Source organism: Nocardioides sp. NPDC000445 (assembly GCF_040300245.1).
Classification (GTDB): Bacteria; Actinomycetota; Actinomycetes; order Propionibacteriales; family Nocardioidaceae; genus Nocardioides.
Window position 1 is genome coordinate 1 of record NZ_JBEPDH010000001.1, and the last position, 225,372, is coordinate 225,372.

The following is a 225,372-nucleotide window of genomic DNA, read 5'->3' on the forward strand; positions in this document are numbered from 1 at the left end:
GCACTCTTTCGCTTTCGCAATTCGCCGCTCTCGCGTTTCCTTGCCAGCTCCAGAAGCCTTTCTTCCGGTCCTGCCCCGCAGACTTTATCAGAGCCACTCTCGCTTTACCAACTCGGCGCTTTCGCGCTTTCCGCTGGATTAGCAGTTGTGTTTCTGCTTTGTCCTGGAGGACTTTATCGGATCTCGCTTTGTTGTCCAATTCGGCGAATTCTCGCTCTTATCGGATAAAGACGATATCCACGCCGACACAGCACAAGACAATCAAACTGCGGTTCGTCACGGCCTTGATGCCTGATCCGAAGACCTGACTGAGACTCTGAACCGAGCTGAAGCTCGAGAATGTTGGCGGCCGACTCAGGGGCCGGAAACCCGCTCGAAGACTCGAACTTGCTTCCCGCCGCACCCCGGCGACCAGATGAACATTACGCCTCAGTGACGCGCTTGCCAAATCGAGGAACGCCCCCGGGAAGGCGGTCACCTTCCCAGGGGCGTTCTCGCAGGTCAGAGGCTACTTGAAGCGCACACCGGCGAACTTCTTCTTGCCCCTGCGCAGGACGACCCAGCCGTCACCGAGCAACTCTTTTTCGTCGAGCGCGCCCTCGGCGTCCTCGACGCGGACGTTGTTGACGTACGCCCCACCCTCGGAGATCGTCCGGCGGGCCTCCCCCTTGGAGGAGACGAGGCCGGCAGCGACGAAGAGGTCGACGTACGTCGGCAGCTCCTCACCCCGCTCCAGCTCGACCGCACCGGCCTCGGTGATCGCGGCGGCCAGCGTCGTACTGCTCAAGGTGGCCAGGTCGCCGCCGCCGAAGAGCGCGGCTGCGGCCTGCTTGGCCTGCTCGGTCTCCCCCGCCCCGTGGACCAGAGTCGTCATGTGATCGGCGAGTGCCTTCTGGGCCACCCGCAGGAACGGCTTCTCCGCGTGCTGCGCCTCCAGGGTCTCGATCTCCTCGTGGGACAGGAAGGTGAAGACACGGAGCATCTCCCCCACCTTGGCGTCCTCGACGTTGAGCCAGAACTGGTGGAAGGCGTAGGGCGACATCATCGTCGGGTCGAGCCAGAGGGCGCCGCCCTCGGTCTTGCCGTACTTGGTGCCGTCGGCCTTGGTGATCAGCGGAGTGGTGAAGGCGTGGACGGTCTCGCCGGTGACCCGGCGGACCAGCTCGACACCGCCGGTGATGTTGCCCCACTGGTCCGATCCGCCGAACTGAAGACTCACCCCGTGCGTACGGAAGAGGTTCAGGTAGTCCATCGACTGCAGGAGGATGTAGGAGAACTCGGTGTAGGAGATGCCGTCCTCGAGACGCTTCTTCACCGTGTCACGCGCAAGCATCCGGTTGACCGGGAAGTGCTTGCCGATGTCACGGAGGAAGTCGATCACCGACAACGACGCCGTCCAGTCGGCGTTGTTGACCATCGTCGCGGCGGTCTCGCCCTCGAAGGAGACGAACCGCTCGATCTGGCTGCGTACCTTCCCGACCCATTCCTTGACGGTCTCGGGTGAGTTGAGGGTGCGCTCCCCCGAGTCGCGCGGGTCGCCGATCATGCCGGTGGCGCCGCCGACCAGGACGTAGGGCGTGTGGCCGGCCTGCTGGAGGCGCATCGCCATGGTGATCTGGAGAAGGTTGCCCATGTGCAGGCTCGGCGCGGTGGGGTCGAACCCGATATAGAACTTCACACTCCCGCCGGCGAGCGCTTCTCGGAGCGCGTCGCGGTCCGTCGAGTCGGCGATGAGGCCTCGCCACTCGAGGTCGTCGAGGAGTGTGGGATCGATGGACACGTGGTGCCTTTCTCAGATCGTTCTCAGATGGTGTTTCCGGGGCCCGGAACGGGCTGTCCCGGAAGCAAGGGTAGTAGGCGATACCCCCTAGAGTTGACCACTGGCGTTCGCGACGAGATTTTGAGGGGACCTGGGTGATCGCAGGGAGGTACCGGCTCGAGAGGGAGCTCGGCCGGGGAGCGATGGGAGCCGTCTGGCTGGCCACCGACGAAGTTCTGGGGCGTTCGGTCGCACTCAAACAGCTGATCGCCCTCGACGGCGTATCGGATGCCGCCGTCGAACGCGAGGCACAGCTCGCCGCACGACTGGTCCACCCGAACGTCGTCGCCGTCTTCGACCTGGTGCGCGACGACGACAAGCCCTGGCTGGTGATGGAGTACGTCGAGGGCAAGACCCTCGCCCACATGGTGCGCGACGACGGACCCCTGCCCATCGAGGACGCCGCGAGGCTGATCGGTCAGATCGCCTCGGCCCTGCGCTCGGCCCATGCCGCCGGCATCGTCCACCGGGACGTGAAGCCCGCCAACATCGTGGTCGGCCGTGCCGAGCGCGCCAAGCTGACTGACTTCGGGATCGCGCGCGGCGTCGACTCCCAGACCACCCAGACCGGACAGGTCACCGGCTCGCCGGCGTACCTGGCTCCGGAGATCGCGACAGGTGGGCGGGCCACCCCGGCCAGCGACATGTGGTCGCTGGGGGCCACGCTCTTCCAGGCGCTCACCGGCGAGCCTCCCTACGGGATCGGCGACAACGCGCTGGCGACGCTGTATCGGGTCGTGCACGAGGACCCGCCGCGTACGCCGCTGGCCGGCCGGCTCGCGCCGCTGCTCGAGCACACGATGGCCTACGACCCCGCCGAGCGGTGGTCGGCCGAGGACGTCGTCGACTTCCTGGCCGGGCGGTTGGCGGCCGAGAAGCTGGAGCCGGTGGCGCTGCGTACGCAGACACTCGCCGCGGTCGCGGCACCCGCGCCTGCGCCTGCCGCACCGTCGGGGCTCGCACAGTCGACGAGCACCCCGACGCGGCGGCGCTGGTGGCCGATCGCGCTCGTCGCCGCTACGGCATTGGTGCTGGTGGTCGGCGGAGCCCTGTGGGCCAACCGCGGCGACGAGCCGAGCGCGAAGCCGAAGCCGGTCGCGTCCGGATCGCCGCTGTCGGAGACGACCGACAAGGCCACCGAGGACGCGGACGACCAGGAGTCGGAGGAGGCCTCCGAGGAGTCGTCGCCCAGCGAGACGGCCAGCGAGTCTCCGAGCGAGAGCCCCTCGACCAGCGAGACCGCCGGCCCGACCGCCGAGGGGATCGACGCCTTCATCCGCAGCTATCTCACCACCGCGCCCGCGAACCCCGACAGCGCCTTCGGCTCGATGCTGACCCCGAAGTTCCAGGCGAGCAGCGGAGGGATCGAGGGCTACCGCGCCTGGTGGACCACCGTCGCGAGCACCAGCGTCGTCTCGGTCTCCCCCAGCGTCGACCCGCTCAAGGTGACCTACACCTACAAGTACACGATGAAGGACGGCCGCCAAGAGGGCAGCACGGTGACCCTGGGGCTCGTCTACGCCGACGGGAAGTACCTCATCGACAGCGAGGGCTGAGCACGCCGGCGACCGGGAGAAGCCTCAGGCGCTGCCGGTGGCCAGCAGGTGCGCGCTGGCCGGGAGCATCGCGGCGTCGCCTTCGAGGGCGCGGGCACAGACCACGGCGCTTTCGGTCAGGCGATCCAGGGCGAGTGGGTCGGTGCAGGTCTTGACGCTGGTCCACAGGGGCCCTTCGATCGGCAGGACCCGGACGTCGCGGAAGCCGGCCAACCGTAGCTCGGTCGCGATCTCGTCCGGTGTGTGGAAGTACGCGGTGGTGAAACCGAGCTTCGGGTCGTACCCTCCGTGGGCCAAGGTGTTGATGGCGAGATCGAGCCGTTCGGCGTCCTGCTCGGCACGTGTGGCGTAGGCGAGCAAGGCCGCGTGCCGGCTGACGACGGAGGCGGCGAGCGTGCCGCCCGGCCGCAGCACCCGCCGAGCTTCGCGCAGAGCCTGGACCCGCTCTGTCCGGGTGAGCAGGTGGTAGAGCGGGCCGAGCAGGAGCACCGCGTCCGCGGAGTCGTCGGGCTCGTCGAGGTGACGTGCGTCGCCCAGCGCCGCTGTGAAGGCCGATCCGTCGCTGAGTGCCTCCACGACATGCTCGGGGACGACGTCGATGAGATGCACCTCGTTCCCGGCCTCTGCCAGCCATCGCGCGTGGACGCCCGTGCCCCCGCCGACGTCGAGGATCCGCGCCGGTGCCGGCGGCAGCACCCAGCTGAGGAGCTCTTGGGTTCGGAGACGTTCCAGCCGACCATGGCCGGTGATCTCGAGCCTCTCGCGTTCGACCATCGTGGCGTAGTAGTCCCGGACTGCCGGGTCGACGGGCAGCGGCGCCTCGACATCCGCCTCGGGCGCAGGCGCCTGCGGATGGCCTTCTCGGTCTGCGATGCTCACCCGCCCGCGACCGGAGCGCTTGGCTTCGTACAGTGCGGCGTCTGCGGCCCTGAGCAAGGTGTCGAGCGTGTCGCCGTGACCACCGAGCTCCGCAACGCCGGCGCTGACTTCGATGGTCAGCGGACGCTGCGGTGCCTCCGGCGGGCTGATGACAAGGGCTGATGAGCCGAGGACGCTTCTCAGCCGCAGCCCTGCGTCAGCGGCCGACATCCCGAACGCCAGCAGCGCGACCTCGTCGCCACCGAGCCGGGCCACCACGTCCTCGCCACGGAACTCCTTGGTCAGGTGGTCGGTCAGACGGACCAGCGCCTGGTCTCCCACAGCGTGACCATGGGTGTCGTTGATGCGCTTGAAGTGGTCGATGTCGAGCATGGCGAGCGACAACCGCTGATCGTGTCGGCGCGCCAGAGCGCACAGCCGATGGAAGTCGCTCTCAAAGCGGCGCCGGTTGGCTACGCCGGTGAGTGGGTCGGTGTCGGTGAGGCGCCGGTACATCTCGGCGCGCTCGAGCCGGTTGCGGATCCTGGCCCGTAGCTCGTTGGGGTTGAACGGCTTGGGCACATAGTCGTCGGCCCCGGCAGCGAAGACGGCGTCGACTGCCGCGGGGCCGGTGCGCGCGGTCAGGAACAGGACGGGCAGGGCGGACCAGTGCGGGTCGGTGCGGATGGTGCGACACAGCTCCATGCCGTCCAGGTGCGGCATGTCGACGTCGAGCACGACGAGGTCGGGTCGTTCACGATCGAGGGTCCCCCAGAAGGTGCGCGGGTCTTCGAGGGTGCTCACCTCGACCGGTTCGGTGGCCAGGGTCTCGCGCAGCAGGGCCAGGTTGAGGGGGTCGTCATCGACCGCGAGTACGTGGAGGCGGTCCTCACGCCGCTGGCCGAGCAGCGAGGTGACGGCGTCGATCGGTGCGGCGGCGGGACCGTTCCGAGGCAGTACCAGGTGGGCACCGGCGGTCGCGGCGCGGAGCCGGTCCTCCACGGATGCAGTCTCCGCGAGGGCGACGACGGGGACGGCAGGGCGCGCCGTGCCGCAGCGCTGGATGAGCGCCTCGGCGTCGGGTACGTCCAGGTCGACGATCGCCGCCTCGATGTTCTCCTCGGCCCCGTCATCGGTCACGGCCAGGCCGCGCGAGGTCGCGACCGAACCCATCCTGGCTGCCACCGATGGAGCGGCATGGATCGCCAGGAGCCGACCGGTCGGGTGTGGCTCGGTCGCGGAGGACGATCCCGTTTCGGCGGCGGCCAGCCCGCTGCGCAGCTCGGCGACGTGGCGGGACACCCGGCGGGGGTCGACTCGTGCACGGCCGGCGAATGCGTCCTCGAGCGCTCTGGCCGGATCGGTGGCATCCGGCAGCCCGACCGTTCCGGCCGTTCCTGCGATCCGATGGGCGGCGCGCTCGGCCTGCCGCCTGGTCTCCTCATCGAGGGCTCCCTCCTCGAGGCCGCGGACGGCGGCCTCGATCGTCGCGAGGTTCTCCGCGAGGGTCACCCGAGCTCGTACGGCGATCTCACCCAGTCGAGCGCGCGCCTGGCTGAAGGCTGACGGGGACGGATCCGACTGAGGGGTCACTGGTCCCACCCCAGAAGCTCTGCCACCTGGTCGGACAGGGTGAGTGGGTCGAAGGGCTTGCTCAGTACGCCTGCGACTCCGAGGGCCTCCCAGCGTCGTCGCTCGCTGGGCTGCACCTTGGCGGTCAGCAGCACGACCGGGACGTGGCACGTGCGGCTGTCAGCTTGAAGCCGCGCGAACGTGGTGGGGCCGTCCATCCTGGGCATCATGACGTCGAGCAGGACGGCATCGGGCGGATCGGACGCGCATCGGTCGAGCGCCTGCAGCCCCGTCGAGGCGACCTCCACCTCCCAGCCGCCGACCAGTTCGAGGCTTGCCTGGGCCACCTCGCGGATTGCGTCGTCGTCGTCGACGACCAGCACACGGCGACTCATGAGGCCGCTCCTGCCACCACCGTTGCGAGCAACTTCATCACCTGCTGCTCAACCTCCTCCGGGTTGCTCTTCGCCTTGGTGAGGAACTCAGTCGGCCCCAGCCGCAGGCGCTCCTTGTCGTGCTCATCGACGTCCAGCGCCGTGTAGACCACCACCGGCACCTGACACAGGCGAGGGTCTTGGCGGAGCCAACCCACGAGCGAGAAGCCGTCGCTGTCGGGCAGCAGCAGATCGAGAAGCAGCAGGTCGGGTACGAGGTCGCGTCCGAGCCGCAACGCATCGCGGGCAGTGTGCGCCGGCACAGCCAGCACGCCGTGCTCGGCAAACAGGGTGGTGAGCACATGGGCGAGCGACTGGTCGTCCTCGACCACGAGCACGCGGGGCTGGGATCTGTCGCCTGAGATGGCCTCTCTCAAGGCGGTCAGCAATGTCGTGAGGTCGAGCGGCTTGCTCAGCCAGGCGGCCACGTCCAGCGGGGAGGTGCTGGGTGGGGTGCTCGGCGGGGACCCGCTGACGATGAGGACCGGGACGTGACCGGTCCGGGAGTCCGCTCGCAGCTGGGCGATGGCGGTCCAGCCGTCGATGCCGGGGAGGGCAAGGTCCATGAGCACGGCGGCCGGGGCCACTTCGGCTGCCCGCTCAACCGCCTCCTCGCCCGACGCGACTCCGACCACGGCGTACCCGTGAGAACGAAGCATCTCACCGATCACGGCGCGAGCCTGCGGATCGTCCTCGCACACGAGCACGGTGGGCATCGCCGACCGCTCCTCGAGGGACGCTTCCATGGCCACGGCGGGATCCGCAGCCGGCAGAGTGAAGTAGAAGGTGGCGCCCTGGCCCGGCTCGCTGTGCGCCCAGATGCGCCCACCGTGCTGTTCGACCAGTCCGCGGCAGATGGCCAGTCCCAGACCTGAGCCCTCCTTCTCGCGGGTGTCGGAGGCGTCGACCTGCGCGAACCGACCGAAGATCGCCTCGAGCTGGTCAGGTGGGATGCCAGGGCCCTCATCACTGACGCTGAACAGCAGCTCTTGGTCCTGCTCCGCGACTCCCACCCGGACCGCGCCCCCGGGAGGGGAGAACCTGATCGCGTTGCTCAGCAGGTTGGTGAGGGTCTGCACGATCCGGTCGGGATCGGCGTCGGCGCTTCCGGTGATGTCGTCGGCCTGCACCTGAATCCGTGCTTGCTGTGCGAGGCCACGCATCTCTGCCACCGCCCGGTCGACCACGTCCGCCGCGGCAACGGTCCGCCGCTCGAGCGTCACCTTGCCGGCCGCGATGCGCTCGACGTCCAGGATGTCGTTGATCAGCCTGATCAGCCGGTCTGTGGACTCCACCGCGATCTGCACCATGCGCTGCACCTTGGGTGGCGTCCCCTCCAGCAGCCCGCCCTGAAGCAGTCCGAGCGCGCCGCGCAGCGACGTCAGGGGGGTGCGCAACTCATGGCTCACCACCGAGACGAACTCATCCTTCATCCGCTCGATCGTCCGGCGTTCGGTGACGTCGCGGAAGATGAGTACGCCACCGGCGACACCACTCTCGCCACGGGCCGGCGCGACGGTGAGCTCCACGTCGAAGCCGGTGCCGTCCGCCCGTTGGTAGGTCGCATTCGTCACGGTGCGGACCCCCTCGTCCTGCAACGCAGCCGTGACCGGGTCACCGGCGGTGGCGATCGGCTCGCCGGCCTCGTCGGTCGCCCCGGTCACCTCGTTGAACCGGGCGCCTGCCAGCTCGGTGGGAGAACGACCGAGCAGCGCGCCTGCCGCTGGGTTCGCGAACGTCACCCGGCCCGACCTGTCGAGCCCGACGATGCCTTCGCCCGCACTGTCGAGGATCGACTGGTGGCGCATGGTGAGCTGCTCCAGGTCATGGGTCCGCTGCGCGACCAGCCGCTCCAGGCCGCGGGTCAGCCGGACGTTCTCGGCCAGCGTCAGCAGCTGCCGCAGGACCAGAAGCGCCGCGACCGTGACCAGGAGCAGAGCCAGTACCCAGTCACCGAAGCGGTCCGGGTTGCTGGCCCTCACGACCAGCACGACAACCACCGGCACGTACGGCAGCAGCTCGGGAAGCAGGGTCCGCCGGGACGGTTCACCGGCAGCGTCCTCACTGGGCGGGACCAGTGCCGCCAGGGCCAGCAGCATGTACCCGATCGTCCAGCCCAGGTCCAGGCCGCTTCCGGCCGCCTCCCGGCCGTGCAGCGCCAGATAGCCGATACCCGTGTCGGCGCACGCGATCGACACGAACGCGGCGCCGACCAGCAGCATCGGGAGGCGTTGTGCCCCAGTGGCCCGGGTGGCCAAGGTGACGGCGATCGTGATGATCAGGATGTCGGTCAACGGGTAGTACAGATACACGAACAGATAGATCCAGCTGACCTCGCCGAGCTGTGCGACGAGCGGCCCGACGAGCAGGATCCAACTGATGAACAGCAGCGCCGCACCCATGATCAGTCCGTCTACGATCGCGCGCACCCGCGCCGCGGCGGAGAGTGGGCGGACCGGAAGGGAGAGCATCGCGGCAAGGGCGAACGGCACCACCGCCACGTAGAAGACGTCGGCGGGGCCCGGGAAGGTCTGGGCCTCAGGTGCCAGGACCTGGTAGTAGAACCAGATGGCGTTGCCGGCCGCGTAGCACGTCGCTGCGACACCCAGCAGCCACCACGGCAGCCGCCTCCCGGTCGTTGCCTCCCTCGCGGCGCCGAAACAGGCGACGGCCGCGACCGCTGAGAAGACCACGAAACTGCCGTCGGACGCCGCTCGGATCGTGATCCGACTGCCGAGACCCACTGCCCCGAACACGGCCAGCGCCGCCGCCGCAACCGCGAAGACGATGCACGCGTTCCGGAACCGCGACCACGACCCAGCCCGAGACATCATGGACCCCCACTCACGTCCAGTTCGACAAAGGGCAAAACATTCGTCTCCCGGATGCCATCTTGGCACGATCTCCATCAATATGCCTCTGGGCTGGGAAATCGGCCGCAGACAACGGCAAGTGACGCTATTCGGAAGCGAAGCGCTGCATGTCGGCGATTTCGCACCTAGCATGGTGTGTTCAAGCCGACAACGAGGGAGTCTCGGGATGAGTGGATCGACGTCGCCCGGTGGCAGCCGGCCGAGGCGCGCCTCCCACGCCGGGCGTCCGCAGATCGCACGAGTCGGGGCGTCGGCCGCCACCGTAGAGCCCGGCGGCAGCCTCGCTGGATGGGCGTTCCTGCTCGGGGCACCCCGACCCGAGCGACGCCGGTCTCAGCTGCTGGCGCACGTGGGCGGCCTGACCGCGATCGGCGCGCTGTTGGTCTACCTCACGTGGCGAGCGGCGTTCACCATCCCCGCAAGCGGATGGGACAGGACGGCCGCGTGGCTGCTCGTGGTCTTCGAGGGGCTTCCCCTCCTGGGGCTGCTCGTCCGCCTGGTGACGCTGTGGAACGTGGACAGTCGCGCCCCGCGCCCGGTGACCGACCTCCCCGAGGGCATGCGCGTCGCGGTGCTCATCCCGACGTACAACGAGCCGGTGGAGGTGATCGCGCCGACGATCGCGGCCGCATGCGCTCTCGAGCCTGCCCATGAGACCTGGGTGCTGGACGACGGCGAGCGCGACTGGGTCCGACTGTTGTGTGAGGAGTACGGCGCCCGCTACGTACGTCGCCAGGTGCACGACCATGCCAAGGCGGGCAACCTCAACCATGCCCTCGACCTCATGGCGAGGGAGGCCGAAGACGGGCGGGAGATCGACGTCATCGCGGTCCTGGACTGCGATCACGTGCCGCTTCCGACCTTCCTCACCGCGACGCTGGGATGGTTCGACGACCCGGACATCGCGCTGGTGCAGGGGCCGCAGACGTTCTACAACTCCGGCGCGTTCGACGACGACGGGGTCACCGGCGAGCAGGGCATCTTCTTCCACGTGCTGATGGCGTCCCGCAACCAGGACGGCGCGGGGCCGTTCTGGTGCGGGTCCACATCGCTGCTGCGCACCCGTGCGCTGCGCGAGGTCGGCGGCATCGCCACCGACACCATCGTGGAGGACATGCACACGACGCTCGGCCTCATCCGGGTCGGATGGAAGACCGTCTACCATCACCAGACGCTTGCCGTGGGGCTGGCACCGCAGACCCCCGAGCAGTACCTGCTGCAGCGGCGTCGCTGGGGGCTCGGCGCGATGCAGGTCCTCGCCAAGGAGCGACTCTGGGCGGCCAAACGGTGGATGTCGTGGCGCAACTACTACGAGTACCTCAGCGGCACCCTGTGGTGGCTCGAGGGCGTCGCCACCGTCGTCATCTTCGTCATCCCGGCTGCCATCCTGCTCAGCGGTGCCCAGACGTCCACCGCCGGGCCGGGCACCTTCGCCGCGGTCTTCCTCACCATGCTCGTGCTCCGGTTGTGGGGCGTCCGCCAGCTGTTCCGGCACCACCTGCACCTGCCGAGCGCCTTCGCGCTGCGGATCTTCCGGATACCCGTCGGCATCTCCTGCCTGTGGTGGCTGCTCACCCGCCGTACCCTCGAGTTCGCTGTCACTCCCAAGGCCGGTGCCGAGCAGCGGGCCCGCGGACGTGTCCCGAGAGTGGTCATCGTGCTGATCGTCGCGGTCTTCGCAGTCCTGGGCTACTCACTGGCCGGTGCCCTCGGGCTCGTCCCGTGGCGCGCGACGGATGGTGCGACCGTGGCCTCCGCAGCCTGGCTCCTGCTCGCGGGGATCGGGCTGGTGCTCGGCGCGATACGAGTCCTCTCACCCGCGTACGCGACCACCCGCCGCGACGCACACCGCATCGCGCTCCGCGCACCGGTCTCCATCGACGGCACCGACGGCGAGCTGATCGACATCTCGGTCGGCGGCGCCGCCGTACGCCTGCCCTCCCGCACCATGCCGATCTCCGACGGCGCCGAGCTCGTGCTGCCCCGGGCCGCTCCGGTGCGCATGCGCATGGTCCGACGCAGCGACCTCCCGGGCGACGCCGGGTCGGTCGTGGCTCTTCGGGTGGCAGACGACGACTGGGGGGCCCTCCGCACCATGTCGCTGTGGCTGTTCCACACCCCGACCGGCGGCATCAACGGCATCCCACCAGGCGTCCCTGCCGTGGCCGCCATGAGACGAAGCCACCGGTCGCGAGCCCTCGGCCACCTGATCGCAGAACGCGAGGATGCCCATGTCCGTTCATGACACCAGCGGGACACCGGACCGCGACCCCGGCGAGACCGACCTCCAGGCATCCATCACCCATGCCATCGCCCATGCCATCGAGCACGATCAGCTCGTGCTGCACTACCAGCCGATCCTGGACCTGCGAACCGACTCCGTCCACGCCTACGAGGCGCTGGTGCGGTGGAACCGCCCCGACGTCGCACTCGTCCCACCCGCCGAATTCATCCCCGTCGCGGAGACATCTGATCTGATCTGTCGGGTCGGCGCCTGGGTGATCGACCGCGCCGCCCGCCAGCTCGCGGACTGGAACAACGACACCGGAAACCGGCGGCTGATCGTCGCGGTCAACATCTCGGGGCGCCACATCAACACCCCACGGATCCGAGACGACGTGGCGGCGGCCCTCCAGGCACACGACATCGACCCCGGCCAGCTCGTACTCGAGATCACCGAGACCGTCCACATCGACGAACACGCCATGGACCACCTGAACGAGCTGCGAGGACTCGGCGTCGGGCTCAGCCTGGATGACGTCGGCACCGGCCACAACACCATCGACCAGGTCTCCCGGCTCCCGCTGGACAGCATCAAGATCGACCTGACCTACATCGACCCGACCACACCCGCACTCCGCGAGACGCTGCAACAGCTGGTCGATGTCGCGCACTCGCTGGGCCTCGCAGTCTGCGGCGAGTGCGTCGAACGCGATGATCAGCTGGCCCTGCTCCGATCGTTGGGGGTGGAGGCCGCCCAGGGCTACCTCCTCGGTCGCCCCACCACCGCGCAGGAACTGGACGGTCGACTCTCGCGACAGGAACCACCGGCGGGCGAGCCACCGAGCGGCGAGAGTTGATCCTCAGAGGAGCTTGCCCAACGGGCCCAGGTCGATGTTGAGATCCTCCACCGTGAGCCCGAAGTGGTCACGCAGCTCCGTCATCTTCTCGTCCAGCAGCATCAGGGTCTGCCCCAGCCGCTCGATGTCCTCCTCGCTCAGGCCTCCCGCATCCATCCGTCGGATCGCCTGACGCTCCATCAGCTGGCGGAGAAGCTCCACCAGGGTGAGCACGAGCTGTACGAGCCCCTTCTCGACGGACTCGGGGTCGGCGTCGATCCGCCGGCTCAGCGCCGACGGCAGGTCCCGCTCGTCATCGAGGTCCAGTGGCCAGGGAGCTCGGTCTGCCGGATCCGTCACGCGCCGACCTCCTGACAGAAGCTGAAGGGTGGCCAGGGGCCGGTGACGGTCGCACCAGCCCGGCTCGTGGCCCACCGCTCGACAGCCGCCAGGACCTCCTCCACGACGTCGTCGGCCATCAGGACGGACAGCCGCGCCTCACCCGGGCGGAGCTGTGGCAGGTCGGTGAGCTCCGAGGCGTACGGAGCGAGCAACGCCTTCAGCTCGGCGGTCTCGCGCTCGTGCGATCTCACCTCGGCGGCGCGTCGGCGAAGATAGCCCGTGCCCCTCTGCTCCGCCTTGTCGGTGCCGTCGACGGCACCGCGCGGTAGCGGCAGGTGCACGATGCACTCGCTGCGTCCCGCGACCGCGGTGAGCCGCTCGGTCCACGCGCTCCCGTGTTCCGCGACGAGCTGCTCGAGCTCCGCCTCGTCGCTCACGACCGTCCCGAAACGGACCGGAAGAACGGGAAACCGCGACCACAGCTGGTGGAGTGCGCGCCCGTACGCGAAGACCTCGCGGGTCGATCGCTCGGGTGCTTCGGTGATCGGTTCGACGAAGAGCGTCACCTCGTCGTATCGGTGCGCCCGCAGCGGCGTACCCTCCGTCGCGGCTGTGCTGTCGGCGTCACCGGCGGCAACGGCGTAGAGCAGCATCATGACTGCCTCCCGGCTCCGGGCAGCTGGACCCTGTGCGCGGGGGCGATGACCAGGCGCAGGCCGACGTAGACGAGGTCGACGCCGGCCAGCGACAGCACCAGGTCACCGCCCACCACGACGCCGCCGTCGATCAGCCGGTCGACGAGGTCGACGAGCGAGGTCTCGTCGAGTGCGGGGGAACGCTCGAGCGTCATGACACCAGTCCGGTCAGGTCGTCGTCGTGCGGCTCTTCCGCACCCACGAAGCTGTAGGGCGGCCAGGGCCCGGTCACCTCGATACGCATGCCGGCTGTGGCGACCAGCTGGTTGTGGAGCTCTTCGGCAAGGCCGAGGAACCGGTGCTCCTCGTTCCGCGCCACGAGGTAGGCACTGTTGAGCAGCATCGGCTCGTCGCGGCCGGTGACGGCAGCGTCGAGCGGAGCGCGTACGACGCTCGCGGCCGCCCCGCGAGCCAGCGTCTCGTGCGTCTGCGTCACTGCGGCCTCGCGCCGTCCGCGTTCGGTGTTGCGGGCATCCTGTTGCGACCGGCGCCGTTCGAGGTACTCACGGCCGCTCCGGGGCGTCGGCTCCTCCGGCGCGGCAGGAGCCGACGTAGGAAAGATCTGGAGCGACCACTCGACGCGACCGGCCACGAGCTCCCAGACGTGTTCGAGGCGGGCGCGACTCGACTCCAGCGCGTCGATCAGCGCCTCGTCGCTCGGGTAGATCCCGGGTAGCTGCAGCGGCAGCACGTCCGCGTGCTCGACGAGGTGCTGGAGCACCTCGTGGTGGGCTGCGGCGACGGGCGTGACCCAACGCGTGTCCTCCCCGTGCTCTGCCCAGGCGCGCTCACCGAAGGACGCCTCGGGCAGATCGCTGACCACGATCTCGAGGTCGTGGAACGCGCAGGTCCGTACCTTCGCGTCCGCGATGCCGCGGTCGGGAAGGAAAGGCGTCCCGTCGGCCCGAACCAGTCCGTACGCATGGACCACTGTGGTCGGCTCAGCGGCGCTCACGGCTCGTCTCACCTTCCACGATCTCGGTCTCACCGCCGACGCTGCGCTCGAGCGCCTCGAGGCGCCGGCGGAGGTCGAGCTCTTCGTTCTTCTTCTCCTCGTCCTCGAGGTTGCTGACGAACGGGTCGCCCTCCCACCAGTTGATGCCCATCTCCCGCGCGCGGTCGACGGAGGCGACCATGAGCCGCACCTTGATGGTCAGCAGCTCGATGTCGAGCAGCCGGACCTGGATGTCGCCGACGATGACGATGCCCTTGTCGAGGACGCGCTCGAGCACGTCGGCGAGGCTCTGCGACGACGCTTGGGGGCGGTTGTTCACGAAGACGGGCGTGCGCTGTGTCTCGGTCATCGATCCTCCACCTGGGCTCGGGTGTAGCGGTGGGTACGGCGATAGCCCGTGAGCTCACCGTCCTCGCCGACCGTCACCTCGTACGACGCCAGGACATCGGTGGTCTCCGGCACACGCTCGAGCTCGAGGATCTCCGCGGTGACGACCCAGCCGTCGTCGTCGCGGCGGATCGCCGTGACGCCCTCGGCGGGACATCCCACGAGCGCCTCGAGCTCTTCGAGCACCTGCTCGGCGATCGAGGACAGGGTGGGTTTGCTGGGTTCACTCATGCCAGCCTCCGGCGATCAGGCGCTGCACCAGATCCTCCTCGAGATCGGCAGCCTCATCCTCGGTCAACAGGCCCGCCTCCCGGCGGGCGTCGACGTCCTCGAGAGCGGCTTGGATCGTGGCCGGGTCGAAGTACTGGCTCTCGGCCTCGTCGCGGATCTGTTCCGCCACCCAGACCACACCGCGCACGGGCGCGATGGGCAGGGTCAGCAGCTGCGTGATCAGGCCCATGCGAGCTCCTCCGCCGAGGCGGCTTCGAGAAATGCGTACGGCGGCTGCGGACCGACGTACCGAAGCGACGCCAGCGGTGCCAGGTCCTCGCGCAGCGTGGTCACGGTCGCGTCGACCTCGCTCTGTCGGTCACGCTCGACCAGCAGGAAGACCTCCGCCGCCTGCAGCGCACCGCGGACCTCGCCGAGGGAGACCGCGCGGGCGGTCGGGGCCAGCCGATCGACGACGCCGTCACCGACGCCGGCCCGAAGCGCGTCGAGCGCGGCCGCGATGGCCTCGCCCAGGCGTACCTCCGCCGAGTGCCGCTCCTGCGGGCTCGCTCGCTGTACGTGGTCGCGCAGCTCGACGAGGTCCTGGTCCCGGCGCAGCACCTCCCTGAGCGCTTCGGGCTCGATCAGGTCGACCGAGACGGTGAGCTGCAGCAGACCGTCGAACCGTTCCAGCAACGGGCGGATCTCGTCGGCGCGGCTCTCGATCAGCTCGTGGCGCACGGTGTCGTCGTCCGGCATCTCCACACCGAACTGCATGGGCAGCACCGTCCCGAGCGCGGCCACCGCCTCGAGCGTGTGCGCATGTGCCAACAGGTCCTCGCGCAGCACGCGCGAGTCGGCGTCCATGTCGCTGACGAGCACCCGAAGGCCGTCGCCGTCGATCTGGCGCAGTGGACGTCTCGACCGTCCCGTCCGGTCCGCGGGGATCGTGACCGATGTGTCCGTGACTCCGTAGATGTGGACAGGCACGGTCAGGCCTCCTTCTCCTTGGTCTGTCTGGACGTGCTCTTACGGGTGCGACGAGCGGGCTGCTTGCGACCCTCGTCCTTCTCTTCGTCAGCGTTCTCGTCGGAGTCCTCGTCGTCGCTCGAGAGGATGCTCCCGAGCTTCTCCTTGGCTCCCTCGATGGCACCGGCCGTCTTGCCCTTGGCCCCGGACTCCGTCACGCCTTGGACGAGCTCCGGGATGCCATGGGTCTGGGTCTCTGTGAGATCCAGACGATTGACCGCCTCGGCGAAGCGGAGGTACGTGTCCACGCTGGCGATGACGATGCGCGCGTCGATCGTCAGCAGCTCGATGCCGACGAGGGAGACGCGTACGTAGATGTCGATCACCAGACCCTTGTCGAGGATCGTGTCGATGACGTCGGCCAGGCTGCTCGGAGCCGGACGGTCGAGGTACCGGTTCTGCTGGGTGATGGTCATGACTCAGTCGCTTTCTTTCGGTGTCCCCGCGGGCACGGGCTGCTCGGCACGCTCGAGGAGGTGCCTGCGGATGTAGCTCCGGTTGGCGCCGAGCGACGCCGCCAGGCGTGACTTCCCGCTGCCCACGAAGTAGCCGATGCACCAGTCGAGCTGCTGCAAGGCGTCCTCCGCGGCGGTTCGGTATCGGTCGACCTCCTCCATGAGGTGCTCGACCTCACGCTCGAGCTCCTGGACCTGGCTGTCGTCAGCGGCCATGCTCACGCCCCCTTGGCGGAGGAGCGGGAAGACGTACGCTTGCTCGCGCTCTGCTTGCTGGCGCTCTGCTTCCTCGGGCTCCGCTTGGTCGCGCTCTGCTTCGTCGGGCGCTGCGCGCTCGTGGTCTTCTTGGCGGCCGTCTTCTTGGCCGTGGTCTTCCTGGCCGTCGTCGTCTTCTTCGCTGCAGTCTTCTTGGCCGCCGGTCTCTTGGCCGGGGGCTTGTCACCGGACTGCCCGTTCCCGGAAGAGCTGTTTCCAGAACTCTTGCCGGACGACCCGCTGCCGGACGACGACTTGTCGGAACCGCGTGAGCTGCTCGACGTACGGCTGTTCGCCTTGCTGCTCTTCTCCTGGCTCTTCTCCTCGCTCTTCTTCGAGCCCTCGTCGGCGCCGTCATCCACGACCTGCTTGTCGTGGATCTCGCCGGTCCAACCCTCGATCTCGTCGCGATGGAGAAGGGTGTGGTTGGCGACGTGACGCCGGAAGTGCTTCATCTCCAGACGCACCCGGCGACCCTGAGCACGCCAGAGGTTTCCGGTGTGCTCGAAGAGGCCCTTCGGGTGGTACTCGAGCGAGACCAGGATCCGGGTCAGGTTCGGCGCGAGCTCGTGGAAGGTGACGGCGCCGTCGACGCGCCCCTTCTCACTCTGGCTGGTCCACACGATGTGCTCATTCGGGACCTGGTCGAGGATGGTGGCCTTCCAGGTGCGGTGGGACCAGAACACCTGGGCCTGCCAGGTGATGACCTCGTCCTCCTCCTGCGTGACGTTCTCGACCTTCTTCATGAAGGTCGGGAACTCCTCGAACTGAGTCCACTGCTCGTAGGCGACGTCCCGGCTCACGGGTACGTCGATCGACTCGACGATGTTCGTCACCTTGAGCTTCTTGCCGGTGGGCTGCTCGCTCTTGCTGAGATTCCCGGCGACCTGCCCGACGGTGTCCTTGACCTGGGTGGCCGTCTCCTTGACCTGGGCGGCAGTGTCCTTCACCTTGCCGACGGGAGCCGTGACCTTGTCAGCGGCCGCCTTCGCGCCCGCCTTCACGGTCGAACCGGCCTTGGACGGCTTCACATCGCCCTTCGTGGGAAAGCTGTCGGCGAAGCCGGTCAGCCGATCGGTGATCCCTTCGACACCGTTGCCGATCCTGTCCAGGCTCCGCTTGCCGAAGGCTCGACCGAGGCCCACGGCCTCGTGTCTCAGCCGGTCGATCGGCAGCTGCGACAGGAGGCCCGAGTCCACCTTGTCCGTAGCTGCGTTCTTGCGAATCTGATCCGTCATGACTCAGGCACCTCCGGTCGGCGCACCTGCGCGACGACGACGGGAGCTCCGCGCGCCTCGGCGCGGCTTCTCCTCTTCGTCCTCGTCCTGCTGGTCCGTCTCGTCGTACTCGTCTTCGGGCTCTTCCTCCGGTTCTTCTGCTTCTTCGTCGTACTCGTCTTCGGGCTCTTGCTCCGGTTCTTCCGCTTCCTCGTCGTACTCGTCCTCGGGCTCTTCCTCGGCGTCCTCGGCTTCCTCGTCGTACTCGTCCTCGGGCTCTTCGTCCGGTTCGTCCTGAGCCTCGTCTACGGGCTCTTCGTCTTCCGGAACCTCATCGGTGTCCTCGTCGGATGACGACGCGCCCCAGAGCGTGCTCTGCTCACGCAACCGATCGCTGAGCTTGTCGATCTGGCCCGCGGCCGCGGCGACCGCGGCTGCCTTGCCGGCCTGAACGAGCTTTCCGCTGACCTGCTGCCCGAGCTTCTGAACGTCGGACGAGCCGCCGAGGCTCTGCGTACCGATCTTCAGCATCTCGAGGCTGCGTTCGCGAACGGCGCTGTTGCTGAGCGCCGACGCAACGACCACAGCGAGTCGCAGTTTCTTGAATCTCCCGAGCACATAGCCAGCCGCTACAGCGGCTCCTACGCGCGTGGTGACAGACATGTTCGTGCTCCCTCCTCGGGTGGCCCTCCAACCACCCACGTACCCCCGGCGGTACCCGATGTGACGAGTGCCATACGTTGGCCTCGTGAAGTGGGCGCGCAGCGTCCCTCAACCGCGAGGGCTGTGCACCGGGGCGCGGAGGATCCAGATAGGCTCCGTGCGGGCCGTTAGCTCAGTCGGTTAGAGCAGAGGACTCATAATCCTTGGGTCGCGGGTTCGAGCCCCGCACGGCCTACCAACGATCGGTGCGCTGGACCTCGTGCATGAGCTCGATCTTGCGGAAGCCGAACTGCCTGTTGATGCGCTGCATCACGTCGTTGGACGGGTCGGTCCAGGTGTGGATGCTGGTGCGTTCGGGGTGGTCGCGCTGGACGGCGGCGAGGGTGGCGACCTTGAGGGCGAGGCCGAGCTTGTGGCCGCGGTGGGCGGACTTGACGAAGGTGTCGTCCTGGATGGCCTCGTCGCTGCCGTGGGCGAGGAAGATGACGGAGTAGCCGACGAGCTCGCCGGTGAGGATCTCGCGGGCGGCGGCGGTGATGCGGTCGTAGGAGCGGGCGGTGCTCTTCTCGGCCGAGCGGATGCGGTCGGCGGTGTGGGCGACGAGGTCCTCGTGGGACTTGCCCGGCATCTCCTTGCCCATCTGGTTGCGCAGGCCGACGAACTGGGCGAGCAGGTCCTCGGGGGTCCGGTCCTCCCACATCAGGATCTCGTAGCCGAGAACGTTGAAGGGCTTGTGCGGCAGCGGGAGGTCGGCGGCGAGGTGGTCCTCGCGGCGTACGGACTTGAAGCCGAGCGCTCGCGCGAAGGCCAGGGACGACTTCGGGGGGATGGTCACCTCGGCGGTCGTCAGGGTGCGGCCGCTGGTGCGGCGTACGTCATCGGCGGCTCGCCACAGCTCGGTGCCGACCCCGCGCCAGCGGTGCACGGGGAGGACGTGGATCCCGAGCTCGACGACGTGGCTCCGCTCCTCCTCCGGGAGGTCGAGCTCGGCGATGCCGATCGTCTCGCCCTGCTCCTTCGCGGCGAGGAGTACGCGGCGGCCGTGATCGTGCGGCATCCGCACGGAATTGGCCAGCGCCTCGAAGGTGCGATGTGACGCGTAGGGTCGATCGAAGGCCATCGATGCCGCCTCCACGGCGTACCAAGCCTTCAGAGCGGTGTCATCGTGGACGTCGACGGGGGCGATCACAGACACGGGCACTATCTAACCGTGTCGGGCAAGGTCGTGGGAACTGAGGTCCCCCAGCAAGCGTTGACACGTCATCTGTCCGGGCCCGAGCCGCCTCAGAGCGGCCCGGGTTCGGTCGAGGGATCGTCGGGGTCGGGGTCCGGAGGACCAGGCGTCTTGGTCGGCGTCGGGGTCGGCGTCGGAGTGGGGGTGGGCGTCGGCGTAGGAGTCGGCGTCGGCGTCTGGGTCGGCGAAGGCGTGTTCGACGGCTCCGGCTCCTCGGTCGGTTCGGGATCCGGGCTCGGCGGGACGTACGGCGCGTGGCCGGACTCCGGAGCGTCGCCGTCGAGCCACGCAGGCGGCGGGAACTCCTCGTAGTCGAGCTCGTCGGTCAGCGTGCCCATGATCTCGACCCAGGTGTCGGCCGGGTAGTCGGCACCGAAGAAGGTGTCGAGCCAGCCGTCGAGGGCGCCGCTGCCCTTGCCGCGGCTGTAGGCGACGGCGGTCGAGAGCTGCGGGGTGTAGCCGACGAACCAGGCAGAGGAGACCTCGTCCTTGTCGTTGGTCGCGGTGCCGGTCTTGCCCGCCGCGGGCTGGACCACGGCACTGGCGGCCTGGCCGGTGCCGCTGGAGACGACCTGCTGCAGGGCATAGGACGTGTCGGCCGCGACGTCCTCGTCCATCGCCCGCTTGCTGTCCGCGGTGTCGTCGTGCTCGTAGATGACGGTGCCGTCGGCGTCGACCACCTTGGAGACGACGTAGACGTCGTTGTGCACTCCGCCGTTGGCGATCGTCGCGTAGGAGTTGGCCATGTTGATCGGGCTGACGGTCGAGTTGCCCAGCGTGAGCAGGAAGTTCTCGGGCTGCATGTCGGCGCCCGACTTCATCGGGATCCCCGGGTAGGCGGGGTCGAGACGGTCGCCGCGCGGGATGCCGGAGCGTACGGCCATGTCGTAGACGTCCTTGCTGCCGTTGGGCAGCGAGTCGGACATCTCCACGAAGGCGGTGTTGATCGAGTCCTCCATCGCCTGGAGGCTGCTGACGTTGGAGCCGTAGCTGTGGCCGTACGGGTCGGCGGCGCTCTGGCCGGAGTTGCGTACAGGCAGGCCGTTGAAGTCCTTGGGAGAGTTGCCGTCCCAGGTGTCCTTGAGCGAGTAGCCGGCCTTCAGAGCCGCCGCCATCGTGAACGCCTTCATCGTCGAGCCGGCCATGGTGGAGCTGCTCGAGGCCCAGTTGATCTGCGACTCGAGGTAGTCCTGACCGCCATAGAAACCACGCAGCGCGCCGGTCTTCACGTCGACCGTGGCCGCGCCGACGTGGAGCTCGTCGGAGACGTCGCCCTCGACGTACGCCTTCTTGTCCTCAGGACGTACGTCGTTGACCGCCTCCTCGACGGTCCTCATCGTTTTTTTGGTCAGCGTGGTGGTGATCCGAAGCCCGCCGCCGTTGATCTCGTCCTCGGTGACCAGCGGGTTGCCCTGCTCGTCCTTGAGCTTGAGGAGCTCGTCGCGGACCAGCTTGAGCGCGTGACCCTTCTGTCCGCCGTAGCGGCTGTCGGAGCGCGGCTTCTTGAACTTCGGCAGCGACTCCTTGGCCTTCTCGCCCTCGGCGGCGTCGACCATCTCCATCTTGACCATCGAGTTGATGACGTAGCGGTAGCGGCCCTCCAGCTCGGCGACCGACTCCTCGCCGTTGCTCGGGTCGAGGTCGTTGGGGTCGTTGAGGATCGCGGCGAGTGCGGCAGCCTCCTGGAGGGTGAGCTTCGCGGCCGGCTTGTCGAAGTAGGCGTTCGACGCCGCCTCGACGCCGTAGGCGCCACGACCGAAGTAGATGGTGTTGAGGTAGCCGGCGAGGATGTCCTCCTTGGACTTCTGCCGGCTGATCTTCAGCGAGATGACCGCTTCCTTCACCTTGCGGGAGTAGGTGCGCTCCTGGGTGAGGTAGAGGTTCTTGACGTACTGCTGGGTGATCGTCGAGGCGCCGGACTGCGTGCCGCCGGTGTTGTTGTTGACCACGGCGCGCAGGATGCCCTTGATGTCGATGCCGCTGTTGGTCCAGAAGGTGCGGTCCTCCGCGGCGACCGCGGCGTCCTTCATCAGCTGCGGGATCTCGTCGTACGGCAGCGAGTCGCGGTCCTGGGAGTCGGCGATGTAGCGCCCGAGCTCGTCCTTGCCGCCGCGGTAGTAGACGAAGGAGGTCTCCTTCTCGTAGGCGGCGTTGGCGTTGGGGATCGGGATGGCGTTGTAGGCCACGATCACACCCAGAGTGCCGATCAGCGCGCCCACCAGAATCACGACGAAGAAGGCCTTCAGGACCTTCTTTCCCCACTTCTTCTTCGGCGTCGGCGTGGGTGTATAAGGCGGATTGCCCTGCCAGCTCAAGTTGTCCCCTCCCGCGGTCACAAACGTTCCTAGAGTACGGCGGGCTCCCAGGCCCGACGCGATCGTCGGCTCCGTGTCCAGGACGTTCCAGCGGGGTCTCAGGTTGCCCCTGAGAGGGCGACGGGCCTCTGTCCTGGGCCGGCGATGCCGTGTCTGCCCAGGTCAGAGGCCCGTTGCGGGAACACTCAGACCAGGAAGTAGAAGGTGCTGTAGTGGTCGGGTGTGAAGTACACATCACCCGTTGTGGTGTCGACCACGAGCCGGTAGGACTGACGCTGCGCACCGCATTCACGCGGGGTCACGTCGAACTCGAGGTAGGAGTGGCCCGAGGGCAGCTCGCCCTCGTAGTTGTTGTAGGTGCCACCGGAGAAGTTGCAGGTGCCGGTCGGCGGCCAGTCGTGCCAGCCACGGTTGGACGGGTAGCCCAGCGAGGCCCAGACCTCGTTGGAGTCGAGGGCCTCGGCACAGCCCTTGTGGGTGCAGCTCTCGATCCAGTCGGCCTGGGCGGCAGGGGCCAGCGCGACGCTCCCACCGAGCAGGCTGGTGGTGGCGACGAGACCTGCGAGGAGCAGCTTGATCATCGTGAGCACGGAGCGGTTCTTCCCGGACATGAATCCTCCAGTGTGTGCGTTACGGACGGTTGGTAATTCTGCTACCTGACACGTCCGGATGGGGGCTCCGAAGGTCACGAACCGGTGAACTCTGGGGTGTAAGTGCGTCCTCAGACGATGCCCGCCTCGCGGGCCACGATCGCCGCCTGGACCCGGGATGCGACCCCGAGCTTCGCCAGGACGCGAGAGACGTGGGTCTTCGTGGTCGCCTCGGAGATCACCAGCCGCTGGGCGATCTCGGCGTTGGACAGGCCCTGCCCCAGGGCGGTGAGCACGTCCCTCTCCCGGGGTGTGAGATCTGTGGGAAGGGACGTGTCGGACGGCCCCGCCGAGGCCGATCGGTCCGGCGCGCCGGCGAGCTCGGCGAGGACCCGGCGGGTCACCTCCGGGGCGACCACGCCGTCTCCGGCGGCGACGTGCCGGACCGCGTCGACCAGGTCGGACGCCTCCGCCGACTTGAGCAGGAACCCGGCCGCGCCGGCGCGGAGGGCACCGAAGACGTACTCGTCCAGGTCGAAGGTGGTGAGCACGAGTACGTCGGCGAGCCCCTCCTCCACGACCTGGCGGGTCGCGGTCACGCCGTCGGTGCCGGGCATGCGTACGTCCATCAGCACGACGTCGGGGCGCAGAGCCCGTGCGTTGGCGACCGCGGTCGCACCGTCGGCGGCCTCCCCCACCACCTCGATGTCGCCGGCAGTGGCCAGCAGCATGCGCAGGCCGGCACGGATGGCGGCGTGGTCGTCGGCGAGCAGGACCCGGATCATGCGCTCGCTCCCGGCAGCGGCAGGATCGCTCGGACCCGCCAGCCGGTGCCGTCGGGGCCGGCCTCGAAGGTTCCACCGAGGGCTTCGGCTCGTTCGCGCATCGACACCAGTCCGGTGCCGGTGCCGGCCTCGGCCGCAGGCTCCTTCGCGGCGCCGGCATCGGTCACCTCGATCGCGAGGGCGTCGCCGGGGATCAGGCGAAGACGAGTGGTGCCGCCGCCGTGCTTGAGCACGTTGGTCAGGGACTCGCGCACGATCCGGTAGACGGCGTGGTCGACCGCGACCGGCAGCGCGAGGTCGGCGCCGTCGAGAAGCCCGCCGGGGTCGTCGACCCGCAGCGGCAGACCGGCCAGTCGCGCCTGCTCCAGGACGGGGCCGAGGTTGGCGGCGCGGGAGGCGGCGGTGAGGTCCTCGGCGTCGCCGGAGTCGCCGTCGGAGCGCAGGACGCGGATCATCGCGCGCATGTCATCGAGCGAGGCCAGGCTCTCGGCGCGCACCGACCGCAGCGCCGCGCGGTCCCGTTCCGGGTCGTGCTCACCGGCCAGCGCCGCACCCGAGGTCAGCGCGATGGCGGACAGGTGGGACGCGACGACGTCGTGCAGGTCCCGGGCCACCGCGGAGCGCTCGGCCCGGACCGCGTCGTGCCGCTCGGCGTCGGCCAGGCGCAGCAGCGCGGCGCTGCGTTCCCGCTCGAGCCGGGCCCGGTCATCGGCGGCATCGGCGAGCTCGCTGCCCTGACGTATGTTGCTGCCCCACCACATCGGGGTGACGACGATCGCGAAGAGGGTGAGCGCGAGCACGACGGGGGTGCGTGGGTCGGAGGTGGCCGCGGCGGAGGCGACGACCGATGCTGCGATGGCCGCCGCGACGGCGACGGCGGCGATGCGTCGCGCCAGCGGCGACCCGTGCAGCTGGCCGGCGAAGAGCGCGTCCCAGAGCACCACCACCATCGCGATGCTGCCCCCGAGCAGCAGGTCTGCCCCGAAGCAGAGGGCGACCACGGTCTGCACCGCGAGCGGACGGCGCCGCTTGAGCACGAGCGCCCCGGCCGCGAGGACGAGCGGGACGAGATGCCACCACGTCGGCACGCTGTCCAGGTCGATGCCGAACGGGTGCACGCCGCGTACGCCTCCGACCTGGCCGAGGGCGTGCAGCGCGAGACCGGCAACGAGGACGACCACGGCGTCGAGCCAGGCCAGCCGGCGGTCCGCGGCGCGCAGGCTCGTGCCACCGCCGAGAAGCGCCGCGGGCAGCTGCTGCAGCAGGGTCTGGCGGTCCACGACACCATCTCAGCACGTACGCCGCCTCCTCGGGGTCATCCGAAGGATGTATCCCTGGGCGGAAGAATCAGCGGTTCGGCCGACGCGCGCGAGGCCGGGCACACGCCAGCCTCGGGGCATGGACATCGACCTCGGCCCACTCACCGGCGATCTGGGCGGCACCGCGACGTACGTCGCGCTGGCGGTGCTGGCGCTGATCGACTCGACCAGCTTCGGCACCCTGCTGATCCCGGTGTGGCTGCTGATGGCGCCCGGTCCGGTGCGGCCCGGGAGGATCCTGGTCTACCTGGGCGCGATCGCCGGGTTCTACGCGCTGCTCGGCATCGCGATCCTGCTGGGTGGCACGGCCGTGGCCGACGCGCTCACCGGGCTGAGCGGCTCGCGCCCGTTCCTGTGGGGGCAGCTGCTCGTGGGCGTCGGCCTGTTCGCTTGGAGCTTCAAGCTGGACCCGCCCGGTTCGGCGAAGGAACGGACCGAGGCGCCGGAGCCGCCGCGCCGCCTGCTCCGCTGGCGCGAGCGGGCGGTCGCCTCGGAGTCGGGCTCGGCCTCGGCGCTCGCCGCGCTGGCGGTGCTCGCCGGGCTGGTCGAGGCCGCCTCGATGCTCCCTTACCTCGCCGCGATCGGAGTGATCGGGACCCAGGGGCCGGACTGGCCGGTGTCGGGGCTGTGGGTGCTCGGCTACTGCGCCGTGATGATCGCTCCGGCGCTCCTGCTCACCGCCGCGCGCGTCTTCGCCGCTCCCCTGGTGGCCAGACCGCTGGCCGTCCTCGACGGCTGGCTGGCCAAGCATGCCGCCAGCGCGACGGCATGGGCAGTGGGCATCGTCGGGTTCCTGCTCGCCCGGGCCACGCTCGGACCGCTCTTCGGCTGAGCCTCACTCCCAGCCGCAGTAGCCGGGCAGGAAGTCGTAGAGGGCGGTCTTCTGGGCCTTGCTGAGCGGGAGGAAGTAGCTCGCGCCGTCCGGGACGTCGGGGCCGCCGACGTGGACCCGGAAGAGGCTGCCGACCTTGTCGTCGGCCAGGGCGTGCGGGTCGCACCGGGCGGGGAGGACCCGCAGCTCCAGCGTGGTCGGGTCGCCCGTCATCGGAAGCGGGGTCGCTCGCGGCCAGGTCGGCGTCTCGGCCGCGAGCTGGAAGAGCACCGTGCCCTCCCAGCCGTCGAAGGTTACGTCCGGGCGAGCCTCGGTCGGGGCGAACGTGACCGGGAGGATGAAGACGCTCTGCTTGCCCTCACCCTCGACCCGGGGCTCGCCGACGGTGATGTCGGCAGCCTCGGTCAGGCTGCCCTCGGCGCAGTCGCGATCGAGGAGACGGTCGACGTTGGCGTACCTGTCCTCGGCCGTGCCGGTGCTGGTGCGCCACTCCTCCTCGTCGCCGGTCCGACGCCAGGTGATGGTCACGTCGGCGTCGCCGCCCTCGCCGCACTTCCCGCGGGGCATGTTGAAGTCGAAGTCCATCTCGGGGTCGACCGGTTCCGAGCCCGTCCATCGGGCCCGGAACCGGTCGCTGCTCACCTCGACGCGTGAGACCTCGATCGAGGTGCCGGTGTCGTTGACGAGGCGTACGAACGCCTCACCGGTGTTGCGCTGGAGCCGGGTCTGGTCGAGGTAGGCCGTGAGCCCGTCGGGCCAGGCCGTCTCGCTCGGCTCGGTCGTGCCGCAGGCGACCAGGGTCGACCCGACCAGGAGACCCGCGGCGAGCACGGCGATTCGGCGCACTGCCGCAGGTTAGCGGAGCCATGGACCCTGGTCACGCTCCTTTCGTGAAGGTCCACGCGCCGGAACCGATCCGGTAGGAGGTGATGCCGTTCTCGGTACCCAGGCGCTCCGGGGCGGACCTGCCGGGGCCGGTGGCCAGGTAGGAGCCTTCGGGGAGGCGTACGACCGCGGTGACGTTGACCGGGACCGTGGCGCGGAGGGTGAGGCCGTCGGCGGTGCGGGTCCAGGCGGAGGCGACGCGACCACGCTGGGTGGCCACCGAGCCCTTGGCGTGGGTCAGGCCGGTGGCCGGCACGGTGAGCTCGACCTCGGCGGCACCCGGGGCGGTGGTGCGGATGCCGAGCACCGACTCGGTGACGTCGACGATGCCGCGCGAGCCCCAGCCGTGGGAGGCGCTGTTGGCCGAGCCGCTCAGCTCCCAGGCCTCGGGAGTGAAGGTGCCTCCGTCGGCGAGCCAGCCTGCCCAGCCGTAGTCGTCCTCGTTGGTCAGCAGGTTCAGGACGCTCTCGCCGGCACCGGCCTCGGCGAGGGCCTCGAGCAGCACATGAGCGGTCATCGGGCCCTGCTTCATCCCCTGGGAAGCGATCTGCTCACCGAGTGCGGGGACGTCCTGCTGCGATGCGACGCCGAAGGCGATGGCGTACGAGGTCGCGTGCTGGCCGGCGTGGGCGGACTGGGTGCCGTCGGCGAGCAGGCCGTCGACGTAGGTCCCATCGGCCTTGCGCAGCGTCTGGTTCATCCGCGTCGCGAGGGCGTCGGCGTCCGAGCGGAGCGCGGCGAGCTCGGCGTCGGGGCGGTCCAGCTCCTCGCCGATCAACGCGACCTTGCGGAGCACGTCTACACCGAGCGCGTTGACCGTGGTCCTGGCGGCGGTGGTCATGTCGTAGCCGAAGCGACCGTGGGCGGGCCAGTCGACGATGCCGTACAGGTACTGGCCGGAGCCGCCGGAGAGGTTGGTGACCAGACCCTGGGTCGGGCCGCTGGTGGCGATGTGTCGGCGGATGTAGCCGGCGGTGGCGGTGAGGTTGTCGTACGCGTCCTCGAGGACGGCCTTGTCGCCGGTCTCGAGGTAGTAGCGCCAGATCCAGTCGGGGACGACCTCGGTGAAGTCGGGGATGTCGCGCTTGCCGTCGCCGTTGGGGTAGACCGCGTTGTAGCGGCCGGCGTCGTTGCCGGTCCTCCAGTAGCGCTCCTGGCTGAGCAGGAACTCCCGGATCGCCTGGCGGGAGGCGACGCGCTCGCGCTGGGCGGACATCAGGCCGATCGAGATGTTGGCGGTGTCGTGCAGGAACTGGCCCTGCTCACGCGTCGGGGTGTCGACGAAGGTCTCCTGGACCGAGTAGCGCAGCGAGCGGTCCATCAGGTCCCACACGTCATCGAGGGTCGCGTCGGAGCTCTCGAACGTGGCGGCGCCGTCCTCGTCGTACGCGGTGTGCACGACGGTCGCGGTCACGTCCTCGGCGGTGATCTCCTCCCCCGCGCCCGGGATCTCGAGGTAGCGGAAGCCCAGATGGCCGACCGCCAGGTAGTCCTGCGCGCCCGCGGCCTGGGTGTAGGGGAAGGACATGTTGGTGCTCTGCGTCGAGAGACCGGTGGTCGAGACCCGGCCGGTGTCGGCGAGCTCGTAGCCGGCCCGGATCGGGACCTGTCGCCCGGCCACTCCGTCCTCGAAGTGCACGCCGGGTCGGGCCGGGATGATCGTGCCGAAGTCGGCGACCGGGGTGCCGTCGGCGGCTTCGAGGATGCGCTCGGGGTGGACGACGGTCTCCTCGAGCCGGGTCTGCTGGCCCTCCAGGTGGGTGAACGGCGCCACCGGGTGCGCGCCGACGACCACGGCACCGGACCACTGGGAGTCGTCGTAGCCCGGCGCTGTCCAGTCGCCGATCTGCTGGGCGGCCTGGCCGTCGAGATGCTCGATCCACAGGCCCTCACCGTTGCGGGTGCCGACGGTGACGTACGGGCCGCGGCGGACCTTCCAGGAGCCGTCGGTGACGATCGTGGTCGTCTCGCCGTCCGCGTAGGTCAGCTCGAGCTTCAGGAGCACGCCGGGGATGCCCGCGGCGCGGCCCTGGCCACCGCTGAACCAGTGCAGCTTGACGCCGAGGGCGAGGGTCTCGCCGGGCGTGACCAGGTCGGTGACGTCCGCGGCCTGGTAGTAGCCCTCGCTCGGGTAGCCGAAGTTGCTCATCCGGTCGGCCTGCTCGCCGCCGAGATAGAACTCGGCGGTGTGGCTGGCGGCCAGGTAGCTACGGGCGCGGACGATCTTGCCGTCCGGGACCTCGACCTCGGTGCGGGCCAGGGTCCACTCGTCGCGCTCCTGGGCGGGGTTGTCCGCAGTGCCCGGTGGTCTCCTGATCCAGCTCGCGCCGGCCCAGTCGCCGTCGCCGATCCCGGTCTCGAAGGCGGCCCTCGCCGACCACCGCGACGGGAGCTTGCCGCGGTCCCAGGTCATGACCCGCCAGGTGTAGCGGCTGCCGGGCTCGAGGGTCTCGCCGGCGTAGTCCACGTAGGACTGCTGCGCGGAGGTGACCTTGCGGGAGTCCCAGACGATCTCGCCGGCGGCGTCGCGTACCTCGATCTTGTAGGCGCTCTGCACCTCGTTTGCGTCGCCGTCGTGGGGCAGCCAGCCGAACCGTGGGGTCAGGTCGGTGTTGAGCGGACGGGCGACGTCGTCGACGGTCAGGCCGACGGGTGCGTCGGGCGCGGTGTTGGCGGACGCGGCACCGGTCGGTGTCACGGCCGCCGCGAGGCTGGTGACGACCAGGGCGCTGGTGACGATCGCGGCCAGGCGGAGCTTCATGGGGTCCTCCGAGCGAGTTGGTACGTTGCTGTGCCCGGTTCCGGGCACAGCCTTCAGGTTCAGCAGACGGCGCGAAGCCGCTCGACCTCCGGGCTCTCACCCGAGCTCGTGCTGATGACATGGCATCCGGAGGGCACGTCCTGGATCGCCAGGTAGGAGCCCTCACGCGTCGCGGGGACCGGCTGCCCGTCGAGGAAGACCTGCTCCCCGGACGGCGCCGGCACGAGAACCTCGGCCCGGGAGTTGCCCGGAACGCTCACGCCGACGTCGATGCCGCGGTCGGTCGTGGCGTACGCCGCGCCGATGCGTCCGCGGAGGGTGGGCAGGGTGACGTGTGCCCACGGGACCCCGGCGGGCTGGGGCCGGACGCGGAACTCCTCGTAGCCGGGCACCAGGGGCTCGATGCCGAACATGCCTTGGGGCACGTTGTAGGCCGGCGATGCCGCCCAGGGGTGCGACCAGGTCATGTTGGGCTTCAGCGAGGTGTCCCAGGCCTCGGCGGTGGCACCGGCGCCCTTCGCGATCATGTTGAGCCAGCTGCGGAGCCCCGTGCTCGTCAGCAGCTGGTGCGCGACGTCTCCGCGGTCACCGTCGTAGAGGGCTTCGAGGACGAAGGCGGCGCAGTAGACGCTGCAGGCCATGCCGCGGGTGCCGATGTAGTCCGCGGCGCGTTGCGCGACCTCGCCCTGGGCGAGTCCGAACGCCGTGGCGAAGACGCTGGCCTGGATCGCCCAGTGCTGGATCGGGGTGCCGTCGGCGTCGAGGCCGTCTCGGTAGGCACCCTTGGCCGGGTCCCACAACCGGTCGTTGGCCGCGTTCCGGAGGCGGTCGGCGATGGCGGTGTAGGTGGCCGCGTCGTCGTCATGCCCCAGCGCCGTCGCGATGTCCGCCATGTCGCGGAACGACCGGTGGCCGATCGCGTTGATGACAGTGTTGTAGGGGCGGAAGACGTAGCCGTCGCGCTCGGATGCCGGCCAGTCGACGATGTCGCAGTCGGTGCACGAGTTGGAGCCGTTGGATCCGGTGTTCTTGCGGATGAGTCCCGTGGACGGCTCCACCCACTTGAGCGGGAGCTTCTCCTGCAAGGCGGTGTAGTTGCGGGCCAGGGCCGCGGTGTCACCGGTCTGCTGCCACGAGTCGTGGAAGGCCAAGATCGTGTACATCGGCCACTCCGTCGGCCAGGTCCTGCGGGTGAGCAGGTACTCCAGGGAGTAGTTGCCCAGGGTCGGGTCGCTGGAGACGAAGAAGTTGGCCATCATCTGCAGGTAGCTGTCGGCCTCGTAGGCTCCGCGCTCGCGGCTCCAGGAGTCGACGTAGAGGTCGTGGTTGGTGGCCTCGATCGTGTTGCGCGACAGCGCCCACACGCGGTCGAGGTCGTCATCGGCGGAGTCGAAGATCGCCTCGTCGGTGTCGAAGGGATAGATCTGCGCCAGGGCCGGGAAGTCGGCGGCGCCCAGGCCGGAGGGAGCCCCGATGACCTCGGCGTAGCGGAAGACCCGCATCCCCCAGGTCTCCAGGTGCTGCTCACCGGCACGCAGCGTCCATCTGTCCTGGTAGGTGTTGCCGGTCCGCATGGCGTATCGCACGGTCTGGGGCGCGGACAGCTCTTCGCCGAACCGGAGGTCGAGCACCTGTCCCGCGGTGCCGTCGATGTCCAGGGAGAGGCCGCCGATCCATGTCCGGCCGTAGTCGATGAAGTAGTGGCCGGGCGCCTTCTCCACCACGCTGACCGGACCCCTCAGCTGCTGCTCCACCTTCGCCGTGGGGGCCGCCCGAAGGTCGCCGAAGGCCGGACGTACCGCGGCGTCGTTCCAGCCGGAGTCGTCGAAGCCCGGCTCGGCGAAGCCGTCGGGCCAGTGGGCCGACTGCAGGTTCTCCTTCGGTGCCGAGAAGAACGAGGTCCCGATGCTGCCGGCGGAGGGGAAGACGAGGCCACCGGAGCGACTCCGCCACTGCGGACCGCTCACGATCGCGTCACGGGTGCCGTCGGTGTACTCCACGACGAGCCGCCCGAGGAAGCGTCGGTCGCTGCTGGTCCAACCGAGCACCCCGATCGCGTTCTCGGCTCCCGGCCGCAGTGCGGCGGTCACGTCGAAGCCGTCGTATCGAGCCTCGCCGCGGATCGGCTGCGTCGGTCCGAGACCGACGAACTCGCCGTTGAGCCACGCCTTGTAGACGTACTGCCGGCCCGGCGCGGTCGAGGATGCGGTCGCATAGAACGTGGCGGCCGCGATCGGCTTGTCGGGCAGCGTGAACTCGTGCCGGAGGAATGCCCAGTCCTGCGACTCGACTCCGTAGACGCAGTTGGCGTTCGTGCCGACCTCGAGCCAGCCGCCCACCGCGGCGCCGCAGGCGAAGTCACTGCCAGCAGAGAAGTCGTTGGCGTAGAGGACCTCGCCCGAGGCGGAGGTGACGCTCAGGTCGTCCCATCTGTTGCGCTCGGAACCGCCGGTGCGGAAGCCGACCGAGCCGGCGGCGAAGTCGGTGAGGGTGCGGGTGTCGACGAGGGTGTCGTCGAGCCACGTGCGGATGGTGGTTCCCTCTGCCTGGATGCGCAGCCGGTAGGAGGTGTCGCGGACGAGGGGCTCGGGCAGCGGCACCGAGTCGAGCTGGGTGAAGGTCCCGCCCACGCGCTTGTGCGGAGCGAAGGTGTTCACCCCGTCGCCGCGGAACTGCCACATGTAGTAGTTGCTGGCGTCCGCGGCCCGGAAGGCGATGGTGGCGTTCTGGGACGTGATCCGGAAGGTGGTGTCGATCGTGACGTCGCCCCAGGCGATCGTGCGGGCCGGGGCGAGCCAGATCGGCTGAACCTGACCCCACTCCTGACCGGGACCGGTGGTGAAGGTGGCGACGCTCGACCAGTCCGAGCTCTTTCCGCGCCCGTCCCACGTGCGGACCCGCCACTGGTAGGTCTGCTCGGGATCGAGCGCCGGACCGTCGTAGGGCACGTTGGTGCTCGCTGAGGACCTGACGCGACCGGAGTCCCAGACGCCGGCGGCTCCGATGCCCTCGGTGATCCGGGCCACCTGTACGCGGTAGGCGCTCTGCTCGGCGAAGGGAACGTGCCAGGCCAGCAGCGGCGAGCTGAGGTTCTCCACGTCACGCGGCGAGGGCAGCTGCGAGACGGTCAGATGGGTGGCCGCCGCGCCTTCGACGGCGACGGCCGGGACTGGTGCCGCGACGACGAGGACACTGATCACGATCGCGGCCAGGCGGAGCTTCATGGGGGTCCTCCGGATCGGGATTGATACGTTTCAGAGCACTCCGAAGACTATGACCACGGTCACACGATCGGGAAGGGTGTGGCCGGATCCGGTCACCGTCTGCCGGCGACCACCAGGACGTGGAGGGTGCGGGGTCCGTGGACGCCTTCGACGCGGTCGAGCTCGATGTCGCTGGTGGCCGACGGGCCGCTGATCCACGTCTGCGGCCGGGCGGGATCCAGAACACCGATGGCATCGGGTACGTCGGGGACCACCTGGTCCTCGCGGACGACGCAGATGTGGGTGTCGGGGACCAGCGAGATGGCTCGGCGGCCCTGGTCGGGGGCGTGGTCGAGGACGATCGTGCCGGTCTCGGCGATGCCGACCCGGGCCTCGGTGACGACCGCTGCGATCCGGTCCAGCTCCGCGGCGGTGAGGGTGCCGTCGTCGACGATCGCGCCGGGGACCTGGACCGACAGCCCGGGCGGGACGACCACGCGGCCGGCTGGGAGCGCGGCGGCGATGCGGTCCTCGAGCTCCTCGGCTCCGCAGCGCTCGACCACGGCGCGGTAGTCGGCCACGCGCTCGGCGAAGAGGTCGACGACCGCCGGGGTCGCGACCGGCGCGAGGTCCCGAGGGGCGCCGGCCTCGGCGAGGTCGATCGTCGAGCCGGCCAGCGCCTCGCGAACTCTGGCGAGGATCTCGGTGCGTGCGTCAGTCATCGCTGCCATCTCCCATGCGGCCGTTGTCGGTGCGGCCGCCATCCGTGCGCAGCCACCAGGCCCGGAAGCTCTCCCCCGGCGCTTCCGGCAGATCTCGTGCGCCGATCCAGGCGGCGGGTCCGAAGCGGCGCGCGAAGCGCATGCCGAGACCGGTGAGGCGCTCGACGGCGGCGAGGCGGCGCGAGCGCCCCAGGACGTACGCCGCCCCCTTCATCGCCACGGCCTCGGGCTTGGGTATGCCACCTCGGTGGGCGTCGACCACCTGGGCGCGCTGGTCGACCAGGACGGAGGGGATGTCGATGCGTACCGGACAGACCTCGAAGCAGGCGCCGCACAGCGATGAGGCGTACGGCAGGGAGTCGGTCTGGTCGTCGTGCCCGACTCCCTTCAGCAAGGGGTTGAGGATGGCGCCGATCGGGCCCGGGTAGACCGAGCCGTACGCATGGCCGCCGGTGCGCTCGTAGACCGGGCACACGTTGAGGCAGGCCGAGCAGCGGATGCAGCGCAGCGCCTGACGACCGACCTCGTCTGCCAGGGCGCGGGTGCGGCCGTTGTCGAGCAGCACCACGTGCACCTCCTGCGGGCCGTCGCCGGGGGTGATCCCGCTCCACGTCGAGGTGTAGGGGTTCATCCGCTCGCCGGTCGAGGATCGCGGCAGGAGCCTGAGCATCGGGTCGAGGTCCTCCCAGCGGGAGACGACCTTCTCGATGCCGACGACGGAGACCAGTACGTCGGGCAGGGTCAGGCACATCCGGCCGTTGCCCTCCGACTCCACCACGACGAGGGTGCCGGTCTCGGCGACCGCGAAGTTGGCGCCGGAGATCCCGACCTTCGCGCGCAGGAACTTCTCGCGCAGGTGCTCCCGCGCTGCGGCGGCGAGAACGGCCGGCTCGTCGGTGAGGTTCGTCGGCGCCGGACGGCCGGCAGCGCCCATCTTCGACCGGAAGATCTCGCGGATCTCGGCGCGGTTGCGGTGGATCGCCGGCACCAGGATGTGGCTCGGCAGGTCCTCGCCGAGCTGCACGATCAGCTCGGCCAGGTCGGTCTCCCAGGCCGCAATGCCCTCCTCGGCGAGCGCCTCGTTGAGCCCGATCTCCTGGGTCACCATCGACTTGACCTTCACGACCTCCTCGGCATGGTGCGCCTTGGCGATCGCAGCGACGATCGCGTTGGCCTCGGCGGCGTCGCGGGCCCAGTGGACGGTGGCGCCGTTGGCGGTGAGGGTCTCCTCGAGGCGTACGAGCTGGGTGTCGAGGTCGAGCAGCGCGCGCTCCTTGACCGCGGCACCGGCCAGGCGCAGCTCCTCCCAGTCCTCGACCTCGGCGACGACCTTCGCCCGCTTGGCGCGGATCGTGCCGGTCGCGTGGGCGAGGTTGTGGCGCAGCTGGGAGTCGGCGAGGGCCTCGCGCGCGGCCTCCGGGAAGGCCGGCATGCCGACGAACGTGCCGCTCATCGGGCCACTCCATCTGCGTGGCTCGACTCGGTCGAGGCGAGGATCTCGGCGAGATGGACGGTGCGTACGCCCGAACGCTGCCGGGAGAGCACGCCACCGATGTGGGTAAGGCAGGAGTTGTCGCCGGCGACCACGATCTCGGCGCCGGTCTCGCGGATGTGGCGGGCCTTGTCGGCGCCCATCGCGATCGAGGTGTCGGCGTTCTTGACCGCGAAGGTGCCGCCGAAGCCGCAGCACTGGTCGGCGCCGGGCAGGTCGACCAGCCTGATCCCCCGCACCGACTCCAGCAGCCGTCGCGGCCGGTCCCCCACGCCCAGCATCCGCAGCGAGTGGCAGGTCGGGTGGTAGGTCACCCGGTGCGGGTAGTAGGCACCCACGTCGGTCACCCCGAGCACGTCGACGAGGAACTCGGAGAGCTCGTAGACCTTCGGGGCGACCTCCGCGACGGCTCGCTCGAGGCCGGGGTCGCCGGAGCGGCGGGCCACGATCGAGTGCTGGTGCCGGGCCGAGCCCGCGCACGACCCGGACGGCGTCACGACGGCGTCGTAACCGGCGAAGGCGTCCACGAACGTACGCACCACCGGGACCGCCTCGTCCAGGTAGCCGGTGTTGACCATCGGCTGCCCGCAGCAGGTCTGCGCCTGCGGGAAGTCGACCTCGACGCCGAGCCGGCGCAGGAGGCGTACGACGGCCTGACCTGTGCTCGGGTAGAGCGCGTCGTTGATGCACGTGACCATCAGCGCGACTCGCATCCGGCGGCCTCCTTCGTCTCTTGTGTCCATCACATCAGTTCAGATGAGTCCGGTGCGTACGGCCCTCACGACCGCCTCCACACTCGTCCCCGCTCCCAGCGCATCCGCGGCCGCCCGGAGACGGCGCCGCACCGTGCGCTCGGAGATGCCCAGCGCCCGCGCGATCCGCTCGATCGTGTAGCCCCGAGCGAACAACGCCAGCACCTCCACCTCGTCCGATGGAAGGTCGGTCGTAGTGGAAGGTCGTACGCCGCCCGAGGCCGCCACGGTTCACTCCTGTCTCAGCATGACGCTGATCGTTGGATGGGCCGATGAGTGGGCTCGCGACCGGACACCGCGCTCATCCGGCCACCACCTTCTCGACGTAGGGCACCAGTCGCACCGGCCCGGCGAGCCCGTAGCTCTGCCTGGTCGCCACGCCGTAGACCGACGGGGTGACGGTGCGCAGCCGGTTGAGCAGCGTCGAGGCCACCTCGATCTCGATCGTGTTGGAGCCGGGGACCAGGGCATGGCCCAGGTCGACCACCGGGTCCATCGGGTCGCACGGCGCCAGCAGCTCACCGTTGACGCGCACCCGGAAGGTGTCGTTGACCTCGCCGAGCTCGAGGTAGGCGCCGTCCTCCGCGGTCCAGTCGGTGCCGAGGTCGATGCTCGTGCGGTAGCGGCCGATGCCGGAGGCGTCCTCGAGGCCGGCGACCTTCGACCAGGACTGCGGCGCCGCGAGGTCGCTGGTCACGACCTCCTTCGTCGTCGCGAGGTCCTGGGGGTCGGCCGGGTTGGCCGGCTTCCAGTCCTCGAGCGCGAGGGCCCAGGACTGTGGCGCCACCGGCTCGCGGACCCGGTCGACGGCGACCTTCACCCTCCGGCCGTCGGCCTTGGTGAGCTCGAAGGTGCCGGACGTCGTCGTGCGCAGCGCGACGTTGGCGCCCCGCGCCACCACGGCCTGGCCAGCGGTGGCGACGGGGAGAACAGAGCGGGCGACGCCCGCGCCCGGAGCCGCGAGAGCGACCACGGTGGACTGGCCGGGAACGAGGTCGACCCGCACCCGGACCCGGTCGCCGGCACGCTCGTAGGCGGCGATCCGGGTGACCTCACCGGTCCACGCGTCCAGCAGCCACGGCACGGCGGCGCGGTCGGTGGCGGTCAGCCAGACGTCCTGCTGCACCGGGTTGAGGCGCCGGTTCTCGGCGTGCCGGGCGTTGGCGAGGTAGTAGAGGTCGACCTTGCCGGTGACGCGCCGGACGTGCATCACCGTCGAGTCGGCGTGCTCGACGTCGCGTACGACACCGAGCGCGGCCAGCTCGTTGCCGACCTCGGCCTCGGGGACGGTGCGGGTGGTCGGCAGGGCTCCGACCTGGGCCATCAGCGAGCGCACCTCGGCGGTGGCCGCCTCGCTGTCGCGCCCGGCGACGGTGACCTGCGACCAGTCGCCGATGAGCACGATCGGCAGGCCCTTGCGGCCGAGTGCGAGCAGCCGCTTCGCGCCGTCGATCTCCATCGTGAACGCGTTGCTGCGCAGGTTGTCGGGGCCGACGACGACGGCCTTGTAGGCGGGGCCGTCCGGCGCCAGGCGGCCGTTCGCGACGTCGACGCCGTCGAGCGCGAGCAGCGAGGCACTGACGAAGGAGTGCGACCAGCCGAGCTTGGTGCCGTTGTTGGTGATCCACTGCGGGCCGATGCCGGTCGAGGCCCAGCCCTTGTGGCGCCAGAACGCGACGTCGTACTTCGGGGTGCCGGTCTGCAACACCAGCTGGGTGCGGGCGAGGTAGGCGGCGATGCCGGGGATGTGCTGCCACTGCGGAGTGCGTGGCCCCCAGGCCTCGCCGAAGCCGATCGCGCCGTTGTAGTAGGGCGAGAAGGCCGCGAAGCCCGGCCAGGTGACGTCGGGCGCCTTCGCGTAGGGGAAGCCGTGGATCATCAGCTGGTTCACGCCGGCGACGAAGATGCTGTTGATCGTGAACAGCGCCTGGTTCTGGGCGGTCGGGCTGGTGCTGTTGGCGCCCCAGGTCGTGTTGTACGCCGCGCCGTTGTAGCAGATCGCCTCGCAGGAGAGGACCGTGTGGCCGGCGAGGTCGCGGCCGGCGGCCATCACCCGGTAGTCGTCCAGGTTCTTGAAGCCCAGGGACTCCGTCTCCGGTACGTCGACCACGGCCGCGTGCTGCATGGTGTCGGTCTCCAGGCCGTAGGGCTGGATCCGGATGCCCATGCCGAGCGTCTTCGCGAACTCCTGCATCGGGCGCAGGTGGTGGTCGCGGTAGAGGTCGGAGAGCACGATGTTGTAGTCGTCGCGGATCTCGTTGGTGCGGAGGTTGTCGGCGGTCGCGGGGTCGGCGGCCGCGATCGAGAACTGGTACTTCTCGTCCTTCTCCAGCACGAACGGCAGCCATGGCCGCAGGTCGTAGCCGTGCTTGGCCTCGAACTCGTCGAGGAGGTCGCGCGTCCAGATCGTCGCCTCGGTCTCGATCTCGAGGGAGTCCTCGAAGAGGTAGCCGCCCGCGGCCCGCAGCAGCGTACGCAGCTCGCCGTCGAGCACCCGGTCCTGCCACAGGTCGATGACCTTCTGGGCGCCGCGGCGGTTGAAATGGTCGACCACGTAGGCACGCGGGGAGGTGTGCGGGCCGGCCTCGGGCTCCTGGCCCGAGCCCCGCTGCCAGGTCGCGAGCACGACCCAGGTGGCGCCGGCCGGGTCGGCCGGCGCGGTCCAGGTGAGGTGCTCGCCCTCGACGCTCCCGCTGAGGTCGAGGTAGGAGGCGGGGTCGAGGATCGTGCTGGTGATGTTGTTGTTGCGGTCGCGTACGTAGCCGGTGACGCGGTGCGCCTGCACGGTCACCAGCTCCGCGCGGGTCACCGACGACGCCGGCTCCACGACGGGCTCGGGAAGCGCAGCGTCGTAGGACGACCCGGCAATGACGACCGCCTGACCGTGCACGAGCTCGGTGCAGGCGGCGTCGTCGTCGGGGGTGATCGTCGGGACCGCGGCCGGCCAGGAGGGGCCGACCGTCAGGTCCACGCGTACGTCACGCTTCGCCGCCTGCGCGAGCGCGGCCTTGACGCCGGCCACCCACGGTGCGGTCCCCCACCCGTGTGTCGCGACGTCGATGTCGATGTTGCGGGCACGCAGGCTGTGGGTGACGTCGGCGACCTCGAGCACGCCGAAGCCGGCGTCGGCGACCTGGTCGACCTCTCGCGCGATCTCGACCGGGTCGACGAGGCCGTGCGGCCACCACCAGCGGAAGCCCGCGGCGGTGGCGGTCCCCGGCTTGCGGAACGCCTTGACGAAGGCGTCCGGGAGCCCGGAGGTGGCGGTCGCGGTCGTGGCCCCGGCGGGGGTCGCGGCTGCGGTCGCTGTGACGCCGGCGGCAGCGGTGCCGAGGGTGGCGGCCGCGGTGCCGAAGAGCGCGCGGCGGCTCAGCCGGGCGTTGGAGAGGAAGTCGGTCATGGGGGGGGTGCCTTCGGGGAGCAGGGTCAGGAGATGCGGGCCTCTGCGGCGGCCCAGTCGAGGCCGGCGCGCGGCTCGAAGCGGCGTACGTCGTAGGAGCGGCGGACCAGGTCCCGCATCGCGGGGAGGTCAGGCAGGTCGGCCCCGAGAGCCCTGCCCTGGACCAGGACGTTTCCGAGTGCGGCCGCCTCGACCGGGCCGGCGAGAACCGGCAGGCCGCAGGCGTCCGCGGTGAGCTGGCAGAGCAGCTCGTTCTGAGAGCCGCCGCCGACGACGTGGACGACCTCGGGCGAGGTACCCGCGAGGGCGGCCGCGGTGCGGACGTGACGTCGGTAGGCGACGGCGAGGCTGTCGAGGATGCAGCGGGTGATGGCGGCCGGCGAGTGTGGGATCGCCTCGTCGGACTCGGCGGCCAGCGCGGCGATCCGCTCCGGCATCGGGTCGGCCGACGTGCTCGGGAAGAGCAGTCGCGGGTCGTTGATGTCGACGACCGTACGCAGCGGCTCGAGCTCCGCCGCGGCAGCGAGCAGCGAGCCCAGCTCCGCGCCCTGGTAGCGCCGCTCGCTCCACGAGCGCAGCGACTCCGACAGGACCCACAGACCCATCACGTTCTTGAGGAACCGGATGGTCCCGTCGACGCCGACCTCGTTGGTGAAGTCGGCGAGCCGGGCCTCCTCGGTCAGCACCGGCTGGTCGAGCTCGAGGCCGACCAGCGACCAGGTGCCCGAGGAGATGTAGGCGAACTCCCCGTTGCTGCCGGTGTCAGCGGGGACGCCGACGACCGCCGAGGCGGTGTCATGGGAGCCCACCGCGACCACGGGTACGTCGGTGGTGACACCCAGCTCGTCAGCGACCTCGGCCAGCAGCGTGCCGAGGAGAGAGCCCGGGTCCCGAAGGGGCGGGAGGACCCCCTCGGGAATCCCGAGCTCTCGGCACAGGTCGACCGCCCAGGCGCCCTGACGGACGTCGTAGAGCTGGGTGGTCGAGGCGTTGGTGCGCTCGGCGCCGATCGCACCGGTGAGCCAGTAGCCGAGCAGGTCCGGCACCAGCAGCATCGTCTCGGCGTTGTCGAGCGCGGTGGTGCCGCGCGCCGCGACGAGCTGGTAGATCGTGTTGAACGGGAGCTGCTGGATGCCGGTGGTGCCGTAGAGGGTCGCCGCGCCGATCTGGGCGACGACCTTCTCGGCGATCCCCTCGACTCGGGCGTCGCGGTGGCTGAAGACCTGGCCGAGGAGCTGGCCGTCGTGGTCCAGCAGCCCGTGGTCGATGGCCCAGGAGTCGATGCCGATGCCGTGCAGCGGCCCGGTCCGGGCCACCTCGCGGATGCCGGTGAGCACCTCGCGATGGATGCCGAGCACGTCCCAGAAGAGCGATCCGCGGACACGTACCGCGCCGTTGGGGAAGCGGTGCAGCTCGTCGAGCTCGACCCGGTCGCCACCGATCCGGCCGGACATGACCCGGCCGGAGGTGGCGCCCAGGTCGACCGCCGCGACCCTGATGTGTGGACTCATCGCAAGAAGGCCGCCGCGACGCCGGCGTCGACCGGCACGTGCAGACCGGTGGTGTGGGTCAGGTCGGGACCGCAGAGCACGAAGACGGCGTTGGCGATGTTCTCGGGGAGCACCTCACGCTTGAGCAGGGTGCGCTGGGCGTAGAACTTGCCGAGCTCCTCCTCCTTGACCCCGTAGACCTCGGCGCGCTTGGCACCCCAGCCGCCGGCGAAGATGCCGGAGCCCTGGACCACGCCGTCGGGGTTGATGCCGTTGACCTTGATGCCGTGCTCACCGAGCTCGGCGGCCAGGAGGCGTACCTGGTGGGCCTGGTCGGCCTTCGCGGCACCGTAGGCGACGTTGTTCGGTCCGGCGAAGAGCGAGTTCTTCGAGGAGATGTAGACGATGTCGCCGCCCATCTCCTGCTCGATCAGCACCTTCGCGGCAGCCTTGGAGACCAGGAAGGAGCCCTTGGCCATCACGTCGTGCTGGAGGTCCCAGTCGCGCTCAGTGGTCTCCAGCAGCGACTTCGACAGCGACAGGCCGGCGTTGTTGACGACCAGGTCGACACCGCCGAAGGCGAGCACCGCGGCGTCGAACATCGCCTGCACGGCGGCCTCGTCGGAGACGTCGGCGGCGAGCCCTACAGCCACGTCGCTGTTGCCGATCTCTTCCGCCGCAGCCTGGGCCTTGGCGAGATCGAGGTCGGCGATCACGACGCAGGCGCCCTCGGCGGCGAGCCGCTTCGCGGTGGCCTTGCCGATACCGGAGGCGGCGCCGGTGACCAGCGCGACCCGGGTCGCCAGGGGCTTGGGGGCGGGCATCCGCTGGAGCTTGGCCTCCTCGAGCGCCCAGTACTCGATCCGGAACTTCTCCGACTCGTCGATCGGGGCGTACGTCGATAGCCCCTCGGCACCGCGCATCACGTTGATCGCGTTGACGTAGAACTCCCCCGCGACCCGTGCCGTCTGCTTGTTCTTCCCGAAGGAGAACATCCCGACGCCGGGGACCAGGACGATGAGCGGGTCCTTGCCGCGGATGGCGGGGCTGTCGGCGTCGGCGTGGCGGTCGTAGTAGCCCTGGTAGTCCTCGCGGTAGCTGACCGCGAGCTCCTTGAGCCGGGCGATGCTGTCCTCGACGGAGGCCGTGGCCGGGAGGTCGAGGACCAGCGGCTTGACCTTCGTACGCAGGAAGTGGTCGGGGCACGAGGTGCCGAGCTCGGTCAGGCGCGGGTGAGCCTCGCGAGCCAGGAAGTCGAGGACCACCTCGGAGTCGTTGAAGTGGCCGACCATCGGCTGGTCCGCCGAGGCGATGCCGCGGATCGTGGGGGCGAGCGCAGCCGCCTTCGTACGCCGCTCGGCCTCGTCCAGCGGTCCGTAGCCCTCGAGCGCGGGACCGAACGGCTCGGCCTTGCTGTGCTCGTCGATGTAGGCGGCGGCCGTGTCGATGATCCACAGCGAGTTCTTCTCGGCCTCCTCGCTGGTGTCGCCCCAGGCGGTGATGCCGTGGCCACCGAGGATGCAGCCGACCGCCTGCGGGTTCTTCGCCTTGATCTCGGCGATGTCGAGGCCGAGCTGGAAGCCGGGGCGGCGCCAAGGCACCCAGACGACCTGGTCGCCGAAGATCGTGGTGGTCAGCGCCTCGCCGTCGGCGGCCGTCGCGATCGCGATGCCGGAGTCGGGGTGGAGGTGATCGACGTGGGCGGCATCGACGAGGCCGTGCATCGCCGTGTCGATCGAGGGAGCCGCGCCGCCCTTGCCGTGCAGGCAGTAGTCGAACGCGGCGACCATCTCGTCCTCGCGCTCGACGCCCGGGTAGACGTCGACGAGCGCTCGCATCCGATCGAGCCGGAGCACGGCGAGGCCGCTCTCCTTCAGGGTGCCCAGGTCACCGCCGGAACCCTTCACCCAGAGCAGCTCGACGTCCTGGCCGGTGACCGGGTCGGTCGCGGTGCCCTTGGCGGAGGTGTTGCCGCCGGCGTAGTTGGTGTTCTTCGGGTCGGCGCCGAGGCGGTTCGAGCGCGCGATCAGGTCTTCTGCAGTGGTCATGAGTCTTTCAGTTCCATCCAGCCTGGGTGCCGCCGATTCGGGCGGCTTCGATCTGTTCCTGGTAGCCGCTGGCCAGGTAGGCGCGCATCGGGTTCGCGGGCAGGCCGCGGTCCTCACGCCACCCGCCGAGGTCGGCGCGTACGTCGGTGTAGAAGGCGTCCATGAAGATCTCGTTGGCCAGGAGTACGTCGCCGTCCTCCTGCGCCGCGGCGAGAGCGTCGGTGTCGAGGAGGAGCGCCCGTGCGGACATCTCCTGGACGTTGAGCACGGACCGGATCTGCCCCGGGATCTTCTTCTCGATGTTGTGGCACTGGTCGAGCATGAAGGCGACCCCGCCCTCGGCCACGGGCTTGAACCCACCGCCACGGACCACCTCGACGAGGATCCGGAAGAGCTGGAACGGGTCGGCCGCACCGACGATCAGGTCGTCGTCGGCGTAGAAGCGGCTGTTGAAGTCGAAGGAGCCGAGCTTCCCCAGCCGCAGCAGCTGCATCACGATGAACTCGATGTTGGTGCCGGGCGCGTGATGGCCGGTGTCGAGGCACACGACGGCCCGGTCACCGAGGGCGCTGACCTGGGCGAAGGACGTGCCCCAGTCGGGGACGTCGGTGTGGTAGAACGCCGGCTCGAAGAACTTGTACTCGAGCACCAGGCGCTGCTCCTCACCGAGGCGCTCGTAGATGGTCGCGAGCGACTCGGCGAGCCGGTCCTGGCGGCCGCGCATATCGGCCTGGCCCGGATAGTTGGACCCCTCGGCGAGCCAGATCTTCAGGTCGCGCGAGCCGGTCGCGTGCATCACCTCGATGCACTCGAAGTGGTGGTCGATCGCCTTCTGCCGGATCTTCGTGTCGGTGTGGGTGAGCGCACCGAGCTTGTAGTCGTCGTCCTGGAAGGTGTTGGAGTTGATCGTGCCGAGCGCGATCCCTTGGTCCTCGGCGTAGGAGCGCAGGGCCGCGTAGTCATCGACCTTGTCCCACGGGATGTGCAGCGCGACGCTCGGCGCCAGGCCGGTGAAGCGGTGAACGGTGGCCGCGTCGGCGACCTTCTCCTCGGGGGTGCGCGGTGTGCCCGGGGTGCCGAAGACCTTGAACCGGGTCCCCGAGTTTCCGTAGGCCCACGAGGGGACCTCGATCTCAAGGGCGGCCAGGTCGCCCGAGATCTGGTCGAACGTCGTCATCGGAGAGCCTCTCTATGTGCGGTTGAAAGGTTTCAAAGCGCGCATCCGACGTTAGTGGCGCACGTCACTTGCGTCAAGAGGAGGACGGCTTTCGTTGCGTTTCAGTTCGCCCCGACCCTCGCCGAGTCGGCGCGTCCTGACCGCAACCGTCACCGAGTCGGCGCGTTAGAACGCGCCGACTCTCGGCGAGGGATTCAGGCGCGACCGAGCTGGTCCTCGAGATGGAAGACCTCTTCGAGGCGGAGGAAGCCCTCGTCGGGCGCGACACCGTCGAGATCCTCGAAGAACTCCGCCATCTCCGCCTGCCAGCGGGCGTTGACCTCGGTGGCCGCCATGCCCGCCCGTGCAGCCTCGATGGAGGGGGTCTCGACGTAGCCGATGAGCAGACCGTCGGGGCGCAGGAACAGCGAGTAGTTGTGCCAGCCGGTCTCCGCGAGCGCCTGGAGCATGTCTGGCCAGACGGCGGCATGGCGCCGCTTGTACTCCTCGATGCGCTCGGGCTTGACCTGCAGCTGGAAGCAGACGCGCTCCATGACGACCTCCGATGAAACGATTTACGCACGGACGCTAATGAGCATGTCCGACATCGGTCAATCCCGGTAGCGTCCTTCCTCGTCACCAGCGCCGCCCACGGCCTATGCTGCGATTGAACGTTTCAGGAAGGAGACCAGGTGGCGATCACACCAGGTGCGGGTACACCGCGCAGCGCCTCGGTCAAGGATGTCGCGGCCACCGCAGGCGTCTCCCTCGGCACGGTGTCCAACGTGCTCAACCGCCCCGACCGGGTCAGCCGGACGACACGCGAGCGGGTCGAGCGCGCGATGGCCGACCTCGGCTTCGTACGCAACGAGTCGGCGCGCTCGCTGCGCACCGGCAGCACCCAGTCGCTGGCCTACGTCATGCTCGACGCCGGCAACCCGTTCTTCACCGACGTCGCCCGTGGCATCGAGCTGGCCGCCGAGGCGGCCGGGCTCTCGCTCTTCCTGTGCAACAGCGACGGCCGCTCGGCCCGCGAGGGCGCCCATCTGGCCCACCTGCAGCAGCAGCGGGTCCAGGGCATCCTGATCACCCCGGTCGACCCCGACGACCCGCAGCTCGACCAGCTGATCGAGCGGGGCACCCCGGTCGTCATCGTCGACCGCACCCGGGCCGGGTCGTCGTTCTGCTCCGTCGCCGTCGACGACGTCCTGGGCGGCCGGCTGGCCGTCGAGCACCTCATCGACGCCGGCCACAAGCGGGTGGCGTACGTCGGCGGCCCCGAGTCGATCGGACAGGTCCGCGACCGCGGCGAGGGCGCACGGCAGGCCTGGGCCGAGGCCGGGCTGCCGCCGGAGGACCTGGTCGTACTCACGTGCGACGCTCCCACCGTCGCCTCCGGCCGTGCCGCCGGCGAGCGGCTCGTCGGGCTGCCCGCCCGGCGCCGCCCCACCGCCGCGTTCTGCGCCAACGACCTGCTCGCGCTCGGGCTCCTCCAGCAGACGATCTCCAGCGGCCGGACCGTGCCCGGCGACCTCGCGATCGTCGGCTACGACGACATCGAGTTCGCCGCCGCAGCTGCCGTACCGCTCTCCTCCGTGCGCCAGCCCCGCCAGGACCTCGGCCGCCGCGCCGCCGAGCTCCTCCTCGACGAGGTCGGCAACCCCGACCACCAGCACGAGCAGGTCGTCTTCACGCCGGAGCTCGTCGCCCGCGCCTCCACCCTCGGACGCCCCTGACCGCCGAGCCGGCCGGAGCACGAGCGGGCGTACGTCTTCGTCGGATGCCTTAGGCTCCAGGATCGGAAGCCGAAGGAGAGTCAGTTGGCCGGAGAACGCGCAGCGACGCTGAGCGATGTCGCCCGCGAGGCAGGGGTCTCGCTGGCCACCGCGTCGCGCGCGTTGAACGGGAGCGACCGGGTCGTGCGCCCCGAGCTGCAGGAGCGGGTCCTGGCCGCGGCGAGCAAGCTCGGCTACACGCCCAACGCCAACGCCCAGGCCATGGCGCGCGGCTCGACCGAGACGGTCGGGCTCCTGGTCAAGGACATCTCCGACCCCTACTTCTCCACCATCGCCGGCGGCCTGGCCGACGAGGCCGAGAAGCACGGCCTGCTGGTGATGCTGTGCAACACCGGCGGCCAGCCCGAGCGCGAGCAGAAGTTCCTGGCCGCGCTGCGGCGCCAGCGCAGCCGGGCGATCGTGCTGGCGGGAAGCGACACGGCCGACGTACGCCACACCAGCGAGGTCGCCGACCTGCTGACCTCCTACCTGGACGGCGGCGGCCGGGCGGCCGCGATCAGCCAGCCGCGCCTGCCTGTCGACACCGTCGTGATCGACAACCACGGCGGCGCCAAGGCGCTGGCCGAGCGGCTGGTCGGCCTCGGCTACCGCCGCGCCGCGGTGCTCACCGGTCCCGAGGACCTGCTGGTCTCGGCCGAGCGTCACGCCGGCTTCGCGGAAGGGTGGCTGGAGGCGACCGGCTCGGAGCCGGCCTGCGTCTCCGACGAGTTCAGCCGCGACGGCGGACGCCGGGCGATGACGCGGCTGCTCGAGGACGGCCCGAAGGTGGACTGCGTCTTCGCGGTCAACGACCTGATGGCGGTCGGCGCCCTCGCCGCCTGCCGGCAGGCCGGCGTCGAGGTCGGCCCCGATCTGGCCGTCGCCGGCTTCGACGACATCGCCACGCTGCGCGACGTGACACCCGGGCTGACCACCGTACGTCTCCCGCTGGCCGACATCGGCAGGCTGGCGCTCGAGCTCGTCCTCGGCAAGCCGTCGGCGGAGCTTCGCAAGCGGTCCGTCCACGGCGAGGTCGTGCTGCGGGAGAGCACTCCCCCGCGTACCTGACAAACCCCGACTCGGCGCAACTGTCCCAAGAGCCGGCGCCGAGTCGGCACTACGACATGGAACAGACGCGCCGACTCGGCGTTCCTGGCTGAGACAGACGCGCCGACTCGGCGGGGTTGAACGCCGGCTCGGTGGAACACCCTCTTGCGACGGCCATCACATTTGCCATACCGTACTGGAAAGCGCTTTCCCCCATCGCTTTCCCGCGATTCCAGCAGACGAGGAACCCTCACATGGCCACACGACGGCTCGGCATCATCATGAACGGCGTCACCGGACGCATGGGCTACCGCCAGCACCTGGTGCGCAGCATCCTGGCGATCCAGGAGCAGGGTGGTGTCGAGCTCTCCGACGGCACCCGGATCCTGCCCGACCCGATCCTGGTAGGACGCAATGCCGAGAAGCTCCAGGACATCGCCAAGGAGCATGGCCTGGACCGTTGGACCACCGACCTCGACGAGGCCCTCGCCAATGCCGAGGACACGGTCTACTTCGACGCCCAGCTGACCAACGTCCGCGAGGTCGCCATCACCAAGGCGGTCGCGGCCGGCAAGCACGTCTACACCGAGAAGCCGATCGCCGACGACGTCGAGGGCTCGCTGCGCCTGGCGCGCCTGGCCGCCGACGCTGGTGTGAAGAGCGGCGTCGTCCACGACAAGCTCTACCTCCCCGGCCTCCTCAAGCTGAAGCGGCTCGTCGACTCCGGCTTCTTCGGTCGCATCCTCAGCGTCCGCGGCGAGTTCGGCTACTGGGTCTTCGAGGGCGACCTGCAGCCAGCCCAGCGGCCGAGCTGGAACTACCGCAAGGAGGACGGCGGCGGCATCACCACCGACATGTTCCCCCACTGGAACTACGTCCTGGAGAACCTCTTCGGCAAGGTCGAGGCCGTCACCGCCAGGGTCGTCACCCACATCCCCGAGCGCTGGGACGAGAAGGGCGCGCGCTACGAAGCCACCGCCGACGACTCCGCCTACGGCATCTTCGAGCTCGAGGGTGGGATCGTCGCGCAGATCAACTCCTCGTGGGCGACCCGAGTCAACCGCGGCGAGCTGGTCGAGTTCCACGTCGACGGCACCCACGGCTCCGCCGTCGCCGGCCTGCACCACTGCGTCGCCCAGGACCGCAACCTGACCCCGAAGCCGGTCTGGAACCCCGACCTCGTCGAGAGCATCCGGTTCCGCGAGCAGTGGTCCGAGGTGCCCGACAACCAGCCCTTCGACAACGGCTTCAAGGCTCAGTGGGAGCAGTTCATCCGCTACGTCGAGGGCGACGGCGAGCACCCGTACGACTTCATGGCGGGGGTCCGCGGCGTCCGGCTCGCCGAGGCCGGGCTCACCTCGTCCGCCGAGGGCCGCCGGATCGAGCTCGGAGAGATCCAGCTGTGACCTCCGTACGCCTCCCGCTGCCCGATGGCAGCACCGAGCTCTACACGCTCGCGGCCCCCACGGAGTGGACGAAGCCGAGTGCGCCGTTCACCTCCCGCACCGCGTACGCCGCCGCCCACGTCGTCCCCCGCACGCTGGCCGAGAACGTGCCCGGCGCCCCCGCGGACATCGACTGGGACCGCACCCTGGCCTACCGGCACGAGCTGTGGTCCTACGGTCTCGGCGTCGCCGAGGCGATGGACACCGCCCAGCGCGGCATGGGCGTCGACTGGACCGCCGCGGCCGAGCTGATCCGCCGCTCCGCCGCCGAGGCGGCCACTGTCGGTGGGGCGATCGCCTGCGGCGCCGGCACCGACCAGCTCTCCCTGTCCGCTGTCCCCGAAGGCAGACAAGGCCTGGCCACCGTCATCGACGCCTACCGCGAGCAGATGAAGGTCGTCGCAGACACCGGCGCGACCACGATCGTGATGGCCTCGCGCGCGCTCGCCCGGGTCGCTCGCAGCGCCGAGGACTATGCCGAGGTCTACGCGACCCTCCTCGACGAGGCCGAGAGCCCGGTGATCCTGCACTGGCTGGGCGACATGTTCGACCCGGCGCTGGCAGGCTACTGGGGCTCGTCCTCGGTCGAGGAGGCGACCGAGACCTTCCTCGACGTGATCCGGGCCCGGCCCGGCAAAGTCGACGGGGTCAAGGTCTCGCTCCTCGACGCCGAGCACGAGGTCGGGCTGCGCCGGGCGCTGCCCGGCGGCGTACGGCTCTACACGGGGGACGACTTCAACTACCCCGAGCTGATCGTCGGCGACGGGACCGAGGAGGGCGAGTTCTCGCACGCGCTGCTCGGCATCTTCGCCGCGATCTACCCGGCCGCCTCGGCCGCGCTGCAGGCGCTCGACGAGGGTGATCCCGAGACGGCCAGGCAGCTGCTGGAGAGCACCCAGGCGCTCGGCCGCAAGATCTTCGAGGCGCCGACCTACTACTACAAGACCGGGATCGCGTTCCTCTCCTGGCTCAACGGCCACCAGCCCGGCTTCTCGATGGCCGGCGGCCTGCACACCGGTCGCTCGGTGCCCCATCTCGCCGAGGTGTTCCGGCTGGCCGACGCGGCCGGCCTGCTGACCGAGCCCGACCTCGCGGCCGCACGCATGCGCGCCTTCCTCACCGTGCAAGGAGTCGACCAGTGACCGACGGCATCACCGGGCTGGAACGCCTCTCGCTCAACACCAAGACCACCAACTCCTGGACCCTTGCCCAGGCTGTCGACGGAGCCGCCCGCGCCGGCATCCCCGCCCTGGGGCTGTGGCGCGACCGCGTGCACGAGGCCGGGCTGGAGAAGGCCGCCAAGCTCGTCCGCGATGCCGGGCTGCGCGTCTCCTCGCTCTGCCGCGGCGGCTTCCTGACGGCATCCGACGAGGCCGGGATCGCCAGCGCGCTCGAGGACAACAAGCGGGCGATCGACGAGGCCGCGACGCTCGGCACCGACGCGCTCGTGATGGTCGTCGGCGGCCTACCCGCGGGCGACGTGGACCTGGCCGGCGCCCGGGAGCGGGTCGCCGAGCGGCTCGCCGAGCTGGCACCGTACGCAGGCGACCACGGGGTGAAGCTCGTCCTGGAGGCGCTGCACCCGATGTACGTCGCCGACCGCGCGGTCCTCTCGACCCTCGGCCAGGCACTCGATCTGGCCGCGCCGCACCCGGTCGACGCGGTCGCGGTCGTCGTGGACACCTTCCACGTCTTCTGGGACCCGGACATCGCGGCCCAGATCGAGCGGGCCGGAGCCGAGGGCCGGATCGCGGCGTACCAGGTCTGCGACTTCAACCTGCCGATCCCCGCCGACGCGCTGCTGGCGCGCGGGATGATGGGCGACGGGGTCATCGACTTCGCGTCGATCACACGGATGGTCGCCGCGACCGGCTACACCGGCGACGTCGAGGTCGAGATCTTCAACGAGGCGGTCTGGGCCGGCGACCCCGACGACGTGCTCGCCACCATGGCGCAGCGCTACCGCGACCTCGTCCTCCCCCACCTGTGATGCCGGCTCGTCGGATCGTCATCGCCTGCGACAAGTTCAAGGGCTCGCTGACCGCACGCGAGGTCGACGATGCGGTGGCCGCCGGGATCCTTGCCGCGAACCCCGGGACAGAGGTACGCATCGTGCCGATCGCCGACGGCGGCGACGGCACCGTGGCGGCGCTGGACGGTGCCGGTTTCGACCTGGTGCCGGTCCAGGTCGCCGGCCCGACGCTCGAGCCGGTGGCGGCCCACTACGCCGTACGCGGCGACCTGGCGGTCGTGGAGCTCGCCGACACCTGTGGGCTGCTCCGGCTGCCCGGCGGCCGGCTCGCCCCGCTGACAGCGTCCTCACGAGGTCTCGGTGAGGCCGTGCTCGCCGCCGTCGACGGTGGTGCCCGCACGGTGGTTCTCGGCCTCGGCGGGAGCGCCAGCAACGACGGCGGCGCGGGATTGCTGCGTGCCCTCGGCGCACGGTTGCTGGACGCATCCGGGGCCGAGGTCCCGGAGGGCGGTGGATCGCTCGGCAGCCTCGCGGAGATCGATCTCTCCGGCCTCGACCCTCGTCTCCAGGAGACCGAGATCGTGGTCGCCTGCGACGTCGACAACCCGCTGCTCGGCCCCCGCGGCGCGGTCGCCACCTTCTCCGCGCAGAAGGGCGCCGGTCCCGCGGACCAGGAGCTGCTCGAGGCAGCCCTGGCGACGTACGCAGCCACTGTCGCCGAGACCACCGGACGCGATCGCGCCGAGATCGTCGAGGCGCCCGGCGCCGGAGCGGCCGGCGGCGTCGGGTTCGCCGCTCTCGCGGTGCTCGGCGGGCGGGTCGAGCGCGGTGCCGAGCTGCTGCTCGGCCTCGTCGGCTTCCACGAGGCCCTCGACGGTGCCGACCTGGTCGTCACCGGCGAGGGCTCCTTCGACCATCAGACCCTGTCCGGCAAGGCGCCGATGGGTGTGCTCCAGGCTGCCCGCGAGGCGAACATCCGCGCCGTCGTCGTCTGCGGCCGCACCACCCTCTCCCCCATCGAGGCGGAGAAGGCGGGGGCCGCCCAGGTGCACGCACTCACCGACCTCGAGCCCGACCCCGAGCGCTGCATGACGAACGCCGCCGAGCTGCTCTCACAGCTCGGCGGCGAACTCGGGTAACGCACGCGTAGATCTCGACCCGCCCGTCGTTCCGGGCGAGCAAGCTCGCCGGAACGGGGCTCGCTCGATCTCTTCGCGTTGTGACCCTGCGACTCCGTCGCAGGGTCACAGGCTCAGAAGTCGAAGTCGTCGATGTTCGACTCGTCGAAGACCGTCGGCTCACCCAGGACGACTACGCCGTCGGCGCCGACGGTGTACTCACCCAGGTCACCGGCCTCGAAGGTGTCGCCCTCCTTGCCCTCGATGTCACCCGAGGCGAGCGCGTCGGCGGTGTACGCGGCCAGGTAGCCGAGCTGCTCGGGGTCCCACAGCGCGAAGGACTTCACGGTGCCGTCCTTGATGTACTCCCGCATCTGGTTCGGGGTGCCGAGACCGGTCAGCGCGACCTTGCCCTTGTACTCCGAGTCGGACAGGTAGCGGGCAGCCGCGGCGATGCCGACCGTGGTCGGGCTGATGATGCCCTTGAGGTTGGGGTGGGACTGAAGCAGGCCGGCGGTCTTGTCGAAGGACGTCTGGTCGTCGTCGTTGCCGTAGACGGTGTCGACGAGCTTGATGTCGGGGTGGCTCGCGGCCAGCTCCTCCTCCATCAGCTTGATCCACTCGTTCTGGTTGGTGGCGTTGGCCGCCGCCGAGAGGATCGCGATCTCACCCTTGCCGCCGATCTGCTCGGCGATCAGGTCGACCTGGCTCTTGGCGATGCCGGCGGCGTCGGCCTGGCTGACGAACACGTCGCGGAACTGCGGCTCGGTGTCGGAGTCCATCGTGACGACCTTGGTGCCGGCGTTGCGGGCCTCGTCGAGGGCGTCACCGATGGCGGTCGGGTCGTTGGCCGAGACGACGAGCGCGCCGGCGCGCTGCTGGGTCGCGGTGTTGATGAAGCTGACCTGGGAGTCGGGGGTCGACTCGGTCGGGCCCACCTGCTCCCACTTCGTACCGATCTCGTCCGCGGCCTTCTTGCCACCGGTGTCGGAGGCGTCGAAGTAGGGGTTGCCGAGGTTCTTCGGGATGAAGGTGATGCTGCTGGTGTCGCCGCCACCCTCTCCATCGCTGCCGCTGTCGCTCCCGCCGCCGCAGGCGGACAGGGCGAGGCCGAGGGCCGCAACGATGGCGACGGCACTGCCTGCGCGTCGGAACTTGCTGGTCATGTCTCTCACTCCGATTTCTTTGAGGATGGTTCGTCCGAGCTGTGTTGCCGGCGATAGGTGCCGACGATGCGACCGGTCCAACCGAGAACGCTGGCCGCGACGACCGCTGCGATGAGAAGTACGCCGGTGATGATCTGGATGAGGTTGGCGCTGAGCCCGTCGAGGCGGAGCGCGCTGCCGATGGTCCCGATCAGGACGACGCCGGCGATGACGCCGGGAATGGCTCCGCGGCCGCCGAAGATGGACACCCCGCCGAGCAGCACCGCCGCGATGACCTGGAGCTCCAGCCCGGTGGCGTTGTCACCACGCGCGCTGCCGTAGCGCAACGTGAAGTAGATGCCCGCCAGCCCCGAGATCAGCCCGCTGAGCGTGAACAGGATCAGCTTCGTACGGTCGACGTTGACGCCGGAGAAGCGCGCCGCGTCCTTGCTGAGCCCGGCCGCGAAGATGCCGCGCCCGAAGGGCGTGAAGTGCAGGATCACGGCGAAGATCAGGATCAGGACGACCAGCGGGATCGTCATCAGCGGGATCTGGGAGTCGCCGATCCGGGCTTGGACGGCGTCGCCCCAGGAGTCGGGCCAGTCGGTGATCGCGGTGGTGCCGAGCGCGCCGACCGCGATGCCGCGGAAGAGCGCCATGGTGCCGATCGTGACGGCCAGCGACGGCAGTCCGTAACGGGTGACGAGCACGCCGTTGAGCGCTCCGGCGACCGCGCAAGCGAGCAGAGCGAGCACCATCGCGAGGGCCAGGGGGACGCCCTCGCGATGGAGCACCCCGAACAGGACGCTGGAGAGCCCGACGACGCTCGCCACCGACAGGTCGATCTCGCCGGTGATGATGATCAGCGTCATCGGCAGCGCGATCAGCAGGATCGGCGTGATGTCGAGGACCAGGAAGTAGACCGTGATCGGGTCGGAGAAGTTGAGGATCGCGACCGAGGCGTACAGCCACACGACCACGAGCAGGGCGATGATCGCCGAGTCCCGGGTCATCAGGGTGCGCTGCCACCACGGCTTGGCGTGCGCTGCGTACGTCCGGGCGGGTGCCTTCTCGGCAAGGAGACTCATGCCTCTTCCCTCTCTGCGAGGAGCTTGTCGTGCTGACGGCGGGCGAAGTAGCGGTCCAGGACGATCGCGCCGATGATCAGCGCGCCGACGACGGCCTGCTGCCAGAAGTCGGGGATGCCGAGGATCGGGAGCGCCCGGTTGATGGTGACGAGGAGGTACGCCCCCAGGGCTGCCCCGAGCACCGTGCCGCTGCCGCCGAAGATGGCCACGCCACCCACGACCGCGGCACCGACGGCCTCGAGCTCGATGCCCTGGCCGACACCGGAGCTGATGGTGCCGTAGCGGGAGACGTACAGGATCCCGGCGAGGCCGGCGAGGGCGCCCGAGGTGGCGAACGCCTGCAGGACCCGGCGCTTGTCACGCAGCCCGTAGAGGGTGGCGGCGTCGGGGTCGGAGCCGATCGCATAGAACTCGCGGCCGACACGCGTGGAGCGCATCAGGTAGATGGCGACCGCCAGCAGGGCGAACGAGATCCAGGCGAGGTTGGGGATGAACAGGAACGATCCGGTGCCGAAGTCGAGCAGCCCGGGCGGGATGTCGGAGGCGTTGATCCGGTCGCTGCCGGCCCACTCGAGCATGATCCCTCGGTAGACGTAGAGCGTGCCGAGGGTGATGACCAGCGCCGGCACCTTGGCGAAGGCGACCAGCGCCCCGTTGATCAGACCGAGCACGGCGCCCGCGGCGACAGCGATCAGGACGACCAGGATCACCGGGAGCCCGGTGTCGAGGAAGAGCCGCCCGGCCAGGTAGGCCGTGAGCCCGAGGGTCGAGCCGACGCTGAGGTCGACGTTGCGGGTGACGATCACCATCGCCTGGCCGATCGCCAGGCACACCAGGATCGCTGGGGTCAGGGTGAGGTCGCGCCAACCGTCCGTGCTGAACAGGAAGTTGGGGTTCACCGCCGTGGTCACCACGAGCAGCAGGATGAAGGCGACGGCGATGCCGGTCTCGCGCTGCTTGAGGAGCCAGGTCAGCCGGCCGGCTGCTCGGTGGCGTGGCTGCGGCGCGGCCGGGGCGGGCGCGTCGAGCGTGGTGGTCATGATGCCTCGCTGACGTTCAGGGTGGTGGAGTGGTGGGCCGTCGCCGCGCGCATGACGGCCTCGGGGGTCGCCTCCGCGCGGCTCAGCTCGGCCGTCTGGTGACCCTCGCTGAGGACGATCACGCGGTCGGCCATACCGAGCACCTCGGGGAGCTCGGAGGAGATCATCAGGATCCCGAGACCCTCCTGGGCGAGGGTCGAGAGCAGGCGGTGGACCTCGGACTTGGTGCCGACGTCGATGCCTCGGGTGGGCTCGTCGATGATCAGCACCTTGGGCCGGGTCGAGAGCCACTTGGCCAGGACGACCTTCTGCTGGTTGCCGCCCGAGAGCGTGCCGGCCAGGGTGTCGAGCGTCGCGGCCTTGACCTCGAGCCGGGCTGCCCAGTCGGCGGCCGAGCGGTTCTCGATGCCGGTGCTGATCAGCCCGGTGCGGGCGAGCCGGCCGCTCGTCGGGAGGGTGATGTTGCGCGAGATCGGCGCGTCCAGGACGAGACCGTGCTGGCGGCGGTCCTCGGGGACGAACGCCAGCCCCATCTCGATCGCCCGCCTCGGGTCGCCCGGCGGGACCGGCTTGCCCTCCAGGGTGACCTCGCCGCTCTCGTAGGGGTCGACACCGAAGATCGCCTGCGCGACCTCGCTGCGCCCGGCTCCGACGAGGCCGGCCAGGCCGACGATCTCGCCCTCGCGGACGGTGAGGCTGATGTCCTGGAAGAGTCCGGTGCTGGTGAGGCCCTTGACCTCGAGCAGGGGCTTGCCGACGGTTGCCTCGAGCTTCGGGTAGAGGTCGGAGACCTCGCGCCCGACGAGCCGCTGGACGATCTCGTCCTCCGTGACCGCCGAGATGGGGTCGGTGGAGATGTAGGCGCCGTCGCGCATCACCGTGATCGTGTCGCAGAGCGCGAACACCTCGTCGAAGCGGTGCGAGATGAAGACCACGGCGCAGCCCTGGTCGCGCAGCGTGCGCGCCACGCTCATCAGCCGCTCGACCTCGTTGCCCGACAGGGCGGCGGTCGGCTCGTCCATGATCAGGACCTTGGCGTCGAGCGAGAGCGCCTTGGCGATCTCGATCAGCTGCTGGTCGGCGATCGATAGGCCCTCGGTCGGACGGTCGGGCTCGATCGGGACTCCGAGCCTGGCGAAGAGCTCGACGACCTCGGTGCGCATCGCGGCGCGGTCGATCTTGCCCCAGCGGTTGGTCGGCTGGCGTCCCATGAAGATGTTCTCGGTGACCGAGAGGTCGGGAAAGAGGGTCGGCTCCTGGTAGATGACCGCGACCCCGGCCTGCTTGGCGTCGGCGGTGTTGCGGAAGTCGACCTGCTCCCCGGAGAGCAGGTAGTCGCCGGCGTCGCGGCGGTAGAGCCCGGCGACGATCTTGACCAGGGTCGACTTCCCGGCACCGTTCTCCCCCACGAGCGCGTGGATGGATCCGGCCTCGACCCGGAGGCTTCCGGACCGGAGGGCGCGTACGGGGCCGAAGGACTTGGCCACGTCCCGCAGCTCCAGTGCGGCGGGTGTGTCCGGCATGGGCAGCTCCTCGAATTGAAAGGTTTCAAGCCTGGTTTACGCTAGTGATGGCAATCACATACGTCAACACTCTGAGGCCGCTAATTTGAGCGAGATCCGGACTTTGTCATCAGACCGCGTCGACGCCCGCCCGCATCCGGGCGGGAATCCAGCCGCGTCAGACGGCGTTCAGAGCCCCATGCACGCACTCTGGGTATGGGCACATCCGCACGCGTCATCACTCAACGGACGGCTGCGCGAGGTCGGCGTGAACGCGCTCGGCGCGGCCGGCTGGAGCGTCGACGAGATCGACCTCTATCGAGAAGGTTTCAATCCACTTCTGGTGGAGCTGGGCGAGGCCGACGTACGCCGCCACCAGGACCGGCTGCGAGAGGCCGATCTGCTGGTCGTGCAGTTCCCGCTGTGGTGGTACTCGATGCCGGCCATCCTCAAGGGCTGGATCGACCGGGTCTTCGAGTCGGGGTTCGCCTTCGACGTACCGGACCCGGAGACCGGCAAGCCGCTCAAGTACGGCAAGGGCGGCCTCGTCGGCAAGCGCGCGCTGACGATCGTCACCGCCGGCGACCGGGCCGCGAGCCTCGGTGCACGCGGGATCAGCGGCCACATCGAGGACGTCCTGTGGCCGCTGCTGCACGGCACGTTCTGGTACACCGGGATGGATCCGCTGCGCCCGCACCTCATCACCGACACCGACACCATCGACGCCGAGCTCATGGCTCGGATCGAAGCCGACCTGAGCGTACGTCTCCAAGGCGTGATGACCGAGCCGCGACTCGACTACCGGCCGATGGCCGACGAGCACTACGACCACACGATCAGGCTCCACGACTCGGTCGCGCCCGGGGAGGACGGGCTCAGCGCCCATCGCGAGGGCTGAGGTTGCCCCGCTTCCTCGGCCCGTCGTGACGAGGGACCGTTACGCTTGGACCTCCGGACGGAGGAACCGTGAAGAGACTCGGCATCACGGCAGGGATCGTCGCCCTCGCCATTCCGGCCACCGCGTGCGGCGGCGGCAGCGGCGACAGCGACACCGATGGCACCCTCGCAGGCGGCGGCGATGACCTCTCCGCGGCTGACGCGACGGCGTACGAGGAATGCTTCGATGCCACCTGCGAGGTGCTCGTCGAGAAGGGCACCGAGATCGAGCTCGACCCGGACCTGGGGTGGGAAGGCACCCCAGGCCTGGGCACGAGCGGCTGGCAGCGGCTCACCGTCACGGACCTGAGCGCGGACGGTGTCGGACTGACCCTCTCGGCGGCCGACACCTCGAGCACCGGCGGGATGGCCACGATCCTTCCGGTCGGCGACGGCAAGGCCTACTACCTCAAGGGCATGACCGCGAAAGTCCTCGGCGCCGCCGAAGGACAGGCGGTGCTGTCGCTGAGCTGGTCCGAAGGCTGACCCTCACAGCTGGGAGTCGTAGACGCGTACGTAGTCCACGACCATGCTCTGAGGGAACTGGGTGGTGCCGTCGGGGTTTCCGGGCCAGTTGCCGCCGACGGCGACGTTGAGGATGAAGAAGAACGGCTGGTCGAAGACCCAGGGGTTGGCGCCGGTGTTGGCCGTGGTGAAGGTCTGGTAGGCCACCCCGTCGACGGACCAGGTGATCGAGCCGGGGCGCCAGTCGATGGCGAAGGTGTGGAAGGTGTCGGCGAACGACCAGCCCTGCGGGTGCATGTACTGACCGGTGATGCCGTTGCCGCCGGAGTATCCCGGACCATGGAGGGTGCCGTGGACCAGGTGGGGCTCGTAGCCGACGTTCTCCATGATGTCGATCTCGCCGGCGTTCGGCCACGGCGTGTTCGGGAACTGGCCGCCCAGCATCCAGAAAGCCGGCCAGATCCCCTGGCCGCGCGGGATCTGGATCCGCGCCTCCAGGCGGCCGAACTTCGGCTGGACCTTGCCCTTGGTGGTGAGCCGCGCCGAGGTGTAGCCGCTCCCGCTCCGACGGGCCGTGATGACCAGGTTGCCGTTGCCGTCGAGGGCCGAGTTGTCGCGGGAGTCGGTGTAGGTCTGGAGCTCGTTGTTGCCCCAGCCGCCACCTCCGGTCTCGAAGTTCCAGTTGGCGCCGTTCGGGGCGCTGCCGGCGGGCCCGTCGAACTCGTCGGACCAGGTCAGGGCTGCCGCCTCGACCTCTCCGGTGCGGGTGGCCGCGCCGCCGGAATCGGGGCCGGGCACGGCGGCGGGCGCGGCCAGCGGGGCGACCAGGACGAGAGCCAGAGCGGCGGTCGCCGTGAATGTGGTGCGGATGGTGCGGATCCTCGAGCTACGCATCGAACGCTCCTTCATGGGGGTTAACTGTAAAGCGACCTTACTGTTATTTGCCGTCCTGCGGAACGGAAACGCCGGGCGACGTCCGGTCACCGCGAGATACCGCTCGATGCGCTCTAATGGGTTCCCGGAGCGGGGCCATCGGGGGCCCTGCAGGTGAGGTGATCGCATTGGCACGGGATCCATACAGGCCACGGACGCCGATCATCGGCATGACGATGGTGTTCCTCGCGTTGGCGATCGTCGGGGTGACGGCGTACCTGCATCTCGGCTGGTGGTCGCTGATCGGCTACGCCGTGGCGGCGGTCGCCGCCGTGGTCGGCGGATGGCTCCTGTTCAAGGACGTGCCCGAGCCGCCGCACTCCGGACCGGGAGCGGGCCGATGACAGACACCGAAGACCAGACCAGCGGCCAGGTCAGCGGCCTGACCGACGAGGACGAGGGCTACCACAAGAGCCTCAGCCCACGGCAGCTGCAGATGATCGCGATCGGCGGCGCCATCGGCACCGGACTGTTCCTGGGAGCGGGCGGCCGCCTCCACGAGGCCGGGCCGGGCCTGTTCCTCGTCTACGCCTTCTGCGGCGTGTTCGTCTTCCTCATCCTGCGTGCGCTCGGCGAGCTCGTGCTGCACCGACCCTCGTCGGGATCGTTCGTCTCCTACGCCCGGGAGTTCCTGGGTGAGCCGGCCGCGTTCGCCGCCGGCTGGATGTACTTCCTGAACTGGGCGATGACCTCCATCGTCGACGTCACGGCGATCGCGACGTACATGCACTTCTGGGGCACGTTCGAGGTCGTCCCGCAATGGGTGATCGCGCTCGTCGCGCTCGCGGTCGTGCTCTCGATGAACCTGATCTCGGTCAAGCTCTTCGGCGAGCTGGAGTTCTGGGCGGCACTCATCAAGGTGGTCGCGCTGCTGGGCTTCCTCGTGCTCGGGATGATCGTGCTCGCCGGCGGTGAGGAGCTCAACGGCCAGGAGACCGGGATCGGCATGGTCATCGACAACGGCGGGCTGTTCCCGGTCGGTGTCCTCCCGCTCGTCATCGTCATCTCCGGCGTCGTCTTCGCGTACGCAGCGGTCGAGCTCGTCGGCACCGCCGCCGGTGAGACCGCCGAGCCGGCCAAGATCATGCCCCGCGCGATCAACTCCGTCATCGCCCGGATCGCGGTGTTCTACGTGGGCTCGCTCGTGCTGCTCGCGCTGCTGCTGCCCTACACGACCTACCGGGCGGACGAGAGCCCGTTCGTGACGTTCTTCGACCAGCTCGGGATCGCGAACTCCGGCACCATCATGAACCTCGTGGTGCTGACCGCGGCGCTCTCCTCGCTCAACGCCGGCCTCTACTCGACCGGGCGCATCCTGCGGTCCATGGCGATGAGCGGGAGCGCGCCTGGCTTCACCGCGCGGATGTCGAGGAACGGGGTGCCGTTCGGCGGGATCCTGCTCACCGGCTGCATCACGCTCCTCGGCGTCGGCCTCAACGCGATCGTGCCGGGCCAGGCGTTCGAGATCGTGCTGAACATGTCGGCGCTCGGCATCATCGCCTCCTGGGCGACCATCGTGATCTGCCAGATCCAGCTCTACCGGCGCTGGAAGAAGGGCCTGATGTACCGGCCCGACTTCCGGCTGTGGGGATCGCCCTGGACCGGCTACGCCACGCTCGTGTTCCTTGCGACCGTGCTGGTCCTGATGGGCTTCGACTACCCGATCGGCACCTGGACGGTCGCGACCCTGGTCGTCATCATCCCGGCGCTGATGATCGGCTGGCGGCTCGTCCGCGACCGCGTCCAGCAGATCGCCCTCGAACGCGAGGGCTACACCGGCGCGATCCCGATCAGGGCGGAGCGGCCGATCTCCGACGAGTCGACACGCGGCCCCGGCGACGACGACGGACCGAGCCGCTGACCCTCGTGGTCAGGCGACCGGGCCCTCGCCTAGCGTCACGGTCGCGGTGTGGGCCTGGCCGGCGGCATCGGTCCAGCTGACCGTGACCTCGTCGCCGGGCTCGTGGTCACCGAGCACCGAGGTGATGTCGTCGATGCCGGCCACGGCGGTCCCGTCGACGGCAGTGATCGTGCTGCCCTCGGTGACCCCGGCGGCCTCGGCGGCGCCGTCCTCGACCACGCCGACGACCAGCGTCGACCTGGTCGTGTCGACCTGCACCCCGAGCGCGGCGCCCGAGCCACCGATCTCGACGTCGCCCGACTCCTCGCCGGCCAGGATCTGGGCGGCGATGTCGAGCACCGTGTCGATCGGGATGGCGTAGCCGGAGATCTCGGCCGAGCCCGAGGTCGCGGCGACGTTCATCCCGATGACCTCGCCGTCCTCGTCGAGCAGCGCGCCGCCGGAGTCGCCGGAGACGACGTCGGCGTCGGTCTGGATCAGGTCGCTGAGCTCGGCGGTGGTGCCGTCCTCGTTGTTGACGGTGATCGCGGTGCTCGGGTCGGTGACCGTGCCGTCGGCGGCCGACAGCGAGCCCTGGCCCTCGGCGTTCCCGACGGCGGTGACCTCCTCGCCCTGCGTCGCGGCATCCTGGTCGGTCGCGACCGTCGGGAGCCCCGAGGCGTCCTCGAGCTGCAGCACCGCGACGTCATGGACGTCGTCGTAGCCGAGGACCGTCGCTGCGTATGTCTCCCCCGTGCTCGGGTCCGTCACGGTGATCGAGGTGGCGCCCTCGACGACGTGGTGGTTGGTCACCACGATCCCGTCGCCGGTGATCGTGAGCCCGGTGCCCGCGCCCTGTCCGGTGCCGTAGCCGACCGTGGTGTTGATCAACACGACGCCGGTCGACTCGGCCTCGGTCGCGGGCTCGGAGTCGACGGCCGCGGTCGAGGTGCCGAGGCTCTGCCGGTAGGGGTCCACGATCCCGCCGCCATAGGCCCCGCCGTAGCTCTCGACGGAGCCGCCGTAGCCGTACCCGTAGCCGGGGCCGGACTCGGCTGCGTACGTCTTGGTGGCGCTGACCGCGGCCACCGCGAGGGCCGGGGTGGCGATCGGGATCGCGACGAGCGGGATCGCCGCGACGGCGAGGAGAGAGTGACGGATACGGCGGGAGCGGGACATCGGGTCCTCCTTGAGGCGGTTGATGCCTCAAGATTCCGCCCGCCCGCTGTGGACTCCCTGTGAGTACGTCACGGAATGGCTGGGAATGCCAGGACACCCGATCGGGGGCGACGCCCTCGGCCCTCGCCTCCGTGCTACTCGTTCAGGTCTGCTCAACCCACCGCCCGACACCATCTGCGTGCGCCAGCAGATGGGCGCTTCCGACCTGAGGTGGGGGTGAGCGTGACGCGCCGGTGAGCAGCGGATGGCGTCTGAGAAGGTGTCGAGGCCCTTCAAGATCGGTGGTGCCCAAGCAAACGTTCACCGAAGGCCTCGACGTTGTACGAGCCTCCGGCGTGGGGTGCTGCACGCTGCCACCAATGAGGAGCATGCGGCGTCGGTAGTTCTCGCGGTTGCGGAAGCCGCGGGCGATGCGGCGGTGGTGCGCCAGACCACCTGCACCGGGCAACCCACCTGAACTCGGAAGAGCCGGTCTTCCGGAGGCTGGCCAGGGACTGTTCGTGCCTCATGGCGGACCGCCTCTGACCAGCCGTGTCGCGGCTGGTCAGAGACAGGATCACATCCGCCCGGCTCCGTCTCGGATGGCCTCGCGGATCCGGGTGTAGGTGCCGCAGCGGCAGACGTTGCGGATCCCGTCGAGATCGGCGTCGGTGATGGTGCGGCCCTCGGCACGCACCTTCTTCACCAGCGCCACCGCGGCCATGATCTGGCCCGGTTGGCAGTAGCCGCACTGGGCGACGTCATGGTCAAGCCAGGACTCCTGCATCGGGTGCAGACCGTTCGGCCCGCGGTCTGACTCGGGCACCTCACCCGGGAGACCCTCGATCGTGGTGACCTCGTCGTCGGCGCTGAGGGCCCCGACCGGCACCGCGCACGGGTTGAACGCCTTGCCGTTGAGATGTGACGTACAGGCCTTGCACACGTTGATCCCGCATCCGTACTTCGGCCCCTTGACGCCGAGCAGGTCACGCAGGACCCACAGCACACGTACGTCGTCCTCGACGTCGACGCTGATCTTCTCGCCGTTGACGACGAATGTCTGTTCAGGCATGTCAGGGCTCCTCAGTAGGTCCACCGGAGGCCGTCAGTCGGAGACTGCGGCACGGGCGGGATGAACGACTTCGGCTCGAAGAAGATCGGATCGTTGTGGTTGATCGGGAACTCCGTCGGCATTTTCCCGGTGGCCCGGGCGTAGGCACATGCGGCCGCGGCGGCCGCAGTAGCGACACCGGCCTCGCCGACACCGCCGATGATCTTGCTCTCCCCCGGCAAGATGACCACCTCGACCTGGGGCGGCGTGTTCCACTGCCGCGTGTAGGCGTAGTTGTCCCAGCTGGCCTCCAGGAAGTGGCCGTTCTGGAGATGCACGCTGCTGGAGAGCGTCATCGCGATGCCGTCGTTGATGCAGCCCTGCATCTGCGCCTCGACGCTGCGGGGGTTCACCACCTGGCCGATCTCGATGACCATCGTCGCCCGGGTGACCCGGGGCCCGGCGTACGCATCGCGCACCTTCCGGTTGACGGTCTCGGGGCGACAGTCGATCTCCATGACGCAGGCGCTCACGCCCTTGTACTCGTAGTGCACCGCGATGCCTTGGGCCGTGCCCGGAGCCATCGGCTTCCCCCACTCGGCCACCTCCGCGGCCTTGTCGAGCGCCGCCCGGATCCGCTCGTTCCGCAAGAACTCCTTGCGGAACTCGTACGGGTCCTTCCGCATCGCCTTGGCGAGCTGGTCGACCACCAGCTCGCTGGCCGTGCGTACGTCCGGGGAGTAGACGTTGCGCATGGCACCGGTGTTGAACCGCGTATCGGTCTCGTTCATCGTCTGCGCGAGGACTCCGAAGTCGTAGGGGATCCCCGAGGTGAGCGCGAAGATCAGCTGGGAATAGCCGAGGTTGCTCAGTCCCTCCGGCAGGTCCGCACCCAGGGAGGTGACGATCTCACCGAAGCCGTGGCGCCAGTCCGTCTCGACGCTGGTATGCGACTGCTGGAAGGCCAGCACCTCGTTGCCGACGTACGACGCGCGCACCCGTGACGTGCACAGTGGATGGAGTCGCCCGGCGCGAGGCTCGTCCGCGCGATGCCACATCAACCGGACCGGCACGCCCATGGCCTTGGACGCGTGAGCGGCATCCAAGGCAGCATCCCAGAAGAGCCGGTGGCCGAAGGAGCCGCCGCCCTCGACGACGTTGACCTTGAGCTTGGTGGGGTCGATGCCGACTTCGAGGGCAATGCGCTGCTGGGAGACGATCGGGTTCTTCAGGGCCGCCCAGATCTCCCCGCCGTCCGCACTGACGTCGGCGACGGCGCTGATCGGATCCAGCGGTGCGTTGCTGCGGAAGTAGAAGGTGAAGTCAGCCGCGACCGTCTTGGACAGCGGGTTGTTGGGCAGCGAGGGCATCGGCAGCTCGGCCGCCTTGACCCCGGAGAGGATGTCCTCGTCCGACTCGCCGGCGACCGGGCCGTCCTTCCAGGCCACGTCCATCTTCTGGATCGCGTCGATGCACTGGCCGAACGTCTTCGCCCGCACCGCGATCCCGGTCGGGATCTTGGCGACATGGGTGACCCCAGGCATCTCGAGGATCTCCGCCCTGTTGCGCAGTTCCACCGGAGTGCCGTTCATCGTGGGGGCACGGCACACCATGGTCGGCATCGCGCCCTTGTGGTCGTAGTCCATCGCGAACTTCTTGGTGCCCGTCACCGCGGCGAGCGCGTCCACCCGGTTGCGCGGCTTCCCGATGAGGGTGAACTCGCTGGCGTCCTTGAGGGTGACCTCGACCTCCTTGGTGGTCCCAGCGGCAGCACGCTTGGAGAGCTCGGCGTACGTCGCGGTCGCACCGTTGGCGGCGGTGACGACGCCGTCCTTGGACGTGAGCTCGTCGACGGTCCCGCCCAAGAGAGCGGCTGCTGCCTCGAGCAGGGCACCCTTCGCGATCGCGGCCGCGACGCGTACCGGCGTGAACATCGCGTGGATCGTGTTGGAGCCACCGGTGATCTGGTTCCAGATCAGCTCTTGGCGAGCCGGCGCCAAGGTGACCGTGACCCTTTCCAGCGGCAGGTCGAGCTCCTCGGCGATGATCATCGCGATCCCGGTCGTGATGCCTTGGCCGTTCTCGGAGCGAGGCAGCTCGAAGCTGGCCGTACCGTCCTCGTTGATCACGACCGTGATCAGGTTGGCCGTCGGACGCGCGGCGTCGGTGAGCGCGTCGGATAGGTCGTAGGTGTCGAAGACCTGCGGCAGGCTCGGCACCTTCGCATCGGCGGGCTCGGCGAGCATGCCGAGATCGGCGGCCGCCATCACAGTGGCGCCACCGATCAGGTAGCCGATGAACCTGCGCCGCCCCATCGGGTACGGCCCGGTCGACGTCTGCGCGCCGATACTTTCGTGAATTTCTGTCATGCGGAGCACCTCCGATTTCGAGGCTCCGGACGCTGCGCCCAGAGGTTCTGCTCCCTCCCCTGACGGGACATCGTGGCATCGGTCACAGACGGCCACTACCCACCTTGGGGGGTGATCGGCTCCGAATGAAAGTGCTCCGGATGGGGTACCTCTGGGCATGCCCGAACGCACCCCACAGCAGGTCGGCGGTAGCCCGTCATCAGTCGCGGGCCCGCAACGCGTCGGCGCCGAGCTGAGCGATCGGGTCGAGCCGGGTGACCTCCCGGGTGGCCAGGTCGACCATCACCGCGGTGTCTGCGGGCACCGGGGTCCAGCCCGGCTGATCCAGACCGCTGGAGACGATCTCGAGGCCGTAGCCGGTCCGCCGGTAGTCCATCGCGAAGTACTCCGTCGTGTGTCGCGGCGGGATGTCGCCCTCGTCGTCGAAGAGCTCGCGCAGCGCGCGCAGGGGCGAGTCGGCACGCGAGTTGATGTGGATCGCGAACATGTGGGTCCGGGTGAGCATCAGCGCGTTCAGGCTGCATCGCGGGAACTTCTGGACCAGCGTGGCCAGTGCCTGGGTGACGCCCTCCGCCTCGTCCCCGTACTTCTCGACGTTCTGATGCACGAAGTGGAAGTAGCGCTCGCTGTCGGTGTCACCGCGCAGCCGCCCACGCGACTCCGGGGTCAGCAGCGCCTCGAGGTCGGCGATCGGCGAGATGTGGCCGTTGTGCGCGAACGCGGCGCCGTCGTTCAGGAACGGGTGGGTGTTCTCCGGACGTACGTCGAGACCACCCGTCGCCCAGCGAAGATGCACGAACCCGGCATGGGAGAGCGGTGCCTCGACGAGCCGACGATAGGTGTCGTCGATGTCCGCCGAGCTCGGCGAGCTCGTCGTGCAGGTGCCCTCGGGCGTGTGCCACGACATCCCCCAGCCGTCGGAGTGCACGGACGTGAGCGAGGTGAACGCGGCCAGCCCCTCCTCCCCGAGAAGGTCGGCTACGGCACACGGGGACTCGGTCACATATCCGAACAGGCGACACATCGTCGAGTTGCTCCTTCCAGAGGCAGGTGTGAGCGGTGAAGAGCCACTATTCGAGCAGTACCCATCACCAGGTGAGGACAGTCGGCGTCGAGGAGGAGCTGCTCCTCGTCGACGCCGAGACCGGCGCGCCGCGGTCGGTGGCCAGCGAGGTGCTGCGGGTGGCGCGCCGGCACGGCGACACCGAGGTCGCGGCCGGCGAGGCCGGCGGTTCGGTGGGACCGGAGCTGCAGGAGCAGCAGGTCGAGACCGACACTCCGGCGCAGGAGTACCTCGGGCTCCTCGAGCAGGACCTGAGGCGGTGGCGCGACAAGGCGCGGGCGGCCGCGAGCGAGGCGGGCGCGCTGATCCTGGCCAGCGGCACGACCCCGCTGCCGGTGTGGCCCCAGACCTTCGACGACGAGCGTTACGCGGCGATGGCGGAGCGGTTCGGGCTGACCGCCAGCGAGCAGCTCACCTGCGGCTGCCATGTGCATGTCTCGGTCGACTCCGACGACGAGGCCGTCGGAGCGCTCGACCGGATCCGCCCCTGGCTGCCGGTGCTGCTCGCGGTGAGCACCAACTCGCCCTTCTGGCAGGGCGGTGACACCGGCTACGCCAGCTTCCGCTCCCAGGTGATGACCCGGTGGCCCACGAATGGTCCGACCGAGATCTTCGGCAGCGGCCAGGCGTACGCCGACCACCTGCGCCGGCTCATCGACACCGGGGTGCCGCTCGACGAGGGCATGGCGTACTTCGACGCCCGTCCGTCCCGCAACTACCCGACGCTCGAGATCCGGGTCGCCGACGTCTGTCTCGACCCCCGCGACGCCGTGCTCGTCGCCGCGCTGGCGCGAGCGCTGGTCGAGACCGGAGCCCGGGAGTGGGCCGAGGGCCGGCCGCCCGACCCGGTGTCGGTGGCCGTGCTCCGGCTCGCCATGTGGCAGGCGGGACGGCACGGGATCACCGGCGATCTGATCGACCCGCGTTGTCACCGACCGAGGCCGGCTCGTGAGGTGGTGGAGCTTCTGTTCGAACACATCGGCCCGGCGTTGCGTGACACCGGAGACCTCGCGCGCGCCGAGAAGGGCGTCGGCCGGATCTTCACCGGCGGCACGGGCTCCACGACTCAGCGCCGGATCCACGACGAGGAGGGTCGTCTGGACCGAGCAGTGGTCCGGCTGGCCGAGCTCACCTGAGTTTCCCATCCCTGAACTGGAGGCACCTGCATGATCCGCTTCGGTCATCTCGACATCGACTTCGACGACCGCGTGCTCACGCCGCGTACCTGGACCGTCCGTCAGTCCGAGTGGGCGGCCAAGCTGGCCGCGGAGCTGCCCGGCGGGCCGATCCTCGAGCTGTGCTCCGGCGCCGGCCAGATCGGCCTGCTCGCTGCCGCCCTGACCGGCCGCCGCCTGGTGTGCGTCGACGCCGACCCGGTCGCCTGCGCGTTCGCCCGGGCCAACGCCGAGCGCGCCGGGCTGGCGGACATGGTCGAGGTACGCGAGGGCAGCATGGAACAGACCCAGGACCCGGAGGAGCGCTACTGGCTGGTGATCGCGGACCCGCCGTGGGTGCCCACGGCCCAGGTCGGGCGCTATCCCGAGGACCCGCGGACGGCCATCGACGGCGGCGCCGACGGGATGCTGATCGCCGAGAGGTGCCTGACCACGACCGCCCGACACCTCTCCCCCGGCGGCGCGGCCGTCCTCCAGCTCGGTACGCCAGGGCAGGCCGATCGCCTGCTGGAGATGGTCGAGGGCAGCGACCTGAGGATCGAGGAGGTCCGGGACTCGCCGGGCGAGGGGGTGCTCGTGCACCTTGCCCGGGCACCGCGGCCGAGCATGTCGGAACCGACCGCCGGGTACCGGCCGGTCGTGAGGGAAAGGTGGGCCTAGATGCTGCCGAAGTCGCGTGGCACCCTGAGTGCCGCTGTGTTCACCGCGCTGCAGAGCGGCGCCACCGCTGAGCTGGAGCCGACTCCGGAGTCGGCCGAGGACGCCCAGATCGCTCTGTGGGCGCTCTACGAGCTCCACTACCGGGGCTTCGACGAGGTCGATCCCGACCTCGAGTGGGACCCGGACCTGCTGCGCCTGCGCCGCGGTCTGGAGAGGTCGTTCGAGGCCGAGCTGCGGCGGCGCTGGGAGCACAGCGGCTTCCCGGATCGCGAGCTGGACCTCCCCGGACTGGTCGCGGCCCACGACGGACCGTCGCTGGCACGGTTCGTGCAGCGCCGGGCCGACCGGGAGCAGGTGCTCGAGATCCTCAAGCACCGCTCGCTCTACCACCTCAAGGAGGCCGACCCGACCAGCTGGGTCGTCCCCCGGCTCGAGACCCGGCCCAAGGCTGCGATCATGGAGATCCTCTTCGACGAGTACGGCGACGGTGACCCGAACCGGCTCCATCACCACCTGTTCCGCCGCGGCATCGAAGCGGCCGGGCTGCGAACCGACCACGCGTGCTACGTCGACGAGGCGCCGGCCGAGATCCTCGAGTCGAACAACGCGCTGTCGCTGTTCGGACTCCACCGCAGGCTCCGCGGAGCGGCGCTCGGCCACTTCGCCGCGTTCGAGTCGACCAGCTCGGTGCCGTCACGGCAGCTCGCCCAGGGCCTGCGTCGCCTGGACTTCCCCGAGGAGATGGCCGCCTACTACGACGAGCACGTCGAGGCCGACTCCGTACACGAGCAGCTGGCCGTACGAGACGTGTGCGGCGCGTTCGTGGAGGAGAACCCGAGCGAGCGCGACCAGGTGCTCCTGGGCGCCTTCACCTGCCTCGACCTGGAGGCCCGCTACGCCCGGACGATGCTCACCCAGTGGGGTGCCTCATGACAGACTTCGAGCACGCCTCGATCGTGCTCTGCCCGGCCGGGCCGATGCTGCTGCGCGGGAAGCACGAGATCCAGGATCCCGACGGGAAGATCCATCGCACGGTTCGCCCGGTCAGCGCGGTGTGCATGTGCGGCGGGTCCGCGATCAAGCCCTGGTGCGACGGTACGCATCGGCTGCTCGCCGCGCGCGGGCGCGACAGCGACGACGCCAGCGGGTGAGAGGAGCCCCTGGTGGTTCGACTTCGTCGGGTCTCGGCGGAGGAGCCGGGGTGGACCCGCCGCCGCGCGGGTCGCGGCTTCGTGTACCTCGACGACTCCGGCGACCGACTGCCGGACGACGCCATCAAGCGGATCCGCGCCCTGGCCATCCCACCCGCCTGGGAGGACGTCTGGATCTGCCCCCGTGAGAACGGGCATCTCCAGGCCGTCGGGACCGATGCGGCCGGCCGCCGTCAGTATCTCTACCACCCCGACTGGCGGACGAAGCGCGACCAGGAGAAGTTCGAGCGGGTGCTGGAGCTCGGGGCGGTCCTGCCCCGCGTACGCGAGCGGACGGAGCGGGATCTCACCACCACCGGGATGAGCTCCGCCCGGGCATCTGCACTCGCGGTGCGCCTGCTGGACCTGGGGTGCTTCCGGATCGGCAGCGACGCCTACGCCGACGAGAACGGTGCCTTCGGCCTGACGACGCTGGAGCGTCGCCACGTACGCAAGCGGGGCGAGGCGTACGTCTTCGACTTCACCGGGAAGTCCGGCGTCAACCACTCCATCAGCATCGACGACCCGCTCTCGGTGGAGGCGATCGCGCAGCTGCGTCGCCGCCGCGCCGGGTTCGAGGAGCTTCTCGCCTACCGGCAGGGCCGGCGGTGGCAACGGCTGACGCCGGCCATGGTCAACGACTACATGCGCGAGCTGAGCGGCCTCGAGGTGTCGGCGAAGGACTTCCGGACCTGGCACGCGACCGTGCTCGCGGCGCTCGCGCTGGCCGAGGACCCGCACGCCGCGGGGCGCTCGACCCCGACCATCAGATCCCGCCGTAAGCAGCAGGTCGCCGCGATCAAGGAGGTCGCGGAGTACCTCGGGAACACTCCGGCGATCGCCCGGAGCTCCTACGTCGACCCGCGGGTGCTCGAGCTGCACGAGCAGGGCCGCACGATCCGCGTACGCAACGGCGTGAGCAAGGACCCGCAGGCGCGCCAAGCCGCGGCCGAGCGCGCGGTCCTGCGCCTGCTGACGCAGGACGACGGCTGAGGGAGCCGGGCGTACGGCCCCGCTCAGCCCTCGATCCCGGTGGCCTCGTGGGAGGCACCCACCGGCTTGCTCTCCGGGGATCCGCGTTGCCTGAGATAGATCGAGAGGACCGCCATCGAGCCGACCGCCAGGAACTCCGACTGCCAGTTCTGCAGGGTGCGCGCCCAAAAGTCGGAGTGCGTCAGGTAGGACGTCCACGAGATCGGGTCGCGCAGCTGTCGCAGCCTGGACTCGTTGTACGAAGCCCACCCCGCCACCGACTGGACCAGCCAGGAGAGCAGGAAGATCGTCCCCATCGTGATGCCGAGGGACCGCGAGTAGAGCGCGGTCCGCCAGCCGCCGGCCCGGGCCAGCCTGGGCGAGTCAGGACGGGCGTACGCACCGACCTTCTGCTTCTCGTCGGACTCCTGGCCGGCGTCCTTGAGCGGCTTGGACTCCGGGGAGCCGCGCTGCACCAGCCAGACCGTGAGCATGACGTAGAGCAGGAACTGGAGATACTCGCTCTGCCAGTTCTCCGTCACGTCCACGGCGAAGCTCGCCGAGGTGAGATACCGGCCCAGCGAGAGCTGGTGGAGGCCGTCGGCGAACAGCTCGTCGTTGAGCTGGTGCCACCCGGCGACGGCCTGGCCGGCGAGACTGGCCAGGAAGAGCGCCCCGAAGCCGAGGCTGAGCGAGTTCTCCTTGAGGAACCGGCGCATCCGTGCTCCTCACCCGTGCCTCAGCGCGAGGACGAACGTGTAGAGCAGTCCGATCCCGATGACCGCCAGGTAGGCGACGTACATGACGCGCATCTCAGCCTCCGTGCAGGGCGCAGTCGTAGGGCTCGGGAGGCTGGGGCGTACATCCGGCCGCGAACATCCGCCAGCCGTCGGCGAACCGGGTCAGGAAGACGGTCTCGCCCTGATAGCGCACCTCGGCCATCGTCCCGAAGACGTCCACACCGTCGGGGGCGCCCGGAGCGGGGAGATCCTCCTCGGCCAGGGCGCCCTCGCACGGCTTCTTGGCGGCGGACTCCAGCTCCGATCGCGTCTCCGGGGCCAGCAGCGCGCAGGCCTCGCCCCAGTCCTGGGCGGCGACCGCGTCCTGGAAGGCCGCGGCGCTGTCGCGCACCGCCTCGTCCTGTCCCGAGCCGCATCCGGTGAGGATCATCGGAAGGAGCAGCGCCAACGCCGTCAACCACCACCGCATGCGGGATTCCTCAGTCGTGGGCGGCTCGTGCCGCTCCCGCCTCCGTGGCCTCGCCGCTGGTCTGCAGCTGACCGCCCTGGTCCTCCAGGTGGGCGCGTACGAACCAGTGGAAGAGCTCGAGCTGCTCGACCTGGCCGATCAGGATGTCCTGGGTGACCAGGTCGATGTCGTCGAGGGTCTTGATCGCCTCACGGTAGGAGGAGATCACTCCCTGATAGGTGACGTCGAGCGCGGCGAGGTGCTCCTGGGTGGTGGCCCGCCCGATGCTGTAGTCGTTCCACTCCCGCTCCTCGACCAGCGCGCCCGGGGTGCCTCGCGGGGCACCGCCCAGGGTCGCGATGCGCTCGGCGAGCGCATCGGCCATCGCGCGTACCGCGTCGACCTGCGGGTCGATCATCTGGTGGACCGCGATGAAGTGGGGGCCCACGACGTTCCAGTGCACGTGCTTGAGGGTGAGCTGGAGGTCGTTGGCGGCGTGGAGGCGCGACTGGAGCAGGCCGATCGTCGTCCGCGCAGCATCCTCGTCGAGGCCCGGGATCGTGTAGTGCAGCTTGTCGGTCGTCATGCCGCGATCGGTACCCATAGCCGCCCGATTCATACCAGTACACGGGTGCGAATAAACTTGGCCGCGTGCCCGCACTTCTCAGCTCACCGTCTCGCGTGTTCCGGATCGTCGCCACTGCCGAGGCGGTGACCTGGACCGGGCTGCTGTGCGGCATGTTCCTGAAGTACGTCACCGAGACGACCGAGCTGGGAGTCAGCATCTTCGGGATGCTGCACGGGATCGTCTTCATCAGCTACTGCGTGACCACCGTCGCGATCGCGGTCGACCAGCGCTGGTCGTTCGGCCGGCTCCTCGCCGGGCTCGCGTCCTCGATCCCGCCGCTCCTCACCCTCTGGTTCGAGCGCTACGCCGAGCGCCGAGGCCTGCTCGCCCCGACGTGGCGACTGATCGACGACTCCCCCGCCCGCCCGCTGGAGCGTCCGCTCGCGTGGCTCCTCCGCAACCCGGTGCGCGGCGTGGCCGCCGGCCTCGCGAGCGTCGCCGCGCTGACCGTGGTCGCGCTCGTCGCCGGACCGCCGGTCGGCTGAGCCCCGGCCGCAGCACGCGACCCGATCACGACGCGGCGTCTACGATCTCGACCTCGTCGCGGCGTACGACCTCCCCGCAGGCCTTGCAGGCGAGCACGGGGTGAAACTCCGACCCACAGGAGTGCTCGAACCTGGCCGGCGGACCGTCGTCCCCGGCCAGATGACGGTCGCCGAACTCGCGCATCGTGGCGATGATCGGCGCGAGCGACCGTCCGAGGTCGGTCAGGTGGTATTCGAACCTCGGCGGACGCTGCTCGTACTGCACCCGCGTCACCAGTCCGTGCGCCTCGAGCCTACGTAGACGGTCGGTGAGGATGTCGCGCGGGCCGCCCGTGAACCGGGCGATCTCCTCGAACCGGTGGCTTCCGAGAAACAGCTCGCGAACGACGAGCAGGGTCCATTTGGAGCCGACGAGCTCGAGCGTCCGCGCCACCGAGCACTCACGTACCTGCGTCATCATGGTTCGATCCTAATCGAGTTGGAAAACCAAACCAACCCGAGTACGTTGGAAAAACCAACTCGTCATGGAGCGGCGTTCACGCCCTCGAACAGGAGAACCACATGCCCACTCTCGCGAACGCGGTCGTCCTGGTGACCGGAGCGAACGGCGGACTCGGCACCCACTTCGTCAGCCAGGCGGAGCGCGGCGCCGCCAAGGTGTACGCCGCGGCCCGCAAGCCCCGCGAGTGGAACGACCCGCGCATCGTGCCGCTGAGGCTCGACGTGACCGACCACGACTCGGTCGCCGAGGCGGCCGCGGCGGCCGGAGACACGACGGTCGTCATCAACAACGCCGGCGGCTCCAACGGCGCCAGCGTGACCGGTGACCTGAGCGCCGCTCGCGACCTCTTCGAGACGAACTTCTGGGGAGCGCTCGACGTCACGACCACCTTCCTGCCGTCGCTGCGCGCGAGCAAGGGGGTCGTGCTCAACGTGCTGTCGGTCCTGAGCTGGTACGGCATCGGCGACGGCTACAGCGCCACCAAGGCCGCGCTGTGGTCGGCGACCAACACCCAGCGCCTCGCGCTGGCGGGCGACGGGATCCACGTCGCCTCGCTGCACCTGGGCTACACCGACACCCCGATGACGGTCGGCATCACCGACCCGAAGAACGATCCGGCCGACGTGGTCCGCAGTGCCTACGACGGCCTCGAGGCCGATGCGTACGAGATCCTCGCCGACCAGGTGAGCGCCGACGTCAAGGCCGGCCTCGCCCAGCCGATCGAGGCGCTCTACCCGCAGCTGGCCCGCTGACCGACTCCCAGGAGACGCTGATGACCCTCGAGTTCGACGCCTTCTACCTGCCGACCGACGAGGACGGAACGTTCGAGTCGACCCCGGCGACGGCAAGCCCCTGGGACCACTCGTTGCAGCACGGCGGCCCTCCGGCCGCCCTGCTGGCCCGGGCGATCGAGTCCGTACGCTCCGACCCGGCCCTGTCCATCGCCCGCTTCACGGCCGACATGCTCGGTGGCATTCCTCAGGGGACCATGCGGGTCGAGGCGCAGGTGGTTCGGCCGGGTCGCCGGGTCGAGCTGATCGAGGCCTCGCTGTGGGCCGGTGACCGGCTCGCCGTCAAGGCCAGCGCCTGGCTGATCCGGGCCACGCCGGGCTCGACCCGCGAGCACTGGCGCCCGGAGGAGAAGGTTCCCGACATCCCGGCGGCCTCCTCCGAGCGCTTCTTCGACGGAGTCAGCCCGGACTGGGGCTACGGCCGCGCCATCGACTGGCGGTTCGTCAGCGGCGGTTACGAGCCCGGCCCGGCGGCCGTGTGGGCGCGCCTGCGTGTCCCGCTGGTCGCCGGCGAGCAGGCCTCCCCGGTGCAGCGCCTGCTCACCCTGGCCGACTCCACCAACGGCCTGTCCGGCTCGCTGCCGATGAGCGAGTGGTACTTCATCCCGCCGACCGTGACCGTCACCATCGAGCGACCGCCCACGAGCGAGTGGATGCTGCTCGACGCCCGCAGCACCATCGGTCCCGACGGCATCGGCCAGGCACACGGCGACATGGCCGACGAGCACGGCACCTTCGCCACGGTCGCGCAACCGCTGGTGGTCGCGCCTCGCTGACCATCGTCCACGCACCACCCCAGGACTCCCTCAACCGACCACTCGAACACGAAAGAAGACCACCATGCCGAACGCTGTGATCGTCGACGCCGTCCGTACCCCCATCGCCAAGGGCAAGCCCGGCGGCGCCTACTCCGAGATCCATGCCGTCGATCTCCATGCGCACACGCTCGCCGCGCTCGTCGACCGCACCGGCATCGACCCGGCCGTCGTCGACGACGTGATCAGCGGCGCGGTCGGACAGGTCGGCGAGCAGTCCGGCAACACCGCCCGCTGGGCCCTGCTCGGCGCCGGGTTCCCGGAGTCGGTCCCCGGCGTCACGGTCGACCGGCAGTGCGGCAGCTCGCAGCAGGCGCTCCACTTCGCCGCACAGGGCGTCATCGCCGGGGCGTACGACGTGGCCATCGCCTCCGGCGTGGAGTCGATGAGCCGCGTCCCGATGGGGTCGCAGTTCCTGGGCAAGGACTTCTACGGCAGCAAGGTGAACGCCCGCTACGACGGCGGCCTCGTCCTCCAGGGCATCTCGGCCGAGCTGATCGCCAACAAGTGGGACCTCTCCCGCACCGAGCTCGACGAGTTCGCGGCGGAGTCGCACCAGCGGGCCGCGACGGCATGGAAGAACGGTCACTTCGACTCGCAGGTCACCTACGTGAACGACCTGCGCGTGGACGAGACCATCCGGCCGTCCTCCACCGCCGAGTCGCTCGCAGGCCTTCGCCTGGCCTTCAAGGACGAGAGCTCCGTGGCCAGGTTCCCCGACATCGACTGGCGCGTCACAGCCGGCAACAGCTCCCCCATCAACGACGGTTCGGCCGCACTCCTGGTCGCGTCCGAGGAGGCCGCCGCACGCCTCGGCCTGACCCCGAGAGCGCGGGTCCACTCCTTCGCGGTCGCCGGCAACGACCCGATCTTCATGCTCACCGGCATCATCCCCGCGACCCAGAAGGTGCTCGCCCGCGCCGGGCTCTCCATCGACGACATCGACGTCTTCGAGGTCAACGAGGCCTTCGCCTCCGTCGTACTCGCCTGGCAGAAGGAGACCGGTGCCGACCTCGCCAAGGTCAACATCAACGGCGGTGCCATCGCCATCGGTCACCCGCTGGGCGGGTCCGGCGCCCGGCTGATGACCACGCTGCTGAACAACCTCGAGCAGACCGGTGGCCGTTACGGCCTGCAGGTCATGTGCGAGGCCGGCGGCCTGGCGAACGCCACGATCATCGAGCGGATCTGAGCCGCCATGACCCAGGACACGACCTCCGAGCAGTCCCGAGCGGTGCGCGAACGCACCTACTCATGGGCCGACCCGCAGCTCTTCGCCACCGCCGCCCGGGAGCTCGACGGGCTCGACTTCTTCAAGCAGCTGGGAGACAGCGAGCTCCCGCCGCCACCCATCAACGCGACCCTCGGCATGGCTCTGGTCGAGGTGAGCGACGGCCGGGCCGTCTTCGAGCTCACCCCCGAGGAGTGGCACTACAACCCGATCGGCACCGTGCACGGCGGCATCCTGGCGACCCTCGCGGACTCGGCCCTCGGGTGTGCGGTCCACACCAAGCTGAAGGCCGGCACCGGTTACACGTCGCTCGACCTGACCATCAAGTTCACCCGCGCGGCCACGCTGGACAGCGGCACGCTCACCTGCGTGGGACGCGTCGTGACCATCGGACGCCGCGCCGCGACCGCCGAAGCCGAGATCACCGACACAACGGGCCGCGTCATCGGCCACGCGGTCGCGACCTGCCTCATCATGGCGGGGAGCTGACGGCTTCGGCGGTTGCGCGTCAGCTGTCGGCGTGCTGATCGAGCGTGCGCCGCAGGTCCTCCTTGCCCTTGTCCCCGACGGGGATGTCGGCGTTGGCGGCCTGGCGGCGCAGCTCATCACGGGTGATGTCCTGGGGCATGTCACCGAGGTGCTCCTGGCGGCTCTTCAGGAACGCCTTGCCCAGCTCGGCACGGCGGGCGTCGTCGAGACGGTCGCGAATGCCCGGCAGCACGGTGCTCTCCTCCTCCTCGACGTGGTGGGAGACCGCCTCGACCACCTCCGCCAGCTTGTCGCCGTACTCCGCTGAAAAGGGGTCGCACTCGCTGAGCTCGGCGAGGAGGCGGTCCGCCAGCAGGTGCTCCTCCTGACTGTGCGCGACGTCCTCGGCCTCCCCCGCCTCGTCCCGGGCGACCGGGTAGACCTCAGCCTCCTCGGCACGGCTGTGTGCGGCCAGGAGCGTCACCAAGATCGGGGTCAGCCCGGCTCGTACCTCCGGATCTCGCTGAAGCTTCTCGAACAGGCTCTCCACCTCACGGTGGTCCTGCATGATCAGGTCGGTCACGTCTTCGGACACGGCAGCTCTCCTCTGCACTGAAAAGGGATCCGGCCGCTCACCGGTACCCCCGAATGCGCAGAATCAGCCTCAGTCAGGCGGCTCGTCGACGATGTGCACGGCAGCTTCCTCAGCCGAGGCGCCGGCACCGTCGATGCCCTCGTCGTGTCCGATGAGCTTCCCCTCGTCGTCCTCCCGCACGCCCTCGTCGGGGCTGGTGAGCCGACCGGAACGGGCCTCGCCCACCTCCCCGGTCACCGGACCGTCCAAGATGTCGGCGTCAGCCTCCGCCTCGGCCTCCTCCCAGACCTCCGGCTCCTCCTGAGCGCGCCGTTCGTCGATGGTCTCGCCCTCGATCTCCTCCCGCGGCGTCACACCCTTGGCGGTGACACCCCGCGGCCGCTCGGGCGGCGAATAGCCCTCGTCCAGGACATCGTCGACACCGCGGTCGTCGAGGGTGTCCTCCGGCTGAAGCTGCTCTTCACTCATGACTCGACCGGTAACCCCCGACGCGACCTCGCATGCTCCGCGAGTCGGTTGGTTCGTACGTAACCTGGTTCGGGGAGGCTGGCCGTGCTGGACCTGCAATGCGACGAATCGGGGCGACGTAGCTATGACTGCCGACCTTGCCTACGTGGTGATCGGCGCCAGCCTGCTGCTGGCCATCGTGCTTCCCGACCTCCTCAACCGGTGGGCGATCTCGGCTCCGATGGTGCTGGTCGGGGTGGGGATGCTGATCGGGCTCACGCCGCTCCCCGATGGTCTGCCGCTGGACCCGCAGGCCAACCGGGCCGCGATCGAGCACGCCACCGAGCTGGTCATCATCGTGGCGCTGATGGGCGTCGGCCTGGCGCTCGACCGGCCGCTCGAGCTCCGCGATCCGCGGACCTGGGGCCGGTGGTCGTCCACCTGGCGGCTGCTGGCGATCGGGATGCCGATCACCATCGCCGCCATCGCGGTTCTCGGGTGGGCCGCCGGACTGGCACCGGCCGTGGCGATACTCCTGGGCGCGGCACTGGCGCCCACCGACCCGGTGCTCGCCTCCGACGTCCAGGTGGCCGGCCCGCAGACCGGTGACCACGAGGTCGACGAGCGCGACGAGCTGCGGTTCACCCTCACCTCGGAGGCGGGCCTGAACGACGGCCTCGCCTTCCCGTTCGTGTACGTCGCGATCCTGCTCGCCACCCAAGGAGCCGTCTCGAACTGGGCCCTGGAATGGGTCGGCTTCTACCTGGTGGCCAAGATCGTGATCGGCGTCCTCGCCGGGCTGGTGGTGGGGAAGGTCCTCGCCTACGTCGCGTTCCGGTCCAGCAGCCGGTCCCTGCGCGTGGCCGAACGCGGGGAGTCGCTGCTCGCCCTCGCGGCCCTGATCGCGTCGTACGGCGTCGGCGAGGTTCTCGGCGGCTACGGCTTCCTCTCCGTCTTCGTCTGCGCCATGGCCTTCCGTTCGGCCGAGCGCTCGCACGACTATCACGCCGCCATGCACGAGGTGGCCGAGCGGCTCGAGCGCCTGCTGACCCTCTTCGTACTCCTCGTTCTCGGGATCGCGCTCACGCGAGGCCTGCTCGAGGCTCTCGACTGGCGCGGGATCGCCATCGGGCTGGCGCTGATCCTGGTGGTCCGTCCGGCGGCGGGGATCCTGGCCCTCGCACCGTGGCCGGGCCGAGGAGACCGTACGTCTCCTCTCACCCGGCACCAGCGGTGGGCCACGGCGTTCTTCGGTGTCCGCGGCGTCGGGTCCGTCTACTACCTCGCCTACGCCGCCGGGCAGGACGAGGCGCTGGCTCAGGACTGGCTGTGGTCGACGGTCGCCTTCACCGTCGTCGCCTCGGTGCTGATCCATGGAGTCCTCGCCACCCCGGTGATGGCGCGCGTCGATCCCGCCCGGGGATGACCACGAGAGGCGTACGTCAGGCGGGGCCGCCTTCGCCGCTGTCGGCGGCGAGCAGGTCGACGTCGACCTCCTCCTGACGCGAGATCCGGTCAGTGACGAGCTCCTGCTGCTCCTCGGTGAGAGTCACCCCGGCCTCGTGCAGCGCCTTGGCCAGCTCTTCCCGGATGGTTCCCTCGGGTGCCGTCTCCTGCCATGCGTTGACTCGCTCGACCACACCTTGGAGTGCCTGTACGCGTGCTTCGTCCTGGTTCATCTCAGTCATCTGTTCGCGGTACCCGACCGGGGCGGGGACATGCCGCCGCCGGGTCAGGTCCGTGCGCAGGCGGGTCTCGGGATCATCCCTACCGGAGGAGGACACGACCCGCCGCGGCAGCCACCGTGGTTCCTGTGGTCGACGCAAGGCGTCCCGCAGTCGTTCTGACGAAGGTGAGGGTTCCGATGAGCAGCACCGAGGTGGCAAGGCGTGCAGGTGGTGTCCTCCTCGTCACCTGCCTGTCGACGCTGGTGGTCAACGCCAACACGTCGGCGGTGAGCATCCTGCTCCCCGCCATCAGCGCCGATACCGACATGGATGTCACCACCCTGCAGTGGGCAGTGACGGGCTACTCGCTGGTGGGTGCCGCGACCATCGTGACCTCCGGCTCGTTGGGCGACGTGTTCGGCAGGAAGCGCATCTTCCAGCTCGGTCTGCTGCTGTTCATCGCGTCGTGCGTGCTGATCGCCCTCTCCGACTCGGGGGCAGCCGTCATCGCCGGGCGGTGCATCCAGGGCGCATCCGGCGCGACGATCCTGGCCTGTGGCCTCAGCCTGCTCACGGTCGGCACACCTGAAGACGGCAAGCTGCGGGCGGTCTCGCTCTGGGGCGCGGCGGCAGGCGTGGGTGCTGCGGCCGGGCCGCTGCTCGGTGGCGTCCTGGTCGAGCTGACGAGCTGGCAAGGACTGTTCTGGCTCGACGCCGGCGTCGCGGCGGTCTGCATGGCGATGACCGCACGCTTGGTGACCGAGTCCCGCGACGAGGACCGGCCACGTTCGATCGACGTCGGTGGCAGCCTGCTGGTCGCCGCGACCCTCACCCCGATCATCCTGGCGCTGAGCGAAGGCAGTGACTGGGGCTGGACCTCGTTGGCCACGCTCGGGTGCCTGGCCGTGTCCGTGGTGTCGGGATTCGCGTTCGTCGCGGTGGAGAAACGGGTCGCCGTCCCCATGCTCGACCTGGCCCTGCTTCGCAACAGAGTGCTGGTCGCGTCCACGATCGCCATCCTCATCGGCGCCGGCACCATCAACGCGCTGATGTATCTGGTGAGCCTCTACTTCCAGGACCCGAGCACGCTCGGGCTCAGCTCGCTGCAGGCCGGCTTGGCCACACTTCCTGCCACCGCCGGCCTCGTCGCGGTCGCGCCCTTGGTGCCAAAGGTCGCGGCGAAGTTCGGCGGTCGCCCGGTGGTCGGAGCCGGGTTCGCACTCACGGCGATCGGCTTCGGGTGGATCGGCTTCGTCGAGGGCTCCTGGGGGTACGGCGCGTTCGTACTTCCGCTCGTCGCAGCAGCGATCGGGATGGGCCTGTCCAACGGGCCCGCGACGTCAGCGTCGACCGCATGTGTCTCGGCGGCCCAGGTGGGGGCCGCCTCGGGTGTCTCCAACATGGCACGCTACGTCGGCGCAGCCGTGGCCACGGCGCTCGCTGCGACGATCTACGGCAACGTCATCGCCAGCCGGACCGCTGAGGGCCAGTCCAGCGTCGATGCCCTGTCCTCCGGCCTCGCCGCCGCGTCCTGGGTGATGGCGGTGTTCAGTCTCGCCGGTGTCGTGATGGCCGTGGTCATGGGGCGTCACCGGGTCGCCCGGGGCACCATCGCCGACTCGGGCGCCGCGGCCGCTGCACACACGCACACCCTGCCGACCTCGGCCACACCCACATCAGCGGGTTCGTCACGATGACGCTGCCGGCCGAACGACCTCCAGACGCACCACGACGCCCTTCGAGGTCGGGGTGTTGCTGCCCTCGGCAACGCTGTCGAGCGGCACGAGCACATTGGTCTCCGGATAGTACGCAGCCGCCGAACCCCGGCTCGCCGGATAGGCGACCAGGGTGAACCCCGGGGCGCGCCGCTCGACGCCGTCCTCCCACACCCCGACGATGTCGACACGGTCGCCGTCGGCCAGACCCAGCTCGGCGATGTCGGCCGGGTTGACCATCACGATGCGGCGGGCGTTGTGGATGCCACGGTAACGGTCGTCCATGGCGTACGGGATGGTGTTCCATTGGTCGTGCGAGCGCAGCGTCTGCAGGATCAGATGACCCGGTGGGGCCTCCAACCAGGTCAGGTCGTTGCGCGTGAAGACGGCCTTGCCGCTCGGCGTGCGATAGACACCGGAGTTGACCGGGTTCGGCAGAACGAAGCCGGTCGGATTCTTGATCCGCTGGTTGAAGTCCTCGAACCCCGGCACCACTCGTGCGATCCGATCGCGGATCCGACCGTAGTCCGCCTCGAAGTCCGCCCAGCGGATGCCGTACCGGCCACCGATCGTGGCCTGCGCCAGGCGCGAGACGATCGCGACCTCGCTGAGGAGATGCTCCGAGGCGGGCTGGAGCTTGCCGCGGGTGGCGTGCACCGAGCTCATCGAGTCCTCGACGGTGACGAACTGCTCACCGCTGGCCTGGACGTCGATGTCGCTGCGGCCCAGCGTGGGCAGGATCAGCGCGGTCTCCCCGACCACCGTGTGCGAGCGGTTCAGCTTGGTGGAGACCTGGACCGTCAAGCGGCAGTTCCTCAACGCGGCCTCGGCGACGTCGCTGTCCGAGATCGCTCGGACGAAGTTCCCGGCGACGCCCACGAAGACCTTCGCCTTCCCGTCCCGCATCGCCCGGACACCGTCCACCGAGTCGTACCCGTGCTTGCGCGGTGGGTCGAACCTGAACTCGGCACCCAGCGCGTCGAGGAAGGAGTCGGGCATCTTCTCCCAGATGCCCATCGTCCGGTCGCCCTGCACGTTGGAGTGACCGCGGACCGGGCAGACCCCGGCCCCGGGCTTGCCGATGTTGCCCCGCAGCATGAGGAAGTTGACCACCTCGCGGATCGTCGGCACGCCGTGCTTGTGCTGGGTCAGGCCCATCGCCCAGCAGACGATGACCGAGCGGCTGGCCAGCACCTGCTCGTGGACCGCCTCGATCTCCTCGCGGGTCAAGCCGGTGGCCTCGAGCGCAGCCTCCCAGGTGATCGTGCGGACGTGCTCGGCGAAGGCGTAGAACCCGGTCGTGTACTCAGCGATGTACTCCCAGTCCAGCACTCCGCCACCCTCGGCCCGGTCCGTCTCGAGCAGACGACGGTTGAGCATCTGGAACAGCGCAAGATCGCCACCCGGGCGGATCTGCAGGAACTGATCCGCGATCTGGGTGCCGCGGCCGACCACTCCGCGAGCCTTCTGCGGGTTCTTGAACCGCATTAGTCCAGCCTCCGGCAGGGTGTTGACCGCGATCACCCTGCCGCCCCGCTGCTTGGTCTCCTCCAGCGCGGACAGCATCCGCGGATGGTTCGTGCCCGGGTTCTGGCCGACCACGAACACCAGGTCCGCGTTGTAGATGTCGTCGAGCTGGACGCTGCCCTTGCCGATCCCCAGCGTCTCGTTGAGCGCCGAGCCGCTCGACTCGTGACACATGTTCGAGCAGTCGGGCAGGTTGTTGGTGCCGAACGCGCGGGCGAAGAGCTGGAGCAGGAACGCGGCCTCGTTGTTGAGCCGGCCCGAGACGTAGAACATCGCCTCGTCGGGAGAGTCCAGGCCGTTGAGCTCCTGAGCGATGGTGTGGAACGCGTCCTCCCAGGTGATCGGCTCATAGTGCGTCGCACCTGGCCGCTTGACCATCGGCTCGGTCAGCCGGCCCTGCTGGTTGAGCCAGTAGTCGGACTTCCCGTCCAGCTCCGAGACCGGGTGACGCGCGAAGAACTCGCGCGTCACCCGGCGCGACGTCGCCTCGTCGGCGATGTGCTTGGCACCGTTCTCGCAGTACTCGTTCCGGTGCCGGTGACCCGGCTCGGGCCAGGCACACCCCGGACAGTCCATCCCGTCGGCCTGGTTGAGGTTCAACAAGGTCAACGCCGTACGCCGCACCGATGTCTGCGTCAGCGAGTACTCGATCGCCTTCCGCACCGCCGGCACACCGGCGGCCCAGGTCTTCGGCTCGGTGACACTGAGTGCGTCCACCGGTTCTTCCACGGCGTACGAGCCGTTCGCGTCCTGTTTCACCTCAACCGTCCCTTCGCGACTCGAGTTAGCTGGCCGACAGCTCGGTGTCCTCGTCATCGGCCGATTCGTCGGCGGGCGCATCGGGATCACGGGAGACCTTGATGACGAAGTCGTCACCGTGCTCCGAGACCCCGTAGACGACAGCCTGCTCGACAGCCCTGGAGGCGTACTGGGCACGCACGACCAGCGGGTCCTCCCGGAGGTCCTTCACCAGGGACACGCACAACGCGATCATCACCAGCACGAACGGAACCGCCGCGACGATCGTGATCGTCTGCAGCCCGCTCAGCGCGTCGGAGCCGCCGACCAGGAGCATCACGGCAGCAACCGCACCCGTGGCGACACCCCAGAAGATCACCGTCGGCCTGCCCGGCTCGATGGAGCCGCGCTCGGAGAGCGTGGCCATCACGATCGATGCCGCGTCCGCGCCCGAGACGAAGAAGAGCGCGACCAGGATCATGACCACCACGCTCGCCACGGTGGCCAGCGGGAAGGACTCGAGGGTCGTGAACAGCTGGGTCTCCACACCACCCGCGCCGCCGATGTCCACGCCCTTCTGCTGCAGGTCGATGGCCGCGCCGCCGAAGACGGCGAACCAGACCAGGCTCACCAGCGATGGGACCAGGAGCACGCCGGTGACGAACTGGCGAATGGTGCGACCGCGCGAGATCCGGGCGATGAACATGCCGACGAACGGCGTCCACGAGAGCCACCAGGCCCAGTAGAAGACCGTCCAGCCCGAGAGCCAGGCGGCGGTCTCGGATCCCTCGGCCGACGTACGCGCCGACATCATCGCGACCTCCTGGAAGTAGCTTCCGACGGTGGTCGGGACCAGGCTGAGGATGAACACGGTCGGACCGACCAGGAAGACGAACAGGGCGAGCCCGACGGCGAGCACCATGTTGATGTTCGAGAGCCACTGGATCCCCTTGGCGACACCCGAGACCGCCGAGAAGACGAACGCGACCGTGAGCACGGCGATGATGGCGACCAGGATGCCGTTGCCCGTCGTACCGAGCCCGCCGACGATCTCGAGTCCGCTGCGGATCTGAAGAGCGCCCAGGCCGAGCGATGCGGCCGATCCGAAGAGCGTCGCGAAGATCGCGAGCATGTCGATGACCTTCCCGCCGGCGCCGTGCGCGTGACGCCCGAGGAGCGGCTCGAAGACCGAGCTGATGAGCAGGCCCCGGCCCTTCCGGAAGACGCTGTACGCGATCGCGAGCCCGACCAGGGCGTAGATCGCCCACGGGTGGATCCCCCAGTGGAAGAGGGTCGTGGCCATGGCCGTCTGGATCTTCTCGGACTCACCGTCGCCGACAGAGCCCGGCGGAGGTGTGATGTAGTGGCTGATCGGCTCGCTGACGCCGTAGAAGATCAGCCCGATCCCCATACCGGCACTGAACATCATCGTGATCCACGAGACCGTACGGAACTCCGGCTCCTCGCCGTCGCGGCCGAGCGGGATGTTCCCGAACTTGCCGAACGCGAGCCAGAGCACAAAGCCGACGAAGGTCGATGCCGCGGTGACGAAGAGCCAGCCCAGGTTGGCCATCACCCACGACAACGACGTCCCGGAGACCGATGCCAGCGACTCCGTGCTGACGAATCCCCAGACCAGGAAGGCGATCGCGATGACCGCGGTCACCCCGAAGACGACGCGATCGAGACCGCCGGCATCCTTGGCGGCTTCCTCAGGAGGACAGTCGAGGGCCGGATGGGTCGGGCTTCCGTTCTGGCCGACCGATTTGTGACGCGGCGATACCGGGGAAAGGTCGCCGCTACGTGCAGATGATCTCATGACGCACTCCGATCAAGAGCTCTTGGGATGAGCAGCATCTGTCGGTGCCATGAAGGCTCCGGGTGGCGGCACGACAGTGGGGCGCTACGCGGCCAGACGCTGATATACTAGTTACCTTATATGTGATGCATCACACAAGGCAAGGGTCGATCTCGACCACGAGCTCGACCTCCACCGGCGCATCCAGGGGCAGAGCCGAGACCCCGATGACGGAGCGTGCGTGCCGCCCAGAATCGCCGAAGGCTCGGCCGAGAAGCTCCGAGGCGCCATTGGCGACCAGGGCCTGGTCCGCGAAGAGGGTGCCGGAGGCGACGTACACGACGACCTTGACGATCCGCGTCACCCGTCCGAGATCACCGATCTCCGACTTGATCGCGGCGAGCGCGTTGAGCACGCACCATTGCGCACAGGTCTGACCGTCGGCGACACCGAGAGCGTCTCCGACCCGGCCGGTGGCGAGAAGCTCGCCCTCCCGGATGGGCAGCTGCCCCGAGGTGAAGACGAGCGTTCCCGCGCGCACTGCCGGAACAGGAGTCACGGTGGGCGCGGCCTCACGAACGGACAGGCCGAGCTCGGCCAGCACCACGTCCTGTGCTGACGCGGCCGCACTCGGCCCCCGAGGGCTCAGCAGCCGCAGCACCCGGCCCGAACGATCCGTCATAGGCTGACCCTATCACTGATATACTAGTTGTCGTTAGTGTGAGTTTTAGAGAGCTGGCGCACATGCACGACATAGCTGCGGGGGTCGTGGACATCCACCCGGCCACGAAGATGACCACCGAGGAGCGCTTCGCCGAGATGGCGAGAGCCGAGCCCCGCTGCTTCTGGCTGGACGCAGGGCCCGGGCAGACCTCCCGGTCGATCATGGGGGCGCTGCGCGACGACGACATCTCCCTCACCTACGACGCCGGGAGAGGCGAGGTGCTTCGACACCGTGGCGGAGAGGTCAGTCTGGTCGGCACGGACATCTTCACCGTCCTCGGGGACGAGCTCACCCGCACTCCCCCGGACGAGATCTGGGTCGGCTACTTCGGCTATGCCTGTCGTCCGGACCTCCCGGCCAGGACGCGTCGCGCGGGTCGGCCCGCGATGCCCGACGCGATCTGGATGCGCACCCGCAACACGACGATCGTCGAGCAGCCGCCCGCACACTCGGCTCGCCCCACCGTGCGGCTCCCACCTCCGCAGTCGGTGAGCACCGCCCCGACCGCCTACACGCGAGCCTTCGACGAGGTGCAGCGGGAGCTGCGTGCCGGAAACACGTACGAGGTGAATCTGACGCACCGGCTCGAGGTCCGGGACGCCATCGACCCGGCCGTCGCGTACCTGCGTCTGCGCGAGCTCAACCCGGCCCCGTACGCCGGTTTCATCCAGCATCACGGGTTCCGGCTGCTCAGCTCATCGCCCGAGCGCTACGCCACGATCGACCGGAACCGGTGGATCGAGACCCGGCCGATCAAGGGCACCACCCCGCGTGGCACGTGTGCCGACGAGGACGAGGCGCTGCGCCGGGACCTGGCGTCGAACCCCAGGTTCCGCGCCGAGAACCTGATGATCGTCGACCTCCTCCGCAACGACCTGGCGATGGTGTGCGAGCCCGGCTCGGTGACGGTCCCGTCACTGATGGCGGTCGAGTCCTACGCCTCGGTACACCAGCTCGTGACGACCGTGCGCGGCCGGCTGCGTGACGACGTCACCGGTATCGAGGCGCTGCGCTCCCTCTTTCCGGCCGGCTCGATGACGGGCGCCCCGAAGCTGCGGACCATGGAGATCATCCGACGCGTGGAGACCACCCCGCGCGGCGTGTACTCCGGTGCCTTCGGATGGATCGCACCTGACGGCCGGGCAGATCTCGGGGTCGTGATCAGAAGCCTCACGACCCCTGGCGACGGCACCTGGGAGCTCGGCACCGGGGGCGGAATCACCGTCCATTCGACGGCTCAGGACGAGTACGCCGAAACGGGCTGGAAGGCCGAACGCCTCCTGCGGGTGTTCGGCACGCCGTTGCGACGTAACTGATGTATCAGACTAAGATGGTAAAAAGCGGCAGAGGATCTGATGCCGACGAGCCGGAGCGGACAAGTGGGGCAAGAACTCAATGACAGTTGACGAGATTCTGGCGGCAACGGCGAATCCCCCCGCCACCTCGCTCGCCGATCAGGCCTACCAGTACATCCGCGAGCGCCTGGTGATGCTCGACATCCGCCCGGGTGCGCCGATCAACGACGGCCAGATCGCAGAAGCGATCGGCATGGGGCGTACGCCTGTCCGGGAAGCGATCAAACGGCTCGAGGCCGATCACCTGGTCCACTCCTTTCCGCGCCGCGGCACCTTCGCCACGACGATCGATGCGACCGAGCTCAGCGCGATCGCCGAGATCCGGCGCCAGCTCGCCCCGTACGCCGCCCGCGCCGCCGCGGAACGCGCGACGCCACAGCAACGTGAGCAGATGCGCGACCTCGCGGCCCAGATCGGCAAGGGCAAGCTGGGCGATGGTGATCGCACCTCCCTGATGCGCGTCGACAAGGCGGCGCACGGTCTGATCTACCAGTCGAGCGGCAATGCTCACCTCGAGGACATCCTGATCAGGTACGACAACCTCGCCATCAGGATCTGGTGGATGGTGATCGATCGCCTGCCCGACCTGGCCCACCATGTCCTCGAGCAGGCCCAGCTCCTTAACGCGGTCGCAGACGGCGATGCCGACCGCGCCGAGAAGCTCACCCTCGAGCACATCGGCAGCTTCGAGCGCGAGATCCGCCAGGTTCTCTGACGCCACAGGTGGCTGTCGGGCTGGGGGCCGACCCGACAGCCAGCGCTGCGTACCCTCAGCAGTCCAGCTGGATGTCGCCCAGCGGCTTCGAGCAGCAGATCAGCACCTTCTGGTTGGCGATCTCCTTGGGCCGGATGCCGCCGTTGTGCTGCATGTCGACCTCCCCGGAGAGCATCGACACCTTGCAGGTCCCGCACATGCCCTGACCGCAGGCAGCCATCGGCCTCATGCCGGCCGCCACAGCCGCCTCCAGGATGGTCTCGTCCGGGCCACAGGTGATCATCCGGCCGCTGCGCGCGAACTCGACCGAGAACCCGGCTCCGGCCTCGTCCTCGAAGTCCTGCTCGACGGGCGGTGCCGCTGTCGGAGCAGGGACCGTGGGAGCGCCGAAGTCGAAGCTCTCCTCGTGGTACTTGTCCATGTCGTAGTCGAGCTCTTCGAGCAGCGACTTCGCCGCCGCCATGTAGCCCGCCGGACCGCAGATGAACGTCTCGCGCTCGTTGAGGTCAGGGGCCAGGATCTCGAGAACGGGCTTGGAGATGCGTCCCTGCAGCCCCATCCAGCGCTCGGTGGGGGCATCGCCCTCGCAGATCTCCACCACTCGCAGGTTGGGCATCAGGCGTGCCATCGCCTCGAGCTCGCCGCGGTAGATGATGTCCGCCGGCGTACGCGCGCTGTGCACGAAGAGGATGTCTGCCTCGGAGCCGAGGTCGTACAGCGTCCGCGTCATCGACAGCACCGGAGTGATGCCGCTGCCGGCCGAGAGGAAGAGGTACTTCGGCGCGTCCTCCTCCGGCAGGACGAACGCACCTGCCGGAGCGTGCATCGAGATCCATGCCCCGGGCTCGAGGTTGTCGTGGAGCCAGTTCGAGACCACACCGTCGGCGACCCGCTTGACCGTGATGGCCAGCCGGTCGGGCCTGGTCGGCGGCGAGGCGATCGTGTAGCAGCGGGTCATCAGCTCGCCGTCGATCTCGACCCGGATGGTGATGAACTGGCCCGCCTCGAAGTCGAAGGGACGTCGCTCGGGGGTCGTGAAGACGAAGGTCTTCACGTCATGGGTGACCGCCAGAACCTGGCTGCACACCAGATCCATCACGTCGCTCTCGGCCCAGCAGGGCTCCAGCATCCGCTTGCTGCGTACGGGCGCCGGGCGGCCGTTCTGCAGCCCGAACGAGTTGGGCTCCGACACCTTGGGGATGTCGGTCTCCATGATGCTCATGTCTACTCCCCGGCTCCGGCTAGGCGTTGGCTTGGACGCGTTGGACGTACCAGGTGACGAAGGCATCGACCTCTCCTTCGACCGCGGAGTACGGACCGGGTACGTAGCCCGGGTCCGCCACTCCTCGCTGCGTGCCCTCGACCAGGACGCGGTCCTGGTCGTTGGTGGCGCGCCACACGGAGGTGAGCGACTCGACCGAGTAGTCGACTCCCTCGACGGCCTCCGGGTTCACCAGCCACGTCGTCCGGACCAGCGTCCGGTCGACCGCGAGCGGGATCACGGAGAAGACGACGGCGTGGTCACCGAGGAAGTGGAACCACGAGTTGGGCTGCATGTGCAGCGACAGGTCTCCGAACCTCGGGTCCTCGATGGACCCCATCAGCTTCGCGCACAGCTGCTGGCCATCGGGGCCGAACGAGGCGCCCGCGCCGTCGAGCGGCAGGTGGGAGATCTGGAAGGCCGTCGTACGGCCCTCGAGCTCGCAGCGCTCGCCGACGGGGAAGCCGATGGCCTCGCAGGCCTTCTCCAGCTCCGCCTGCGCCACCTGATAGCGCTCGAAGGTCGACTGCATGCGCGGCGGCACGTCCTCGGCCTCGTAGCGGCTGATCGGGAAGTACGCCGTCACCAGCTCGGGGTGGGAGGCGTCGCAGTGGTGACACTCGCGGTTGTTCTCCATCACCAGCTTCCAGTTGCCCTCCTCGACGATGTCCGTCTGGTGGGCGACCTTCGCCGTGGCGAGCGAGTAGGGCTTCAGGTAGGGCTCGATGAACTCGGCGACCTCGTCGAAGTCGGCCGGCGGCTCGTCGGCGAGGCAGAGGAAGACCAGTCCGCCGACCGCGCGGACGTTGACCGGCTTGAGCCCGAACTTGTCGTATTCGAAGGTGCCCGGCTGCGACTCGGCGAAGATGAGGCTGCCGTCGACCCGGTAGGTCCACTGGTGGTAGGGGCACACGATGTTGCCGATCGAGCCGCAGGCGGACTCGAGCAGCCGCGAGCCACGGTGGCGGCACACGTTGCGGAAGGCGCGGACGTTCTCGTCGTCGTCGCGGACGACGATCACGGAGTGAGCGCCTAGATCCACCGTGACGTAGTCACCGGGGTCCGGGATCTCGGCCTCGGCGACAGCGAAGATCCAGTGCTGGCCGAAGATGACGTCGAGGTCCTGCTCGTAGATCTCCGAGCTCGTGTAGAAGGGCGCCTCCAGGCTGTAGCCGGATGCTCGCCTGTCCGCCAGGGACGCCAGATCCTCAGGCGTCGATTCGATGCTCATTCGCGTCACGTTGATGTCTCCCACGCTCAAACCGGGCAGATTCCGGGTTCAGATATGGCGGTCCGCCAGACGGCGGTTGTTTCACTCTGCACAACTACTGCGTAGCGTGAAACGATTCTGCCGCGCCGAAGAAGACGCTGTCAACGGGTCGATCTGGATTCGCCGGCAGGATTTACACGGGCTTTACGACGTACGCGAAGTGGCCCGCATGCACGAGGCATGCGGGCCACTTCGAGGGTGCCGAACCGTCATCGGCACGCGCAGATCACTCCGCCTTGGGGAAGCCGTTCCGCTCGGAGATCGCAGCAGCGGCAGCGAGCACGTGCTCGGCCAGCTCGGGCACCTTCTCGGACGTGATGCGGAACGACGGGCCGGAGGCCACCACCGCGGCGATCACCCCGCCACCCAGGGAACGGATCGGCGCGGCGACCCCGGTGAGACCGATCTCGTGCTCGTCGGCGGAGTAGGCGTAGCCCAGCTTCCTGACCTCGGCGAGCTGCTCCTCGAGCAGCGCGGGGTCGACCACGGTCTCCTCCGTGTAGCGCTCGAGCCCGCCCTCGAGGATCCGTCGGCGCTCCTCCGGCGACATGGTCGCCAGGAAGACCTTGCCGGACGCGGTGGTGTGCAAGGGGCTCCGCTGCCCGACCCAGTTCACCGACGTGATCTCGGCACTCCCGATCACCTGGTCGATCGTGATGGCCTCCTCGCCGTCGTTGATGACGATGTTGACGGTCTCACCGACCGCGTCGGCCAATGCCATGCAGATCGGGCGACTCGTGACCGAGATGTCGTGCTTGCGGGTCGCGCCCGCGGCCAGCTGGATGACGCCATAGCCGAGCTGATAGTGACCCCGAGTCGCGTTCTGCTCCACCAGCCCGCGCGCCTCGAGGGTGGCCAGCAGACGGAAGACCGTCGACTTGTGCACCCCCAGTTCTTCGGAGATCGGCGTGACTCCGACAGCCCCCCGACGGGCGAGCACCTGGAGGATGGAGATGGCTCGGTCCACTGAGTGAACGGTCGTGCTCCGTGTTTCGCTCGTGTTGCTCATGCTGAAACAGTATGCCTCCCTGTCAGATTCTCTCCTTCGCCCCTACCGCCGGGTAGCTGCGGCGCGAGCCATCAGACGCCTCCGTACGAGCCCAGAAATCGATCGAAACAGGGTCTTGATGCCGACGCCGTCGACGGTTTAGTTTGTTTCATATAGCGCTCTTGTTTCGCTATGAGAAACATCCCCGCAACTCAGCAAGCTGGACGTCCCCATCCGGGGGCAGGAAGAAGAGACGCCATGGCAGACAACAGAGTCGTCGTCTACAAGGGGCCGGGCGAGGTGGCCGTCGAGTCCATCGAGTACCCGAAGCTGGAGCTCCCCCAGGACGTCGTGAGCGGCCTGGGCATCAAGCGCGCCGCGCCGCACGCGGTGATCCTCAAGCTCGTGACCAGCAACATCTGCGGCAGCGACCAGCACATGGTGCGCGGCCGGACGACCGCGGCGATCGGTCAGACGCTCGGCCACGAGATCACCGGCGAGATCGTCGAGATCGGCGACGACGTCCTCTTCCACGAGGTGGGCGACATCTGCTCGGTCCCGTTCAACATCGCGTGCGGTCGTTGTCGCATGTGCAACGAGGGCAAGACCGGAATCTGCCTCAACGTGAACCCGGCGCGGGCCGGCGCGGCGTACGGCTATGTGGACATGGGCGGCTGGATCGGTGGCCAGGCGGAGTACGTCATGGTCCCGTTCGCCGACTTCAACCTGCTCAAGTTCCCCGACCGCGACCAGGCCCTGGAGAAGATCCTCGACCTGACGATGCTCTCCGACATCTTCCCGACCGGCTACCACGGTGCCTACACCGCCGGCGTCACCACCGGGTCGACGGTGTACGTGGCAGGCGCAGGCCCGGTCGGGCTCGCCGCGGCGTACTCGGCACAGCTGCTCGGTGCGGCCACGGTCATCGTCGGCGACATGAACGCGGACCGGCTCAAGCAGGCCGCCAGCTTCGGCTGCGCGACCGCGGACCTGTCCTCCGGTGACGCCCTCGCGGACATCATCGCGGACATCGTCGGGGAGCCCGTCGTGGATGCGGCGATCGACGCGGTCGGGTTCGAGGCCCGCGGCCACGGCCAAGACGCCGCCGAGCAGCCGGCCACCGTCCTCAACGACATCATGGACGTGGCGCGTGCGGGTGCTTCCCTCGGCATCCCGGGCCTGTACGTCACTGGTGACCCGGGCGCCGTCGACGACGCCGCCAAGCAGGGCCAGATCGGTGTCCGGCTCGGTCTCGGCTGGGCCAAGTCGCACACGTTCGTGACCGGCCAGTGCCCGGTGAAGCAGTACAACCGCCAGCTGATGAACCTGATCCTCGCCGACAAGGCCCACATCGCCGACGCCGTGAACGCGAAGGCAATCAGCCTCGACGAGGCGCCGGAGAGCTACGCCGCGTTCGACCAGGGCGCGGCCACCAAGTACGTCATCGACCCGCACGGCATGGTGCGCTGACCCGCTACTCGCTGGTCGAGCCGGAGTCGTGAGGAACGAACGACTCCGTGTCGAGACCAACACAGCCGACCCGACCGCTGCGGGTACTGTGTTGGTCTCGACACGCCTTCGCCTAGCGGCTCCGGCGGCTCGACCATCTGTGGGTCGAGCCCAGCACGGTCACAGGCCGAGCTGGCGACGCGCCTCACCCACGGTGACGACGGAGCCGGTGACCAGTACCCGAGCCGGCGTTTCCCCGTCCGGCGAGAGGGCCAAGGCCTCCCTGGTCGCTTCGAGAAGAGCATCGGCGAGGCTGTCGATCTCCAGAACCCGATCAGCGCCGAGGACTCCTCGGGCCGCGGCCGCGGTGTCGGAAGAGGACAGTGAACGCGGACTGCTGTTCCGAGTGCAGATCATCGTCGTCACGACGGGGTCCAGCTCCGCGAGCATGCCCTCGAGGTCCTTGTCGCCCATCGCGGCGACCACGGCGACGGTCGGTCGCGTGCCCAGGTCGGTGAGGCCGGCCGCCAGCGCCCGGGCACCGTCGGGGTTGTGGGCTGCGTCGAGGATCACCGCGGGGGTGCCGGGCAGCACCTCGAGCCGTCCGGGCGAGCGGGCCGAGCCCAGCGCCCGTCGCAGTGCGTCCAGCGGGATCACGTCTCCCAGGAGTGCTTCGATGCTCGCGATCGCGAGTGTCGCGTTGTGCGCCTGGTGGCGGCCGTGAAGCGACAGCGGGATCTCGGGATAGTGACCGGCGAGGCCGTTGACCGAGATGATCTGTCCATCGCCGACGGCTCGTCTGCCACTCAGGCGGAAGTGACGGCCTTCGACCATGAGCCTCGCGAGATGCGCGTCGGCGTGGGCTCGGAGGAGCTGCTCGACCTCTGGGGTCTGCCGAGCCGTGACGGCCAGCGCACCCGGCTTGATGATCCCGGCCTTCTCGGCCGCGATGTCGAGCCTGGTCGGACCCAGGTGGTCGACGTGGTCGAGGCCGATGGGGAGGATCGCCGCGACCGGGGCGTCGATGATGTTGGTCGCGTCCCACATGCCGCCCATGCCGACCTCGACCGCCGCGACGTCGATGCCGGCCGTCGAGAACGCCTGGTAGGCCATGGCGACCGTCATCTCGAAGAACGACAGCGGAGTGGGACCGTCGCGGTCCACCGCCTCGGCCGCTGGCAGGACGTCGCGGTAAGCCTGGACGAAGCCATCCTGCGGGATCGGCCGGCCGCCGATGCTGATCCGTTCCCGGATGTCGGCGAGATGGGGGCTGGTGAACCGGCCGACCGTCGAGCCCAGCTCGAGCAGGATCGCCTCCACCATCCGCGCGGTGCTCGTCTTGCCGTTGGTTCCGGTGATGTGGATCGACCGGTAGTCGCGTTGTGGCCGGCCGAGCGCATCCGTCACCGCCCGGATGCGCTCCAGGGACGGGGCGATCCGGGTCTCGGGCCAGCGGGCGAGGAGTCGCTTCTCCACCTCGTCGATGTCGAGGGCGACGTCGGTGCCGGTCACCGGGGTTCTCCGCCCAGGCGTGCCAGCAGGTCGCGGCGCCAGGTCTCGGTCTCGGCGACCTGGTTGAACGTGAACAGGTGCAGACCGGCGATCGCCGCTTCCGGCCCGTCCAGCTCCGGCGCCGCACGGGTGAGGAACCGTTCCGGTGAGTAGCCGCCGGGGGCGGCGATGCGCGCGAACATGCCCGTGTTCTTGGCGAGGAACCTCGTCGACTCCCCCACCCCGATCTTGGTCGCCATGGAGAGGAGCTTGGCCCGCTCGACCGGGCCGGGCAGGCCGACGATGATCGGGGTCGTGACCCCACGGGCGCGCACGCGGCGTACCCAGTCGGTGAGGGCCCTGTCGTCGAAGGTGAGGTTGCTGACGATCTCGGTGGCGTGGTGGCGCTTGTCCCACATCGCCTGCACGAGGCGGTCGTGGATGATCGTCGGATGGTCCTCGGGGTAGCCGGCGACACCGACGTGCCTGAACGGGTCGCCGAGATCGACCAGCGCCTCGAGGAGCTCCAGCGCACCGGGGAACGCGCCGGGACGCTCCGCGTCGCCGGCAGGTACGAAGACCTTGTCGATGCGGGCTGCCTTCAGCCGAGCAGTGATCTCGGCGAGCTCGGCCCGGCTCGAGACCATGCGGGCGGCCAGGTGGGGCACGACGTCGTAGCCGTGCTCGGCGAGCCGGATCGACAGGTCCACCGTCTGCTCCAGGCCCTTGGCCGGCGAGGCGGTCACCGTGAGCGTTTGGCCGGCGGGAAGGGAGCTCGTGACGACGTCCTCGATCGAGGCGGTGGGAAGGACCTCGTAGCGAGCGTCGAGCAGCAGCCTCCGGACGGTCGCAGCGGCCGAGCGACGGCTCATCGCTGCCCTGCCCGGACCGGTCCGGCCGCGACCGCGGTCCCCCGCAGGCGGGCAGCCACCCGAGAGGCGGCGGCGGCGCCGGAGACCGAGTGGACGCGTACGCCCCACGCCCCGCCGGCAGCGGCGATGGCGGCCACGGCGTCGGACGCCTCGTCCCGGTCCGCGGCGATGTCCGGGGCCCGCCGTCCGTACGCGGCGGCCTCGGCGAGGAACCGCTTGCGGGACGCCCCGACGAGCACGGGGAACCCGAGGTCGCGCAGCGCCGGGAGGGCCGCGAGCAGCTCCCAGGACTGGGCGGCGTTCTTCGCGAACCCGAGACCGGGGTCGAGGACGACGCGCTCAGGACGTACGCCGGCGGCGAGTGCGGAGTCGACCCGGCCGCGGAGCTCGGCGCAGACGTCGTCGACGACCGAGTCGTAGAAGCAGAAGTCGTCCATCCGCATGGAGTGGGCGCGCCAGTGCATGAGTACGCAGGTGACCTCCGCCTCGGCCAGGAAGGGCAGCATCCTGGGATCGGCGAGCCCGCCGGACACGTCGTTCACGATGACGGCCCCGGCCTCGACGGCTCGCTGGGCGACCGAGGCGCGCATGGTGTCGACCGAGACCGGCAGCCCCTCCCGGGCCAGGGCCTCGACCACCGGGATCACGCGGGCGATCTCCTCGGCCGCGCTGACCCGCTGGGCACCGGGCCGGGTGGACTCGCCGCCGACGTCGAGGAGATCGGCGCCGTCACGGATGAGCTCGAGGCCCCTGCGTACGGCGGCGTCGACCTCGAGGAACCGGCCGCCGTCGGAGAACGAGTCGGGGGTGACGTTGATGATGCCCATCACCTGGCAGCGCAGATCTGCCTCGGTGAGCAGCGTGGCACTCATGTCAGAGCCCCGGCGATAGCCTCCCTGGCAGCCAGCTGCTGTTCGGCGATCTCGACGATGTTGGTCAGCAGCATGGCCCGGGTCATCGGTCCGACGCCGCCGGTGGCACCGCTCATCTTGCCCGCGACGACGTCCACGTTCGGATCGACGTCGCCCAGGATGCCTTCGATGGTGCGCGTGATCCCGACGGACAGGACCGTGGCGCCGGGACTGACCCAGTCGGGCTTGACCAGGTGAGCCACACCCGCCGCCGCGACGATGACGTCCGAGGCCCGGGCGTGGGCGGCGACGTCACGGGTCTCGATGTTGCACAGCGTGACGGTGGCGTGCTCGGTGGGTCGGGTGAGCATGAGCCCGAGCGGCCGGCCGACGGTCAGCCCGCAGCCGATGACACAGAACCGCTGTCCGGTGATCGGCACGTCGTGCTGCCTCAGGAGCTCGATGATCCCCCGTGGCGTGCACGGCAGCGGAGCTGGAGTGCCGAGCACCAGCTTGCCGAGGTTCGTGGGGTGAAGCCCGTCGGCGTCCTTGTCCGGGTCGATGAGCTCCAGGACCCGGTGGGTGTCGACGTGGGGCGGCAGGGGCAGCTGGACGATGAAGCCGGTGCAGGTCGGATCCTCGTTGAGCTGCTGCACCGCTGCCTCGATCTCGGCCTGCGATGCGCTCGCGGGGAGCTCGATCCGGATCGAGGCGATGCCCACCTCGGCGCAGTCGCGGTGCTTGCCCGCGACGTAGGAGCGGGAGCCGGGGTCGTCACCGACCAGGATGGTGCCGAGGCCGGGGTCGATCCCGGCCTCGTGCAGTGCCTTCACCCGCACGGCGAGCGCGGTCTTCAGATCAGCAGCGACGCGCTTGCCGTCGATCTTTGCAGCGGTGGTCATGCACTTCTCCTTCTCGCGAGACCCGTGACGTCAGCATTCGATGACGTTGACGGCGAGGCCTCCGCGGGAGGTCTCCTTGTACTTGATCTTCATGTCGGCTCCGGTCTCGCGCATGGTCTTGATCGCGGCGTCGAGAGAGACCCGGTGGCTGCCGTCGCCGCGGGCGGCGATGCGGGCGGCGTTGATGGCCTTGTTGCTGGCGATGGCGTTGCGTTCGATGCAGGGAATCTGCACCAGGCCGCCGACGGGGTCGCAGGTGAGCCCGAGGTTGTGCTCGATGCCGATCTCGGCCGCGTTCTCGACCTGTTCCGGGGTGCCGCCGAGCACTTCGCACAGGGCTCCGGCAGCCATGGCGCAGGCCGAGCCGACCTCGCCCTGACAGCCAACCTCGGCCCCGGAGATCGACGCGTTGATCTTGAACAGGATCCCGACCGCGGCGGCGGCGAGGAGGAACCGCACGATCCCGTCCTCGTCCGCGCTGGGCACGAACTTCTCGTAGTAGTGGAGTACGGCCGGGACGATGCCCGCCGCGCCGTTGGTCGGCGCGGTCACGATCCGCCCGCCCGACGCGTTCTCCTCGTTGACGGCGAGGGCGAAGAGGTTGACCCAGTCCATCGCTCTGAGCGGGTCCGTCTCGTCCGTCGATGCCTGGAGGTGGGTGTAGAGACCGGGGGCACGCCGCGGAACCTTCAACCCGCCGGGCAGGGTGGGGTCGGTGCGGGTGCAGCCGTTGTGCACGCATTCCTGCATGACCGACCAGATGTGCAGCAGCTCGCCGCGCACCTCCTCCTCCGTACGCCACGCCAGCTCGTTGGCCATCATGATGTCGCTGATCCGCTTGCCCGACTCGGCGCAGACCGCGAGCAGCTCCGCCCCGGTGGTGAACGGGTACGGGATCGGGGTCGCGTCCTCGACGATCCGATCGGCGCCGGCCGCCTGCTCGTCCACGACGAAACCGCCGCCGACCGAGTAGTAGGTGCTCTCCAGGAGCACCTTCGTGTCGGCGTCCAACGCGCGGAAGATCATGCCGTTCGGGTGCGCGGGAAGGGTCTTGGTGCGGTGCATGACGACGTCGTCGGCGCCGAACTCGATGTCCCGGGCGCCGGCGAGCCTCAGCCGTCCAGTGGCGCGGACCTCGGCCACGCGAGCGTCGGCGTTGTCGGTGTCGACCGTTTCGGGCCGGTTGCCCTCGAGACCGAGGATGACCGCCTTGTCCGAGCCATGGCCGTGGCCGGTGGCACCCAAGGAGCCGAACAGCTCCACTTCGGCCCGGGCGACGGCGTCGAGCAGTGAACCCGCCTTCAGGGCATCGGTGAACTGCACCGCCGCACGCATCGGGCCGACCGTGTGGGACGACGACGGCCCGATGCCGACGGAGAACATGTCGAAGACGCTGAGCGCCATCAGCCAGATCCCAGGCGTCGGATCGAGCTTGTCGAGATCACTTTGAACTCGGCCATGGCGTCGATCAGCCAACGGCCCAGGTAGTCGGCGTACGAGGCACGCGGCAGGATCCGGTAGGAGTCCGTGTCGACCTTCCAGAGGATCACCGGAACGCGTCCGATGGTGCTGGCGACCGCCGTGCCCGGCGTGAAGGCCCTCGGGTGGAGGTCGAGCGGACAGCCCTTCTCGAGGACCGCCTGCGCGGAAGGTCCCTCGAGCCGGAAGGTGGTGCGGTTGGCCGACAGGTCGACGACCGCGGCACCGCCTCCCGTGACGCCTGCGCGGAGGTAGGACACCAGGGTGGAACCGGCCACGCTCTGCGAGATGACCAGGAACTCGTCGGGCGAGAGCCACAGCACCACCACGTCGTGGCCGGTGGCGACCTCGCCGCACCGGGCGGGAAGCTCGGCGCCGAGGATCTTGGCCAGGCGCTCCCGGTCGGGCGAGCCGACCGGCACCCGCAGACCCACCATGGTGAGGAACTGCTCCTCACGCACGCGCACCCCGAGCGCTCCGGTGACGCCGGCGTCGACGAAGGCGCCGTGCAGGTGCTGGGCCGGGCTGACGCGCAGAGCCGAGATCTTCCTGTCGAGCGGCTCGATCGTGGTCTCAACCATCGCGGCGGGTTCCTTCCGGGTCGTAGAGGACGGTTTCAGCGACGACGACGTCGACCAGTCGGTCACCGACCGGCGCGACGAGGGTCTGGCCGATGCGGTTGCGGCCATCCTTGATGAGTGCCAGGGCGAACGATCGCCCGAGCGCGGCACTGTGGTAGCTCGAGGTCACGTGCCCGAGCATCGGCACCGGTCCCTCGGCCGGGGTGATCGGCGTACCTGATGCGACCAGCTGGGTGCCCTCGGGCAACCGGAACGACTTGTCGACGGGCAGCACCGAGACGAGGTGCTTGCGGTCGGTGCGTGCGGTGTCGACCCGGTTGTAGGACCGCTTGCCGACGAAGTCCTTCACCTTGGAGACGATCCACTCCATGCCCGCGTCCTGGGGAGTGACCGTGCCGTCGGTGTCCTGGCCGACGATCGGGTAGCCCTTCTCGGCGCGCAGCACGTGCATGGTCTCGGTGCCGTACGGGGTGATCGCCCACTCCTGGCCGGCGGCGTGGATCTCTTCCCACACGCGCTGCCCGAACCAGGTCTCGACGTTGACCTCGAAGGCGAGCTCTCCGGAGAACGAGATCCGGCACACCCGCGCCGGGATGCCCGAGGCGAGCGTCGTCTCGCGGAACGTCATGAACGGGAACGCCTCGCTGCTGACGTCGAGGTCCGGAGCGATCCTGGCGATCACCTCGCGGGACTTCGGGCCGACGACGGCGACCGTGGCCCACTGCTCGGTCACCGAGGTGAAGGTGACGTCCAGGGTCGGCCACTCGGTCTGGTGCCACTCCTCGAGCCAGTCGAGGACCTTGGCGGCGCCGCCGGTGGTCGTCGTCATGAAGTAGCGACCCTCGTCGATGCGGAGCGTGACGCCGTCGTCGAAGATCATCCCGTCGGGCGTGCACATGACGCCGTAGCGCGCGGATCCGGGGGCGAGCTTCTTGAAGGCGTTGGTGTAGATCCGGTTGAGGAACTCACCGGCGTCACTCCCCCACACCTCGATCTTGCCCAGGGTGGTCGCGTCCATCATGCCGACGGACTCGCGGACGGCGGCGCACTCGCGGAGAACGGCCTCGTCCAGGGACTCGCCGTTCTGCGGGTAGTACCACGGCCGCAGCCACTGGCCCACGATCTCCATCTCGGCGCCGTGCGCGACGTGCCAGGGATGGATCGACGTCAGCCGGGCCGGGTCGAACAGGTCACCCCGCTCGCGGCCGGCAAGGGCGACGAACGGGACCGGAGCGTACGGAGCACGGTACGTGGTGGTGCCGATCTCGCCGGGGCTGCGACCGTCGTTGAGCGCGGCGGCGATGACGCCGATGGCGTTCACCCCGGAGGTCTTGCCCTGGTCGTTGGCGGTGCTGATCGAGGTGTAGCGCTTGATGTGCTCGACGCTGCGCATGCCGGCCCCGGTCGCCCGCAGTACGTCGTGCACGGTCTGGTCGCGCTGGAAGTCCACGAAGTGGTCGACCAGGTCGTCGAGTGGAACGGAGGCCTCGGCGGCGAGCCACAGAGGGCGAGTCGTGCCGTCACCTGTCGCCGCAGGAAGCGGCCCGGTCGGAGCCTCGGCCTCGCCGATGAAACCGGTGGCGAGGAGCGCGGTCGCTGCCGCATGCCGCCCCTCGGCGAGACACGCATCGAGGGTGTAGCTGCCCCGGGCCGATCCCACGATCTGCTGACCGGTGACCTCGCCGTCGGGGACGAACCCGGCCAGATCCTCGTCCCAGCGGACCTTGCCCTGCCGCTGGCTGTGCAGATGGACCACCGGGCTCCAGCCACCGGCGACGGCGACGACGTCGCAGGCGATCTCTCGCCGCTCGCCGACCGCGGCGCCGTCGGCGTCGATCGCCGACACCGTCGCGGCGGTGACCCGCGGGTCACCGTCGGTGTCGAGGACCGCGGAGCCGAGGACGACCTCGATGCCTGCCGCCGCGGCGCGACGGGCGGCCTCGGACTGCTCTGGGCGGGCGTCGACGACGGCCGCCACGGCGATCCCGGCCCCGGTCAGGTCGGCGGCGACCTCGTAGGCACTGTCGTTTGTGGTGGCGAGCAGCACGTTGGAGCCTGCGGCCACGCCGTACCGGTTCAGGTAGGTGCGGACCGCGGAGGCGAGCATCACGCCGGGGCGGTCGTTGTTGCCGAACACCAGGGGGCGCTCGTGCGCGCCGGTCGCGATGACGACCTGCTGCGCCCGGATGTGCCAGAGGCGCTGGCGGGACACACCGGTGAGCGCCTCCTTGGCGGAGTCGTCGAGGTGGTCCAGCCGGCTCTCGAGCGCGATCACGTAGTTGGCGTCGTAGCTGCCGAAGGCGTTGGTCCTGGTGAGCACCGTGACCTCGGGGGCAGCCGCGAGCTCCTCGGTGACGCCGCCGAGCCAGGCGTCGGTGTCCACGCCGTCGATGCTGAGACCGCGTGTGGAGAGAAGGGATCCGCCGAGCTCGGGCTGGTCGTCGATGAGGATCACCCGGGCTCCGGATGCGGCGGCGGTGCGGGCCGCGCTGAGCCCGGTCGGACCGGCTCCGATGACGAGGACGTCGGTGTGGACGTACTTCTTGTCGTAGATCGCGGTGTCGTCGGCGGGGTCGAGGTCACCGAGGCCGCTGAGGTAGTCGGCCTCGATCCCGTCGACGAGCTCGACGATCGTGGCCGGCAGCATCGACTCGGTCACCGAGTCGCCGGGACGCCTCAGCTTGACCAGCGCGTTGGGCTCCTCGAGACCGGCGGCGAGGACGCCGCGGGGACGCTCCCGGTACAGCGAGGGGCCGCACTCGAGCACGCCGTTGGCGATCAGCGCCGAGGCGAGGGTGTCACCGGCGTGGCCGGCGTACTCCCGCCCGTCGACGCTGAAGGCAAGACGGGTGGATCGGTCGATTCGGCCGCCGTCTGCGAGGCGGTGCGACGTCGTGCTCACTGCGGGCCTCCATCCAGGGTGGGACGCGGTTCGCCGGCCTGGTAGACGGCGGCGATGCGGTAGGTGACGGTGTCGCGAAGAACGTTGAACCACTTGCGGCAGCCGGAGCTGTGGACCCAGCGCTCGGCGAAGATGCCCTTGGTGTTCTCGCGGTAGAACAGGTAGCGACCCCACTCCTCGTCACTAAGGGCGCTCGGGTCCTCCGGGTAGGGGACGTGGGCCTGGCCGCCGTAGTGGAACTCGGTCTCGTCGCGGGACCCGCAGTTGGGGCAGCTGATGAGAATCATCGTCGGCTCCTTTCAGTGGGCGACGGCGGCTGCGCCGTGCTCGTCGATGAGGGCACCGGTGCTGAATCGCTCCAGCGCGAACGGTGCGTTGTACTCGTGGGGCTCGTCGTGGGCGATCGTGTGCGCCATCGTCCAGCCGGCGCCCGGCGTGCCCTTGAACCCACCGGTCCCCCAGCCACAGTTCACGTAGAGCTGGTCGATCGGCGTCTTGCTCACGACCGGGGAGGCGTCTGGCGTGACGTCGACGATGCCGCCCCAGGTCCTGAGCAGATGCGCACGGGCGAAGATCGGGAACAGCTCCACGGCGGCCGCCATCTGCTCCTCGATCACGTGGAACCCGCCGCGCTGCCCGTAGCCGTTGTACGCATCGACGCCCGCGCCCATGACCAGCTCGCCCTTGTGGGCCTGGGAGACGTAGACGTGGACGTGGTTCGACATCACAACGGTGGGATGGACCGGCTGATGGAGCTCGGAGACGAGCGCCTGGAGCGGGTGCGACTGGATCGGCAGGTCGAAGCCCGCCATCTCGGCGAGGACGCTGGAGTGCCCGGCCGCGCACAGCGCGACCTTGCCGGCCGCGATGGTGCCGCGGCTGGTCTGCACACCGACCACCCGGTTGCCGTCCTTGACGATGCCGGTCACCTCGCAGTCCTGGATCAGGTCGACCCCGAGCTCGTCTGCCTTGCGGGCGAACGCCCAGGCGACGTGGTCGTGCTTGGCGATGCCCGCGCGGGGCTGGTAGGTCGCGCCGAGGACCGGGTAACGGATGTTGTCGCTGACGTTGATGATCGGGCAGGCCTCCTTCACCTGGTCGGCGTCGAGCCACTCCGCGTCGATCCCGTTGAGGCGGTTGGCCTCGCAGCGCCGCACCGAGTCGCGTACGTCCTGCAGCGTGTGGGCGAGGTTGAGCACGCCGCGCTGGCTGAACAGGAAGTCGTAGTCGAGCTCCTCGGGGAGCACCTCCCACTGCTTGAGGGAGTGCTCGTAGATCGCCGCGGACTCGTCCCACAGGTAGTTGGACCGGATGATCGTCGTGTTCCGGGCCATGTTGCCGCCCGCGAGCCAGCCCCGCTCGAGGACGGCGACGTTGGTGATGCCGTGGTTCTTCGCCAGGTAGTACGCCGTCGCCAGGCCGTGTCCGCCGCCGCCGATGATGACGACGTCGTAGGAGGACTTGGGCTCCGGGTTGCGCCAGAGGAAGTCGGGGTGCTCGGGCAGCAGGTCTGCCATCACTCGGCTCCGTTCGACTCGATGAGGTGGGGGTAGAGCGGGTGCTTCTCGGCGAGGTTCGTGACGCGGCTGCGCAGCGCGTCGGCCGTCTCGTCGGTGAAGTCGTCCTTCAGCGCGGCCGCGATGATGTCGGCCACCTCGCTGAAGTCGGTGTCGCCGAAGCCACGGGTGGCGAGGGCCGGCGTGCCGATCCGCAGGCCGGAGGAGACCATCGGCGGACGCGGGTCGAAGGGCACCGCGTTGCGGTTGACGGTGATGCCGATGCGGTGGAGCCGGTCCTCGCCCTCCTGGCCGTTGAGCTCGGAGTCGCGCAGGTCGACCAGCACCAGGTGGACGTCCGTGCCCCCGCTGACCACCGAGACTCCCGCGGCCGCGACGTCGTCGGCGAGCAGCCGCTCGGCGATGATGCGGGCACCGCGCAGCGTACGCTCCTGGCGCTCGCGGAACTCGGGCTCCGCGGCGACCTTGAAGGCGACCGCCTTGCCGGCGATGACGTGCTCGAGCGGCCCGCCCTGCTGGCCGGGGAAGACCGAGGAGTTGATCTTCTTGGCGATGGCGGGGTCGTTGGTGAGGATGACGCCACCGCGCGGGCCACCCAGGGTCTTGTGCGTGGTCGAGGTGACGACGTCGGCGAAGGGCACCGGGTTCGGGTGGAGGCCGGTCGCGACCAGGCCGGCGAAGTGCGCCATGTCGACCATGAGGCGGGCGCCGACCAGGTCCGCGATCCGGCGGAACTCCGCGAAGTCGAGCTGCCGGGGGTAGGCGGACCAGCCGGCGACGATCAGCTTGGGCCGGTGCTCGAGGGCCAGGCGCTCGACCTCGGCCATGTCGATCAGGAAGTCCTCGCGGCTGACCTCGTACGGCACGACCTGGTAGAGGCGCCCGGAGAAGTTGAGCTTCATGCCGTGGGTGAGGTGACCGCCGTGGGCCAGCGAGAGGCCGAGGATGGTGTCGCCCGGCTCGAGGAGGGCGAACATCGCGGCGGCGTTGGCCTGGGCACCCGAGTGCGGCTGCACGTTGGCGTACTCCGCGGAGAAGAGCGCCTTGAGGCGGTCGATGGCGAGCTGCTCGATGACGTCGACGTGCTCGCAGCCGCCGTAGTAGCGACGGCCGGGGTAGCCCTCGGCGTACTTGTTGGTGAGGACCGAACCCTGAGCCTCCATGACGGCGGCGGGAGCGAAGTTCTCCGAGGCGATCATCTCCAGCGTCGTCTGCTGGCGGCTCAGCTCGGCGTCGATCTGCGCGCTGACCTCGGGGTCGAGGTCTGCGAGCGAGGCGGTCAAGACGTCAACCACGATGAACTCCCAAACTCTTGAAGTACGATTGATATATCAGTTCGGGATCAACAGTATGCTGGGTAGCGAACACCTGTCAACGGCCCAGATCAGAAAGCGGTGACTTGGTATGACCGACGTTCAGGCGCCCGCCCGGCCGGCGATCGGCGCAACGATCTCGCTGGCGCACGCGGCCTACGAGCGCATCCGGGACCGGCTGATCATGCTCGACATCAGGCCCGGCGAGCCGATCAACGACGGCCGGCTCGCGGACTCGCTCGGCTTCGGCCGTACGCCGGTGCGCGAGGCCCTCAAACGCCTGGAGACCGATCATCTGGTCGTCTCCTACCCGCGCCGCGGCACGTTCGCGACGCCGGTCGACGTCACCGAGCTGGGCGCCATCTCCGACCTGCGCCAGCAGCTCGAGCCGTTCGCCGCCCACCGCGCGGCGACCGCCGCGACCGACCAGATGCGGGCCGAGCTGCGCGCCATGGCCGAGCGGGTTCGCGGTCTCGATCCGTCGGGCGACGACCGGCCCACCCTGATGCGGCTCGACATCTCGGTGCACCGGATGATCTACCGCGCCACGGGCAACAGGCACCTCGAGGACGTCCTGGTCCGCTACGACAACCTGGCGACCCGGATCTGGTGCCTGGTCGTGGACAAGCTCCCGGACCTGGCATCCCACATCTCCGAGCACGCCACGCTCCTGGAGGCGATCGCCGACGGCGACGCCGAACGCGCCGAGCGGCTGACCCGCGAGCACATCGACGGCTTCGCGACCGAGATCCGCCGCGTTCTCTGAACGCAGGATTCTCGCGGGGCTCGAACCACGGATCGCCCATCCGCACCCCAAGCGCCTCAGCCTCGTCCAAGCGCGAGACCACACCCGGCGTTGTTCGACAACGCGATCACCGGCTCGCGGGCCGGCCGCGGATCAAGCACCCGCTCGACCGAGACGAACGTGCATCGAACGTCGACGAGTGCGATCGGCGTACGCCGCGCTGCCGCTACCTCTCCTCGACCCGGAGAGCTGGTCGCCGGCCATGGGCGCCGGCTTCCGGTCGAGAGTGGTGCCCCAGAGATAGGTGACCGCCGTGGGTTGAGGCACCTGCCGGGGAGGGTGTCTAGGCCGTCACCGCTTCTTCACCTGCAGCGTGGCGAACACGTCGTTCGCCAGCTTCGCGCACTTCTGCTCTGAGTAGAACTCGCCTCGACACTCGATGACCGTCTTGATGCCCGCTGCCTCGTTGCCGCCCTTGCGCATGACAACTCCGATGTACTCCCACCGCCACTGGAGGATCTTGTTGGGGTTCTTCTTCAACCCAGACTTCATGCCCGAGGCGATGACGTCGTAGACCACACCGTCCTTGGTGATCGACGGCTTCTGAGTCACCGGGCCTCCGCCCTCCTGGATGTCCAAGGCGATCTTGGCGACCTCGCGACGCATGTAGTCGACGTCGAGGTCATTGCCCTCGGCGTGCGGGTCGTAACTGTCGATCTCCAGACTGACCGTCGCCTTGCTCTTACGCCGGTCGGGATCGCTGTCGTCATAGACGAGGGCCGCACTCTTGGAAGTCCGTTCGTCCAAGGCTCCTGCCGGCATCACCGCCATGTCCTCGCCCTCCGGCACCGCAGTCCACCCCTTGCCCGGCAGCCTGACGGCGGCTGACTTGTAGGAGATCGTGGACACCGGCGGCCAAACGTCGGGCGTGGGCGACCCCGACGGCCCCCGAGAACAGGGCACCGACCAGGACAGACATCCCTCCTCGGACGGACTACTCGACGGACTACTCGTCGGCTCGGCCTTACCGGCCGCTGCCCCTTCGCCCCCTTGGCATGCCGTCGCGAACAAGGAGAGCGCGACGATCACCGTCGCTACACGCCAGAACCTGAACTCGGTCACCCGATTGACCCCTTCACAAGCGCTCATGTAAGTAAAGCCGATTCAATCCGGGCCCGAGCCGGGGGTCAAGAACCGGCTGACACAGAGCCGGCCCGGCGCCGGGCACCCACACTGCGGCCTGCTCATCCCGCGCCAGTCGCGGTACCCCTCGCTGGTGTCCTTGCTCAGCGGCCCATCCCTCGGACGCGTCTCCGGCGAGCTCGAACAACAATTGTCATCCAACAGGCGACAGATGTTGTACGAGAGATTCGCGTGCGGCCAGCGCGCCAGCCAGCACTTGTCATGAGTACCGAGACAAATGTTGCCACCGTTGCGGCGATGCGAGATCGGGCGCCGGCCCACCCGGCCGGCGCCCGATCTCGACCCGTCGGGTCAGCCGCGCAGGCGGCTCATCGTGGGGTCGAAGAGCGGCTCCGGGGTGACCGTCGCCGCGATCCGCTGGCCGAAGTACTCGATCTCGACTTGGTCGCCCTCGCCGATCTCCGCCGGCAGGTAGGCGTAGGCGATCGGCTTGCCAATCGTGAAGCCGTACGCCGCGCTGGTGACGTACCCGACCGCCGTCTCGCCCGACAGCACAGGCTCCTTGCCGAGCACCATGGACTTGCCGTCGTCGATGGTGAGGCAGCGCAGCCGGCGAGCCGAGGTCTCCACCGAGCGACCCTGGAGGGCCGCCTTGCCGACGAAGTCCTCCTTGGCGGACTTCACCGCGAAGCCGACGCCCGCCTCGTACGGGTCGTGTTCGGTGGTCATGTCGGCACCCCAGGACCGGTAGCCCTTCTCCAGCCGGAGCGCGCCGAACGCGGCCCGCCCGGCGGCAATGACACCGTGCTCCTGGCCGGCGTTCCACAGCACGTCCCACAGCTTCTGGCCATTCTCGGCGGAGGCGTAGATCTCCCAGCCGAGCTCGCCGACGTAGGACAGGCGCAGGGCGGTGACGGGGATCCCGCCGATGGAGGCCCGCTTGCCGCGGAAGTACTTCAGACCGTCGTTGGTGAAGTCGTCCGTGCTGACTTTGGCGATCAGGTCCCTGGCCAGCGGCCCCCACAGCCCGATGCAGCAGGTGCCGCCGGTGATGTCGCGGACATGGGCGGCGAGCGCGGGGTTCTCGGAACGCAGCTTGCGCGCCTCCCGCCGCAGGTACGCCAGGTCGACCGTGCCGTTGGCGCCGACCTGATAGAGCTCGTCCTCGAGCCGGGCGACGGTGATGTCGCTCTTGATCCCGCCCTGCTCGTCCAGGAACAGGGTGTAGGTCACCGCACCGGGCTTCTTGCTGACGTCACCGGTGGTGAGCCGCTGCAGCAGGGTCTCGGCGCCGGGTCCGGAGACCTCGAGGCGGCGCAGTGGCGTCATGTCGTACATGGCGACCGCGGTGCGGGTCTTCCACGCCTCGACGGCCGCGATCGGAGAGTAGTAGCGGGCCGACCAGTCGTCGCGCGTCGGCGACTTCCACTCCTCCGGCAGTTCGTCCAGCAGGGCTGCGTTGGCCTCGTACCAGTGCGGCCGCTCCCAGGTCCCGGCCTCGAGGAAGAAGGCGCCGAGCTCGACCTGACGGGCGTGGAAGGGGCTGACCCGGATGTCACGGGGCGAGTCCTTGGGCTGCAGCGGGTGGAGGATGTCGTAGATCTCGACGAAGTTCTGCTGCGAGGTCTCGCTGACGTACGCCGGAGCCAGCTGCGTCTCCTCGAAGCGGTTGAGCTCGAGGTCGGCGAGGTCGTACTGCGACCGACCGGTGGTCAGCACCTCGGCCACCGCCCGGGCGACCCCGGCGGAGTGGGTCACCCAGACCGCCTCGGCCACCCAGAAGCCGTCGAGTTCGCGGGACTCACCGACGAGCGAGCCGCCGTCGGGCGTGAACGAGAAGATGCCGTTGAACGACGACTCCGCGATCTCCGTCTCCTGGAGGCACGGGAGCAACTTGCGGCACTCGTCCCACGGGCCCTCGAAGTCCTCGGGCGTGAAGTCGAGCCGCGACGGCATGTTGTCGTGGTCGACGTGCTCCGGGGTCGGGCCGAGATCCGAGGCGACGTACGGCATCGGCTTGTGGGCGTACGAGCCGATCCCGTAGGCGTCGCCCCACTCCCGGAAGTAGAGGTCCTGGTCCTGGTGTCGCAGGATCGGCAGGGTCGCGCCGTCGGGCGCCTCGTGCTTGCCGGCCAGGACCGGCACCGACGTGGTCTTGATGAACTGGTGGGCGAGCGGGAGGAGCGGCACGTCGGTGCCCGCCATCTTCCCCACCTCGACACCCCAGAAGCCGGCGCAGGAGACGACGATGTCCGCCTCGACCACGCCGTTCGTCGTCTCGACGCCCGTGACATGACCGCCCTCTTGGAGCACTCCGGTCACCGCGGTGTGCTCGAGGTAGGTGACGCCGGCCGCCTGCGTACGCTCGATGAGCAGGTCGACGGCGCGCGCCGCCCGGGCCAGACCGTCGCTGGGGATGTGCAGACCCGCGAGGACCTGCGACTCGTCGATGTGCGGGTAGAGGCTCTTGCACTCGGCAGGACCGATCACCCGAGCCTCGATCCCCCAGGACTTCGCGTAGCCGAGCTTGCGGTAGAGCTCGGCAACGCGGGCCTCGGTGGTCGCGACCTCGAGGCCACCGACCTGGTTGAAGCAGCTCACCCCGTCCTTCTCCAGGGACAGGAACTTCTCCACGGTGTACTTGGCGAACAGGGTCATCGTCTTCGACGGGTTGATCTGGAAGACGAGACCGGGCGCGTGGGAGGTCGAGCCGCCGGGCAGGCTGAGGGGGCCCTGTTCGATGACCGTGATGTCGGACCACCCGCGTGACACGAGTTCGTCCGCGAGGTTCGTGCCGACGATGCCGGCGCCGATGATGACTGTGCGGGGCGAGGACGTCATGAGCTTCTCCGTGAGGTTCGGGTTGGTGGTCAGCGGAACACGACGGTGCTGGAGCCGTGCATGAAGACGCGGTGCTCGCAGTGCCAGCGGACGGCGCGCGAGAGTGCGAGGCACTCGGCGTCCTGACCGACGGTGGCCAGGGCCTGCGGTGTGTAGGTGTGGTCGACCCGGTTGACCTCCTGCTCGATGATGGGTCCCTCATCGAGGTCAGCGGTGACGTAGTGAGCGGTGGCGCCGACGAGCTTCACGCCACGTTCGTGCGCCTGGTGATAGGGCTTGGCCCCCTTGAAGCCGGGCAGGAACGAGTGGTGGATGTTGATCGCGCGACCCTCGAGCTGGCGGCAGAGGCCGTCCGAGAGGATCTGCATGTAGCGGGCGAGCACGACCAGGTCGACGTCGTACTCCTCGACCAGGTCGAGCATGCGCTGCTCGGCCTGCGGCTTGGTCTCGGGCGTGACCGGGATGTGGATGAACTCCAGTCCGGCCGCCTCCGCCATGGGCCGAAGATCCTCGTGGTTGGACGCGACGACAGCGATCTCGGCCCCCAGTGTCCCCCCGCGCCACCGGAAGATGAGGTCGTTGAGACAGTGGCCGAACTTGGAGACCATGACCAGCAGTCGCGGCTTGCGCTCGTCGTGGAACGCGTACGACATGCCGAACCGGTCCGCGATCGGACCGAACGCGGCGGTGAGCTCATCGACGTCCGCCCCGTCGACGGACGCGAACGCGGTCCGGAGGAAGAACAGCTCCCCCACCCGGTCGTCGTGCTGCTGGTGCTCGAGGATGTCGAACCCGCGGTCGTACAGGAAGCTCGTGACCGCCTGCATGATCCCCGGGCGCTCCTGACAGGACAGCGTCAGCACGTTGGTCGTCGCGGTGGGCGCGGTCGCCACGGACGCAACGGCGGTCGAGCTTGGCGGGCTGATGGTCATGCTGGGCTCCTGGTTGCCGGTAATGATACACAACTCATATATCAGAATGATCGTAGAACGGCTCTCAGACCGCCGTCAAGGGTCTGGCGCCTTGGAACAATGGCTTGAGCACGGTGAGCGAGAGCCGCTGAGCCAGGCGTCAGCCAGACGGGCCAGGGTCGCGGGAGACCTCCGCGATCGGCCGCGAGCCGGCCCTACGCATCAGCAGCGAACACCGATGCCCGGTGAATTCCGGGAGAAACGGCCTTGGATCGAAATGACGAGAGCCGCTGACCTTGGCGTTTTGCCTGGTCAGCGGCCCTTTTCTGGCTCCCCCGGTTGGACTCGAACCAACAACCCTCCGGTTAACAGCCGAATGCTCTGCCAATTGAGCTACAGGGGAATTGCACCTTGCGGCGCGGGTGAAACCTTAGCAACCCGGCGGCGGCGATCGGAAATCGGCAGGCCGTCACTCGGCGACCAGGTTGCGGAGGCCGCGGCGGTGCTGTTCCAGGGCGGCCAGCTGGGCGAAAAGACGGTTGTACGCCTCGGGGTCGGCGGCTGCGTCGGAGCGCTGCAGGCGGCTCTTCACCTCGGCGATGCGGCGCTGGTCGAGGAGCTCGAGGAGGCGTACGACGTACTGCAGGACGTACGCAGCATCCGGCTCCTTCGCGGACGGGATCGGCTCTACCGCGAGCTCGGCGAGGATGCGGCTGACGAGCGGGTCCGAGGCGGCGGCACCCAGCTTCTGGGCCCAGCCGGCGTCGCCGGTGCCGGCACCGGGACCACCGAGACCGGCGATGATCTCCCACAGCGCCCGGTAGAGGGGGTGGGTGAAGGCCTCGGGGGTGATCTCGCCGGTGGTGCGCCCCAGGGCGACAGGGTGCTGCACGAAGAGCTTCAGGGTCTCGCGCTCGACCGTGAAGCGCGGCTCGCGCGGATGGGGCATGGGCGGACGCTGCGGCGCAACGGGAGCCTCGGGAGCGGCGGCGGGCTCGCGCCGCGACGGAGCAGCCGAGGGCGCGGGACGGCCGGCGGCGCGGCGTACCTCTCGGGCCGCGTCGTCGGGATCGACGCCGAGGAAGCGAGCCAGATCGCGGGTGAAGCCCATCTTCTTGGACTCGTCGCGCACGGAGGCCACCAGAGGGGCTGCCTCACGCAGGGCATCGACCCGCCCGTCGGCACGGTCCAGGTCGTACTTGGAGGCGACGTTGCGCAGCACGAACTCGTAGAGCGGGACGCGGTTGGCGAGCAGCTCACGGACCGCCTCGTCGCCCTTCTTGATCCGCAGGTCGTTGGGGTCGAGGCCGTCGGGCTCGACGGCGACGTAGGTCTGCGAGGTGAAGTTGCCGTCGCCCTTGAACGCCTTCAGCGCCGCGGCCTGACCGGCGGCGTCGCCGTCGAAGGTGAACACGACCGCGCCACGCAGCTGCTGGTCGTCGGAGATGAACCGGCGCAGCACCTTCGCGTGGTCGTCGCCGAAAGCGGTGCCGCAGGTCGCCACGGCGGTGGTGATGCCGGCGAGGTGGCAGGCCATCACGTCGGTGTAGCCCTCCACGATCACGGCCTCGCGGGTGCGCGCCATCTCCTTGCGGGCCAGGTCGATCCCGTAGAGGACGTGCGACTTCTTGTAGATCGGCGTCTCGGAGGTGTTGAGGTACTTCGCCTCGATGCGGTCGTCATCGAAGAGGCGGCGGGCACCGAAGCCGATGACGTCGCCACCCGACTCCCGGATCGGCCACATCAGCCGACCGCGGAACCGGTCGTAGTGCGACCGCCCGTGCGCGACCAGGCCGGCGGTGACGACCTCCTCGTCCGAGAACCCGCGCGCACGCAGGTGGCGGTAGAGGTCCTCTCCTCCGCGCGGCGAGAAGCCGACGCCGAAGTGCAGCGCCGCGTCGCGGTCGAAGCCCTTTTCGGCGAGGAACTGCCGCGCGACGACGGCGTCGGGTGTCAGCAGCTGCTCGGCGTAGAACTCGGCGGCGACCTTGTGGGCCTCGACCAGCTTGCCGCGACCGGGGCCGCGCCGCACCGGCGCCTCGTCGCCCTCCTCACGCTGGACCTGCACGCCGACCTTGTCGCCGAGCCGCTCGACCGCCTCGAAAAAACTGAGTCCCTCGAGCTTCATCACGAAGTCGATGACGTCGCCGCCCTCTTGGCAGCCGAAGCACTTGAAGAAGCCCCGCGACGGGTTCACGTTGAACGACGGCGACTTCTCGTCGTGGAACGGGCACAGGCCCTTGTAGGTCCCCGGGCCCGCACGGCGCAGCGTGACGTACTGGGAGACGATGTCGTCCAGGCGTGCCTTCTCGCGCACCTCTTGGATGCTCGTCTCCTTGATGCGGCCCGCCACAACGTCTGATCCTACGGGGCCGTGGATCGGCCTGAGATGCTTGACCTGATGTCCACCACCACACCGGCCCGACCGCCGACCCGACCACGGGCCCGCCGGGCGACTTTCTGGCTCGGTCTCACGATGGTCCTGGCCGGTGTGGGGCTCCTCGGCTACACCGCCTGGGAGCTCTACGGCACCACGATCATCAGCAAGCAACGCCAGCAGGAAGCGACCTCGACGATCGAGAAGGCGTGGGACTCGGGCCGGGCCGAGGCCACGACCGAGTTCGGTGCGGCCGAGGCGCTCATCGAGATCCCCCGCTTCGGCGAGGACTACCGGATCCCGGTCCTCGAAGGCACCTCGGACCGGGCCCTGGGCGCCGGCGTCGGACACTTCTCCGGCACCGCCGGGCCCGGCGAGGTCGGCAACTTCGCGCTCGCCGGCCACCGGATCACCCACGGCGAGCCGCTGCGCGACCTCCCCGAGCTCCGCGAAGGCGACGAGATCCGTGTGCTGACCAGGGAGAAGACGTACGTCTACGCCCTCACCACCGATGGCGACGACCTGATCGTGCCGTTCACATCGGTCTGGGTCACGGACCCGCTTCCCGACAATCCCGACATCGACGGGGCGGAGCCCGAGCAGATCGAGGGCCAGCGGCTGATCACGCTCACCACCTGCTCCGAGCTCTTCCACACCGACTACCGGTTGGTCGCCTTCGGCAGGCTCGTCGCCGAGGAGCCGGCCGGCTGACGGACGGCTAAAGACGGAGCGTACGCCGCGGGCCGAGGTCGGCTCGGTGGTCGGCCCACATCCGCTGCTCGTCCCGTACGCGCGCGACCTCGGCCGGGTCGATCGTGGCGACGACCATCCCAGGAGTGGCGTCATCGAGCCGCTCGACCGGCCGGCCGAGCGGGTCGTAGACCGCGGAGCCGCCGATGAGGCCCAACGGCCCGCCGACGAGACCGGCAAAGGCGACGTACATCGAGTTGTCCAGCGCCCGGGCGGCGTAGTGCAGGTCGCGCCGGTGACCTCCGCCGGGGAAGTAGGCACCGGTGTTGAGGTAGAGGATCGCGCCGTCGGCGGCCGCGGCGGCGGCGTGCTCGGGGAAGTTGGCGTCGTAGCAGACCGACAGGGCCACCCGGACGCCGTCGATCTCGATCGTCGTACCGTGCTGGCCGGGTTCGAAACGTTCGACCTCGGGCGGGTAGAGGTGCTGTTTGTCGTACGCCGCGACCGGCTCCTCCCCCGGCGCGATGACCAGGCTGGTGATCGCCCGTCGTCCGGCCTGGGCGAGGGGCGAGTTGAGCACGAGCACCGCACCGGTCTCGTCCACCGCGGCCTGCGCCGGGGCGAGCCAGGCGGTGTCCTCGAGCGCGGGCAGCGGGCCGTCGAAGGCGTCGAGGTCCCACGACGTCGTGAAGGTCTCCGGCAGCGCGACCAGCCGCGCTCCCTTCGCCGCCGCCTCGCGTACCCGGTCTGCAGCGGTCTCGACGTTGGCGACCAGATCACCTGGAACCGCCATCTCCTGGACGACTGCTACCTGAAGCACCCTGGCGAGCCTACCTGGCGGGATAGTCCAGGGAGTTTCCGTCGCTCTACTGGCCAGTAACCGACGGAAGCTCCCTGGACTATCTCAATAGGCGCCCGACATCACGTTGGCCAGCGGCTCGCCCGCGGCGAACCGCTCGAGCTGCTCGCGTACGACCCGGTAGGCGCGCGGCCACATCGCGCTCGACGCACCACCGACGTGCGGGGTGATGAGCAGGTTGGGCGAGCTCCACAGCGGGCTCTCCGCCGGGAGCGGCTCGGTCTCGGCGACGTCGATCGCCGCGTGGATCCGTTTCGTGGCGAGCTCGGCGACCAGGTCGGAGGTGGCGACGACACCGCCACGGGCGACGTTGACCAGCAGCGCGCCGTCCTTCATCTGCCCCAGGAACTTGCGGTCGACGAGGCCGCGGGTCTCGTCGGTGAGCGGCGTGGCCAGCACGATCACGTCGGCCTCGGGTACGAGCGTGTCGAGCTCGCCGAAGCCGTGGACGCCGTCCCGGGCGGTCCTCGCGACCCCGACCACCTCGGTCTCGAACGGAAGCAGCCGCGCCTCGATGGCGCGGCCGATCGCGCCGTACCCGATGATCAGGACCCGCTTGTCGGCCAGCGAGGGGAACCAGCCCGGCCGCCAGGCGTGCTCGTCCTGGTGGCGTACGTGGCCGGGGATGCCCCGCAGCGACGACAGGATCAGCGTGACGGCGAGCTCGGCTGTCGAGGTGTCGTGGATGCCGCGGCCGTTGCAGAGGGTCACGCCCTCCGGGATGTGGCCGCGGGCGGCGTCGACCCCCGCGGTGAGCAGCTGCACCACCTGGAGCGAGGTCATCTGGCTGACGACGTCGAAGATGCGCGAGCCGAGCATGTAGGGCGGCAGGTAGAAGGCCACCTCGCCGACCGAGTCGGGCACCTCCACCTCGCCACCGGTGAAGCGGGTGTGGTCGAAGAGCTCGAAGCGGAGGCCTGCCGGCACCTTGCCCAGCTCGGACGGGTCGAACGGCAGCCAGACGAGGGGATCGCTCACACCGGAGACTCTCCCATACCCCGGGAGGGGTGATCTAAGTCACGCCCCGTCGCTAGGGTGACCGCCATGGATCCGCTGGCCCCCGCTCACCCCACCTGGGTGATGCTCCTGATCGCCGCAGTGGCTGTCGCCGTACTCCTCATCCTGATCGCCAAGGTCAAGCTGCACCCCTTCATCTCGCTGGTGCTGGTCAGCGCGGTCACCGCGGTCGTGGCCGGGATCCCGGTCGCCGACGTGCCCGCGGCGATGTTGGCGGGATTCAGCGCCACGATCGGCTCGGTGGCGCTGCTGGTGGCGTTCGGCGTGATGCTCGGGAGGCTGCTGGAGGTGACCGGCGGTGCGCAGGTGCTCGCCGACACGCTCATCGGCGCGTTCGGCGAGAAGCGGGCCCCGCTCGCGCTCGGCATCGCCGCGCTGATCTTCGGGTTCCCGATCTTCTTCGACGCCGGCCTGGTCGTCTTCCTGCCGATCATCTTCGCGGTCGCACGGCGCTTCGGCGGCTCGATCCTGGTCTACGCACTGCCCACCGCCGGCAGCTTCGCGGCGATGCACGCGGTCGTGCCGCCCCACCCGGGCCCGGTCGCCGCGGCCACTGAGCTGGGAGGCGACATCGGGCTCACCCTGTTGATCGGGGTGCCGGTCGCCGTCCTGGCCTGGTTCCCCGGCGCCTACCTCGTCGGCACCAGGCTCGGCGCCCGATACAACCCGGAGCCGGCCAACCTCTTCGCGACCCGTGATGCGGAGGCTGCGGCGGAGAGCGACACCGCTCCCCCGCCGTTCGCCACCGTCGTGCTCCTCCTGGCTCTGCCCCTGGTCCTGATCGGCCTCAACACGGTCGTCAGCACGCTGATCGCCGCCGGCTCGGTCAGCGAAGACGCCACCTGGGCCAGCGCACTGATCCTCATCGGCCAGACCCCGATCGCGCTGCTGATCACCGTGCTCGTCGCGATCTTCGTACTCTCCCCCGGCCGGTTCCCCATCGGCAGGGCGAGCGACATCCTCGACCAGGCGCTCGGCCCGATCTGCGCGATCATCCTGATCACCGGCGCGGGCGGGATGTTCGGCGGCGTGCTCCGCATCAGCGGCATCGGGGAGGCGCTGTCCACCTCGCTCTCCGATCTCGGGCTGTCGCTCATCGTGCAGGCGTTCCTGATCGCGACCCTGCTCCGGGTCGCCCAGGGCTCCGCGACCGTCGCACTGACCACCACCGCCGGCCTGATCTCCGCCCAGGTCGCTGCCGCCGGACTGGGCAACTTCGACATCGCCCTGCTCGTCTTCGCCATCGCGGCCGGCGCGACCGTCCTCTCCCACGTCAACGACTCCGGGTTCTGGCTGGTCAGCCGCTTCTTCGGGATGGACGTCATCACCACCCTGAAGACCTGGACGGTCCTGGAGACCACCCTCGGTCTCTCGGTCTTCGTGATCGCCTCGGCGCTCTGGATCGTCGTTCCCTAGCTCCGGTCTCAGCCCGTACGTCGCACCCTGCGCTCGAGGGTCGCCAGCCCCGGCCCGCCGAGCTCGGGCAGGGCGACAGCCCGCCCGCAGACCGCCATCAACAGCGCCTCGCCCGGCCCGGTGACCTCCTCGCCGCTCCCGTGGGACCAGGCGAGGTCGGTGGCCACCAGGCGCAGGCCGCGTACGTTGCGCCTGGCCGGGAGCGGCGGCGCCATCAGCGCGAAGTCGAGCACCGGCGCGAGCCGTTCGGCCGGCACCTCGCGCGGCCGTCCGAGCGCCCGGCGGATGTCTTGGTGGTGGATGAGGCCGTCGGTCAGCCCGATCCTGGCATCGGCCATCGCTGTGGGGCCGGCCGGTCGGGCGTGCGCCCGCACGTAGGCGACCAGCTCGGCCGGAGCCCGGGCACCGAACTCCTCGAGCCGGCGGGCGTTCATCCGGCCGAACCGGAACCCGGCACGCAGGAAGCGCCCGGCGAACTCGCCCAGCCCGATCTCCTCGTAGCTGATCAGGTGCGCGACGACCTCGCGCACCGTCCATTCGCTGCACAGCGAGGGCCGCTCCCAGTGCTCCGGCTCGAGCGTCTCGAGGAAGTCGGCGAGATCCTTCCGTTCGGCCGTCGCGAGCGCGGTGCGGTCCACCCCGATCACGCCTGCGCGAGAGCCCGGAAGCGCTCCAGATAGATCCCCCAGGCGTCCGATCCAGCGGCCCGGTCACGCCACCCCTGCCACCCGGCGCCGTGCCGGTCGAGGTGGCGGTGCTCGAGGCGTACGTGGGTCTGTTCGGCTCCCACCGCGGTGAAGGTGAACTCGACCTCGCTGCACCGCGACGGGTCCGGCTCGAGCTGGAAGCCGGGGGTGATGTCCCAGGAGATCACCAGCCGGTGGGGCGGTTCGACGGCGAGGACGCGTGCCCACTGACAGGTGCTGCCGTCGACGCCGCGGTCGTAGACCCGACCGCCGACCCGTGGCTCCAGCACCGTCTCGGCGATCTCGACGGGAAGCATGTTGTGCTCGCGCGGCTTGATCCTGTCGAAGTCCTCCGTGAACACCTTGAAGGCGTGCTCGACCGGGACGTCGACGGTGATCTCCAGGTCCACGGAGGTCTTGTCGCGGGTGGTGCTCATGACTGCTCCTTCTGCTCCTGGTAGCTGTCCTCAGCCACCTGCTTGAACGAATGCAACGCCTGGGTCCAGTAGGTATCCAGCTCGGCGCGCAGCTCGGCGAGGCCCTCGATCCGGGCCTGATAGATCCGGCGGCGACCGGCCGGCGTCATCGACACCAGCCCGGCCTCGCGCAGGATCTTGAGGTGCTGGGACACCGCGGCCATGCTCACCGGCAGGGCGTCGGTGAGCTCCCCCACCGAGCACGGCCCGGCGGCCACGCGAGCCAGGATCTGGCGGCGGGTGGAGTCGGAGACGGCGTACCAGGCATCGGTCACGACATTTAAGGTAACGCTTAAATGTCGTGCCCGCAACGGTCACGCGCGCCGGCAGAGCCGTTCGTGCCAGGACAGCGCGGTGATGTCGGTGAGCGAGGCGACCTGGTCGATCACGACGCGGAGCCGGGCGGCGTCGTCGGCCGCGGCGTGCCAGTCGTCGGCGAACTGCCGGTCGAGGTCGTCCGGTCCGGTGGCGACGAGATGCTCGAGGAGCTCGCCGAGCAGGTTGCGCTGGCGGTCCATCTTCACGGCCCGCTCGTCGGTGCGCATCACGTAGTGCGCCGCGATCCCCTTCAGCAGCGCGATCTCCAGGCGGGTCTGCTCCGGCACCACCAGGTCGGCGCCGTAGCGGACGTAGGGACCGCCGCCGGCGGCGTACGTCGCCTCCCGCACCGCTCCGCAGAACCGGCCGATGATGTCGGAGGTCAAGTTCTTGAGCATGGCCCGGGACCGGCGAGAGGCGTCGTACGCGGCACCCTCGGGGATCCAGCAGCCGGCGGCACTCAGGTCGGCGATGGTCGAGACCGCGAGAGTGCGGTCGAAGCCCGGGACGTACCAGTCGGCCACGGTAGCGGCGACCCCGTCGAGGTCGAGGCGGGCGAGGTCGATCTTGCCGGCGACGATGCCGTCCTCGACGTCGTGGACGGAGTAGGCGACGTCGTCGGAGAGGTCCATGATCTGCGCCTCGACGCACTGCCGCTGGCCGGCATCGGCCGCGCGCAGCCAGGTGAAGACCGGCAGGTCGTCCTCGTAGACCCCGAACTTGGACCCCTTGCGCTCACCGAAGCCCCACGGATACTTCGTGCAGGCGTCCAGCGTCGCCCGGGTCAGGTTGAGCCCGACCGAGCGCCCGTCGACGTCGAAGGTCTTCGCCTCCAGCCGCGTCAGGATGCGCAGCGTCTGCGCGTTGCCCTCGAACCCACCGATGCCCTTCGCCTGCTCGGCGAGCACGTTCTCGCCGTTGTGCCCGAACGGTGGGTGCCCGAGGTCGTGGGCGAGCGCCGCGGTCTCGGCGATGTCGGGCTGCGGCGAGTCCGGCCCGTTCAGGGCACGGGACAGGTCCCGCGCGACCTGGGCGACCTCGAGCGAATGGGTCAGCCGGTTGCGTACGAAATCGTCGGCCTGCGGTCCCACGACCTGGGTCTTCGCCGCCAGCCGCCGGGTCGAGGCGGCATGCACCACGCGGGCGCGGTCGCGCTCGAACTGCGTACGCTCCGGCGCCACGACCCGCTTGGGCGGCTCGGCGACGATCCGCTCGCGGTCGGCGGCCCCATATAGCTCCACATCCAGGAGGCTATCGGCTACAGCGGGATCGCCGTGGTCAGCACCCCGATGGCCAGCATCGTGAGCGACACCGCAGCCGCGCGCCACAGCACCTTCTTGTGGTGATCGGCGAGAGGCACCCGCGCCAGGGTCACCAGCAGCAGGATGGCCGGAACGAGCGGGCTCTGCATGTGGAAGGTCTGACCGGTGATCGAGGCGCGCGCCATCTCCTCCGGAGCGATGCCGTAGGTCGAGGCCGCCTCGGAGAGCACCGGGAGGACGCCGAAGTAGAAGGCGTCGTTGCTCATGAAGAAGGTGAACGGCAGGCTGAGTACGCCGGCGATCACCGCCATGTGCGGACCCAGCGCGGGCGGGATGATGTCGATCAGCCAGCGCGCCATCGCCTCGACCATGCCGGTCCCCTGGAACACTCCGGTCAGCACCGCCGCGGCGAACACCATCGCCACCACGGAGACGATGCTCGGGGCGTGCCGGGTGATCGCCTCCTGTTGTTCCTTGACCTGCGGGAAGTTCACCACCAGCGCGATCGCGGCGGCGACCATGAAGAGCACCAGGATCGGCAGGACGTCGACCACGAGGACGACCAGCAGCGTGGCGGTCAGGAGCGCGTTGAACCAGAACAGCCCCGGTCGCAGCGTCGAGCGCTTCGGGTCGAGCCCCTCCGCGAACCAGTCGGCCTCGTCGTCCTCCGCGTCGTCGCCCGAGCCGCCTCCTGCACCCGCCGAGGCCGAGGCGGGGGCACCGGCACCGACCAGCACCCGCCCCTCGGTCGCCCGGGTCATCTCGGTCAGCTCCAGCGAGCCGATCCGGCGGCGCTCGAGGTATCCCAGGTGCACGGCGAAGACCAGCACGACGGCCAGGCCCGCGATCATCGAAGGGATCATCGGCACGAACACGTCGGACGGGGAGACACCGAGCGAGGCAGCGGCGCGGGCCGTCGGGCCACCCCACGGGAGGATGTTCATCGCACCGTTGGCGAGGCCGGCCACCACGGTGAGCACGACCGGGCTCACCCCGAGCTTCAGGTAGAGCGGGAGCAGCGCGGAGGTCACGATGATGAACGTGGTCGACCCGTCGCCGTCGAGCGAGACGACCATCGCGAGGACAGCGGTCCCGACGACCAGACGCATCGGGTCGTAGCCGACCATCCGCAGGATCAGCTTGACCAGCGGGTCGAACAGGCCGACGTCGATCATGATCCCGAAGAAGATGATCGCGAAGAACAGCATCGCCGCAGTGGGTGCGAGCTCCTTGACCGCGTCGACGATCATGTCGCCGATGCCCAGCCCGGCGCCCGCGGCGATGCCGAACGCCACCGGCACCGCGATGAGGCCGACGACCGGGGTCGCCCGTCTGGACATGATCAGGAACATGAAGAGGGCGACCATCATGAAGCCGAGTGCTACGAGCATTGCCGATCCTGGTTCTGTACGCCGTGTGCTGACCGTCACGTGGTGACACCCGAGACTGCGGGTGACGCGCACCACAGGTCAACGTTGCCGTCGTAACGGACGTTGTGGTCGTTGCGGTCAAGCGCGAGACGGCCCTCAGGGCAGCAGGATCGCGAAGTCCTCTGCGTTGAAACCGGCCGTCGACATGACGTCGTCGAGCGTGATTCCCGAGAGCTCGTCGAGGACGGCGCGGGCGACCCGGCGGTCGAGGTCGACGAGGACACCCTGGATGTTGGCACCCACCGCGCAGGCGGGGTTGGGGCCATGGATCCCGAGGACCTGGTCGTCACCCTGCAGCACCTGCCACACCTGGGCCAGGTTCACCGTCTTGGGGTCGACCGCCAGCTCCCATCCCCCGTGGGCGCCGGGACGGGACCGAACCAGACCAGCCGTACGCAGCGGACCGAGCACCTTGCGCACATGGACCGGGTTGACCGCGGTGCTGCCGGCGAGCTCGTCGGAGCTGACGGGGGTCGTGCGGCCGGCGGCAGCGCACGAGGCGAGGTACGTCAGGACATGGACGGCCACCGCGAAACGGGTGTTCGTCGGGGCAGCCATACCCCCATCTTGCCTTATTGCCATCGGTATGACTACATTTATGAAACCGTCATCGCCGTGATTACAGTTACGGCACAACCGATAGGACTCCCATGACCATCGCCATCACCGGCGCCTCCGGCCAGCTCGGCCGCCTCGTCGCCGACCAGCTCCTCACCACCGTCGACCCCGCCGAGCTCGTGCTCCTCACCCGCGACCCCGCGAAGCTCGCCGACTACGCCGAGCGCGGTGCCGACGTCCGTGCCGCCGACTTCGGCAAGCCCGACGAGCTGGTCGAGGCCTTCGCCGGCGTCGAGCGCGTACTGCTGATCTCCACCGACGCCGTCGGCGCCCGTGTCGAGGGCCACCTCGCCGCGATCGACGCGGCCGTCAAGGCGGGCGTGCGCCACATCGCCTACACCTCGGTCTCCGGGCCGACCGCGGACAACCCGGCAGGCGTCGTCGCCGACCACGCCGCCACCGAGGAGGCGCTGCGCGAGAGCGGCCTGGCCTGGACCATGCTCCGCAACAACCTCTACGCCGACATGCAGGTCGACTCCGTCGCCCAGGCCGCCGCGGCCGGGCAGCTGGTCACCAACACCGGCGACGGCGGCGCGGCCTACGTCACCCGGGCCGACTGCGCGGCTGTTGCCGCCGGGGTCCTGACGGGCGAGGGACACGAGGGCAAGGCGTACGACGTCACCGGCCCGCACGCCTACACCGCGGCCGACCTGGCCGAGCTCGCCACCCAGAAGTCCGGCAAGCCGGTCGAGGTCGTCCAGGTCGACGACGAGGCCTACACCGCCGGCCTGGTCTCCGCCGGGCTCCCCGACTTCATCGCCCCGCTGCTCACCTCGTTCGGCACCGCGACCCGCCTCGGCAAGCTCGCCACCGTCACCGACGTCGTCGAGCAGGTCGGCGGCCGCAAGCCCACCCCTCTCAGCGCCCTGGTCTGACCTTCCGGCCCAGCCCCATCGAGTCGGCGCAACTGCCCCGCCTCACGACGCCGAGTCGGCGCGACTGTCCCAGCATTCTGGGGCAGACGCGCCGACTCGGACGTTCACGCCTGGGTCCTTCAACGTCGGATTCGGTGATCCACGGCGATCCAGTTCGTCTCCCACGTCGTTCCGCCGTCGGCCGAGAACGCCTGCTCGAACCTCGCCTCGTCCTGGCTCACGCGGGTGATGAGGAACCGCACCTTGATCGGACGGTCGCCGAGCTTGTCGTCGCCGTAGAACTCGCCGACGCCGTCGCGGAAGCCGCCGCGCACCGCCGGGGTGAGCAGGCCGTCGCGCATGCTGACGAAGGTCAGGCTCCACCGCTGCGCCTGCGGTTCGTACAGTCTCAGATTGAGCGCTTCGATCCGCCCGGCCGGTCCCGACACCTCGAACTCGACGACGTTGGCCTGCCGGTCCATGAGCGGACGTACGGTGCTGGTGCCGGTGAACTCGAGCCATTCGTCCGGTGAGTCCGAGAGCGGGTCGGCGAGGACCTGCACGCTGGAGCGCCAGGTACCGATCTCCCAGTCGAAGTCCCGTTGGCCGTCGGCGACGGTCGACGAGGCGGATGTCGGTGCAGCGACACCCGATGCCGCCACCACGCACACCAGGGCGGCGAAAAGGGCTACGTTGAGAATTCTTCGGAATGGAATGGTCATGGTCCGACTATCGAGCGGAGCGCAACCGTGAACAAGAAGGCACCTGTGGGTAACCCCTCTCGCCCGAATCCGCTGCCGGGCTGCCCGATGGCCGCGGCGTTCACCGCGATCGGTGGCAAGTGGAAGCTGACCCTGCTCTACTGGCTCGCCCACGGAGAGTCCCACTTCGCGGGCCTCCGCCGCAGGGCCGCGCCCATCACGGCCAAGGTGCTGGCCGAACAGCTACGCGAGCTCGAAGCCGACGAGCTCGTCGAACGTGTGGAGACCGGACCGATTCCGGCACCCGTCATCTACCGGCTCACTCCGTACGGGGCCACCGTCCTGCCCGTCGTCGAAGGAGTCAGGGTGTGGGGCGAGGCGCACCTGCAGCGCACCGGCGGCACGGCCACGCCGAACACGACGATGAGCTGCGCCGACATGATCGCGTAGGCCGTGCGCGCAGGTGGTGGACGGCCACCGGCACTCGACGTCGAGGCACCCGGCGTCGCCGAGTCGGCTCGTCCTGACCATAAATCCCGCCGAGTCGGCGCGTCATGACGCGCCGACTCGGCGGTGTAATCGGTCAGGACGAGCCGACTCGGCGAATCAGTTGACGGCTACGTGCACGTGGTCGTAGTGGTTGGCGGTCGGGTCGCCGCGGTCCTCCATCGGGCGCCAGCCCTCGTCGGCTCGGACCGGGGTCCAGATGCGCTGGTACCAGATGATGTCGTAGATGTTCAGCGCCGCGGCGTGCTCCTGGACGAAGGCAGCGATGGCGTCGCCGAGCTCCTTGTCGTCGGTCATGAAGTCGAGCGCCTTGCCGTTGATGTGCTCGCCGTGCGGGTCGTAGCCGTACGTGGTGCCGGACGCGACCGCGGGGAAGGCGTTGCAGACGGCGCGGTAGAGGTCGACCGCGTCGGGGACCAGACCGTCCTCGACCGACGAGTCACCGCAGGCCGAGAAGTCGAGTCCTGCCGGGGCGTCCTCCGACGGCGTCGGGGAGGGCGTGGGGGTCGGCGTGGGAGTGGGCTCCGGCGGGGGTTCGGGCTTGGTCTTGCCGAGGTTGCCCGCGGGGATCCACACCGGGTTGCCCTCCAGGACGATCTCCTGGCGGCCACCCTCGTCGCGGCCGGTGTAGTAGACCGCGCGCCCGAGCTTCAGCTCGCCGAGCTCCTTGGCGCGCTTCCCGTAGGAGGCGTAGACGGTGACGTCGTCCTGTACGTAGCGCAGCACCGCCTTCTGGGCTCCACCGCTGACCGACGTCGGCCGCTCGATCAGCGACTCGATCGTGGCAACCTCGCTCAGCGCATTGGTCGCCGCCTCTCCCCCACGCTCACCGCTGCGGCTGACCGTCGTCTCCCGGCCGGTGACCTCGCGGCGGTCGTTCGACATCCGGGTGTCCTCCCGCGTCGTGGGCAGCGCCGGAACCTTCGCCTTCGCCGCGGCCTCGGCCTCGGCCTCGATGCGGCGATCGGCCAGCGACGGCAGCCGGAGTCCGGACTTCTCCTCCACCTCGGAGATCACCACGCCGGGGTTCGCCGCGGCCGCGCCTGCGGCCATCGCACCACTGGTCGCGAACGTGACGATCCCTGCGGTCGCCACGGCGTTCTTGGTTCTGCGGACAGCTCGATAATCGCCTCTGTGGCTGGTGGCCACTGTTGCAATCCTTCGCTCGACAATGTGGGGGTATCGCCCGAGAGCACCCTTCGCCACTTCCGCTGAAGCTGGGTCGTGAGCCCGGGCACAGCGCCTGAGTCAAGCACACACCTGCGGGGGTATCCCACGATGGGTCGGAGACTTTTGCGAAGTTGTTGATCTTCCGACGGAGCGAAAACGCAGGTCGGCCCGGGCTTCGAGAGCCCGGGCCGACCTGTCGTCGAGAGATCGTGGCGTCAGTTGGTGGAGACGTGCACGTGGTCGTAGTGGTTGGCGGTGGCGGACCCGCGGTCCTCCATGTAGCGCCACCCCTCCGAGGCACGCACCGGCGTCCAGATCCGCTGATACCAGATGATGTCGTAGAGGTTGAGCTCCGCGGCGTGCTGCTGCAGGTAGGCAGCGATCGCGTCGCCGAGCGCCTTGTCGGAGAGCATGAAGTCGAGCGCCTTGCCCGAGGAGTGCTCACCATGGTCGTCCCAGCCGCCGACGGTCATCGAGGCGACCTCCGGGAAGGCGTTGCAGACCGCGCGGTAGACGGTGACCGCGTCGGAGACCAGGCCGCTCTCGACCGAGGGGTCCCCGCATGCGGCGGTGCTGACGCCGGCGGCGACACCTGTCGTCTCGGGCTTCTCGTCGCTGAGGTGGCCGCTGGTCACCCAGGCGACCTCGCCGTCGACGAGGATCTCGTCGCGGCCGGACTCGGTGCGGCCGGTCGCGTAGACCAGCTCGCCGGCCTCGATCTCGCCGGACTGGGTGGCGTGCTTGCCGTAGGCGGACCAGAGGTTGAGCGTCTCCTCGGTCCAGCGCTTGACCGCCTTGGCGGTGCCGGTCTCGACCTGCTCGGGACCCTTGGTCAGCTCTTCGACCGAGGAGACCGACTCGCGGTCGCCTCCGTCACGGCTGACGACGGTCTCCCGACGGTCCCCGGCGACGCGCGCGTCGTCACGGGTGCTCGGCACGTTGGCCTGGGTCGAGGAGACGGAAGCGCCTGCGTTCTTCGCGATCAGGGAGGAGGTTGGCTCCGCGAAGGCGGCTCCGGCGCCGACTGCGGCACCTGTCGCGAGAACCGCGACCCCTGCGCTGACAACTATGGATTTGGTCTTACGGACGGCCCGAGTGTCGCCTCTGTGGCTGCCGGCCACACGCAATCCTTTGCTCGACTACATGGTCTGTGCCCGAGATTCCCACGGTTTCAACGGATGAAACCCGTCGAGAGTTGTGCTGGTGGGGGCTCGGCACGGCAATGAGTACAACACACACGACAGGGGGTATTCCAATTCCCTTACCGAGTTTTTGCGTAGTTTTGTACCTGTCGAGCGACTGATTCCGAAGGCTCGAAACGCGCCTCGAGACCCGTCCGAACGGGCCCCGGAACCTCAGCCGCCAGAGGTCTCCGACACGTTCTCGGCGAACCCGCAGCCGCGCCCGTCGGCGTCGTCGAGCCACCCCTCCGGAAGGACCACCTTGTCCCGCGGCGCACCCTGCCGCCCACGCGGCGTACCCAGCTGTGACGAGGGGAAAGGCTCGTTCCGGTCGAGCTTGGCGAGCATCTCGTCGAGGTCGGCGAGGCTGTTCACCAGGCCGAGGGTGCGGCGCAGCTCGCCACCGGCACCGAAGCCCTTCAGGTACCACGCGATGTGCTTGCGGATCTCCTTGCAGCCGCGCTCCTCGCCCATGTGCTCGCAGAGCAGCTCGGCATGGCGCCGCATGATGTCGGTCACTTCGCCGAGATTCGGCAGTACGTTGACCGTCTCACCGCCGAAAGCGGCCGCCAGGTCGCGGAAGAGCCAGGGGCGCCCGAGGCAGCCGCGGCCGATGACGACACCGTCGACGCCGGTCTCCTCGACCATCCGGATCGCGTCGGCCGCCTCCCAGATGTCGCCGTTGCCGAGCACCGGGATGTCGACCGAGGCCTTGAGCTCGGCGATGGCGTCCCAGTCGGCGGTGCCGGAGTAGGCCTGGGCGACCGTACGGCCGTGCAGCGCGATCGCGGCGGCACCGCTCTCCTGGGCGATCCGGCCGGCGTCCATGTAGGTCAGGTGGGCGTCGTCGATGCCCTTGCGGGTCTTCATCGTCACCGGTACGCCGTAGGGCTCCGCCGCGCGCACGGCGTGCTCCAGGATCTCGCCGAGCAGGCCGCGCTTGTAGGGCAGGGCTCCCCCGCCGCCCTTGCGGGTCACCTTGGGCACCGGGCAGCCGAAGTTGAGGTCGACGTGCGCCACCCCGTAGTCGGCACAGAGGATCTCGGTCGCCTTGCCGACATAGACGGGGTCGGTGCCGTAGAGCTGCACGCTGCGTACGGTCTCGGCCTCGTCGAAGACGAGCATGTCCTTGGTGTGCTGATCACCTTCCACCAGGCCGCGGGAGGTGATCATCTCGCAGACGTAGAGACCGGCACCCTGCTCGGCGCACAGCCGCCGGAAGGCGGCGTTGGTGACACCGGCCATCGGCGCGAGCACCACAGGGGTGTCGACGGTCAGGCTGCCGAACTTCAGAGGGCCAGGGAGGGACATGGCCTCTATTGTCCGGCCAACCTCGAAGCGTACGAAATCTAAGGAGTCGGGGAGGCGGACGGGGAGCCGGAGGGCTTCGGCGCCACGTACGGCGTCGGCTCACTCTCCCAGGTGATCGGGTCGAACTCCTCGTAGGGCCGGAAGCTCACGCCGACGAGCTTGCCCTGGTCGGGGACGAGCATGACCAGGCAGGCGTTGACGCTGTCGTCAGGCGCGAACGGCTTCGGGAAGGTCTTGCCGTCGCACGGCTTGAACGGCTCCTTGAACGCGGCCGCCTCGACCAGGTTGCCCTCGTCGTCCAGACCCCACAGCGGTACGTCGTAGCCACCGAGGTCGGTATCGCCGTCGTTCTTGATGGTGGCGCGGACGAAGTAGGGAGCGCGGGCCAGCGTCGCCTCGTCGAGCTTCCAACCGGAGAAGGTCTGCTTGTAGGAGGTCGACTCGAGCTTGGTGACGGTGATCGAGAGCTTGCCGTCGACACCCTCCTTGGGCGCCCACTCGACCGTCGCGGTCTCACCGAGCCTGCGGTCGGCACCGGGCTCGGTAAGCGCCCCGGCGGAGGGCGATGCCGACGCCGAGGGCGATGCGGAGGCCGAGGCGGAGGCACTCTCGGACGGCTTGGGCGCGTTCGTCCGCGGCGCGGTGCCGCTGCACCCCATCACTGACATCGCCATGACCGCACCCGTGAGGGATGCGGCGAGTACGGACCCCGCTCGTTGCATAGGGATATCCTGCCGCACGCCTTTCGAGATCGTGCGGCAGGACGCCCCCTGCAAGGTTTACGAGGTGGTAACGGCCCGGCGTCGAGCTACGTGCTCAGGCGCCGATCAGACGCTCGGCGAAGTAGCGGCTCACGCCCTCGAGCGGGATGCGCTCCTGCTTCATGGTGTCGCGCTCGCGGATGGTGACCGCGTTGTCCTCGAGGGTGTCGAAGTCGACGGTGACGCAGTACGGCGTGCCGATCTCGTCCTGGCGGCGGTAGCGCTTGCCGATCGACTGGGAGTCGTCGAAGTCGACGGCCCAGTTGGCACGCAGCTCGGCCGAGAGCGCCTTCGCCTTCGGCGAGAGCGCCTCGTTGCGGGACAGCGGGAGCACGGCGATCTTGACCGGCGCGATCCGGTGGTCGAGACGGAGCACGACCCGCTTGTCGACACCGCCCTTGGCGTTGGGCGCCTCCTCCTCGGCGTACGAGTCGACGAGGAAGGTCATCAGCGCACGGGTCAGACCGGCCGCGGGCTCGATGACGTACGGCAGGTAGCGCTCGTTGTTGGCCTGGTCGAAGTACTGCAGGTCCTGGCCCGAGTGCTTCATGTGGGTGCCGAGGTCGAAGTCGGTGCGGTTGGCGATGCCCTCGAGCTCGCCCCACTCGCTACCGGGGAAGTTGAAGCGGTACTCGATGTCGACGGTGCGCTTGGAGTAGTGGCTCAGCTTCTCCTTGGCGTGCTCGTAGTGGCGCAGGTTGTCGGGGTTGATGCCGAGGCCGGTGTACCACCGGGTGCGCTCGTCGATCCAGTACTGGTGCCACTCCTCGTCCTCGCCCGGCTTGACGAAGAACTCCATCTCCATCTGCTCGAACTCGCGGGTGCGGAAGATGAAGTTGCCCGGCGTGATCTCGTTGCGGAAGCTCTTGCCGGTCTGGGCGATGCCGAACGGGGGCTTCTGGCGGGTCGAGGTGACCACGTTGGCGAAGTTGACGAAGATGCCCTGCGCGGTCTCGGGACGCAGGTAGTGGAGACCCGACTCGTCCTCGAGGACACCGAGGTGGGTCTTGAGCATGCCGGAGAACTCGCGCGGCTCGGTCCAGGCGCCACGGGTGCCGCAGTTGGGGCAGGCGACGACCTCGTTGATGTCCACGGTGTCGGGGTCGTCGATGCCCTTCTTCTCCGCGTACTCCTCCTGGAGGTGGTCGAAGCGGTAGCGCTTGTGGCACGACTGGCACTCGACCAGCGGGTCGTTGAAGGTCTCGACGTGGCCGGAGGCGACCCAGGTCTGGCGCGGCAGGATGATGCTCGAGTCGAGGCCGACGACGTCGTCGCGCTGCTGGACCATCGCCTTCCACCACTGGCGCTTGATGTTCTCCTTGAGCTCGACACCGAGGGGGCCGTAGTCCCAGGCACTCCGGGTGCCGCCGTAGATCTCGCCGCTGGGGAAGACGAATCCGCGCCGCTTGGCGAGGGAGACGACGAGGTCAAGGGTCGATGCTGGCGGCTTTGCCACGATGAATGCTCTCTGCTCGAGGTGAGCCCGGCCGGCTGCCGGGCCCGGTGTTGAGGGGGATGTCTACAGCGACAGGGAAATCCTATCCGTGGTGTCATCTTGTTATGTACGCCGCCCGCGGGGCCAATTCGCTCGGCCGCTCGGGCATCTGCCGATAGCGTCGCTGGACATGGAGTCGAACGCGCGTCGTCTGTGGAAGCTGCTCGAGCCGATCCATGCGGTGGGCTACTTCTCACCCGAGCCGATCGCCCAGCTCAAGGAGGCCGGCTACCGCGGCTACTGGATGGGCTATTTCGCCGCTCGGTCCGCTCCGCTGGGCACCGTTCCGGCCGAGGTCGTCCATGCCGTCTTCTACAACTTCGCCTTCTCACACGTCTCCCGGGCGCTTCCGGACGCATGGACGTACGCTCCGCCCGAGGTCGCGCACGACGCCCGCCGCTCCGGCGCCGTCGCCGCGCTCCGCCGTCACCTCGGCCCGCTCACCGATTCCGACGACCTGACCCGGGCTGCCACGCTCGCCTCGCGAGCCGCTCTCGGCGCGCCGGCGGAGGGACGTGCGCTGTACGCCGCGCTGCGCTCGCTCCCCGTCGCCGAGGACCCGCTGACCCTCCTGTGGGATTCGGCGACGCTGCTGCGGGAGCACCGCGGCGACGGTCACGTCGCGACCCTGTTGGCTAACGGGATCGGGGGCCGCGAGTCGCACGTCTTCCATGCCCTGGCCAACGGCACCTCCCCGTCGGTCTATGCCACCTCCCGCAACATCCACGAGACCGAGTGGGACGCCCTCGTCTCCGGACTGCGATCCCGCGGGCTCGTCACCGACGACGGCCAGTCCCTCACCGACGCCGGCCGGGAGACCAAGACCGGGATCGAGTCGACGACCGATGCGCTCGCCGCCACGGCGTACGCGACCCTGGAGCCTGCCGAGATCGACGAGCTCATCGCGCTGCTGCGGCCGCTGACCAAGGCCGTCGTCGCCTCCGGTGAGATCCCCGGTCAGTCGCCGATAGGCCTGAACCTCGACGACATCTAACCCGTTGCCGCTCCGAATTCAGGGGGTCATGCTGGGACCCATGGCCATGAAAGACCTCGATCCCCGGCTCGCACCGATCCTCGAGCTGGCCGCTGTCGCCGCGCAACGCCCCGAGGTCGACGTCGATGAGGAGACCCTGCGCGAAATCTTCGAGGAGGCCGCGATGTTGCTCGACCTCGGAAACGTCCTCGACGAGCTCGACGACCACGACTCCGGCAGCGTGGTCGCCGGCCTGTGCACCGACCTGCTGGCTACCGACCCCGCCGACAGCGTCCGCGCCCACGCCGAGCTCGCCCTGGCCGACGAATCGCTGCACGACCCCGAGGCCGCCGCAGTCGCCTTCCGCATGGCTGCCCACGCCCTTCGCCTCTGACGCAGACGGTGTCGGAACCACGCACATGTGGTTTCTGATCAGGGCGCGAGGCTCGATCGTCGCGCGGCGTAGAGGGCAAGGGCTTCGGCGAAGTCGTGCTCGGTGAAGTCGGGCCAGAGCTTCTCGCTGACGATGATCTCGGCGTTCGAGGTCTGCCAGGGGAAGAAGCCGGAGAGGCGCTGCTCGCCGCTGGTGCGGATGACGAGGTCGATCTCCTTGACCGGGCCGCCGGGCAGCGCTGCCGTGATCGCCCGCTCGTCGATCTCGGTGACGCCCGCGGCGATCGCGCGGCGGATGCCTTCGACGATGTCGCCGTGCGGGTCGTAGCCGATCGCCATCGTCAGGTGGGCCGGGCGGTCGGCGGTCTCCCGCTCGGCTGCGCGCAGCGCCTCGGCGGCGGCGTCGGGCAGCAGGGAGAGGTCGCCCGAGACGTGGAGGGCCCAGCGGTCGCTGCGTACGACTGTCTGCGGGAGCTTGTCGGCGAGGATGCCGAACAGGTGGTCCACCTGCGACCTCGGCCGCTTCCGGATGTTGTCGGCGGAGAGGACGTAGGAGGTGAGATGGTCGATCCGCCACCGGGTGCACCAACCCAGCAGGTCCTCGACATGGTCGGCACCGACGTCGTGGCCGGCGCCCGGGTTCGCGAATCCTGCCTTCTTCGCCCAGCGGCGGTTGCCGTCCATCACCACGCCGATATGGGTCGGCAGCAGGTGGGGCGCAATCGTCTCGGCGGTGTAAGGGGTCACCTCGATGCTCACGACCGAGAGTCTGGCAGGTCGCCCGGTCGGCGCGACGGTCATCGCACCGGCTTCTAGGATCTCGGCATGAACCAGCCCGCGACCACCTCCCCTCTCCAGCTCGGCCGACAGGGGTTCGGTGCCATGCGCCTGCGCGAGACCGAGTCCGGCGACCCGGACCGGGACCCGTTCCGCGTCGTCAACACGGCGCTGGACGAAGGGGTCGCGATGATCGACACGGCTGAGCTGTACGGCAACGAGGAGCTGGTCGGCCGCACGATCGCCGCCCGGCGCGACGAGGTGGTGCTGGCCAGCAAGTTCGGAGTCGTACGGACCGACGGCCGTTCCGATGGCCCTCCCGACGGCTTCGAGGTGCGAGCAGACGCCGAGCAGGTTCAGCGCTCCTGCGAGGCCAGCCTTCGCCGGCTCCGGACCGACCGGATCGACCTCTACTACCTGCACCACCGCAGCGAGACGGTCCCCATCGAGGAGACCGTCGGAGCGATGGCGGACCTCGTACGGCAGGGAAAGGTCCGCGCGATCGGGCTCTCCAACGTCACCGCCGAGGATCTCCGACGCGCCCATGCCGTCCACCCGGTGGCGGCGCTCCAGGAGCACTGGTCGCTGGCCGAGCGCACGGTCGAACGTGACCTCGTGCCGGCCGCCGCCGAGCTGGGCGTCGCGCTCGTCGCCCACTCGCCTACCTCGCACGGTGTGCTGCACGGTGCCGCGGGCGACGCTGCCCCGGCCGACGAGAGGCAGGGGGTCCTCCGCGAGATCGCCGCAGCGCACGGGGTGTCGGCAGGTCAGCTCGCGATCGCGTGGGTCCACAGCCGTGGGCCTCTGCACGGCCTCGATGTGGTGCCGTTGCCCGGGACGACGCGCGCGAGCCACGTTCGCGCGAACGTGGCTGCCCGGGAGATCGTCCTCGGTCCCGAGGAACTGCGGCGACTGACGGCGGCGTGGTCACCGACCGCCTGACCGCAGCGGTGCTCGGGCCCGCGACCTGCTCACCGCCGCCCCGGCCGCCAGCAGCCGCGCCGGAAGCATCAGCGGCTGGGGTCGTTGAGGGAGAGGATCCGGCGGCGCTCGGCGTCGGTCAGGTCGGCGGCGGCGAGGACCTTCTGCAGGACGTCGGACTTGCGGGCGATGTAGGTGTCGATGTCCATGTCGGGGTCGGCGGCCAGCGCCAGCTTCACGGCTGCGTACTCGTCGCGAAGGTCGTCGCGGCGGCGTAGGACGTCGCGGACGGCGAGATGATTGCGTACGTTGAGCGTCCCCGCGGCGCAGACGTAGACGTGGCGTCTCGGGTCATCGTCGGGGGCGAAGAACGCCTCGCGGCCGGCGACGCCGAGGTCGCCGCGGTGGACGTAGCCGATGCGTACGAGCGCAGCGACCGCAGCGGGGACGTCCTCCGGCGCGACGATCACGTCGATGTCGAGGATGGGCTTCGCGGCCAGCCCCGGGACCGAGGTCGAGCCGACATGCTCGATGCTCGCCGACGGGCCGTCGGCCAGCGCGCCGCTCAGCGCCGCGGCAACCTTCTCGAACCGGTCCTGCCACGAAGGGTCGTACGCCACTACCTCGATGCTCACAGGCACCAGAGTCTGGCAGGTCGGCTCAGGCTTCGGCGGCAAAATGCCGAGGGCGAAGGCGCAGCCCGGCAACGAACCCTGCGATGGCGTCGGAGAGCGCGAGGACGAGCGCCGCGGGGGTCGCGGCGCCGACCAGGACCGCGGAGGTGACCACCGGGCTTCCGGACAGGTCGAAGAGGAGCCAGGCCAGCCAGGTGGCTCCGGCGGTGAGGAGCACGAGGATCGCGGAGCCGGCGAGGAATCCCTTGAGCCCACCGACCACACGGGCAGCGAGCGCCGCAGGGGCCGCGATGGCCACGCAGAGCGCTCCGACGGCAGCCCCGAGAATTACGAGCACCGGGCCCGCGAGCGGTCCGCCCATCCCGTGGTCGCCGGTCGCTGATACGACCAGAAGGCCGAGGTAGACCAACCCTGCGAGCACCGGGTACGCGAATCCGACGAGCACCATGGTGAGGACGAAGGAGGCGGTGCGAACGGCGACAACGGGCAGACTCATGCGCCTCATGATGCCCGGCACCGCCGCGCGCTGCCGCGGATGTTGGCCCTTCGTTGACGAACCGTCGTCACACGCGCCCCCGGACCATCCCGATGAGGCGGTCCAAGACCTCCTCGGGGGCGACCTGGACGCCGTTGTGGAGATGGGCGTTGGTGATCCAGGGGCGCAGCGTCGGCACCAGGTCGGCGGTCGCGAGGGAGTGCTCGCGCAGGACGTAGGGGTCGTCGTAGTAGACCGCCGCGGCGCACGGGACGTCGACGGCGGCGAGCACGCTCGGGTCGTAGAGGCTCGGCCACTCGCGCTCGGCCAGCAGGTCCGCCGTCTCGGCGAAGGGAGCCAGCAGCGGGTCCTCGGTCAGGTGCCACGGGAAGAGGTGCTCGGCGGTGAGGAGGGTCGGGTCCTCGTACGCCGCGGGCTGCACGCGCGCGGAGGCCCAGCGGGTCGCCTGGCCATCGGCGTAGCAGGCCTCGTGGACGAGTACGTAGAGCGGCGAGTGGCCGCTGAAGGGCAGCAGCGACGCGACCTCGTGACCGAAGCCGAGTCCGGCCGGGTCGCGCTCGAGGAGGTAGTGGATCTGCTCGGAGCCGCCGGTCATGCCGAGGCGGTTGCCGATGGAGCGTGCCTGGCGGGCGGAGAGCGGGCCGCCGTGGGGGAGCCGGATCTCACCGGCGTCGCAGCGCTCGACCAGCGCCCGCATCCGGTCGCGGTCCCGGGGAAACCTGGCGTAGTGGCGCTCGGTGAGCTCGATCGTGCGGGCGAAGGTCGCGGCGTAGATCTCGTCGACGGGCAGCCCGACCGGCGGCACTCCCCCGGTGAACATCACCTCACGCAGCGACTCGGGATGGGCGGAGAGGTAACGCAGGGAGCAGAACCCGCCGAAGGACTGGCCCAGGAGCGACCAGCGCTCGATCCCCAGGGACACGCGGAGGAGCTCGGCGTCCTCGACGATCGAGTCGGCGCGGAAGTGGGCCAGGTGGTCGGCCTGCTCCTGCGGGCTCATCCCGGTCATCGCGGTGAGCGGCGTCGACCGTCCGGTCCCCCGCTGGTCGAGGAGGATCAGCCGATAGTCCTCCAGCGCCCGTTCGAGCCATCCCGGCACCATCGGCAGGTCGATCGGGCGCGGGCTCTCTCCGCCCGGGCCGCCCTGGAGGAAGAGCAGCGCGTCGCGGTCGTCGCGATCGCCAGGACGGCGCACCTCGCGGGCGAAGACGGTCAGCGTCTCCGGTCCACCGCCGCGATGATCCAGCGGCACCTCGATCTCGTGCTCGATCAGGACCAGTCCGGGGATCGTCTCGGTGTGCACCAGCCGATCCTATGCCGGTCAGATGGACGGCGGCGTTGCGGTACGGCCCGACAGAACCTAACCTGAACACCGTTCAACTGAACGTTGTTCAGGTAGCCATCCCGAGGAGACTCCCGCATGACGACAGCCTTCGACCAGCTAGCCGACCGGATCCTGTCCGGCGGGGCCGCCACCGCGGAGGACGCAGTGGCCGTGCTGCGTACGCCCGACGCGGAGCTGATGGGCGTCGTCGCCGCGGCGGGGCGACTGCGGCGCGAGCACTTCGGCAACACCGTGAAGGTGAACTACCTGGTCAACCTCAAGTCAGGGCTGTGCCCGGAGAACTGCAACTACTGCAGCCAGGCCCTCGGCTCGCAGGCGCCGGTCCTGAAGTACTCCTGGCTCTCCAAGGACGAGACCCTCGAGCAGGCCGGTGCCGGGCTACGTGGTGGCGCCACCCGCGTCTGCATGGTCTCCTCGGGCCGCGGACCGTCCGATCGCGACATCGACAAGGTCGTCGAGATGACCTCCGCACTGAAGGACGCGCACGAGGGCGTCGAGGTCTGCGCCTGTCTCGGGCTGCTCAAGGGCGGCCAGGCCGAGCGGCTCAAGGCCGCCGGGGTGGATGCGTACAACCACAACATCAACACCGCCGAGTCCAACCACGACAACATCGTCCAGACCCACACCTACGAGGACCGCGTCGACACGATCGGCAAGGCCAAGGACGCCGGCCTCTCGCCGTGCTCGGGCCTCATCGCGGGCCTGGGCGAGACCGACGAGCAGCTCGTCGAGGCCCTCTTCGCGCTCAAGGAGCTCGACGCCGACTCGATCCCGGTGAACTTCCTGATGCCGTTCGACGGGACGCCGTACGAGAACACCTGGGAGCTCTCCCCCACCCGCTGCGTGAAGATCCTGGCGATGGCGCGCTTCGTCTGCCCCGACAAGGAGATCCGGATCGCGGGCGGCCGCGAGATGCACCTGCGCTCGCTGCAGGCTCTTGCCCTCCAGGTGGCCAACTCGATCTTCCTCGGTGACTACCTGACCTCCGAGGGGCAGGACGCGCTGGCCGACCTGGAGATGCTGCGCGACAACGGCTTCATCATCCTTGGCATGGACGAGGGTGCGTTCGGCGAGCTCATCGAGGAGCACCGCACCAAGGTGGCCGCGCGCGCAGCGGGCGGCTGCGGCAGCAGCTGCGGTGATGGCTGCGGCTCTGCTTCTGGCGGGGCATGCGGTGGTCACGACGAGCAGGGCGGCCCGGTGATCCGGCGCCGCGGAGCGGGGACCGATGTCGCTGCCAATGCTTGATCTGGGCGTTGATCGGGGCGCTGATCGGGGCGCTGATCGGGCCCACGACCTGCTCGCGTTCGACCGCGAGCACCTCTGGCACCCCTACACCTCGATGACCGACCCGGCGCCGGTGCGGCTCGTCACCGGTGCCGAGGGCGTACGCCTCCACCTCGACGACGGCGGCGAGCGGCTCGAGGTCGTCGACGCGATGTCGTCGTGGTGGTCTGCGGTCCACGGCTACCGGGTGCCCGAGCTGAACGCCGCGCTCGCCGAGCAGGCCGGCCGGATGGCGCACGTGATGTTCGGCGGCCTGACCCACGCCCCGGCGATCGACCTCGCCGAGCGGCTCGTCTCGATGACCCCGGACCTCCTGCAGCACGTCTTCCTCGCCGACTCCGGCTCGGTCAGCGTCGAGGTGGCGCTCAAGATGGCCCTGCAGTCGCAGCGCGGCCGCGGTCGGCCGGAGCGGACCCGGCTGCTGACCGTGCGCGGCGGCTACCACGGCGACACCTTCGGATGCATGAGCACGTGCGACCCGGTCGGCGGGATGCACTCGATGTTCACCGACATGCTCGCGCCGCAGGTCTTCGCCGAGCGCGCACCGGCACCGGGTGGCGACGTGGAGGCGTGGGCCGAGGGCGTACGCCGCCTGGCGGCCGAGCACGCCCACGAGCTCGCCGGGATCATCCTCGAGCCGCGGCTCCAGGGTGCCGGCGGAATGTGGGTCTACGACGACCAGTGCCTGGTCGTGCTCCGCGAGATCGCCGACGAGCACGGCCTGGTGCTGATCTTCGACGAGATCGCCACCGGCCTCGGCCGCACCGGCGACCTCTTCGTGTCCTCGCTGGTCACCCCTGACATCCTCTGCCTCGGCAAGGCGCTCACCGGCGGCTACATGACCCTGGCCGCGGTGCTGACCACCACCGAGGTCGCGCACGCGATCTCCCGGAGCGAGTCGGGCGTGCTCATGCATGGGCCGACCTTCATGGGCAACCCGCTCGCTTGCGCGGTGGCGCTGGCCTCGCTCGACCTGCTGGCCGCCCGCGGCTGGGAGCAGGACGTACGCCGGGTCTCTGCCGCGCTCTCGACAGGCCTCTCTCCGCTGGCCGCCGCGCCCGGCGTCAGCCAGGTCCGCGTCCTCGGCGCCGTCGGCGTGGTCCAGCTCGACCATCCGGTCGATGTCGCCAAGGCCACCGACGCCGCGCTGCGTGAGGGCGTCTGGATCCGGCCGTTCCGCGACCTGATCTACACGATGCCGCCCTACATCACCGGCGAGGACGACCTCGCCCGCATCTGCCGGGCCGTCGCCGCGGCCGCGGAGGTGGCCTGAGATGGGGTGGCAGACCTGGCTGGAGGAGGCAGCCACCGCGCGCGAGGCGGCAGGGCTGACCCGGCGACTGCGGCCGCGCGGACCCGGCGACGCCGTCGTCGACTTGGCCGGCAACGACTACCTGGGACTCTCCCAGCACCCCGAGGTACGCCACGCAGCCGCCGAGGCGGCGATGCTCTGGGGCGGTGGTGCGGGTGCGTCCCGCCTGGTCACGGGCACCTTGACCCTGCACGGTGACCTGGAGGCCGAGCTCGCCGACTGGCTCGGCCAGCCGGGCGCGCTGACGTTCTCGACCGGCTACCACGCCAACCTATCGGTCGTCGGCGCACTCGCCGACCGGACCGCCCACGTCGTCTCCGACGCCCACATCCATGCCTCGCTGATCGACGCGGTGCGGCTCTCCCGGGCACAGCTGACGGTCGTGCCGCACAACGACGTGGCGGCGGTCCGGGCGGCGCTCGCCGCACGTCCAGGCGTACGCAGCCTGGTGCTGGCCGAGTCCGTCTACTCGGTCCTCGGCGACGAGGCACCGCTCACGGAGCTGGCCGCGGTCTGCGCGGAGCACGGCGCGCTGCTCGTCGTCGACGAGGCCCACGGTGTCGGCGTGCACGGACCGGGGCTGGTCCACCGCCACGGTCTCGCCGGGCGGCCCGACGTGCTCGTCACCGCGACGCTCTCCAAGAGCCTCGGCAGCCAGGGCGGCGCCGTCCTGGGGCCACAAGCGGTCCTCGACCATCTGGTCAACACCGCCCGCCCGTTCATCTTCGACACCGGCCTGGCGCCCGCCTCCGCCGCCGCAGCCCTCGCCGCGGCGCGGGTCGCGCGCGCTCGCCCGGACCTCGCCGACACCATCCGCGCTCGCGTCACCGACCTGGCCCGGACCCTCGGGATCCCTGCCCCCGCCGGCGCGGTGCTGTCGGTGCCGATGCCGTCGCCCGAGGCAGCGGTCTCCGCACAGGCGGCCCTGCTCGCCGAGGGCGTACGCGTCGGCTGCTTCCGCCCGCCGTCGGTCCCCGACGGGGTCTCCCGGCTGCGGATCACCGCCGGGGCGGGCGTCACCGACGAGGAGTGGGAGCGAGCGGTCAAGGCCATCGACACGATCGTGGGTGAGGTCCGGTGAGCGGGCGGGTGGTGATCGTCACCGGCACCAACACCGGCGTCGGCAAGACCGTCGCGACGGCGACGCTGGCCTCCCGGGCGCGCACGAACGGCGAGAAGGTCGCGGTCGTGAAGCCGGTGCAGACCGGCACTGCCGACGGCGACTGCGACGCCGCCGAGATCCACCGGCTGACGGGGATCGAGGTCCACGAGCTCACCAGCCTGGAGGAGCCGCTCGCACCCGACACCGCCGCCCGGCGGGCCGGGGTGAAGATCCCACCGGTCGCTGCGTACGCTCCGACGATCTCGGCCCTGACCAGCGAGAACGACCTCGTTCTCGTCGAAGGTGCAGGTGGTCTGCTGGTGCGCCTGGACACCGACGGCGGCACGCTCCTGGACCTGGCCGACGCACTCCTCGCCGGCGGCGTACCGACCTCGTTCATCGTCGTCACCGCGGCCGGACTCGGCACTCTCAACCACACCGAGCTGACCGTGGCCTCGCTGCGCGCCCGTGGGCACGAGCCCGACGGGCTGATCATCGGCTCCTGGCCGGGCGATCCAGGGCTCGCCGAGCGGTGCAACCGCATCGACCTGCCTCGCGTGACCGGTGTACCCCTGCTGTTCGGCATCCCGGAAGGAATTGACAACCATTCTCAACTGACCTGAGAATGGTTCTCATGACCCCCACTACCCGCTCCGTAGGCCTCCTTGCCGCCGGCGCACTCCTGCTCACCTCGGGCTGCGCCGCCCTCTCCGACGACTCCGGTTCCTCCGCCTCCGGTTCCGACTCGGGGAAGGTCCAGATCGCAGCCGCGTTCTACCCGCTGGAGTTCGTCGCGGAGCGGGTAGCGGGTGACCTGGCCGAGGTCACCCCCCTCACCAAGCCGGGCGTCGAGCCGCACGACCTCGAGCTCAGCATCAACCAGACGGCCGCGCTGCAGAGCGCCGACCTGATCCTCACCGAGCACGGCTTCCAGCCCGCCGTCGACGACGCGGTCGAGCAGGACGTCAAGGGCGAGGTCGTCGACGTCGAGAAGATCGTCGAGCTCCGCAAGGCCGAGGAGGGCCACGAGGACGAGCACGCCGAGGGCGAGGAGGACGAGCACGCCCACGGCGAGTCCGACCCCCACTTCTGGCACGACCCGCTGCTGATGGCGCAGTACGCCGAGGGCGTACGCGACGCGCTGGTGAAGGCCGACCCCGACAACGCCGAGACCTACGAGGCCAACGCCACGTCGCTCACCGAGGACCTCACGAAGGTCGACGAGGAGTTCAAGACCGGCCTGGCCCAGTGCAAGATCAAGGACGTCGTGGTCTCCCATGACGCCTTCGGCTACCTGGACAAGTACGGCCTGGAGTTCGAGTCGATCGCCGGTCTGACCCCCGACGCCGAGCCCAACCCGGCCCAACTCGCCGAGATCGGCGAGCACGCCGAGGAGCACGGCGTGACCACGATCTTCTCCGAGCGCCTGGTCAGCACGGCCCTCGCCGACACCCTCGCCGACGACCTCGGTCTGAAGACCGCGGTGCTCGACCCGATCGAGGGCCTCTCGGCAGACACCGAGGGAGAGGACTACCTTTCCCTCATGCGCCAGAACCTCGACGCCCTGAAGGCGGCCAACGGTTGTCAGTGACCAGATCAGGGACCGGAAGCACCGTCCCCGCCGATGTCCCCGTGCAGCTCCTGCACGGGGATGTCGCCCTGTCCGGACGTCCCGTCCTTCGCGAGGTGGACCTGACCGTCAACCGCGGTGAGTTCGTCGCGCTGATGGGCGCCAACGGCTCCGGCAAGTCGACGCTCGTACGCACCCTGGTCGGCCTCAACCCGCTCTCGGCCGGTCGCCTGGAGCTGTTCGGTCGCCCCCTGGCCGGCTTCCACGACTGGTCGCGGGTCGGCTACGTGCCGCAGCGAAGCACGGCCACCGGCGGCGTACCCGCCTCGGTCTGGGAGGTCGTCGCCTCCGGACGGCTCACCCATCGCAAGCTGCTGCGGCCGCTGCGCAGCGCCGACCGGGCCGCGATCCGGGCGGCGCTCGAGGTGGTCGGGATGGATGCGTACGCCCAGCGCGGGGTCGCCCAGCTCTCCGGCGGTCAGCACCAGCGGGTGCTGATCGCGCGAGCGCTCGCCGGACGTCCCGAGCTGCTGCTGCTCGACGAGCCCACCGCCGGCGTCGACCTGCCCAACCAGCACGCGCTGGCCGGGGCTCTCGGCCGGCTCAAGGACGACGGCGCCACGATCGTGCTGGTCGCCCACGAGCTCGGCCCGCTGGCTCCGCTGGTCGACCGCGCCGTCGTCATGCGCGACGGGCGCAAGGCCTACGACGGCCCGCCCCTCTCCGATGCCGACGTCCACGCCCAGGGCTTCGACGCCGGTCACGTCCACTGCGACGACGCCTCGACCCCCAACCCGAACGCCGCCGTCCCGACCCCCCTCAAGGAGCTCTGATGACTCTCCTCGAGCTCTTCTCGGTGCCGTTCATGCAGCGGGCCCTGATCGCGGCGTTCCTCGTCGGGATCGCCGCTCCCGCGGTCGGCACCTACATCGTGCAGCGGCGACTGGCGCTGATGGGCGACGGCATCGGCCACGTAGCCGTCACCGGCGTCGCGATCGGCCTGTGGACCCAGACCTCGCCGACGTGGGCAGCGGTGGTCGTGGCCATCGCCGGGGCCGTGGTCATCGAGGTCGTACGCGAGCGCGGCCACGCCGAAGGTGACGTCGCCCTGGCGATGCTCTTCTACGGCGGGCTCGCCGGCGGCATCTTCGTCACCGGGCTGGCCGGCACCGGCGCCTCCCGGCTCCAGGAGTTCCTCTTCGGCTCGATCCTGACGATCTCGGTCGACGACCTGCTCGTGACGATGACGCTCGCGGTGGTGCTGATCGTGATCTGTGTCGGCCTCTCGCCGCAGCTGTTCGCGGTCTCCCAGGACGCCGACTACGCGAAGGTCGCCGGGCTGCCGGTGCGGTTCTACTCGATCCTCGTCGCCGTGCTCGCAGCCCTGAGTGTGGTGATCGCGATGCGCACCGTCGGGCTGCTGCTCGTCTCCGCACTCATGGTCGTACCGGTCGCGATCGTGCAGCAGCTGACCCGGTCGTTCCGGATGACGCTGCTCGGCGCGATGGGCGCCGGCCTGGTCGCCTCGGTCGGCGGCCTCGTGCTGGCGGCCGCACTCTCCCGCACCGGCGCCAACGTCCAGCCGGGACCCAGCATCGTGCTGGTCGCGCTGGCCGGGTTCTTCCTGGTCTGGCCGATCGGCGCCTGGCTGCGCCGCCGGCGGGCCCTGGTGGCCCCGTTCCCGGAGACCGAGCCCGTGGAGAAGCCGGTCGACGAGGCACACCCTCACCACCACGGCGAGAAGTGTGGCCACGTCGCGGTCGAGCACGGCGACCACGTCGACTACATCCACGACGGGCACCGGCACGCGGCGCACGTCGGCACGGAGGGAGAGCACTATGACGAGCACTGATCCGCCGAGCTCCCTGCGCCCCACCAAGCAGCGGCTCGCCGTGGCCGAGGCACTACGGGCGTACGACGGCTTCCACTCCGCCCAGGAGATCCATTCCCGGCTGGACGGTGCCGTCGGCCTGGCCACGGTCTACCGCACGCTGACCGCGCTGGCCGAGGCCGGCGCGGTCGACGCCATGCGCTCCGAGGACGGCGAGACGATCTACCGCCGCTGCTCCGACACGCATCACCATCACCTGGTCTGCCGTCAGTGCGGCCGGACCGTCGAGGTGGAGGGCCCTGCCGTCGAGCGCTGGACCAAGACCATGGCCGAGGACAACGGCTTCACCGACGTCTCCCACACCCTGGAGATCTTCGGCACCTGCACCGACTGCCGCTAGGGCTGGACCGGGTTCGGCAGCGCGCCGCCGTAGCGGCGGTCCCGGGAGGCGTACGTCTCGATGGCGTGCCACAGGTGGCGACGGTCGACGTCGGGCCACAGCACGTCGGTGAAGACGAACTCGGAGTAGGCCGCCTGCCAGAGCATGTAGTTGGAGAGCCGCTGCTCCCCGGAGGTGCGCCAGATGAGGTCGGCGTCGGGGAGGTCGGGGACGTAGAGGTAGCGCTCGAAGGTCTTCTCGGTGATCTTCTCCGGACGCAGCTTCCCGGCGCGTACGTCCTCCCCCATCCGCCGCACGGCGTCGGTGAGCTCGGCACGACCGCCGTAGTTGACGCACATCGTCAGCGTGCAGACGGTGTTGTCCTTCGTCATCTCCTCGGCGATCTTCAGCTCGTTGATGACGGACTTCCACAGCCGTGGCGCGCGACCGGCCCAGCGCACCCGGACCCCGAGCTCGTTCATCTCGTCGCGGCGGCGGCGGATGACGTCGCGGTTGAAGCCCATCAGGAACTTCACCTCGTCGGGCGAGCGCGACCAGTTCTCGGTGGAGAACGCGTAGGCCGAGATGGCCTTCACGCCGATCTCGATGGCTCCTTCGACGACGTCGAAGAGCGAGGACTCACCCTCTTCGTGGCCCTTGGTCCGGGGGAGGCCACGCTCCTTGGCCCATCGGCCGTTGCCGTCCATGATGATCGCCACGTGGTGCGGGACGAGGTCCTTGGGGACCGGGGGCGGGGTAGCCCCGGACGGGTGGGGGGTTGGGGTACGGACCGGCTTGCTCACGAGGTGCAACCCTAGTCGGGCGATAGCCAGGAGGCGGCTGCGGCCCGGGAGGCTGCGGCCTGGACGGGACCATCGGGCGCCGGGGCGCGTCGTACTCCATCTCTTCGGGTCGTCCGGCCGGGCCGGGGACGGTCAGCGCGCCGATGATCGTGGTGATCGGCATCGCCAGGACGACCCCGATGCCCGCGGCCATGGTGGCGACGATCTCGCCGGCCATCTGCTCGGTCGTCAGCAGCGAGAGGAAGGTGCGGTCGTAGAGCTGGATCACCAGCAGCAGGGTCAGCGCGCTGCCGACGTAGGCGAACACGATCGTGTAGATCGTCGAGGCGACGTGGTCACGGCCGATCCGCATCGCACCGCGGAAGACGTCCCACCGAGAGGTGGACGGCCCGGCGGCACGCAGCTCCCACACCGCGGAGGCCTGGGTGATGGTGACGTCGTTGAGCGCGCCGAGGCCGGCGATGATCACCGCGGCGACCAGCAGGGTCTGCAGGTCGAGCGCGGCGTCGAGCGAGGAGAGCGTCTGGCCGCTCTCCGAGCCCAGTCCGGACAGCCGGCTCGCACCGATCGCGAAGGTGCCGATCAGCGCGGTCACCGTGACGCCGGCCAGGGTGCCGGCGAGCGCCACCGACGTACGCACCGAGAACCCGTGCGTCGTGTAGAGCACCACGTAGAGGATCAGCACCGAGGAGACCAGCGCGACCCACGCCGCGGGCTCGCCGGAGAGCAGCGCGGGTAGCAGGAACAGCCACACCACCGCTCCCGCGAACCCCAGGCCGAGCACAGCCATCAGCCCGCGCATGCGCGCGACCGCCACCACACAGACCACGAAGAGGCCGACCAGCAGGAGCAGCGGCGGCCCACGCTTGACGTCGAAAAAGGCGTACGTCGCCTCCCCCTCCTTCTCGGTGCGGGACAGCTCCACCTCGTCGCCGGCCTCCAGCCCGGAGCGGGCCATCGGGGTCGAGATCTCCACCGCGACCTCGGTGCCGGCGTCGGGCCCGCTGGTCAGCGTCGCGGCTGCGGTGTTGCAGCCCTTGGGAGTGCCCTCGGCGCTGCACGGCTCGGCGACCGAGGTGATCTCGGCCGTCTCGAAGACGACGCCGTCGGCGACGAACTCCTGCGACCCCTGGAGCTTCTCCACCGCGGCACGGTCGGGCCACCACAGGGCCACTCCGACGACGGTGATGACGGCCACGAGCACGAGCGAGACGGTCAGCACCATCCGCGGCAGGGCCTCGACCTCCACCTCGGCCTCGGGCCCACCGTGGGAGTGGCCGTGGGAGTGGGCCATCGTTCCTCAGCTCTCGACGTATTCCAGCGAGCGCAGGTTGCGGTCCAGATGCCAGGAGAGGTACGCGGCGACCAACCCGCTCGCCTGCCTGCTGGTCCGGTCCTCGGCGCCGCCGACGGTATCCCAGTCACCCGAGAGCAGCGCACCGAGGTGACTGAGCGTCTCGGGCGAGGGCGTCGCCGAGCCAGGCACCCGGCAGGTCGTGCACAGAGCGCCGCCCATGGAGACGTTGAACCACCGGTGCGGACCCTCCAGGCCGCACCTCGCACACGCCTCGAAAGAGGGCGCGTAGCCGGCGACGGCCAGCGAGCGGAGCAGGTAGGAGTCGAGGACGTGCCGGGGAAGCCGGTCGCCCTGGGCGAGCACGCGCAGCCCGCCGACGAGCAGCAGATACTGCTGCGGCGCCGGCTCGCCCTCCTCGTGGACCAGTCGGTCGGCGGTCTCGAGCATCGCGGTGCCGGCGGTGTAGCGGTCGTAGTCCAGTCCGATCCCGGCGTGGAACAGGGTGAGCGTCTCGGCCTGGGTGATCGTGTCGAGGTTGCGCCCCTCGGCGAACTGCAGGTCGACGTGGGTGAACGGCTCCAGCCGCGAACCCCACCGCGAGGTGGTGCGCCGCACGCCCTTCGCCACCGCACGCACCCGTCCGTGGTGACGGGTGAGCATGGTGATGATGCGATCGGCCTCACCGAGCTTGTGGGTGCGAAGCACGATGGCCTCGTCGCGGTAGAGGGGCACGGTCCCATTCTGCAGCACTCGCCCGGCCATCGGGTGCCGCCGGGTCCGCGTCGCCGAGAAACCGGATAATCCGGCGAGAAACCAGATCATAATGCGCCATGCCCAGGATCAGCCCTCGGTCCACCTTCGCCGTGGCCGACGTACGGACTCGAAGGCTGACCTTCGACCAGCTCAGCCTGTTCACCATGCTCTGGGCGGGACAGGGTCTGATCCAGCTCCTCACCTATGAGTACTTTCCCCACGACGCCCTGTTCGGCCTGCTTCTGGTGGCAACGCTCGTGGCCATCGTCCTTCCCCACCGCACCCTGGCGCTCGCGACGATGGTCGTGCTCAACCTGGCCTACTCCTGGGCGCACCTGCCCTATCAGGTCAATCATCATCTGCTCGAGGACTGCATCAATCTGATCCTGCTCGGCGCGCTGGTCATCGGGTGGATGCGGCACAGACGCGGTCGAGCCGAGCTCGGCATCCGCTCGGCGACGTACGAAGCCTTCGCGGGTCCGGCCCGCGGTGCCGTGGTCGTCATGTACCTGTGGTCGGGGATCGCGAAGGCCAACACCGACTTCTTCGACCCGATGGTGGGCTGCGCGACCACGCTGCTCGGCACCGCCCTCCATGCCGAGCAGAACAGCGCGATCGTGGCGTGGCTCGCGACTCCGGTCACGGCCGGCACCTTGGTCACCGAGATCGCCTTGGGCTGCTGCTCGCCTTCCGCAGAACGCGGTTCCTCGCCATTCCGATCGGGCTGTTGTTCCACCTCTCCCTTGCGGTGGTCCCGATCGCGGCGATCCAGGCGTTCAGCTACGCCGCCGTCGCGACGTACGCCTTGTTCCTCAGTCCCGAGGTCGCCACCGCAGCCAGCGACCTGGTCGGCAACAGCCTTCGCCGGCTACGACGCCACCTGGTCGCGACCGTCGCGAGCGGTGCGGTGGCGGTCGGCGTCCTGATGGTCGCCGTGACGCTCGCATCCAGGGCCATCGGGGACGACGAGGCCTTCACCTATGCCCGGGTGGGTCTGTGGTTCCTCGGCCTCGTGGTTCTCGTCGTCGTATATTTTCGGTCCCTGCTCGCGGTCGTACGCCGCGACGGGCCTCGTGCCATAGCCGTCTCCGACCCACTGTTCACCGGATCGCCCGTGCTGTGGGGCGTGACCGTGCTCGTCCTGGTGAACGGCAGCCTCCCCTACCTCGGTTTCAAGACACAGACATCGTTCACGATGTTCAGCAACCTCTGGACCGAGGACGGCCGGACGAACCATTGGCTCATCAGCCCGGCCATCCAGATCGGCGACTATCAGGGCGACCTGGTCGAGATCATCGAGACCGATGACCCCGAGCTGGCCGCGGTCGCTGACGCCGAGCACTCGTTGACCAGGTTCGAGTTCGAGCGGATCTTGAGCGCGAAGGACGACATCTCCGTGGAATGCAGCTGCTATGGGCAGATCCGTCGCATCGAGAAGGTCGACGGCGAGTTCATCGGATATGAACCCGAGTTCTCCTACAGCCCGTTCTTGGGCAGGGTGTTTTCGTTTCGCTCGGTCCCAGACGGCAAGGTCGCCTGCACCCAGTGACCACACTGCCGACCTCACGTCGCAGCCACACGATGGCAACGACGCGTGTGGGTGACCGTGATCGGTCGGCTCGTCTCCTATCGTGCCGGTCATGAGCTCAACAGGCATCGCGACCGTGCCGACCGACCCCGCGCACGACGACCGCAAGCCCGGCACCGCCGCCGGACCGCCGGTCACTGTCGTCGACTGGCTGATGCTGGCGCTCGCCATCGTCTCGGTCGCGGCGGCCGTGTGGGTGACGTTCTGGGACGTGTCGCAGATCTGGTACGACCGGGTCATCGCCGCCGACTACGTCGTGTGCGCTGTCTTCGCCATCGAGTTCGTGTGGCGCTGGACCCGCTCGGGGCTCGGGTGGAAGTTCCCTCTCCTCTACTGGTACGAGCTGCTCGGGATGATCCCGCTCGGTGTCGCCGCCAGCCCGGCCTTCCGCGGCCTCCGACTGCTGCGGATCGTGCTGATCCTGCTCCGGCTGATGCGTGCGGCCGACCGTGCCTTCGGCGACCGCGTCTCGGCGTACGTGGTGGGGAGGTTCTCGGGGGCGATCGTCAACGCCATCCGCAAGCCGATCACGGTCGCGGTGCTCGACGAGGTGATCGCGGTGATCCAGACCGGCAACTACACCCGGCACATCTCCAGCGCGATCGAGGAGAACCGGGCCGAGATCGACACGCTCATCGTCGACCTCATCCGCCAGGACCAGGCGACCGGGAAGCTGAGATACCTCCCCTTCCACGACGACGTCGTCCGTCTCGTGGCCGATACGGTGCTGCGCCTGGTCGACGAGGGCCTGGCCGACCCACGGGTCCACGAGATCATCTCCGACGCCATCCGCGAGTCCGCCAAGGAGCTGCGGGAGAACATCGGATCGGACCAGCACGCCGCGGTCAAGCGCGACCAGGAGCGGTTCGGGAAGTAGGTCTCGTTTTCCTTGCGAAACCGACTGAAGTAGGTGTCACCGCGGCCCGTCGGGTCGGATTCAGGGCATGATTCGGCCATGAGCGCGACCTTCCCGACACATCTCGGGCGGCTACAACAGGTCCGCCACATCGGTGCCGGCGCATTCGCCTCCGTGTGGCTCTACTACGACCCCGATCTCGACTCCCATGTCGCGGTCAAGGCGCTCTCCCCCGGCTGGGTGTCGAACCCCGAGATCCACAAGCGGTTCCTCCAGGAGGCGCGGCTGCTTCGCTCGGTCGACTCACCCCATGTCGTACGCGTCTACGACATCGGCCAGACGTCCACCGGCATCCCCTTCTTCGTGATGTCGTACGCCGACGGCGGCTCGGTCGCCGACCTGCTCAAGGGCTCGCCGGCCGGCCTGGACGTGCGCGAGGTCGCCGACATCGTCTCGCAGGCCGCCGACGGCCTGATGGCCCTGAAGGCACGCGGGGTGATCCACCGCGACATCAAGCCCGCCAACCTGCTGCTCACCTCCGAGACCTCCGGTGGCACCGCCGGGGCCCGCCGGGTGATGATCGCCGACCTCGGCGTGGCCCGCTCGCTCGACTCGCTCAACGAGGTCACCCGCGACATCGGCACCCCGTCCTACATGGCGCCCGAGCAGCTCGACCCGTCACTGCCGATCGACCACCGCGCCGACGTACGGGCCCTCGGCGCCGTCGCCTGGGCCCTGCTCGCCGGCCGCTCCCCCGCCCCCGCGCTCGGCCTCACCTCCCGGGTGCCCGAAGCCGGAACCGTGCGTCCCCTTCCCGCCTCGATCAGCCAGGCCATCGGCCGGGCGCTGGAGCCCCGGGCCGAGGACCGCTGGCCCGATGCCCGCTCCTTCGGCGACGCCCTTCGCGCCGCGGTCCAGGGCGCTGGTGCCGCCGGCGCGCCCCACGCCCCCACCGCGACTCAGCCTCCCCCGCCCACCTCGACCTCGCCGTGGCAGAAGTCGGCGGCTCCCGTGCCGCCTGTCGGCCCGCCCAGCGGGCCACCACCCAGCGGGCCGCCCAGCAGGCCACCCACCGGATCGCCGTTCGACCAGCCGACCACCGTGCCGACGAGCGCCGGGTCCCAGCAGCGGCCGAAGCGGCGCATCGGGCTGCTCGTCGGTGGCGCGATCGCCGCGGTGGTGATCATCGGCCTGATCGGCGGCCTCATCTATCTGGTGAGCAGCGCCGGAAGCGACATCCCCGAGGCCGGCGAGTGCCGCGACCTCGACTTCGACGCGGGCAACACATTCGTCGACGAGACGGCTCCGGTCGACTGCGCGGAGCCGCACACGCTCTACACGTTCCACGTCGCCACCGACGTCGAGAACTACAACGACAACGAGGCCGCCGGCGCCGCCTGCTACAGCCGCATCGAGACCGGGCTCGGGCTGCGTCCCGAGATGATGGCCCGCACGGCCTACCTGGTGAACTGGTACTGGCCCAAGGAGTCGACCTGGAACGACGGCGACCGCTATGTCAGGTGCGACATCGTCGTGACCGTCCTGAAGGCACCGCTGATCAACCTGCCCGAGGACCCGATCCCGGCCCCGGCGGACCTGCGAGCGTGCATCGACAGCACCGTCGACAAGATCGTGCGCTGCGGGACCACCCACGACTACGTCGTCGTCGACACCTTCGAGATGACCGGTGACGCCTACCCCGACCAGGCCGAGACCAACGCCCAGGGTCTGGCCGGCTGTCCGACGGACGCGACCATGTTCAAGCCTCCGTTCGAGTCGGCCTGGAACTCCGGCAGTCGGATCGGCCTCTGCGCGAAGTACGACGTCGGCTCCTAGGAGACCCTAGGAGATCAGTGGCGCCAGGCGCCTGACCGCCTCCCGGAGGCGGTCAGGGGTCGTCGCCGCGTAGCCGATCACCAGGCCGGGCGGCCCCTCACCCTCGCGGTGCCGGCTCAACGGGTGGACGGCGATGCCCGCCTCGAGCGCGGCCTCGGCGACCGCCGCGTCGTCGACGCAGTCGGGCAGCGTCGCCAGCACGTGCAGTCCGGCCGCGACGCCTCGGACCCGAACCGCCGGCAGGTGCTCGCCGAGCGCCTCGAGCAGGGCATCGCGGCGAGCCTTGTGTCGCTGCCGGACCAGCCTCAGGTGCCGTTCGAAGGCACCCGAGGTGAGCATCCGCGCCAGGGTGATCTGGGGTAGCGCCGGGCTGGCCAGGTCGAGCCAGTAGCGCGCCTCGACCAGCTCCTCCTGCATCCCGGACGGGGCGACCAGCCAGCCGATCCGCATCGCGGGCGCGAGCGTCTTGGAGACGCTGCCGAGATGGACGATCTGGTCGGGTGCGAGCACCTTCACGGCCGCGACCGGCGGCCGGTCGTAGCGGTGCTCGGCGTCGTAGTCGTCCTCGATCACCAGCCGGTGTGGCACCGCCCGGACCCACTCGACCAGCTCCCGGCGCCGCTGCGGGGAGAGCACGACCCCGGTCGGGAACTGGTGCGCGGGCGTGACCACGACCGCATCGACACCGCTGGCATCGAGCGCCGCGACCTCCAGACCATCGCCGTCCACCGGCACCGGGACCGTCGTCATCCCCCACCGCTGCAGGTGCACGCGGCCGCCGTACGATCCCGGCTCCTCGAAGCCGACCCTGGTCCGGCCGCGCTCCTCGAGCCAGCGCGCCAGGAGCACGAGTCCCTGGGCGACGCCGTTGATCACCAGGATCTCGTCGGGAGAGACCGTGAGGCCGCGGGTGCGGCCCAGCCAGACCGCGAGCGCCTCCCGCAGCGCCGGCACGCCGCGCGGGTCGCCGTAGCCGAGGTCGGCGCTGCCGATCTCGGTGAGCACCTCCCGTGACGCCCTCGCCCACGCGGCCCGCGGAAAGGCCGAGAGATCGGGCACTCCCGGGGAGAGGTCCAGCTCGGGCGTCGGCAGGCGCGTGGCGGCACCGAGGCGGCGTACGGCTCCGGGGACCGCGCTCACGCGGGTGCCGCCGCCGCTGCGGGCGGAGAGCAGCCCCTCGTCGGTGAGTCGCTGGTACGCCTCGACCACCACCCCGCGCGAGAGGCCGAGCTGGGTGGCGAGGGTGCGCGATGCCGGCACCCGGGCACCGACCGCGAGCCGGCCGTCGGCAACCGCGTCGCGCAGCGCACCGGTGAGCCAGGTCGCCAGCCCTCCCGGTGGCACCCCGGCCGGGTCGAGCTGGAGGAAGTCCGCTCCGGTCACTTGGTCCACTCTGCCACGTGTGGTTTGGATCTGTCTGCCAGACCAAGTTGGAGCGAACCTCGTAGACATGACCACCGAAGCCCTCCCACACCCCGATACCGCCGGCGGAACAGCGCCGCACCGCGGCACCCTGATCGGCATCGCCTTCGCCGCGGCCGGGATGGTCTGCGTGGGCAGCAGCGTCGCGGTCTCGGCGGCGATCACCGATGCTCCGCTCTTCACCCTCCAGTCCGTCCGCTACGCCCTCGCCGCCCTGCTCCTGCTCGTGGTCGCGCGCGTCACCGGCTGGCGGGTGCCGCGCCCGCGCGGGCGCGAGTGGCTCTGGCTGGCCGGGGTGGCGACCGTGGGACTGGTGCTCTTCAACGTCGGGGTCGTCCGAGGCGTCGCCCATGCCGAACCGGCGGTGATCGGGGTGGCCGTGGCCGCGGTCCCGATGCTGCTCGCGGTCGTCCCGGCGATCGCGACCCGCACGCTCCCGTCGCGCACGGTGATCATCGGCGCCACGGTCGTGACGACGGGAGCGATCCTGGTCCAGGGCTTCGGACGGACCGATGCGGCGGGCATCGGCTACGCGATCCTCGTCCTCGTCTGCGAGGCGGGCTTCACGCTGCTGGCGGTGCCGGTCCTCGCTCGCCTGGGTGCCTTCGGCGTCTCGTTCCACTCGGTGTGGATGGCGGCCGCCGGCATGGCCCTCATCGGCGTCGCGGCCGAGGGTCCGGCCGCCGTCACCACGCTCGACGCCGTCGATCTGCTCGCGGCGCTCCATCTGGCCGTGGTCGTCACCACGCTCGCGTTCCTGCTCTGGTTCACCGCGGTCGGGCGGCTCGGCTCCGGGCGCGCCGGTCTGCTCACCGGCGTCGTGCCCGTGGCCGCCGCCGGCCTCGGCGTACCCCTGAACGGGATCGTGCCCGGCCCGATGGTCTGGCTGGGCACCGCGGTCGTCGCCGTGGGTCTGGTGATCGGGCTGCCCGGGACGCCGAGTCGGCGCGTTCGAACGCGCCGGCTCGGCAGGTCCCGGCAGAACCTCAGCCGCGCGGGATCGTGACCGCCTGGGCGCGGTTGGCCGCGCAGACGACGGCCCGCAGGGAGGCGGTGACGATGTTCTCGTGGATGCCGATGCCCCAGACGATCTCGCCGGCGATCTCACACTCGACGTACGCAGCAGCGGCCGCGTCGCCACCGGCGGAGAGGGCGTGCTCGGCGTAGTCGAGGACCCGGATCTCGGCGCCGGCCTCCTTCAGCGCGTCGACGAACGCGGCCACGGGACCGTTGCCGACGCCCTTGTAGGTGCGCTGCTCGCCGCGGACCCGCAGGTCGACGACCTGCTCGTCGCCACCCTCGGCGTCGGTCACCGAGGACCAGCTCTCCAGGGCGTACGGCTCCTCGCGCTCGAGGTACTCGGCGGAGAAGATCGACCAGATCTCCGCAGGCGCGACCTCGCCACCCTCGGTGTCGGTGTGCTGCTGGACCACCCGGCTGAACTCGATCTGCGCGCGACGCGGCAGATCCAGGGAGTGCTCGGTCTTGAGCAGGTAGGCCACGCCGCCCTTGCCGGACTGGCTGTTGACCCGGATGACGGCCTCGTAGGTGCGGCCGACGTCCTTGGGGTCGATGGGCAGGTAGGGCGCCTCCCACGGGATCTCGCTGGTCGGCTTGCCGGCCTCGGCGGCGATCCGGTCGAGGTCCTCCAGACCCTTCTTGATGGCGTCCTGGTGGGAGCCGGAGAAGGCGGTGTAGACCAGGTCGCCCGCGTAGGGGTGGCGCGGGTGGACGTTGATGTTGGTGACGTACTCGACCGTACGGCGGATCTCGTCGATGCCGCCGCCGACCCTGAAGTCGATCTGCGGGTCGATGCCCTGGGAGAAGAGGTTCATGCCCAGGGTGACCAGGTCGACGTTGCCGGTGCGCTCGCCGTGACCGAACAGGCAGCCCTCGACGCGGTCGGCGCCCGCCATCAGGCCGAGCTCGGTGGCCGCGACCGCGGTGCCGCGGTCGTTGTGCGGGTGGAGGCTGATGGCGGAGTGCTCGCGGCGGGTCAGGCCCCGGCCGAAGTACTCGATCTGGTCGGCGTAGGTGTTCGGGGTGGACATCTCCACGGTGGCGGGCAGGTTGAGGATGATCTCCCGGCCGGCCTCCGGCTGCCACACGTCCGAGACCCGCTCGCAGACCTCGAGCGCGTAGTCGGTGTCGGTCTGGGTGAAGATCTCCGGGCTGTACTGGTAGCCGAAGTCCTCGGTGCCGATCAGCTCGGGGACGTGCTCCTCGGCGTACTTCATGACCATCTCGGTGCCGCGGACCGCGATCCCGATGCACTCGGCCGGGGTCACGTTGAACACGACCCGGCGGAACAGCTCGGCGGTGGCGTTGTAGAGGTGGATCGTGGCGCGCGGGGCGCCGGCGATCGACTCGGCGGTGCGCGAGATGAGGTCCTCGCGCGCCTGGGTCAGGACCGAGATCTGTACGTCATCGGGGATCCGGTCCTCCTCGATCAGCTTGCGCACGAAGTCGAAGTCGGTCTGGCTCGCGCTCGGGAAGCCGACCTCGATCTCCTTGTAGCCCATCGCGACCAGCAGCTCGAACATCCGCAGCTTGCGGGCCGGCGTCATCGGGTCGATCAGGGCCTGGTTGCCGTCACGCAGGTCGGTGGAGAGCCACCGCGGAGCCTTGGTGATCTTCTTGGTGGGCCAGGTGCGGTCGGGTACGTCGACGGGCACGAACGCGCGATAGCGCTCGAACGGCATCCCCGACGGCTTCTGCTGGTTGCTGGAGTTGCTCAGGTTGGTCATGGAGTCCTCATCAGGTGGGAGCGAGTGCCGGCGCACGTCGGACCTCCGCAGCGAGGGAGTCCGGCTTTCTCAGACCCCGCTGCGGCAGCTAAGGAGGAGGCTGCGCATCATGACTCGGTAACAATAACAGAACAGAACTGGCAGACTGGCACCGAACTGACGACCAAGGGGAGGAACAGGCGTGGCCCAACTGGAAGAGCTCACGGTCGAGGAGTCCTGGCGGCTCGCGACGGACACCCAGGTGTCCCGGATCGGCTGGACCGGCCCGCGCGGCCCGGTGGTGCTACCGGTCAACCACGTCGTGCACGAGGAAGCGCTCTGGATCCGCACCTCCGCGCACTCTTCGATGGCCGAGCAGATCGACGAGAGCGCCATCGCGCTGCTGGTCGACGACCTCGACCCCGACACCCACGTGGGCTGGTCGGCGCTGTTCAAGGGACACGCGGAGATCCTCTACCGCGACGACCAGATCCCCGACGTCGTCAAGAACCTCCACCCCTGGCCGGCCGGCCCTCGTCCGTTGTGGGTGAGGCTGCGCCCCAAGGAGGTCACCGGCCGCCGTCTGGGCACTGACGGCTGATGCCTCGCCTGCTCGTCGTCCACCACTCCCCCACCCGGTCGCTGCGGCGTCTGACCGACGCGGTGGTCTCCGGCGCCAACGATCCCGAGATCGAGGGGGTCGAGGTCGTCGTACGACCCGCGCTGGAGGCGACGGCCGACGACGTCCTGGCCGCCGACGGCTACGTGCTCGGCACGAGCGCCAACTTCGGCTACATGTCGGGCGCGCTGAAGCACTTCTTCGACTCGATCTTCCTGGACGTGGGCGGCGCGCTCGACCCCTCCGGAGGAGCCGGAGAGTCGGCCGGTGCCACCGCCAAACGCCCCTATGGCTTCTACGTCCACGGCCGCTACGACACCACCGGCGCGATCCGCTCGGTGCAGTCCATCGTCGGTGCGCTCGGGTGGGCCCAGTCCTACGACATCCTCGACGTCCTGGGAGACGTCGAGGACGCGCATGTCGAGGCGGCGTACGAGCTGGGAGCCACGCTCGCGGCCGTCCTCGACTGAGCTGTGCGTCCGCTCTGGGCTTTCGGCCCTGCTCAGGATTCGCAAGTAGAGTCGATCCCCGTGATCGGCCATACCCCCAGACGTACGACATCTGTGTCGCTCCTGATCGTGGTGCTCGCCGTCCTCGCGCTCAGCGGGTGCGGCGGTGATCGGGCGGCTGCCAAGGGCGAGGACCCCAAGCAGGTGGACTCGACCGCGCTGCCCGAGGTCGGCAAGTGCCGCAACCTCACCCACGAGGACGTCGCCGAGGCCTACAACTTCGACAAGTACGTCGCCTGCGACGAGCCGCACAACGCCGAGACCTTCGGCGCCGGACCGCTCCCGGACGAGTTCAAGGACGCGGAGTACGGCGACGAGAAGGTCAACGAGTGGGCCTTCAGCCAGTGCCGCAAGCTGCTGGAGAAGTACGTCGGCACCAACCAGAGTGTGCTGATGCGCTCGATGCTCTCCCACGTCTACTTCGGACCCTCGGAGAAGGCCTGGGACGAGGGCGCGCGCTGGATCCGCTGCGACGTGGTAGGTGGCGGCCAGCAGGGCGCCGAGTACGTCGACCTGCCGACCACCACCCGCAACCTCCTCAAGGTCAAGAACATCGAGGACATCGAGGACCGCTGGATGGTGTGCGCGCAGGGCAAGACGGTCGCCTCCGCGAAGGTGCCCTGCTCCGAGCCGCACCAGATGCGGGCGGTCACGACCATCAAGCTGGGCGAGGACAAGACCAAGTTCCTCGGTGTGGCGGAGTCGAAGAAGAAGGCCTCGCAGTACTGCAAGGGCTCGGTCCAGGCCTGGATGGGTTACCCGGAAAGCTTCGACTACGGGTACACATGGTTCGGAGAGAAGGAGTGGAACGCCGGCAACCGCTGGGCGGTCTGCTGGGCGGTGACCGAGGAGTGAGCATGCGAGACACGCTGAAGCGGAGCCCGAAGCGAGCGGCGCCGTTGTGGGGCGCTCTCGTCGTCGTGGGGGCCATGGCTCTCGCCGGATGCGGCGGAGGCGAGCCGAAGTCGGCTCCGTCACCCTCGTCGGCGCCTCCGTCCGCCTCCGCATCTGCGGCGCCGTCCCCGAAGGAAGGGGCCTGCTACAACCTCACCTACGACGAGGCGCTGGCCCCGACCGCCGGCGGCACCGCGGTCTCCTGCAAGGGAAAGCACACCACCCAGACGTACGCCGTGGGCCGGCTGAGGAACGTCGTCGACGGCCACCTCGTCGCCGTCGACTCGGAGCAGGTCGCGGCCCAGGTCGCCGAGGCGTGCCCCAACAAGGTCACCAAGTACCTCGGTGGCGACGCCGACGACCTGCGCCTCTCGATGCTGCGCCCGGTCTGGTTCACACCAACGATCAAGGAGTCCGAGGCCGGCGCCAACTGGTTCCGCTGCGACGTCATCGGCATCGCCGGTCCCCAGGCCCTGATGACCCTCAAGGGCAACATGAAGGGCGTCCTGGGCGACTCCAAGACCGCCGAGCCGTTCCGGATGTGCGGCACGGCGTCGCCGAAGTCCGAGTCCTTCAAGCGCGTCCCCTGCTCCCTCAAGCACACCTGGCGAGCCCTGTCGGTCATCGACCTCGGCTCCGGGAAGTACCCCGGCGAGTCGAAGGTCAACAGCGCCGGCGCCGAGGACTGCAAGGCCGCTGCCGCCGAGGTCGCCGACGACCCGCTCAAGTACGAGTGGTCGTGGGAGTTCCCCAGCGCCGAGCAGTGGCAGGGCGGGCAGACGTACGGCATTTGTTGGGCCCCGGCCTGAGGACCCGGGGCGAAGCCCCGGGCCGAAGGCCGGTACGGCGCCGACTCGGCGCAAATGCATCGGAGGAGCGAAGCGGGGGAGGTGCCTTTGCGCCGCGTCGGCGCAAGCCCGACGCAAGGCGCAATGACGTCTGAAACGGATGCGTCAGCGCGCCAGCCCGAACAGCAGGCCGAGTCGGCAGTCCTTCAGAAACCCAGCTTGCGCAGCTGCCGCGGGTCCCGCTGCCAGTCCTTGGCGATCTTGACGTGCAGGTCGAGGTAGACCGGCATGCCGAGCAGCTCCTTGATCTGCAGGCGTGCGCGCTGACCGACGTCCTTGAGCCGTGAGCCCTTGTGGCCGATCACGATGCCCTTCTGGGAGTCGCGCTCGACGTAGAGGAAGGCGTGGATGTCCATCAGCGGCTTGTCCTCGGGGCGGTCCTCACGCAGACGCATCTCCTCGACGACGACGGCGATGGAGTGCGGGAGCTCGTCGCGTACGCCTTCCAGGGCTGCCTCACGGATCAGCTCGGCGACGATGATCTCCTCGGGAGAGTCGGTGAGCTCGCCGTCGGGATAGAGCGGCGGCCCCTCGGGGAGAAGCTTGATCAGCAGGTCGCCGAGGAGGTCGACCTGGTCGCCGCCGACGCTGGAGACCGGGACGATCTCGGCCCACTCGATGCCGAGCTCGACGCCGAGGGTCTGGATCGACATCAGGTGCTCGCCGATCTGCTCGGGGGTGGCGAGGTCGGTCTTGGTGGCGACCGCGACCCGCTTGATCCCCTTCTTGAGCTTGTTGGCGTTCTCCGCGATCCGGCGGTCACCGGGGCCGATCTTCTCGTTGCACGGGAAGCAGATCGCGACCACGTCGACCTCGGTCCAGGTGGCCTCGACCAGGTCGTTGAGGCGCTCGCCGAGCAGCGTACGCGGCCGGTGGATGCCCGGGGTGTCGACCAGGATCAGCTGGCCGTCGGGCCGGTGGACGATGCCCTTGACCACGGTACGAGTCGTCTGCGGCTTGTCGGAGGTGATCGCCACCTTGGTGCCGACCAGCGCGTTGGTCAGGGTCGACTTGCCCGCGTTGGGACGTCCGACGAACGACACGAAGCCGCTCCGAAATTCGTGTGCTGGCGGCGCCGGGCTCGGCTCGGTCACTGTTGCTCCTGTTGCTCGTCGTATCGCTGCCAGATCTGCTCGTCGGTGAGCCCCTGGGCCTTGCCCTCACGCCACACCGGTCCGGGATCGACCGAGCGCGGCTGCCGCTTCTGGCCGCCTCCGCGCCAGTAGCCCATCACGTCGTAGGCGTGGGAGTCGAGCTTCCGCTCGCGCATCAGATGCTTGCGGATCGCCCGCATCTGGCTGGACTCACCGGCCATCCAGAAGTAGCCGTCGCCTTCGGGCCACTCGATCTTCTCCACGGCTGCCGCCAGGTCGGAGGAGGTCTCCGACGGCGGCGTGGACCAGGTGACCTCGGCGGTCCCAGGAAGGTATCCGGGCAGGTCATCGGGGGTCTCGGCCCAGATCCGCGTCGGCAGCGTGGTGGTCTCGGCGATCCGCGCCATGGCCGGCATCGCGGTCAGGTCCCCGACCAGTAGCAGCCACTGCGCGCTGTCGGGCGCGGCGTAGGAGCCCTTGGGCTCGGTGATGGTGACCGTCTGCCCCACGGGGTCGGTGCGCGTGGCCCACTCGGTCACCAGACCGACGTCGTGGACGACGACGTCGAGGGTCAGCTCTCCACCTTGCCATGACCGGACGGTGTAGTAGCGCGACTGGAACTGCCCCGGGACGACCAGCCCGACCCATTCGTCGGGGATGCCGGTGGACTCGAACCCGGCCAGGCCGGGACCGCCGAGCACCAGACGTACGAGGTGGGGCGTGATCTGCTCGCGCCGCAGCACCTCCGCGGCGTACTGCTGGGCCTTGACACTCATCGCCTCAAGGTTATCCGCGCAGACGCGGCCCACCCGCATCAGCGCCGCACTCATTCGTGGCTGATGGCGAGCAGAGCCTCTCGAGTCGCGTCGTCGGCCGGGAACATCGCCTCCACCGCGATCTCGTCGACCGTCACATCGCGAGGCGCGCCGATCACGGAGAGGACGTAGAGAAAGGACAGATCGCCGAGGCTCGTACGCAGCAGCAGCGGCAGCACCGGCAGGGCACCGTCCCTCGCCGTGACCGCCGGCGCCTCCACGTCGGCTCCGGGCGGGGCCGGATAGCCCTCCACGTCTTCGAGGAGCTCGACCAGCCCATCGGCCGCGGTGCGGTCGAGCTGCCGGCGGATGCGGCCGACGACGTGTGTCCGCCACTGCGTGTAGTTGCGCACCTGCGCCGCCAGGCCGTCGGGATGCAACGTCGCGCGCAGCATGTTGAGCCGAGGCTGCCGCAGCGCGGCCGGCAGCGGAGCCAGGAAGAGCTCCATGGGCCGGTTGGTCGCCACCATGTCCCAGCGGACGTCGACCGCGCAGGCCGGATAGGGCTCGTGGGCGGTGAGCACCGCCTCGACGGCGGACCTGGCGGCGCCGAGGTCGTCGAGCGGCCGCTCCTGGTAGACGGGCGCGAACCCTGCCGCGAGATAGAGCCGGTTGCGCTCACGCAGCGGCACCTGGAGCTCCTCGCAGAGCCGCTCGATCATCGTCCGGCTCGGGCCCGACCGGCCGGTCTCGATGAAGCTGAGGTGGCGGGCCGACACGTCGGCCGCGATCGCCACCTCGAGCTGCGAGCGACGGCGCCGCTCGCGCCAGTCCCGAAGCAGCTCTCCGACGCTCAGCTGGGCCGTTGTCATGCACCCAGGCTGCCGGGCGGAGCGCGGCGCGGCAACTACCCCAGAGGTAATCGACAGGGCTCGCCCGGAGGCGGATCGTCGTAGCCATGACGACTGAAACCACACCCCGCTCACCTGCCGCCACCGCCGAGGCGTACGTCTCGTTCTGGAACCTCTCCGCCGAGGAGCAGCGCACCCTCGGCGCCACCCTTTTCGCCGACGACGTCGCTCGCTCCACCCCGATCGGCGAGTCCACCGGCCTCGAGGCGCTGATCGACTTCACCCACCAGTTCGCCGAGGGCGTCGGCGCCTTCACGTTCGTGGCCCGAGCCGAGCCCGACTCACACCACGGTCACGTCCGCGTGCGCTGGGACATCCGCAAGGAGGAGGGCTCGTTCGCTGAGGGTACGGACGTCCTGGACCTGGACGGGTCCGGGCGGATCGCCGCGATCACCGCGTTCATCGATCGCGCCCCCGACGGCTTCGATCCCGACGCGCACCACGAGGAGGCCTGAGGTGTTCCTGATCGAGATCGCCGCTCCCGCCGGCGCACTCACCGACGGCGACCGCGCGACGCTGACCACGGCGGTGACCTCGCTCCTCACCGAGGGCGTCAACGCGCCGGAGGAGACGATGTCCCGCGGCCGGGCGGTGACGCACATCGCCTTCCGGGAGCTCGTCGGATGGAGCACCGGCGACGGGGCGTGGGCGCCGCCGGCACCACCGCCGCTGGTCGTCACGGCCACCGTTCCCGAGGCGTGGCGGGAGGAGATGTCTCGCCCGTTGTCCGGCGCCGTCCGTGCCGGCGTACGCAGACTCGACCGCGACCACGGCTGGACCAGGCCGGGCGGGCACCTCTGGATCAACCTCGTCGGGATCGCGGACGGCAGCATCGGGCTCAACGGCACACCCGCGACGGCGGACGACCTGACGAGCTGGATGACCGAGGAGTTCCGTACGCGACACCGCGCGGGCGACGTCGACCTCCCCGCGGGTGTCGTCATCGATCCGGTGTGCGGCATGCAGGTCACCCTCGGCCGCGGAGCGATCACGTTGGAGCACGACGGCGAGACCATCGGCTTCTGTGCCGCGTCGTGCCGTCGTGCCTACGCCAAGGAGCACGGCGTCCCGGCCTGATCAGGCCGGGCCACCGCCCAGCCCGATCTCGTTGCCGTCGGGGTCGCGGAAGATGGTCTTGCGGACCCCGTTGCCGTACGTCTCCTGCGACTCCGGCCGCAGACCACGTTCGGCGATCGCGGCGAGGCGGGCGTCCAGGTCGTCGACGAAGAGGGTGACGAAGCCACGGCCCGCGAGCTCGCGTCGCACCTCGACGTAGAGGTAGCCGTGCTCGACCACCTCGAAGACGGCCTCGACGTCGTTGGGATAGAAGGCCGGCGGGCCGCCTAGCAGCGCCTCGTACCACCGGGCCGCTCGGGCCAGGTCCGCGACCGGCAGCCCGGCGAACAGGTCGGTCATCAGAACCTCCAACGGGTCGCACCGTAGGGCTCGACGGTCGCGACCGCGTGGGCGGAGGTCGCGTCGATGCGGAAGACGTGCCAGGGCGCCGGGCCCGCGCTCTGGGCGTTGAACGGCGCGGTGACGGCCTCGCCCGACTCGTCGACCTCGGCCGGCCAGCCCTCGTCGTCGTGGTAGTGCTTGGCCACCCGCTCGAGCTCGTCGCCGAGGACCCGCGTCACGCGGCCCTCCACGACCAGGTCGAACTCACGGACCGAGAGCGACAGCGCGCAGCGGGGATCACGGGCGAGGTTGCGCCCGCGCCGCGTCCCCGGGCCGGTGACCAGGTAGAAGCGGCCGTCGAACCAGATCGCGCCGATGGCGTTCACGTGCGGACCGCCGTCGGCGTTGATCGTGCTCACCCAGGTCGTGTAACGCCCGGGCTCGCCCTCCTGCGACCCCGGGCCCTGGTTGAACCCCTGGTCGAGGCGAGCGGTGACCTCCTCCCAGGACATCGGCGGGGCGTCGTACATCTCGGCAAGGTTGTGGGTCTTCATGGCGGTGTCTCCTTCGACTGGTTCAGGACTCTTCACCTGTTCCACGAAGGAGTCACCGCCATTTCGACAATTGCCACGTCCTCGATCTAGAAGGTGTGCCGCAGCGGGTAGCCCGAGAGCCCGTCGACCGTCTTGGTCGCGAGCACGTGGTGGAGCTGGATGTTGTTGCGCTCGAAGCCGATCCGGGAACCGGCCATGTAGATACCCCAGACCTTCGCGGTGCCGAGGCCGACCTCGTTGACGCAGGCGTCCCAGTTGTCGCGGAGGTTGTCGTTCCACGCCGTGAGGGTCTTGGCGTAGTGGACCCGGATGTTCTCGTGGTGCTGCACCTCGAGGTCGGTGTTCTCGATCGCGGACACGATGGTGCCGGAGCCGATCAGCTCGCCGTCGGGGAAGACGTAGCGGTCGATGAACGCTCCCGCGTTCGCCTTCGAGACGTTGTCAGGACGGGTGATGCAGTGGTTGAGCAGCCGGCCCCCGTCACGCAGCTTGCTCTTGATGAAGCCGAAGTAGGCCGGGTAGTTGGCCACGCCGATGTGCTCGGTGAGCCCGATGGAGCTGACCGCGTCGAAGTCCCCCTCGACCACGTCGCGGTAGTCGGAGAAGCGCACCTCGGCGACGTCGTCGAGGCGATCGGCCTTGATCGCCTTCTGGGCCCAGTTGGCCTGCTCGCGCGAGAGCGTGACGCCGAGCGCCTTGACGCCATAGTGCTTGGCCGCGTGGCGCACCATCCCGCCCCAGCCGCAGCCGATGTCGAGCAGCCGCATCCCGGGCTCGAGCCCGAGCTTGCGGCAGATCAGGTCGTACTTGGCTGCCTGCGCCTCCTCGAGCGTGGCGTCCTCGGTCGGGTAGAGCGCGCACGTGTAGGTCATCGACGGGCCGAGGACGTACTCGTAGAAGGTGTTGGAGACGTCATAGTGGTGGTGGATCGCATCGGCGTCGCGCGCGGGCGAGTGCCGCGTCCACGGCAGCGCGCTGATCGCGCGGCCGGAGAGGTGGCGTACGTTCTCGGCCCGCTGCCGCCATGCCGGCAGGTGCTCCTGCGGCGGTGGCTTGGGCGGGACGAAGTTCTTCACCCCGAGCGCGCGCACCATGTCGACCGTCTCCCGGGGGCTCGGCCGTTTGAAGTCGGTCTTGTCCAGGATCACGTCCAGGAGCGGGTAGGGGTCGCCCGGATGAATGCCGTGCAGGGCCATGTCACCGCTGACGTAGGCACGTGCCAGCCCCAGATCGCCCGGCGCGGTCAGCAGGTACGCGAGCCCACGCGGGTTGAGGATCTCCATCCCGAAGGGAGAGTCCCTGTCGCCGGCGACACTGCCGTCGTACGCGGTGAGCTTGATAGGCAGCCCACCGTCGAAGAGTTCGTTGATGGTCTCTGCAATGTGGTTCACAGTCTCTTCACCGCCTTGCTGTACAGATCGGTCAACCGATTGCCGGGGTCATACCTCGCCTTCACGGCCGCGAGGTTGTCCCCGTCATAGAGAGCGTTGAAGACATCCATGTCGTAGAACGCCTCGGAGTAGAGCGATTTATGCCCGCCGAGCTCGTGGACCTGATCCTCGATCGCACGGTTCTTGGGCGCGTTGACGGCGCCGGGGCCGACGTGGACCGTGCCCCAGAAACCGACGTTGACGTACGTCCGGCCCGCCTCGAGCGGGTAGGTCGGCCATTTCCCTCCTGTGCTCGTGCCGTGGGAGACCAGCGGACACAGCCACACCGGCCGCATCCCGATCTCGGCGTCGAACCACTCCAGGAAGGCTGGAAGGTTCTCGACCGGGACCTCGATGTCCTGGATCACCCGTTCCCTCAGGAGCCGTCCGGCACGCGCGTCGAGCTTGTCGGCGATGCCGAACCTCCGGTCCAGGCCGACCAGCGTCATGTAGACGTCCGAGCGCCGCAGCCGGCGCGGCCACACCCTGCGGAGGTACTTGTTCTGCGCGCCGAAGGCGCCCGAGCACCAGAACCAGTCGGTGTCCCAGCGCCACAGGTAGTCGTAGGTCGTCAGCAGGTCAGCCCCGGAACCGGACGCAGCACGCTGCTGGATCGAGCGGTAGTAGATCTGCTGGCCGCCGTAGTCACTGGGGTTCTGCGTTGCTTGGTCGGTCCAGGTTGCGAGGGTCAGGTAGTACTCCCCCGGCTCGAACGCGACACCGTCGAGCCCGTCGACCCGCTCCCCCTCGTACGTCCTGCTCTCGGTGATCTGCGCGATCGTCTTGGTGAGCAGGCCGAGGTCGTCGAAGCGTACGTGGCGCAGCGCGACGTAGCCCGGCACCTTCTCCAGCTTGATCTTGAGCCGGGTGGCGTAGCCGAGGGAGCCGTAGGAGTTGGGGAAGGTGTCGAAGAGGTCCTCCCCAGGTCGGGTCGTGACGATCTCGCCCGCTCCGGTCAGGATGTCCATCTCCAGCACCGACTCGTGCGGCATCCCGTTGCGGAACGAGGTCGACTCGATGCCCATCCCGGTCACCGCGCCACCGAGCGTGATCGTGCGCAGCTGCGGGACGACGTACGGGATCATCCCGTACGCCAAGGTGGCGTCGACGAGGTGCTCGTAGGTGCACATCCCCTGTACGTCGGCAGTGCCCGCCACGGCATCGACCTCGATCACGCCGCCCAGGCCGGAGACGTCGAGACCGGGGGCGTCGGTCGCCGCCCGGGCCCGGAAGAGGTTGGTGGTGCGTTTGGCCAGCCTGACGGGAGCGCCGTCAGGGATCCGCTTGTAGGAGGCCGTCAGCCGCTCGACGGCCTCGGTGTGTCGTTGCCAACCAGTCTCACCCGTCACTCCACGCACTTTACTCGCGCCCTGGGATCTCGGGTTTCGATTTTCACGTTCGTTCGCTTACAGTCACAAGCGCCGACTGCTCCCGTCGAGCGCCCCCATCTCGTGCACCCTGGAGGGTCCCCATGTCCAGTGCTGCCCATCGTGACGCTGTGTCGACGCTCGCCGAGAAGGCAACCCCCTACTTCACCGAGAACCAGGTCAAGTGGCGCAACAAGTCCGTGTCCCAGGCGCGGCTCGCGCTGGCGATCGACCAGATCGTCGTGCACATGCGTGAGAAGGGTGTCGACATGGCCACCATGAACGGCCTCACCGCCTATCGTGACGAGGACGGGATCCACGTCACGATCGAGCTGGGCACCCTCCCCCTCCTCGCCGAGACCGGCGGCGCGGGCGGGGCGGGCGGTCACCGAGCCGCCCGCTAAGGCGCGATGGCCGACGCGACGACGGCTCCCGCGGCATCCATGCCGCTCTGGTTCGGGTGGTACGGCGCCGCGGCGCTGGTGGGGATGAGACCCTCGACCCACTTGCTCGCGTAAGGGGCACAGACGCCGTGGCCGGTGCTCGGGGTGGCGATGTCGATGTAGGTCGCTCCGCTCTCCGCCGCGGCCCGCCGGATCATCGCGTTGGTCCGGTCGAAGATGGACTGCAGCCACTGGGCGTCGACAGCCCAGATCGGGTCGGTCGGATAGCAGCCGGTCGCGTCCCAATAGCGAAGGTAGCCGACCAGGTGGACCGCGGCCCCGGGCGCGCGGGTGTGGATCCGGTTCACCGCATCGACGATCTTCGGCTGGACCGCCGCGAGCTGGGCGTCGGTGGTGTCCCCACCCGCCGTCATCCACGACTTGCACGAGACGCCGAGCGGCTCGGGCAGCGGCTGGGTGCAGCCGATCACGGTGCCGCCCATGTTGATGTCGTTGGCGCCGATCGCCAACGTGACGATGTCGGTGTCGGCGGTGACCGCGTCGAGCTGCGGCGCGATGTAGCCGAACCGCCGCCCGGTCAGGTCGGCGGTGGTCGCACCCGAGCAGGTCACGTCGGTGAGCTGCGCGCCGAGCGCGCGGGCGGCGACGGTCGGCCAGTTCGAGGCCGATCGCAGACAGTCCAGGCTGTTCTGGGTCCCCACCAGCGGGCCTGCGGCCGAGGAGTCACCGAGGGCGACCATCTTCAGCGAACCGGCCGCCGAGGCCGACTGCGCTCCGCCCGGTCCGATGACCAGAGCGACCGTCGCCGCAACCGCTCCCAGCAGGGCCGCACCACGCCGTACGTACCGTCTCATCTCTTCCTCCCAGATCGTCGTCGCGGCCGAAGAGCCGTCTCCACGATGCTGGGGCACGACACCGGTGCTCGAGGGTGGGACCGAAGCCAGAGTTTCCCGGTGGAGGCTGTGACAGGTCACAGCGAGATGCCAGGGACCGGCCGAGGTCTGCCACGATGGCCTTGTGACAGGTCCCAGCAGCTGGCTCATCGGCGGCCATGAGATCACCCAGATCCTGTCGACCCGGATCCCGGAGCTGACCGACGAGGTCCTCCGTGTCCTCATGGCGGAGCTGCCTGTCTACGCCCGCCTGCCGACGGTCCTGCTCCAAGGAGACGTACGCCGGGTCGTGGTGCGCGCCATCCGGCTCTTCGTGACGGCGCTCGACACCGGCGGACGGCCTGACGACGCGGCGCTGGCGGACCTCGCCGAGTCGGCCGCACGCCGCGCCGAAGAGGGCGTCCCGTTCGAGATGGTGGTCGCCGCCTACCACCGCGGAGCGCGGGTCTGCGCGGACACGGCGCTCGCCGGAGCGCGCCCGGAGGACGTGGAGGCGGTGCAAGCCGTACTGCGCACCACGATGAGCTTCCTCGAGCACATCGCGGTCGCGGTGGCGGCCGGGTATGCCCAGCACACCAGGACCGCGCTGGCCGAGCAGGCGGCCTCGCGGACGCTCCTGGTCAACACCCTGGTGGAAGGTGGGGACATCCACGAGGCGGCCGGCCGTGCCGGGATGACGCTGCCCGCCTCCTACCTCGTCGCCACCCTCGTCGCCGGCCCCCACCCCGACGAGTCGGACCCGGGCATCGACCCGCTCGTGGCCGCCCGCTGGAAGCTGCGTCGCATCCACGAGGAGCTGAGCAGGCACTACCGGGAGACGGTGCTCTGGATCCCGGCCACCGACGGCGGTCAGGCACTGATCCCGCTGTCGACGGCCGCCGACGAGAGCTCCTCGACGGACATCGCGCGCCTGGAGCGGATCCTGGCCGACGTACGCCGGGCCGCCGGGGCGGAGATCCACGTCGGTGTCACCGTCGCGGCACCGTCCGGGGTGCCGGAGGCGGCACGTCTCTCCCGCGAGGTCCTCGAGGTCGCGCTGAAGCTGGGCAGACCGCCCGGCCTCTACCGGCTGGTCGACGTGGTGCTCGAGCACCAGCTGTCCCGCGCAGGTGCCGGCCGCGACCTGCTGGGGACGCTGCTCGATCCTCTCGACGGCCACGACGATCTCGGCGAGACCCTGCAGGTCTTCCTGGCGAGCGGGCTGAACCGGCGCCGGACCGCCTCGACGCTGCACGTCCATCCCAACACTGTCGACAACCGGATCCGGCGGGTGAGCGAGCTGACCGGGCTCGACGCGACGCGCGCCGAGGACCTGCCGCTGCTGCACGCAGCAGTGACCGCGCGCCGCACCGCCTCGGGCCTATGAGCGCACGGACGCGGCCAACGTGCCACGCGGGTCGCCGAGAAGGACCGGGACGTCCTCGCCTGCGAACTCCTTGACGGCCGCCAGGTCGGCCGCGGATGGCGCGTCGGACTCACCGAGCACCACGACCGCCTCGAGCCCCTTGGAGCCCGACGCAACCGCCATCGCCACGCAGACGCCGATCGCAGAGACCTGGAGCGAGGGCAGGTCCACGGTGGCAGCGGCGTAGGTGCGGCCGTCGAGGTCGCGTACGGCTGCTCCTTCGGCCGCACCGGTGCGGGCACGCGTCGCGCGGGCCAGGGTGACCAGCTTGCGGTCCTCCGCGGAGAGCTCACTCTGCTCGGGCATGTGCCTCTTTCTTCCTGTCCGTCTTCTCGATCTGCTCGTCCTCGCCGTCGGCCTCTGTCTCGGCCGGGACGACGACGCTGATGCGTACGGTACCGATCTTGTTCCGCCGGCCGGCAGCCTCCTCGGCCGCGAAGCGGAGCCCGTGGGCCTCGACCTCGGTCCCGGGGATCGGCACGAGGCCGAGATGCTTGGCCATCAGACCGCGTACGGAGTCGACGTCGTCCTCCTCGACGGGGACGCCGATGAGCTCTTCGATGTCGCTGACCAGGAAGCGTGAGGGCACCCGCCAGGAGCCGTCGCCGAGGTGGAGGGGCTCGCGGTCCTCGATGTCGTACTCGTCGGTGATCTCGCCGACGATCTCCTCGAGGATGTCCTCGATGGTGATCAGGCCGGCGGTGCCGCCGTACTCGTCGACGACGACAGCGATGTGCTGGCGGTGCTGCTGCATCTCGGCGAGCAGCTCGTCGACCGGCTTGGAGTCGGGGACCCAGGTCGGCTTGCGCATCAGCGACTCGACCCGCTGGGTGGTCTCGACCTCCGGCGCCTCGAAGTCCCGAGCAACGACGTCCTTGAGGTAGACCATCCCGATGATGTCGTCGAGGCTGTCGTCGATCACCGGCATCCGGGAGTAGCCCGAGCGCAGGAACAGCGACAACGCCTGACGCAGGGTCTTGCGGCGCTCCAGGAAGACGATGTCACCGCGGGGCACCATCACCTCGCGGGCACGGGTGTCGCCGAGCTCGAAGACCGAGTGGATCATCCGGCGCTCGTCGGCCTCGATCAGGTCGGAGGCCTCGGCGATGTCGACCAGCTCGCGCAGCTCGGTCTCCGTCGAGAACGGGCCCTTGCGGAAGCCCTTGCCGGGGGTGAGCGCGTTACCGAGCATGATCAGCAGGCTCGGGATCGGGCCGAGGATGGCGGTGATCGCACCGATCGGGCCGGCGACCGCGAGGGCGATGCCCTCGTGATGCTGGCGCCCCAGCGTGCGGGGACCGACGCCGATGACCACGAAGGAGACCACCGTCATCGTCGCGGTCGTGGTGAGCACGGTCGGCCACCAGCGCCCCTGGTAGAGGTCGTACGCCCACAGCGCGACCAGCACGGTCGCACCGATCTCGCACAGCATCCTGAGCAGCAGCACCGTGTTGACGTAGCGGGCGGGGTCGCCGACCACCGCCACCAGGCGCTTGGCGCCGGCCCGGCCCTCGGAGACCAGCTCCGCGGCCCGGGCGCGGGAGAAGGCGCTGAGCGCCGCGTCGGCGGCTGAGAAGATGCCGGCGATCAGGACCAGAACTGCGGCTGCGATCAGCAGCCTCGCATCGTCCATGGGTGGTGGTGGTGCTCCTACTCGGGTGCGGTGGCCGAGGAGCCCCAGGCCTTGAGCAGCTTGGCCTGCAGCCCGAACATCTCGGCGTGCTCGTCGGGGTCCACGTGGTCGTAGCCGAGCAGGTGGAGGATGCCGTGGGTGGTCAGCAGCTCGATCTCCGCCACGGTGCCGTGGCCGGCTGCCTCACCCTGCTTGGCCGCGATCGTCGGGGCGATGATGATATCGCCCAGGTCGCCCTCCTCCGGCTCCTCGTCGAGGCGGCCGGGGAGGAGCTCGTCACCGGGGAACGACAGCACGTCGGTCGGGCCCTCGGTGTCGAAGTAGCGCTCGTTGAGCTCAGTGATCGTGGCCTCGTCGCCGAACTTGATCCGGAGGTCGGCCTGCGGGTGCACGCGCAGTTGCTCGAGCAGGAAACGAGCGAGCTTGGCGACGTGCTCGACGTCGATCTCCTGCTCGGACTCGTTGATGATCTCGGTGCTCATCGACCCTCTCCGGAGGCCCGTTCCTGGCTCCGCACGTCGTGCTCCTCGTAGGCGGCGACGATCTTGGCGACCAGGCGGTGGCGTACGACATCGTGGCTGGTCAGGTTGTTGAAGCTGATGTCCTTGACGTCGTCCAGGATGCCCTCGACGACCCGCAGGCCCGACCGCTGCCCGGAGGGCAGGTCGGTCTGGGTGACGTCGCCGGTGACCACGATCTTGGAGCCGAAGCCGAGGCGGGTCAGGAACATCTTCATCTGCTCGGGCGTGGTGTTCTGCGCCTCGTCGAGGATGATGAAGGAGTCGTTGAGGCTACGCCCACGGAGGAACGCGAGCGGGGCGACCTCGATGGTCCCGGACGCCATCAGCTTGGGGATCAGCTCCGGGTCCATCATGTCGTGCAGCGCGTCGTAGAGCGGGCGCAGGTAGGGGTCGATCTTCTCGGTCAGGGTGCCGGGCAGGAAGCCGAGCTTCTCGCCGGCCTCGACCGCCGGGCGGCTCAGGATGATCCGGGTGACCTGCTTGGTCTGCAGCGCCTGGACCGCCTTGGCGACCGCCAGGTAGGTCTTGCCGGTGCCTGCCGGGCCGATCCCGAAGGTGATCGTGTGCTTGTCGATCGCGTCGACGTAGCGCTTCTGGTTGAGCGTCTTGGGACGGATGCTCCGGCCGCGGTTGGAGAGGATGTTGAGGCTCAGCACGTCGGCCGGCTTCTCGGTCGTGTCGGCCTGGAGCATGCCGATCACGCGCTCGACGGTCTCACCGCTGACGCCCTGGCCGGTGCGGATGATCTGGACCAGCTCCTCCAGGACCCGCTCGATCATCGCGATCTCGCTGGGGGCGCCGTGGAGGGTGATCCGGTTGCCGCGCACGTGCACGTCTGCGTCGAAGTGGGCCTCGATGATCCCGAGGTGCTCATCGGCCGGACCGAGGACGGTCACCATGTCGACGCTGTTCGGAACGACCACGGTGTGCTTGGTCGTAGCGGAGACCCCCTGGGCGGAGGCGTCGGTCGGAAGCGGACTTGGGTGTCGATCGGTCATGGATGCCCGGAGCGGGCCCTTTCTCGTCATGAGGCTGGTGCGTCCATGGTACGCGGGTGTTCGGCCCCGCTCCTACTGGATAGTTCCGGATGGTTCCGGCGTCAGCTCGCGAGCAGCGATTCGACGCGTACGGTCTCCTCGGCGAGCTCGTCGCGCTCGTCCGGGGTGAGGTCGCGGAGCAGCTTGACGACCTCGACCTTGCCGTCGACCGGCTTCCAGAGGCCGATGAGGTGGCCGCCGGCGATGATGACCGCGCCGCCGCCACCGATGCCCCACTCCTTCCTGGTGCCCTTGGCGGTGATCCGCTCCCGGTTGGCGTGGGAGAGCCAGACGTTGTCGAACCTCCCCAGCAGCCGCACCGGGGCGTGCTCGTCGCCGGTGGCGAGCGGAGCGTCCGGGACGTCGTAGAGGGTCTTGCCGGCCTCGTCGCGGTAGGTCACCAGCCCCTCGATCCGCTTGACCACCGGGCCCAGTCGCGTCAGCGACGACCACGTGGTGATGTCGGCGGCGGTCGCCGGCCCGAAGGCGAGCAGATAGCGGCGTACGATCTCCGGCGCCAGCGTCGGGACGACATCGTCCACCTCCACCGGGGGCACCCCCGTCCAGCGTGGGAGCAGGTCGTAGACGAGCCCGCCCGAGCCCTTCCACAGGCCTCGCGGCGGCAGCTGGACCAGCGGCAGCTCGTTGCGCGCCCGCAGACCCAGCGCCTTGGCCGGTACGCCTGGGAAGTGCTCGACCAGACCGGCCTCGAGGGCCGCATTGGGCAGCGCCCCGAGAGCGAGTACGTCCTCGGCCGCCTCCACGAAGCCCTTCAGCTGCGCCGCCGGGCGGACGATCTCGACCCGCTGGGTGTAGAAGTCGTGGACCGGCTGGGTCCAGGCCCTGATCAGCGCGGCATCGGCGGCGGTGTGCATGTGGATCGTCGACCGCAGCGAGGAGAGCCGGACCAGCGCGCTCGACTCGAGCTGTGCGCTGAGTGCGTAGGGGTCGAACGACTCCAGCCGGGCGGCCAGCGCGAAGAACGGCGGCGAGGTCTCCTGCGCCTGCAGGCCGACCAGATGCTCGATCATCTCGGCCGGGGTGAGCGAGGCCCGCGACAGCAGGTGCTGGCGGAGCAGGAGGGTCCGGTTGAGCTGCCGTTCGGTGAGGATCACGGTAGCGATGATCTCCTACTCGACGGTGATCCGGGCGCCAACCTCCTCAGAAGGCTTCCCCTCGCCGTCGGATGTGTCGTCGGTGCGAGCGATGAAGAGGTACGTCCCGGGCTCGAGCTCGGAGACGTCGACCGTGGTCTTCCACGGGTAGAGCTTGTCCATCCAGCCCTCGGCCGTCGCGTGGCCCTCCAGCACCGTCTCGCCGGTGGTGTCCCGGACCTCCCATGGCACGTTGGCCTCGGTCGAGTTCGCCTTGCCCGAGGCCTCGAAGCTGTCCGAGACCGTCGCACCCTCGGCCGGCGCCGCCAGCGTGATCAGGCCGGAGGTACGTGGCAGCGTCGACGGCTCCTCGGACGGCTCTGCCGACACCTCGGGATCCTCGGCGACGGCATCGTTGCTGCCGCACCCGGCGGCCAGCACGCCGCAGAGAGCAAGAGCGATCATGGCGCCCGCCGGACGCGTACGTGTGCTCCTCATGCCTCCATACTCACCCGGCATCCGCGAAGGACGAACCCACCACGCCGAGCAGTCGGCGGTCAGTCCCAGCGGCGGGTGCGGGCCAGCAGGGCGGCGCTCGCCGCCACGCCTGCCGTGGAGGTGCGCAGGACCTCGCCGCCCAGACGGATGGTGGTGGCGCCGGCCTTCTCGAACAAGGAGATCTCCTCCTCCGTCAGGCCGCCCTCGGGGCCGACCACGACCAGGATGGTGCCGTCGTCGATGACGGGGACCGCGCCGAGCGGGAGGGTGCCCTCCTCGTGGAGCACGACGGCGACGTCGGCCGCCTCGATCTTGGACACGACGGCGTCGGTGGTGGCCAGCGGCTCGACCTCGGGGTGCCACAGCCGGCGCGACTGCTTGGCGGCCTCGCGGGCGGTGGCCCGCCAGCGGCCCAGGGACTTGACCGCGCGCTCGCCCTTCCAGACGGCGACCGAGCGGGTCGCCGCCCACGGGACGATGCTGGCGGCGCCGATCTCGGTGAGCATCTCGACGGCGAGCTCGCCGCGGTCGCCCTTGGGCAGCGCCTGGACGACCGTCAGCGCGGGCTCGGGCGGCGCGTCGCCGAGGATGATCTCGTCGACGCGTACGGTCATCGACTTCTTGGTGGTCTGCGTGATCGTGCCGGTGACGCCCTCGCCGGCACCGTCGGTCAGCACGACCTCCTCGCCGACCCGGAGGCGGCGTACGACGACCGCGTGGTGACCCTCGTCGCCGGTCACCTCGATGTCGTCGCCGACACGGGTGCCGACGAGCGACTCGACGAGGTGCACTGGGAGAGTCATCGAGGATCAGTGCCCGTTGAGGGTGTCCTTGAACCAGGAGAAGACGCCGCCCTTGTGAGCCGCCTTGAGCTGGCCCTGGACGGACTCCTCACCGCGCATCTCGGCGAGCTGGCGCAGCAGCGCCTCCTGCTCGAGGTCGAGCTTGGTGGGGGTCTCCACGTTGATGGTCACGATCAGATCGCCGCGACCGCCGCGCAGACCCGGCACACCGCGGCCACGCAGGACGTGGTCGGTGCCGGACTGGGTGCCGGGCTTGAGGTCGATCTGGATCGAGGCGTCCTCGGGGTCGATCTGGTCGGCGCCCTCGCCGACGAGGTCGGCCTCGAGCGTCGGCAGGTTGAGCGTGGTGCCGAGCGCGGCCGCGGTCATCGGCACCTTCGCGGTGCAGTGCAGGTCGTTGCCCCTCCGGGTGAAGGTGGCGTGCTTGGCGACGTGGATCTCGACGTAGAGGTCGCCGGCGGGACCGCCGCCGGGGCCGATCTCGCCCTGCTCGGCGAGCTGGACCCGGGTGCCGTCGTCGACGCCCGGCGGGATCTTGACGGTCAGGGTGCGGTGGGAGCGCACCCGGCCCTCGCCGCTGCAGTCGCGGCACGGGTCGGGGATGACGGTGCCGAAGCCGTTGCAGGCCGAGCACGGGCGCAGCGTGCGGATCTCGCCCAGGAAGGAGCGCTGCACGACCGCGACCTCACCCTGGCCGTGGCAGGTCTCGCACGGGATCGGGTGGGAGCCTTCCGCTGCCCCCTCGCCACCACAGGTGTCACAGACGACGGCGGTGTCGACCTTGAGGTCGCGGGTGACGCCGAAGGCGGCCTCGGCCAGGTCGATGTCGAGACGGATGAGGGCGTCCTGCCCGCGGCGTACGCGCGGACGGGGGCCACGCCCGGCGCCTCCGGTGCCGGCACCGGCGCCGCCGAAGAAGGCGTCCATGATGTCGGTGAACGAGAAGCCCGCGCCCTGCGCACCGAAGCCGCCCGCGAACGGGTCGCCACCGCGGTCGTACGCAGCCCGCTTCTGCGGGTCGCTCAGCACCTCGTAGGCGTGGGAGATCTCCTTGAACTTCTCCTGCGACTCGGCGTCCGGGTTGACGTCAGGGTGGTACTGGCGCGCCAGCTTCCGGTACGCCTTCTTGATCGTTGCGTCGTCGGCGTCCTTGTCGACACCGAGGAGCTCATAGGGGTCCAACGTCTGTCTTCCTGCCATCGAAGTTCGCTGATCTTCCTTGAATCGAGTTTCTGCTCAGGCCTCGTCGAGGATCCGGGAGAGGTAGCGCGCCACCGCGCGCACCGCCGCCATGGATCCGGGGTAGTCCATCCGGGTGGGGCCGACCACGCCGAGCGTGGCCAGCGCCTCGTCGCCAGGCCCGTAGCCGGTCGCGACCACGCTGGTCTGGGAAAGCTCCTGGTAGGGGCCCTCGGCGCCGATCCGCACCGTGACCAGCCCGCCCGCGGTCGCCTCGCCCATCAGCTTGAGCAGGACGACGTGCTCCTCGAGGGCCTCCAGGAGCGGGCGTACGGCGGTGTCGAAGCTGTCGCCGAAGCGGGCCAGGTTGCTGGTGCCGCCGATGGAGATCCGCTCGTCGGAGCGGTGGTCGTTCATCGCCTCGATCAGGGCCTCGGCCACGGCGGAGGCGAGCGGGTCCTGCGGGGCGTCGGCGGGCGCGTCGGCCGGCTGGGCGATCGTGCGCAGCGCCTCGCCGGCTTCGGCGATGACGGCGCCGGAGACCGCGGTGTTGATCTTCGTGCGCAGCGCGGCCAGGGTCTCCTCGGAGACCTCCTCGGTCACCTCGAGCAGTCGCTGCTCGACGCGGCCGGTGCTGAGGATGAGCACGAGGAGGAGCCTGGTCGGGGCCAGCGCGACCAGCTCGACGTGGCGGACCGTCGAGCGGCTCAGGGTCGGGTACTGCACCACCGCGACCTGGCGGGTCAGCTGCGAGAGCAGCCGTGTCGAGCGGGTGACGACGTCGTCGAGGTCGACCGCGCCGTCGAGGAAGCCGGCGATCGCCCGCTTCTCGGCCGCGGTCATCGGCTTGACCGTGGTCAGCCGGTCCACGAAGAGCCGGTAGCCCTTGTCAGTGGGCACCCGGCCGGCGCTGGTGTGGGGGGCGGTGATGTAGCCCTCCTCCTCCAGCGCGGCCATGTCGTTGCGCACCGTCGCCGGGGAGACGCCGAGGCCGTGACGCTCCACGAGCGCCTTGGAGCCGACCGGCTCCTCGGTCTTCACATAGTCCTCGACGATCGCCCTGAGGACGGAGAGCCTGCGTTCGTTCTGCATCTGCCCTCCTATCGCCCTGGCTGCTTGGCACTCATTCCGTGCGAGTGCCAATCCTACCGGTTCGTGTCACAGGCACCAGTTCTCGGTGGCTGCTCCGCTCTGTGGAACGAAACACGTCTCTCGCCATCGAGATAGCCTTAGGTTAGGCTGACCTTAGAGTCACCCGCTGCACTGCTTCCGCCCCACTGGAGAGTCCTATGATCGCCGACGATCTGCTGGTCCGCATCACGGCCCACGCCAACGACGAGCACCAGGCGGACCTGTGCCGCTCGCTCTCGGCACGGCTCGGGCTGCGGCCGCGTCACATCGTGGGCGTACGCCTCTCCAACCTCACCGCCGAGAGCGTCGACGTCTCCTGGATCACCCTCGACGGCGGCCACCACGTGACCTTCCGGTTCCCGGAGACCGCGGCCACGCCGGACGACGTTCTCGAGCAGCTCGGGCGCGTGCTCACCGGTTCTCGCTGCTGACTCCACTACCGTTCTCCGGATGAGCGATCGCTACGGCTCCGACGTACTGGCCGGCGACTGGCGCAAGCCCAAGAACGGGCGTGCCGTCGAGACTCCCGCAGAGCTGGGCGCGGTGGTGGAGGAGGTCGAGACCGATTTCGTCGGCGAGATCGTGCGGATCGACCGCGACCTGCACACGCTGACCCTGGAGGACCGGAAGGGCAAGCGGCGTACGTTCCCGCTCGGTCCGGGCTTCTGGCTCGAGGGCAAGCCGGTCATCCTCACTCCCCCGGTGACCCGCACGGCACCCGCGAAGCCGACCCGCACCGCGTCGGGCTCGGTGGCCGTGGACAACGTCAAGGCCCGGGTCGCGCGCGAGTCGCGAATCTTCGTCGAGGGTCGTCACGACGCCGAGCTGGTCGAGAAGATCTGGGGTGACGACCTGCGGATCGAGGGTGTCGTCGTCGAGTATCTGGGCGGCGTCGACGACCTCGCCGACCACCTGGTCTCGTTCAAGCCCGGACCGCAGCGGCGGGTCGGGGTCCTGGTGGACCACCTGGTGAAGGGCTCGAAGGAGGCCAGGATCGCGGAGTCGATCCGGCGCTCCGCGGTCGGCCAGCACGTGCTGATCGTCGGCCACCCGTTCATCGACGTGTGGCAGGCGGTCAAGCCGGCCCGGCTGGGGCTCGAGGCCTGGCCGAACGTGCCGCGGTCGATCGAGTGGAAGAAGGGCATCTGCCAGCACATGGGCTGGCCGCACCGGGATCAGGCCGACATCGCCCGGGCCTGGAAGCACATCCTGGGCCGGGTCAACTCGTTCGGTGACCTGGAGCCCGCCCTGCTCGGGCGGGTCGAGGAGCTGATCGACTTCGTGACCGAGCCCGCCTGAGGCTCCGTCAGTAGGACGACTTCTTCGGCATGATGATCCACAGCACGATGTAGACGATGAACTGCGGTCCGGGAAGCAGGCAGGAGATGACGAAGGCCAGCCGGATCAGGTTCGAGTTGATGCCGAAACGTTGACCGAGGCCACCGCAGACGCCGGCGATCCATTTGTCGTTGCTGGGACGGGAAAGAGTTGTGGTTGCCATAGCTCCACTCTCCCCTGTCGGACCCTCTTTACCAATCAGGATCACCCCTGATCCTTCGATCAGGACCAAGGTCCCGAACTCAGGGATGCTCAGGGGAGCAGGTCTCGGACCACCGCGTCGGCGAGGAGCCTGCCGGTCTCGGTGAGGAAGATCGTGTCGTCGGCGACGGTGACCAGGCCGCGGCGTACCTGCTCCGGGAGAGCGGCGCGGCCCTCGTCGTCGAGAGCGTCCCCCGGGAGGCCGTCGGCGAGTCTCAGCTCGAGCAGGACGCGCTCGACGCGGCGGTCCTCCTCGGCCAGGATCTCGCGGGCATGGGCGGGGCTCTGGTTGCTGGTGATCCGGTCCGCGTACGCCTTGGGGTGCTTGACGTTCCACCACCTGGTGCCGCCGACGTGGCTGTGGGCGCCGGGGCCGACACCCCACCAGTCGCCACCCTGCCAGTAGAGCATGTTGTGGCGGCACCGCTGGGACTCGTCGGTGGCCCAGTTGGAGACCTCGTACCAGGTCAGGCCATGGTTTTGGAGGGCCTTGTCGGCCAGCTCGTACTTGTCGGCGAGGTCGTCCTCGTCGGGCATCTCGATCTCGCCTCTTCTGACCTGTCGGGCCAGTGCGGTGCCGTCCTCGACGATCAGCGAGTAGGCCGAGATGTGGTCGGGGTCGCTGGCCAGGGCGGCGTCGAGGCTGGTGCGCCAGTCGTCGATCGACTCACCGGGGGTGCCGTAGATGAGGTCGAGGGAGACCTGCTCGAAGCCGGCCTCGCGGGCCCATTCCACGACCATCGGGACCCGCTCGGGGTCGTGGGTGCGGTCGAGGGTCTTCAGTACGTGCGGGACGGCCGACTGCATGCCGAAGCTGAGCCGGGTGAAGCCGCCCTCGCGCAGGGTGCGCAGGTAGTCGAGGTCGACCGAGTCGGGGTTGGCCTCGGTCGTCACCTCGACGTCGTCGGCGAGGCCGAACTCGTCCCTGATCGCTCCGAGCATGCCGGTCAGGTCACTCGCCGGCAGGAGCGTCGGGGTGCCGCCGCCGAAGAAGACGGTGTCCACCTGCTTGTCGCTGTCGGCCAGCACCCGGCGGGCCAGCCTGATCTCCTCGACGGCCTGGTCGGCGTACGTCTGGCGGCTCACGCCTTCGCCGAGCTCGAGCGCGGTGTAGGTGTTGAAGTCGCAGTAGCCGCATCTGACCGTGCAGAACGGAACGTGGACGTAGAAGCCCAGCCCCTTCTCCCCCAGCGTGCTCAGCGATTCGGCCGGTAGCGACCCGTCGGTGGGGGCGGGGTCGCCGGGGGGCAGAGCGGAAGGCACCCCTCCATTATCGATCCACCTGTCGAAAAGGGTTAACCGTGACCGGGGCGGGGGTGGGAAAATTCCGGCGTGCCCGTCTCGCAGCCTGATCTTCTTCTCGACGATGTTCTCGACAACCCGGTCTGGCACTCGCTGACCGGTGCGCATGCCTCGCTCGCCGAGGGCTCGGGGCTCGCCCGTCGCTACCGTCCCGACGTCTCGCCCTTCGCCGCCGTCTCGGACCCGCGCGAGCCGCAGGCGTGGCGCGACCTGGCCGCGGCCGTCGGGCCCGGTGGCACCGCGCTGATCACCGGTGCGGCCGGGGTCTGCGGGGACGGGTGGGAGATGGTCGGTGGCGGCGAAGGGGTCCAGCTCGTCGAGACGTCACGAGTCGCTGCCGCGCCCGATCCCGAGGCGGTCGTGCTCGGGTCCGCCGACGTCCCCGAGATGCTCGACCTCGTCGCCCGCACCGAGCCCGGGCCGTTCGAGAAGGCGACTCACACGATGGGTACGTATCTCGGGCTGCGCCACGAAGGCCGCCTCGTCGCGATGGCCGGCCAGCGGATGCACCCGGGCGGCTGGATCGAGATCAGCGCCGTCTGCACCGCCCCCGAGACCCGCGGCCGCGGCCTCGCCGGCCGCCTCGTCCGCGCCGTCACCGCCGACATCCACGCCCGCGGCTCCCGCGCCCTGATGCACGCCTCCGTCGCCAACACCGGCGCCATCTCGGTCTACCTCGGTCTCGGGTTCGAGGAGCGGCGGCGTACGACCTTCGAGCTCTTCCGCGCCGCCGGCTGACGCCGAGGCGTCACCCCCGCCGGCCGAGGCGTCACCCGCGTCGAGCGAGGCGTCACGTACGTCGCGCGAGCGGTCACCGGCTGCCGTCTCGGCCGACCGGAGTGACGCCTCGGCCGACGTAGCCGACGTCTCGGCTGTCAGTGGAAGTCGCGGGAGCGGTGGCGGGAGGCGATGGCCTTGGCCGCCTCGGGGTGGATCTCCTCGAGCGGGGCGAGGCGGTCGGCGACCAGGTTGGTGACCCCGTCGTTGCGCTCGAGGATGCCGCGGATGAGCATGACGGAGGTGGAGACGGCGATCTTGCGGTGCTTCCTCCACAGGCCGGCGGAGCAGACGACGTTGAGCATGCCGGTCTCGTCCTCCAGGTTGATGAAGGTGACGCCGCCCGCGGTTCCTGGGCGCTGGCGGTGGGTGACCAGACCGGCGACGGTGATGCGTCGGCCGGGCTCCGAGGTCGGGAGGTCGCTGATCTTCGGGAGCCCCGCCGCGGTCAGGCCGGCCCGGAGATGGGCGAAGGGATGGCTACCTGGGGTCACGCCGGTCGCCCACAGGTCGGCGAGGGTCTCCTCGACCGGGTCGAGGCCGGGCAGCGCAGGGGTCTCGGCGGTGAACCGCACCCCTTCGAGCTGATCCTCGGTCTCTGTCCAGCCCGCCTGCCACAGCGCCTGTCGACGGCTCGATGTGAACACCTCCAAACATCCAGCGGTCGCCAGCGCCTCGAGCTGGGCGCGTTCCAGCCCGGCGCGACGGGAGAGGTCGAGGGAGTCCTTGAACGGTGCCTCCTCGCGAGCCTTCACGATCCGCTTCGCGACGTCCTTGCCGATGCCGCGTACGGAATCCAGGCCAAGCCGCACCGCGAAGTTGCCATCACGCCGGTGCTCCGGGGTCGGGTCGGGGGTGCCGGGTACCCAGGGGGTCTTCTCGCCGTCCAGCCGGCAGTCCTCCTTCCCGGTCGGCGACACGACGTCGACATCGAGCGGCTCCAGGTCTGCGGCGGCCTGGCTGAGGACGAGGTCGGGGCGGCGTACCTCCACTCCGTGACGGCGGGCGTCCTGGGTCAGCGACTGCGGTGAGTAGAAGCCCATCGGCTGGGCGCGGAGCAGACCGGCCAGGAACGCGGCCGGGTAGTGGAGCTTGAACCACGACGAGGCGTAGACGAGCTTGGCGAAGCTCAGCGCATGAGACTCGGCGAAGCCGAAGTTCGCGAAGGAGAGGATCTGGGTGTAGACCGCCTCGGCCGTCTCCTCGCTCATCCCCTTGGCGCGCATGCCCTCGTAGAGCTGCTCCTTGAGCGAGTCGATCCGCTCGAGACCACGCTTCGAGCCCATCGCCCGGCGCAGCAGATCGGCGTCGTCGTGGTTGAAGTCACCCAGGACGCGACCCATCTCCATGAGCTGCTCCTGGAACAACGGCACCCCGAGGGTGCGCTCCAGCACCGGCTCCAGCAGCTCGTGGGCGTACCTGACCTCCTCGCGCCCGGTGGCCCGGCGTACGTAGGGATGGACCGCTCCGCCCTGCACCGGCCCGGGCCGGATGAGCGCGATCTCGATGGCCAGGTCGTAGAAGCAGCGCGGCTGCAGGCGCGGCAGGGTGCCGATCTGCGCGCGCGACTCGACCTGGAAGACCCCGATCGAGTCGGCCCGGCAGAGCATGTCGTAGACCGCCGGCTCCTCCTTGGGGATGGTCGCCAGGGTCCAGCCCTCCCCCAGGTGCTCGAGAGCCAGATGCATCATGTGGTCGAGCGCCGCCAGCATCCCGAGCCCGAGCAGGTCGAACTTCACCAGCCCCATGTATTCGGCGGCGTCCTTGTCCCACTGGATCACGGTGCGCTTCTCCATGCGGGCACGCTCGATGGGTACGACCTCCCCGATCGGCTCCTCGGTCAGCACCATGCCGCCGGAGTGGATGCCGAGATGGCGAGGCGCTCCATGGATCTCCTCGGCCAGCGCGAGGACCGGAGCGGGGATGCCGACGTCGTCGGGCGCCTCGACGCGGGAGTAGCCGAGGTGCTTGGACCAGGCGTCCTGCTGGCCGGGGCTGTGGCCGAGCGCCTTGGCCGCGTCCCTGACCGCCATCTTCGGCCGGTAGCCGACGATGTTCGCGACCTGCGCGGCGTTGCGCCGGCCGTAGGTGTCGTAGACCCACTGGATCACCGTCTCGCGCTTGTCGGAGTCGAAGTCGACGTCGATGTCCGGCTCCTCCTCCCGGTGCTCGGAGATGAACCGCTCGAACGGCAGCTTGTAGAAGACCGGGTCGATCGCGGTGATCCCGAGCGCGTAGCAGACCGCGGACGCGGCCGCCGACCCTCGCCCCTGACAGAGGATCTCCTGGCTCCGCGCGAACTCGACGATGTCGTGCACGATCACGAAGTAGCCCGGGAAGTCCTTGCGCTCGATGACGTCGAGCTCGTGCTCCACGCGCTTGCGGGCCTTCTCGACGAACTCCGGGTCGCCGGCGTACGCCTTCGCATAGCGCTCCGCGAAACCCTCCTCGGTCAGGTGGCGCAGCCGGCTCGCGGCGGTCTCGCCCTCGGGGATCCCGCGCTTGGGCAGCTTCGGGGTGGCCTTGCGCAGGTCGAAGGCGCACTCCTCGGCGATCTCGACGCTGCGCGCCACCGCGCCCGGGTAGCGCCGGAAGAGCTGGTCCATCTCCTCCCCCGTCCTGACGTACGCCACCGGGCCGGCCGGGAGCCAGCCGGCGATGTCGTTCAGGGTGCGCCGCGCGCGGACCGCCGCGAGCGCGTCGGCCACCCGGTGCCGGTCGGGGGTGGCGTAGTGGACGTTGTTGGTGGCGACCGTGGGCAGGCCCGCCTCGCCGGCGATGCCGGCGAGCAGGTCGTTGTCGTAGGAGTCGGTCGGATGGCCGCGGTCGGTCAGCTCGACGACGACGTTCTCGTGTCCGAAACGATCGGTGAGGTCGCGCAGGGCCCGGGCCGCGGCGATCGGACCGGTGCCGGTGAGCGCTTGGCGTACGGTGCCCTTGCGGCACCCGGTCAGGATCAGCCAGTTGCCGGCGCGAGCCCGGTCGGCGAGCTCGTCGAGGTCGTAGGCCGGCCGGCCCTTCTCGTCGCCCCGCAGCTGCGCCTCGGTGATCGCGCCGGCCAGCTGCCGGTAGCCCTCGACGCCCCGAGCGAGCACGAGGAGGTGGCTGCCCTCGGGGTCGGCGATCCCGTTCTGCGGCTTGGTCAGGCCCAGGGACAGCTCGGCGCCGTAGACGGTCAGCAGCCGTGCCGGCCCCGTCAGCTTCTGTGCCGCCTCCGCGAAGGCAGGTGCCCCGTAGAACCCGTCGTGGTCGGTGATCGCGATCCCGTGCAGCCCTTGCCGGATCGCCTCGCTGACCAGCGCCGACGGGGAGCTCGCTCCGTCGAGGAAGGAGAAGTCGGAGTGGGCATGGAGCTCGGCGTACGGCACCACCGGGCCCTCCGGCCCGCGCACCTCTGCATCGGGCAGCCGCTTCTTGCGCCGGGAGATCGGCGCGTCGCCGTAGGGGTCCTTCGGCGGGCGACCCGACAGTCGCCGTTCCAGCTCCTTCCACGGGATCTCGGGGTTGTTCCAGCCCATCAGCCGAGCCCATCAGTCGTAGCTGGCTTCGGTGAGCCAGTGGTCGGTGTCGAAGGTGGCCAGCCAGGCGCGGCCGTCGACCCCGACGAGCTGGAAGCGGGCGACCCGTCGCCCGCCGCCGGGCTCCCACCACGCCTCGGTGACCGGCCACGGACCGGCCCAGGAGGCGACCCGCTGCCAGGGTTGGCCGGCCGAGGGGCGGTAGCGGGCGGGGTCGGCGGAAACGCCTCCGCGCGGGAGCACCAGCACCTGCCGCCCGGCCTGGTCGCAGACCTCCGCCGGCCATGGTTCGGCCAGGACCCGGGCAGGCGCCGGCGGCGGGATGCTCCCCGGCCACGGCAGTCCGCGATCGCGGAGAGTGGTGGGGCGGTCGCCCCAGGGGACGTACGCCTGGCGGTCGCGTGGGGTCCGGCCGCCCTGGAGCACCGGGGCGACGACGGCCTCGTGGCCGAGCAGGCCCTGCACCCGGGCGATGCCGCGATCGACACGCTCGTTCGTACCGCCCCAGAGACCGTCGGCGTGGACCGCCTCGGAGACGGCGACCTCGGGGACGAAGCGGACCTCGATCACCGCCCCGCCTGCGACGACCCCGGCCAGCTGCCAGTGCAGCCGGTCGATGAGATCGACGGAGGAGAACCACCGCGGGTGCGCCCAGGTGCGCACCGAGTCCGGGACGTCCTCCATGACGACCTCGATCCGCACCTCGGTGCAGACCTCCTGGCGCGTCGCGAGACCCTTCACGAAACCCTCCGCCGCCTGCCGGGCCGAGAAGCAGACCGCCTCGGCGGAGTCGAGCGGCGGCTCGAAGGCCACCTCGGTGGTGAGCTCGGGCGGTGGCGTACGCCCCGTCACCGGCCGCACTCCCTCACCGTGGATCACCTGGCGGACCCAGGCGGCCTGCGCACCGAAGCGCGCCTTGACGTCGGCGCCGGGCAGGTCGGCGAGGCCGCCGAGCGTGGTCAGACCGAGCCGCTGCAGCAGGCTGACCGCGTTCGCGTCCTCGAGCACATGGACCGGGAGGGCGCGCAGGAACGCGGTGGAGCCTCCGTCTGCCGGGACTGCGTACGTCTCTTGCGGACCGGCGCTCCGCGCGGCCTGCTCGGCGGTGAAGAGCTCATCGGCGATGCCGATCCGTACGTCCCAGATCCCGAGCTCGACCACGCACTCGGCGATCGCCGCGCCGGCCTCGGCCTCGCCGCCGTAGAAGCGTGCCGGCGAGCGCAGCGCGACCAGTCCGGGACGCAGCGGCATGACGCCGGGGCGCAGCTCCTCCAGGCGCACCAGCACCTCCTCGAAGACCCGCGCGTCACGGGCTTCGTCGGCGGCGAGCACCTGGATCTCCGGGCAGCGCGACTGGGCGTCGCGGCGCCGCATCCCGCGCTTGATCCCGAACTCCCGCGCCGCCTGGTTGTAGGCCTGGACCCGGTTCTGCGCGAAGACCGCGGCCGGCAGGTGCCGCGGCAACCCCGCCTCGCTCAGCGCCGCGGCGACCGGCCAGTCGGCACACCAGACCACCAGCGTACGACTCATGCCGACTCCTGTTTCCGCAGGTCAGCAAGGTCAGCGACCGGTTCGAGGACGCGTCGCAGACCGCCGTCCTCGGCCGGGAACCAGAGTGCCGTACGCCGCGGCGGAGCCGTCCCACGCACCGCCTCGACCACCATCCTGCGCGCCCGGAGATGGCCGTCGCCGTTGCCCAGCCCGACCCAGCGCGGCTCGGTCGCCCGGAGGCGTACGTCTGCTCTCGGCCACTCCCCCAGCGCGACCAGCGCGGCGCCGCGGGTGCGCAGCCGGGCACCGATCTTCTCGGCAACGCTCGGCGTCACCCGCCCCACCGGCCGGACCAGCACCAGCGTGGTCACATCGACGAGCGCCGCGGTCGCCTCCAGCCAGGAGTCCTTCGGCCGTGGCACCAGGATGGTCCGCTCCAGGTCGACCCCGGCCTCGGCCGCAGCCTCGACGCCGAAGTCCTCCACCCCGACGACGGCAGTCCACTCCCCCGCCGCCGACGGCCCCGCGAGCAGCAGCATCGCCAGCGACAGCGAGTCGGCCGCGTACGTCCCTCCGGCCCGGAGCTGCACCACCCCACCGAGCGCCTCGTGCGTCGCCAGCTCCGCGCCCATGCCCGGCTTCTGCTCCAGCCGTCGCACCTTCGACCGGAGCTGCTCGATCTGAGCCAGCTTCTGGTGTCGCTCAATCCCCGCTACCACTCCCACTCAATGAGTATCGAACATTTGTTCGAACGAGGCAACCCTGCCGAGGCGTCGCTCCCGCCGGCCGAGACGTCACTTACGTCGGCCGAGTTGGCAGCGGAATGCCCATTCGGCCGACGGGAGTGACGCTTCGGCCGACGTAGCTGACGCCTCGGCGGGTGGGTCAGCCGCGGAGCGCGGAGGCGAGGTAGGTGAGGCGGGGATAGTCGGAGGTGGGGAGGGCGGTGACGGTGGTCGTCTTGGCCACCGCGATCTTCCAGTACGTCGTGCCGGCGACGACCAGGAAGTCGGCCTTCGACGAACCGTCGCCGGACAGCGGCGTCGTGATCAGCTCGGGCACGCCGAAGGCCCGGAGGGCGGCGATGACCGGGGAGCTCTCCTCGAGCGCGGCGCGGGCAGCGGCGACGAGGCCGCCATGGGCGTCGGGGACGGCGTTGACGCGCAGGGTCTGGATGCGCGGCTCGGCCTCCGGGGAGAGCATGACCTCGATGTCGTAGCGGCCCTTCTCGGCCGGCACCACGGCCAGCGCCACGCCCATCGCACGGGAGAAGTAGCCGTAGGGCGCGCCGCCCAGCGGCAGCCCGACCTTCGCGCGCGCCTGGGTGATCTGGACGCGCCGCCCGGCGTCGGGGGCGTCGAGCTCGACGTTGTCGGCGAAGAGCGACGGCAGCGCGAACACCTCAGCACCCGCAGGATCGAAGGTACGCAGCCGCTCGACCGCGGCCTCCAGCGCCGAGTCGAGCCGCGGCCGCAAGCCCTTGACCACCGTCGAGAACCGGTGCGAGCCACCACCGGCGAGCTCGTCGGACACCAGCGAGCGCAGCGCGGTCATCGCGGTCGGGTAGCCCCCGGCGTACGTGCTGTTGGACAGCGTGATCACACCCAACCCGGTCTCGGGGTGCCACACCATCCGCGAGCCGTAGCCGGGGTAGCCGCCGGAGTGGTGGACGAACTGCCCGAGCCTGCTGTCGTGGTCGACCATCAGGCCGTAGCCGTAGCCGGCGGCGACCGCGCCGATCCCGGCCTCGGGGCCGTCGAACCCCAGCGAGGCCGACACCGAGCCGAACCGGTGCAGCTGCTGCATCTCCCGCCGCGACGCCTTCGACAGCGGATGCCCGTCGGCGGAGGAGGAGAAGGCGCCCAGGAAGCCACCGACCCAGCGCGCCAGGTCGGCGACCGAGGAGTGCAGACCGCCCATCGCCGCGAACGACCCCGACGGCACCGGCGCGACCGGGGACCACGTCGGCGGCCCCTCGAGCCGGTCACCCGCCCAGGCCGGATGCAGCGGCGGCACATGACCCGGCACCCGGTTCGGCACCGCATCGGGCGAGTAGGCCGAGGAGGTCATCCCCAGCGGCGCCAGCAGCTCGTGCTCGACGAAGTCCCGGTTCGCCCCCTCGGGCGCGTCACCACCGACGACGTTCTCGATCGCGCGCCCGAGCAGCGCATAGCCGAGGTTGGAGTACTCGAACCCGACCCCCGGCTCCCGCCCGGTCGAGAAGCCTCCGTCGAGGAACGTGCCGAAGTCGTCGTAGGACAGCGACTCCTGCCGGTCGCCCCACGGGTCGTCGGTCGGCAACCCGGCCGACATCGAGAGCAGCAGCCGCAGCGTCACCGCCGGGGAGTCGGCGGAGTAGGGCGCCTGGTCGACGAGCTCGGGCACGTACTGCGCGATCGCCTCGTCCAGGTCGACCAGCCCGCGGTCGCGCAGCAGCAGCACCGCCGCCGCCGTGAACGACTTCGACATCGATGCGATCCGGAAGACGCTCTCGGCCGTCGGCGCCGGACCACCCTCGGTCGTCGCCCCGAACGCGCCGGAGTGGAGCAGCTCGGAGCCGCGTACGACCCCATAGGCCAGGCCCGGAGTCAGGTTCTCCTCGAAGCGCTGCTGGAAGAGCTCGTCGACGACGGAGGTGTTCAGGCTCATGCAGGCGTTCCTTCGGTGGCAGGTTGCTCGACGCGTTGCAGCCTAGCCACGGAAGGCACCCCAACCGTGGCAAGACAGATCAAGACACAGAGAACACCGCTCGCCAGGAACACCGGTCGTGTCCCGAAAGACTCCCCCAGCGGCCCGTACATCAGCTGTCCGATCGGCATCGCGATGTAGGACCCGAGCATGTCGTACGACCACGCCCGCGACTGCATCTCCTCGGGCACGTTCTCCATCATCGCGAGGTTCCAGCCGAGCCCGAAGATCTCGATCCCGGCGCCGGCGACAGCCATCGCGATGACGAAAGGCGCGGTCTCCGGCCACAGACCGAGCGCGATGAACGGCAGCCCCATCAGCGTGACGCCGAGCATCCCGGCCCGCAGCGGGTACCGGAGGGTCAGCCGCATCAGCACGAACGTCATGACCAGAATCCCGATCGCCTGGGCCGAGTTGCCCAACCCCCAGCCGTGGACCCCCAGCGAAGAGGATTTGGCGTACGCCGGCCCCAGCACCTGCATCCCGCCGGACCACATCGTGTTGATCACCATGAAGGCGAGCACGACGACCCACAGCCAGGTGGTGGAACGGACGTACGTCCATCCCTCGACCAGGTCTGCGATGGCCGACGTCTTCGGGCCCGTCTTGTCGCGACGCGGGATCCGGACCGGCAGCAGGAAGATCGCGGCGAGGAGCCAGGTCAGCGCGTCGATCGCCAGCGCCCAGCCGGCACCGACCCCGACGACCAGGACGGCCGCGGCCGACGGCCCGAGGATCGTCAGCGCGCCTCGCGACATCGACAGCAGCAGGTTGGCCGGCTGCAGGTCCTTCTTCGCGACCAGCTGCGGCACCATGCCCTGCATCGCCGGGTACGCCATCGCCGACATGGTGCCGTTGACCGCTTCGAGGACGATCAGCATCCAGATCTCGGCGCTGCCGGTGATGATCAGCCCGGCGGCCACGGCCTGGGTGAGCGCCGAGGACAGGTTCGAGATCTGCAGGACCAGCCGCCGCGGGAACCGGTCGGCGATCACGCCTCCGACCAGCAGGAAGATGACCATCGGGATGGTGTGTGCCGCCACAACGGCACCCAGCGCCGACGCCGAGTCGGTGACCTCCAGCACCGCGAAGGCCAGCGCGATGTGCGACATCGAGGTGCCGGCCATGTTCACGAACCGCGACGCGAAGAACCACCCGAAGTCGCGCTCCTTGAGGACGAAGAGGCTGTCCCGGACGCTCACTGAGCCTCACCCATCACGAAGGCGGATGCGGTCAGGTTCACGTGGATCGTGCCCTCCGTACGCGGCGGGCGAGCGTTGTCATGGAGCAGGCCGCTCGCCTCCCGGACGAGGTCGTGGACCCGCTGCCAGACATCGGGGTCGACCCACATCTCCGCGTCCGAGATGATGGCCGGCCCGTCGGCGCGCAAGCGGCGACGGCGTACGAGCTCCTCGGCGATCGCACGGGTGTGGACCTCGTCGTCCTCCCTCGACGGCGGCCCCTGGGGGGCGTCGCGGCGCCAGGCGTACCGGTATCGCTTCGCGACCCCACCCCGGATCCGCTCCTCGCCCGCGACCTCGAGCAGCCCGGCGCTCTCGAGCAGCCGGAGATGGTAGGAGGCGTTGGCATGCGTCAGGTCGAGCTCGCGCGCCACCTCCGCCGCCGACAGCTCGGCGCCCGTCAGCAGTGACAGCATCCGGAGCCGCAGCGGGTGCCCGGCCGCCCGCAGCCGCGAGATCTCCTCGTCCACCGAACCTCCCAAGAGTTGTTTGGGAGTGAGTCTGGTGAGGCCAGGAGAAACCGTCAAACAGTTATTCGGGCCGCGCCTAAACCGATAATGGCCGCTGTGCGTCATCCAGGCGTGAGCCGAGAAGAATTCACCGACTTCTACGTCGGTGCCAAGGACCGCTGCCTGCGTGCGGCGATCGCGGCCGGCATGGATCCCGGCCGGGCCGAGGAAGCGACCGCCGAGGCCTTCGCGCGCGCCTGGTCGCGCTGGCCGACGGTCAGACTCGCCAACTCCCCCGCAGCCTGGGTCGTCCGCACCGCGATCAACGTGAACATCACCTGGTGGCGCAAGCGCCGCCGTGAGCTGACCGTCCCCGACACCCCCGAGCAGCTGCCCCGCGACGACCTCGACATCGACCACGACCTGGTGGAGGCAGTACGCCGGCTGCCACCGCGCCAACGCCAGGTGGTCGCACTGCGCTATTTCCTCGACCTCGACGCCGAGACGACCGCCCGCGAGCTGGGGATCGCTCGCGGCACCGTCTCCGCCACGCTCCATCATGCGCTCACGAATCTGCGGCTGCAGCTGGCCGACCCCGAAGGGATGCTGTCATGAACGACATCGAGACCCTGCTGCGTAACAGCAACCGCCAGACCATGGACCTCCCGGCCATCGAGATCCTGCGCCGGGGCGACCGGATGCGTCGCCGGCGCCGCGGCGCGAAGGTGGTCGCCGCCGTCGCTGCCTTCTCACTTGCCGGGATCGCGGCGTACGTCGCGGTCCCCGACCGGCTGATCGACTCGGAGATCGCGACCCCGGAGCCGCCCACCCAGAAGACTCCGGTCGACTGGTCCGGCAACCCGACCAACCTCACTCCCGAGGAGCTCGACGTGCTGAGCGATCGGTGTCTGATGACGGCCTGGGCCGACGTGAAGTCCATGTACGCGGACGCACCCGTGACGACCAATGCCATCAACCCCGACGAGGCCGAGCAGATCCCGGAAGGCACCTGGCCGTTCCTCGCCGAGAAGCGTGGTTCGACGGCGATGGCGGTCTTCGACGGCCGCGACTACGAGGTGACCTGCTCGACGGTGCACGACGCCAGCCGGAGCGCCGACAGCGACCCCGACCTCGCGGGGGCCTTCGGCGTGCCCCAGGTCTGGGGCGTCTTCGCCGAGACCGGGCCGTGGGAGGACTTCTCCCGTAGCGGCACCAGCGCGGGTACGGAGTTCATGCTTCCCCTGCCGGAGACGATGGACGTCGCCAAGGTGGTCTTCACCTCGAGCGGGGAGGAGATCCCGGCCACCATCGTCAACGGCGTGGCGGTCGCGTGGATCGACCACGACGTCGACGTCGAGTCAGCGGACTTCCGTGCCTACGACGCCGACGGCGATCTGGTCCATGGCGAGGCACCCGAACCGCCGACCACCGAGTGGACCGAGACCGCGGAAGGGATCCGGGTGGCGCGATCACTCGGCAACGAGACGGTCGAGTCCGCCTGGTTCTGGGTCGGCAAGCAGCGGTTCGACGCGACCATCACCGAGGACAACGTGGCGGTCGCGGTGATCCCGACAGGAACACTCACCACGGACCAGCTGAACAGCCTTCAGATCCAGGGCGTATCCCCCGAGGGTCTCTACCTGCGCGGATGCACCGGAAAGCCCTGCGGCCCTTAGCGCTGGGCCGCGACGTACCTCTCCGCCGCGGCACGCGGCTTGTCCCCGAGCCCGTCGATCCCGATGAGGCTCGGGAGCAGGCTGCGGTCGGTGGTGAGCGCCTTGAAGAGCGTGGAGACGGTGATGCCGTGGTCAGGTCGGTGGACGAGGACGATCTCGTCGCCGGCCTGCAGCTGCCCCTCCTCGAGGACACGCAGATAGGGGCCCGGCCGGGCCTCCTGGGTGAACTTCTTGACCCACCGGGCGTTGTCGTAGCCCGAGACGCCCATCCAGTTCTTGAAGTCGTTGCACGGCGTACGCACGCTGCAGACCTGCAGCAGCACCGTCCCGATCCGCCACTGCTCCCCGACCAGTGCCGCGTTGATGTCGATCCCCTCGGTGGTGAGGTTCTCGGCGAACTGGCCGTCGCGAAGCGTCCCGCCCAAGCGCGATCCCCACACGTCGAGGTCCTCGCGGGCGAAGGCGTAGACCGCCTGCTCCTCGCCGCCGTGGTGGCGGCGGTCCGTCTGCGTGTCGGTCACGATGCCCTCCTTGCCGACCGTCACCGGCTCGGGAGTGGCGAGCTTCTCGATCGAGGTGGCGCCCACCTCCGCCCACTCGGCGGGCTTGGACTGACCGACATTGACGCTTCGTACGATGGGCATGGCGCAGATTCTCCTGGCTGCGCCGGATCGAGGCACGCGAGTTTCTCAGTCCTGGACGGCCTTCGCGACCGAGATCATCGCGGTGATCCAGTCTTTGTCGGGGGTCCGGTTGTCCTCCAGCTCACCCTTGACGTTGACGACCAGCCGCAGCACCGCCCAGGCCCGGGCCCGGTCCTCGTCGAGCTCGGCGGCGTCGACGAGAGCGAAGAATCGCGTCCGTACGCCGTCGCGGATCCGACCCGCATACTCGTCGAAGCGGTTCCAGAGCATCGGCGCGAGCTCGTAGTGCGGGTCGCCGGAGAGGGGCTTCGGGTCGATCACCAGCCACTCCTCACGATCACCCTGGAGAACGTTCTCGTAGTGGAGATCGGTGTGGATCAACGTCCCGTCGGTGGCCTCGTCGACGGCGAAGTCGCGAGCGATCGAGCGGGCCTGCTCGACCATCCGCGGCGGCACCGGAAGCCGTCGCTCCTTCTCTCCCAGCTCGCTCGCCCAGCGTGCGGCCTGCGCTGACAACGTACGCAGCTGCGGCGGAGCCGGGACATGGAGCCGCCGGTAGGAGCCGCCCACGATCTCGCACGCCTGCACGTCCCAGAGCTCCGAGAGGTCCTCGGTGTGCAGCCGTTCCAGCAGCAGCGCGAAGCGCTTCGGGTCGGCCCGGAGAAGGCGTACGGCACCCCGGCCACCCCAGGTCTGCAGCGCCAGCGCCTCGTGCTCGGCCTCCCAGTGCGGCCAGCCGACCTTCAGCACCGCAGCCTCGCCCCCGGTGGTCCGCACGGGAACGACGACCGCGGTGTTGCCGTGCGTCGCCTCGCCATCAGGTGTCAGCGACCACTCCTGGAGCAGATCGCGCACCAGCCCGGGCAGCCGGTCGAGCCACGCCGCCCAGTCGGGACCGTTCGCCGCGAGTGCCACGAAGGAGTCCGGCAGCGGCGTCACGCGAGCCACCTTAATCCGCTTCCCAACCCCGGACGGATCGGGCAGGTTGTGCCCATGTCACTTCCAGAGTCGATGGGGACCAGAGGTGTTCCCTACCCGCCCGAGCGCTACGACGGCGAGGCCGGTGAGGTCTCGGCGTTCCACCGTCCCGACAGCACCCCGCCCGATCTGTCCTACCCCAACGGCGTGAAGGTCGACTATCTCGCCACCGGAGCGACGACCGCAGGTGACTACGGGCTCTACCGCTGGCACTTCGGGCCCAACGAGACCGGACCCGGGCCCCACTTCCACCGGGCCGTGGCCGAGTCCTTCTACGTGCTGACCGGGACCGTGCGGATCTACAACGGCGAGGAGTGGATCCCGGCCGGTGCCGGCGACTTCGTGCACGTGCCGGTCGGCGGCCTGCACGGGTTCCGCAACACCACCGACGAGCCCGCCTCGATGCTGCTCCACTTCACCCCGGGTGCGCCGCGGGAGGGCTACTTCGAGGGGCTGCGCGAGCTGGCCGAGGGCACCGAGCTCGGTCCGGACGAGATGGCCGAGTTCTACAAGCTCCACGACAACTACTGGGTCGACTGAGCGACCTTCAGGGCCTCGATCCCCATCCGGACGATGGGGCTGGTGGTGTCGGCTCCGATCGCGGGGTCGTCCAGCCCGATCCAGGCGGCGTAGTCGGTGGTGCCGTCGACCTCCAGCGTGCCCAGCTCGCCCCCGACGATCCGTGCCTCGAAGACCACCCGGGTGGACTGGTAGGGCCGGCGACCGGGGTCGAACGGCACCACGTAGACATCGGTCGTCAGCGGAGCCCCGACCTCGACGTCGTAGCCGGTCTCCTCCTTCACCTCGCGCACGACTGCGGCGGGCATCTGCTCGCCGTAGTCGACGCCGCCACCCGGCAGCGTCCACCCCGGGTCGTTGCGGTGGTTGCCGTTGAACCAGCTCAGCAGGATCCGCCCCGCGTCATCGACGATGACGGCGTACGCCGCCACCCGGGTGTCGTAGTCGGTGAAGTGCATCACCGCGAGACTAGCGCGGACCAGCCGGAAGTCAGTCGAAGACGAACGCGGTCGCGTCCTTCGGGAACGAGGTCCAGGCCCGGATCCGCCGCGGATGCACCGCGGGCGTCCCCTCGATGTAGTGCTTCGCCTCGAAGACGTTCTCGCCGTACTCGGGATACTTCGCGTTGAGCAACCCGGCGATCTCCTCGGCGACCTCGGGGGCGAAGGACGTCGTCCGCACCTCGCCCTCGATGACAACCAGCTTCCACGGGTCCGGCAGGTTCACCGTCACCTTCGGATGCTCGGCCGCCAGCCGCCGGTGCAGCGTCTCCGGGCTGCCGCCGTAGACCAGCTTGTCCTCGAACCAGATCCCGTCCAGCGGCGTCACGTGCGGACTCCGCCCCGGCCTCTCGAACGCGAACCAGAACTGCTTCGCCTCGACCAGCTGCTGACGTACGTCCTCCCAGGCCAGCAGTTCGCTCGGCGTGCCGTACCCCTCCGGAAACCGAATCTGTTCTGTACGCATGTGTGCCACTCAACCATCGCCCGCGCCTGGCCGACCCGACCGTTCTTGCGCATGGGGTGGCACAACCTTTCACTCCACCACGCGCAGCGCAGACGGGATATCCATCCGCCGCTCGCGGCGTATTCCGAACACGGGCGCCACCGCGACGACGAGAACACCGACGGTGAGGGTGCTCAGGAGGGTCACCGTCGAGAGCGTTGGTTCGACGAGCAGCTCCGGAGTCACGTCATCGAACCCGGACACGATATAGCTGAGCGCGACATAGCCACCGGCGAGCCCCACCAATGTCCCTAGCAGACCGATGATTGCGCTCTCCACGATCGCCATCACCATCACCAGTCGCGTAGGAACCCCGAACGCATACATGGTGGCATGCTCTCGAGTGCGTTCGTCGGCGCTGATGCTGGCGGAGTTGAACGCGATCAACATCGCAAGCAGCAGTGTGGCCACCTCGATGATGCTCAGGATCCCGGTGAACTGCCCCAAGGCGTTGTCGAGCACCTCCGCGAAGCTCGACGCGGGCTCGACAGCAGTGACCGCCGGCAGCCGGAACAGGCTGCGGGTCACCTGGTCGGCATCGCCGGCGGGCACGACGACGACCTGGTTGACCACACCGGCCAGACCGAATCTGGTCGCTCCCTCGCTGTCGAGATAGGCGAAGGTCCGCCACGGATCGGGGTGGAGTGCTCGAACCGGGATCTGGCTGGTCACGATCCGGAGCCCACTCTCGCCCAGCACCGGATGGCGTACGGCAAGCACATCCCCGGGCGTCACGTCGAGATCATCGGCTGCCTTCTCCGACAGCACGATGCCGTGATCGGGCCCAGCGTCGCTGACCAGGGTGGGCGTCCAGATCTCGTTCGCGAAGTCGAGAACCTGGACGACCGCTTCCAGATCACCGCCGCCGCTACGAAGCGTCGCGGGGACGGCGAGCTGAGCCTGCGCCTCGGCGACGCCATCGGTCTCGGTGACCGCACGCGAAAGGTCCGAGCCGGTGGGATAGAACGTGTCGAGAGTGACGACCAACCGCTCGGGACTGCTGTGCTCGACCTCAGCGGCATTCGCATCACCAGCAGCGTTGAACGTGTCGAGCAGTCCCAGGACCGCCACCAGCGACGTCATGGCCGCGGCAACCCCGAGCGCGGTGAGCAACGTACGACGAGGCGCGCGCAGAACGTTGCGCAGCGACATCGACACGTAGGTCCTGCCTGGCAGGCGGAGCTTCGTGACCAGTCTCAACAGACGTCCACCCGGCCGTGCGGAACCGAAGGCACCTGACCGGATGGCATCGACCGGCGACATCCGTAGGGCTCGGACGATCGGAACGATCGTGGCGAGCACGGGGATGGCCAGGCCGAACGCAGCGCCTTCGGCAAAGCGACCGGCCTGGAACGGCGTCTCCCAGATCGGCAGCGGAAGCAGGTCGGTCATCACTCCTCGCATCGCGACCCCGGTCAGCCAACCGACCCCGATTCCGGCCACGACGCCGATGACGGAGATCTGTAACCCGACGAGCATCGGTCGGATCGCCAGCACCCATGGCGGGACTCCCAGGGCCATCCCGGCGCCGATCTCACGACGTTGAGCCTCGATCATCCTGGTGACCAGGTTGAACGCCGCGAACGCCGCGCCGAAGAGGATCAGGAAGGCGAACACATTCCAGGTCGTCTGGTCGTTGTGGGCGTCCTCGTACAGCGCCCGATGGACCGGGTCCTCCGCCCTGGTGGTGACCGTACCGCCGAACGGCTCCACCGCGGCGGTCAACTGCTCACGCACCCGCTTCACGTCGCCCTCCGGCCGCAGGCGTATGACCAGGTCGTTCACCTGGTCCGGGCGACCACTGACCTCCTGGGCGGCGGCAAGCGGCATGAAGACCACGGCGAAGCCGGTCTCTCCCAGCACCATCCCGCTTCGGCCCGTGACCTGGAAGTACTCGGGTGTGTAGCCGGTGCCGACATACTCGACCGGCGTCCCGGCGCTGACCGAGAGTCGGCCTCGCGTCGCGAGTTCGTGCTCGTCGGCGAACTTGGACTCCAGCACGGCGATGCTCTTCGCCTCATCACCGGCACGCAGACCTCGCCCATGGGCGACGTAGAGATCGTCGACCCGAGACGCACCGGTCGGCATGCCGACCACCTCGCCCGGGACGAGCAGTTCGTTGCTCCTGGTCGAGGCATCCACCAGGGTCGGCACCACCAGTCGTTCGACCGCGGCCTCGATCGACGAGGCGCTCTCGATATCGGCCACAGCGCGTTCCAGGGTGCCGGCCGCCACGAACCCGCCATCCGGAAGCTCCACCCGCAGGTCGTGCATGTGCAGGCTGCTGTAGCTGCGATCGTTGGACTCGATCCGCCATGCGCTGGTGCCGCCCAGGCCGGCGTACACACCCGTTCCAACGGCTATCACCAGCGCCAAGGCCGTCACCAACAGCCATCGTCGACGGAGGTCGCGCCATGACCACCGGACCAAGAGCCGGAGGGACCATGGGCTGATGGCGGCTACCAACGTACGTCCTCGGTGCGGCTCTTACCACCGACGGGCGGCCCGTCACTCACGATACGGCCGCTCGACAGCTCGATGACGCGGTCCCCGACTTTCGAGATCTCGCGGTTGTGGGTCACCACGAGCACCGTCTTGCCGGACTCGGCCTGCTGCTGGAGCAGCTCCAGGATCTGCACACCGGTACGGAAATCGAGCTCACCCGTCGGCTCATCGGCGAGCAGGATGGGGTTGTCGGTGGCGAGCGCACGGGCGATCGCGACCCGTTGCTGCTCACCGCCGGAGAGCTGGTGAGGGAAGTGGTCCATCCGGGCGCCGAGGCCGACCCGCTCGAGTACCTCCCGGGCAACGTCCGCTGCCCCCGGACGGCCGGCGACATCGGCACCGAACTGGACGTTCTCCGCCGCGGTGAGACCCGGGAAGAGATTGAAGGTCTGGAAGACGAAACTGACAGTCCGTCGCCGTAGGGCGAACCGGTCACGCTGTGACGCGCCCGTCACGTCCCGGCCGTTGAGAGCGACCCTGCCCTCGGTCGGGCTGTCGAGGAGCCCGATCATGTTCAGCAACGTGGTCTTGCCGCTTCCCGATGGCCCGAGAACCACGACGAACGCGTTCTCGTCCACGTGGAGGTTCACCTCGGAAAGCGCGGTGACCGTGGAGTCGCCGACGACGTAGCGCTTGGCCAGGTCGTCGAGATCGATGCGGGTGCCCACCGACCGATCGGGCGACGACAGGCGGAGGTGCGTGGAAAGGCTTTCGCTCACCCATCCAGGCTCACCGGGCACTCTGAGAGCCGGGAGTGCCGAAGGCCCCCAGATGTCGGGACCACCGACCGTCCGGCCGGCTCAGCCGGCCACCTCGAACGGCCTCACATGAGCAGCTGAGACCGACCGAAGCCCGTCTGCTATTTCTTCCCGGCAGACTTGTCGGTGGAAGGCTGAGTGGTGGAGAGCGCGGCGACGAAGGCCTCCTGGGGGACCTCGACGCGGCCGACCATCTTCATCCGCTTCTTGCCCTCCTTCTGCTTCTCCAGCAGCTTGCGCTTACGCGAGATGTCGCCGCCGTAGCACTTGGCGAGGACGTCCTTGCGGATGGCGCGGATGGTCTCGCGGGCGATGACGCGGGCGCCGATGGCGGCCTGGATGGGCACCTCGAACTGCTGCCGAGGGATGAGCTCCTTGAGCTTGCCGGCCATCATCACGCCGTAGCCGTAGGCGGCCTCGCGGTGGACGATCGCGGAGAACGCGTCGACGGGCTCGCCCTGGAGCAGGATGTCGACCTTGACCAGGTCGGCGGCCTGGTCGCCGCTGAACTCGTAGTTCAGCGAGGCGTACCCCTTGGTCGAGGACTTGAGCTGGTCGAAGAAGTCGAAGGCGATCTCGCCCATGGGGAGGACGTAGCGCATCTCGACGCGGTCCTCGGAGAGGTAGTCCATGCCGCCGAGGGTGCCGCGCTTCTTCTGGCACAGCTCCATGATCGTGCCGATGTAGTCGGACGGCGAGAGGATGGTCGCGTTGACGACCGGCTCGCGGACCTCGCGGATCTTGCCCTCGGGGAACTCCGAGGGGTTGGTGACGATGTGCTCGGAGCCGTCCTCCATGATCACGTCGTAGACCACGTTGGGAGCCGTCGAGATGAGGTCGAGGTTGAACTCGCGCTCGAGACGGTCGCGGGTGATCTCCATGTGCAGCAGACCGAGGAACCCGACGCGGAAGCCGAAGCCGAGCGCGCCCGACGTCTCCGGCTCGTACGTCAGCGCCGCGTCGTTGAGCTGCAGCTTGTCGAGCGCCTCGCGCAGCACCGGGTACTGGTCGCCGTCGATCGGGTAGAGCCCCGCGAAGACCATCGGGTTGGGGTGGGAGTAGCCGCCGAGCATCTCCTTGGCCGGGCGGTTGTTGCCGGTGACGGTGTCACCCACGCGCGACTGGCGTACGTCCTTCACGCCGGTGATCAGGTAGCCGGTCTCGCCGACGCCGATGTGATCGGCCTTGACCGGCTCCGGGCTGATCACACCAAGCTCGAGCATCTCGTGGACCGCGCCGGTCGACATCATCTTGATCTTGTCGCGGTGGGTCAGCTTGCCGTCGAAGACCCGGACGTAGGTGACCACGCCGCGGTAGGTGTCGTAGACGGAGTCGAAGATCAGCGCCCGCGCGGGGGCGTCCGGGTCGCCGACGGGAGCCGGGGTCTGGGCCACGATCTCGTTGAGCAGCCCCTCGACACCCAGCCCGGTCTTGGCCGAGACCTGGAGTACGTCCTCGGGCTCGCAGCCGACGAGGTTGGCCAGCTCCAGGGCGTACTTCTCCGGGTTGGCCGACGGCAGGTCGATCTTGTTGAGCACCGGGATGATGTGCAGGTCGGCACCCATCGCCAGGTAGAGGTTGGCCAGCGTCTGCGCCTCGATGCCCTGTGCCGCGTCGACGAGCAGGATCGCCGCCTCGCACGCCTGCAGCGACCGGGACACCTCGTAGGTGAAGTCGACGTGGCCGGGGGTGTCGATCATGTTCAGCACGAACGTCTTGTCGGCATCCTCGCCCTCGGTGACCGTCCACGGCATCCGCACGGCCTGGGACTTGATCGTGATCCCGCGCTCGCGCTCGATGTCCATCCGGTCGAGGTACTGTGCCCGCGCGGCACGCTCGTCGACCACACCGGTCAGCTGCAGCATCCGGTCGGCCAGCGTCGACTTGCCGTGGTCGATGTGGGCGATGATGCAGAAGTTGCGGATGATCGCCGGATCAGTGGAGCCGGGCTGTGGCGCGGAGTGAGTCACAGGCTGCTTTCGTAGATGCTCAAGAACGGGGGCGGGTACGTCACCGCCTAGTGTCCCACGCTCAGTACTGATGGAACCAAAGCGGCAGCTGCACCGACTCGCCCGGGCAGGTCACGTTGCGGTCGCGGCCGTCCTCGAGCCACTGCACCATCACCGCGGCACCGCCCTGGAACATCCACTCGCCACCGCACCGCTCCAGGGCCGCGGCCCGCGATGCCTCGCCCGCCGGGCGCCACTCGGGCAGCTGCAGCTGCAGGTCGCCGACGATCGGCGTCCACAGGCCCTCGATCGAGTAGACCCCGACCCGCTTCCCGGCGTCCTGATAGCCGGCCACGGCGCCCAGGACCACCGCCTGGTTGGCCTCGATGTCGCCGGACCACTCCCAGACCGCGACCGGCTCGACGTCGAGCCAGACCGAGGGCGACTCCAGGCCGGCGCGTTCCATCTGCTCGAGGTTCCACACCGCCTGCTGGTAGCCGACGTTGGTCAGCCGACCGATCTTCGTGTCCGGGTCGCCCGGACCCTCCTCGCCCCGCTCGCGGAGGGTGGCGGCGGTGGGATAGGAGGTGACCGCATAGGCCGAGGTCATCACCTTGTTCTGCTTGGCCCACTCGACCTGCGAGGCCAGGCACGGGTTGGGGGTGAACGCCGGACCGTTGGTGAGCCCGATGACCACGTACTCCGCCGAGGCGAGCGGCATCGGCAGCCCCAGCGTCCGGCGCTCCTTGATGCCCATCCCCTCGGAACACTGCGGCCAGCTCATGTCACCGCCCTCGACGATCCCGCGATCGTCAGCAGGTGGGACGGATGGGATCGCCAGCGACTCGGGCGCACGTGGTGGCACGCTCGCCGACGTCACCGGCGCCTCCGGCGTCGGGCTCGCGGGCATCGACGGCGAGCCGGTCTCCGCCTCGGCCGGGGGTTCGGCGGCGCAGCCGAACAGCACCGGCGCCGCCAGGACCAGCAGCACAGCGGCGAACACGTTCCTTCTTGCCCACATCACCGCAGATACTGCCACCCGCATCCCAGCGGGTCACGCCTGCGCGAAGTCGTCCCCCATCACCGGCCGGATCTCGATCGGCTCGCCGAGGACCGCGACGATCCGCGACACGATGTCGATGGCGCGCTCCTGGCTGGCCACGTCGATGACCGCGAAGCTGGCCATGACCTCCTTCAGCTCGGCGAACGGGCCGTCGGTCGCGACCGGACCGTTCTCGCCCGGCCGGACGGTGACCGACACGGCCGGGTGCCCCAGGCCCTCGGTGCTGACCAGCTCGCCGTTGGCGACCAGCTCCTCCTCGAACTTCTGGTACTCCGCGAACGCCGCGAGTGCCTCCTCGGAGGCCGTCTCGGAGGCGTCCCACGCGTCGGCGGGCGTGTATCCCAGCAGCAGGTATTTCATGCCTCGAAACTAGACCCTCGAAACTAGGCTCTGTCGGCATGACCGGACCGGCGGCACTCGAGGACCTGCTGCGGACCGAGGCGCCGTACGTCCTGAGCGCTCTGGTCCGCCGCTTCGGCCGGTTCGAGGCCGCCGAGGACGCGGTCCAGGAGGCGCTGCTGGACGCCAGCATCCAGTGGGCGCGCGACGGCGTTCCGGAGAACCCGCGTTCCTGGCTGACCAGGGTCGGCTACCGGCGGATGGTTGATCTGCTCCGCTCCGAGCAGGCGGCTCACCGCCGCGAGCTCCAGATCGGGATCGCCGAGGTGGTCACGCCGGCCGGCCCGGCGGCGGAGACCGACGACAGCCTGACGCTGTTGCTGCTCTGCTGTCATCCGGCGCTGTCGCGGACCGGGCAGGTGGCGCTCACGCTGCGCGCCGTGGGCGGGCTGACGACGACCGAGATCGCCCATGCGTACGGCGTCCCCGAGAACACCATGGGCACCCGGATCAGCCGGGCGAAGCAGACGCTGCGCAAGGCCGGCGCCCGGTTCAGACCGCCTGGGGAGAGCGAGCGCGCCGATCGGATCGGTGCCGTGCTCGACGTGCTCTACCTCGTCTTCAACGAGGGCTACACCGCCACCGCCGGCCCCGAGCTGGGCCGGGTCGACCTGGCGCACGAGGCGATCCGGCTGACCCGGATGCTCGCCCGGATCGCTCCGGGCGAGCCCGAGGTCGCCGGCCTGCTGGCGCTGATGCTGATCACCGAGGCCCGGCGGCCGGCCCGCACCGACCCCGACCTCGGCCTGGTGCCGCTGGCCGAGCAGGACCGCACCCGGTGGGATCGCGCGCTGATCGAGGAGGGGCTGGCCGTGCTGGCGGAGGTCTGGGGCGCCGGTGATCCGGGCCCGTTCCGGCTCCAGGCGGCGATCGCCGCGGTGCATGCCCACGCGACGTCGGCCGCGGACACCGACTGGCACGAGATCCTCGGCCTCTACCTCCTGCTGGAACGTACGCTGCCGACCGCACCGGTCCGCCTGGGACGCGTGGTCGCGGCGGCTCACGCGTTCGGCCCGGCGGTCGGCCTGCAGCTGCTGGACGAGCTCGACGCCGAGCACGGCCTCGCCGGCGATCCGCTGACCGCGCAGCGGGTCCTGGCGGTGCGTGCGCACCTGCTGGACCAGCGGCGCGACCCGTCCGCCGCCGCCCAGTTCCGGGCGGCGGCGGAGCTGACCGCCAACGAGGCCGAGCGCGACTACCTGCTCCGGCGCGCGGATCAGGCCCGCGTCATCGTCGACTCGTAGCCGCCCTGGCCGGCGTAGTCCCACTCGCCGGTCATCACGTCGCCGGTCTCGTCGAAGGTGCCGACGAACTTCACCGGCGAGCCCTTCTCCCCGCCCCAGATGGTGAGAGTGTCGCCGTCGAGCTCGTAGACGTAGTCGAGGGTGGCGCCGGTGTTGTCGTAGTAGCGCGAGTGCACGTCGGCGCTCGGCTCCTCGCCGAAGGGGCGCAGGTTGCCGATCACCTCGATCCCGGTCGTGACCTGACCGAACTGCTCCAGGCGTACGTCCTGCAGCAGGAAGTAGCCGCCTTCCATCCAGCGGTAGGTCACCTCGCCCTCCGCTCCGCCGGTCACCTTCCAGGTGCCGATCAGCCGGTCCAGGGCGCGGACGCCGGGGCTCGGTGCGGGCAGTGCGGGCATGGCGTACTCGTCGTTCATGATGTCGCTCCTCGTGTGCGGCCGGCGTCTCCGGCCTTCACCCCTCTCTCGGAGCCCGCCCGAGGATCTCGACATCCGGGTGAAAGAAACTTTTCTTTCACCCGGGGACGGCACCCTTCGCGTACGTGTTCACCGACACGACCCGCGGAACTCACCGGTCGTTCCGCCGGAATCGGCAGGTTTGGCCCATGACCCCACTCAACCGCCGCTCCGTCCTCGGCCTCGGTGCCGCCGCCGGTGCCGGACTCGTCATCCCCACGACTGCAGCAGCCGCCCACGCCGCCCCCGCCTCCGCCCCCGCCTTCGTCCGCGGCAACCGACCGACCCTCACCCACGGCGTCCAGGCCGGCGACGTCGGCGCCCGCGGCGGCGTCCTGTGGAGCCGCGCGGACAAGACCTCCCGCCTGGTCGCGGAGATCTCGGCCGACGAGTCGTTCCGCCGGGCCCGGCCGGTCAGCGGCCCGGTGGTGACCGCACGCAGCGACTTCACCGGGGAGCTGAAGGTCGACGGCCTCGAGGCGGGGCGTGACTACTTCTACCGGGTCCGTGCCGTCGACCCCGACGACCCACGACGCGGCAGCGCCTGGGAGCTGGGCCGGCTGCGTACCGCTCCCGCACGCCGCCAGGACATCCGGTTCCTCTGGTCCGGCGACATCGCCGGCCAGGGCTGGGGCGCCAACCCCGACTTCGGCGGCTTCCGGATCGCGCCCGCGATGGCGGCGCGCGAGGCCGACTTCTTCCTGAGCTCGGGCGACAACGTCTACGCCGACGGCCCGCTCACCTCGACCGTGACCCTCCCCGACGGCCGGGTCTGGAACAACATCGTCACCGAGGAGAAGCACAAGGTCGCCGAGACGCTGGCCGAGTTCCGCGGGCAGTACGCCTACAACCTGCTCGCCGACAACTGGCGCGCGTTCCTCGCCGAGACGCCGATCGTGGCGCAGTGGGACGACCACGAGGTCACCAACAACTGGTACCCGGGCGAGATCCTCCCCGACGACGGCCGCTACACCGAGCGCCGTGTGGATGTCCTCGCGGCGCGCGCGAAGCAGGCCTTCCACGAGTACATCCCGGTCGGCGACGCCTCCCCCGACCCCGACGGCCGGATCTACCGCAAGCTCTCCTACGGACCGCTGATGGACCTGTTCGTCCTCGACATGCGCACCCACAAGGACGCCAACACCACCAACGCCGAGACGAGCGCCGACGGCGGCGTGCTCGGTGAGCGTCAGACGAAGTGGCTGCTGCGCGAGCTGGCTGCTTCCCGGGCAACCTGGAAGGTCATCGCCGCCGACCTGCCGATCGGCCTGGTCGTCCCGGACGGTCCGCTGCAGGAGGGCATCTCCCAGGGCGACGCCGGCGCCCCGCTCGGCCGCGAGCTCGACATCGCGACCGTGCTCTCCGGGCTCAAGCGCCTCGGCATCCGCAACCACGTCTGGCTGACCGCCGACGTCCACTACACGGCCGCGCACTCCTACTCGCCGGACCGTGCGTCCTACCAGGACTTCGACCCGTTCTGGGAGTTCGTCTCCGGCCCGCTCAACGCCGGCGCCTTCGGCCCCAACAAGCTGGACCCGACCTTCGGTCCGGCGGCCGAGTTCGTGGCCGCTCCCCCGGCCGCCAACACCTCGCCCGCCGACGGCTTCCAGTTCTTCGGCGAGGTCGAGATCGACGGACGTACGCAGCAGCTCACCGTCACCCTCCGTGACGTCGACGGCGGTGCGCTATTTACGAAGACGCTGGACCCGAGTTTCCGTTAAGGTCTGCCGGCTAGGGCGTGTCTCTGCGAAGACACGCCCTAGCCGTCTCCCGTTCGGGCCCAGGAGGACCAGCAGACCATGAGCGAAATTCATGTCGTCCCCAAGGACATGAAGACATCCATCGGCATCGCCACGGACGCCGAGAGCGCCGTACGCAAAGCCGATTCCGCCGGCTATCTGAGCAAGGCGGGCGCTGCGGTCCCAGGGGCGGAGTCGGTCGGCTACATGTCCGATCTCGGCACCCGCTGGACCGATGAGACGAAGGCCGCGGCCGACAGCTCTCAGAAGCTCGCCGCGGAGATGCAGAAGGCTCTCGACGAGTTCGAGGCCGCTGACCAGGCCGCCGGCGACAAGGGTGGAAAGGTCATGGGCCCGAACTGATGGCGATCAAGTTCGGCCAGGTCAAGACCTGGAAGGCAGCACCACTGGGTGACGCCGGCGACGGACTCAAGGCAGACCTCCGCAAGCTGGAGACCAGCCGCGACGAGCTCGAGGCCAACGGCGTGGCCAAGTCCTGGACCGGTGCGGCCGCCGACGCCGCCCGCGGCCACCGCGACACGCTGGTCAAGCAGCTGAGCGGCCACATCACCGGCAAGCAGCAGATGCAGAAGGCGCTCTACGCCGCCGAGCCCGAGGTCGAGGCCATCGAGCGTCTCGTCGCCGGGATCCTCGACCGGGCCAAGACCAACGAGTTCACCGTCGGTGACGACGGCTCGGTGACCAGCACCGCCACGCCGCCGACGTTCAAGAGCCGTTTCGAGGCCGAGGAATGGAGCAGCAGCCGTCAGTTCGTCGCGCAGGAGATCGCCGACGACATCACCGACGCCCTCGCCAAGGCGGCCGGTGTGGACCAGATCCTCACCGACGGCATCCCGACCGGCACGGACAAGGATCTCGATCACACCCGTGACGAGCGCGGCCTGGCTTCCCCCGAGGTGACCGAGCGCTGGGCCCAACTCACCGATGCCGAGCGCAAGGCGATCATCGACCAGAAGATCGAGGAGCTCGCCGAGGAGTACGGCGTCGATGTCGAGGACATCGTCTGGGACGCCCAGGGCAGCACCAACGGCTACTGGAGCGAGGACGACCACACCGTGCACCTCAATCCGGGCAATGTCGACAATCCCGACATCCTGCACACCGTGGCTCACGAGATGCGCCATGCCCGGCAGTACGAGGCGATCGAGGACAACAACGACTTCCAGTTCTGGTGGGAGGACGACCCCTTCGACGAGCACAGGGAAGACGGGATCACCGAGGAGCAGGCCGAGGACTGGGAGGAGAACTTCGACGACTACAAGAGCACCGACAACGGCGACACGTACGAGGAGTACTACAACCAGCCCGTCGAGGCCGACGCCCGCAAGTCCGGTCGCGAATATCTCGACAACCTGACCGCCGCTGAGCTCGACCGTCTCCTGAAGGAGTCGAAATGACGACGTACGCCGACCTGGTCACCGCCTACCTCGACGCCCCCGGCCCCGAGACGCTGGCGCCGCTGCGCCGCGCGGTCCGCAGCTCCGCCAACTTCACCGTCGACCTCGACCTCAGCACCGTCGACAAGCTGCTCGACGAGGGCGCCTACGCCGAGGCCGCGACCGCGCTGCGGGCACTCATGCCCGGGGCGATCTTCAGCCCGTCCGCCCACCTGCGCCTGGCGACCGCCCTGGAGCGCTCCGGTGAGGAGCGCTCAGCGGCTCGCGAGCGTCAGGTCGCCAGCGCTGCGCTGCGGAGCATCCGGGCGACCGGCGACGGCACCCTGGAGCATCCCTGGACGGTGCTGCGGATCAACGACGAGTACGACCTGCTCCGCGCCCTGAAGAAGGTCCCCGGCCGCCAGGATCTCCTGGAGGCCGACGGGCGGCGTATCGACCGCCACACCTGCACCGACGGGACCCTCGTCCACTTCGACGCGACCGCGCTCGTCTGATGGCGATCACGTTCGGCCAGGTCAAGACCTGGAAAGCCGCGCCGCTGGGTGACGCCGGCGACGGGCTCAAGGCCGACCTCCGCAAGCTGGAGACCAGCCGCGACGAGCTCGAGGCCAACGGCGTGGCCAAGTCCTGGACCGGGGTGGCCGCCGACGCCGCCCGAGGGCATCGCGACGGCCTGGTCAAGAGCCTCAGCAGCCACATCACCGCCAAGCAGGAGATGCAGAAGGCGCTCTACACCGCCGAGCCCGAGGTGGAGGCGATCGAGCGCCTCGTCGCCGGGATCCTCGACCGGGCCAAGACCAACGAGTTCACCGTCAGCGACGACGGCACGGTGACCAGCACCGCCACCCCGCCGACCTTCAAGAGCCGTTTCGAGGCCGAGGAGTGGAGCAGCAGCCGTCAGAACATCGCCCAGGAGATCGCCGACGAGATCGAGAAGGCCCTCGCCAAGGCCGTCGGCGTCGACGCGATCCTCGCCCGCGGCCTGCCGACCGGCATCAACGAGCAGGGCGACGAGTACGGCAACATCGACCCGGCCATCGCGGAGAAGTGGGAGACGCTCACCATCGAGGAGCGCAAGGCCGTGCTCGAGGAGATGGTCAAGAAGATCGCCGAGGAGAGCGGCGTCGACATGCCCACCATCGACTGGTCCGATCTGGAGAACGACGACTGGAGCGACGGCAGCATCACCTACGGCTACTGGAACGACGAAGAGCCCACGATGGCGCTCAACCCCAACGTGCTCGACGACCCCGGCCAGCTGATCAACACCGTCGCCCACGAGGTCCGTCACGGTCGCCAGCACGAGGCCATCGACGACAAGAACGACTGGCAGTTCTGGTGGGAGGACGACCCCTTCGACGAGCACAAGGAAGACGGGATCACCGAGGAGCAGGCCGAGGAGTGGGAGGAGAACTTCGACGACTACAAGAGCACCGACAACGGCGACTCCTTCGACGAGTACTACAACCAGCCCGTCGAGACCGACGCCCGCAACTCCGGCCGTGACTACCTGAACAACCTCACCGAGGAGGAGTTCAACCGGCTCCTGGAGGAGTCCCGATGACGACGTACGCCGACCTGGTCTCCGCCTACCTCGACGACCCTGGTCCCGAGACCCTCGGGCCGCTTCGCCGCGCCGTCCGCGGCGCGGCCAACTTCACCGCCGATCTCGACCTCGACTCGGTCGACAGGCTGCTCGCCGAGGGGTCGTACGCCGCGGCCGCCGCCGAGCTTCGGCGGGCCATGCCGGGGGCGATCTTCAGCCCCTCGGTCCACCTGCGGATGGCCACCGCGCTGGAGCAGTCCGGCGAGGGCCGGGCCGCCGCCCGCGAGCGGCAGGTCGCCGGTGCCGCGCTGCGCAGCATCCGCTCCACCGGCGACGGCAGCGAGCAACATCCGTGGTCGGTGCTGCGTATCAACGACGAGTACGACATGCTCCGAGCCCTCGACAAGGTCCGGGACCGCCAGGACCTCGTCGAGACCGGGGGCCGTCGACTCGACCGCCTCACCTGCACGGACGGCACCGTCGCCTACTTCGACGTGTCCTCGTTCGCCTGACCGATCTCTCCAGAAGGACCGATGAAACCCCGAACGTACGTCCTCAGCGTCCCGCTCATCGGCGTGCTCGCCGCCGCGCTCCTGGCCGGGTGCGCCGGCGACCCCGACCAGGACGGCTGCGACATCTCCGCGCTCGGGACGTCCGGCGGCACGATCAGCCTGGCCGCCGCGGTCATGCCGTCGCGGGTCGACGCCGGCTCGCTGGTCACCGACCCCGACGGGAAGTACGTCGTGGCCAGCTGCACCGACGGCACCTGCCGCTGGAACGCCGCCGGTGGTGCGTACGAGACGATCTCCGACACCGGCTATGGCGCCATCAGCCCCGACCTCACGCTCGTCGCGCGGAAGGTCGGCTGCTCGGACATCGCGCTGGTCGAGGTGGACGGCGACAAGCAGGTCCAGCGGCTCGAGGGCCTGCCGAACCCGCAGGTCACCGACGCCAGCCCGGTCGGCGAGATCGCGTTCAGTCCTGACGGTCGGTTCGTCGCCGGCGCCGGACTCGAGGGCGACCTGATCGTCTGGTCGGTCGAGGACGGCGACGAGGTGGCGAGCACCGATCTCGGCAACGGTGTCGGATCGATCGCGTTCAGCCCCGACAGCAAGCAGGTGGCGGTCGCCTCCGGCGACAGCGTCTCGATCCTCGAGGCCGAATCGGGCGATGAGGTCGGCACCCTCGTGGCCGCGAACGTAGCTGACCCGGTCTGGAGCCCGGACGGCCGCTGGATCGCCGGCGCCACCACCGAGGGCTACCCCACGATCTGGGACGCCGAGACGCTCGAGGCCGTCGAGACGCTACCTGATCACCCGGTCGGCGCCGTCGCTTTCTCCCCCGACTCTCGCACGCTGGCTGTCACGAGCGCCTCCGCCGATGCCGAGCTGGTCCTGTGGGCACCGAAGGCGCTGGGCGGTACGGGCGAGTCCCGTGACCTCGTCCGGTCCGCGGTGCCGGGTTCGAACGTGATCTTCAGCCCCGACGGGAAGACTCTCTACACCGCGTCGGCCGAGGAGGGCATCGCCGCCTGGGACATCGCCACGGGCAAGCCCGCCGCACAGCTCGACCAGCCGCCGATGTCCTAGCTTCCCGTGCCGTGGTGCGCTGGCGCTTCGTGGCCGGCGTACACAAGGATGTGGTCGTGAGCGCGATCCCGACGAACATCCCGCACGGGCAGACCGCCCGCCGCCTGGAGTGGCCGCACCTGCCCCCGTTCCTGCGGTCCTCGATCGAGAAGCGCCTCGGCGGTGGGCCGGTGGTCTCGGCGGAGTCGCACGGGGCCGGGTTCACGCCGGGGTTCGCCTCGATGCTGACCTGCCAGGACGGATCTCAGCACTTCGTGAAGGCGGCCTCCGCCAAGGCGCAGCGCGACTCCGCCGCGCTCTACCGGGAGGAGGCCGCGAAGCTGAAGAAGCTCGCCGGCTGGGTCCCCGCCCCGAAGCTGAGATGGTTCGACGACGGCGAGTGGGTCGTCCTGGCCTTCGAGCACATCGAGTCGCGGCTGCCGTCACGGCCCTGGACTCCCGCGGACCTCGAGGTCGTCTCCCAGGCGCTGGTCGAGACCGCCGCCGCCCTCACCCCGGCCCCGGGCATCGGCTGGCCGACCTTCGCCGAGGAGCACGCCTCGTACCCCGGCTTGTGGGACCGGGTCGCCGGCTACCCGCACGCCGACCGGGCGGCCGAGATCGCCGCAGGGTTCGCGGAGCACACCGCCGGCGAGACGCTGGTCCACCTGGACGTACGCGACGACACCATCCGCATCCGCCCCGACGGCGGCGTGCTGCTGGTCGAGTGGACCTGGCCGGTCCTCGGCGCCGACTGGATCGACTCGCTCCTGCTGCTGGTCGGACCACGCGGTGACGGCCTCGACGTCGAGTCGATCCTGGCCACCCATCCGCTGCTGTCGCAGGCCGCACCGGAGGCCATCGACTCCGTCCTGGCCCTCTTCGCCGGCTACTTCCTGGCCGCCGCCGACCAGCCGGTCAAGACGACCTCGCCCCACCTCCGCAGGATGCAGCGGTGGCAGGGCGAGGTGTGTCTGGACTGGCTGGCGGAGCGCCGGCGGTGGGATCAGGACCCGGCGTAGAACGCGTCGATCCGCGCCTGCTCCTTCGCCTCGACGACGTTGCGCTTCACCTTCAGCGACGGGGTGAGCTCACCGCTCTCGACGGTCAGGTCGTGCTCGAGGATCTCCCACTTCTTGATGGTCTCCCAGCGGTTGAGGCCGGCGTTGAGCTCGTCGACGTAGCCTCCGATCAGCTCACGCACCTGCGGCGAGGTGACGATCTCCTCGTACGACTTCCCCTCCAGACCGTGGGAGGCGCCCCAGGCGGTGATCGACTCGGGGTCGAGGGCGATCAGGGCGCTGACGAAGTTGCGGTTGGCACCGAAGACCAGGAACTGGCTGGTGTAGGGGCACAGCGCGGCGAACTTCGACTCGATCGCCGGCGGCGCGACGTACTTCCCGCCCGAGGTCTTGAAGAGCTCCTTGATCCGGCCGGTGATGGTGATGTAGCCCTCGTCGTCGATCGAGGCCTTGTCACCGGTGTGGTACCAGCCCTCGGCGTCGAGCGCCTTGGCGGTCTCCTCGGGCAGGTTGTGGTAGCCCGGCATCACGTGCGGGCCGCGGATGAGCAGCTCGTCGTTCTCGCCGATCTTCACCTCGCTGCCCGGGAACGCCTTGCCGACGGTGCCGAGCTTGTTCTCCGTCAGGGTGCCGACGGACGCGCCCGCGGCGTTCTCGGTCGAGCCGTAGCCCTCCATGATCAGGATCCCCGCGGCTCGGAACCACTCGGCGATCTCGCGGTTGAGCGGAGCCGAGCCGGAGATGAAGAACCGTACGCGGCCACCGAAGCGCTCACGCACCTTGCTGAGCACCAGCTTGTCGAGCACGGCGTGCTTGAGCGCCATCGAGGTCGGCACGGACTTGCCCTCGCGCAGCAGCCGGTCGCGGGCGATGCCGTTGGCGAAGGCGGCGTCGAAGAGCTTCTTCTTCACACCACCGTCGTTCTCGACCATCATCGTGATCCTGGCGTGCACCTTCTCGAAGATGCGCGGGGCGGCACCCATGAAGGTCGGCTTCACGATCGCCAGGTTGTCGACGATCTTGTCCATCCGGCCGTCGATCGCGGTCGGGAAGCCGCAGGCGATCTGGACCGAGAGCAGCACCTTGCCGAAGACGTGCGACATCGGCAGCCACAGGAACTGCAGGTCGTCGGGGCCGAGCACGTCGCCCTTGGCCCGGAACACCTCGCCCTCGTAGACCCAGGCGCGGTGGAGCAGGCGTACGCCCTTCGGCCGGCCGGTGGTGCCGGAGGTGTAGACCAGCGTGGCCAGGTGGTCCGGGGTGATCTTGGCCGCGGTCTCCTCGATCACGTCCGGGTGGTCGGCGAGGTACTTGTCGCCGATGGCCGCGAGGTCGTCCAGACCGATGACCCGCTCGCCGTCGGTCTGACCGTCGAAGGTGATCACCTTGACGATCTCGGGCAGGTCGGCGGCCCTCTCGGCGATCTTGGCGAGCTGACCGTCGTCCTCGGCGAAGACGAAGCGGCACTCGGCGTCACCGAGGATGTAGGCGGTGTCGTCGACGTTGGTCGTCGGGTAGACCGTCGTGGTGGCGCCACCGGCGAGCATCACCGCGAGGTCGGCGATGATCCACTCGTAGCGGGTGGTCGAGGCGATGCCGACCCGCTGCTCGAGCTCGAGGCCGAGCGAGACGAGGCCCGCGGCGAGGCGGCTGGCCAGGTCGCTGGCCTCCTTCCAGGTCAGCGACTTCCACTCCTCTCCGCCTGCCTCGGTCGTCGAGCCGACCACGGGATAGCGGAACGCTTCCGCATTCGGGGTCGCCTTGACCCGGTTGAGGAAGTGAAGGGCGAAGTTCGCCGGCATCTCGTCGAGGAATGCGAGATCGATCGCGGACTGGGTCGGCATGATTCTCCTGGCCTGCAGTGTGTGCGTGGGGGGTGAACGGTGGGCGGTTAGCACGAGAGGGACCGCGCGGGGGACCCTAGACGCTGGAGCCGAGCCGCAACAGGGGGTTCCGCCGGAAATCTCGTGACCGAGATCACCACAGCCTACCCCGGAGTAGCTACGGGAGGTACGGCGATTTGAGGCCAAACGACGCGAGTCTGTAATCTTGACCGCAAGCGTGTTCGCGTAGGCCTCTCCCCTCTCATTTCCCCGAGGGGCCGGATTGAGAGCTCGCACCACCACACGTCGAAGCACTGGAGATCATTCACCCATGGCGAACATCAAGTCGCAGATCAAGCGCAACAAGCAGAACGAGAAGGCGCACGAGCGGAACAAGGCCGTCAAGAGCGAGCTCAAGACCGTCATCCGCAAGTTCCACGCCGCCGCTGAGGCCGGCGAGAAGGACGCGGCGGTCGAGACCGCCAAGGTCGTCGCCAAGAAGCTCGACAAGGCCGCCTCCAAGGGCGTCATCCACAAGAACCAGGCCGCCAACCGCAAGTCGGCGATCGCCAAGAAGGCTGCCTCCCTCTGAGGTAAGCCCCACCGAAGCCCCCGTCCTCCGCGACGGGGGCTTTCGCATTTGCCGAGGCGTCACTCACGTCGGCCGAGGCGTCACTCACGTCGGCCGAGGCGTCACTCACGTCGGCCGAGACGTCACTTAGCTGCCGTCTCGACCGACCGGACTGACGCCTCGACCGACCGGGGTGACGTCTCGACCGACCGGGGTGACGCCTCGGCGGGGTCAGCGCTGACGGAGAGCGGCGATCGTGAGGACGAGGCGCTCGAGCGTGTACGCCGGGTCGCTGGCGGCGCCCTTGAGGTCGGCGTCGGCTCGGGCGACCGAGCGGAGAGCCTCGCCGATGCCTTCGCGGGACCAGCCGCGGGCGAGGCCGGCGATGGACTTCTGCTTCCAGGGCGGGGTGCCGCTGTCGCGGATCCCGGCGACGTGGTTGGCGACCGTGCGCAACTGCCCTGCGACGGCGGAGAGGACGTAGACCGGGGAGGAGCCGGTGTCGAGCGCCCAGCGGATCTCCTCGAGGGCCTTGACCCGGTCGCCGGAGATGATCGCGTCCGCGATCACGTAGTTCTTCACCTCGGCGCGGCCACCGAAGTATTGCTTCACGTGCTCCAGGCCGAGCCGCTTCGCCTCGTTGTCGGAGGCGAGTTGGCTTGCCGCCGCCGACAGGGCGCGGAGATCCTGACCGACCGCCTGGATCAGGAAGTCGGCGCCCTCCTCGTCGATACTCCCGCCGTGCAGCCGCACCTCGGCCTTCACGAAGCTGCCGAACTCACGCGCCTTCAGCTCGACTGACTTGTGCTCGGTCACCTTCGGGAGCTTGCGGAGCTTGGCGAGCGTGCCGCTGCCCTTCTGCCCACCACCGTGGACGAGGACGAGCGCGACCTCCTCCGCGGGCATCCCGGCATAGTCCATCAGGCCCGCCACCGACTCGTCCGGCAGGTTCTCGAGGTTCCGGACGACGACGCACCTGATGCTCGAGAAGAGCGACGGTGCGCTCAGCTCGCCGAGCGTCGCCAGCGTCAGGTCGGCAGCGGTCGCCTCGGAGATCTCAGCCTCGGCGTCGTAGGCCTTGACCGCTGCCTTCGCGGCCGCGACCGTACGCTCCCCCAGGAACTCCTCCTTGCCGGTCACCAGCGTCACCCGACCCAGGACGTCGGAGGCCGAGAGGTTGCCGGTGGGGCTCGGTGCGGAGGCGGTGCGTGCCATGCTCAAACCCTCCCACACGGCACCGACACTTATCGCGTCACCACGGCGGCCTCACCTCCCGACTCGACGACCGCGACCGAGCCGTCGCGGTCGGTGCGGTAGACCTTGGTGCCGCTCTCCGCGAGCCCTTGGACCGTGGCGGTGGCCGGGTGGCCGTAGTCATTGCCGGCACCGACCGGGACGAGAGCGACCTGCGCCTGCAGCGTACGCAGCCAGTCGAGGTCCTGATAGCGCGAGCCGTGGTGGGGCACCTTGAGCACGTCGATGTCGAGCTCGGCCAGGTCGTCGGCGAGCCGGTCCTGACCCTCCGGCTCGATGTCGCCGGTCAACAGCAGACGCAGGCCTCGGGACTCGACGAGAAGAACCACGCTCGCGTCGTTGGCGGTGGAGCCGTCGCCGGGGCCGCGGGTGTCGGACTCGCCCGTCGGCCAGAGCACCTGGATCCGCACCTCACCGACGGTGGTCGTGGCCGCGTAGGGAGCCGGAACCGGCACCACCCCGGCCGCACCGGCGGTCTCCCCGAGGACGCGTACGCCCTCGGGCGGGTCCTGGAGCCGCGAGGTCCACAGCTCCCCGACCCGGCGGCCGGCGAAGACGCCCTCGACGCCGTTGACGTGGTCGGCGTGGAAGTGGGTGATCACGGCGAGCGGAACGTCTTCGATCTCGAGGCGGTCGAGACAGTCGTCGACGAGGTCCGGATCGGGGCCGGCATCCACCACGACGGCACTCCCCGGCCCGGTGTGCACCACCAGCGCGTCACCCTGTCCTACGTCGCACATCACGAGCACCCATCCCGGCGGCGGCCATCCCGGGGTCGGCAGCCGCACCAGCGCGACCGCGAGCAGCACCAGGCATCCGGCCAACCCGGTGACCGGATGCCGCAGGATCCGCGGCCCCAGGAAGGCGATGGCGACACAGACGACCACGAGCACCGCCAGGGCCAGCGGCCCGGTCGCCCAGCCGACCTCCGCGGTCGGCAGCCCGGCACCGAAGCGGGCGACCGCGATGATCCAGGCGACGCACCACGTCGCGATCGTGCCCGCGACCATGCCGAGCGGATCCCACACCAGCCCGAGCACACCTCCCAGGAGACCGAGCACCGTCGCCGGCGCGACGGCGGGCTCGACCAGCAGGTTGGCAAGCACCGCGACCAGGCTGACCTGGCCGGAGATGGCGGCGACCACCGGAGTGCAGGCCAGCTGGGCCGCTGCCGGGACCGCGATCGCCTCCGCACACCACTGCGGCATCCAACGCCGCAGAGCGTCGCGCCACGGTGGCCCGAAGAGCAGGATGCCGGCCGTGGCCAGGACCGAGAGGGTGAACCCGATCGAGGTCGCCAGCCCGGGGTCGATCAGCAGCAGCCCGATCACCGCCGCACCGAGCCCGCGCAGCGCTCGCTGGCGTCCGTTGTGCGTCATCGCCAGCAGTCCGACCGCACCCATCGCGGCCGCTCGCACCACGCTCGGCTCGGTGCGGGCGAGCACGATGAACCCGAGGATGCCGAGCACCCCGACGGCGTACAGCCCTCTCCCCCGCACCCCGGCCCAGCGCGCGACGATGAGCAGGAATCCCACCACCAGGGTCAGGTTGGTGCCGGAGACCGCGAGCAGGTGGGTCAGACCGGTCGTGCGGAAGTCGTCCGCGAGGTCGTCGGAGAGACCGGTGTCGTCACCGTCGACCAGCGCCGGAACCAATGCCGCCTGGTCCGCTGGCCGGTGCGCCACCGCATCCCGGATCGAGCCACGCAGCTTCTCGGAGGCTCGCCACCAGATCCCCGGACCCGCGACGACTCGCGGCTGCCCCGCGATCAGCAGCGCCGACTCCTCGTGCGAGTCGCTGTCCCCCAGGCGGCCGGTCGTCGACACCGTCGCCCCGAGCGGAATGTCTGCCCAGGCGTCGCCGCCGAGCACGACCACCGGCGTACGCAGCCGGTAGACCACCCCGCGGCCCCTGATCTCTCGCACGCTGGCGCGCCGGAGCTGGTACGTCCTGTGCTGACCTGTCACCTCCTTCGGGTCGGTGGTGACGGTGGCGACCACCCGCACCTGCGCCTTGCGCGCGGCCAGGTCCGCCACCGGGTTGTCGCTGACCCGGGCGGCGTGCAGCCCCGCGACGACGGCGGTTCCGGCGACCATCAGTGCCAACGCCAGCGCCGTCGGGCAGCGCTTCCGAACGGCCCATCCACCGCCGATGCCGAGGAACGCGGCGAGGAGCACGAGCAGAACCACATCGGACCGTCCGCCGGCCACCACCACCGGCCCGGCCAACGCCCCCGCCCACGCACCGGCTCCGAGAAGCGGCAGCCGCAGGTCGTTCACAACGTGACCAGCGGTGCCAGCGAGTCGTAGGTCTTCGGTCCGATCCCGTCGACCTCGAGCAGCTCGTCGACGGAGGTGAACGCGCCGTTGGTGGTGCGCCAGTCGATGATCGCCTGCGCTGTCACCGGCCCCACTCCGGGCAACGTCTCCAGCTCCTCCAACGAGGCGGAGTTGAGGCTCACCCCCGCCCCTGGCGCACCAGCCGCCGGGGCGCCAGAGCCGGGCGCCGCGACGCCACCTCCCCCGTTGGGCGCACCGACCACGATCTGCTGACCGTCGCTGAGCAGAGCAGCGAGGTTGAGCCCGGCGAGCTGCTTGTGGGAGGCCCCGCCGGCAGCCTCGACGGCATCCACCACCCGGGAGCCGACCGGCAGCACGACGATGCCGGGCTTCGGCACCTTGCCCTCGACGTCGACCGTCACCGTCCCGGCCGACGCCCCGCCCGACGGCATCGCGGGCGTGCTCCCGGGCACCACCGAGGCGGTCGGCAGCGCGACCAGTGGGGAGGCCGAGGGCGAGGCCCGGGCGGCCGGCACCACCTCCGGGTCGGCGCGGATCATCCACCAGCAGGCCACCGCCAACCCGGCGACCAGCACCAGCGAGACGACGACGAGATGCCAGGGGCCGAGGCTCACCCGCCCACGCAGCGGCTCGGGCAGCACCGCATCAGGCGAGATCACGACCTGACGCCGAGACGCGTGGCGTCCCGGGACCGGCACCAACGGATCCAGCTCCGCGGTGTCGGTCGCTCTCGGCCCGTCCCACCACGGCGGCTGCCAGTCCTCCTCGCCCTCGTCCTCCTCCCCCGGCGGCTCCAGCTCGGCGCGCAGCTGCTCCAGCCGCCGGGCGACGGCGTCGGCGTGATCAGAGGTCGGTCGGGTCCGCATGACGCCGAAGCTATGCGCCCGCACCGACAGTTCCGAGCGCGTTCTCAGCGCCTGTGGAGAACCCGATCCTCAACCGTCCCTGTGGACGGTAACCGGCCCAGAATCAAGCCCAGAATCAGAGCTTGGGCCCCACCACGACCGCCACACACCCCGGCCCGACATGCGCACCGAGCACCGCGCCCAGCACTCCGACGCGTACGTCGCCGTTGATCTTGCCGTTCAGCTCGGCGGAGAGTCCCTTGCTCATCGCGGCCGCCCGGTCGGGGCTGCCCAGGTGAGCGACGACGATCTCGACGGCGTCCGCGTCCTCGCCCGCCTCGACCCCGAGCGCCTGCAGCCGCGCGATCGCCCGCTCAGCCGTACGCACCCGCTCGTGCGGCACGACCCGCCCGTCCTCGATCGTGAGCAGCGGCTTGACCGCGAGCGCCGTCCCGAGCAGGGCGGCAGCGGCTCCGATCCGCCCACCCCGGCGCAGGTACTCGAGCGTGTCGACGTAGAAGTAGGAACGAGTGGCGGCGACCCGCGCCAGCGCGGCCTCGCGCGCCTCGGCAGCAGTTCCGCCGCGCCCGGCCACCTCCGCGGCAGCCAGGACCGCGAACCCGACCCCGGGTCCGACCTGCCGCGTGTCCACGGTGGTCACCGGCACCGGAGCCTCCCGCGCCGCGAGCATCGAGGACTCGCATGTCGCACTCAGCTCCGCGGAGAGGTGGATGGAGACGATCTCCTCGAAGCCCTGCGCCGCGAGCTTTTCGTAGACCTCCGCCAGCAGCGCCGGCGAGGGCCTCGAGGTCGTCACCGTCTTGTGCGCCGCCAACGCCGTCAGCAGCGCCTCGGGCGACGTCTCCTCCACCCCGTCGTCGTACGACGTCCCATCCACGATCACCTGCAACGGCACCGATGTGATCAGCTCCGTGGCATCCCCGAGATCGGATGGAAGCATCGCGGTCGAGTCGGTCACGATCGCTACCCGGGCCATGTCAGAAGCCTACAGATCGACCCATCGCCTCGACAGCGCGAGCCGAGCCGATCAGACGACGATGTTGACGAGCTTCGGCGCGCGGACGATGACCTTGCGGACGGTCTGGCCCTCGATCGCGGCCGCGATCGTCGGGTCGGCCAGCGCGGCGGCCTCCAGGTCGGCCTCGGAGATCGAGGGCGAGACCTCCAGGCGCGCACGCACCTTGCCCTTGATCTGCACGACCGCCGTCACCGAGTCCTCCACGAGCAGGTGGGGCTCGACCGTCGGCCACGCAACCCGCGCAACCGTCGGCTCGTGCCCCAGACGCTCCCACATCTCCTCGGCGGTGTAGGGCGCGACCAGCGAGAGCAGGATCGCGACCGTCTCCGCGGCCTCACGTACGGCGGGGTCGGCGGGACCGACACCGGAGTCGATCGCCTTCCGGGTCGCGTTGACCAGCTCCATCACCCGAGCCACCACCACGTTGAACCGGTAGGACTCGATCAGCTGCTCGGCCTCGGCGACGGTCTTGTGAGTCGTACGCCGCAGCGCGACGTCCCCACCGGAGACGTCGACACCCGGGGACGACGTCACGTCTCCGGCCAGGCGCCAGGCTCGCTGCAGGAACTTCACCGAACCCGCCGGCGAGACGTCGGCCCAGTCGATGTTGTCCTCGGGCGGGGAGGCGAAGACCAGCGTCAGCCGGGTCGCGTCGACGCCGAACTCCTCCAGCACGTCCGACAGGTTCACACCGTTGCCCAGCGACTTCGACATCTTCTTGCCACCGTTGATGACCTTGCCCTGAGACAGGTACGCCGAGAACGGCTCGTCCCAGTCGATCAGGCCGATGTCGCGCAGCGCCTTGGTGAAGAAGCGGGCGTACATCAGGTGCAGCACAGCGTGCTCGTCGCCGCCCAGGTAGAAGTCGACCGGGCCCCACTCGCGTGCCAGCTCCGAGGAGAACGCCTGGGTCTCGTCGGTCGGCGACAGGTAGCGCAGGAAGTACCACGACGAGTCGACGAAGGTGTCCATCGTGTCCGAGTCACGTGTGGCCGGACCACCACACTTCGGGCAGGTGACGTTGACCCACTCCGAGGCCGCGGCCAGCGGCGAGACGCCCTTGGGCTTCAGGTCGGCGCCCTTCAGCTCCGGCAGCTGCACCGGCAGCTGGGCCTCAGGAACCGGCACCTCACCGTCGACCGGGCAGTGGATGATCGGGATCGGCGCGCCCCAGTAGCGCTGCCGCGACAGCAGCCAGTCACGCAGCCGGTAGTTGATCGTGCCCTTGCCGTGGCCCTCGGCCTCCAGCTTCTCGATGATCTTGTGGATGCCGCTCGCCTTGTCGGCGACGCCCTCCAGCTCCGGCGAGTTCACGTACGCACCGTCACCCGCGGTCGCGACGAACGTCTCCTCGGGGTTGTCCGCGCCCGGCACGTCGACCACGCGGCGCACCGGCAGCGAGAACGCCTTGGCGAAGTCCAGGTCGCGCTGGTCGTGGGCCGGGACGGCCATCACGGCGCCGGTGCCGTAGTCGGCCAGCACGTAGTCGGCCGCCCACACCGGGATCTGCTCGCCGTTGACGGGGTTGGTCGCGGTGACGCCCAGGTCGACACCGGTCTTGGGACGGTCGGTCGCCAGGCGGTCGATGTCGGAGGCCTTGCGTACGTCCTCCAGGTAGCCCTCCAGCGCAGCAGCCTGCTCCGGGGCCACGATCTCCTTGGCCAGGTCGGCATCGGCGGCGACGACCATGAAGGTCGCGCCGTACAGCGTGTCGGGACGGGTCGTGAAGACCGTCACCGTCCGCTTCTCACCAGAGGTCAGCGAGATCTCGAAGTCGACGTGCGCGCCCTCGGACCGGCCGATCCAGTTGCGCTGCATGTTGACGACCTTGCCGATCCAGGTGTCCTGCAGCTGGTCCAGGCCGTTGTAGAGCTCCTCGGCGTAGGCCGTGGTCTTGAAGTACCACTGCGTCAGGTCACGCTTGGTGACCACCGCGCCGCAGCGCTCGCACTCGCCGTTGACGACCTGCTCGTTGGCCAGCACCGTCTGGTCGTTGGGGCACCAGTTGACCGGCGACTTCTTGCGGTAGGCCAGGCCGGCCTCGTACAGCTTCAGGAAGATCCACTGCGTCCACTTGTAGTACTCCGGGTCGGAGGTGTGCAGACGGCGCGACCAGTCGAAGGAGATGCCGTAGCGCTTGAACGACTCCGCCTGGGTCTCGATGTTGGCGTAGGTCCAGCCGGCGGGGTTCTCGTTGCGCTTGATCGCGGCGTTCTCGGCAGGCAGGCCGAAGGAGTCCCAACCGATCGGGTTCAGGACGTCGAAGCCCTTCAGCCACCAGTAGCGGGCCAGCACGTCGTGCAGGGCGGTCACCTCGGCGTGGCCCATGTGCAGGTCACCCGACGGGTAGGGGAACATCGTGAGCGCGTAGCGCTTCTCGGCCCCCTCGCGCTGGCCCGCCTTGAACGGCTCCAGCTTCTCCCAGATGGGGCGCCACTTGTCCTGCAGCTCGGTGACGTCGTACGTCGCGTGCTCGGCCTGCTCCTGCGTCATTGGTCTTTCGTCCTTGTCGAGTGTCGTGCGTCAAGACTGCTTCTGGAACGATCCCTAGAAATAAGAAGGGCCCCTCACATGGAGGGGTAGCCGCGTGACCGGGGTGTGTCCCTCAGGGTCAGCGCGGCTGCCTAAGAAGCAGGACAGACATCTGCATGTGTCCAGGGTAGCCGACCACCGCCGCCATCGTCATACGCAGCCCGGCCATACCCCCGCGCGCGGCGCCGGTGACAGGGTCGAAGTCCTCTAGAAAGGCACTTTCGATAGTCCATGAGTTCTGCCCTGCGGATCGACCGACAGAAAATATCGCCGGAGGGGCTCTCACCTATTGCGACGACAAGTTCGAGCGTGCCAAACTGGCGACGCTCCGCTGCTCGTGATGTCGGTCGTGAATGAGGACCCCCCCATCTCATCCAAGGAACGCTCCGAGCAGCGGAGTCCAAGTTTTAGGGCACTCTCGCGCGCCAGGCCGGGGTCCCGTGCTTGCTCTCGACCAGCGCCGCGGCCTCGTCGATCGTGGCCTGATCCAGGCCGACGTACGCCGCTCCGAAGCTCTGCTCGAACTCCGAGAGCAGGGCGTCGATGACCTTCTTGCGGCTCAGCCCGGTCTGAGAACGGATGGGGTCGACGCGCTTGGCGGCGCTCCGAGTGCCCTTGTCGGACATCTTCTCCCGGCCGATCCGGAGCACCTCGAGCATCTTGTCGGCGTCGATGTCGTAGGCCATCGTGACGTGGTGCAGGACGCCGCCGGGGATCCGCTTCTGCGCGGCGCCGGCGATCTTGCCGACCGGCGAGGCGATGTCGTTGAGACCGGCGTAGGCGGCCTCGATGCCGACGCTGCGCAGGCCGCGCAGCACCCACTCGTCGAGGAAGGCGTAAGACTCCTGGAAGGACATGCCGGCCACGAGCGTGTCGGGGACGGCGAGGCTGTAGGTGATGGTGTTGCCCGGCTCGATGAACATGGCGCCGCCACCCGAGATGCGGCGTACGACCTCGATGCCGTGACGCTCGGCGGCGGCCTCGTCGACCTCGTTGGAGATCGACTGGTAGCTGCCGATCACGACCGCGCTGCTGGCCCAGTCCCAGAACCTCAGGTTGGGGGCGCGGCGGCCCTCGGCGACCTGGCGGACGATGACCTCGTCGAGCGCCATCTGCATCCGCGGCGACAGCGGCCCGGTCTCCACGATCTCGAGGTCGAGGTCGTCCCAGGTCGTGGCCCGGCCCAGCGCCCGCAGCACCGTCAGGGCGACGTCGCGGGTGCCGAAGCCGACCAGCTCGGCATCACGGGCGGCGACGTCGAGCACCGCGGTCAGCTGGTCGAGGGAGGCGTCGACCGACTGCCCCTCCAGCGCTTCGGTCAGCCAGTTCAGCGCCTCGTCGGGTTCCAGGAAGAAGTCGCCCGAGAGGACGACGTCGATGATCGTGTCAGCGGAGACTGTCGCGTCGACGACGACCAGCTTGCCGCCGCGTACCTTCCGCTCGCCATGCACTCTTTCGCTCACGATCTCTCAACGCCGTGACCGCGACGATTCATCCCGTCGAGACGTCACCCCGGTCGACCGAGACGTCACCCCGGTCGACCGAGACGTCGCCCCCGTCGGCCGAGACGTCACCAACTGCCCACTCGGCCGACGCAACTGACGCTTCGGCCGACCTACTTGACGCCTCGGCAGGGGTTCCTCAGACGGCCGCGCCGCAGGAGCCGGCGGTGTCGGCGAGACGGGTCAGGCCGGCGGGGCCTACGAGCGGGCGCGGGTCCTCGGCGAGCGTCCAGGCCCCGTCGACGAGGACGTAGTCGCCTCGGACGTCACCCGCGAGAAGAGCACGTACGCCGGCCACCAGCCGGTCCACGTCGGCGACCGAGGTGCCGATCCCGATGCTCGCGCGGACCGCGCCGCCGGTGAGCCCGAGACGCTTGAGGAGCGGCTGGGCGCAAAAGCGGCCGTCACGTACGCCCAGGCCGTGCTCGGCGGAGAGGTAGGCCGCGACCCGGCCGGGCTCGATCCCGTCGACCGTGAACGTGACGACCCCGACCGGCTCCTCGGAGTCAGGCCACAAGCGCAGGACGTCGACACCCTCCAGCTCGGACAGGCCGGCCACGAGACGCCCCCTCAGTGACGCCTCGTGGCGGTCCAGCTCGGCGGGCTCGAGGCCGCCGAGAGTCGTACAGGCAGCGGCCAGGGCGGCGGCGCCGATGACGTTGGGCGTGCCGCCCTCGTGGCGTGCCGGGGCGGGCTGCCACGTCGTTTCGCCCACCTCGACGTCGTCGACGGCCCCTCCCCCGGCGAGATAGGGAGTTCCGACGTCGAGCCAGTCGCGGCGCCCGACCAGGGCGCCGGCGCCGTAGGGGGCGTAGAGCTTGTGGCCGGAGAGGACGACGTAGTCGGCACCGGTGGCGGCGAGCGAGAAGTGGCGGTGGGCGAGCAGCTGGGCGCCGTCGACGAGGACCCGGGCGCCGTGGGCGTGGGCAAGGGTGACGATCTCCCCGACCGGCAGTGCCTCGCCGGTGACGTTGGAGGCGCCGGTGATCGCGACCAGGGCGAAGGTGCCCCGGGCCAGCTCACCGGCGAGGGCGTCGATGGTGCCGGCGAGAGTGTTCTGGCCGGCGACCACGGTGACGCCGGCCTCGACGCGGCGCCACGGGAGCAGGTTGGCGTGGTGCTCGATGTCGAGGACGAGCACCCGGCCGGGTACGCAGCCGGCCAGCAGGTTCACCGAGTCGGTGGTGTTGCGGGTGATGACGGTGACGTCGTCCTCGCGGGCGCCGACATAGGCGCCGATGGTCGCGCGCGACTCCTCGTAGAGGGCGGTCGAGACCTGGGACAGGTAGCCGGCGCCGCGGTGGACCGAGGCGTACCAGGGCAGGACCTCGGCCACCCGGTCGGCCACGCTCTGCAGCGCCGGTGCCGAGGCGGCGACATCCAGGTTGGCGTACGTCGTGGTCGTTCCGTCCAGCAGCGGGACCTGCGTGTTCGAGCCGACGAGCGGAAGCAGGGACATGGGGGCACCCTTCGGGTCATGGCTCCCCAGGGCTGCCCGGCGAAGCACGCGCTTGCCCGCGCCACCTCGGCGAGGGCCTGGTCGTCACCCGGAGCACCCCACCGCGTGGGAGGGTTGCCCGCCAGCAAGCCGGGGCTTCGCGCTGGCAGTCGTGACCTTCGCCGAAGATCGTGCCCGAGACCGCGTCAGCCCACCAACTCGACGTCTCGATCAGTGGACACTGATCTCACATCACGGACGCCCTTCCCAGGGCTTGCCGCCGCCTCCCCATCCGCCCCCACCGTCACCCTCGCAGGTGCCGAAGAACTCCGAGACCGGGTCGCACTCCTCGCCGTCGTCCTCCTCCGGGGGAGCGGGCGGAGCGATCAGCTCCTCCTCGTGCCCGGTCTCGGGATCCTGGCCGTCGACGTAGACGGGCTCGGGGAAGTTCTCGACCTCCTTGCCCTCCATGGCCTTCGCCATGATGGCCGCCCAGGTCTCGGTGGGATAGTCGGCGCCGAAGTAGGACGGCATCCAGCCGCCGTCGAGCTTCCCCTCGCCGTTGCCGCGTGAGTAGCGCACGGCGGTGGCGATCTGCGGGGTGAACCCGACGAACCACGACGAGCAGACGTACTGCGCGCTGGTGCAGGTGCCGGTCCCGGTCTTGCCGGCCACCGGGCGGCCGATGCTCTGAGCCTTCTGGCCGGAGCCGCTCTGCACCACACCCTGCATCGCGTACGTCACGTCGGCGGCGATGTCCTCGGAGATCGCGTGCCGGGCGTTCTTCCGGCCGTTCCAGCTGTAGAGGACGTTGCCGGCGCGGTCGCGGACCTTCTTCACCACGTGTACGTCGTGGCGGTAGCCGCCGTTGGCGATCGTGGCGTAGGCGTTGGCCATGTTGATCGGGCTGACATTGGCGCGGCCGAGGGCGATCCGGTCGTCGGTCTGGTGGTCGAAGTCGGTGGTGGTGCTGGGGATCCCCGGGAACTTCGGGTCCGCCTTCGCCGGGGCGACCCCCGCGGCGACCGCGGTGTCGTAGATCGCCTTGCGGCCCTCCTCGGGGCCACCCATCGACTCGGTCATGTCGATGTAGGCCGTGTTCACCGACTGCTCCATCGCCTTGAGCATGGTGATGTGCTGGCCGTAGTCCATCCCGTCCGCGATCCCGGCCTGCTCACCCTCGTTGACCACCTCGGAGCCGGCGTAGGTCGTGAACGGCGAGTCGCCGGCCCACGTCGAGTTCAGCGAGTAGCCCTTCGCGATCGCCGCCGCGGTGGCGAAGGCCTTCATCGTCGACCCGGCGTGACCACCGGTCGCGGCCCAGTTGTGCTGGCTGTCGAGGTAGTCCTGGCCACCGTAGAAGCCGAGCAGCGCACCGGACTCGACATCGACCGAGGCGGTCGCCACGTGCAGGGCGTTCTTCTGCTCGGGGTCGCCCTTGACGTACGCCTTCCGGTTCTTCGGCTTCACGGTCTTGGCCGCGGTCGCCGACGCCTTCATGACCTTGGGCGAGAGAGTCGCGGTGATCCGGAGGCCACCGCTGTCGATCTTCTCCTCGGTGAACAGCGGCTTGCCGTCGGCGCCCTTCAGGCCGAGCAGCTCGGCCTTGATCATGGTGAGCGCATGGCCGCGCTGACCGCCGAGCCGGATCGGCACCGTCTTCGCGGGGAACTTCGGCAGCGCGTCCTTCACCTTGTCGGCGTCGGCCTGCTTCAGGTAGCCGAGGTCGACCATGCCGGAGAGGACGTACTGGTAGCGGCCGAGCAGCTTCTCCTCGCCACGGAAGGTGCTGCTGGCGGGGTCGAAGCCGGCGGGGTTGTTGAGGATGGCCGCGAGCGCCACCGTCTCCCGCAGCGAGAGGTCCTTGGTGGACTTCGCGAAGTAGGCCTTCGCGGCCGCCTCGATGCCGTAGGCGCCGCGGTTGAAGTAGATCGTGTTGAGGTAGTCGGTGAGGATCTGGTCCTTGCTCTTCTGCCTGGTCAGCTTCAGGGCGATGACCGCTTCCTTCAGCTTGCGGGAGTAGGAGCGCTCGGCGCTGAGGTAGTAGTTCTTGACGTACTGCTGGGTGATCGTGGAGGCACCGCCGGAGGTGCCCTCGGTGGTGTTGGAGAAGGCAGCCCGCACGATGCCCTTCACGTCGACGCCGCTGTTCTCGTAGAACGTACGGTCCTCGGCGGCCACCACGGCGTGCTTGACGGTCTCCGGGATCTCGTCGGCCTCGAGCTTGATCCGGTTCTGGTCGCCGTCCTGGTAGCGGCCGAGCTCGGTCTTGCCGTTGCCGTAGTAGACGAAGGAGGTCTCGACCTCGAACGCGGCGTTGGGGTCCGGCACCGCGATCCGGTTGTAGGCCACGATCGCCGTCACCGACCCGATCAGGGCGATCGCCAGGAACCCGACCAGCGCCACCTTCGCCGTGACCTTCCCCCAGCGGCGCCAGGTCGTGGCCGGTGGACGACCGCCGGCGCTCCTGGATCCGGTGCTCCGGGTGGCCCACCTCTCGGCTGCCCAGGCCTTGGCCGGCTCGAGCTTGGCGAGCAGGTCGCGGGCCGCGGACGGCTTGGGATCCGCCCGACGCGCACCCGGTCGGCTGGGCACGACCCGAGGGGGCTCGGGCGCGATCCGAGGACCCTGCGCGGTGGGCGGAGGAGGCGGTCGCCACGACGGCGGCGGGCCGGTCGGACCCTTCGGAGGCTCGGCGCTCCGGTGTTCCATTGCTCCACCTGACCTAGGCGACTGACTGCGGCGGCCGTTGATCCTACCCGGGTGGGTATGACAACGGAGGCCGACCCCACAAGGGGCCGGCCTCCGTGTCAGTCGTACGCCGCGGCGTACGGCCTCAGATCACTTCTTGAGGTCGAAGCGGTCGTTCTCCATGACCTTGACCCACGCCTTGACGAAGTCGTTGACGAACTTCTCCTTGGCGTCGTCGGCACCGTAGACCTCCGCCAGGGCGCGGAGCTCGGAGTTGGCACCGAAGACCAGGTCGACGCGGGAACCGGTCCAGCCGTTGGTGCTGGTGTAGGTCGTCTCGTCGGCGGACGGGGTCCACTGCTGGTCGTAGTCGAGCAGGTTGACGAAGAAGTCGTTCGTCAGCACGCCCGGGGTCTTGGTGAAGACACCGAGGTCGGAGCCGTCCCAGTTGTTGCCGAGCACACGCAGGCCGCCGACCAGAACCGTGGCCTCGGGGGCCGAGAGGCCGAGGAGGCTCGCCCGGTCGAGGAACAGGAACTCGGTGGGGAGGTTGAGGAACCCGGAGTCGTAGTTGCGGAAGCCGTCGGCGACCGGCTCGAGCCAGGCGAAGTTCTCGACATCGGTCTGCTCCTGGGTCGCGTCGACGCGGCCGGCGGAGAACGGGACCGTGACGTCCTGGCCCGCGGCCTTGGCGGCCAGCTCGATGCCCACGCCACCGGCGAGGACGAGCACGTCGGCGAAGGAGACACCGGTCGCGGCCGCGATCTCCTCGTACTTCGCGAGGACCGGCTTGAGCTCCTCGGGCTGGTTGACCTTCCACGAGATCTGCGGCTCGAGCCGGATACGACCGCCGTTGGCGCCACCGCGGTGGTCGGACGTACGGTGCGTGGCCGCCGCCTTCCACGCGGTGGAGACCAGCTGCTGCACGCTCAGACCGGACTCGGCGATGGCCGCCTTGGCTGCGGAGATCGCGGCCTCGTCGGTCGCGCCGCCCTCGGCCGGGAGCGGGTCCTGCCAGAGCAGGTCCTCGGCCGGGACCTCGGAGCCGACGTAGCGGCTCTTCGGACCCATGTCGCGGTGGGTCAGCTTGAACCAGGCACGGGCGTACGCGTCGGAGAAAGCCTCCTGGTCGTCCCTGAACCGGCGGGAGATCTCGTCGAACTCCGGGTCCACCCGCAGCGCCAGGTCGGAGGTGAGCATGCGCGGCTCGCGCTTGCCCTCACCGTGCGCCTCGGGGACCATGTCGGAGCCCGCGCCGTTCTTCGGACGCCACTGCTTGGCGCCGGCAGGCGACTCGAACAGCTCCCACTCGTAGGCGTAGAGGATGTGGAAGAACTCGTTGTCCCAGCGGGTCGGGTGGTAGGTCCAGGTGACCTCGAGGCCCGAGGTGAGTGCGTCCGCGCCGACACCGGTGCCGTGGCCGTTCTTCCAGCCGATGCCCTGGTTCTCCAGCGGCGCGGCCTCCGGGTCGGGGCCGACCAGATCGTCGGGGTGGGCACCGTGGGTCTTGCCGAAGGTGTGGCCACCGGCGATGAGGGCGACGGTCTCCTCGGAGTTCATCCCCATGCGGCGGAAGGTCTCCTTGATGTCCACCGCGGACTTCATCGGGTCGGGCTCGCCGTTGGGGCCCTCCGGGTTGACGTAGATCAGACCCATCTGGACAGCGGCCAGCGGCGCCTGCAGGTCGCGGTCGCCGGTGTAGCGCTCGTCGTCGAGCCAGACCTTCTCCGGACCCCAGTAGATGTCGTCGTCGGACTCCCAGACGTCCGCGCGACCACCCGAGAAGCCGAAGGTCTTGAAGCCGCCCTCCTCCATGGCCACGTTGCCCGCCAGGACCATCAGATCGGCCCAGGAGAGGTTCTTGCCGTACTTCTTCTTGACCGGCCACAGCAGACGACGGGCCTTGTCGAGGGAGACGTTGTCCGGCCAGGAGTTGAGCGGCGCGAAACGCTGCTGGCCACGCCCGGCGCCACCGCGACCGTCGTGACTGCGGTAGGTGCCGGCGGCGTGCCACGCCATCCGGACGAAGAGCCCGGCGTAGCTACCGAAGTCAGCCGGCCACCAGTCCTTGGAATCGGTCATGACCGCGGCGATGTCCGCCTTGACGGCAGGCAGGTCCAGGGACTCGAAAGCCTTCGCATAGTCGAAGTCCTCGCCCATCGGGTCGCTCACAGGGGCGTCCTTGGCGAGAATCTTCAGGTTGAGCTTGTTCGGCCACCACTCCTGGTTGGCACTGCCGGCGGTGGGGTGAACGCGGCCTGCGT

General features: G+C 69.6%; 210 protein-coding genes, 2 tRNA genes, 1 pseudogene and 1 riboswitch (1 of these 214 only partly in view). Of the genes and pseudogenes, 75 read left to right on the forward strand and 138 right to left on the reverse strand.

All coding sequences use genetic code 11. The features are described from left to right. Positions 1–508: 508 nt before the first annotated feature. Entirely contained in the window at positions 509–1,780 is a 1,272-nt protein-coding gene (gene tyrS / locus ABT304_RS00005; protein WP_350712762.1) for a tyrosine--tRNA ligase, read from the reverse strand. Between the two features lie 134 nt (positions 1,781–1,914). Here tyrS and ABT304_RS00010 point away from each other — a divergent pair, with 134 nt between their 5' ends. Beyond that, complete coding sequence (locus ABT304_RS00010) at positions 1,915–3,375, forward strand: serine/threonine-protein kinase (RefSeq protein ID WP_350712763.1); 1,461 nt, start codon at positions 1,915–1,917, stop codon at positions 3,373–3,375. Positions 3,376–3,399: 24 nt separating this feature from the next. Here ABT304_RS00010 and ABT304_RS00015 read toward each other — a convergent pair whose 3' ends face one another. The 3 genes from ABT304_RS00015 to ABT304_RS00025 form a co-directional block, all read right to left on the reverse strand. Further along, positions 3,400–5,745, reverse strand: a complete 2,346-nt coding sequence (locus ABT304_RS00015; protein ID WP_350712764.1) for a diguanylate cyclase — start codon at positions 5,743–5,745, stop codon at positions 3,400–3,402. Between the two features lie 77 nt (positions 5,746–5,822). Continuing rightward, positions 5,823–6,200, reverse strand: a complete 378-nt coding sequence (locus ABT304_RS00020) for a response regulator (protein ID WP_350712765.1) — start codon at positions 6,198–6,200, stop codon at positions 5,823–5,825. Further along, positions 6,197–9,070 carry an ATP-binding protein gene (locus tag ABT304_RS00025; RefSeq protein ID WP_350712766.1) on the reverse strand — a complete coding sequence of 958 codons (2,874 nt, stop codon included), beginning with the start codon at positions 9,068–9,070 and terminating at the stop codon, positions 6,197–6,199. The genes ABT304_RS00020 and ABT304_RS00025 overlap by 4 nt, the downstream gene beginning before the upstream one ends. A gap of 208 nt (positions 9,071–9,278) precedes the next feature. Between ABT304_RS00025 and ABT304_RS00030 the strand changes: the two genes are divergently transcribed. Then, complete coding sequence (locus tag ABT304_RS00030; RefSeq protein ID WP_350712767.1) at positions 9,279–11,357, forward strand: glycosyltransferase family 2 protein; 2,079 nt, start codon at positions 9,279–9,281, stop codon at positions 11,355–11,357. Beyond that, positions 11,344–12,192: an EAL domain-containing protein gene (locus tag ABT304_RS00035; RefSeq protein WP_350712768.1), complete on the forward strand. Its 849-nt coding sequence runs from the start codon at positions 11,344–11,346 to the stop codon at positions 12,190–12,192. Before ABT304_RS00030 ends, ABT304_RS00035 begins: the two co-directional genes overlap by 14 nt. Before the next feature lie 3 nt (positions 12,193–12,195). Here the strand turns inward: ABT304_RS00035 and ABT304_RS00040 are convergent, their stop codons facing one another. Genes ABT304_RS00040 through ABT304_RS00095 form a run of 12 tightly spaced genes read right to left on the reverse strand, consistent with a single transcriptional unit; the run spans position 12,196 to position 18,379 of the window. Next, positions 12,196–12,531, reverse strand: a complete 336-nt coding sequence (locus ABT304_RS00040; RefSeq protein WP_350712769.1) for a gas vesicle protein K — start codon at positions 12,529–12,531, stop codon at positions 12,196–12,198. Continuing rightward, the gene (locus tag ABT304_RS00045) at positions 12,528–13,169 is read right to left on the reverse strand and encodes a GvpL/GvpF family gas vesicle protein (RefSeq protein WP_350712770.1); all 642 of its coding nucleotides are present in this window, start codon (positions 13,167–13,169) and stop codon (positions 12,528–12,530) included. The genes ABT304_RS00040 and ABT304_RS00045 overlap by 4 nt, the downstream gene beginning before the upstream one ends. Continuing rightward, the gene (gene gvpJ, locus ABT304_RS00050; RefSeq protein WP_350712771.1) at positions 13,166–13,363 is read right to left on the reverse strand and encodes a gas vesicle protein GvpJ; all 198 of its coding nucleotides are present in this window, start codon (positions 13,361–13,363) and stop codon (positions 13,166–13,168) included. Before gvpJ (ABT304_RS00050) ends, ABT304_RS00045 begins: the two co-directional genes overlap by 4 nt. After that, the gene (locus ABT304_RS00055) at positions 13,360–14,163 is read right to left on the reverse strand and encodes a GvpL/GvpF family gas vesicle protein (protein WP_350712772.1); all 804 of its coding nucleotides are present in this window, start codon (positions 14,161–14,163) and stop codon (positions 13,360–13,362) included. Before ABT304_RS00055 ends, gvpJ (ABT304_RS00050) begins: the two co-directional genes overlap by 4 nt. Continuing rightward, entirely contained in the window at positions 14,150–14,512 is a 363-nt protein-coding gene (locus ABT304_RS00060; RefSeq protein WP_350712773.1) for a gas vesicle protein, read from the reverse strand. The genes ABT304_RS00055 and ABT304_RS00060 overlap by 14 nt, the downstream gene beginning before the upstream one ends. Continuing rightward, positions 14,509–14,781, reverse strand: a complete 273-nt coding sequence (locus tag ABT304_RS00065; protein WP_350712774.1) for a gas vesicle protein GvpO — start codon at positions 14,779–14,781, stop codon at positions 14,509–14,511. Before ABT304_RS00065 ends, ABT304_RS00060 begins: the two co-directional genes overlap by 4 nt. Next, positions 14,774–15,010, reverse strand: a complete 237-nt coding sequence (locus tag ABT304_RS00070; protein ID WP_350712775.1) for a gas vesicle protein GvpG — start codon at positions 15,008–15,010, stop codon at positions 14,774–14,776. The genes ABT304_RS00065 and ABT304_RS00070 overlap by 8 nt, the downstream gene beginning before the upstream one ends. Beyond that, entirely contained in the window at positions 15,001–15,750 is a 750-nt protein-coding gene (locus tag ABT304_RS00075) for a GvpL/GvpF family gas vesicle protein (RefSeq protein ID WP_350712776.1), read from the reverse strand. The genes ABT304_RS00070 and ABT304_RS00075 overlap by 10 nt, the downstream gene beginning before the upstream one ends. A 2-nt stretch (positions 15,751–15,752) precedes the next feature. Further along, positions 15,753–16,205, reverse strand: coding sequence for a gas vesicle protein GvpJ (gene gvpJ, locus ABT304_RS00080; RefSeq protein ID WP_350712777.1), 453 nt, complete (start codon positions 16,203–16,205; stop codon positions 15,753–15,755). Between the two features lie 3 nt (positions 16,206–16,208). Then, positions 16,209–16,460 carry a hypothetical protein gene (locus ABT304_RS00085; protein WP_160028524.1) on the reverse strand — a complete coding sequence of 84 codons (252 nt, stop codon included), beginning with the start codon at positions 16,458–16,460 and terminating at the stop codon, positions 16,209–16,211. 2 nt (positions 16,461–16,462) lie between these two features. Beyond that, complete coding sequence (locus ABT304_RS00090) at positions 16,463–17,737, reverse strand: SRPBCC family protein (RefSeq protein WP_350712778.1); 1,275 nt, start codon at positions 17,735–17,737, stop codon at positions 16,463–16,465. A 3-nt stretch (positions 17,738–17,740) separates the two neighbouring features. Beyond that, a complete protein-coding gene (locus ABT304_RS00095; RefSeq protein ID WP_350712779.1) occupies positions 17,741–18,379 on the reverse strand; it encodes a hypothetical protein in 639 nt (212 codons plus the stop codon). Positions 18,380–18,540: 161 nt separating this feature from the next. Between ABT304_RS00095 and ABT304_RS00100 the strand changes: the two genes are divergently transcribed. Further along, positions 18,541–18,617: transfer RNA gene (locus ABT304_RS00100), tRNA-Ile, on the forward strand. On the opposite strand, the gene ABT304_RS00105 is transcribed toward ABT304_RS00100, so the two are convergent. The 5 genes from ABT304_RS00105 to ABT304_RS00125 all read right to left on the reverse strand — a co-directional run bounded on the left by ABT304_RS00105 (position 18,612) and on the right by ABT304_RS00125 (position 24,583). Beyond that, a complete protein-coding gene (locus tag ABT304_RS00105; RefSeq protein ID WP_350712780.1) occupies positions 18,612–19,574 on the reverse strand; it encodes a GNAT family N-acetyltransferase in 963 nt (320 codons plus the stop codon). The two genes, ABT304_RS00100 and ABT304_RS00105, sit on opposite strands and share 6 nt — an antisense overlap. 89 nt (positions 19,575–19,663) lie before the next feature. Continuing rightward, positions 19,664–21,949 (reverse strand): transglycosylase domain-containing protein, encoded by a 2,286-nt coding sequence (locus ABT304_RS00110; protein ID WP_350712781.1) that lies wholly within the window; start codon positions 21,947–21,949, stop codon positions 19,664–19,666. Between the two features lie 164 nt (positions 21,950–22,113). Next, a complete protein-coding gene (locus ABT304_RS00115) occupies positions 22,114–22,539 on the reverse strand; it encodes a ribonuclease domain-containing protein (RefSeq protein ID WP_160028510.1) in 426 nt (141 codons plus the stop codon). A 110-nt stretch (positions 22,540–22,649) separates the two neighbouring features. Next, positions 22,650–23,303 (reverse strand): response regulator, encoded by a 654-nt coding sequence (locus ABT304_RS00120; protein WP_350712782.1) that lies wholly within the window; start codon positions 23,301–23,303, stop codon positions 22,650–22,652. Then, a complete protein-coding gene (locus ABT304_RS00125) occupies positions 23,300–24,583 on the reverse strand; it encodes a sensor histidine kinase (protein ID WP_350712783.1) in 1,284 nt (427 codons plus the stop codon). Before ABT304_RS00125 ends, ABT304_RS00120 begins: the two co-directional genes overlap by 4 nt. 118 nt (positions 24,584–24,701) lie before the next feature. Here ABT304_RS00125 and ABT304_RS00130 point away from each other — a divergent pair, with 118 nt between their 5' ends. Then, positions 24,702–25,454 carry a GAP family protein gene (locus ABT304_RS00130; protein WP_350712784.1) on the forward strand — a complete coding sequence of 251 codons (753 nt, stop codon included), beginning with the start codon at positions 24,702–24,704 and terminating at the stop codon, positions 25,452–25,454. Positions 25,455–25,457: 3 nt separating this feature from the next. Here ABT304_RS00130 and ABT304_RS00135 read toward each other — a convergent pair whose 3' ends face one another. The 12 genes from ABT304_RS00135 to ABT304_RS00190 all read right to left on the reverse strand — a co-directional run bounded on the left by ABT304_RS00135 (position 25,458) and on the right by ABT304_RS00190 (position 43,917). Then, positions 25,458–26,300 (reverse strand): hypothetical protein, encoded by an 843-nt coding sequence (locus tag ABT304_RS00135; RefSeq protein WP_350712785.1) that lies wholly within the window; start codon positions 26,298–26,300, stop codon positions 25,458–25,460. 31 nt (positions 26,301–26,331) lie between these two features. Further along, positions 26,332–29,100 (reverse strand): family 78 glycoside hydrolase catalytic domain, encoded by a 2,769-nt coding sequence (locus ABT304_RS00140; RefSeq protein ID WP_350712786.1) that lies wholly within the window; start codon positions 29,098–29,100, stop codon positions 26,332–26,334. A 59-nt stretch (positions 29,101–29,159) separates the two neighbouring features. Further along, positions 29,160–32,324, reverse strand: coding sequence for a family 78 glycoside hydrolase catalytic domain (locus tag ABT304_RS00145; RefSeq protein ID WP_350712787.1), 3,165 nt, complete (start codon positions 32,322–32,324; stop codon positions 29,160–29,162). A gap of 92 nt (positions 32,325–32,416) precedes the next feature. After that, complete coding sequence (locus ABT304_RS00150) at positions 32,417–33,025, reverse strand: LutC/YkgG family protein (RefSeq protein ID WP_350712788.1); 609 nt, start codon at positions 33,023–33,025, stop codon at positions 32,417–32,419. Then, a complete protein-coding gene (locus ABT304_RS00155) occupies positions 33,018–34,478 on the reverse strand; it encodes a lactate utilization protein B (RefSeq protein WP_350712789.1) in 1,461 nt (486 codons plus the stop codon). The genes ABT304_RS00150 and ABT304_RS00155 overlap by 8 nt, the downstream gene beginning before the upstream one ends. Further along, positions 34,475–35,260, reverse strand: a complete 786-nt coding sequence (locus ABT304_RS00160) for a (Fe-S)-binding protein (RefSeq protein ID WP_502890267.1) — start codon at positions 35,258–35,260, stop codon at positions 34,475–34,477. The genes ABT304_RS00155 and ABT304_RS00160 overlap by 4 nt, the downstream gene beginning before the upstream one ends. A 9-nt stretch (positions 35,261–35,269) precedes the next feature. Further along, entirely contained in the window at positions 35,270–35,497 is a 228-nt protein-coding gene (locus tag ABT304_RS00165; protein WP_160028490.1) for a helix-turn-helix domain-containing protein, read from the reverse strand. Between the two features lie 73 nt (positions 35,498–35,570). After that, on the reverse strand, positions 35,571–38,669 hold the full coding sequence (locus tag ABT304_RS00170; protein ID WP_350712791.1) for a glycosyl hydrolase: 3,099 nt from the start codon (positions 38,667–38,669) through the stop codon (positions 35,571–35,573). A 26-nt stretch (positions 38,670–38,695) separates the two neighbouring features. Continuing rightward, positions 38,696–40,180 (reverse strand): rhamnulokinase, encoded by a 1,485-nt coding sequence (locus ABT304_RS00175; protein ID WP_350712792.1) that lies wholly within the window; start codon positions 40,178–40,180, stop codon positions 38,696–38,698. Next, positions 40,177–42,207 (reverse strand): bifunctional aldolase/short-chain dehydrogenase, encoded by a 2,031-nt coding sequence (locus tag ABT304_RS00180; protein ID WP_350712793.1) that lies wholly within the window; start codon positions 42,205–42,207, stop codon positions 40,177–40,179. The genes ABT304_RS00175 and ABT304_RS00180 overlap by 4 nt, the downstream gene beginning before the upstream one ends. A 7-nt stretch (positions 42,208–42,214) precedes the next feature. Further along, on the reverse strand, positions 42,215–43,384 hold the full coding sequence (gene rhaI / locus ABT304_RS00185) for an L-rhamnose isomerase (protein WP_350712794.1): 1,170 nt from the start codon (positions 43,382–43,384) through the stop codon (positions 42,215–42,217). 194 nt (positions 43,385–43,578) lie between these two features. After that, positions 43,579–43,917, reverse strand: coding sequence for an L-rhamnose mutarotase (locus ABT304_RS00190; protein WP_350712795.1), 339 nt, complete (start codon positions 43,915–43,917; stop codon positions 43,579–43,581). Between the two features lie 138 nt (positions 43,918–44,055). Here ABT304_RS00190 and ABT304_RS00195 point away from each other — a divergent pair, with 138 nt between their 5' ends. The 6 genes from ABT304_RS00195 to ABT304_RS00220 all read left to right on the forward strand — a co-directional run bounded on the left by ABT304_RS00195 (position 44,056) and on the right by ABT304_RS00220 (position 50,741). Further along, positions 44,056–45,099: a LacI family DNA-binding transcriptional regulator gene (locus ABT304_RS00195; RefSeq protein ID WP_350712796.1), complete on the forward strand. Its 1,044-nt coding sequence runs from the start codon at positions 44,056–44,058 to the stop codon at positions 45,097–45,099. 84 nt (positions 45,100–45,183) lie between these two features. Next, entirely contained in the window at positions 45,184–46,206 is a 1,023-nt protein-coding gene (locus ABT304_RS00200; protein ID WP_350712797.1) for a LacI family DNA-binding transcriptional regulator, read from the forward strand. A 233-nt stretch (positions 46,207–46,439) separates the two neighbouring features. After that, positions 46,440–47,591 (forward strand): Gfo/Idh/MocA family protein, encoded by a 1,152-nt coding sequence (locus tag ABT304_RS00205; RefSeq protein ID WP_350712798.1) that lies wholly within the window; start codon positions 46,440–46,442, stop codon positions 47,589–47,591. Next, positions 47,588–48,772, forward strand: a complete 1,185-nt coding sequence (locus ABT304_RS00210; RefSeq protein ID WP_350712799.1) for a dihydrodipicolinate synthase family protein — start codon at positions 47,588–47,590, stop codon at positions 48,770–48,772. The genes ABT304_RS00205 and ABT304_RS00210 overlap by 4 nt, the downstream gene beginning before the upstream one ends. Then, complete coding sequence (locus ABT304_RS00215; protein ID WP_350712800.1) at positions 48,769–49,620, forward strand: sugar phosphate isomerase/epimerase family protein; 852 nt, start codon at positions 48,769–48,771, stop codon at positions 49,618–49,620. The genes ABT304_RS00210 and ABT304_RS00215 overlap by 4 nt, the downstream gene beginning before the upstream one ends. Then, positions 49,620–50,741, forward strand: coding sequence for a glycerate kinase (locus ABT304_RS00220; protein WP_350712801.1), 1,122 nt, complete (start codon positions 49,620–49,622; stop codon positions 50,739–50,741). Before ABT304_RS00215 ends, ABT304_RS00220 begins: the two co-directional genes overlap by 1 nt. Before the next feature lie 113 nt (positions 50,742–50,854). On the opposite strand, the gene rhaS is transcribed toward ABT304_RS00220, so the two are convergent. From rhaS to ABT304_RS00240, 4 genes are read right to left on the reverse strand one after another with little or no spacing between them, the layout of a single operon-like run. Then, positions 50,855–51,886, reverse strand: a complete 1,032-nt coding sequence (gene rhaS, locus ABT304_RS00225; protein ID WP_160028468.1) for a rhamnose ABC transporter substrate-binding protein — start codon at positions 51,884–51,886, stop codon at positions 50,855–50,857. Positions 51,887–51,891: 5 nt separating this feature from the next. Beyond that, positions 51,892–52,953 carry an ABC transporter permease gene (locus tag ABT304_RS00230; RefSeq protein ID WP_350712802.1) on the reverse strand — a complete coding sequence of 354 codons (1,062 nt, stop codon included), beginning with the start codon at positions 52,951–52,953 and terminating at the stop codon, positions 51,892–51,894. Then, positions 52,950–53,993, reverse strand: a complete 1,044-nt coding sequence (locus tag ABT304_RS00235) for an ABC transporter permease (protein WP_350712803.1) — start codon at positions 53,991–53,993, stop codon at positions 52,950–52,952. The genes ABT304_RS00230 and ABT304_RS00235 overlap by 4 nt, the downstream gene beginning before the upstream one ends. Next, positions 53,990–55,516, reverse strand: coding sequence for a sugar ABC transporter ATP-binding protein (locus tag ABT304_RS00240; protein ID WP_160028462.1), 1,527 nt, complete (start codon positions 55,514–55,516; stop codon positions 53,990–53,992). Before ABT304_RS00240 ends, ABT304_RS00235 begins: the two co-directional genes overlap by 4 nt. Before the next feature lie 178 nt (positions 55,517–55,694). Here ABT304_RS00240 and ABT304_RS00245 point away from each other — a divergent pair, with 178 nt between their 5' ends. Both ABT304_RS00245 and ABT304_RS00250 read left to right on the forward strand, forming a co-directional pair. Continuing rightward, positions 55,695–56,393 (forward strand): NAD(P)H-dependent oxidoreductase, encoded by a 699-nt coding sequence (locus tag ABT304_RS00245; protein WP_350712804.1) that lies wholly within the window; start codon positions 55,695–55,697, stop codon positions 56,391–56,393. A gap of 68 nt (positions 56,394–56,461) precedes the next feature. Next, entirely contained in the window at positions 56,462–56,917 is a 456-nt protein-coding gene (locus ABT304_RS00250; RefSeq protein ID WP_350712805.1) for a hypothetical protein, read from the forward strand. A gap of 3 nt (positions 56,918–56,920) precedes the next feature. On the opposite strand, the gene ABT304_RS00255 is transcribed toward ABT304_RS00250, so the two are convergent. Next, complete coding sequence (locus ABT304_RS00255; protein WP_350712806.1) at positions 56,921–57,790, reverse strand: glycoside hydrolase family 16 protein; 870 nt, start codon at positions 57,788–57,790, stop codon at positions 56,921–56,923. 209 nt (positions 57,791–57,999) lie between these two features. Between ABT304_RS00255 and ABT304_RS00260 the strand changes: the two genes are divergently transcribed. Together ABT304_RS00260 and ABT304_RS00265 are read left to right on the forward strand one after the other, a co-directional pair. Beyond that, the gene (locus tag ABT304_RS00260) at positions 58,000–58,173 is read left to right on the forward strand and encodes a hypothetical protein (RefSeq protein ID WP_350712807.1); all 174 of its coding nucleotides are present in this window, start codon (positions 58,000–58,002) and stop codon (positions 58,171–58,173) included. Next, positions 58,170–59,690, forward strand: coding sequence for an amino acid permease (locus ABT304_RS00265; protein ID WP_350712808.1), 1,521 nt, complete (start codon positions 58,170–58,172; stop codon positions 59,688–59,690). Before ABT304_RS00260 ends, ABT304_RS00265 begins: the two co-directional genes overlap by 4 nt. A 9-nt stretch (positions 59,691–59,699) precedes the next feature. Here ABT304_RS00265 and ABT304_RS00270 read toward each other — a convergent pair whose 3' ends face one another. The 4 genes from ABT304_RS00270 to ABT304_RS00285 all read right to left on the reverse strand — a co-directional run bounded on the left by ABT304_RS00270 (position 59,700) and on the right by ABT304_RS00285 (position 65,271). After that, positions 59,700–60,848, reverse strand: coding sequence for a S1C family serine protease (locus ABT304_RS00270; RefSeq protein WP_350712809.1), 1,149 nt, complete (start codon positions 60,846–60,848; stop codon positions 59,700–59,702). 556 nt (positions 60,849–61,404) lie between these two features. After that, positions 61,405–61,899, reverse strand: coding sequence for a (2Fe-2S)-binding protein (locus tag ABT304_RS00275; protein WP_160028450.1), 495 nt, complete (start codon positions 61,897–61,899; stop codon positions 61,405–61,407). An 11-nt stretch (positions 61,900–61,910) separates the two neighbouring features. Further along, positions 61,911–64,247 (reverse strand): molybdopterin cofactor-binding domain-containing protein, encoded by a 2,337-nt coding sequence (locus ABT304_RS00280; protein ID WP_350712810.1) that lies wholly within the window; start codon positions 64,245–64,247, stop codon positions 61,911–61,913. Between the two features lie 199 nt (positions 64,248–64,446). After that, the gene (locus tag ABT304_RS00285) at positions 64,447–65,271 is read right to left on the reverse strand and encodes a class II glutamine amidotransferase (RefSeq protein WP_160028446.1); all 825 of its coding nucleotides are present in this window, start codon (positions 65,269–65,271) and stop codon (positions 64,447–64,449) included. A 71-nt stretch (positions 65,272–65,342) separates the two neighbouring features. Between ABT304_RS00285 and ABT304_RS00290 the strand changes: the two genes are divergently transcribed. The 5 genes from ABT304_RS00290 to ABT304_RS00310 are packed head-to-tail and all read left to right on the forward strand — an operon-like array spanning position 65,343 to position 69,328. Beyond that, a complete protein-coding gene (locus tag ABT304_RS00290) occupies positions 65,343–66,446 on the forward strand; it encodes a carboxylate-amine ligase (RefSeq protein WP_350712811.1) in 1,104 nt (367 codons plus the stop codon). A gap of 30 nt (positions 66,447–66,476) precedes the next feature. After that, positions 66,477–67,145, forward strand: a complete 669-nt coding sequence (locus ABT304_RS00295) for a methyltransferase domain-containing protein (protein WP_350712812.1) — start codon at positions 66,477–66,479, stop codon at positions 67,143–67,145. Next, positions 67,146–68,078, forward strand: a complete 933-nt coding sequence (locus tag ABT304_RS00300) for an iron-containing redox enzyme family protein (protein WP_350712813.1) — start codon at positions 67,146–67,148, stop codon at positions 68,076–68,078. It abuts the gene before it with no gap. Beyond that, the gene (locus ABT304_RS00305; protein WP_350712814.1) at positions 68,075–68,296 is read left to right on the forward strand and encodes a CDGSH iron-sulfur domain-containing protein; all 222 of its coding nucleotides are present in this window, start codon (positions 68,075–68,077) and stop codon (positions 68,294–68,296) included. Before ABT304_RS00300 ends, ABT304_RS00305 begins: the two co-directional genes overlap by 4 nt. A gap of 12 nt (positions 68,297–68,308) precedes the next feature. Next, a complete protein-coding gene (locus ABT304_RS00310) occupies positions 68,309–69,328 on the forward strand; it encodes a DNA topoisomerase IB (RefSeq protein WP_350712815.1) in 1,020 nt (339 codons plus the stop codon). 23 nt (positions 69,329–69,351) lie between these two features. On the opposite strand, the gene ABT304_RS00315 is transcribed toward ABT304_RS00310, so the two are convergent. From ABT304_RS00315 to ABT304_RS00325, 3 genes are all read right to left on the reverse strand, one after another. Beyond that, entirely contained in the window at positions 69,352–70,026 is a 675-nt protein-coding gene (locus ABT304_RS00315; RefSeq protein ID WP_350712816.1) for a DUF6766 family protein, read from the reverse strand. 94 nt (positions 70,027–70,120) lie between these two features. Next, positions 70,121–70,516 (reverse strand): hypothetical protein, encoded by a 396-nt coding sequence (locus tag ABT304_RS00320; protein WP_350712817.1) that lies wholly within the window; start codon positions 70,514–70,516, stop codon positions 70,121–70,123. A 10-nt stretch (positions 70,517–70,526) separates the two neighbouring features. After that, the gene (locus ABT304_RS00325; RefSeq protein WP_160028430.1) at positions 70,527–71,081 is read right to left on the reverse strand and encodes a Dps family protein; all 555 of its coding nucleotides are present in this window, start codon (positions 71,079–71,081) and stop codon (positions 70,527–70,529) included. Positions 71,082–71,146: 65 nt separating this feature from the next. Here ABT304_RS00325 and ABT304_RS00330 point away from each other — a divergent pair, with 65 nt between their 5' ends. Continuing rightward, complete coding sequence (locus ABT304_RS00330) at positions 71,147–71,608, forward strand: DUF3817 domain-containing protein (protein ID WP_350712818.1); 462 nt, start codon at positions 71,147–71,149, stop codon at positions 71,606–71,608. Positions 71,609–71,633: 25 nt separating this feature from the next. Here ABT304_RS00330 and ABT304_RS00335 read toward each other — a convergent pair whose 3' ends face one another. Continuing rightward, a complete protein-coding gene (locus ABT304_RS00335) occupies positions 71,634–72,065 on the reverse strand; it encodes a winged helix-turn-helix transcriptional regulator (RefSeq protein ID WP_350712819.1) in 432 nt (143 codons plus the stop codon). 104 nt (positions 72,066–72,169) lie between these two features. On the opposite strand from ABT304_RS00335, the gene ABT304_RS00340 reads away from it, so the two are divergent. The 4 genes from ABT304_RS00340 (at position 72,170) to ABT304_RS00355 (ending at position 75,436) form a co-directional block, all read left to right on the forward strand. Beyond that, positions 72,170–72,862, forward strand: a complete 693-nt coding sequence (locus ABT304_RS00340) for an SDR family oxidoreductase (protein ID WP_350712820.1) — start codon at positions 72,170–72,172, stop codon at positions 72,860–72,862. A 20-nt stretch (positions 72,863–72,882) separates the two neighbouring features. Beyond that, positions 72,883–73,677: a thioesterase family protein gene (locus ABT304_RS00345; protein ID WP_350712821.1), complete on the forward strand. Its 795-nt coding sequence runs from the start codon at positions 72,883–72,885 to the stop codon at positions 73,675–73,677. A 64-nt stretch (positions 73,678–73,741) separates the two neighbouring features. Then, entirely contained in the window at positions 73,742–74,908 is a 1,167-nt protein-coding gene (locus tag ABT304_RS00350; RefSeq protein ID WP_350712822.1) for an acetyl-CoA C-acyltransferase, read from the forward strand. A gap of 6 nt (positions 74,909–74,914) precedes the next feature. Next, entirely contained in the window at positions 74,915–75,436 is a 522-nt protein-coding gene (locus tag ABT304_RS00355) for a PaaI family thioesterase (protein ID WP_160028418.1), read from the forward strand. Between the two features lie 19 nt (positions 75,437–75,455). On the opposite strand, the gene ABT304_RS00360 is transcribed toward ABT304_RS00355, so the two are convergent. Both ABT304_RS00360 and ABT304_RS00365 read right to left on the reverse strand, forming a co-directional pair. Further along, positions 75,456–76,010: a hemerythrin domain-containing protein gene (locus ABT304_RS00360; protein WP_160028416.1), complete on the reverse strand. Its 555-nt coding sequence runs from the start codon at positions 76,008–76,010 to the stop codon at positions 75,456–75,458. Positions 76,011–76,079: 69 nt separating this feature from the next. Further along, on the reverse strand, positions 76,080–76,478 hold the full coding sequence (locus ABT304_RS00365) for a DUF5709 domain-containing protein (protein ID WP_350712823.1): 399 nt from the start codon (positions 76,476–76,478) through the stop codon (positions 76,080–76,082). 124 nt (positions 76,479–76,602) lie between these two features. Between ABT304_RS00365 and ABT304_RS00370 the strand changes: the two genes are divergently transcribed. Continuing rightward, positions 76,603–77,883: a cation:proton antiporter gene (locus ABT304_RS00370; protein ID WP_350712824.1), complete on the forward strand. Its 1,281-nt coding sequence runs from the start codon at positions 76,603–76,605 to the stop codon at positions 77,881–77,883. A 16-nt stretch (positions 77,884–77,899) separates the two neighbouring features. Here ABT304_RS00370 and ABT304_RS00375 read toward each other — a convergent pair whose 3' ends face one another. After that, entirely contained in the window at positions 77,900–78,145 is a 246-nt protein-coding gene (locus ABT304_RS00375) for a hypothetical protein (protein ID WP_350712825.1), read from the reverse strand. 176 nt (positions 78,146–78,321) lie between these two features. Between ABT304_RS00375 and ABT304_RS00380 the strand changes: the two genes are divergently transcribed. Further along, positions 78,322–79,821: an MFS transporter gene (locus ABT304_RS00380; RefSeq protein ID WP_350712826.1), complete on the forward strand. Its 1,500-nt coding sequence runs from the start codon at positions 78,322–78,324 to the stop codon at positions 79,819–79,821. On the opposite strand, the gene ABT304_RS00385 is transcribed toward ABT304_RS00380, so the two are convergent. The 3 genes from ABT304_RS00385 to ABT304_RS00395 all read right to left on the reverse strand — a co-directional run bounded on the left by ABT304_RS00385 (position 79,813) and on the right by ABT304_RS00395 (position 84,584). Continuing rightward, the gene (locus ABT304_RS00385) at positions 79,813–82,182 is read right to left on the reverse strand and encodes an FdhF/YdeP family oxidoreductase (RefSeq protein WP_350712827.1); all 2,370 of its coding nucleotides are present in this window, start codon (positions 82,180–82,182) and stop codon (positions 79,813–79,815) included. The genes ABT304_RS00380 and ABT304_RS00385 overlap by 9 nt on opposite strands. Further along, positions 82,151–83,923, reverse strand: coding sequence for a BCCT family transporter (locus ABT304_RS00390; RefSeq protein WP_350712828.1), 1,773 nt, complete (start codon positions 83,921–83,923; stop codon positions 82,151–82,153). Before ABT304_RS00390 ends, ABT304_RS00385 begins: the two co-directional genes overlap by 32 nt. Before the next feature lie 130 nt (positions 83,924–84,053). Further along, positions 84,054–84,584: a RidA family protein gene (locus ABT304_RS00395; protein WP_350712829.1), complete on the reverse strand. Its 531-nt coding sequence runs from the start codon at positions 84,582–84,584 to the stop codon at positions 84,054–84,056. Positions 84,585–84,646: 62 nt separating this feature from the next. Between ABT304_RS00395 and ABT304_RS00400 the strand changes: the two genes are divergently transcribed. Next, the gene (locus tag ABT304_RS00400; RefSeq protein WP_350712830.1) at positions 84,647–85,942 is read left to right on the forward strand and encodes an anthranilate synthase component I family protein; all 1,296 of its coding nucleotides are present in this window, start codon (positions 84,647–84,649) and stop codon (positions 85,940–85,942) included. Between the two features lie 79 nt (positions 85,943–86,021). Continuing rightward, positions 86,022–86,696 carry a GntR family transcriptional regulator gene (locus ABT304_RS00405; RefSeq protein WP_350712831.1) on the forward strand — a complete coding sequence of 225 codons (675 nt, stop codon included), beginning with the start codon at positions 86,022–86,024 and terminating at the stop codon, positions 86,694–86,696. A 55-nt stretch (positions 86,697–86,751) separates the two neighbouring features. On the opposite strand, the gene ABT304_RS00410 is transcribed toward ABT304_RS00405, so the two are convergent. From ABT304_RS00410 to ABT304_RS00420, 3 genes are all read right to left on the reverse strand, one after another. Beyond that, positions 86,752–87,918: an FAD-binding oxidoreductase gene (locus ABT304_RS00410; RefSeq protein ID WP_350712832.1), complete on the reverse strand. Its 1,167-nt coding sequence runs from the start codon at positions 87,916–87,918 to the stop codon at positions 86,752–86,754. Positions 87,919–87,937: 19 nt separating this feature from the next. Continuing rightward, positions 87,938–89,188: an aromatic ring-hydroxylating oxygenase subunit alpha gene (locus tag ABT304_RS00415; protein ID WP_350712833.1), complete on the reverse strand. Its 1,251-nt coding sequence runs from the start codon at positions 89,186–89,188 to the stop codon at positions 87,938–87,940. 265 nt (positions 89,189–89,453) lie between these two features. Beyond that, entirely contained in the window at positions 89,454–90,194 is a 741-nt protein-coding gene (locus ABT304_RS00420) for an IclR family transcriptional regulator (RefSeq protein ID WP_201451273.1), read from the reverse strand. A gap of 279 nt (positions 90,195–90,473) precedes the next feature. On the opposite strand from ABT304_RS00420, the gene fdhA reads away from it, so the two are divergent. Next, positions 90,474–91,685, forward strand: a complete 1,212-nt coding sequence (gene fdhA / locus ABT304_RS00425; RefSeq protein ID WP_160028392.1) for a formaldehyde dehydrogenase, glutathione-independent — start codon at positions 90,474–90,476, stop codon at positions 91,683–91,685. 159 nt (positions 91,686–91,844) lie between these two features. On the opposite strand, the gene ABT304_RS00430 is transcribed toward fdhA, so the two are convergent. From ABT304_RS00430 to glyA, 10 genes are read right to left on the reverse strand one after another with little or no spacing between them, the layout of a single operon-like run. Next, positions 91,845–93,176 (reverse strand): bifunctional folylpolyglutamate synthase/dihydrofolate synthase, encoded by a 1,332-nt coding sequence (locus ABT304_RS00430; RefSeq protein WP_350712834.1) that lies wholly within the window; start codon positions 93,174–93,176, stop codon positions 91,845–91,847. Continuing rightward, complete coding sequence (locus tag ABT304_RS00435; RefSeq protein WP_350712835.1) at positions 93,173–94,027, reverse strand: methylenetetrahydrofolate reductase; 855 nt, start codon at positions 94,025–94,027, stop codon at positions 93,173–93,175. Before ABT304_RS00435 ends, ABT304_RS00430 begins: the two co-directional genes overlap by 4 nt. Then, positions 94,024–94,899, reverse strand: a complete 876-nt coding sequence (gene folP / locus ABT304_RS00440) for a dihydropteroate synthase (protein ID WP_350712836.1) — start codon at positions 94,897–94,899, stop codon at positions 94,024–94,026. Before folP ends, ABT304_RS00435 begins: the two co-directional genes overlap by 4 nt. Continuing rightward, the gene (locus tag ABT304_RS00445; protein ID WP_160028384.1) at positions 94,896–95,780 is read right to left on the reverse strand and encodes a bifunctional methylenetetrahydrofolate dehydrogenase/methenyltetrahydrofolate cyclohydrolase; all 885 of its coding nucleotides are present in this window, start codon (positions 95,778–95,780) and stop codon (positions 94,896–94,898) included. Before ABT304_RS00445 ends, folP begins: the two co-directional genes overlap by 4 nt. Before the next feature lie 30 nt (positions 95,781–95,810). Then, positions 95,811–97,184, reverse strand: coding sequence for an L-serine ammonia-lyase (locus ABT304_RS00450; protein ID WP_350712837.1), 1,374 nt, complete (start codon positions 97,182–97,184; stop codon positions 95,811–95,813). After that, complete coding sequence (locus tag ABT304_RS00455) at positions 97,184–97,840, reverse strand: sarcosine oxidase subunit gamma (RefSeq protein WP_350712838.1); 657 nt, start codon at positions 97,838–97,840, stop codon at positions 97,184–97,186. Before ABT304_RS00455 ends, ABT304_RS00450 begins: the two co-directional genes overlap by 1 nt. Then, positions 97,833–100,742 (reverse strand): sarcosine oxidase subunit alpha family protein, encoded by a 2,910-nt coding sequence (locus tag ABT304_RS00460; RefSeq protein ID WP_350712839.1) that lies wholly within the window; start codon positions 100,740–100,742, stop codon positions 97,833–97,835. Before ABT304_RS00460 ends, ABT304_RS00455 begins: the two co-directional genes overlap by 8 nt. Beyond that, complete coding sequence (locus ABT304_RS00465; protein WP_160028376.1) at positions 100,739–101,029, reverse strand: sarcosine oxidase subunit delta; 291 nt, start codon at positions 101,027–101,029, stop codon at positions 100,739–100,741. The genes ABT304_RS00460 and ABT304_RS00465 overlap by 4 nt, the downstream gene beginning before the upstream one ends. A 12-nt stretch (positions 101,030–101,041) precedes the next feature. Then, the gene (locus tag ABT304_RS00470) at positions 101,042–102,259 is read right to left on the reverse strand and encodes a sarcosine oxidase subunit beta family protein (RefSeq protein WP_350712840.1); all 1,218 of its coding nucleotides are present in this window, start codon (positions 102,257–102,259) and stop codon (positions 101,042–101,044) included. Next, a complete protein-coding gene (gene glyA / locus ABT304_RS00475) occupies positions 102,259–103,554 on the reverse strand; it encodes a serine hydroxymethyltransferase (RefSeq protein ID WP_350712841.1) in 1,296 nt (431 codons plus the stop codon). Before glyA ends, ABT304_RS00470 begins: the two co-directional genes overlap by 1 nt. A gap of 109 nt (positions 103,555–103,663) precedes the next feature. On the opposite strand from glyA, the gene ABT304_RS00480 reads away from it, so the two are divergent. Then, the gene (locus ABT304_RS00480; RefSeq protein WP_350712842.1) at positions 103,664–104,338 is read left to right on the forward strand and encodes a GntR family transcriptional regulator; all 675 of its coding nucleotides are present in this window, start codon (positions 103,664–103,666) and stop codon (positions 104,336–104,338) included. A 330-nt stretch (positions 104,339–104,668) separates the two neighbouring features. Here the strand turns inward: ABT304_RS00480 and ABT304_RS00485 are convergent, their stop codons facing one another. From ABT304_RS00485 to dnaG, 5 genes are all read right to left on the reverse strand, one after another. Further along, positions 104,669–105,226, reverse strand: a complete 558-nt coding sequence (locus ABT304_RS00485) for a hypothetical protein (protein ID WP_350712843.1) — start codon at positions 105,224–105,226, stop codon at positions 104,669–104,671. Positions 105,227–105,811: 585 nt separating this feature from the next. Then, complete coding sequence (locus tag ABT304_RS00490; RefSeq protein WP_350712844.1) at positions 105,812–108,301, reverse strand: GcvT family protein; 2,490 nt, start codon at positions 108,299–108,301, stop codon at positions 105,812–105,814. A 29-nt stretch (positions 108,302–108,330) separates the two neighbouring features. Next, positions 108,331–109,233, reverse strand: coding sequence for a formyltetrahydrofolate deformylase (gene purU / locus ABT304_RS00495; protein ID WP_350712845.1), 903 nt, complete (start codon positions 109,231–109,233; stop codon positions 108,331–108,333). A gap of 306 nt (positions 109,234–109,539) precedes the next feature. Then, positions 109,540–109,615 (reverse strand) — tRNA-Asn (locus ABT304_RS00500). 66 nt (positions 109,616–109,681) lie between these two features. After that, positions 109,682–111,565, reverse strand: a complete 1,884-nt coding sequence (dnaG, locus tag ABT304_RS00505) for a DNA primase (RefSeq protein ID WP_160028354.1) — start codon at positions 111,563–111,565, stop codon at positions 109,682–109,684. A 48-nt stretch (positions 111,566–111,613) separates the two neighbouring features. Between dnaG and ABT304_RS00510 the strand changes: the two genes are divergently transcribed. Further along, positions 111,614–112,300, forward strand: coding sequence for a class E sortase (locus ABT304_RS00510; RefSeq protein ID WP_350712846.1), 687 nt, complete (start codon positions 111,614–111,616; stop codon positions 112,298–112,300). Positions 112,301–112,307: 7 nt separating this feature from the next. Here the strand turns inward: ABT304_RS00510 and ABT304_RS00515 are convergent, their stop codons facing one another. Then, positions 112,308–113,099 carry a carbon-nitrogen hydrolase family protein gene (locus ABT304_RS00515; RefSeq protein ID WP_350712847.1) on the reverse strand — a complete coding sequence of 264 codons (792 nt, stop codon included), beginning with the start codon at positions 113,097–113,099 and terminating at the stop codon, positions 112,308–112,310. A gap of 84 nt (positions 113,100–113,183) precedes the next feature. Further along, positions 113,184–114,116: a 2-hydroxyacid dehydrogenase gene (locus tag ABT304_RS00520; RefSeq protein ID WP_350712848.1), complete on the reverse strand. Its 933-nt coding sequence runs from the start codon at positions 114,114–114,116 to the stop codon at positions 113,184–113,186. A gap of 66 nt (positions 114,117–114,182) precedes the next feature. On the opposite strand from ABT304_RS00520, the gene ABT304_RS00525 reads away from it, so the two are divergent. Then, on the forward strand, positions 114,183–115,571 hold the full coding sequence (locus ABT304_RS00525) for a GntP family permease (RefSeq protein WP_350712849.1): 1,389 nt from the start codon (positions 114,183–114,185) through the stop codon (positions 115,569–115,571). Positions 115,572–115,579: 8 nt separating this feature from the next. Here ABT304_RS00525 and ABT304_RS00530 read toward each other — a convergent pair whose 3' ends face one another. The 6 genes from ABT304_RS00530 to ABT304_RS00555 all read right to left on the reverse strand — a co-directional run bounded on the left by ABT304_RS00530 (position 115,580) and on the right by ABT304_RS00555 (position 120,301). After that, a complete protein-coding gene (locus ABT304_RS00530; protein ID WP_350712850.1) occupies positions 115,580–116,209 on the reverse strand; it encodes a maleylpyruvate isomerase family mycothiol-dependent enzyme in 630 nt (209 codons plus the stop codon). Positions 116,210–116,214: 5 nt separating this feature from the next. Then, positions 116,215–116,694 carry an SRPBCC family protein gene (locus tag ABT304_RS00535; protein WP_350712851.1) on the reverse strand — a complete coding sequence of 160 codons (480 nt, stop codon included), beginning with the start codon at positions 116,692–116,694 and terminating at the stop codon, positions 116,215–116,217. Further along, a complete protein-coding gene (locus ABT304_RS00540; protein WP_350712852.1) occupies positions 116,691–117,008 on the reverse strand; it encodes an ArsR/SmtB family transcription factor in 318 nt (105 codons plus the stop codon). Before ABT304_RS00540 ends, ABT304_RS00535 begins: the two co-directional genes overlap by 4 nt. 39 nt (positions 117,009–117,047) lie before the next feature. After that, a complete protein-coding gene (locus ABT304_RS00545; RefSeq protein WP_350712853.1) occupies positions 117,048–118,292 on the reverse strand; it encodes a deoxyguanosinetriphosphate triphosphohydrolase in 1,245 nt (414 codons plus the stop codon). 17 nt (positions 118,293–118,309) lie between these two features. Continuing rightward, positions 118,310–119,704: a CitMHS family transporter gene (locus ABT304_RS00550; protein ID WP_350712854.1), complete on the reverse strand. Its 1,395-nt coding sequence runs from the start codon at positions 119,702–119,704 to the stop codon at positions 118,310–118,312. A 135-nt stretch (positions 119,705–119,839) separates the two neighbouring features. Further along, the gene (locus ABT304_RS00555; RefSeq protein ID WP_160028336.1) at positions 119,840–120,301 is read right to left on the reverse strand and encodes an Rrf2 family transcriptional regulator; all 462 of its coding nucleotides are present in this window, start codon (positions 120,299–120,301) and stop codon (positions 119,840–119,842) included. A gap of 92 nt (positions 120,302–120,393) precedes the next feature. On the opposite strand from ABT304_RS00555, the gene ABT304_RS00560 reads away from it, so the two are divergent. Next, positions 120,394–121,236, forward strand: coding sequence for an SDR family oxidoreductase (locus tag ABT304_RS00560; protein ID WP_350712855.1), 843 nt, complete (start codon positions 120,394–120,396; stop codon positions 121,234–121,236). 119 nt (positions 121,237–121,355) lie between these two features. Here the strand turns inward: ABT304_RS00560 and ABT304_RS00565 are convergent, their stop codons facing one another. Continuing rightward, a complete protein-coding gene (locus ABT304_RS00565) occupies positions 121,356–121,937 on the reverse strand; it encodes a hypothetical protein (protein WP_350712856.1) in 582 nt (193 codons plus the stop codon). Between the two features lie 45 nt (positions 121,938–121,982). On the opposite strand from ABT304_RS00565, the gene ABT304_RS00570 reads away from it, so the two are divergent. Beyond that, entirely contained in the window at positions 121,983–122,366 is a 384-nt protein-coding gene (locus ABT304_RS00570; RefSeq protein WP_350712857.1) for a winged helix-turn-helix transcriptional regulator, read from the forward strand. 156 nt (positions 122,367–122,522) lie between these two features. On the opposite strand, the gene ABT304_RS00575 is transcribed toward ABT304_RS00570, so the two are convergent. From ABT304_RS00575 to ABT304_RS00595, 5 genes are all read right to left on the reverse strand, one after another. Next, positions 122,523–123,518 (reverse strand): VldE C-terminal domain-containing protein, encoded by a 996-nt coding sequence (locus tag ABT304_RS00575; RefSeq protein ID WP_350712858.1) that lies wholly within the window; start codon positions 123,516–123,518, stop codon positions 122,523–122,525. Between the two features lie 290 nt (positions 123,519–123,808). Then, on the reverse strand, positions 123,809–124,531 hold the full coding sequence (locus ABT304_RS00580) for a VldE C-terminal domain-containing protein (protein WP_350712859.1): 723 nt from the start codon (positions 124,529–124,531) through the stop codon (positions 123,809–123,811). Positions 124,532–124,948: 417 nt separating this feature from the next. Further along, positions 124,949–126,085: a tRNA dihydrouridine synthase DusB gene (gene dusB, locus ABT304_RS00585; protein ID WP_350712860.1), complete on the reverse strand. Its 1,137-nt coding sequence runs from the start codon at positions 126,083–126,085 to the stop codon at positions 124,949–124,951. Between the two features lie 38 nt (positions 126,086–126,123). Continuing rightward, positions 126,124–126,807, reverse strand: coding sequence for a hypothetical protein (locus ABT304_RS00590; protein ID WP_350712861.1), 684 nt, complete (start codon positions 126,805–126,807; stop codon positions 126,124–126,126). Between the two features lie 94 nt (positions 126,808–126,901). Next, positions 126,902–128,302, reverse strand: a complete 1,401-nt coding sequence (locus ABT304_RS00595; RefSeq protein WP_160028318.1) for a glycine--tRNA ligase — start codon at positions 128,300–128,302, stop codon at positions 126,902–126,904. A 169-nt stretch (positions 128,303–128,471) separates the two neighbouring features. Between ABT304_RS00595 and ABT304_RS00600 the strand changes: the two genes are divergently transcribed. Together ABT304_RS00600 and ABT304_RS00605 are read left to right on the forward strand one after the other, a co-directional pair. Further along, positions 128,472–129,335: an SCO6745 family protein gene (locus tag ABT304_RS00600; RefSeq protein WP_350712862.1), complete on the forward strand. Its 864-nt coding sequence runs from the start codon at positions 128,472–128,474 to the stop codon at positions 129,333–129,335. Between the two features lie 40 nt (positions 129,336–129,375). Beyond that, positions 129,376–129,708 carry a hypothetical protein gene (locus ABT304_RS00605; protein ID WP_350712863.1) on the forward strand — a complete coding sequence of 111 codons (333 nt, stop codon included), beginning with the start codon at positions 129,376–129,378 and terminating at the stop codon, positions 129,706–129,708. Positions 129,709–129,746: 38 nt separating this feature from the next. On the opposite strand, the gene uppS is transcribed toward ABT304_RS00605, so the two are convergent. Continuing rightward, positions 129,747–130,466: a polyprenyl diphosphate synthase gene (uppS, locus tag ABT304_RS00610; RefSeq protein WP_350712864.1), complete on the reverse strand. Its 720-nt coding sequence runs from the start codon at positions 130,464–130,466 to the stop codon at positions 129,747–129,749. Positions 130,467–130,532: 66 nt separating this feature from the next. Between uppS and ABT304_RS00615 the strand changes: the two genes are divergently transcribed. Then, positions 130,533–131,426 (forward strand): aldo/keto reductase, encoded by an 894-nt coding sequence (locus tag ABT304_RS00615; RefSeq protein WP_350712865.1) that lies wholly within the window; start codon positions 130,533–130,535, stop codon positions 131,424–131,426. A 68-nt stretch (positions 131,427–131,494) separates the two neighbouring features. Here the strand turns inward: ABT304_RS00615 and ABT304_RS00620 are convergent, their stop codons facing one another. The 3 genes from ABT304_RS00620 to ABT304_RS00630 all read right to left on the reverse strand — a co-directional run bounded on the left by ABT304_RS00620 (position 131,495) and on the right by ABT304_RS00630 (position 133,839). Beyond that, positions 131,495–132,040 carry a GrpB family protein gene (locus ABT304_RS00620; protein ID WP_350712866.1) on the reverse strand — a complete coding sequence of 182 codons (546 nt, stop codon included), beginning with the start codon at positions 132,038–132,040 and terminating at the stop codon, positions 131,495–131,497. Positions 132,041–132,065: 25 nt separating this feature from the next. Continuing rightward, entirely contained in the window at positions 132,066–132,536 is a 471-nt protein-coding gene (locus ABT304_RS00625; protein ID WP_350712867.1) for a hypothetical protein, read from the reverse strand. A gap of 67 nt (positions 132,537–132,603) precedes the next feature. Then, positions 132,604–133,839, reverse strand: a complete 1,236-nt coding sequence (locus ABT304_RS00630) for an alpha/beta fold hydrolase (protein WP_350712868.1) — start codon at positions 133,837–133,839, stop codon at positions 132,604–132,606. A 117-nt stretch (positions 133,840–133,956) separates the two neighbouring features. Here ABT304_RS00630 and bioB point away from each other — a divergent pair, with 117 nt between their 5' ends. Genes bioB through ABT304_RS00670 form a run of 8 tightly spaced genes read left to right on the forward strand, consistent with a single transcriptional unit; the run spans position 133,957 to position 141,383 of the window. Next, a complete protein-coding gene (gene bioB, locus ABT304_RS00635; RefSeq protein WP_160028304.1) occupies positions 133,957–135,129 on the forward strand; it encodes a biotin synthase BioB in 1,173 nt (390 codons plus the stop codon). Continuing rightward, entirely contained in the window at positions 135,122–136,441 is a 1,320-nt protein-coding gene (gene bioA, locus ABT304_RS00640) for an adenosylmethionine--8-amino-7-oxononanoate transaminase (protein ID WP_350712869.1), read from the forward strand. The genes bioB and bioA overlap by 8 nt, the downstream gene beginning before the upstream one ends. A gap of 1 nt (position 136,442) precedes the next feature. Beyond that, on the forward strand, positions 136,443–137,561 hold the full coding sequence (locus ABT304_RS00645; protein ID WP_350712870.1) for an 8-amino-7-oxononanoate synthase: 1,119 nt from the start codon (positions 136,443–136,445) through the stop codon (positions 137,559–137,561). Beyond that, positions 137,558–138,205 (forward strand): dethiobiotin synthase, encoded by a 648-nt coding sequence (bioD, locus tag ABT304_RS00650; protein ID WP_350712871.1) that lies wholly within the window; start codon positions 137,558–137,560, stop codon positions 138,203–138,205. The genes ABT304_RS00645 and bioD overlap by 4 nt, the downstream gene beginning before the upstream one ends. Positions 138,206–138,216: 11 nt before the next feature. Next, positions 138,217–139,173 (forward strand): metal ABC transporter substrate-binding protein, encoded by a 957-nt coding sequence (locus tag ABT304_RS00655; protein ID WP_350712872.1) that lies wholly within the window; start codon positions 138,217–138,219, stop codon positions 139,171–139,173. After that, a complete protein-coding gene (locus tag ABT304_RS00660) occupies positions 139,170–139,985 on the forward strand; it encodes a metal ABC transporter ATP-binding protein (RefSeq protein WP_350712873.1) in 816 nt (271 codons plus the stop codon). Before ABT304_RS00655 ends, ABT304_RS00660 begins: the two co-directional genes overlap by 4 nt. Next, complete coding sequence (locus ABT304_RS00665; protein ID WP_160028292.1) at positions 139,985–141,004, forward strand: metal ABC transporter permease; 1,020 nt, start codon at positions 139,985–139,987, stop codon at positions 141,002–141,004. The genes ABT304_RS00660 and ABT304_RS00665 overlap by 1 nt, the downstream gene beginning before the upstream one ends. After that, on the forward strand, positions 140,991–141,383 hold the full coding sequence (locus ABT304_RS00670; RefSeq protein ID WP_350712874.1) for a Fur family transcriptional regulator: 393 nt from the start codon (positions 140,991–140,993) through the stop codon (positions 141,381–141,383). The genes ABT304_RS00665 and ABT304_RS00670 overlap by 14 nt, the downstream gene beginning before the upstream one ends. Here ABT304_RS00670 and ABT304_RS00675 read toward each other — a convergent pair. The 3 genes and pseudogenes from ABT304_RS00675 to recO all read right to left on the reverse strand — a co-directional run bounded on the left by ABT304_RS00675 (position 141,380) and on the right by recO (position 144,194). Then, positions 141,380–142,174, reverse strand: a complete 795-nt coding sequence (locus ABT304_RS00675; protein WP_201451269.1) for an isoprenyl transferase — start codon at positions 142,172–142,174, stop codon at positions 141,380–141,382. The two genes, ABT304_RS00670 and ABT304_RS00675, sit on opposite strands and share 4 nt — an antisense overlap. A gap of 130 nt (positions 142,175–142,304) precedes the next feature. Continuing rightward, positions 142,305–143,459, reverse strand: a pseudogene (locus tag ABT304_RS00680) (YibE/F family protein); the annotation flags it as partial. A 6-nt stretch (positions 143,460–143,465) separates the two neighbouring features. Beyond that, a complete protein-coding gene (gene recO, locus ABT304_RS00685) occupies positions 143,466–144,194 on the reverse strand; it encodes a DNA repair protein RecO (RefSeq protein WP_141805688.1) in 729 nt (242 codons plus the stop codon). Between the two features lie 98 nt (positions 144,195–144,292). On the opposite strand from recO, the gene ABT304_RS00690 reads away from it, so the two are divergent. From ABT304_RS00690 to ABT304_RS00705, 4 genes are all read left to right on the forward strand, one after another. Then, a complete protein-coding gene (locus tag ABT304_RS00690; protein ID WP_350712875.1) occupies positions 144,293–145,141 on the forward strand; it encodes a hypothetical protein in 849 nt (282 codons plus the stop codon). An 8-nt stretch (positions 145,142–145,149) separates the two neighbouring features. Continuing rightward, positions 145,150–145,764 carry a hypothetical protein gene (locus ABT304_RS00695; RefSeq protein WP_350712876.1) on the forward strand — a complete coding sequence of 205 codons (615 nt, stop codon included), beginning with the start codon at positions 145,150–145,152 and terminating at the stop codon, positions 145,762–145,764. Between the two features lie 91 nt (positions 145,765–145,855). Beyond that, complete coding sequence (locus tag ABT304_RS00700; RefSeq protein WP_350712877.1) at positions 145,856–146,680, forward strand: ion transporter; 825 nt, start codon at positions 145,856–145,858, stop codon at positions 146,678–146,680. A gap of 78 nt (positions 146,681–146,758) precedes the next feature. Beyond that, positions 146,759–148,495 carry a serine/threonine-protein kinase gene (locus tag ABT304_RS00705; protein ID WP_350712878.1) on the forward strand — a complete coding sequence of 579 codons (1,737 nt, stop codon included), beginning with the start codon at positions 146,759–146,761 and terminating at the stop codon, positions 148,493–148,495. A 6-nt stretch (positions 148,496–148,501) separates the two neighbouring features. Here the strand turns inward: ABT304_RS00705 and pdxR are convergent, their stop codons facing one another. Next, a complete protein-coding gene (gene pdxR, locus ABT304_RS00710; protein WP_350712879.1) occupies positions 148,502–149,878 on the reverse strand; it encodes a MocR-like pyridoxine biosynthesis transcription factor PdxR in 1,377 nt (458 codons plus the stop codon). Positions 149,879–149,945: 67 nt separating this feature from the next. Here pdxR and ABT304_RS00715 point away from each other — a divergent pair, with 67 nt between their 5' ends. Further along, on the forward strand, positions 149,946–150,923 hold the full coding sequence (locus tag ABT304_RS00715; RefSeq protein ID WP_350712880.1) for a DMT family transporter: 978 nt from the start codon (positions 149,946–149,948) through the stop codon (positions 150,921–150,923). Here ABT304_RS00715 and leuA read toward each other — a convergent pair. Further along, positions 150,904–152,664: a 2-isopropylmalate synthase gene (gene leuA / locus ABT304_RS00720; RefSeq protein WP_350712881.1), complete on the reverse strand. Its 1,761-nt coding sequence runs from the start codon at positions 152,662–152,664 to the stop codon at positions 150,904–150,906. The two genes, ABT304_RS00715 and leuA, sit on opposite strands and share 20 nt — an antisense overlap. A gap of 181 nt (positions 152,665–152,845) precedes the next feature. On the opposite strand from leuA, the gene ABT304_RS00725 reads away from it, so the two are divergent. Genes ABT304_RS00725 through ABT304_RS00740 form a run of 4 tightly spaced genes read left to right on the forward strand, consistent with a single transcriptional unit; the run spans position 152,846 to position 155,474 of the window. Next, positions 152,846–153,244 (forward strand): pyridoxamine 5'-phosphate oxidase family protein, encoded by a 399-nt coding sequence (locus ABT304_RS00725; RefSeq protein WP_350712882.1) that lies wholly within the window; start codon positions 152,846–152,848, stop codon positions 153,242–153,244. Next, positions 153,244–153,732, forward strand: a complete 489-nt coding sequence (locus ABT304_RS00730; RefSeq protein ID WP_160028272.1) for a flavodoxin family protein — start codon at positions 153,244–153,246, stop codon at positions 153,730–153,732. Before ABT304_RS00725 ends, ABT304_RS00730 begins: the two co-directional genes overlap by 1 nt. 60 nt (positions 153,733–153,792) lie before the next feature. Further along, on the forward strand, positions 153,793–154,626 hold the full coding sequence (locus ABT304_RS00735) for a septum formation family protein (protein WP_160028270.1): 834 nt from the start codon (positions 153,793–153,795) through the stop codon (positions 154,624–154,626). A gap of 2 nt (positions 154,627–154,628) precedes the next feature. Further along, complete coding sequence (locus ABT304_RS00740) at positions 154,629–155,474, forward strand: septum formation family protein (protein ID WP_350712883.1); 846 nt, start codon at positions 154,629–154,631, stop codon at positions 155,472–155,474. Positions 155,475–155,659: 185 nt separating this feature from the next. Here ABT304_RS00740 and era read toward each other — a convergent pair whose 3' ends face one another. The 3 genes from era to ABT304_RS00755 are packed head-to-tail and all read right to left on the reverse strand — an operon-like array spanning position 155,660 to position 158,234. After that, positions 155,660–156,607: a GTPase Era gene (gene era, locus ABT304_RS00745; protein WP_350712884.1), complete on the reverse strand. Its 948-nt coding sequence runs from the start codon at positions 156,605–156,607 to the stop codon at positions 155,660–155,662. After that, positions 156,604–157,383 carry a siderophore-interacting protein gene (locus tag ABT304_RS00750; protein WP_350712885.1) on the reverse strand — a complete coding sequence of 260 codons (780 nt, stop codon included), beginning with the start codon at positions 157,381–157,383 and terminating at the stop codon, positions 156,604–156,606. The genes era and ABT304_RS00750 overlap by 4 nt, the downstream gene beginning before the upstream one ends. A 50-nt stretch (positions 157,384–157,433) precedes the next feature. Continuing rightward, positions 157,434–158,234 carry a helix-turn-helix domain-containing protein gene (locus ABT304_RS00755; RefSeq protein WP_350712886.1) on the reverse strand — a complete coding sequence of 267 codons (801 nt, stop codon included), beginning with the start codon at positions 158,232–158,234 and terminating at the stop codon, positions 157,434–157,436. An 86-nt stretch (positions 158,235–158,320) separates the two neighbouring features. On the opposite strand from ABT304_RS00755, the gene ABT304_RS00760 reads away from it, so the two are divergent. Both ABT304_RS00760 and ABT304_RS00765 read left to right on the forward strand, forming a co-directional pair. After that, positions 158,321–158,728, forward strand: coding sequence for an isomerase (locus tag ABT304_RS00760; protein ID WP_350712887.1), 408 nt, complete (start codon positions 158,321–158,323; stop codon positions 158,726–158,728). A 1-nt stretch (position 158,729) separates the two neighbouring features. After that, complete coding sequence (locus tag ABT304_RS00765; RefSeq protein WP_350712888.1) at positions 158,730–159,350, forward strand: hypothetical protein; 621 nt, start codon at positions 158,730–158,732, stop codon at positions 159,348–159,350. On the opposite strand, the gene ABT304_RS00770 is transcribed toward ABT304_RS00765, so the two are convergent. From ABT304_RS00770 to ABT304_RS00785, 4 genes are all read right to left on the reverse strand, one after another. Next, positions 159,351–159,689 (reverse strand): VOC family protein, encoded by a 339-nt coding sequence (locus ABT304_RS00770; RefSeq protein ID WP_350712889.1) that lies wholly within the window; start codon positions 159,687–159,689, stop codon positions 159,351–159,353. It abuts the gene before it with no gap. Beyond that, positions 159,689–160,225 (reverse strand): pyridoxamine 5'-phosphate oxidase family protein, encoded by a 537-nt coding sequence (locus tag ABT304_RS00775; protein ID WP_350712890.1) that lies wholly within the window; start codon positions 160,223–160,225, stop codon positions 159,689–159,691. Before ABT304_RS00775 ends, ABT304_RS00770 begins: the two co-directional genes overlap by 1 nt. Before the next feature lie 86 nt (positions 160,226–160,311). Further along, a complete protein-coding gene (locus tag ABT304_RS00780) occupies positions 160,312–161,616 on the reverse strand; it encodes a class I SAM-dependent methyltransferase (protein WP_350712891.1) in 1,305 nt (434 codons plus the stop codon). Beyond that, on the reverse strand, positions 161,613–163,004 hold the full coding sequence (locus tag ABT304_RS00785; protein ID WP_350712892.1) for an FAD-binding oxidoreductase: 1,392 nt from the start codon (positions 163,002–163,004) through the stop codon (positions 161,613–161,615). Before ABT304_RS00785 ends, ABT304_RS00780 begins: the two co-directional genes overlap by 4 nt. Positions 163,005–163,126: 122 nt before the next feature. Between ABT304_RS00785 and ABT304_RS00790 the strand changes: the two genes are divergently transcribed. Then, on the forward strand, positions 163,127–163,426 hold the full coding sequence (locus tag ABT304_RS00790) for a hypothetical protein (protein WP_350712893.1): 300 nt from the start codon (positions 163,127–163,129) through the stop codon (positions 163,424–163,426). On the opposite strand, the gene ABT304_RS00795 is transcribed toward ABT304_RS00790, so the two are convergent. Further along, complete coding sequence (locus tag ABT304_RS00795; RefSeq protein ID WP_350712894.1) at positions 163,423–164,280, reverse strand: SGNH/GDSL hydrolase family protein; 858 nt, start codon at positions 164,278–164,280, stop codon at positions 163,423–163,425. The genes ABT304_RS00790 and ABT304_RS00795 overlap by 4 nt on opposite strands. Positions 164,281–164,443: 163 nt before the next feature. Here ABT304_RS00795 and ABT304_RS00800 point away from each other — a divergent pair, with 163 nt between their 5' ends. Beyond that, entirely contained in the window at positions 164,444–165,685 is a 1,242-nt protein-coding gene (locus ABT304_RS00800) for a PucR family transcriptional regulator (RefSeq protein ID WP_350712895.1), read from the forward strand. Here ABT304_RS00800 and ABT304_RS00805 read toward each other — a convergent pair. The 9 genes from ABT304_RS00805 to hrcA all read right to left on the reverse strand — a co-directional run bounded on the left by ABT304_RS00805 (position 165,680) and on the right by hrcA (position 173,581). Continuing rightward, a complete protein-coding gene (locus tag ABT304_RS00805; RefSeq protein ID WP_350712896.1) occupies positions 165,680–166,030 on the reverse strand; it encodes a cytidine deaminase-like protein in 351 nt (116 codons plus the stop codon). The two genes, ABT304_RS00800 and ABT304_RS00805, sit on opposite strands and share 6 nt — an antisense overlap. Continuing rightward, positions 166,014–167,357: a hemolysin family protein gene (locus ABT304_RS00810; RefSeq protein WP_350712897.1), complete on the reverse strand. Its 1,344-nt coding sequence runs from the start codon at positions 167,355–167,357 to the stop codon at positions 166,014–166,016. Before ABT304_RS00810 ends, ABT304_RS00805 begins: the two co-directional genes overlap by 17 nt. A 17-nt stretch (positions 167,358–167,374) precedes the next feature. Beyond that, positions 167,375–167,839, reverse strand: coding sequence for an rRNA maturation RNase YbeY (ybeY, locus tag ABT304_RS00815; RefSeq protein WP_008363762.1), 465 nt, complete (start codon positions 167,837–167,839; stop codon positions 167,375–167,377). Then, positions 167,836–168,876, reverse strand: a complete 1,041-nt coding sequence (locus tag ABT304_RS00820) for a PhoH family protein (RefSeq protein ID WP_502890276.1) — start codon at positions 168,874–168,876, stop codon at positions 167,836–167,838. Before ABT304_RS00820 ends, ybeY begins: the two co-directional genes overlap by 4 nt. A 101-nt stretch (positions 168,877–168,977) precedes the next feature. Beyond that, on the reverse strand, positions 168,978–170,030 hold the full coding sequence (locus tag ABT304_RS00825; protein ID WP_350712898.1) for a winged helix DNA-binding domain-containing protein: 1,053 nt from the start codon (positions 170,028–170,030) through the stop codon (positions 168,978–168,980). Positions 170,031–170,045: 15 nt separating this feature from the next. Next, positions 170,046–170,507, reverse strand: a complete 462-nt coding sequence (locus tag ABT304_RS00830; protein WP_350712899.1) for a Gmad2 immunoglobulin-like domain-containing protein — start codon at positions 170,505–170,507, stop codon at positions 170,046–170,048. A 59-nt stretch (positions 170,508–170,566) separates the two neighbouring features. Then, positions 170,567–171,310: a 16S rRNA (uracil(1498)-N(3))-methyltransferase gene (locus tag ABT304_RS00835; RefSeq protein WP_350712900.1), complete on the reverse strand. Its 744-nt coding sequence runs from the start codon at positions 171,308–171,310 to the stop codon at positions 170,567–170,569. 6 nt (positions 171,311–171,316) lie between these two features. Then, positions 171,317–172,510, reverse strand: coding sequence for a molecular chaperone DnaJ (gene dnaJ, locus ABT304_RS00840; protein ID WP_160028229.1), 1,194 nt, complete (start codon positions 172,508–172,510; stop codon positions 171,317–171,319). Between the two features lie 36 nt (positions 172,511–172,546). Further along, on the reverse strand, positions 172,547–173,581 hold the full coding sequence (hrcA, locus tag ABT304_RS00845) for a heat-inducible transcriptional repressor HrcA (RefSeq protein WP_160028227.1): 1,035 nt from the start codon (positions 173,579–173,581) through the stop codon (positions 172,547–172,549). Positions 173,582–173,778: 197 nt separating this feature from the next. On the opposite strand from hrcA, the gene ABT304_RS00850 reads away from it, so the two are divergent. Both ABT304_RS00850 and ABT304_RS00855 read left to right on the forward strand, forming a co-directional pair. Beyond that, a complete protein-coding gene (locus ABT304_RS00850; protein WP_350712901.1) occupies positions 173,779–174,051 on the forward strand; it encodes a hypothetical protein in 273 nt (90 codons plus the stop codon). 19 nt (positions 174,052–174,070) lie between these two features. Continuing rightward, positions 174,071–174,919 (forward strand): DUF3097 domain-containing protein, encoded by an 849-nt coding sequence (locus ABT304_RS00855; protein WP_350712902.1) that lies wholly within the window; start codon positions 174,071–174,073, stop codon positions 174,917–174,919. Between the two features lie 7 nt (positions 174,920–174,926). Here ABT304_RS00855 and ABT304_RS00860 read toward each other — a convergent pair whose 3' ends face one another. Together ABT304_RS00860 and hemW are read right to left on the reverse strand one after the other, a co-directional pair. Continuing rightward, positions 174,927–175,121 (reverse strand): PspC domain-containing protein, encoded by a 195-nt coding sequence (locus ABT304_RS00860; RefSeq protein ID WP_160028221.1) that lies wholly within the window; start codon positions 175,119–175,121, stop codon positions 174,927–174,929. A gap of 89 nt (positions 175,122–175,210) precedes the next feature. Further along, on the reverse strand, positions 175,211–176,422 hold the full coding sequence (gene hemW / locus ABT304_RS00865; protein WP_350712903.1) for a radical SAM family heme chaperone HemW: 1,212 nt from the start codon (positions 176,420–176,422) through the stop codon (positions 175,211–175,213). A 69-nt stretch (positions 176,423–176,491) separates the two neighbouring features. On the opposite strand from hemW, the gene ABT304_RS00870 reads away from it, so the two are divergent. Further along, positions 176,492–177,199 (forward strand): GNAT family N-acetyltransferase, encoded by a 708-nt coding sequence (locus ABT304_RS00870; protein ID WP_350712904.1) that lies wholly within the window; start codon positions 176,492–176,494, stop codon positions 177,197–177,199. A gap of 137 nt (positions 177,200–177,336) precedes the next feature. Here the strand turns inward: ABT304_RS00870 and ABT304_RS00875 are convergent, their stop codons facing one another. The 6 genes from ABT304_RS00875 to ABT304_RS00900 form a co-directional block, all read right to left on the reverse strand. Continuing rightward, positions 177,337–180,756, reverse strand: a complete 3,420-nt coding sequence (locus ABT304_RS00875; RefSeq protein WP_350712905.1) for an error-prone DNA polymerase — start codon at positions 180,754–180,756, stop codon at positions 177,337–177,339. Positions 180,757–180,768: 12 nt separating this feature from the next. Continuing rightward, positions 180,769–182,286 carry a Y-family DNA polymerase gene (locus tag ABT304_RS00880; RefSeq protein WP_350712906.1) on the reverse strand — a complete coding sequence of 506 codons (1,518 nt, stop codon included), beginning with the start codon at positions 182,284–182,286 and terminating at the stop codon, positions 180,769–180,771. Continuing rightward, entirely contained in the window at positions 182,283–182,972 is a 690-nt protein-coding gene (gene imuA' / locus ABT304_RS00885; protein ID WP_350712907.1) for a DnaE2-dependent mutagenesis accessory factor ImuA', read from the reverse strand. The genes ABT304_RS00880 and imuA' overlap by 4 nt, the downstream gene beginning before the upstream one ends. A 160-nt stretch (positions 182,973–183,132) precedes the next feature. Further along, a complete protein-coding gene (locus ABT304_RS00890; RefSeq protein ID WP_350712908.1) occupies positions 183,133–184,896 on the reverse strand; it encodes a serine hydrolase domain-containing protein in 1,764 nt (587 codons plus the stop codon). Further along, complete coding sequence (locus ABT304_RS00895) at positions 184,893–186,137, reverse strand: MFS transporter (RefSeq protein ID WP_350712909.1); 1,245 nt, start codon at positions 186,135–186,137, stop codon at positions 184,893–184,895. Before ABT304_RS00895 ends, ABT304_RS00890 begins: the two co-directional genes overlap by 4 nt. Further along, on the reverse strand, positions 186,134–186,646 hold the full coding sequence (locus tag ABT304_RS00900; protein ID WP_201451266.1) for an ArsR/SmtB family transcription factor: 513 nt from the start codon (positions 186,644–186,646) through the stop codon (positions 186,134–186,136). Before ABT304_RS00900 ends, ABT304_RS00895 begins: the two co-directional genes overlap by 4 nt. Before the next feature lie 111 nt (positions 186,647–186,757). Here ABT304_RS00900 and ABT304_RS00905 point away from each other — a divergent pair, with 111 nt between their 5' ends. Further along, complete coding sequence (locus tag ABT304_RS00905) at positions 186,758–187,240, forward strand: sigma-70 family RNA polymerase sigma factor (RefSeq protein WP_350712910.1); 483 nt, start codon at positions 186,758–186,760, stop codon at positions 187,238–187,240. Then, the gene (locus tag ABT304_RS00910; RefSeq protein ID WP_350712911.1) at positions 187,237–188,301 is read left to right on the forward strand and encodes a hypothetical protein; all 1,065 of its coding nucleotides are present in this window, start codon (positions 187,237–187,239) and stop codon (positions 188,299–188,301) included. The genes ABT304_RS00905 and ABT304_RS00910 overlap by 4 nt, the downstream gene beginning before the upstream one ends. Here ABT304_RS00910 and ABT304_RS00915 read toward each other — a convergent pair. Both ABT304_RS00915 and ABT304_RS00920 read right to left on the reverse strand, forming a co-directional pair. After that, positions 188,298–188,945: an MOSC domain-containing protein gene (locus ABT304_RS00915; RefSeq protein WP_350712912.1), complete on the reverse strand. Its 648-nt coding sequence runs from the start codon at positions 188,943–188,945 to the stop codon at positions 188,298–188,300. The genes ABT304_RS00910 and ABT304_RS00915 overlap by 4 nt on opposite strands. A gap of 45 nt (positions 188,946–188,990) precedes the next feature. Continuing rightward, on the reverse strand, positions 188,991–189,884 hold the full coding sequence (locus ABT304_RS00920; protein ID WP_350712913.1) for an aminoglycoside phosphotransferase family protein: 894 nt from the start codon (positions 189,882–189,884) through the stop codon (positions 188,991–188,993). 54 nt (positions 189,885–189,938) lie between these two features. On the opposite strand from ABT304_RS00920, the gene ABT304_RS00925 reads away from it, so the two are divergent. Beyond that, positions 189,939–190,463: a cupin domain-containing protein gene (locus ABT304_RS00925; RefSeq protein ID WP_350712914.1), complete on the forward strand. Its 525-nt coding sequence runs from the start codon at positions 189,939–189,941 to the stop codon at positions 190,461–190,463. Here ABT304_RS00925 and ABT304_RS00930 read toward each other — a convergent pair. From ABT304_RS00930 to ABT304_RS00960, 7 genes are all read right to left on the reverse strand, one after another. Continuing rightward, a complete protein-coding gene (locus tag ABT304_RS00930; RefSeq protein WP_350712915.1) occupies positions 190,448–190,900 on the reverse strand; it encodes an NUDIX hydrolase in 453 nt (150 codons plus the stop codon). The two genes, ABT304_RS00925 and ABT304_RS00930, sit on opposite strands and share 16 nt — an antisense overlap. Before the next feature lie 31 nt (positions 190,901–190,931). Beyond that, positions 190,932–191,408, reverse strand: a complete 477-nt coding sequence (locus ABT304_RS00935; protein ID WP_350712916.1) for a pyridoxamine 5'-phosphate oxidase family protein — start codon at positions 191,406–191,408, stop codon at positions 190,932–190,934. A 69-nt stretch (positions 191,409–191,477) separates the two neighbouring features. After that, entirely contained in the window at positions 191,478–193,814 is a 2,337-nt protein-coding gene (locus ABT304_RS00940) for an FtsX-like permease family protein (protein ID WP_350713198.1), read from the reverse strand. A gap of 92 nt (positions 193,815–193,906) precedes the next feature. Then, positions 193,907–194,620 carry an ABC transporter ATP-binding protein gene (locus ABT304_RS00945; protein ID WP_350712917.1) on the reverse strand — a complete coding sequence of 238 codons (714 nt, stop codon included), beginning with the start codon at positions 194,618–194,620 and terminating at the stop codon, positions 193,907–193,909. A gap of 191 nt (positions 194,621–194,811) precedes the next feature. Continuing rightward, positions 194,812–196,680, reverse strand: a complete 1,869-nt coding sequence (gene lepA / locus ABT304_RS00950; protein ID WP_160028190.1) for a translation elongation factor 4 — start codon at positions 196,678–196,680, stop codon at positions 194,812–194,814. 61 nt (positions 196,681–196,741) lie between these two features. Next, a complete protein-coding gene (locus ABT304_RS00955; protein ID WP_350712918.1) occupies positions 196,742–197,662 on the reverse strand; it encodes a glycoside hydrolase family 25 domain-containing protein in 921 nt (306 codons plus the stop codon). A 51-nt stretch (positions 197,663–197,713) separates the two neighbouring features. After that, on the reverse strand, positions 197,714–198,082 hold the full coding sequence (locus ABT304_RS00960; protein ID WP_350712919.1) for a YciI family protein: 369 nt from the start codon (positions 198,080–198,082) through the stop codon (positions 197,714–197,716). A gap of 38 nt (positions 198,083–198,120) precedes the next feature. On the opposite strand from ABT304_RS00960, the gene ABT304_RS00965 reads away from it, so the two are divergent. After that, positions 198,121–199,365, forward strand: coding sequence for an RNA polymerase sigma factor (locus ABT304_RS00965; RefSeq protein WP_350712920.1), 1,245 nt, complete (start codon positions 198,121–198,123; stop codon positions 199,363–199,365). On the opposite strand, the gene ABT304_RS00970 is transcribed toward ABT304_RS00965, so the two are convergent. Beyond that, on the reverse strand, positions 199,338–199,781 hold the full coding sequence (locus ABT304_RS00970) for a hypothetical protein (RefSeq protein WP_350712921.1): 444 nt from the start codon (positions 199,779–199,781) through the stop codon (positions 199,338–199,340). The two genes, ABT304_RS00965 and ABT304_RS00970, sit on opposite strands and share 28 nt — an antisense overlap. Positions 199,782–199,969: 188 nt before the next feature. Here ABT304_RS00970 and ABT304_RS00975 point away from each other — a divergent pair, with 188 nt between their 5' ends. From ABT304_RS00975 to ABT304_RS01010, 8 genes are all read left to right on the forward strand, one after another. Beyond that, positions 199,970–201,541: an alkaline phosphatase D family protein gene (locus ABT304_RS00975; protein ID WP_350712922.1), complete on the forward strand. Its 1,572-nt coding sequence runs from the start codon at positions 199,970–199,972 to the stop codon at positions 201,539–201,541. Between the two features lie 78 nt (positions 201,542–201,619). Continuing rightward, on the forward strand, positions 201,620–201,922 hold the full coding sequence (locus ABT304_RS00980) for a hypothetical protein (protein ID WP_350712923.1): 303 nt from the start codon (positions 201,620–201,622) through the stop codon (positions 201,920–201,922). Next, entirely contained in the window at positions 201,922–202,977 is a 1,056-nt protein-coding gene (locus ABT304_RS00985; protein ID WP_350712924.1) for a hypothetical protein, read from the forward strand. The genes ABT304_RS00980 and ABT304_RS00985 overlap by 1 nt, the downstream gene beginning before the upstream one ends. Further along, entirely contained in the window at positions 202,974–203,471 is a 498-nt protein-coding gene (locus ABT304_RS00990; RefSeq protein WP_350712925.1) for a DUF4919 domain-containing protein, read from the forward strand. The genes ABT304_RS00985 and ABT304_RS00990 overlap by 4 nt, the downstream gene beginning before the upstream one ends. Next, positions 203,471–204,541 carry a hypothetical protein gene (locus ABT304_RS00995; RefSeq protein WP_160028172.1) on the forward strand — a complete coding sequence of 357 codons (1,071 nt, stop codon included), beginning with the start codon at positions 203,471–203,473 and terminating at the stop codon, positions 204,539–204,541. Before ABT304_RS00990 ends, ABT304_RS00995 begins: the two co-directional genes overlap by 1 nt. Continuing rightward, positions 204,538–205,035: a DUF4919 domain-containing protein gene (locus ABT304_RS01000; protein ID WP_350712926.1), complete on the forward strand. Its 498-nt coding sequence runs from the start codon at positions 204,538–204,540 to the stop codon at positions 205,033–205,035. Before ABT304_RS00995 ends, ABT304_RS01000 begins: the two co-directional genes overlap by 4 nt. 21 nt (positions 205,036–205,056) lie before the next feature. Then, the gene (locus ABT304_RS01005) at positions 205,057–206,112 is read left to right on the forward strand and encodes a WD40 repeat domain-containing protein (RefSeq protein ID WP_350712927.1); all 1,056 of its coding nucleotides are present in this window, start codon (positions 205,057–205,059) and stop codon (positions 206,110–206,112) included. A gap of 56 nt (positions 206,113–206,168) precedes the next feature. Further along, positions 206,169–207,113: a hypothetical protein gene (locus tag ABT304_RS01010; protein WP_350712928.1), complete on the forward strand. Its 945-nt coding sequence runs from the start codon at positions 206,169–206,171 to the stop codon at positions 207,111–207,113. Here the strand turns inward: ABT304_RS01010 and ABT304_RS01015 are convergent. Beyond that, positions 207,098–208,957 carry an AMP-dependent synthetase/ligase gene (locus ABT304_RS01015; RefSeq protein ID WP_350712929.1) on the reverse strand — a complete coding sequence of 620 codons (1,860 nt, stop codon included), beginning with the start codon at positions 208,955–208,957 and terminating at the stop codon, positions 207,098–207,100. The two genes, ABT304_RS01010 and ABT304_RS01015, sit on opposite strands and share 16 nt — an antisense overlap. Positions 208,958–209,267: 310 nt before the next feature. On the opposite strand from ABT304_RS01015, the gene rpsT reads away from it, so the two are divergent. Continuing rightward, positions 209,268–209,528, forward strand: coding sequence for a 30S ribosomal protein S20 (rpsT, locus tag ABT304_RS01020; RefSeq protein WP_160028162.1), 261 nt, complete (start codon positions 209,268–209,270; stop codon positions 209,526–209,528). Positions 209,529–209,738: 210 nt separating this feature from the next. On the opposite strand, the gene holA is transcribed toward rpsT, so the two are convergent. The 9 genes from holA to katG form a co-directional block, all read right to left on the reverse strand. Next, positions 209,739–210,722, reverse strand: coding sequence for a DNA polymerase III subunit delta (gene holA / locus ABT304_RS01025; protein ID WP_350712930.1), 984 nt, complete (start codon positions 210,720–210,722; stop codon positions 209,739–209,741). Between the two features lie 29 nt (positions 210,723–210,751). Beyond that, entirely contained in the window at positions 210,752–213,040 is a 2,289-nt protein-coding gene (locus ABT304_RS01030; protein WP_350712931.1) for a ComEC/Rec2 family competence protein, read from the reverse strand. Continuing rightward, entirely contained in the window at positions 213,037–213,927 is an 891-nt protein-coding gene (locus ABT304_RS01035) for a helix-hairpin-helix domain-containing protein (protein ID WP_350712932.1), read from the reverse strand. The genes ABT304_RS01030 and ABT304_RS01035 overlap by 4 nt, the downstream gene beginning before the upstream one ends. A 115-nt stretch (positions 213,928–214,042) precedes the next feature. Further along, on the reverse strand, positions 214,043–214,903 hold the full coding sequence (locus ABT304_RS01040) for a DegV family protein (protein WP_350712933.1): 861 nt from the start codon (positions 214,901–214,903) through the stop codon (positions 214,043–214,045). 51 nt (positions 214,904–214,954) lie between these two features. Continuing rightward, positions 214,955–217,438 carry a leucine--tRNA ligase gene (gene leuS / locus ABT304_RS01045; protein ID WP_350712934.1) on the reverse strand — a complete coding sequence of 828 codons (2,484 nt, stop codon included), beginning with the start codon at positions 217,436–217,438 and terminating at the stop codon, positions 214,955–214,957. A gap of 446 nt (positions 217,439–217,884) precedes the next feature. Beyond that, positions 217,885–218,940 (reverse strand): lipoate-protein ligase small subunit, encoded by a 1,056-nt coding sequence (lplB, locus tag ABT304_RS01050; RefSeq protein WP_350712935.1) that lies wholly within the window; start codon positions 218,938–218,940, stop codon positions 217,885–217,887. 178 nt (positions 218,941–219,118) lie between these two features. Then, on the reverse strand, positions 219,119–220,438 hold the full coding sequence (locus ABT304_RS01055; RefSeq protein ID WP_350712936.1) for an aminotransferase class V-fold PLP-dependent enzyme: 1,320 nt from the start codon (positions 220,436–220,438) through the stop codon (positions 219,119–219,121). 43 nt (positions 220,439–220,481) lie between these two features. Beyond that, a riboswitch (SAM riboswitch) is annotated at positions 220,482–220,595 on the reverse strand. A gap of 74 nt (positions 220,596–220,669) precedes the next feature. Beyond that, positions 220,670–223,012, reverse strand: coding sequence for a transglycosylase domain-containing protein (locus ABT304_RS01060; protein WP_350712937.1), 2,343 nt, complete (start codon positions 223,010–223,012; stop codon positions 220,670–220,672). A gap of 246 nt (positions 223,013–223,258) precedes the next feature. Beyond that, positions 223,259–225,372, reverse strand: partial view of a catalase/peroxidase HPI gene (katG, locus tag ABT304_RS01065; RefSeq protein WP_350712938.1) — the 3' portion only. Its footprint extends 37 nt past the window's final position; 2,114 of the gene's 2,151 nt are visible here — the last part of the coding sequence; its start codon lies off the right edge, out of view — the gene reads right to left on this strand; it ends in the stop codon at positions 223,259–223,261.

Excerpts from the sequence above, each read along its gene's own strand:
- fdhA (WP_160028392.1), top strand. The coding sequence starts at position 90,474 with ATGGCAGACAACAGAGTCGTCGTCTACAAGGGGCCGGGCGAGGTGGCC.
- ABT304_RS00405 (WP_350712831.1), top strand. The coding sequence starts at position 86,022 with ATGACAGTTGACGAGATTCTGGCGGCAACGGCGAATCCCCCCGCCACC.
- ABT304_RS00335 (WP_350712819.1), bottom strand. The coding sequence starts at position 72,065 with ATGACGCAGGTACGTGAGTGCTCGGTGGCGCGGACGCTCGAGCTCGTC.
- ABT304_RS00205 (WP_350712798.1), top strand. The coding sequence starts at position 46,440 with ATGGCCACACGACGGCTCGGCATCATCATGAACGGCGTCACCGGACGC.
- ABT304_RS00300 (WP_350712813.1), top strand. The coding sequence starts at position 67,146 with ATGCTGCCGAAGTCGCGTGGCACCCTGAGTGCCGCTGTGTTCACCGCG.
- ABT304_RS00645 (WP_350712870.1), top strand. The coding sequence starts at position 136,443 with ATGGGGTGGCAGACCTGGCTGGAGGAGGCAGCCACCGCGCGCGAGGCG.
- ABT304_RS00490 (WP_350712844.1), bottom strand. The coding sequence starts at position 108,301 with ATGACGTCCTCGCCCCGCACAGTCATCATCGGCGCCGGCATCGTCGGC.
- ABT304_RS00525 (WP_350712849.1), top strand. The coding sequence starts at position 114,183 with ATGGATCCGCTGGCCCCCGCTCACCCCACCTGGGTGATGCTCCTGATC.
- ABT304_RS00715 (WP_350712880.1), top strand. The coding sequence starts at position 149,946 with ATGACCACCGAAGCCCTCCCACACCCCGATACCGCCGGCGGAACAGCG.
- ABT304_RS00025 (WP_350712766.1), bottom strand. The coding sequence starts at position 9,070 with ATGTCTCGGGCTGGGTCGTGGTCGCGGTTCCGGAACGCGTGCATCGTC.
- ABT304_RS00280 (WP_350712810.1), bottom strand. The coding sequence starts at position 64,247 with ATGACAGAAATTCACGAAAGTATCGGCGCGCAGACGTCGACCGGGCCG.
- ABT304_RS00060 (WP_350712773.1), bottom strand. The coding sequence starts at position 14,512 with ATGACCGAGACACAGCGCACGCCCGTCTTCGTGAACAACCGCCCCCAA.
- ABT304_RS00325 (WP_160028430.1), bottom strand. The coding sequence starts at position 71,081 with ATGACGACCGACAAGCTGCACTACACGATCCCGGGCCTCGACGAGGAT.
- ABT304_RS00155 (WP_350712789.1), bottom strand. The coding sequence starts at position 34,478 with ATGAGCGGCACGTTCGTCGGCATGCCGGCCTTCCCGGAGGCCGCGCGC.
- ABT304_RS00160 (WP_502890267.1), bottom strand. The coding sequence starts at position 35,260 with ATGGACACAAGAGACGAAGGAGGCCGCCGGATGCGAGTCGCGCTGATG.
- gvpJ (WP_350712771.1), bottom strand. The coding sequence starts at position 13,363 with ATGACGCTCGAGCGTTCCCCCGCACTCGACGAGACCTCGCTCGTCGAC.
- ABT304_RS00875 (WP_350712905.1), bottom strand. The coding sequence starts at position 180,756 with ATGGGCTGGAACAACCCCGAGATCCCGTGGAAGGAGCTGGAACGGCGA.
- ABT304_RS00140 (WP_350712786.1), bottom strand. The coding sequence starts at position 29,100 with ATGAAGCTCCGCCTGGCCGCGATCGTCACCAGCGCCCTGGTCGTCACC.
- ABT304_RS00555 (WP_160028336.1), bottom strand. The coding sequence starts at position 120,301 with ATGGCTGCCCCGACGAACACCCGTTTCGCGGTGGCCGTCCATGTCCTG.
- gvpJ (WP_350712777.1), bottom strand. The coding sequence starts at position 16,205 with ATGACCATCACCCAGCAGAACCGGTACCTCGACCGTCCGGCTCCGAGC.
- ABT304_RS00450 (WP_350712837.1), bottom strand. The coding sequence starts at position 97,184 with ATGGCGCTCAGCGTCTTCGACATGTTCTCCGTCGGCATCGGGCCGTCG.
- ABT304_RS00455 (WP_350712838.1), bottom strand. The coding sequence starts at position 97,840 with ATGGTTGAGACCACGATCGAGCCGCTCGACAGGAAGATCTCGGCTCTG.
- bioB (WP_160028304.1), top strand. The coding sequence starts at position 133,957 with ATGACGACAGCCTTCGACCAGCTAGCCGACCGGATCCTGTCCGGCGGG.
- holA (WP_350712930.1), bottom strand. The coding sequence starts at position 210,722 with ATGGCACGCACCGCCTCCGCACCGAGCCCCACCGGCAACCTCTCGGCC.
- dnaJ (WP_160028229.1), bottom strand. The coding sequence starts at position 172,510 with ATGGCAGGAAGACAGACGTTGGACCCCTATGAGCTCCTCGGTGTCGAC.
- ABT304_RS00755 (WP_350712886.1), bottom strand. The coding sequence starts at position 158,234 with ATGACAACGGCCCAGCTGAGCGTCGGAGAGCTGCTTCGGGACTGGCGC.
- ABT304_RS01055 (WP_350712936.1), bottom strand. The coding sequence starts at position 220,438 with ATGTCCCTGCTTCCGCTCGTCGGCTCGAACACGCAGGTCCCGCTGCTG.
- ABT304_RS00470 (WP_350712840.1), bottom strand. The coding sequence starts at position 102,259 with ATGGCAGACCTGCTGCCCGAGCACCCCGACTTCCTCTGGCGCAACCCG.
- ABT304_RS00565 (WP_350712856.1), bottom strand. The coding sequence starts at position 121,937 with ATGACCATTCCATTCCGAAGAATTCTCAACGTAGCCCTTTTCGCCGCC.
- ABT304_RS00275 (WP_160028450.1), bottom strand. The coding sequence starts at position 61,899 with ATGCCTGAACAGACATTCGTCGTCAACGGCGAGAAGATCAGCGTCGAC.
- ABT304_RS00625 (WP_350712867.1), bottom strand. The coding sequence starts at position 132,536 with ATGAGTCTGCCCGTTGTCGCCGTTCGCACCGCCTCCTTCGTCCTCACC.
- ABT304_RS00770 (WP_350712889.1), bottom strand. The coding sequence starts at position 159,689 with ATGACCGACCTGTTCGCCGGGCTGCCGGTCGCGGACCTGGCCCGAGCG.
- ABT304_RS00760 (WP_350712887.1), top strand. The coding sequence starts at position 158,321 with ATGACGACTGAAACCACACCCCGCTCACCTGCCGCCACCGCCGAGGCG.
- ABT304_RS00860 (WP_160028221.1), bottom strand. The coding sequence starts at position 175,121 with ATGGCAACCACAACTCTTTCCCGTCCCAGCAACGACAAATGGATCGCC.
- ABT304_RS00410 (WP_350712832.1), bottom strand. The coding sequence starts at position 87,918 with ATGAGCATCATGGAGACCGACATCCCCAAGGTGTCGGAGCCCAACTCG.
- ABT304_RS00355 (WP_160028418.1), top strand. The coding sequence starts at position 74,915 with ATGACCCAGGACACGACCTCCGAGCAGTCCCGAGCGGTGCGCGAACGC.
- dusB (WP_350712860.1), bottom strand. The coding sequence starts at position 126,085 with ATGTCCCTCCCTGGCCCTCTGAAGTTCGGCAGCCTGACCGTCGACACC.
- ABT304_RS00535 (WP_350712851.1), bottom strand. The coding sequence starts at position 116,694 with ATGAGCACCACCCGCGACAAGACCTCCGTGGACCTGGAGATCACCGTC.
- ABT304_RS00880 (WP_350712906.1), bottom strand. The coding sequence starts at position 182,286 with ATGAGTCGTACGCTGGTGGTCTGGTGTGCCGACTGGCCGGTCGCCGCG.
- bioA (WP_350712869.1), top strand. The coding sequence starts at position 135,122 with ATGCTTGATCTGGGCGTTGATCGGGGCGCTGATCGGGGCGCTGATCGG.
- ABT304_RS00390 (WP_350712828.1), bottom strand. The coding sequence starts at position 83,923 with ATGAGATCATCTGCACGTAGCGGCGACCTTTCCCCGGTATCGCCGCGT.
- ABT304_RS01005 (WP_350712927.1), top strand. The coding sequence starts at position 205,057 with ATGAAACCCCGAACGTACGTCCTCAGCGTCCCGCTCATCGGCGTGCTC.
- ABT304_RS00255 (WP_350712806.1), bottom strand. The coding sequence starts at position 57,790 with ATGCGTAGCTCGAGGATCCGCACCATCCGCACCACATTCACGGCGACC.
- ABT304_RS00175 (WP_350712792.1), bottom strand. The coding sequence starts at position 40,180 with ATGAGTCCACACATCAGGGTCGCGGCGGTCGACCTGGGCGCCACCTCC.
- ABT304_RS00965 (WP_350712920.1), top strand. The coding sequence starts at position 198,121 with ATGACCGGACCGGCGGCACTCGAGGACCTGCTGCGGACCGAGGCGCCG.
- ABT304_RS00380 (WP_350712826.1), top strand. The coding sequence starts at position 78,322 with ATGAGCAGCACCGAGGTGGCAAGGCGTGCAGGTGGTGTCCTCCTCGTC.
- ABT304_RS01000 (WP_350712926.1), top strand. The coding sequence starts at position 204,538 with ATGACGACGTACGCCGACCTGGTCTCCGCCTACCTCGACGACCCTGGT.
- ABT304_RS00065 (WP_350712774.1), bottom strand. The coding sequence starts at position 14,781 with ATGAGTGAACCCAGCAAACCCACCCTGTCCTCGATCGCCGAGCAGGTG.
- ABT304_RS00320 (WP_350712817.1), bottom strand. The coding sequence starts at position 70,516 with ATGCGGTGGTGGTTGACGGCGTTGGCGCTGCTCCTTCCGATGATCCTC.
- ybeY (WP_008363762.1), bottom strand. The coding sequence starts at position 167,839 with ATGAGCACCGAGATCATCAACGAGTCCGAGCAGGAGATCGACGTCGAG.
- ABT304_RS00345 (WP_350712821.1), top strand. The coding sequence starts at position 72,883 with ATGACCCTCGAGTTCGACGCCTTCTACCTGCCGACCGACGAGGACGGA.
- ABT304_RS00970 (WP_350712921.1), bottom strand. The coding sequence starts at position 199,781 with ATGAACGACGAGTACGCCATGCCCGCACTGCCCGCACCGAGCCCCGGC.
- ABT304_RS00560 (WP_350712855.1), top strand. The coding sequence starts at position 120,394 with ATGACCATCGCCATCACCGGCGCCTCCGGCCAGCTCGGCCGCCTCGTC.
- ABT304_RS00400 (WP_350712830.1), top strand. The coding sequence starts at position 84,647 with ATGCACGACATAGCTGCGGGGGTCGTGGACATCCACCCGGCCACGAAG.
- ABT304_RS00365 (WP_350712823.1), bottom strand. The coding sequence starts at position 76,478 with ATGAGTGAAGAGCAGCTTCAGCCGGAGGACACCCTCGACGACCGCGGT.
- ABT304_RS00480 (WP_350712842.1), top strand. The coding sequence starts at position 103,664 with ATGACCGACGTTCAGGCGCCCGCCCGGCCGGCGATCGGCGCAACGATC.
- ABT304_RS00150 (WP_350712788.1), bottom strand. The coding sequence starts at position 33,025 with ATGACTGACGCACGCACCGAGATCCTCGCCAGAGTTCGCGAGGCGCTG.
- ABT304_RS00235 (WP_350712803.1), bottom strand. The coding sequence starts at position 53,993 with ATGACCACCACGCTCGACGCGCCCGCCCCGGCCGCGCCGCAGCCACGC.
- ABT304_RS00790 (WP_350712893.1), top strand. The coding sequence starts at position 163,127 with ATGTCCAGTGCTGCCCATCGTGACGCTGTGTCGACGCTCGCCGAGAAG.
- ABT304_RS00130 (WP_350712784.1), top strand. The coding sequence starts at position 24,702 with ATGGACATCGACCTCGGCCCACTCACCGGCGATCTGGGCGGCACCGCG.
- ABT304_RS00605 (WP_350712863.1), top strand. The coding sequence starts at position 129,376 with ATGGCCATGAAAGACCTCGATCCCCGGCTCGCACCGATCCTCGAGCTG.
- ABT304_RS00465 (WP_160028376.1), bottom strand. The coding sequence starts at position 101,029 with ATGATTCTCATCAGCTGCCCCAACTGCGGGTCCCGCGACGAGACCGAG.
- ABT304_RS00385 (WP_350712827.1), bottom strand. The coding sequence starts at position 82,182 with ATGACGAGGACACCGAGCTGTCGGCCAGCTAACTCGAGTCGCGAAGGG.
- ABT304_RS00750 (WP_350712885.1), bottom strand. The coding sequence starts at position 157,383 with ATGAGTGTCAAGGCCCAGCAGTACGCCGCGGAGGTGCTGCGGCGCGAG.
- ABT304_RS00850 (WP_350712901.1), top strand. The coding sequence starts at position 173,779 with ATGATCGCCGACGATCTGCTGGTCCGCATCACGGCCCACGCCAACGAC.
- ABT304_RS01035 (WP_350712932.1), bottom strand. The coding sequence starts at position 213,927 with ATGCGGACCCGACCGACCTCTGATCACGCCGACGCCGTCGCCCGGCGG.
- ABT304_RS00700 (WP_350712877.1), top strand. The coding sequence starts at position 145,856 with ATGAGCTCAACAGGCATCGCGACCGTGCCGACCGACCCCGCGCACGAC.
- ABT304_RS00085 (WP_160028524.1), bottom strand. The coding sequence starts at position 16,460 with ATGGCCGCTGACGACAGCCAGGTCCAGGAGCTCGAGCGTGAGGTCGAG.
- ABT304_RS00730 (WP_160028272.1), top strand. The coding sequence starts at position 153,244 with ATGCCTCGCCTGCTCGTCGTCCACCACTCCCCCACCCGGTCGCTGCGG.
- leuS (WP_350712934.1), bottom strand. The coding sequence starts at position 217,438 with ATGACGCAGGAGCAGGCCGAGCACGCGACGTACGACGTCACCGAGCTG.
- ABT304_RS00655 (WP_350712872.1), top strand. The coding sequence starts at position 138,217 with ATGACCCCCACTACCCGCTCCGTAGGCCTCCTTGCCGCCGGCGCACTC.
- ABT304_RS00990 (WP_350712925.1), top strand. The coding sequence starts at position 202,974 with ATGACGACGTACGCCGACCTGGTCACCGCCTACCTCGACGCCCCCGGC.
- ABT304_RS00190 (WP_350712795.1), bottom strand. The coding sequence starts at position 43,917 with ATGGAGCGCGTCTGCTTCCAGCTGCAGGTCAAGCCCGAGCGCATCGAG.
- ABT304_RS00315 (WP_350712816.1), bottom strand. The coding sequence starts at position 70,026 with ATGCGCCGGTTCCTCAAGGAGAACTCGCTCAGCCTCGGCTTCGGGGCG.
- ABT304_RS00295 (WP_350712812.1), top strand. The coding sequence starts at position 66,477 with ATGATCCGCTTCGGTCATCTCGACATCGACTTCGACGACCGCGTGCTC.
- leuA (WP_350712881.1), bottom strand. The coding sequence starts at position 152,664 with ATGACCAACCTGAGCAACTCCAGCAACCAGCAGAAGCCGTCGGGGATG.
- ABT304_RS01040 (WP_350712933.1), bottom strand. The coding sequence starts at position 214,903 with ATGGCCCGGGTAGCGATCGTGACCGACTCGACCGCGATGCTTCCATCC.
- ABT304_RS00045 (WP_350712770.1), bottom strand. The coding sequence starts at position 13,169 with ATGATGCTGCTCTACGCCGTTGCCGCCGGTGACGCCGACAGCACAGCC.
- ABT304_RS00615 (WP_350712865.1), top strand. The coding sequence starts at position 130,533 with ATGAACCAGCCCGCGACCACCTCCCCTCTCCAGCTCGGCCGACAGGGG.
- ABT304_RS00120 (WP_350712782.1), bottom strand. The coding sequence starts at position 23,303 with ATGATCCGGGTCCTGCTCGCCGACGACCACGCCGCCATCCGTGCCGGC.
- rhaI (WP_350712794.1), bottom strand. The coding sequence starts at position 43,384 with ATGACGACGTTCGACCAGATCTCGGGCGACCTGGCCGCCCTTGAGATC.
- ABT304_RS00180 (WP_350712793.1), bottom strand. The coding sequence starts at position 42,207 with ATGACCACTGCAGAAGACCTGATCGCGCGCTCGAACCGCCTCGGCGCC.
- rpsT (WP_160028162.1), top strand. The coding sequence starts at position 209,268 with ATGGCGAACATCAAGTCGCAGATCAAGCGCAACAAGCAGAACGAGAAG.
- ABT304_RS00090 (WP_350712778.1), bottom strand. The coding sequence starts at position 17,737 with ATGACGGATCAGATTCGCAAGAACGCAGCTACGGACAAGGTGGACTCG.
- ABT304_RS00980 (WP_350712923.1), top strand. The coding sequence starts at position 201,620 with ATGAGCGAAATTCATGTCGTCCCCAAGGACATGAAGACATCCATCGGC.
- ABT304_RS00775 (WP_350712890.1), bottom strand. The coding sequence starts at position 160,225 with ATGAAGACCCACAACCTTGCCGAGATGTACGACGCCCCGCCGATGTCC.
- ABT304_RS00805 (WP_350712896.1), bottom strand. The coding sequence starts at position 166,030 with ATGCCCGAGCAGAGTGAGCTCTCCGCGGAGGACCGCAAGCTGGTCACC.
- ABT304_RS00670 (WP_350712874.1), top strand. The coding sequence starts at position 140,991 with ATGACGAGCACTGATCCGCCGAGCTCCCTGCGCCCCACCAAGCAGCGG.
- ABT304_RS00035 (WP_350712768.1), top strand. The coding sequence starts at position 11,344 with ATGTCCGTTCATGACACCAGCGGGACACCGGACCGCGACCCCGGCGAG.
- ABT304_RS01015 (WP_350712929.1), bottom strand. The coding sequence starts at position 208,957 with ATGCCGACCCAGTCCGCGATCGATCTCGCATTCCTCGACGAGATGCCG.
- ABT304_RS00910 (WP_350712911.1), top strand. The coding sequence starts at position 187,237 with ATGAACGACATCGAGACCCTGCTGCGTAACAGCAACCGCCAGACCATG.
- ABT304_RS00415 (WP_350712833.1), bottom strand. The coding sequence starts at position 89,188 with ATGAGCATCGAATCGACGCCTGAGGATCTGGCGTCCCTGGCGGACAGG.
- ABT304_RS00435 (WP_350712835.1), bottom strand. The coding sequence starts at position 94,027 with ATGAGCCGTCGCTCGGCCGCTGCGACCGTCCGGAGGCTGCTGCTCGAC.
- ABT304_RS00665 (WP_160028292.1), top strand. The coding sequence starts at position 139,985 with ATGACTCTCCTCGAGCTCTTCTCGGTGCCGTTCATGCAGCGGGCCCTG.
- ABT304_RS00145 (WP_350712787.1), bottom strand. The coding sequence starts at position 32,324 with ATGAAGCTCCGCCTGGCCGCGATCGTGATCAGTGTCCTCGTCGTCGCG.
- ABT304_RS00375 (WP_350712825.1), bottom strand. The coding sequence starts at position 78,145 with ATGACTGAGATGAACCAGGACGAAGCACGCGTACAGGCACTCCAAGGT.
- ABT304_RS00600 (WP_350712862.1), top strand. The coding sequence starts at position 128,472 with ATGGAGTCGAACGCGCGTCGTCTGTGGAAGCTGCTCGAGCCGATCCAT.
- ABT304_RS00810 (WP_350712897.1), bottom strand. The coding sequence starts at position 167,357 with ATGGACGATGCGAGGCTGCTGATCGCAGCCGCAGTTCTGGTCCTGATC.
- ABT304_RS00240 (WP_160028462.1), bottom strand. The coding sequence starts at position 55,516 with ATGCCGGACACACCCGCCGCACTGGAGCTGCGGGACGTGGCCAAGTCC.
- ABT304_RS00230 (WP_350712802.1), bottom strand. The coding sequence starts at position 52,953 with ATGAGTCTCCTTGCCGAGAAGGCACCCGCCCGGACGTACGCAGCGCAC.
- ABT304_RS00935 (WP_350712916.1), bottom strand. The coding sequence starts at position 191,408 with ATGCGTACAGAACAGATTCGGTTTCCGGAGGGGTACGGCACGCCGAGC.
- ABT304_RS00930 (WP_350712915.1), bottom strand. The coding sequence starts at position 190,900 with ATGCACTTCACCGACTACGACACCCGGGTGGCGGCGTACGCCGTCATC.
- rhaS (WP_160028468.1), bottom strand. The coding sequence starts at position 51,886 with ATGACCAGCAAGTTCCGACGCGCAGGCAGTGCCGTCGCCATCGTTGCG.
- ABT304_RS00820 (WP_502890276.1), bottom strand. The coding sequence starts at position 168,876 with ATGACCGATCGACACCCAAGTCCGCTTCCGACCGACGCCTCCGCCCAG.
- ABT304_RS00340 (WP_350712820.1), top strand. The coding sequence starts at position 72,170 with ATGCCCACTCTCGCGAACGCGGTCGTCCTGGTGACCGGAGCGAACGGC.
- ABT304_RS00305 (WP_350712814.1), top strand. The coding sequence starts at position 68,075 with ATGACAGACTTCGAGCACGCCTCGATCGTGCTCTGCCCGGCCGGGCCG.
- ABT304_RS00890 (WP_350712908.1), bottom strand. The coding sequence starts at position 184,896 with ATGAGCCTGAACACCTCCGTCGTCGACGAGCTCTTCCAGCAGCGCTTC.
- hrcA (WP_160028227.1), bottom strand. The coding sequence starts at position 173,581 with ATGCAGAACGAACGCAGGCTCTCCGTCCTCAGGGCGATCGTCGAGGAC.
- ABT304_RS00445 (WP_160028384.1), bottom strand. The coding sequence starts at position 95,780 with ATGACCACCGCTGCAAAGATCGACGGCAAGCGCGTCGCTGCTGATCTG.
- ABT304_RS00925 (WP_350712914.1), top strand. The coding sequence starts at position 189,939 with ATGTCACTTCCAGAGTCGATGGGGACCAGAGGTGTTCCCTACCCGCCC.
- ABT304_RS00830 (WP_350712899.1), bottom strand. The coding sequence starts at position 170,507 with ATGAGGAGCACACGTACGCGTCCGGCGGGCGCCATGATCGCTCTTGCT.
- ABT304_RS00030 (WP_350712767.1), top strand. The coding sequence starts at position 9,279 with ATGAGTGGATCGACGTCGCCCGGTGGCAGCCGGCCGAGGCGCGCCTCC.
- ABT304_RS00245 (WP_350712804.1), top strand. The coding sequence starts at position 55,695 with ATGCACGCACTCTGGGTATGGGCACATCCGCACGCGTCATCACTCAAC.
- ABT304_RS00115 (WP_160028510.1), bottom strand. The coding sequence starts at position 22,539 with ATGTCCGGGAAGAACCGCTCCGTGCTCACGATGATCAAGCTGCTCCTC.
- ABT304_RS00690 (WP_350712875.1), top strand. The coding sequence starts at position 144,293 with ATGCCCAGGATCAGCCCTCGGTCCACCTTCGCCGTGGCCGACGTACGG.
- ABT304_RS00795 (WP_350712894.1), bottom strand. The coding sequence starts at position 164,280 with ATGAGACGGTACGTACGGCGTGGTGCGGCCCTGCTGGGAGCGGTTGCG.
- ABT304_RS00070 (WP_350712775.1), bottom strand. The coding sequence starts at position 15,010 with ATGGGCCTGATCACGCAGCTGCTGACCCTGCCCATCGCGCCCGTGCGC.
- ABT304_RS00370 (WP_350712824.1), top strand. The coding sequence starts at position 76,603 with ATGACTGCCGACCTTGCCTACGTGGTGATCGGCGCCAGCCTGCTGCTG.
- ABT304_RS00835 (WP_350712900.1), bottom strand. The coding sequence starts at position 171,310 with ATGACTCTCCCAGTGCACCTCGTCGAGTCGCTCGTCGGCACCCGTGTC.
- ABT304_RS00095 (WP_350712779.1), bottom strand. The coding sequence starts at position 18,379 with ATGTCTGTCACCACGCGCGTAGGAGCCGCTGTAGCGGCTGGCTATGTG.
- ABT304_RS00960 (WP_350712919.1), bottom strand. The coding sequence starts at position 198,082 with ATGAAATACCTGCTGCTGGGATACACGCCCGCCGACGCGTGGGACGCC.
- ABT304_RS00350 (WP_350712822.1), top strand. The coding sequence starts at position 73,742 with ATGCCGAACGCTGTGATCGTCGACGCCGTCCGTACCCCCATCGCCAAG.
- ABT304_RS00705 (WP_350712878.1), top strand. The coding sequence starts at position 146,759 with ATGAGCGCGACCTTCCCGACACATCTCGGGCGGCTACAACAGGTCCGC.
- ABT304_RS00550 (WP_350712854.1), bottom strand. The coding sequence starts at position 119,704 with ATGCTCGTAGCACTCGGCTTCATGATGGTCGCCCTCTTCATGTTCCTG.
- ABT304_RS00170 (WP_350712791.1), bottom strand. The coding sequence starts at position 38,669 with ATGACCGACTTCCTCTCCAACGCCCGGCTGAGCCGCCGCGCGCTCTTC.
- ABT304_RS00270 (WP_350712809.1), bottom strand. The coding sequence starts at position 60,848 with ATGTCCCGCTCCCGCCGTATCCGTCACTCTCTCCTCGCCGTCGCGGCG.
- ABT304_RS00265 (WP_350712808.1), top strand. The coding sequence starts at position 58,170 with ATGACAGACACCGAAGACCAGACCAGCGGCCAGGTCAGCGGCCTGACC.
- ABT304_RS00260 (WP_350712807.1), top strand. The coding sequence starts at position 58,000 with ATGACGATGGTGTTCCTCGCGTTGGCGATCGTCGGGGTGACGGCGTAC.
- ABT304_RS00915 (WP_350712912.1), bottom strand. The coding sequence starts at position 188,945 with ATGCCCATCGTACGAAGCGTCAATGTCGGTCAGTCCAAGCCCGCCGAG.
- ABT304_RS00740 (WP_350712883.1), top strand. The coding sequence starts at position 154,629 with ATGCGAGACACGCTGAAGCGGAGCCCGAAGCGAGCGGCGCCGTTGTGG.
- purU (WP_350712845.1), bottom strand. The coding sequence starts at position 109,233 with ATGACCATCAGCCCGCCAAGCTCGACCGCCGTTGCGTCCGTGGCGACC.
- ABT304_RS00985 (WP_350712924.1), top strand. The coding sequence starts at position 201,922 with ATGGCGATCAAGTTCGGCCAGGTCAAGACCTGGAAGGCAGCACCACTG.
- ABT304_RS00220 (WP_350712801.1), top strand. The coding sequence starts at position 49,620 with ATGCCGGCTCGTCGGATCGTCATCGCCTGCGACAAGTTCAAGGGCTCG.
- ABT304_RS00285 (WP_160028446.1), bottom strand. The coding sequence starts at position 65,271 with ATGTGTCGCCTGTTCGGATATGTGACCGAGTCCCCGTGTGCCGTAGCC.
- ABT304_RS00590 (WP_350712861.1), bottom strand. The coding sequence starts at position 126,807 with ATGCAACGAGCGGGGTCCGTACTCGCCGCATCCCTCACGGGTGCGGTC.
- ABT304_RS00975 (WP_350712922.1), top strand. The coding sequence starts at position 199,970 with ATGACCCCACTCAACCGCCGCTCCGTCCTCGGCCTCGGTGCCGCCGCC.
- ABT304_RS00510 (WP_350712846.1), top strand. The coding sequence starts at position 111,614 with ATGTCCACCACCACACCGGCCCGACCGCCGACCCGACCACGGGCCCGC.
- ABT304_RS00995 (WP_160028172.1), top strand. The coding sequence starts at position 203,471 with ATGGCGATCACGTTCGGCCAGGTCAAGACCTGGAAAGCCGCGCCGCTG.
- folP (WP_350712836.1), bottom strand. The coding sequence starts at position 94,899 with ATGAGTGCCACGCTGCTCACCGAGGCAGATCTGCGCTGCCAGGTGATG.
- ABT304_RS00020 (WP_350712765.1), bottom strand. The coding sequence starts at position 6,200 with ATGAGTCGCCGTGTGCTGGTCGTCGACGACGACGACGCAATCCGCGAG.
- ABT304_RS00855 (WP_350712902.1), top strand. The coding sequence starts at position 174,071 with ATGAGCGATCGCTACGGCTCCGACGTACTGGCCGGCGACTGGCGCAAG.
- ABT304_RS00395 (WP_350712829.1), bottom strand. The coding sequence starts at position 84,584 with ATGACGGATCGTTCGGGCCGGGTGCTGCGGCTGCTGAGCCCTCGGGGG.